Origin of the sequence: Mesorhizobium sp. ES1-4, from assembly GCF_020164745.1 — a bacterium.
Taxonomy (GTDB): Bacteria; Pseudomonadota; Alphaproteobacteria; order Rhizobiales; family Rhizobiaceae; genus Mesorhizobium.
Map to the genome: position 1 here is coordinate 393,333 of NZ_JAIUGV010000001.1, position 228,558 is coordinate 621,890.

218 protein-coding genes, 3 tRNA genes, 1 pseudogene and 1 riboswitch (2 of these 223 running past the window's edge) are annotated in these 228,558 nt (G+C 62.7%); of the genes and pseudogenes, 89 read left to right on the forward strand and 133 right to left on the reverse strand.

The window, feature by feature from the left end; genetic code table 11:
- A protein-coding gene (locus LB556_RS02040) for an SPOR domain-containing protein (RefSeq protein ID WP_224562641.1) crosses the window boundary here: on the forward strand, nt 1-1,289 show its 3' portion. The gene continues 136 nt to the left of window position 1, outside the view; the window shows 1,289 of its 1,425 coding nt (coding positions 137-1,425); its start codon lies off the left edge, out of view; it ends in the stop codon at nt 1,287-1,289.
- Between the two features lie 46 nt (nt 1,290-1,335).
- On the opposite strand, the gene LB556_RS02045 is transcribed toward LB556_RS02040, so the two are convergent.
- The 9 genes from LB556_RS02045 to LB556_RS02085 form a co-directional block, all read right to left on the reverse strand.
- Nucleotides 1,336-2,037 (reverse strand): DnaJ domain-containing protein, encoded by a 702-nt coding sequence (locus LB556_RS02045; protein WP_224562656.1) that lies wholly within the window; start codon nt 2,035-2,037, stop codon nt 1,336-1,338.
- A 240-nt stretch (nt 2,038-2,277) separates the two neighbouring features.
- Nucleotides 2,278-2,715, reverse strand: coding sequence for a DUF1489 family protein (locus LB556_RS02050; RefSeq protein ID WP_224562658.1), 438 nt, complete (start codon nt 2,713-2,715; stop codon nt 2,278-2,280).
- Between the two features lie 73 nt (nt 2,716-2,788).
- On the reverse strand, nt 2,789-4,192 hold the full coding sequence (locus LB556_RS02055) for an L-serine ammonia-lyase (RefSeq protein ID WP_224562660.1): 1,404 nt from the start codon (nt 4,190-4,192) through the stop codon (nt 2,789-2,791).
- 221 nt (nt 4,193-4,413) lie between these two features.
- Entirely contained in the window at nt 4,414-5,235 is an 822-nt protein-coding gene (locus LB556_RS02060; protein ID WP_224562662.1) for a YdcF family protein, read from the reverse strand.
- Nucleotides 5,236-5,345: 110 nt separating this feature from the next.
- Nucleotides 5,346-6,911, reverse strand: a complete 1,566-nt coding sequence (locus tag LB556_RS02065; RefSeq protein ID WP_224562665.1) for an amidase — start codon at nt 6,909-6,911, stop codon at nt 5,346-5,348.
- Nucleotides 6,911-7,366 (reverse strand): GNAT family N-acetyltransferase, encoded by a 456-nt coding sequence (locus LB556_RS02070; protein ID WP_224562668.1) that lies wholly within the window; start codon nt 7,364-7,366, stop codon nt 6,911-6,913. The genes LB556_RS02065 and LB556_RS02070 overlap by 1 nt, the downstream gene beginning before the upstream one ends.
- Before the next feature lie 7 nt (nt 7,367-7,373).
- Nucleotides 7,374-7,661, reverse strand: coding sequence for an Asp-tRNA(Asn)/Glu-tRNA(Gln) amidotransferase subunit GatC (gene gatC, locus LB556_RS02075; RefSeq protein ID WP_224562671.1), 288 nt, complete (start codon nt 7,659-7,661; stop codon nt 7,374-7,376).
- 74 nt (nt 7,662-7,735) lie between these two features.
- On the reverse strand, nt 7,736-8,593 hold the full coding sequence (locus LB556_RS02080) for a radical SAM protein (protein ID WP_224562674.1): 858 nt from the start codon (nt 8,591-8,593) through the stop codon (nt 7,736-7,738).
- Nucleotides 8,594-8,741: 148 nt separating this feature from the next.
- A complete protein-coding gene (locus LB556_RS02085) occupies nt 8,742-9,449 on the reverse strand; it encodes a metal-dependent hydrolase (protein ID WP_224562687.1) in 708 nt (235 codons plus the stop codon).
- Nucleotides 9,450-9,574: 125 nt separating this feature from the next.
- Here LB556_RS02085 and ruvX point away from each other — a divergent pair, with 125 nt between their 5' ends.
- A complete protein-coding gene (gene ruvX, locus LB556_RS02090) occupies nt 9,575-10,081 on the forward strand; it encodes a Holliday junction resolvase RuvX (protein ID WP_224562699.1) in 507 nt (168 codons plus the stop codon).
- On the opposite strand, the gene LB556_RS02095 is transcribed toward ruvX, so the two are convergent.
- The 3 genes from LB556_RS02095 to LB556_RS02105 all read right to left on the reverse strand — a co-directional run bounded on the left by LB556_RS02095 (nt 9,999) and on the right by LB556_RS02105 (nt 12,654).
- The gene (locus LB556_RS02095) at nt 9,999-10,340 is read right to left on the reverse strand and encodes a DUF6105 family protein (protein ID WP_224562702.1); all 342 of its coding nucleotides are present in this window, start codon (nt 10,338-10,340) and stop codon (nt 9,999-10,001) included. The genes ruvX and LB556_RS02095 overlap by 83 nt on opposite strands.
- Nucleotides 10,340-10,888, reverse strand: a complete 549-nt coding sequence (locus tag LB556_RS02100; protein WP_224562705.1) for a hypothetical protein — start codon at nt 10,886-10,888, stop codon at nt 10,340-10,342. The genes LB556_RS02095 and LB556_RS02100 overlap by 1 nt, the downstream gene beginning before the upstream one ends.
- Nucleotides 10,889-11,025: 137 nt before the next feature.
- Entirely contained in the window at nt 11,026-12,654 is a 1,629-nt protein-coding gene (locus tag LB556_RS02105) for a DNA alkylation response protein (RefSeq protein WP_224562707.1), read from the reverse strand.
- Between the two features lie 183 nt (nt 12,655-12,837).
- On the opposite strand from LB556_RS02105, the gene LB556_RS02110 reads away from it, so the two are divergent.
- From LB556_RS02110 to dprA, 4 genes are read left to right on the forward strand one after another with little or no spacing between them, the layout of a single operon-like run.
- On the forward strand, nt 12,838-13,818 hold the full coding sequence (locus LB556_RS02110; RefSeq protein WP_224562709.1) for an aspartate carbamoyltransferase catalytic subunit: 981 nt from the start codon (nt 12,838-12,840) through the stop codon (nt 13,816-13,818).
- Nucleotides 13,815-15,101, forward strand: coding sequence for a dihydroorotase (locus tag LB556_RS02115; RefSeq protein WP_224562711.1), 1,287 nt, complete (start codon nt 13,815-13,817; stop codon nt 15,099-15,101). Before LB556_RS02110 ends, LB556_RS02115 begins: the two co-directional genes overlap by 4 nt.
- Nucleotides 15,102-15,155: 54 nt before the next feature.
- Nucleotides 15,156-15,743, forward strand: a complete 588-nt coding sequence (gene plsY, locus LB556_RS02120) for a glycerol-3-phosphate 1-O-acyltransferase PlsY (protein ID WP_224562713.1) — start codon at nt 15,156-15,158, stop codon at nt 15,741-15,743.
- Nucleotides 15,740-16,873 carry a DNA-processing protein DprA gene (gene dprA / locus LB556_RS02125; RefSeq protein ID WP_224562724.1) on the forward strand — a complete coding sequence of 378 codons (1,134 nt, stop codon included), beginning with the start codon at nt 15,740-15,742 and terminating at the stop codon, nt 16,871-16,873. The genes plsY and dprA overlap by 4 nt, the downstream gene beginning before the upstream one ends.
- Before the next feature lie 6 nt (nt 16,874-16,879).
- Here the strand turns inward: dprA and LB556_RS02130 are convergent, their stop codons facing one another.
- The 5 genes from LB556_RS02130 to LB556_RS02150 all read right to left on the reverse strand — a co-directional run bounded on the left by LB556_RS02130 (nt 16,880) and on the right by LB556_RS02150 (nt 23,085).
- Entirely contained in the window at nt 16,880-17,092 is a 213-nt protein-coding gene (locus LB556_RS02130; RefSeq protein WP_224562727.1) for a hypothetical protein, read from the reverse strand.
- 16 nt (nt 17,093-17,108) lie between these two features.
- Nucleotides 17,109-17,888: a trehalose-phosphatase gene (otsB, locus tag LB556_RS02135; RefSeq protein WP_224562756.1), complete on the reverse strand. Its 780-nt coding sequence runs from the start codon at nt 17,886-17,888 to the stop codon at nt 17,109-17,111.
- Complete coding sequence (locus LB556_RS02140; RefSeq protein WP_224562759.1) at nt 17,888-19,708, reverse strand: trehalose-6-phosphate synthase; 1,821 nt, start codon at nt 19,706-19,708, stop codon at nt 17,888-17,890. Before LB556_RS02140 ends, otsB begins: the two co-directional genes overlap by 1 nt.
- Nucleotides 19,709-19,813: 105 nt before the next feature.
- On the reverse strand, nt 19,814-21,985 hold the full coding sequence (locus tag LB556_RS02145) for an amylo-alpha-1,6-glucosidase (RefSeq protein ID WP_224562763.1): 2,172 nt from the start codon (nt 21,983-21,985) through the stop codon (nt 19,814-19,816).
- A 38-nt stretch (nt 21,986-22,023) separates the two neighbouring features.
- On the reverse strand, nt 22,024-23,085 hold the full coding sequence (locus LB556_RS02150; protein WP_224562777.1) for a glycosyltransferase family 4 protein: 1,062 nt from the start codon (nt 23,083-23,085) through the stop codon (nt 22,024-22,026).
- 172 nt (nt 23,086-23,257) lie between these two features.
- Between LB556_RS02150 and LB556_RS02155 the strand changes: the two genes are divergently transcribed.
- Nucleotides 23,258-23,737 (forward strand): hypothetical protein, encoded by a 480-nt coding sequence (locus LB556_RS02155; RefSeq protein WP_224562780.1) that lies wholly within the window; start codon nt 23,258-23,260, stop codon nt 23,735-23,737.
- Between the two features lie 65 nt (nt 23,738-23,802).
- Here LB556_RS02155 and LB556_RS02160 read toward each other — a convergent pair.
- Nucleotides 23,803-23,878, reverse strand: a tRNA-Lys gene (locus LB556_RS02160).
- Nucleotides 23,879-24,176: 298 nt separating this feature from the next.
- Here LB556_RS02160 and LB556_RS02165 point away from each other — a divergent pair.
- Complete coding sequence (locus LB556_RS02165) at nt 24,177-24,659, forward strand: BA14K family protein (protein ID WP_224562783.1); 483 nt, start codon at nt 24,177-24,179, stop codon at nt 24,657-24,659.
- Nucleotides 24,660-24,714: 55 nt separating this feature from the next.
- Here LB556_RS02165 and glpK read toward each other — a convergent pair whose 3' ends face one another.
- The 15 genes from glpK to LB556_RS02240 all read right to left on the reverse strand — a co-directional run bounded on the left by glpK (nt 24,715) and on the right by LB556_RS02240 (nt 40,876).
- Entirely contained in the window at nt 24,715-26,205 is a 1,491-nt protein-coding gene (gene glpK / locus LB556_RS02170; protein WP_224562797.1) for a glycerol kinase GlpK, read from the reverse strand.
- 92 nt (nt 26,206-26,297) lie between these two features.
- Complete coding sequence (locus LB556_RS02175) at nt 26,298-28,022, reverse strand: ABC transporter substrate-binding protein (protein WP_224562800.1); 1,725 nt, start codon at nt 28,020-28,022, stop codon at nt 26,298-26,300.
- 85 nt (nt 28,023-28,107) lie between these two features.
- Nucleotides 28,108-28,395: a DUF2160 domain-containing protein gene (locus LB556_RS02180; protein WP_224562803.1), complete on the reverse strand. Its 288-nt coding sequence runs from the start codon at nt 28,393-28,395 to the stop codon at nt 28,108-28,110.
- Between the two features lies 1 nt (nt 28,396).
- Nucleotides 28,397-29,317, reverse strand: a complete 921-nt coding sequence (locus tag LB556_RS02185; RefSeq protein ID WP_224562806.1) for a carbohydrate ABC transporter permease — start codon at nt 29,315-29,317, stop codon at nt 28,397-28,399.
- Nucleotide 29,318: 1 nt separating this feature from the next.
- Nucleotides 29,319-30,185, reverse strand: a complete 867-nt coding sequence (locus LB556_RS02190) for a carbohydrate ABC transporter permease (RefSeq protein WP_224562809.1) — start codon at nt 30,183-30,185, stop codon at nt 29,319-29,321.
- A gap of 1 nt (nt 30,186) precedes the next feature.
- On the reverse strand, nt 30,187-31,254 hold the full coding sequence (locus tag LB556_RS02195) for an ABC transporter ATP-binding protein (protein WP_224562812.1): 1,068 nt from the start codon (nt 31,252-31,254) through the stop codon (nt 30,187-30,189).
- Nucleotides 31,255-31,263: 9 nt separating this feature from the next.
- Nucleotides 31,264-32,343 carry an ABC transporter ATP-binding protein gene (locus LB556_RS02200; RefSeq protein ID WP_224562815.1) on the reverse strand — a complete coding sequence of 360 codons (1,080 nt, stop codon included), beginning with the start codon at nt 32,341-32,343 and terminating at the stop codon, nt 31,264-31,266.
- Nucleotides 32,344-32,385: 42 nt separating this feature from the next.
- Nucleotides 32,386-33,912, reverse strand: coding sequence for a glycerol-3-phosphate dehydrogenase (glpD, locus tag LB556_RS02205; protein ID WP_224562818.1), 1,527 nt, complete (start codon nt 33,910-33,912; stop codon nt 32,386-32,388).
- 126 nt (nt 33,913-34,038) lie between these two features.
- Nucleotides 34,039-34,806 (reverse strand): DeoR/GlpR family DNA-binding transcription regulator, encoded by a 768-nt coding sequence (locus LB556_RS02210; RefSeq protein ID WP_224562821.1) that lies wholly within the window; start codon nt 34,804-34,806, stop codon nt 34,039-34,041.
- A 119-nt stretch (nt 34,807-34,925) separates the two neighbouring features.
- Nucleotides 34,926-36,338, reverse strand: coding sequence for a pyridoxal phosphate-dependent decarboxylase family protein (locus LB556_RS02215; protein ID WP_224562824.1), 1,413 nt, complete (start codon nt 36,336-36,338; stop codon nt 34,926-34,928).
- A gap of 114 nt (nt 36,339-36,452) precedes the next feature.
- Nucleotides 36,453-37,184, reverse strand: coding sequence for a peptidase (locus LB556_RS02220; protein ID WP_224562827.1), 732 nt, complete (start codon nt 37,182-37,184; stop codon nt 36,453-36,455).
- A gap of 29 nt (nt 37,185-37,213) precedes the next feature.
- Entirely contained in the window at nt 37,214-38,008 is a 795-nt protein-coding gene (locus tag LB556_RS02225; protein WP_224562830.1) for a transglutaminase domain-containing protein, read from the reverse strand.
- 85 nt (nt 38,009-38,093) lie between these two features.
- Nucleotides 38,094-39,035: an alpha-E domain-containing protein gene (locus LB556_RS02230; RefSeq protein ID WP_224563847.1), complete on the reverse strand. Its 942-nt coding sequence runs from the start codon at nt 39,033-39,035 to the stop codon at nt 38,094-38,096.
- A gap of 21 nt (nt 39,036-39,056) precedes the next feature.
- Nucleotides 39,057-40,469, reverse strand: a complete 1,413-nt coding sequence (locus LB556_RS02235; protein ID WP_224562833.1) for a circularly permuted type 2 ATP-grasp protein — start codon at nt 40,467-40,469, stop codon at nt 39,057-39,059.
- Nucleotides 40,470-40,639: 170 nt separating this feature from the next.
- Nucleotides 40,640-40,876: an Lrp/AsnC family transcriptional regulator gene (locus tag LB556_RS02240; RefSeq protein WP_010909609.1), complete on the reverse strand. Its 237-nt coding sequence runs from the start codon at nt 40,874-40,876 to the stop codon at nt 40,640-40,642.
- 317 nt (nt 40,877-41,193) lie between these two features.
- On the opposite strand from LB556_RS02240, the gene LB556_RS02245 reads away from it, so the two are divergent.
- Nucleotides 41,194-41,574, forward strand: a complete 381-nt coding sequence (locus LB556_RS02245) for a DUF4864 domain-containing protein (protein WP_224562836.1) — start codon at nt 41,194-41,196, stop codon at nt 41,572-41,574.
- A 21-nt stretch (nt 41,575-41,595) separates the two neighbouring features.
- Here LB556_RS02245 and LB556_RS02250 read toward each other — a convergent pair whose 3' ends face one another.
- From LB556_RS02250 to coaD, 7 genes are all read right to left on the reverse strand, one after another.
- A complete protein-coding gene (locus tag LB556_RS02250; protein ID WP_224562840.1) occupies nt 41,596-42,966 on the reverse strand; it encodes a hypothetical protein in 1,371 nt (456 codons plus the stop codon).
- 184 nt (nt 42,967-43,150) lie between these two features.
- Nucleotides 43,151-44,281, reverse strand: a complete 1,131-nt coding sequence (tgt, locus tag LB556_RS02255) for a tRNA guanosine(34) transglycosylase Tgt (RefSeq protein WP_224562843.1) — start codon at nt 44,279-44,281, stop codon at nt 43,151-43,153.
- Complete coding sequence (gene queA, locus LB556_RS02260) at nt 44,274-45,419, reverse strand: tRNA preQ1(34) S-adenosylmethionine ribosyltransferase-isomerase QueA (protein ID WP_224562845.1); 1,146 nt, start codon at nt 45,417-45,419, stop codon at nt 44,274-44,276. Before queA ends, tgt begins: the two co-directional genes overlap by 8 nt.
- Nucleotides 45,419-45,868, reverse strand: a complete 450-nt coding sequence (locus LB556_RS02265; protein ID WP_224562847.1) for a DMT family transporter — start codon at nt 45,866-45,868, stop codon at nt 45,419-45,421. The genes queA and LB556_RS02265 overlap by 1 nt, the downstream gene beginning before the upstream one ends.
- A gap of 12 nt (nt 45,869-45,880) precedes the next feature.
- Nucleotides 45,881-46,393, reverse strand: a complete 513-nt coding sequence (locus tag LB556_RS02270; protein WP_015317720.1) for a peptidylprolyl isomerase — start codon at nt 46,391-46,393, stop codon at nt 45,881-45,883.
- A 27-nt stretch (nt 46,394-46,420) separates the two neighbouring features.
- A complete protein-coding gene (locus LB556_RS02275) occupies nt 46,421-47,008 on the reverse strand; it encodes a peptidylprolyl isomerase (RefSeq protein WP_224562849.1) in 588 nt (195 codons plus the stop codon).
- Nucleotides 47,009-47,025: 17 nt separating this feature from the next.
- The gene (coaD, locus tag LB556_RS02280) at nt 47,026-47,526 is read right to left on the reverse strand and encodes a pantetheine-phosphate adenylyltransferase (protein WP_224562852.1); all 501 of its coding nucleotides are present in this window, start codon (nt 47,524-47,526) and stop codon (nt 47,026-47,028) included.
- 194 nt (nt 47,527-47,720) lie between these two features.
- Between coaD and LB556_RS02285 the strand changes: the two genes are divergently transcribed.
- Nucleotides 47,721-47,873 carry a hypothetical protein gene (locus LB556_RS02285; protein WP_224562855.1) on the forward strand — a complete coding sequence of 51 codons (153 nt, stop codon included), beginning with the start codon at nt 47,721-47,723 and terminating at the stop codon, nt 47,871-47,873.
- A 59-nt stretch (nt 47,874-47,932) separates the two neighbouring features.
- On the opposite strand, the gene gyrA is transcribed toward LB556_RS02285, so the two are convergent.
- Complete coding sequence (gene gyrA, locus LB556_RS02290; RefSeq protein WP_224562857.1) at nt 47,933-50,731, reverse strand: DNA gyrase subunit A; 2,799 nt, start codon at nt 50,729-50,731, stop codon at nt 47,933-47,935.
- A 212-nt stretch (nt 50,732-50,943) separates the two neighbouring features.
- Between gyrA and LB556_RS02295 the strand changes: the two genes are divergently transcribed.
- Both LB556_RS02295 and LB556_RS02300 read left to right on the forward strand, forming a co-directional pair.
- The gene (locus LB556_RS02295; protein ID WP_224563850.1) at nt 50,944-52,638 is read left to right on the forward strand and encodes a SulP family inorganic anion transporter; all 1,695 of its coding nucleotides are present in this window, start codon (nt 50,944-50,946) and stop codon (nt 52,636-52,638) included.
- Nucleotides 52,635-53,255, forward strand: coding sequence for a ParB-like protein (locus LB556_RS02300; protein ID WP_224562859.1), 621 nt, complete (start codon nt 52,635-52,637; stop codon nt 53,253-53,255). The genes LB556_RS02295 and LB556_RS02300 overlap by 4 nt, the downstream gene beginning before the upstream one ends.
- A 24-nt stretch (nt 53,256-53,279) precedes the next feature.
- Here the strand turns inward: LB556_RS02300 and LB556_RS02305 are convergent, their stop codons facing one another.
- A complete protein-coding gene (locus LB556_RS02305; RefSeq protein ID WP_224562861.1) occupies nt 53,280-54,110 on the reverse strand; it encodes a helix-turn-helix transcriptional regulator in 831 nt (276 codons plus the stop codon).
- An 86-nt stretch (nt 54,111-54,196) separates the two neighbouring features.
- On the opposite strand from LB556_RS02305, the gene LB556_RS02310 reads away from it, so the two are divergent.
- From LB556_RS02310 to LB556_RS02320, 3 genes are all read left to right on the forward strand, one after another.
- Nucleotides 54,197-54,730, forward strand: coding sequence for a hypothetical protein (locus tag LB556_RS02310; protein WP_224562864.1), 534 nt, complete (start codon nt 54,197-54,199; stop codon nt 54,728-54,730).
- A 32-nt stretch (nt 54,731-54,762) separates the two neighbouring features.
- Complete coding sequence (locus tag LB556_RS02315; protein WP_224562869.1) at nt 54,763-55,140, forward strand: VOC family protein; 378 nt, start codon at nt 54,763-54,765, stop codon at nt 55,138-55,140.
- A gap of 120 nt (nt 55,141-55,260) precedes the next feature.
- Entirely contained in the window at nt 55,261-55,890 is a 630-nt protein-coding gene (locus LB556_RS02320; RefSeq protein ID WP_224562872.1) for a MarC family protein, read from the forward strand.
- 16 nt (nt 55,891-55,906) lie between these two features.
- Here the strand turns inward: LB556_RS02320 and LB556_RS02325 are convergent, their stop codons facing one another.
- Nucleotides 55,907-56,332, reverse strand: coding sequence for an OsmC family protein (locus LB556_RS02325; protein ID WP_224562875.1), 426 nt, complete (start codon nt 56,330-56,332; stop codon nt 55,907-55,909).
- Nucleotides 56,333-56,454: 122 nt separating this feature from the next.
- On the reverse strand, nt 56,455-56,979 hold the full coding sequence (locus LB556_RS02330; RefSeq protein WP_023773877.1) for a single-stranded DNA-binding protein: 525 nt from the start codon (nt 56,977-56,979) through the stop codon (nt 56,455-56,457).
- Nucleotides 56,980-57,207: 228 nt separating this feature from the next.
- On the opposite strand from LB556_RS02330, the gene LB556_RS02335 reads away from it, so the two are divergent.
- From LB556_RS02335 to LB556_RS02375, 9 genes are all read left to right on the forward strand, one after another.
- Nucleotides 57,208-57,522 (forward strand): ArsR/SmtB family transcription factor, encoded by a 315-nt coding sequence (locus tag LB556_RS02335; protein WP_224562888.1) that lies wholly within the window; start codon nt 57,208-57,210, stop codon nt 57,520-57,522.
- Nucleotides 57,519-57,998: an SRPBCC family protein gene (locus tag LB556_RS02340; RefSeq protein WP_224562890.1), complete on the forward strand. Its 480-nt coding sequence runs from the start codon at nt 57,519-57,521 to the stop codon at nt 57,996-57,998. Before LB556_RS02335 ends, LB556_RS02340 begins: the two co-directional genes overlap by 4 nt.
- A gap of 23 nt (nt 57,999-58,021) precedes the next feature.
- Nucleotides 58,022-58,627: an ATP-dependent Clp protease proteolytic subunit gene (locus LB556_RS02345; RefSeq protein WP_224562892.1), complete on the forward strand. Its 606-nt coding sequence runs from the start codon at nt 58,022-58,024 to the stop codon at nt 58,625-58,627.
- Nucleotides 58,628-58,715: 88 nt separating this feature from the next.
- Complete coding sequence (locus LB556_RS02350) at nt 58,716-59,015, forward strand: hypothetical protein (RefSeq protein WP_224562895.1); 300 nt, start codon at nt 58,716-58,718, stop codon at nt 59,013-59,015.
- A 703-nt stretch (nt 59,016-59,718) separates the two neighbouring features.
- On the forward strand, nt 59,719-62,640 hold the full coding sequence (gene uvrA, locus LB556_RS02355; protein ID WP_224562901.1) for an excinuclease ABC subunit UvrA: 2,922 nt from the start codon (nt 59,719-59,721) through the stop codon (nt 62,638-62,640).
- Nucleotides 62,640-63,050, forward strand: a complete 411-nt coding sequence (locus LB556_RS02360) for a DUF302 domain-containing protein (RefSeq protein ID WP_224562904.1) — start codon at nt 62,640-62,642, stop codon at nt 63,048-63,050. The genes uvrA and LB556_RS02360 overlap by 1 nt, the downstream gene beginning before the upstream one ends.
- Nucleotides 63,047-63,511 (forward strand): GNAT family N-acetyltransferase, encoded by a 465-nt coding sequence (locus tag LB556_RS02365; protein WP_224562907.1) that lies wholly within the window; start codon nt 63,047-63,049, stop codon nt 63,509-63,511. The genes LB556_RS02360 and LB556_RS02365 overlap by 4 nt, the downstream gene beginning before the upstream one ends.
- Before the next feature lie 28 nt (nt 63,512-63,539).
- Entirely contained in the window at nt 63,540-64,346 is an 807-nt protein-coding gene (locus LB556_RS02370) for a DUF72 domain-containing protein (RefSeq protein ID WP_224562910.1), read from the forward strand.
- A gap of 182 nt (nt 64,347-64,528) precedes the next feature.
- Nucleotides 64,529-65,677 (forward strand): GGDEF domain-containing protein, encoded by a 1,149-nt coding sequence (locus LB556_RS02375; protein ID WP_224562913.1) that lies wholly within the window; start codon nt 64,529-64,531, stop codon nt 65,675-65,677.
- A 21-nt stretch (nt 65,678-65,698) separates the two neighbouring features.
- Here LB556_RS02375 and LB556_RS02380 read toward each other — a convergent pair whose 3' ends face one another.
- The 6 genes from LB556_RS02380 to urtA form a co-directional block, all read right to left on the reverse strand.
- A complete protein-coding gene (locus LB556_RS02380; protein WP_081293955.1) occupies nt 65,699-65,875 on the reverse strand; it encodes a hypothetical protein in 177 nt (58 codons plus the stop codon).
- Between the two features lie 264 nt (nt 65,876-66,139).
- A complete protein-coding gene (gene urtE, locus LB556_RS02385; protein ID WP_224562915.1) occupies nt 66,140-66,835 on the reverse strand; it encodes an urea ABC transporter ATP-binding subunit UrtE in 696 nt (231 codons plus the stop codon).
- A gap of 69 nt (nt 66,836-66,904) precedes the next feature.
- Nucleotides 66,905-67,651, reverse strand: coding sequence for an urea ABC transporter ATP-binding protein UrtD (gene urtD, locus LB556_RS02390; protein WP_224562917.1), 747 nt, complete (start codon nt 67,649-67,651; stop codon nt 66,905-66,907).
- Nucleotides 67,652-67,657: 6 nt separating this feature from the next.
- Nucleotides 67,658-68,893, reverse strand: a complete 1,236-nt coding sequence (urtC, locus tag LB556_RS02395) for an urea ABC transporter permease subunit UrtC (RefSeq protein WP_224562919.1) — start codon at nt 68,891-68,893, stop codon at nt 67,658-67,660.
- Entirely contained in the window at nt 68,890-70,503 is a 1,614-nt protein-coding gene (urtB, locus tag LB556_RS02400) for an urea ABC transporter permease subunit UrtB (RefSeq protein WP_224562921.1), read from the reverse strand. The genes urtC and urtB overlap by 4 nt, the downstream gene beginning before the upstream one ends.
- 108 nt (nt 70,504-70,611) lie before the next feature.
- Nucleotides 70,612-71,892, reverse strand: a complete 1,281-nt coding sequence (urtA, locus tag LB556_RS02405) for an urea ABC transporter substrate-binding protein (RefSeq protein WP_224563853.1) — start codon at nt 71,890-71,892, stop codon at nt 70,612-70,614.
- A 344-nt stretch (nt 71,893-72,236) separates the two neighbouring features.
- Between urtA and LB556_RS02410 the strand changes: the two genes are divergently transcribed.
- Complete coding sequence (locus LB556_RS02410; protein WP_224562923.1) at nt 72,237-72,644, forward strand: hypothetical protein; 408 nt, start codon at nt 72,237-72,239, stop codon at nt 72,642-72,644.
- A gap of 52 nt (nt 72,645-72,696) precedes the next feature.
- Here LB556_RS02410 and LB556_RS02415 read toward each other — a convergent pair whose 3' ends face one another.
- The gene (locus LB556_RS02415) at nt 72,697-72,918 is read right to left on the reverse strand and encodes a hypothetical protein (RefSeq protein WP_224563895.1); all 222 of its coding nucleotides are present in this window, start codon (nt 72,916-72,918) and stop codon (nt 72,697-72,699) included.
- Here LB556_RS02415 and LB556_RS02420 point away from each other — a divergent pair.
- A complete protein-coding gene (locus LB556_RS02420) occupies nt 72,832-73,173 on the forward strand; it encodes a DUF839 domain-containing protein (RefSeq protein ID WP_263485075.1) in 342 nt (113 codons plus the stop codon). The genes LB556_RS02415 and LB556_RS02420 overlap by 87 nt on opposite strands.
- On the opposite strand, the gene LB556_RS02425 is transcribed toward LB556_RS02420, so the two are convergent.
- From LB556_RS02425 to LB556_RS02435, 3 genes are all read right to left on the reverse strand, one after another.
- Entirely contained in the window at nt 73,103-74,674 is a 1,572-nt protein-coding gene (locus LB556_RS02425) for a GMC family oxidoreductase (protein ID WP_224562925.1), read from the reverse strand. The two genes, LB556_RS02420 and LB556_RS02425, sit on opposite strands and share 71 nt — an antisense overlap.
- A gap of 46 nt (nt 74,675-74,720) precedes the next feature.
- Complete coding sequence (locus LB556_RS02430; RefSeq protein WP_224562927.1) at nt 74,721-75,251, reverse strand: gluconate 2-dehydrogenase subunit 3 family protein; 531 nt, start codon at nt 75,249-75,251, stop codon at nt 74,721-74,723.
- A 69-nt stretch (nt 75,252-75,320) separates the two neighbouring features.
- Nucleotides 75,321-75,716, reverse strand: a complete 396-nt coding sequence (locus LB556_RS02435; RefSeq protein ID WP_224563859.1) for a VOC family protein — start codon at nt 75,714-75,716, stop codon at nt 75,321-75,323.
- Between the two features lie 229 nt (nt 75,717-75,945).
- On the opposite strand from LB556_RS02435, the gene LB556_RS02440 reads away from it, so the two are divergent.
- The gene (locus tag LB556_RS02440) at nt 75,946-76,245 is read left to right on the forward strand and encodes a ribbon-helix-helix domain-containing protein (protein WP_224562929.1); all 300 of its coding nucleotides are present in this window, start codon (nt 75,946-75,948) and stop codon (nt 76,243-76,245) included.
- Nucleotides 76,246-76,458: 213 nt separating this feature from the next.
- On the opposite strand, the gene cckA is transcribed toward LB556_RS02440, so the two are convergent.
- Nucleotides 76,459-79,035, reverse strand: coding sequence for a cell cycle histidine kinase CckA (cckA, locus tag LB556_RS02450; RefSeq protein WP_224562932.1), 2,577 nt, complete (start codon nt 79,033-79,035; stop codon nt 76,459-76,461).
- Between the two features lie 322 nt (nt 79,036-79,357).
- Between cckA and LB556_RS02455 the strand changes: the two genes are divergently transcribed.
- The gene (locus tag LB556_RS02455; RefSeq protein WP_224562935.1) at nt 79,358-80,110 is read left to right on the forward strand and encodes a flagellar biosynthetic protein FliO; all 753 of its coding nucleotides are present in this window, start codon (nt 79,358-79,360) and stop codon (nt 80,108-80,110) included.
- Between the two features lie 137 nt (nt 80,111-80,247).
- Here LB556_RS02455 and dksA read toward each other — a convergent pair whose 3' ends face one another.
- A complete protein-coding gene (gene dksA, locus LB556_RS02460; RefSeq protein WP_006202025.1) occupies nt 80,248-80,664 on the reverse strand; it encodes an RNA polymerase-binding protein DksA in 417 nt (138 codons plus the stop codon).
- A gap of 272 nt (nt 80,665-80,936) precedes the next feature.
- Between dksA and LB556_RS02465 the strand changes: the two genes are divergently transcribed.
- The 6 genes from LB556_RS02465 to LB556_RS02490 all read left to right on the forward strand — a co-directional run bounded on the left by LB556_RS02465 (nt 80,937) and on the right by LB556_RS02490 (nt 87,426).
- Nucleotides 80,937-81,440: a SixA phosphatase family protein gene (locus LB556_RS02465; RefSeq protein ID WP_224562938.1), complete on the forward strand. Its 504-nt coding sequence runs from the start codon at nt 80,937-80,939 to the stop codon at nt 81,438-81,440.
- A gap of 76 nt (nt 81,441-81,516) precedes the next feature.
- Complete coding sequence (locus tag LB556_RS02470; protein ID WP_224562941.1) at nt 81,517-82,995, forward strand: YcjX family protein; 1,479 nt, start codon at nt 81,517-81,519, stop codon at nt 82,993-82,995.
- A complete protein-coding gene (locus LB556_RS02475) occupies nt 82,992-84,077 on the forward strand; it encodes a YcjF family protein (RefSeq protein ID WP_224562943.1) in 1,086 nt (361 codons plus the stop codon). Before LB556_RS02470 ends, LB556_RS02475 begins: the two co-directional genes overlap by 4 nt.
- 123 nt (nt 84,078-84,200) lie before the next feature.
- Nucleotides 84,201-84,752: a hypothetical protein gene (locus LB556_RS02480; protein ID WP_224562946.1), complete on the forward strand. Its 552-nt coding sequence runs from the start codon at nt 84,201-84,203 to the stop codon at nt 84,750-84,752.
- A 276-nt stretch (nt 84,753-85,028) separates the two neighbouring features.
- Nucleotides 85,029-86,864: a monovalent cation:proton antiporter-2 (CPA2) family protein gene (locus LB556_RS02485; protein WP_224562949.1), complete on the forward strand. Its 1,836-nt coding sequence runs from the start codon at nt 85,029-85,031 to the stop codon at nt 86,862-86,864.
- Nucleotides 86,865-86,880: 16 nt separating this feature from the next.
- On the forward strand, nt 86,881-87,426 hold the full coding sequence (locus tag LB556_RS02490) for a DUF924 family protein (RefSeq protein ID WP_224562952.1): 546 nt from the start codon (nt 86,881-86,883) through the stop codon (nt 87,424-87,426).
- An 11-nt stretch (nt 87,427-87,437) separates the two neighbouring features.
- On the opposite strand, the gene folK is transcribed toward LB556_RS02490, so the two are convergent.
- The 3 genes from folK to folP form a co-directional block, all read right to left on the reverse strand.
- Nucleotides 87,438-87,950: a 2-amino-4-hydroxy-6-hydroxymethyldihydropteridine diphosphokinase gene (folK, locus tag LB556_RS02495; protein ID WP_224562955.1), complete on the reverse strand. Its 513-nt coding sequence runs from the start codon at nt 87,948-87,950 to the stop codon at nt 87,438-87,440.
- Entirely contained in the window at nt 87,934-88,293 is a 360-nt protein-coding gene (folB, locus tag LB556_RS02500) for a dihydroneopterin aldolase (protein WP_224562958.1), read from the reverse strand. The genes folK and folB overlap by 17 nt, the downstream gene beginning before the upstream one ends.
- Before the next feature lie 121 nt (nt 88,294-88,414).
- Entirely contained in the window at nt 88,415-89,260 is an 846-nt protein-coding gene (folP, locus tag LB556_RS02505; RefSeq protein WP_224562972.1) for a dihydropteroate synthase, read from the reverse strand.
- Nucleotides 89,261-89,376: 116 nt separating this feature from the next.
- Between folP and LB556_RS02510 the strand changes: the two genes are divergently transcribed.
- Entirely contained in the window at nt 89,377-89,994 is a 618-nt protein-coding gene (locus LB556_RS02510; protein WP_224562987.1) for a DUF922 domain-containing Zn-dependent protease, read from the forward strand.
- 228 nt (nt 89,995-90,222) lie between these two features.
- Nucleotides 90,223-91,704, forward strand: coding sequence for an MDR family MFS transporter (locus tag LB556_RS02515; protein ID WP_224562991.1), 1,482 nt, complete (start codon nt 90,223-90,225; stop codon nt 91,702-91,704).
- 100 nt (nt 91,705-91,804) lie between these two features.
- On the opposite strand, the gene LB556_RS02520 is transcribed toward LB556_RS02515, so the two are convergent.
- The 3 genes from LB556_RS02520 to LB556_RS02530 form a co-directional block, all read right to left on the reverse strand.
- The gene (locus LB556_RS02520; protein ID WP_224562994.1) at nt 91,805-92,836 is read right to left on the reverse strand and encodes an NAD(P)/FAD-dependent oxidoreductase; all 1,032 of its coding nucleotides are present in this window, start codon (nt 92,834-92,836) and stop codon (nt 91,805-91,807) included.
- A gap of 82 nt (nt 92,837-92,918) precedes the next feature.
- Nucleotides 92,919-93,239, reverse strand: a complete 321-nt coding sequence (locus LB556_RS02525; RefSeq protein WP_224562998.1) for a 2Fe-2S iron-sulfur cluster-binding protein — start codon at nt 93,237-93,239, stop codon at nt 92,919-92,921.
- 142 nt (nt 93,240-93,381) lie between these two features.
- Nucleotides 93,382-93,750, reverse strand: coding sequence for an Hpt domain-containing protein (locus LB556_RS02530; protein ID WP_224563000.1), 369 nt, complete (start codon nt 93,748-93,750; stop codon nt 93,382-93,384).
- A 273-nt stretch (nt 93,751-94,023) separates the two neighbouring features.
- Between LB556_RS02530 and LB556_RS02535 the strand changes: the two genes are divergently transcribed.
- A complete protein-coding gene (locus LB556_RS02535) occupies nt 94,024-100,398 on the forward strand; it encodes a kinesin (RefSeq protein ID WP_224563005.1) in 6,375 nt (2,124 codons plus the stop codon).
- A gap of 97 nt (nt 100,399-100,495) precedes the next feature.
- Nucleotides 100,496-100,664, forward strand: a pseudogene (locus LB556_RS02540) (exonuclease); the annotation flags it as partial.
- A 36-nt stretch (nt 100,665-100,700) separates the two neighbouring features.
- On the opposite strand, the gene LB556_RS02545 reads toward LB556_RS02540, so the two are convergent.
- From LB556_RS02545 to LB556_RS02560, 4 genes are read right to left on the reverse strand one after another with little or no spacing between them, the layout of a single operon-like run.
- A complete protein-coding gene (locus tag LB556_RS02545; RefSeq protein ID WP_224563008.1) occupies nt 100,701-101,351 on the reverse strand; it encodes an ABC-type transport auxiliary lipoprotein family protein in 651 nt (216 codons plus the stop codon).
- A gap of 37 nt (nt 101,352-101,388) precedes the next feature.
- On the reverse strand, nt 101,389-102,762 hold the full coding sequence (locus LB556_RS02550; protein ID WP_224563011.1) for an MCE family protein: 1,374 nt from the start codon (nt 102,760-102,762) through the stop codon (nt 101,389-101,391).
- Between the two features lie 14 nt (nt 102,763-102,776).
- A complete protein-coding gene (locus tag LB556_RS02555) occupies nt 102,777-103,586 on the reverse strand; it encodes an ABC transporter ATP-binding protein (protein ID WP_224563014.1) in 810 nt (269 codons plus the stop codon).
- A 4-nt stretch (nt 103,587-103,590) separates the two neighbouring features.
- On the reverse strand, nt 103,591-104,778 hold the full coding sequence (locus LB556_RS02560) for an ABC transporter permease (protein ID WP_224563017.1): 1,188 nt from the start codon (nt 104,776-104,778) through the stop codon (nt 103,591-103,593).
- A gap of 79 nt (nt 104,779-104,857) precedes the next feature.
- On the opposite strand from LB556_RS02560, the gene dgcA reads away from it, so the two are divergent.
- Entirely contained in the window at nt 104,858-105,841 is a 984-nt protein-coding gene (gene dgcA, locus LB556_RS02565; protein ID WP_224563031.1) for an N-acetyl-D-Glu racemase DgcA, read from the forward strand.
- Here dgcA and LB556_RS02570 read toward each other — a convergent pair.
- Together LB556_RS02570 and LB556_RS02575 are read right to left on the reverse strand one after the other, a co-directional pair.
- The gene (locus tag LB556_RS02570) at nt 105,812-107,026 is read right to left on the reverse strand and encodes an MFS transporter (protein ID WP_224563033.1); all 1,215 of its coding nucleotides are present in this window, start codon (nt 107,024-107,026) and stop codon (nt 105,812-105,814) included. The two genes, dgcA and LB556_RS02570, sit on opposite strands and share 30 nt — an antisense overlap.
- A 130-nt stretch (nt 107,027-107,156) precedes the next feature.
- The gene (locus LB556_RS02575) at nt 107,157-107,972 is read right to left on the reverse strand and encodes a UDP-2,3-diacylglucosamine diphosphatase (protein WP_224563036.1); all 816 of its coding nucleotides are present in this window, start codon (nt 107,970-107,972) and stop codon (nt 107,157-107,159) included.
- A gap of 119 nt (nt 107,973-108,091) precedes the next feature.
- Between LB556_RS02575 and LB556_RS02580 the strand changes: the two genes are divergently transcribed.
- From LB556_RS02580 to LB556_RS02595, 4 genes are all read left to right on the forward strand, one after another.
- A complete protein-coding gene (locus LB556_RS02580; RefSeq protein WP_224563039.1) occupies nt 108,092-108,871 on the forward strand; it encodes an SDR family oxidoreductase in 780 nt (259 codons plus the stop codon).
- A gap of 177 nt (nt 108,872-109,048) precedes the next feature.
- A complete protein-coding gene (locus LB556_RS02585; protein WP_224563041.1) occupies nt 109,049-111,373 on the forward strand; it encodes an NADP-dependent malic enzyme in 2,325 nt (774 codons plus the stop codon).
- A 181-nt stretch (nt 111,374-111,554) separates the two neighbouring features.
- A complete protein-coding gene (locus LB556_RS02590; protein ID WP_224563057.1) occupies nt 111,555-112,232 on the forward strand; it encodes an outer membrane protein in 678 nt (225 codons plus the stop codon).
- A 144-nt stretch (nt 112,233-112,376) separates the two neighbouring features.
- The gene (locus LB556_RS02595) at nt 112,377-113,585 is read left to right on the forward strand and encodes a DUF2865 domain-containing protein (protein WP_224563059.1); all 1,209 of its coding nucleotides are present in this window, start codon (nt 112,377-112,379) and stop codon (nt 113,583-113,585) included.
- Here the strand turns inward: LB556_RS02595 and gltX are convergent.
- The 6 genes from gltX to LB556_RS02625 all read right to left on the reverse strand — a co-directional run bounded on the left by gltX (nt 113,503) and on the right by LB556_RS02625 (nt 121,520).
- Nucleotides 113,503-114,876 carry a glutamate--tRNA ligase gene (gene gltX, locus LB556_RS02600; protein ID WP_224563061.1) on the reverse strand — a complete coding sequence of 458 codons (1,374 nt, stop codon included), beginning with the start codon at nt 114,874-114,876 and terminating at the stop codon, nt 113,503-113,505. The two genes, LB556_RS02595 and gltX, sit on opposite strands and share 83 nt — an antisense overlap.
- Nucleotides 114,877-115,032: 156 nt before the next feature.
- Nucleotides 115,033-116,214: a hypothetical protein gene (locus LB556_RS02605; RefSeq protein WP_224563063.1), complete on the reverse strand. Its 1,182-nt coding sequence runs from the start codon at nt 116,212-116,214 to the stop codon at nt 115,033-115,035.
- 214 nt (nt 116,215-116,428) lie between these two features.
- A complete protein-coding gene (locus tag LB556_RS02610; protein ID WP_224563066.1) occupies nt 116,429-118,234 on the reverse strand; it encodes an ABC transporter ATP-binding protein in 1,806 nt (601 codons plus the stop codon).
- Nucleotides 118,235-118,606: 372 nt separating this feature from the next.
- Nucleotides 118,607-119,020, reverse strand: a complete 414-nt coding sequence (locus LB556_RS02615) for a GNAT family N-acetyltransferase (RefSeq protein WP_224563069.1) — start codon at nt 119,018-119,020, stop codon at nt 118,607-118,609.
- Nucleotides 119,021-119,062: 42 nt separating this feature from the next.
- Entirely contained in the window at nt 119,063-120,739 is a 1,677-nt protein-coding gene (locus LB556_RS02620) for an NAD+ synthase (RefSeq protein WP_224563072.1), read from the reverse strand.
- 64 nt (nt 120,740-120,803) lie between these two features.
- Entirely contained in the window at nt 120,804-121,520 is a 717-nt protein-coding gene (locus tag LB556_RS02625) for a DNA-3-methyladenine glycosylase I (RefSeq protein WP_224563075.1), read from the reverse strand.
- A gap of 88 nt (nt 121,521-121,608) precedes the next feature.
- Between LB556_RS02625 and LB556_RS02630 the strand changes: the two genes are divergently transcribed.
- Nucleotides 121,609-122,169 (forward strand): DUF1003 domain-containing protein, encoded by a 561-nt coding sequence (locus LB556_RS02630; protein WP_224563077.1) that lies wholly within the window; start codon nt 121,609-121,611, stop codon nt 122,167-122,169.
- On the forward strand, nt 122,166-122,753 hold the full coding sequence (locus LB556_RS02635) for a DedA family protein (RefSeq protein ID WP_224563080.1): 588 nt from the start codon (nt 122,166-122,168) through the stop codon (nt 122,751-122,753). Before LB556_RS02630 ends, LB556_RS02635 begins: the two co-directional genes overlap by 4 nt.
- Nucleotides 122,754-122,798: 45 nt before the next feature.
- On the opposite strand, the gene LB556_RS02640 is transcribed toward LB556_RS02635, so the two are convergent.
- The 3 genes from LB556_RS02640 to LB556_RS02650 all read right to left on the reverse strand — a co-directional run bounded on the left by LB556_RS02640 (nt 122,799) and on the right by LB556_RS02650 (nt 124,287).
- Nucleotides 122,799-123,386 (reverse strand): hemerythrin domain-containing protein, encoded by a 588-nt coding sequence (locus tag LB556_RS02640; RefSeq protein ID WP_224563104.1) that lies wholly within the window; start codon nt 123,384-123,386, stop codon nt 122,799-122,801.
- Between the two features lie 40 nt (nt 123,387-123,426).
- Nucleotides 123,427-123,786 carry a diacylglycerol kinase gene (locus LB556_RS02645; RefSeq protein ID WP_224563106.1) on the reverse strand — a complete coding sequence of 120 codons (360 nt, stop codon included), beginning with the start codon at nt 123,784-123,786 and terminating at the stop codon, nt 123,427-123,429.
- A gap of 78 nt (nt 123,787-123,864) precedes the next feature.
- Complete coding sequence (locus tag LB556_RS02650; RefSeq protein ID WP_224563108.1) at nt 123,865-124,287, reverse strand: GFA family protein; 423 nt, start codon at nt 124,285-124,287, stop codon at nt 123,865-123,867.
- 381 nt (nt 124,288-124,668) lie between these two features.
- On the opposite strand from LB556_RS02650, the gene LB556_RS02655 reads away from it, so the two are divergent.
- Complete coding sequence (locus tag LB556_RS02655) at nt 124,669-125,739, forward strand: GGDEF domain-containing protein (RefSeq protein ID WP_224563119.1); 1,071 nt, start codon at nt 124,669-124,671, stop codon at nt 125,737-125,739.
- Nucleotides 125,740-125,846: 107 nt separating this feature from the next.
- Here the strand turns inward: LB556_RS02655 and LB556_RS02660 are convergent, their stop codons facing one another.
- The 5 genes from LB556_RS02660 to LB556_RS02680 form a co-directional block, all read right to left on the reverse strand.
- A complete protein-coding gene (locus LB556_RS02660; protein WP_224563862.1) occupies nt 125,847-127,220 on the reverse strand; it encodes a class II 3-deoxy-7-phosphoheptulonate synthase in 1,374 nt (457 codons plus the stop codon).
- A 192-nt stretch (nt 127,221-127,412) separates the two neighbouring features.
- On the reverse strand, nt 127,413-127,790 hold the full coding sequence (locus LB556_RS02665; protein WP_224563121.1) for a DUF3995 domain-containing protein: 378 nt from the start codon (nt 127,788-127,790) through the stop codon (nt 127,413-127,415).
- A complete protein-coding gene (locus tag LB556_RS02670; protein WP_224563123.1) occupies nt 127,787-128,125 on the reverse strand; it encodes an Mpo1-like protein in 339 nt (112 codons plus the stop codon). The genes LB556_RS02665 and LB556_RS02670 overlap by 4 nt, the downstream gene beginning before the upstream one ends.
- Before the next feature lie 184 nt (nt 128,126-128,309).
- Nucleotides 128,310-131,807 (reverse strand): transcription-repair coupling factor, encoded by a 3,498-nt coding sequence (gene mfd / locus LB556_RS02675; RefSeq protein WP_224563124.1) that lies wholly within the window; start codon nt 131,805-131,807, stop codon nt 128,310-128,312.
- Between the two features lie 70 nt (nt 131,808-131,877).
- Nucleotides 131,878-132,165, reverse strand: a complete 288-nt coding sequence (locus tag LB556_RS02680) for a succinate dehydrogenase assembly factor 2 (RefSeq protein WP_224563126.1) — start codon at nt 132,163-132,165, stop codon at nt 131,878-131,880.
- A 92-nt stretch (nt 132,166-132,257) separates the two neighbouring features.
- Here LB556_RS02680 and recG point away from each other — a divergent pair, with 92 nt between their 5' ends.
- A complete protein-coding gene (recG, locus tag LB556_RS02685) occupies nt 132,258-134,366 on the forward strand; it encodes an ATP-dependent DNA helicase RecG (RefSeq protein WP_224563129.1) in 2,109 nt (702 codons plus the stop codon).
- Here recG and LB556_RS02690 read toward each other — a convergent pair.
- The 4 genes from LB556_RS02690 to glmU form a co-directional block, all read right to left on the reverse strand.
- Entirely contained in the window at nt 134,318-135,070 is a 753-nt protein-coding gene (locus tag LB556_RS02690; RefSeq protein WP_224563131.1) for a DUF502 domain-containing protein, read from the reverse strand. The two genes, recG and LB556_RS02690, sit on opposite strands and share 49 nt — an antisense overlap.
- 80 nt (nt 135,071-135,150) lie before the next feature.
- Nucleotides 135,151-135,450, reverse strand: a complete 300-nt coding sequence (locus LB556_RS02695; protein ID WP_224563133.1) for a HigA family addiction module antitoxin — start codon at nt 135,448-135,450, stop codon at nt 135,151-135,153.
- 232 nt (nt 135,451-135,682) lie between these two features.
- Nucleotides 135,683-137,506 carry a glutamine--fructose-6-phosphate transaminase (isomerizing) gene (glmS, locus tag LB556_RS02705; protein WP_224563135.1) on the reverse strand — a complete coding sequence of 608 codons (1,824 nt, stop codon included), beginning with the start codon at nt 137,504-137,506 and terminating at the stop codon, nt 135,683-135,685.
- A gap of 162 nt (nt 137,507-137,668) precedes the next feature.
- Nucleotides 137,669-139,039: a bifunctional UDP-N-acetylglucosamine diphosphorylase/glucosamine-1-phosphate N-acetyltransferase GlmU gene (gene glmU, locus LB556_RS02710; protein ID WP_224563138.1), complete on the reverse strand. Its 1,371-nt coding sequence runs from the start codon at nt 139,037-139,039 to the stop codon at nt 137,669-137,671.
- A 113-nt stretch (nt 139,040-139,152) separates the two neighbouring features.
- Between glmU and LB556_RS02715 the strand changes: the two genes are divergently transcribed.
- Nucleotides 139,153-139,452, forward strand: coding sequence for a hypothetical protein (locus tag LB556_RS02715; RefSeq protein ID WP_224563140.1), 300 nt, complete (start codon nt 139,153-139,155; stop codon nt 139,450-139,452).
- A 35-nt stretch (nt 139,453-139,487) separates the two neighbouring features.
- Here LB556_RS02715 and LB556_RS02720 read toward each other — a convergent pair whose 3' ends face one another.
- Complete coding sequence (locus LB556_RS02720) at nt 139,488-140,234, reverse strand: cytochrome c biogenesis CcdA family protein (protein ID WP_224563142.1); 747 nt, start codon at nt 140,232-140,234, stop codon at nt 139,488-139,490.
- A 282-nt stretch (nt 140,235-140,516) separates the two neighbouring features.
- Between LB556_RS02720 and LB556_RS02725 the strand changes: the two genes are divergently transcribed.
- The 9 genes from LB556_RS02725 to rpmG all read left to right on the forward strand — a co-directional run bounded on the left by LB556_RS02725 (nt 140,517) and on the right by rpmG (nt 149,977).
- Nucleotides 140,517-140,894: a hypothetical protein gene (locus LB556_RS02725; protein ID WP_224563144.1), complete on the forward strand. Its 378-nt coding sequence runs from the start codon at nt 140,517-140,519 to the stop codon at nt 140,892-140,894.
- 339 nt (nt 140,895-141,233) lie between these two features.
- Nucleotides 141,234-143,855: a type I DNA topoisomerase gene (gene topA / locus LB556_RS02730; protein WP_224563147.1), complete on the forward strand. Its 2,622-nt coding sequence runs from the start codon at nt 141,234-141,236 to the stop codon at nt 143,853-143,855.
- Between the two features lie 6 nt (nt 143,856-143,861).
- Nucleotides 143,862-146,168, forward strand: a complete 2,307-nt coding sequence (rnr, locus tag LB556_RS02735) for a ribonuclease R (protein WP_224563150.1) — start codon at nt 143,862-143,864, stop codon at nt 146,166-146,168.
- The gene (locus LB556_RS02740; protein ID WP_224563865.1) at nt 146,168-146,602 is read left to right on the forward strand and encodes a DUF983 domain-containing protein; all 435 of its coding nucleotides are present in this window, start codon (nt 146,168-146,170) and stop codon (nt 146,600-146,602) included. Before rnr ends, LB556_RS02740 begins: the two co-directional genes overlap by 1 nt.
- Nucleotides 146,603-146,637: 35 nt before the next feature.
- Nucleotides 146,638-147,072, forward strand: coding sequence for an SMI1/KNR4 family protein (locus tag LB556_RS02745; protein ID WP_224563153.1), 435 nt, complete (start codon nt 146,638-146,640; stop codon nt 147,070-147,072).
- A gap of 72 nt (nt 147,073-147,144) precedes the next feature.
- Nucleotides 147,145-147,885, forward strand: coding sequence for an NUDIX hydrolase (locus tag LB556_RS02750; RefSeq protein ID WP_224563156.1), 741 nt, complete (start codon nt 147,145-147,147; stop codon nt 147,883-147,885).
- Between the two features lie 20 nt (nt 147,886-147,905).
- Nucleotides 147,906-149,084, forward strand: coding sequence for an MFS transporter (locus tag LB556_RS02755; protein WP_224563168.1), 1,179 nt, complete (start codon nt 147,906-147,908; stop codon nt 149,082-149,084).
- A 112-nt stretch (nt 149,085-149,196) separates the two neighbouring features.
- On the forward strand, nt 149,197-149,655 hold the full coding sequence (locus LB556_RS02760; RefSeq protein ID WP_224563171.1) for a hypothetical protein: 459 nt from the start codon (nt 149,197-149,199) through the stop codon (nt 149,653-149,655).
- Between the two features lie 154 nt (nt 149,656-149,809).
- Complete coding sequence (gene rpmG / locus LB556_RS02765) at nt 149,810-149,977, forward strand: 50S ribosomal protein L33 (RefSeq protein WP_006201775.1); 168 nt, start codon at nt 149,810-149,812, stop codon at nt 149,975-149,977.
- A gap of 84 nt (nt 149,978-150,061) precedes the next feature.
- Here the strand turns inward: rpmG and LB556_RS02770 are convergent, their stop codons facing one another.
- The 8 genes from LB556_RS02770 to LB556_RS02805 all read right to left on the reverse strand — a co-directional run bounded on the left by LB556_RS02770 (nt 150,062) and on the right by LB556_RS02805 (nt 158,563).
- Complete coding sequence (locus LB556_RS02770) at nt 150,062-151,129, reverse strand: ABC transporter ATP-binding protein (RefSeq protein ID WP_224563172.1); 1,068 nt, start codon at nt 151,127-151,129, stop codon at nt 150,062-150,064.
- 4 nt (nt 151,130-151,133) lie between these two features.
- Nucleotides 151,134-151,982 (reverse strand): carbohydrate ABC transporter permease, encoded by an 849-nt coding sequence (locus tag LB556_RS02775; RefSeq protein WP_224563182.1) that lies wholly within the window; start codon nt 151,980-151,982, stop codon nt 151,134-151,136.
- Entirely contained in the window at nt 151,982-152,905 is a 924-nt protein-coding gene (locus LB556_RS02780; protein WP_224563184.1) for a carbohydrate ABC transporter permease, read from the reverse strand. The genes LB556_RS02775 and LB556_RS02780 overlap by 1 nt, the downstream gene beginning before the upstream one ends.
- A gap of 180 nt (nt 152,906-153,085) precedes the next feature.
- Nucleotides 153,086-154,363: an ABC transporter substrate-binding protein gene (locus tag LB556_RS02785; protein WP_224563185.1), complete on the reverse strand. Its 1,278-nt coding sequence runs from the start codon at nt 154,361-154,363 to the stop codon at nt 153,086-153,088.
- Between the two features lie 29 nt (nt 154,364-154,392).
- Nucleotides 154,393-155,580 carry a PLP-dependent transferase gene (locus tag LB556_RS02790; RefSeq protein WP_224563188.1) on the reverse strand — a complete coding sequence of 396 codons (1,188 nt, stop codon included), beginning with the start codon at nt 155,578-155,580 and terminating at the stop codon, nt 154,393-154,395.
- Nucleotides 155,577-156,311 carry a FadR/GntR family transcriptional regulator gene (locus tag LB556_RS02795; RefSeq protein ID WP_224563191.1) on the reverse strand — a complete coding sequence of 245 codons (735 nt, stop codon included), beginning with the start codon at nt 156,309-156,311 and terminating at the stop codon, nt 155,577-155,579. The genes LB556_RS02790 and LB556_RS02795 overlap by 4 nt, the downstream gene beginning before the upstream one ends.
- A 470-nt stretch (nt 156,312-156,781) precedes the next feature.
- Nucleotides 156,782-158,155 (reverse strand): PleD family two-component system response regulator, encoded by a 1,374-nt coding sequence (locus tag LB556_RS02800; RefSeq protein ID WP_224563194.1) that lies wholly within the window; start codon nt 158,153-158,155, stop codon nt 156,782-156,784.
- Between the two features lie 36 nt (nt 158,156-158,191).
- On the reverse strand, nt 158,192-158,563 hold the full coding sequence (locus LB556_RS02805; protein ID WP_006334976.1) for a response regulator: 372 nt from the start codon (nt 158,561-158,563) through the stop codon (nt 158,192-158,194).
- Nucleotides 158,564-158,808: 245 nt separating this feature from the next.
- On the opposite strand from LB556_RS02805, the gene LB556_RS02810 reads away from it, so the two are divergent.
- Together LB556_RS02810 and LB556_RS02815 are read left to right on the forward strand one after the other, a co-directional pair.
- Complete coding sequence (locus LB556_RS02810; protein WP_224563197.1) at nt 158,809-159,108, forward strand: DUF3572 domain-containing protein; 300 nt, start codon at nt 158,809-158,811, stop codon at nt 159,106-159,108.
- Complete coding sequence (locus LB556_RS02815) at nt 159,105-159,767, forward strand: DUF2608 domain-containing protein (RefSeq protein ID WP_224563200.1); 663 nt, start codon at nt 159,105-159,107, stop codon at nt 159,765-159,767. The genes LB556_RS02810 and LB556_RS02815 overlap by 4 nt, the downstream gene beginning before the upstream one ends.
- 60 nt (nt 159,768-159,827) lie before the next feature.
- On the opposite strand, the gene LB556_RS02820 is transcribed toward LB556_RS02815, so the two are convergent.
- From LB556_RS02820 to LB556_RS02830, 3 genes are all read right to left on the reverse strand, one after another.
- The gene (locus tag LB556_RS02820; protein ID WP_224563203.1) at nt 159,828-161,396 is read right to left on the reverse strand and encodes a hypothetical protein; all 1,569 of its coding nucleotides are present in this window, start codon (nt 161,394-161,396) and stop codon (nt 159,828-159,830) included.
- Between the two features lie 164 nt (nt 161,397-161,560).
- On the reverse strand, nt 161,561-163,033 hold the full coding sequence (locus LB556_RS02825) for a hypothetical protein (protein WP_224563205.1): 1,473 nt from the start codon (nt 163,031-163,033) through the stop codon (nt 161,561-161,563).
- A gap of 80 nt (nt 163,034-163,113) precedes the next feature.
- Nucleotides 163,114-163,689 (reverse strand): GNAT family N-acetyltransferase, encoded by a 576-nt coding sequence (locus tag LB556_RS02830; protein WP_224563207.1) that lies wholly within the window; start codon nt 163,687-163,689, stop codon nt 163,114-163,116.
- Between the two features lie 65 nt (nt 163,690-163,754).
- On the opposite strand from LB556_RS02830, the gene LB556_RS02835 reads away from it, so the two are divergent.
- Nucleotides 163,755-165,083, forward strand: coding sequence for a DNA polymerase IV (locus tag LB556_RS02835; RefSeq protein ID WP_224563209.1), 1,329 nt, complete (start codon nt 163,755-163,757; stop codon nt 165,081-165,083).
- A gap of 20 nt (nt 165,084-165,103) precedes the next feature.
- On the opposite strand, the gene LB556_RS02840 is transcribed toward LB556_RS02835, so the two are convergent.
- A complete protein-coding gene (locus tag LB556_RS02840) occupies nt 165,104-165,610 on the reverse strand; it encodes a hypothetical protein (protein WP_224563212.1) in 507 nt (168 codons plus the stop codon).
- Between the two features lie 184 nt (nt 165,611-165,794).
- On the opposite strand from LB556_RS02840, the gene LB556_RS02845 reads away from it, so the two are divergent.
- Nucleotides 165,795-166,676, forward strand: a complete 882-nt coding sequence (locus LB556_RS02845) for a DMT family transporter (RefSeq protein WP_224563214.1) — start codon at nt 165,795-165,797, stop codon at nt 166,674-166,676.
- A gap of 153 nt (nt 166,677-166,829) precedes the next feature.
- Here LB556_RS02845 and dnaE read toward each other — a convergent pair whose 3' ends face one another.
- Together dnaE and LB556_RS02855 are read right to left on the reverse strand one after the other, a co-directional pair.
- Nucleotides 166,830-170,357 carry a DNA polymerase III subunit alpha gene (gene dnaE / locus LB556_RS02850; protein WP_224563217.1) on the reverse strand — a complete coding sequence of 1,176 codons (3,528 nt, stop codon included), beginning with the start codon at nt 170,355-170,357 and terminating at the stop codon, nt 166,830-166,832.
- A gap of 107 nt (nt 170,358-170,464) precedes the next feature.
- Entirely contained in the window at nt 170,465-172,477 is a 2,013-nt protein-coding gene (locus tag LB556_RS02855) for an acetyl/propionyl/methylcrotonyl-CoA carboxylase subunit alpha (RefSeq protein ID WP_224563220.1), read from the reverse strand.
- A 241-nt stretch (nt 172,478-172,718) separates the two neighbouring features.
- On the opposite strand from LB556_RS02855, the gene LB556_RS02860 reads away from it, so the two are divergent.
- The 8 genes from LB556_RS02860 to LB556_RS02895 all read left to right on the forward strand — a co-directional run bounded on the left by LB556_RS02860 (nt 172,719) and on the right by LB556_RS02895 (nt 178,300).
- A complete protein-coding gene (locus LB556_RS02860) occupies nt 172,719-173,846 on the forward strand; it encodes an S-(hydroxymethyl)glutathione dehydrogenase/class III alcohol dehydrogenase (RefSeq protein WP_224563223.1) in 1,128 nt (375 codons plus the stop codon).
- A 65-nt stretch (nt 173,847-173,911) separates the two neighbouring features.
- Entirely contained in the window at nt 173,912-174,481 is a 570-nt protein-coding gene (gene gfa / locus LB556_RS02865) for an S-(hydroxymethyl)glutathione synthase (protein ID WP_224563238.1), read from the forward strand.
- A 58-nt stretch (nt 174,482-174,539) separates the two neighbouring features.
- Entirely contained in the window at nt 174,540-174,812 is a 273-nt protein-coding gene (locus LB556_RS02870) for a hypothetical protein (protein WP_224563242.1), read from the forward strand.
- The gene (locus tag LB556_RS02875) at nt 174,809-175,279 is read left to right on the forward strand and encodes a YaiI/YqxD family protein (RefSeq protein ID WP_224563245.1); all 471 of its coding nucleotides are present in this window, start codon (nt 174,809-174,811) and stop codon (nt 175,277-175,279) included. The genes LB556_RS02870 and LB556_RS02875 overlap by 4 nt, the downstream gene beginning before the upstream one ends.
- Before the next feature lie 131 nt (nt 175,280-175,410).
- Nucleotides 175,411-176,091: a DUF1345 domain-containing protein gene (locus LB556_RS02880; protein ID WP_224563247.1), complete on the forward strand. Its 681-nt coding sequence runs from the start codon at nt 175,411-175,413 to the stop codon at nt 176,089-176,091.
- A 97-nt stretch (nt 176,092-176,188) separates the two neighbouring features.
- Nucleotides 176,189-177,070 carry a cytochrome b/b6 domain-containing protein gene (locus LB556_RS02885; protein WP_224563249.1) on the forward strand — a complete coding sequence of 294 codons (882 nt, stop codon included), beginning with the start codon at nt 176,189-176,191 and terminating at the stop codon, nt 177,068-177,070.
- Between the two features lies 1 nt (nt 177,071).
- On the forward strand, nt 177,072-177,863 hold the full coding sequence (locus tag LB556_RS02890; protein ID WP_224563251.1) for a molybdopterin-binding protein: 792 nt from the start codon (nt 177,072-177,074) through the stop codon (nt 177,861-177,863).
- A 38-nt stretch (nt 177,864-177,901) separates the two neighbouring features.
- On the forward strand, nt 177,902-178,300 hold the full coding sequence (locus LB556_RS02895; RefSeq protein ID WP_224563253.1) for a GNAT family N-acetyltransferase: 399 nt from the start codon (nt 177,902-177,904) through the stop codon (nt 178,298-178,300).
- On the opposite strand, the gene LB556_RS02900 is transcribed toward LB556_RS02895, so the two are convergent.
- A complete protein-coding gene (locus LB556_RS02900; protein ID WP_224563256.1) occupies nt 178,297-179,298 on the reverse strand; it encodes a hypothetical protein in 1,002 nt (333 codons plus the stop codon). The genes LB556_RS02895 and LB556_RS02900 overlap by 4 nt on opposite strands.
- A gap of 172 nt (nt 179,299-179,470) precedes the next feature.
- Nucleotides 179,471-179,557, forward strand: a riboswitch (glycine riboswitch).
- A gap of 149 nt (nt 179,558-179,706) precedes the next feature.
- Between LB556_RS02900 and gcvT the strand changes: the two genes are divergently transcribed.
- Genes gcvT through gcvP form a run of 3 tightly spaced genes read left to right on the forward strand, consistent with a single transcriptional unit; the run spans nt 179,707 to nt 184,010 of the window.
- A complete protein-coding gene (gcvT, locus tag LB556_RS02905) occupies nt 179,707-180,807 on the forward strand; it encodes a glycine cleavage system aminomethyltransferase GcvT (protein WP_224563262.1) in 1,101 nt (366 codons plus the stop codon).
- Nucleotides 180,808-180,812: 5 nt separating this feature from the next.
- A complete protein-coding gene (gcvH, locus tag LB556_RS02910) occupies nt 180,813-181,181 on the forward strand; it encodes a glycine cleavage system protein GcvH (RefSeq protein WP_115139583.1) in 369 nt (122 codons plus the stop codon).
- An 18-nt stretch (nt 181,182-181,199) separates the two neighbouring features.
- On the forward strand, nt 181,200-184,010 hold the full coding sequence (gene gcvP / locus LB556_RS02915) for an aminomethyl-transferring glycine dehydrogenase (protein ID WP_224563265.1): 2,811 nt from the start codon (nt 181,200-181,202) through the stop codon (nt 184,008-184,010).
- A gap of 128 nt (nt 184,011-184,138) precedes the next feature.
- Here gcvP and LB556_RS02920 read toward each other — a convergent pair whose 3' ends face one another.
- From LB556_RS02920 to cpaB, 9 genes are all read right to left on the reverse strand, one after another.
- On the reverse strand, nt 184,139-184,612 hold the full coding sequence (locus tag LB556_RS02920; protein WP_224563267.1) for a hypothetical protein: 474 nt from the start codon (nt 184,610-184,612) through the stop codon (nt 184,139-184,141).
- A 152-nt stretch (nt 184,613-184,764) separates the two neighbouring features.
- A complete protein-coding gene (locus tag LB556_RS02925) occupies nt 184,765-185,613 on the reverse strand; it encodes a hypothetical protein (RefSeq protein ID WP_224563269.1) in 849 nt (282 codons plus the stop codon).
- 114 nt (nt 185,614-185,727) lie between these two features.
- Nucleotides 185,728-186,699: a type II secretion system F family protein gene (locus LB556_RS02930; RefSeq protein ID WP_224563271.1), complete on the reverse strand. Its 972-nt coding sequence runs from the start codon at nt 186,697-186,699 to the stop codon at nt 185,728-185,730.
- 1 nt (nt 186,700) lies between these two features.
- Nucleotides 186,701-187,666 carry a type II secretion system F family protein gene (locus tag LB556_RS02935; RefSeq protein WP_224563273.1) on the reverse strand — a complete coding sequence of 322 codons (966 nt, stop codon included), beginning with the start codon at nt 187,664-187,666 and terminating at the stop codon, nt 186,701-186,703.
- Nucleotides 187,667-187,671: 5 nt separating this feature from the next.
- Nucleotides 187,672-189,093 (reverse strand): CpaF family protein, encoded by a 1,422-nt coding sequence (locus LB556_RS02940; protein WP_224563284.1) that lies wholly within the window; start codon nt 189,091-189,093, stop codon nt 187,672-187,674.
- Nucleotides 189,090-190,298, reverse strand: coding sequence for a CpaE family protein (locus tag LB556_RS02945; protein ID WP_224563287.1), 1,209 nt, complete (start codon nt 190,296-190,298; stop codon nt 189,090-189,092). Before LB556_RS02945 ends, LB556_RS02940 begins: the two co-directional genes overlap by 4 nt.
- A gap of 33 nt (nt 190,299-190,331) precedes the next feature.
- Complete coding sequence (locus tag LB556_RS02950) at nt 190,332-190,601, reverse strand: hypothetical protein (protein WP_224563290.1); 270 nt, start codon at nt 190,599-190,601, stop codon at nt 190,332-190,334.
- 4 nt (nt 190,602-190,605) lie between these two features.
- Nucleotides 190,606-192,048: a type II and III secretion system protein family protein gene (locus tag LB556_RS02955; protein ID WP_224563293.1), complete on the reverse strand. Its 1,443-nt coding sequence runs from the start codon at nt 192,046-192,048 to the stop codon at nt 190,606-190,608.
- Between the two features lie 30 nt (nt 192,049-192,078).
- The gene (cpaB, locus tag LB556_RS02960) at nt 192,079-193,005 is read right to left on the reverse strand and encodes a Flp pilus assembly protein CpaB (protein WP_318011255.1); all 927 of its coding nucleotides are present in this window, start codon (nt 193,003-193,005) and stop codon (nt 192,079-192,081) included.
- A 238-nt stretch (nt 193,006-193,243) separates the two neighbouring features.
- Here cpaB and parE point away from each other — a divergent pair, with 238 nt between their 5' ends.
- Nucleotides 193,244-195,301: a DNA topoisomerase IV subunit B gene (gene parE / locus LB556_RS02965; RefSeq protein WP_224563296.1), complete on the forward strand. Its 2,058-nt coding sequence runs from the start codon at nt 193,244-193,246 to the stop codon at nt 195,299-195,301.
- A gap of 44 nt (nt 195,302-195,345) precedes the next feature.
- Nucleotides 195,346-197,409 carry an FUSC family protein gene (locus LB556_RS02970; RefSeq protein ID WP_224563299.1) on the forward strand — a complete coding sequence of 688 codons (2,064 nt, stop codon included), beginning with the start codon at nt 195,346-195,348 and terminating at the stop codon, nt 197,407-197,409.
- A gap of 94 nt (nt 197,410-197,503) precedes the next feature.
- Here the strand turns inward: LB556_RS02970 and LB556_RS02975 are convergent, their stop codons facing one another.
- Nucleotides 197,504-198,625, reverse strand: a complete 1,122-nt coding sequence (locus LB556_RS02975; protein ID WP_224563301.1) for a DUF2336 domain-containing protein — start codon at nt 198,623-198,625, stop codon at nt 197,504-197,506.
- Between the two features lie 154 nt (nt 198,626-198,779).
- Between LB556_RS02975 and LB556_RS02980 the strand changes: the two genes are divergently transcribed.
- Both LB556_RS02980 and LB556_RS02985 read left to right on the forward strand, forming a co-directional pair.
- Nucleotides 198,780-199,232, forward strand: coding sequence for a MaoC family dehydratase (locus tag LB556_RS02980; protein WP_224563312.1), 453 nt, complete (start codon nt 198,780-198,782; stop codon nt 199,230-199,232).
- Entirely contained in the window at nt 199,232-200,113 is an 882-nt protein-coding gene (locus LB556_RS02985; protein ID WP_224563315.1) for an HpcH/HpaI aldolase/citrate lyase family protein, read from the forward strand. The genes LB556_RS02980 and LB556_RS02985 overlap by 1 nt, the downstream gene beginning before the upstream one ends.
- Nucleotides 200,114-200,116: 3 nt before the next feature.
- Here the strand turns inward: LB556_RS02985 and LB556_RS02990 are convergent, their stop codons facing one another.
- Together LB556_RS02990 and LB556_RS02995 are read right to left on the reverse strand one after the other, a co-directional pair.
- Nucleotides 200,117-200,725 carry a flavin reductase family protein gene (locus LB556_RS02990; protein ID WP_224563317.1) on the reverse strand — a complete coding sequence of 203 codons (609 nt, stop codon included), beginning with the start codon at nt 200,723-200,725 and terminating at the stop codon, nt 200,117-200,119.
- A complete protein-coding gene (locus LB556_RS02995) occupies nt 200,726-201,310 on the reverse strand; it encodes a nitroreductase (RefSeq protein WP_224563319.1) in 585 nt (194 codons plus the stop codon).
- Nucleotides 201,311-201,464: 154 nt separating this feature from the next.
- On the opposite strand from LB556_RS02995, the gene LB556_RS03000 reads away from it, so the two are divergent.
- Complete coding sequence (locus LB556_RS03000; protein ID WP_224563321.1) at nt 201,465-202,427, forward strand: hypothetical protein; 963 nt, start codon at nt 201,465-201,467, stop codon at nt 202,425-202,427.
- A 99-nt stretch (nt 202,428-202,526) separates the two neighbouring features.
- Here the strand turns inward: LB556_RS03000 and LB556_RS03005 are convergent, their stop codons facing one another.
- The 5 genes from LB556_RS03005 to LB556_RS03025 all read right to left on the reverse strand — a co-directional run bounded on the left by LB556_RS03005 (nt 202,527) and on the right by LB556_RS03025 (nt 207,237).
- A complete protein-coding gene (locus LB556_RS03005) occupies nt 202,527-203,465 on the reverse strand; it encodes a lysophospholipid acyltransferase family protein (RefSeq protein WP_224563336.1) in 939 nt (312 codons plus the stop codon).
- 82 nt (nt 203,466-203,547) lie between these two features.
- On the reverse strand, nt 203,548-205,524 hold the full coding sequence (thrS, locus tag LB556_RS03010) for a threonine--tRNA ligase (protein ID WP_224563339.1): 1,977 nt from the start codon (nt 205,522-205,524) through the stop codon (nt 203,548-203,550).
- A 143-nt stretch (nt 205,525-205,667) separates the two neighbouring features.
- The gene (gene blaOXA / locus LB556_RS03015) at nt 205,668-206,486 is read right to left on the reverse strand and encodes a class D beta-lactamase (RefSeq protein WP_224563342.1); all 819 of its coding nucleotides are present in this window, start codon (nt 206,484-206,486) and stop codon (nt 205,668-205,670) included.
- A 147-nt stretch (nt 206,487-206,633) separates the two neighbouring features.
- Nucleotides 206,634-207,014, reverse strand: coding sequence for a membrane protein insertion efficiency factor YidD (gene yidD, locus LB556_RS03020; protein ID WP_263485057.1), 381 nt, complete (start codon nt 207,012-207,014; stop codon nt 206,634-206,636).
- Between the two features lie 64 nt (nt 207,015-207,078).
- Entirely contained in the window at nt 207,079-207,237 is a 159-nt protein-coding gene (locus LB556_RS03025; protein WP_224563345.1) for a hypothetical protein, read from the reverse strand.
- A 92-nt stretch (nt 207,238-207,329) separates the two neighbouring features.
- Here LB556_RS03025 and LB556_RS03030 point away from each other — a divergent pair, with 92 nt between their 5' ends.
- Nucleotides 207,330-208,247, forward strand: coding sequence for a LysR substrate-binding domain-containing protein (locus tag LB556_RS03030; protein WP_224563348.1), 918 nt, complete (start codon nt 207,330-207,332; stop codon nt 208,245-208,247).
- Nucleotides 208,248-208,269: 22 nt separating this feature from the next.
- Here the strand turns inward: LB556_RS03030 and LB556_RS03035 are convergent, their stop codons facing one another.
- Together LB556_RS03035 and LB556_RS03040 are read right to left on the reverse strand one after the other, a co-directional pair.
- Nucleotides 208,270-208,746, reverse strand: coding sequence for a cell envelope integrity protein TolA (locus tag LB556_RS03035; RefSeq protein WP_224563351.1), 477 nt, complete (start codon nt 208,744-208,746; stop codon nt 208,270-208,272).
- A gap of 14 nt (nt 208,747-208,760) precedes the next feature.
- Nucleotides 208,761-209,207 carry an iron-sulfur cluster assembly scaffold protein gene (locus LB556_RS03040; protein ID WP_224563354.1) on the reverse strand — a complete coding sequence of 149 codons (447 nt, stop codon included), beginning with the start codon at nt 209,205-209,207 and terminating at the stop codon, nt 208,761-208,763.
- Between the two features lie 238 nt (nt 209,208-209,445).
- Here LB556_RS03040 and folE point away from each other — a divergent pair, with 238 nt between their 5' ends.
- The 3 genes from folE (at nt 209,446) to LB556_RS03055 (ending at nt 211,641) form a co-directional block, all read left to right on the forward strand.
- Nucleotides 209,446-210,081, forward strand: coding sequence for a GTP cyclohydrolase I FolE (gene folE, locus LB556_RS03045; RefSeq protein ID WP_109671533.1), 636 nt, complete (start codon nt 209,446-209,448; stop codon nt 210,079-210,081).
- Nucleotides 210,082-210,123: 42 nt separating this feature from the next.
- Nucleotides 210,124-210,585, forward strand: coding sequence for a phosphoribosyl-AMP cyclohydrolase (gene hisI, locus LB556_RS03050; RefSeq protein ID WP_224563357.1), 462 nt, complete (start codon nt 210,124-210,126; stop codon nt 210,583-210,585).
- Nucleotides 210,586-210,669: 84 nt separating this feature from the next.
- Nucleotides 210,670-211,641 (forward strand): patatin family protein, encoded by a 972-nt coding sequence (locus LB556_RS03055; RefSeq protein ID WP_224563875.1) that lies wholly within the window; start codon nt 210,670-210,672, stop codon nt 211,639-211,641.
- A 95-nt stretch (nt 211,642-211,736) separates the two neighbouring features.
- Here the strand turns inward: LB556_RS03055 and recJ are convergent, their stop codons facing one another.
- The 7 genes from recJ to LB556_RS03090 form a co-directional block, all read right to left on the reverse strand.
- Nucleotides 211,737-213,518 (reverse strand): single-stranded-DNA-specific exonuclease RecJ, encoded by a 1,782-nt coding sequence (gene recJ / locus LB556_RS03060; protein ID WP_224563361.1) that lies wholly within the window; start codon nt 213,516-213,518, stop codon nt 211,737-211,739.
- Between the two features lie 310 nt (nt 213,519-213,828).
- Complete coding sequence (gene glpX / locus LB556_RS03065; protein ID WP_224563364.1) at nt 213,829-214,812, reverse strand: class II fructose-bisphosphatase; 984 nt, start codon at nt 214,810-214,812, stop codon at nt 213,829-213,831.
- A gap of 201 nt (nt 214,813-215,013) precedes the next feature.
- The gene (locus tag LB556_RS03070; protein ID WP_081295122.1) at nt 215,014-215,181 is read right to left on the reverse strand and encodes a Thivi_2564 family membrane protein; all 168 of its coding nucleotides are present in this window, start codon (nt 215,179-215,181) and stop codon (nt 215,014-215,016) included.
- Nucleotides 215,182-215,250: 69 nt separating this feature from the next.
- On the reverse strand, nt 215,251-215,607 hold the full coding sequence (locus tag LB556_RS03075) for a hypothetical protein (RefSeq protein WP_224563367.1): 357 nt from the start codon (nt 215,605-215,607) through the stop codon (nt 215,251-215,253).
- A 106-nt stretch (nt 215,608-215,713) separates the two neighbouring features.
- The gene (locus LB556_RS03080; RefSeq protein ID WP_224563371.1) at nt 215,714-217,027 is read right to left on the reverse strand and encodes a homoserine dehydrogenase; all 1,314 of its coding nucleotides are present in this window, start codon (nt 217,025-217,027) and stop codon (nt 215,714-215,716) included.
- A gap of 36 nt (nt 217,028-217,063) precedes the next feature.
- Complete coding sequence (locus tag LB556_RS03085) at nt 217,064-218,281, reverse strand: LL-diaminopimelate aminotransferase (protein ID WP_224563373.1); 1,218 nt, start codon at nt 218,279-218,281, stop codon at nt 217,064-217,066.
- Between the two features lie 44 nt (nt 218,282-218,325).
- On the reverse strand, nt 218,326-218,718 hold the full coding sequence (locus LB556_RS03090; RefSeq protein WP_224563376.1) for a hypothetical protein: 393 nt from the start codon (nt 218,716-218,718) through the stop codon (nt 218,326-218,328).
- Nucleotides 218,719-218,816: 98 nt separating this feature from the next.
- Here LB556_RS03090 and phaC point away from each other — a divergent pair, with 98 nt between their 5' ends.
- From phaC to LB556_RS03105, 3 genes are all read left to right on the forward strand, one after another.
- Nucleotides 218,817-220,652, forward strand: coding sequence for a class I poly(R)-hydroxyalkanoic acid synthase (phaC, locus tag LB556_RS03095; RefSeq protein WP_224563379.1), 1,836 nt, complete (start codon nt 218,817-218,819; stop codon nt 220,650-220,652).
- Nucleotides 220,653-220,978: 326 nt separating this feature from the next.
- The gene (locus LB556_RS03100; RefSeq protein ID WP_224563382.1) at nt 220,979-222,118 is read left to right on the forward strand and encodes a YcbK family protein; all 1,140 of its coding nucleotides are present in this window, start codon (nt 220,979-220,981) and stop codon (nt 222,116-222,118) included.
- 236 nt (nt 222,119-222,354) lie between these two features.
- Nucleotides 222,355-222,429, forward strand: a tRNA-Glu gene (locus LB556_RS03105).
- A gap of 247 nt (nt 222,430-222,676) precedes the next feature.
- On the opposite strand, the gene LB556_RS03110 is transcribed toward LB556_RS03105, so the two are convergent.
- The 3 genes from LB556_RS03110 to LB556_RS03120 form a co-directional block, all read right to left on the reverse strand.
- A tRNA-Cys gene (locus tag LB556_RS03110) sits at nt 222,677-222,752 on the reverse strand.
- 203 nt (nt 222,753-222,955) lie between these two features.
- Nucleotides 222,956-223,270 (reverse strand): DUF6074 family protein, encoded by a 315-nt coding sequence (locus LB556_RS03115; RefSeq protein WP_224563385.1) that lies wholly within the window; start codon nt 223,268-223,270, stop codon nt 222,956-222,958.
- A 117-nt stretch (nt 223,271-223,387) separates the two neighbouring features.
- Nucleotides 223,388-223,684, reverse strand: a complete 297-nt coding sequence (locus LB556_RS03120) for a DUF982 domain-containing protein (RefSeq protein WP_224563387.1) — start codon at nt 223,682-223,684, stop codon at nt 223,388-223,390.
- A gap of 347 nt (nt 223,685-224,031) precedes the next feature.
- Between LB556_RS03120 and map the strand changes: the two genes are divergently transcribed.
- Nucleotides 224,032-224,859, forward strand: a complete 828-nt coding sequence (map, locus tag LB556_RS03125; protein ID WP_224563878.1) for a type I methionyl aminopeptidase — start codon at nt 224,032-224,034, stop codon at nt 224,857-224,859.
- Nucleotides 224,860-224,916: 57 nt separating this feature from the next.
- Here map and LB556_RS03130 read toward each other — a convergent pair whose 3' ends face one another.
- On the reverse strand, nt 224,917-225,300 hold the full coding sequence (locus tag LB556_RS03130) for a hypothetical protein (protein WP_224563390.1): 384 nt from the start codon (nt 225,298-225,300) through the stop codon (nt 224,917-224,919).
- Between LB556_RS03130 and LB556_RS03135 the strand changes: the two genes are divergently transcribed.
- From LB556_RS03135 to LB556_RS03150, 4 genes are all read left to right on the forward strand, one after another.
- Nucleotides 225,287-225,535: a hypothetical protein gene (locus LB556_RS03135; RefSeq protein WP_224563393.1), complete on the forward strand. Its 249-nt coding sequence runs from the start codon at nt 225,287-225,289 to the stop codon at nt 225,533-225,535. The genes LB556_RS03130 and LB556_RS03135 overlap by 14 nt on opposite strands.
- Before the next feature lie 119 nt (nt 225,536-225,654).
- A complete protein-coding gene (locus tag LB556_RS03140; RefSeq protein ID WP_224563396.1) occupies nt 225,655-226,314 on the forward strand; it encodes a RadC family protein in 660 nt (219 codons plus the stop codon).
- Nucleotides 226,315-226,468: 154 nt separating this feature from the next.
- The gene (locus LB556_RS03145; protein WP_224563399.1) at nt 226,469-227,710 is read left to right on the forward strand and encodes a tyrosine-type recombinase/integrase; all 1,242 of its coding nucleotides are present in this window, start codon (nt 226,469-226,471) and stop codon (nt 227,708-227,710) included.
- 125 nt (nt 227,711-227,835) lie between these two features.
- Complete coding sequence (locus LB556_RS03150; RefSeq protein ID WP_224563402.1) at nt 227,836-228,354, forward strand: hypothetical protein; 519 nt, start codon at nt 227,836-227,838, stop codon at nt 228,352-228,354.
- Between the two features lie 30 nt (nt 228,355-228,384).
- On the opposite strand, the gene LB556_RS03155 is transcribed toward LB556_RS03150, so the two are convergent.
- A protein-coding gene (locus tag LB556_RS03155) for a competence protein CoiA (protein ID WP_224563405.1) crosses the window boundary here: on the reverse strand, nt 228,385-228,558 show its 3' portion. It continues 531 nt past the right edge of the window; only the last 174 of its 705 coding nucleotides appear in the window; its start codon lies off the right edge, out of view — the gene reads right to left on this strand; its stop codon occupies nt 228,385-228,387.

The following is a 228,558-nucleotide window of genomic DNA, read 5'->3' on the forward strand; positions in this document are numbered from 1 at the left end:
TCGACGCCAAGACCGGCAAGGTGCTCTACTCGGCGAACGCGGACGGTCGGCGCTATCCTGCCTCTCTGACCAAGATGATGACCCTCTATCTGACCTTCGAAGCGATGGCGAAGGGCAAGATCAGCAAAGACTCGCCGGTCGTGTTTTCGGCCCATGCGTCCGCCGAGGCGCCGACCAAGCTCGGCGTAAAGCCAGGCGAATCGATCACGGTCGAGACCGCGATCCTGTCGATAGTCACCAAGTCGGCCAACGACTCGGCGACCGCGATCGGCGAAATGCTCGGCGGCAACGAAACCAACTTCGCCCGCATGATGACGGCCAAGGCGCGGCAGCTCGGCATGAACGGGACAGTCTTCCGCAACGCCAACGGCCTGCCCGACCCGGGGCAGTTCACCACCGCGCGCGACATGGCCACGCTCGGCATCGCGCTGCGCGAACATTTTCCCCAGTACTATGGCTATTTCGCGCAGCGATCCTTTCTCTACGGTCGCCAGCGCATCAATGGCCACAACCGTCTGCTCGGACGCATCAAGGGCGTCGACGGTATCAAGACCGGCTATACCCGCGCCTCCGGTTTCAACCTCGTCTCGTCGGTGGCCGACGGCAACCGCCGCCTTGTCGCCGTCGTCATGGGCGGCACGTCGGGCGGCAGCCGCGACAACCAGATGGCAGCCCTGATCAACACCTATTTGCCGAGGGCCTCGACCCGCGGTGGCGGCGACCTGATCGCCAAGGCGGACAGCAATCCCGTCAGCGCACTGGCGAAGGTTCTCCTGCCCAAGCATGACGCGCCGATCCCGGACGAAAAGCCGGTGGCCGTGGCGGAAGCCGATACGGCTGTCGCCGATGACGCGACCGTTGCCCAGGGCGACAGCGAGGACGAGGATACCGCCGAGGCAGAGGCACCCAAGCTGGTTGTCCCGGCAAAGAAGGTTAAGACGGTCATCGTCTCCACCCCCAAGGTCGACACCGCTCAGGTGGTGGCCGCCTATGCCGAGCCTGCCCCGGCCACCATCGATCCGGTCAGCACCGCGTCGGTTCCGTCAGGCTGGGCCGTCCAGGTTGCCTCCTCGCCCAAACAGTCCGACGCCCAGGCTTTCCTCGACAAGACCACCAAGCAGGCGCCCAAGGTGCTGGCCGACGCTTCCGCCTTCACCGTCGCTTACGACAACGATGGCGTCACCTACTACCGCGCCCGTTTCGGCGGCTTTGGGTCGAAGGACGCAGCCTGGAATGCCTGCACCGCTTTGAAGAAGAAGAAAATCGAGTGCTACGCCGTCCAGCAATAGGACGGCGTGGAACATATCTCCCGGAAAAATACTGCGTCGAAGGAGACTAGTTGTGATTGGAGAGCAAGACGTCCTTGGCTTCGTTAATCCGCGCCGCCAGGAAAGACGTGCCGCCGACATCGGGGTGCAGGCGCTGCATCAGGCGGCGGTGCGCCTTGCGGACATCCGCCGCGGCGGCCCCCGCTTCAAGACCAAGGACCTTGTAGGCCTCCTCCTTAGTCATGGCGCCCGGACCTGGCGCAACACCCAGCCCTTCGCCACCGTCCGTCTCAGCGTGTTTGCGCCAGACGGGAAATCTGCCGTCAAGATACGTCTCTAGCAGTTGCCGGCTCTCCGGGTCGCCGGAGAGCTCGCGATAGAGATGCTGCAATTCCGCAAGGGTCATCGAGCCAAGCATCTTGCCATCGTGGCGGCCGGCCAGGACCAGCCCTTCAAGGCCTCCCGTATCGTGATCGAGTTCCATCTCGAGTGCTGCTGTCCGCACGGTTGAGCGTTTCCCAGCAGCCGGCCTTGCACTTGGCCGGCCCGTATGTGTGGCGCCGTACCAGGCAATTGCCACGAACAGGATGACGCCGCCGATGCCTTGACGCCCGACCAGGAGCACGGCACCGCCGACCAGCGCCAGCAGGATCGGCCCCCATTTTCTCATCCCGCCTGCGAGTTGCGCCGGATCCGCGCGGAGAAAGGCCGTAGCTACCCCCAGGAGCACCAGCAACAACGCGACCACAACGACAATTGCGCCTAACATTTCCCATCGCCCCGCAGGCATCCTGTCCGCCTGGACAGCCGAGTGATGTCCTTCAACACTTTTTCTGCGCCAGAATCATGGCCTTCACCCGACACCGCGGCCTGTGTCTACCTCGCCAGTCCTTCATCGCGCATGGGTTTCAAGATGTGGCGTTGTCGCGTCGCTTGCAAGTCCAGCGCGACGCTAGATTGGGGGCCAGAAGAAGCCCGCGCGGCAACGGGCGACCCTTCCGCTCAATGTCTAGAGCAAGCCGAGGTCGGCCAGTTCGCGCCTGAGTTTCGGCGGCATCTCCACCAATCCCGCCTTACCCCTGCCGAGATCGGGCGGGGCGTCCGCGGGCTTGAGATAACGCCAGCCCTGGAAGGCGCGGCGCGGCTGCCAGTCGGTACGCACCACCTCGGGATCGAGCATCAAGTGGCAACGGCCGATGCCATCGTCATCGGTGAACGGCCGGATTTCCGTGATCAACTGGCGACATTGCACGCTTCCCTTGATGACCCAATAGAGCGAGCCGCCATCGGTGACCTCGTCGCCGCGTGTCGGCATCATGCGGGTGGTGTGCCAATGTTCGGCTGGTTCGCCGGCACGGCGACGCTCGTCAAGGCGGAAGGCGATCCACTCTTCCAGATCCTCGACACTGTCGCAGCCGACGCAAAGCTTTAGGAGATTGAGAGCCATGCGCTAAGGTTTAGTCCGGAGCGCGGAGGCGTCAACGGCCTGACGGACTTCTCCACAGCGCCCGACGTCCCGTTCAACACTCCACGACATTGACCGCCAGCCCACCAAGGCTGGTTTCCTTGTACTTCTCGTTCATGTCGAGGCCGGTCTGGCGCATGGTCTCGATCGCGGCATCGAGCGGCACGAAATGCACGCCGTCGCCCTTGATGGCCAGTGACGCGGCCGTCACCGCCTTGACGGCACCCAGCGCGTTGCGCTCGATGCACGGCACCTGCACCAGCCCGCCGACTGGGTCGCAAGTCATGCCGAGATGATGTTCGAGCGCGATTTCCGCCGCATTCTCGACCTGTTCCGGCGTGCCGCCCATGACGGCGCACAGGCCGGCGGCCGCCATGGCCGAGGCTGAGCCCACCTCGCCCTGGCAGCCGACCTCGGCGCCGGAGATGGACGCATTGGACTTGATGATGCCGCCGACCGCCGCTGCCGTCAGCAGGAAGTCGCGGATGCTGGGTTGGTCCGCCTCGGGATGGAAATGCAGCCAGTAGCGCAGCACCGCCGGCAGCGTGCCGGCCGCGCCGTTGGTCGGCGCGGTGACGACGCGCCCGCCGGCCGCATTCTCCTCGTTGACGGCCATCGCATAGATCGACAGCCAATCATTGGCGAGCAGCGGGTTTGGCCGGTTCTGCTGCCATTGCTCCTGCAATTTGTCATGGAGCTGTCTGGCGCGCCGCCGCACCTTCAGCCCGCCCGGCATGATGCCGTCCTGCGAAAGGCCGCGATCGATGCAGCCCTTCATGGCGCCCCAGATGGCGTCCAGACCGGTGTCGAGCTCCTCGCGCGACATCTGCGTTTCCTCGTTGGTGCGCTTCATGTCGGCGATGGAAAGGCCGCTCTTGGCCGCCATCTTCAGCATCTCGGCCGCGTTCCTGAAGGGATACGGCACCTTCTTGCCTTCGGTCGTGACCGAGCCCTTGGCCTTCATCCGCTGCAGCTCTTCTTCCGAAACCACGAAGCCGCCGCCGATCGAATAGTAGATGCGTTTGAGCAGCAACCGGCCGCCGGCATCGTAGGCATAAAACGCCATGCCGTTGGCGTGACCGGTGAGCGGTGTCTTGCGGTCGAGTACCAGATCGGTGGCTGGGTCGAAATGATACGAGGGGTGACCGGGCGGTGAAATCAGCTTGTCGGCGCTGATGCGGCTGACAATTTCGTCGGCCTGATCGGGGTCGACCGTTTGCGGCGTCTGGCCGGCAAGGCCGAGAACGACGGCACGGTCGCTGCCATGGCCGATGCCGGTATAGGCGAGCGAACCATGCAGGCTGGCGCCGATGCGGTCGACCTTGGCGCCGGCGGGACGCGGCCAGTCGTCGCCGGCGACCTCGTCGAGGAAGCGGCGCGCAGCGGTCATCGGCCCCATCGTGTGCGAGCTGGAGGGGCCGATGCCGATCTTGAACAGGTCGAAAACCGAAAGGAACACGCTGTCTCCTGGGTCACGTCGAGGACTACATATAGGAATTCCCGCGATGTTTCCGCTCTTTTGACAATCGCGGCGCAGCACCTGCCGACCTTGTTTGCTCCGGCAGCGACATTGATTGCCGGGTCATCGGTGCACGACTATCCTGTCTGGACGCGGAACGTGGTTTCCGGCCGCCGAGAACGCCTTTGGGTCACCAGGACCGACGTGGTTGTCGAAGCCTATCAAAGGGAAGCTGCCGAACCCTCGCCGCTGCCCGGCGCCGGAAACGGCCGATCGATGCGCCCTGAAAGCCAATAGGCGAAAAGCCCGATCCACTCGCGAACCGCAATCGTGGTTGCCTGCAGCGAGTCGGACGGGTTGTCTTGGAACAGTCCGATCCCCTCCTTGCCCGAAGTGCGATAGTCGACTGGCCACGGAACGGTTGGAAAACCGGCCTTGTCGAACAGCGCCTTGGCGCGCGGCATATGAAAGGCTGATGTTACCAGCAGCCACGTCTCGCCCGGTTTGGGTTTGACCAGTTCGCGGCTGAAGACGGCGTTTTCGTAAGTGTTACGGGACTTGTCTTCGAGAATCAGCCGATCGGCCGCGACACCGAGCGCCTCGAGCAAACGCGGGGCGGTGTCGGCATCACCCTCGCCCTCGAACAACAGTGAGCCGTTTCCACCGGAGACGACCACTTTTGCCTGCGGAAAGCGCCTGGCGAGGATTGCGGTCTCGACCATGCGATCGCCGCCGCTGTTCAATTCATAGCCGCCACGCGCGAGGTTGATGGCGCCCTCGAAGCCGCCGCCGAGCACGACGATGCCGTCCACCTTCTGTGGCAGCGGCGGTTTTGGAAAGCGCTCTTCCAGCGGATTGAGCATCACGGCGCCGAGCGACGTCCAGGCCGACAGCGCAAGGACCAAGAACGCCAGCACACTGCCGGTGACAGCAAGTCGCCGCCGGCCGATCATCGCCGCGATCAGTCCCGCCAAAAGCAGGAAGATCGTCAAGTTGAGCGGCTGGATGAAGAACCAGAATATCTTGGAAAAGTAATAGAACATCGCTCAACCCCTACAGCGCCTAGGATGCTGTAATGCCTTGGTCCTGCGCATGATCCTCTCCGAAAATCGATCGCGATTTTTCGGCGTCATGCATCAGGCGAGCGATACCCTTACCACCACTTTTCCGGCTGGAATGTGCCGGCCGCCTGCTCGATGACGGCGGCGGTCTGGAACAATGTTTCTTCCTCGAACGGCCTGCCGATCAGTTGAAGGCCGAGTGGCAATCCCTTGGGGTCGAGGCCCGCAGGCACGGCGATGCCGGGCAGGCCGGCCATGTTCACGGTGACTGTGAAAATGTCGTTTAGGTACATCTTGACCGGATCGGCGGCCATGTCCTCGTCGGCGATACCGAAGGCGGCGGATGGCGTAGCCGGTGTCAGGATGACATCGACGCCGGCGGCGAAGACGTTCTCGAAGTCGCGCTTGATCAGATTGCGCACCTTCTGTGCTTGCAGATAGTAGGCGTCATAATAGCCGGCGGACAGCACATAGGTGCCGATCATGATGCGGCGCTTGACCTCGCGGCCGAAGCCGGCGTCGCGGGTCTTCTCATACATCTCGACGATGTCCTTGCCCGGCATGCGCAAGCCGTAGCGGACGCCGTCATAGCGGGCGAGGTTGGACGAGGCCTCTGCGGGCGCGACGATGTAGTAGGCCGGCAGCGCGTATTTGGTATGCGGCAGGGAAATGTCCACGATCTGGGCGCCGGCATCCCTGAGCCAGGCAATTCCCTTCTGCCACAGCGCCTCGATCTCTTCGGGCATGCCGTCGACGCGGTATTCCTTGGGAATGCCGACCTTCATGCCTTTGATCGGCTTGCCGATCGCAGCTTCGTAGTCCGGCACCGGGCGGTCGACGGACGTGGTGTCCTTCGGATCGACGGAGGCCATGGATTTCAGAAGAATAGCGGCGTCCCGCACGTCGCGGGCGATCGGGCCGGCCTGGTCGAGCGACGAGGCGAAGGCGACGATTCCCCAGCGCGAGCAGCGGCCATACGTCGGCTTGATGCCGACCGTACCGGTGAAGGCGGCCGGCTGGCGGATCGAGCCGCCGGTGTCGGTGGCGGTTGCACCGGCACACAGGAAGGCCGACACGGCGGTCGCCGAACCGCCGGAAGAGCCTCCCGGCACAAGGTGGGCATTGTCCAGGCTGCGCTGGGTTTTCGTGCCGCCGGCCGACACGAAACCGCCATCACCCTGATGTGTCGTCGGCATCACCACCGTATCGACGCGCGAGCGCCGCCACGGATTGATGACCGGGCCATAGTAGGAGGTCTCGTTGGACGACCCCATGGCGAATTCATCCATGTTGAGCTTGCCCAGCATGACCGCGCCGTCGGCCCACAAATTGGATGTGACGGTCGATTCATAGCGCGGCTTGAAGCCGTCGAGCACGTGGCTGCAGGCCTGGGTGTGGACGCCTTCGGTACCGAACAGGTCCTTGATCCCGAGCGGAATGCCTTCCAGAGCACCGCCCTCGCCCTTGAGCAGCCTTGCGTCGGAGGTCTTGGCCATGTCACGCGCCTTGTCGCCGGTCACCGCGACATAGGCATTGAGCGCCGGATTGGCGCGATCGATCGCCAGGAGATAGGCTTCGGTGATCTCGGTCGCGGTGATTTCCTTGGCGCGCAGCTTGGCGCGGGCCTGCGAAATCGTCAGTCGGGTCAGGTCGCTCATCAAAGGCTCTTTTCGTAAAATACCGACCACTCGGAATCGGGATAGTCCAGTACCGGACCGCAGCGCGAGAACCCGGCACGTTCGTAGACGGTCCAGGCGGCGGGATGGCGATCGCCGGTCTCCAGCACCAGCCGCTTCAGCCCTTCATCGCGCGCCAGCGCCTCGACCCGCTCGACGATCCCGGCGCCAATCTTGCGGCCCCGGTGCGATGGCCTGATAAACATGCGCTTGACCTCGCCGATGGCGTCGCCATGCCGCTTCAGGACGCCACAGCCAATGGCGATACCTTGGTCGCGAGCGATGAAAACCGTCGTGTCCTCGCCGGCCATCTGCTCGACCGTCAGATGATAGCAGTGCTCCGGCGGCGTCAATTCGAGCAAGGTTTCGTTGAGTTCGATGACCAGGCCGCGAACGTCGTCCTGCAGCGGCGTCTCGATGGCGATCTCTATTGCCATCGGCGCCTTACTCCACGACCTTCGGCACGAGGAAGAAATTCTCGTCGGTCGCCGGTGCGTTGGCGACGATGTCAGCCGCCTTGTTGCCGTCGGTGACGACATCGCCGCGCTTCTTCATTTGCATCGGCGTCACCGAGGTCATCGGTTCGACTCCGGAAACATCGACCTCGTTCAGCTGCTCGACGAAGCCGAGTATGGCGTTCAGTTCGCCGGTCATGCGCTCGGCATCTTCCTCGCTCACCGCGATGCGGGCGAGATGTGCGACGCGCTTCACTGTCTTGACGTCAACGGACATGTATTTGCCTCGGGGAAAACCAGTTCGGGCTATAGCGGCGCGGCGCGCGGCGCGCAACATGCATCGTGCGAAGCCTAGGCCGGCGTGCCGACGCGGTCCCCGGGACGGCGCAAGGGATTTGGCAATTCAAAAAAATGCTGCTTTGCCGGGCACATGGCGCAGGCATCCTCCTCCTCCAACGCGGCGAACGCCAGCAGTTCGGCATCGGAGCAACCCTGCTCAAGCGGCCGGTAGGCGAGATAGGGATCCCATTTCTCGGACAGCCGGTATTTCGCCTTCTGCATCGGCAGATAGGCCAGCGGCGCGCATTTCGAGATCTGTCCGTCATGCAGTTGCTTGCAATGGCGAGCCGGGCAGATTTCCCAACTGGCGCGAGGGGCGCCGTCCTCGAAAGGCACCATGGCATTGCCGAATCCTTCGTACCGCCGGGTCCAGATCTTGTCTGACGGACGGACCTCGACAAGCAGCTTGTGGTCTCGCCGCCATGCCTCCAGCAGATCGAAAACCGGCTTCAGCCGCTCCCGGTATTCCTCGGAATCATGATGCACCGAGACGATCAGTCGCGCGTCGGGATCGGCGGCAAGGACAGCCGGCAGTGTCGGATGGCGATGCAGAAAGAAGCCGTTGGTGACGATCTCCAGGCTGGCGCGCGGCCAGTGACGCCGCACAATCCCGACAAAGCCAGGCAGTTGCGGGTGAATGCTGGGTTCGCCTCCCAGCAGCACGAACCGCTTGACCGACACGCGCTGGCTCCACAGCCCCATCCAGCCGTCCGCCTCCTTGAGCGAAACTATGCCGGCATGGCCATGGTTGGAGTAATGCGAACAGCTTTCGCACGACAGATTGCAGCCATGCGCGACATGCAGTTCCAGCCGCTGGAACACCGGCCGCTCAGCGCGAAAAAACGATCTGACACGGCCCAGCATCGTCATGGCAGGGCAATGCCCTCGCACAGACAGCAGCTGCCGCCGTTGCCGCCTTCGACGAAACCACCGGCGGCGAGCGCGGGCGACACCGCGACAACCATCGATATGCAAAGAGATCGCCCCAAGGCCATGGATTTGTTCCGCTTTGGTCGTTCTAGATGGTAATCGTCTCCCCAATTTTCGGCAATGCGAGCTTCACCCCGGATCCTTCCAGGCCGGCTTCGAACTTCTCAGCCGTCGGATCGATCATAGGGAACGTGCCGAAATGGCAAGGGACAACCGTGTCGAATTTGAAGAAGCGGCGGCAGGCTAGCGCTGCCACCGCGCCGCCCATGGTGAAGCGATCGCCGATCGGAACGATGCCGATCTTCGGCTCGTGCAACTCGTTGACCAGCGCCATGTCGGAAAAGATGTCGGTATCCCCCATGTGATAGAGCGTCCTGTCTTCTGGAAAATGCAGAACCAGCCCACCGGGATTGCCGAGATAGACGTTCTTGCCGCCGTCCTCACCAAAGGATGAGGAGTGCAGCGCCTGGACGAAGGTGGTGGTGAAACCGCCACAATCGACCGTGCCGCCGATGTTGCCGGGATTGATCTTCTTGTCGCTGACGCCCTTGCCGACCAGGTACATGCAGATCTCGAAATTGGCGATCAGTTGCGCGCCGCTCTTGCCAAGCACTTCCACGGCCCCGCTGATGTGGTCGCTATGTCCGTGCGTCAAAAGAACGTGCGTGATTCCTTCGGCCGGCCCTTCCCAACCGCCCGTCCACGACGGGTTGCCGATCAGATAAGGGTCGATCAGGATTTTCGCGGCACCGGTTTCGATGCGGAAGGCCGAGTGGCCGTACCAGGTCAGTTTCATGAATGCATTTCCTCGATTTTTGCCGAGCCAAAGGATAGAACGCCGATAGCCCCGAGATCAAAGGGTATAGTGCCCGCCGCGCGTCGGGAAAGACGCAGGCCGCCGAAAAAGACGAGGGAAAACCGTTGGCTGTCATCACGATTGAGCAATTGCCGGCACGGCTCGTCGACGGCAGGACCCTGGCGGGGCTCGATCTCGGCGACAAGACGATCGGCGTCGCGGTTTCCGACCGGGGTTTTTCTTTCGCTCACCCCCGCCCGGTCATCCTCAGAAAGAAATTCTCGCTCGATGCCGCCGCGCTTTTGGCGTTGCTGGAGAAGGAGAATGTCGGTGCGGTGGCGATCGGACTGCCGATCAACATGGACGGGTCGGAAGGCCCACGCGCACAGAAATCGCGCGCCTTCGTGCGCAACATGGCGCAACTGAGCGACCTTCCCTTCGTGTTCTGGGATGAGCGGCTGTCGACGGTCGCGGCCGAACGGACGCTGATCGAAATGGACTTCTCGCGCGCCAAACGCGCCGGCAAGATCGATTCGGCGGCAGCCGCCTTTATTCTGCAGGGAGTTTTGGACCGGCTCCAGTCGCTCGATGCAGCCGATCGAACCGAACCGGACCCGTCCAGCGCCGCCTGACCCAGCCCAAAATCTCGCGACGCCTGCGAAACACCCATATCGCGACGAGCAGCAAGCCATCGAACACGCAAGCTTTTGCCACCATGCCGGGGATAATTGCCGGATCGATGCCGAGCAGCTGGCCATAGAGCTGGAACACGAAATCGTGCAACTGCCGGGTGAGCATCACATAGCCGAAGTTCATGTCGTTGAGCGACAGGTAGAACCAGCCCCAGAACAGCGCCATCGGGGCCGCCCACAATGCGAAGATGTAGCGCATCAGCGACCTCCCTCGCGGTTGGGCCCGGCGCGGCCCGATATCAGGGAGAGCAGTGAATTATGCGCCGCGGCCTTCGCCATGCTGTGCGCCCTGACGTGGAAATCGTCTTCGTCCAACGCGGCAACCGAACGCCTTTCAGCGAGCATCGCCACATAGGAGGCCAGAAGTGCGGCCAATTGCACGGCCACCACCATGAACAGGCCATTGATGCCCTGGGCCGCGCCGCCGATCAGCATCACCGACATCACGCCGGAGGCGGAAATAAAGGCGATGCGAACGACGCTGTCCGCGCCCGGGCTGGACGCATCGTTGATCAGCGTATCGACAAAGGCCCAGAAGAACAGCACCGCCACGACCAGAAATGCGGTCGCCAGCGGAGCGACCACGACGATGTCCTCCAGATTGATCAAGCGGGCGCTCTCGACTGTCACGCCGAGTATGCCAAGAACCGCCGCCACACCTCGATTTCCATCGATACAGATCAGCGCGAGCAGAGCGAAAACGATCGCCCAGTGCGCGCACAGAAATGAGGTCAATACGTGTCGCATCGTGATTCCTGCCTCGACAGGAATGACAGTGGGCTTTGCCGTTGGCCGCCGCAATGGAAACCATTTGTTAAGGTTAACGGCGACGGCGGGTCATCGAGGATTCCAACAACGCCCTCGGGCGATGAATGGCACCGCCGTCAATTCACCGGCGGATAGAGCGTATCGATGATCATGCGTGCATCGTGACGCGAATCGAGCATACCGTAGGTGTTGCGCCATTGGCCCGCGAGCCGCGTCTCGACGAAAGCATCGGCGATCCGCCCCGCCCCCAGCCGACGCAACTCGGCCGCCGCCGCCGACAGCGCAAGCTGTTCCGTCAACAGCCGGGCCGACCCCTCGTCGGTGGAAGCAACCTGCATGGCGGCCGTCAGAACACCGATCGTGCCACGTCCACCGGTGCCGAGGTCGCGGTCGATGCCGCCCAGCACTTCTTCGAAAAGGCCCGGCGCGCGGCCGAGCACGCGCAGCACGTCGAGCGCCATGACGTTGCCCGACCCTTCCCATATCGCATTGACAGGCGCTTCGCGGTAATAGCGGGCAAGCGGAGCTTCCTCCACGTAACCATTGCCGCCAAGGCATTCCATCGCCTCGTAAAGCAGCGGTGGCGCGATCTTGCAGACCCAGTATTTGACGACTGGCGTCATGGCGCGGGCGAACGCCGCCTCGCCGCGATCGCTCGCCGCCTCGTCGAAGGAACGCGCCAGCCGGAACGACAATGCGGTCGCCGCGGCAACATCGAGCGCCATGTCGGCCAGCACGCGTTGCATCAGCGGCTGCTCGATCAGGTTGGTCCCGAACACCTGTCGGTGGCGGGCATGGTGGATAGCTTCGGCCAGCCCCGCCCGCATGATCGCCGAAGACGCCACCGCGCAGTCGAGCCGGGTCAGCGTAACCATGTCCATGATCGTCTTGACGCCGGCGCCGGGCTCGCCGACCATCTCGCCGATGGCGTTGACGAACTCAACCTCGGAAGATGCGTTGGAGCGGTTGCCGAGCTTGTCCTTCAGCCGCTGGAAGCGAAAGCCATTGCCCGACCCGTCGCCGAGCACGCGCGGCACCAGGAAGCAGGACAGTCCCTCCGGCGCCTGCGCCAGCACCAGGAAGGCATCCGACATCGGCGCCGACATGAACCATTTGTGTCCCGACAGGCGGTAGAAACCGCTTCCGACGCGTTCGGCCCTGGTCACGTTGGCACGCACATCCGTGCCGCCCTGTTTCTCGGTCATGCCCATGCCAAGCGTCAGCCCGGTCTTCTCGACCGGTGGCTTCTGGCTCTGGTCGTATTTGCGCGTCGTCACGCGCGGCGCCCATTCGCGAAACAGTTTCGGACTGGCCATCAGCGCCGCCAGCGAGGCGCTGGTCATGGTGATGGGGCAAAGGTGTCCTGTCTCGAGCTCGGCGGTCAGGTAGAAGCGTGCGGCCCGAACCTGGTGGCGGCGGCCGATCTCGGCGTCGCCATTTTCCCAGACCGAGGAGTGCAGGCCGTTGGCCACCGAACGGCGCATCAAGGCGTGGTAGGCAGGATGGAACTCGACCAGGTCGATGCGCCGTCCCTGGCGATCGTGCGTCCTGAGTTTCGGCGTCTCGACATTGGCCAGGCGCGCCAGTTCCTGCGCTTCTTGCGTGAGCACGAAGCGGCCAAGCCCGTCGAGATCCTTGCGCACCGGATCCGAAAAGCGCTCGGCAAGCTGGATCAGCAACGGATCGCCTCGCCAGGCGTTGCCGCCCGTCAGCGGCGGCGGCTGGTTCGTTACGTCGTCGGTCACGCCCAATCCTTCTAGCCAGGCCTTCCAGAAAGACCCTATCGTCGGAAAGCCTCGAATCCGAGGCCATCGGCTAGATATAGCCAAGCGTTGCCGCGCGCGCGACGAAAATACCGGGGAGAACGGCGTCAATCCAAAGCGGGTGCTTGCGGGCGCGAAATCCGCACCCTATAGCAGCCCCTTGAGATGACCGACGCTTCGTCCCTGCCACTCTATCCTCACCGCCATCTTCTGGGCATCAGCGATCTTTCGCCCGCCGACATCGAGCTGTTGCTCGACAGGGCGGATCGTGCGGTCGCGATATCGAGGCAGTCCGAGAAAAAGACCTCGACGCTGCGCGGCCGCACCCAGATCAACCTCTTCTACGAAGCCTCGACCCGCACGCAGGCCTCCTTCGAACTGGCCGGAAAGCGGCTCGGCGCCGATGTCATGAACATGTCGGTTGCAAGCTCTTCGGTGAAGAAGGGCGAAACGCTTATCGACACCGCGATGACACTGAACGCCATGCGGCCCGATATATTGATCATCCGCCATCAGTCGGCGGGGGCGGCTGCCCTTCTGGCGCAGAAGGTCGGCTGCGCGGTGGTCAATGCCGGCGACGGCGCGCATGAACACCCGACACAAGCGCTGCTTGACGCGCTCACCATCCGCCGCGCCAAGGGTCCGCTGTCGAAGCTGATCGTGGCGATCTGCGGCGACATCCTGCATTCGCGCGTGGCCCGCTCCAACATCATGCTACTCAACGCACTCGGCGCACAGGTAAGGGTGGTGGCGCCCTCGACGCTGCTGCCCTCGGGCATCGACAGGATGGGCGTGATCGTTTGCCGCTCGATGGCCGAGGGCCTCAGGGACGCCGACGTCGTCATGATGCTGCGCCTGCAACGCGAGCGGATGGAAGGCGCCTTCGTGCCTTCGGTGCGCGAATATTTCCGCTATTTCGGCCTTGATGCCGAGAAGCTCAAGGCGGCCAAGGACGACGCGCTGGTCATGCATCCCGGTCCGATGAACCGCGGTGTCGAGATCGCCTCCGAAATCGCCGACGGCCCGCAAAGCGTCATCCAGGAGCAGGTGGAAATGGGTGTCGCCGTGCGGATGGCGGTGATGGAAGCGCTGCTCGATCCCCGTCGTAATCAAGAGGGCCGTAATCAAGAGGGCCGCGACGCATGAGCATCACGGTCTTTGAACGCGCCCGCATCGTCGACCCTTCGCGCGGCGTCGACGAAGTCGGTTCCGTCATCGTCGATGGCAAGAAGATCATTGCCGCGGGCAAGGCAGCGCTGAACCAGGGCGTTCCCCACGGCGGGACGGCAATCGACTGCGCCGGCAAGGCGATCCTACCAGGTTTGATCGATGGCCGCGTCTTCATCGGCGAGCCGGGCGGCGAGCATCGCGAAACCATCGCTTCGGCGAGCGTCGCCGCGGCGGCCGGCGGGGTGACGTCGATCGTCATGATGCCCGACACCGACCCGGTGATCGACAATGTCGCGCTGGTCGAATTCGTGCTGCGCACCGCCAGGGATACGGCCGTCGTCAACATCTTTCCGGCCGCTGCCATCACCAAGGGCCTCCACGGGCGCGAGATGACGGAGTTCGGCCTGCTGCGCGAGGCGGGCGCGGTCGCATTCACCGATGGCCGGCACACCATATCGAGCGCGCTGGTGATGCGCCGCGCGCTGACCTACGCGCGCGATTTCGGCGCTACCATCGTGCATGAAACGCAGGATGCCGACCTTGGGTCGTCGGGCGTCATGAATGAAGGCCTGTACGCCAGTTGGCTCGGCCTCTCCGGCATCCCGCGTGAAGCCGAATCCATCCCGCTCGAGCGCGACCTCGCGCTGGTGCGGTTGACGCGCGGTTCGTACCATGCCGCGAAGATATCGACGGCAATGGCGGCAAGCGCCCTGGCGCGGGCGAAGGCTGACGGCGCGGCGGTGACATCAGGTGTGTCGATCCACAATCTGTCGCTCAATGAAAACGACGTCGGCGAGTACCGCACCTTCTTCCGCCTGACGCCGCCGCTGCGCGCCGAGGAAGACCGGCTGGCCATGATCGAGGCGGTCAGGGACGGAACGGTCGACATCATCGTCTCCTCGCATGATCCGCAGGATGTCGACACAAAACGCCTGCCCTTCGCCGACGCTGCGGCCGGCGCCATCGGCCTCGAAACACTGCTAGGCGCGGCATTGCGGCTCTACCACAATGGCGATGTGCCGTTGCTCAGGCTGATCGAAACCTTGTCCACCGCGCCGGCGAAGCTGTTTGGGTTGCCCGGCGGCACGCTGAAGCCTGGCGCGGCCGCCGATCTCACTGTTGTCGACCTCGATGAACCGTGGATCGTCAGTGAAAGCGGCATCCGCTCGCGCTCGAAAAACACCTGCTTCGAGGGCGCACGGTTGCAAGGCAAGGTCTTGCAAACGCTGGTGGCGGGCCGCACAGTATTTTCCGCCTGAGCTGGCGGCAGCCGTGCGGCATCGGGTGGGGCCGGAGAAAATGCGGGGGAAACAATGAGTTATGGCCTGATCCTGGCGTTGGTGTTTGGCTATCTGCTGGGCTCAATTCCGTTTGGCCTGCTGCTCACTCGCGCGGCCGGCCTCGGTGACGTGCGCAAGATCGGCTCCGGCAACATCGGCGCCACCAATGTGCTGCGCACCGGCAACAAGGGGCTTGCCGCCGCGACCTTGCTGCTCGATGCACTGAAAGGCACGGCCGCCGTGCTCATAGCAGGCCATTTCGCGCCTGAAACGGCGGTCTGGGCTGGCCTTGGCGCCTTTCTAGGCCACCTGTTTCCGGCATGGTTGGGGTTTAAAGGGGGCAAGGGCGTCGCGACCTATCTCGGTGTGCTGGTCGGTATTGCCTGGCAGGTGGCGCTGATCTTCGCCGTCGTCTGGCTGGTGATGGCTTTTCTGTTTCGCTTCTCCTCGCTGGCAGCGCTTGCGGCCGCCGTCGCCGTCCCGATCGCCCTGTATTTCATGAGCACACCGCGCATCGCAGAGCTGTTCGTGGTGATGAGCATCATCGTTTTCATCAAGCATAGGGCCAATATTTCGCGCCTGCTTGCCGGCACCGAAGGCAGGATCGGAGCCAAGGGGTGAGCGAACCGGCCGCCGGGCCGCGTCTCACAGATCGCCAGCGGCTGAGCTGGCTGCGGCTGATCCGCACCCAGAATGTCGGCCCGGCCTCCTTTCGCGACCTGATCAACCGCTTCGGTTCGGCCGAGGTCGCGTTGGAAATGCTGCCGGAACTGATGATTTCCGGCGGCGCCAACCGGATCGTGCGCATCCCGTCCGTTGCCGAAGCCGAGGCCGAGATGGAGGCCGCGCGGCGGATCGGAGCACGTTTTGTCGGGATCGGTGAGGCAGACTATCCGCCGCTGCTGCGCAGCATGGACAATCCGCCGCCGCTGCTGGCGGTCAGGGGTAGTGCCGCGGTGTTCCGGTTGCCGGGGGTCGCCATCGTCGGCGCCCGCAACGCATCGCTCGCCGGCATCAAGATGGCGCGAATGCTGGCAGCCGATCTCGGAAGAGACGGCTACGGCATCATCTCGGGCCTGGCGCGCGGCATCGACACGGCCGCGCATCAGGGCAGTCTCTCGACCGGTACCGCCGGTGTTCTTGCCGGAGGCCTCGATCTGCCCTACCCGCCCGAAAACGCGGGCCTGTGCGATGAAATCGCCGAACGTGGCGCCATCATCTCCGAGATGCCGTTCGGCTGGCAGCCGCGTGCACAGGATTTTCCGCGCCGCAACCGCCTTGTCGCCGGTGCTGCCCTCGGACTGGTGGTGGTCGAGGCAGCCCAGCGTTCCGGCTCACTGATCAGCGCCAGGCTTGCCGGCGAGATGGGCCGGCTGGTCTTCGCAGTACCTGGCTCGCCGCTCGATCCGCGCGCGGCCGGTACCAACGGCCTGCTCAAGGATGGCGCCATGCTGGTCACCGAAGCTTCGGACATTTCCAGGGCGATCCTTCCGCTGACCGGCATGCGAGCGCCTGAGGTGCCGCCATTTGAAGACCCGCCTGACTTTTCAGCCACGCCACCACCGGGCGAAAGCGACCGCGCCAGGGTGATCGAGGCACTGGGACCGACACCGGTGCCGGTCGACGAGATCATCCGCCACACCGGCCTGCACCCGGCCCAGGTCTTTATGGTGCTGCTGGAGCTCGACCTCGCCGGCCGCCTCGAGCGCCACGCTGGCGGCAATGTTTCGCTGGTTTTCGGGGGAGCCTGACCGCTCTCAGTGGCGGCTGGTCTTTTTATCCCCGGCCTCGGCATAATCCCGTGTGTTAGCGCCAAAGAGATCCTTTTGGACAATCTGGCGCCAGACCTCGTCCGCGTCCCGCGGGAGCGACAGGTCGAAACTCGACGCGCTCTCCTGCGCACTCGGGAGCGATCGCCGACGTAGCCAGGCGGGCATGAACTCCGCGACAAGGCTGATGAATTGGGTCATCGCCGCCTCCTCCCTTTCATGGATGGACCAGACCGGATCCATCCACATTGGCCTGGCTCGCAGCACCCAGCCAGGCCAAAGCCTCGCCCACGCCGGAAAGCGCATGGCGCGCCGCCGTCGGCCCGCGCGGTTTGATGCGGATCGAAACGCCATCCATCTCGTTGATGACGTCGAAACCGTTTTCGTCCGAAGTATCGTCTCCGAGGAAGACCGGCCTGCGGCCAGCAAAAGCCCGCTGCTCCATGAAACGACGTATGGCTGCTCCCTTCGCTGCCTCCAGCGGCATCAATTCAACCCCGGCATTGCCTGCCAGCACCCTATATCCCTCGGGCAACCTGCCCAGCGCCTGTTCGACCAGTTGCGTCGCGCGCTGCAACAATTGCGGTGCCGCGCGGGTGTGGATTGCCAGGATCGGGCCCTTGCGCTCGATATAGACCTCCGCGCTGTCCAGCTCGGCTTCGATTTCCTTGGCAAGCGCCGCAATGTCGGCCGGCTCTCCCGCCGCCTCGACCGGACCATCACGCGTGAGCCTGTGCTCAAGGCCGTAAAGCCCGGCAGCGCGCAATTTCAAGGGCTGGAAGAGATGGTCGACCGCGGCGATCGACCGTCCCGTAATGAAGGCCAAAGCTCCATCCAGTTGCAATTCGAGCCCCGCCAACAGCGTCCGCAACTCATCGCTGACCACCACGGAATCCGGGTGCGCGGCATGTTCGAGAAGCGTGCCGTCGATATCCAGGAACAAGGCCCACGCATCGCGCGGCACCTTGGGCTCGGACGAGTTTGACAATGTCAACATCACAGCGCTGCCACACGCTTGCGGTCCAGCAACGATATCACGTTGCCAGGAGAACCGGGGCCAGGAGTACCGGGGCCAGGAGTATCGGGGCCGGAAGAACCGGGAGCCGCGTTGACGGCCCGATCGACCGCATCGCGTTTGCGCAGACGCGCCGCATCGAACAGCATGCTCCCCGCCCATCGATAGACATTGTTTTCGCGCACGACCTCACGCATGCGTTTCATGCGCTGACGTTGCTCTTCCGGTGACATGGTCAAGGCCTGCAGCAGGGCGTCGCCCATCATCGCCTCGTCATAGGGATTGACGATCAGCGCCTCCAGCAACTCCTTCGACGCGCCGGCGAACATGCTGAGCAGCAGCACGCCCTGTTCATCCTCGCGCGCCGCCACAAACTCCTTTGCGACCAGGTTCATGCCGTCGTGGAGGCTGGTGACCATGCAGACGTCGGCCGCCCGGTAAATCTCGTAGACCTGTGCCTGCGAGTGATGTTCGGTCACCAGCACCACGGGTGTATAGCCTTCCCGACCATGACGCAGGTTGATATCCTCAGCCTGGCGCAGACATTCCTCGTACAAATTCTGGTAGGCGGGCAAGGTGCCGCGGCTGGGCGCGGCGATCTGCAGGAACGCCACCTTGCCGATCCATTCCGGATGCTGTGTCAGCAGCACATCGAGCGCGTTGAGGCGATCGAGAATGCCCTTGGTATAATCGAGCCGCTCGACGCCCACGCACAGCCTCACATCTTCGGCCAGGCCGAATTTCTCACGAATGAGCCGGCGACATTCCGACACGGCAGGCAGCTTGCTCAAATGCGGCGGTTCCCATTCGATTGAAATTGGGTAGGCGTGAACAAGGCTGATCTGGCCGCCATAGGAGATGGCGGAATCCTCGCGCTCGATCCTGCTTTCCAGGAAACGGTCGACGCTATCGATGAAGTTGTTGCAATGGAATTGGGTGTGAAAGCCGACGATCGAACTGCCAAGCAATCCTTCGAGAATCCTCTCACGCCATGGGCAGATGCTGAACACTTCGGAATTCGGCCACGGAATGTGCCAGAAGGTGATGATGATCGCTTCCGGCAGACGCTCGCGGATCATCCGCGGCAACAGCGCGAAATGATAGTCCTGGACCAGCACGATGGGCCGTTCGTTGCGGGCCTCCGCGACGACGGTGTCCGCGAATTTGCGGTTGACAGCCTCGTAAGCCTCCCAGTCGGAAGCGCGGAATATCGGCCGTGTGAAGGCTATGTGGCAAAGCGGCCAGAGCCCTTCATTGGCAAAGCCGAGGTAATAGCCCTGCTGTTCTTCCTCGCTCAGCCAGACGCGGCGCAATGTGTAGGAAGGATTTTCAGGCGGCACCTCGACGCGGTCATTTTCGTCGACGACAAGCGCATCGGCCGAACCGCCGCCATAGGCGATCCATGTGCCCGCGCAGGCGCGCGTGATCGGCTCAAGCGCGGAGACCAGCCCGCTGGCGGGCACGACCAGTTGGATATCGCCGCCCTTGCGGTTGTGGATATAGGGTTCGCGATTTGAAACCACGATCACCTGCGCATCCGGGAGTTCCTTCGCCAAAATGTGACGCAAGATTTCCGGTGACCATTGGACGAGCGCGGCGGTCGCGGATTGCCCGTTCTTTTCGAACTCCCGCAACGGACTGCGAACGGGTTCTGGGTCGGCACTGGCGAGCTTCGCGTTTCTCGCCCTGCGGGCCCGCAACGCCATCACCGCTAGCGCGATGCATGAAATACCGACAGTTGCGAGAATGAAAAGCCATAGCGCGGCCGAAGGGACCACCAGATACGAACTGTTGTCGGGCATTTCGAATTGACTACCTTTCAATGGGACGCGGCAAATCCACCGACAGGAACTCCGGCATCCATGGCCTGATGGCCCAACGTTCCGCGCACATGATGGTTCCGATTATCAACTTCTGACCACCAGAGGCACGAGCCCCTCATGCGCATCCGCGAGGAACGCTCCGACGCGATCTCCCACGCGTTGAAACGTCAGATCCACCGCCACATCTCCTACCGAGAGATGACGAACGACGAGGTTGTCGATACCGATCGGCAAGCGCGGCTGGGTCACGTGAATTTCGTTCGTCCGACCGTCGATCTGAAGGCCGAGGCAGGCCTGCATGAGCATGAAGGCGGAGCCCGCGGACCAGGCCTGCGGCAGGCAAGCCACCGGATAGGCAATCGGCGCTTCGCCGGCCGCGCGCGTGAACCCGCAGAACAGTTCGGGCAGCCGCATGTTGAAATGAACCGCGGATTCGAAGGTCCCGCTCATCAACCGCACCACGCTGTCGCGAATGCCGTAGCGCGCCAGCCCGGCTGCGCAGATGGCGGTGTCGTGCGGCCAGATGGACCCGTTATGATACGACATCGGATTGAAGAAGATCGCGTCGTCCGCCAGGGTTCTCAGGCCCCATCCTGAATGAAACGAGGCCGACAGCAACTGGTCGGCGACGATGCGTGCGCGATCCGGATTGGGAAGGCCGACATACAGCAGGTGACCGGCATTGGACGTACGCACCTTGCAGGGCTGGCCATCGCCATCGATCGCCAGTGCATAGTAGCCAAGGTCCTCGACCCAGAAACGGCGTTCGACGTGTTGGCGAATGGCATCGGCGCGCACTTCCCAATTTTCCGCCCGCTCCTCTTCGCCGCGCAGGCGTGCAAGCTTTGCCAGTCCCTGGAAGGCTGCAAAGACGTAACCCTGTACCTCGACCAGCGCGATCGGTCCTTTCGGAATGCGGCCATCGGCATGGAACACGGAATCGAAACTGTCCTTCCATCCTTGGTTGGCTAGGCCGGATTCCGCGGCACGCTGGTAGGTAAGGAAGCCTGTCGAACGGCTCGCCGCCTCGATCCACTCGGCGGCGGCGCACAGCGATGGCCACAGGCTATCGATGAAAGCCGTATCTCCCGTGCGGTCCGCATACGCGCAGGCGAGATGGATGTAGAGTGGCGTCGTGTCGACACCGCCATAATAGCGGCCGAACGGCAACTCGCTCAGCGCCGCCATCTCGCCCTTGCGGGTCTCGTGCATGATCTTGCCGGGTTCGGAATCGCTGAAGGGTGAGGTTTCGGTTGCCTGGTGTTGGGCGAGAAACGCAAGAACACCACGCGCCAGGCCGGGATTGAGCCAAAGCATCTGCAGGGCCGAGATCACGCCGTCCCGTCCGAAGGCGGTGGAGAACCACGGGATGCCGGCATAAGGGTAAGGCCCGGTCGCCAGTTCCGTCGTTAGCAACGCCACATCGGCGCGGGCCCGTTCCATCCAATCGTTGAAAACGCGGCCCGAACTGTGCAGCGTCGCCCCATGCCGGCGCTTGGCGCGCATGCCAAAACGGGCGCGGGCGGCGGCCGCGCGAAACCGTCCGCTTTCGGGCCGGTCTGACCTCTCGCCACCCCCCACTTCGACATAAAGCGTCTGGCTGCTGCGCTTGGTGATCGCGATGAAGAAATCCGCCCGCTCGGAAGTCAATTGATCGGGCGTCTGCGAAAATGATATCGCCGATGTCCGCACCACCCTGTCCAGGCCTTCGTAGCGGAGCACGACCGAACTCTGGTCGATCTCGGCCGTGTGCGCGGTGCCGCGCTTGGAACGGGTCGAACCCCGGACTTCGAACATGTCGCGAAAATCGACGCCAAAGCGTAGCGACACCAGGACAGTCGAATGCTCCCGGCTGTAGTTGGAGAGCGTGATGCGTTCATATAGCCTTTCCTCCCACAGAAGCCTGACGCGCTCGATATGGATCGCGCCCTGCGGAATCTGGCGGCCCGCGGCGGTCTCGATCGGCAGATTGGTCAGGTTGCTGGTGAACAGGACGTTGTCCTGGCTGAGCGATGCGCCAAGCAACGACAGCGACCGCCCGCCAACGGTCAGGCGGAATTCGGAGAGCACGCGCGTGTCGTCGCGGAAGAAGCCGTCGCCAGCGCCGCGTATGTCGCCATAGGCATCGGCGACGGCGAAGCAATCGCCATGCTTGAGGGCGTAAAGCCGATGCGGCTCCCTCGGCGCGGTTTCGTCCAGGGAAGCCAGCGCTATGGCCGGATCGAGCTTGCGCTCGTCGAGTTGGGTGGTAGTCAAGAAGCTTGTCCCGTGCTGATTTCTGGACGGGTGAAGGTTTACGAGGCTCTGCTCTGCTCGAGGCCGTGGCTCAGCCGCGAGTAAGCCGCGACGTAGTCCCTGGCCATTCTGTCAGCCGAAAACCGCGTTTCGAAGACCGTTCGTATTCGCCGCCTGTCGAGTTGCAGGAGAGCCGGCATCGAGGCGACGGCATCTTCGATGGTTTCGACGATAAAGCCGGTGGCCCCGTGATCGATGATCTCGGGCATGGCGCCGCAACTCCAGGCCATGACCGGGGTTCCGCAGGCCATCGCCTCGATCACCGCAAGCCCGAAGGGTTCGGGCCAATCGATGGGAAACAGCAAAGCGGCCGCATTGCCCAGAAACCTGCTCTTCTGATCCTCGCCGATCTCGCCGACATACTCGACGCGGTCGCCATCGATCATGGGCTGCACGACTTCCTCGAAATAGGCGCGGTCGTCATTGCCGACCTTGGCGGCGAGCTTGAGTTTCAGGCCGCTGCGGCGGGCAATCTCGATCGCCCGGTCCGGCCGCTTGTCACGCGACATCCTGCCGAGAAAGGCAAGATAGGTACCGTCCGACCCTGCCTCGAAATCGGGTTCATAAAGGTCAAGCGGCAGCCCATGATGGATTGTCGCTAGCCAATTCGCGGATGCGAACCGTGCCTGCTGGCTGCGGGATATGGAAATCATGGGGAACCGCGGAAACCGGCCATAGGCTTGCGCGAGGTCGGCGTAGTCCAGCCTGCCATGCGGGGTCGTCACCGTGCGTTGCGGCATATCGCGGAAAAACGGGAAATGCAGGAAATGGCTGAGATGGAAATGAACCACGTCAAAGTCGTCGGCCCGCTTCCTCACTTCGTCGAGCATCGACAGATGCGCCGCGATCTCGGACTTCAGCGGACGGGGATCGAGGCGAAGCGCCCTTTCCCGGCATGGAACCAGTTTGGCGGACGTCTTCGTATCGCCGCTGGCGAACAATGTCACGTCGTGGCCGAGGTCCACGAGAGCTTCGGTAATGTATGAGATTATGCGCTCGGTACCCCCGTAGAGTCTTGGCGGCACCGATTCGTAAAGTGGTGCGACATGGGCAATCTTCATGTCCCGGCGTCCCTCAATGAGCAGGTCATGGAAGCAAAATGCATCAGGGCCGGGATCGTTCCTGAATCATTGAAGATGCGTCGAATGATCGTTCCCTGTTTGATTCGACCAGCCGCCCTATCTCCTGTTGATGCGGCCGACCTTGCACTTACGGCGGCCGAAGGAGACCCAGATGCAGGAACCCAGGGATATCGCAGCCCGGCGTCTGAGCATGATCATTGAACAATATGTCGAGGCCAGAAAACGGCGCTTTGGCTTTGTGTCGACAGACCAGGCTGCACGAGTGATCCGCAGAACCCTGAAACCCGATTCCTCGGAGCCGGTACTTTCCGATCACGACCTTGACGACATGGTCGCCGCCCTCGCCGTGAAGAACGGCCTGGCCGTCATCTTCGACCGTGGCGTGCGGGCGGACGGCACCGAGGCCGACCTGAACAGAAAGGAACCGACCATGCGAGCACCAACGGAGACCCCGGATGTTGCCGGCGCGGTGGATGCCATCCTGGGCGGTCACACCACCCAGCTTTCGATGAGCGCGGTGATCTCGCTGCTGCGCGAACGGACCGGCACCAAGCGATCCGATGCGGATCTGGAAGGGCTGATTGCCAAGAAAGCCGCCGTTTTGGGCGTGCATTTGTCGCAGGGCGTCTGAGCGTTCGCTGCGCCGGGAAGATCAAAGCGCTGGCACGGGATTCACGCTGGCATGTGATTTGACGATGGTGAGCGCGTCGGGGTTCGAACCCGAGACCTACTGATTAAAAGTCAGTTGCTCTACCGGCTGAGCTACGCGCTCCCGCGGGCTCGAAAAGGCCGCCCTCGAAATTGCGCGGAACATAGGGAGAGTGCCGCGACCGGTCAACCCGGAAAAGAGCGTCCCAAGTCAGGCGTTTTGAGCACGCCCGCCATGGCTGACCGGCCGCTTTTAGGGGCCCCGCACCTCCGGGCCGCCGGGAGCGCTTCTTGATGCGACGCCGGCACATCCGAGAAATATTACGAATCAGTAACTTGGCGACCGACAAGGAACCATCGCCTGGATCGCTCGTTACCCCGCCACAAGGGACATCAATCACCCCTTTTCGAAGGAGAACACCATGAACAGGATCGTAACGGGCATGCTGGCGACCACGCTATCGCTCTCGTTTGCCGCGGCGGCCGCCGTGCCGGCTAGCGCGGCCCAGATATTCGTGCCGCAGGCGTCGACGCCTTCGTCAGACATCGTGAACGTCGCAGAGTCTCGCTATCCGCTGTGGCGCCATGGCAATCGTCATGTCAATCGCGGTGGCAACCCTATTTTCGCGCAACAATACGATGGCGGCAGCTACTGGAACGGTCATCGCGGTTATCGTGAATATCACCGCGGCTACCGCCGTCACGGCGACTACTGGTTCCCGCTGGCTGCCTTCGCGACCGGCGCACTGATCACCGGCGCGATCGTCAATAGCGAGAACAACCGTGTCTACGAAGGCAACGCGCATGTTCAGTGGTGCTACGACCACTACAGGAGCTATCGGGCCTCGGACAACACATTCCAGCCCTATAATGGCCCGCGTCAGGAGTGCCGTTCGCCATACTAAGGTACCAGTCGCCTGAAGTCTGAGCGGGAGGCCCGCGTTACGGCGCGGGCCTTTCTCATGCGCTCAAGGTTCTGCGCACGGCATCGCGCCAGCCTGCCAGCCTGGCGGATCGCGTCGAATTCTCCATATTCGGCTCGAACCGCCGCTCAAGTGCCCAGCTTTTCGCGAACTCTCCCATCTTGGGCCACACGCCCGCCTTCGAACCGGCGAGCCAGGCAGCGCCCAGCGCGGTCGTCTCCAGGATCGTCGGACGATCGACCGGCGCGTCGAGTATGTCGGCCAGGCGCTGCATGGTCCAGTCCGACGCCACCATGCCGCCATCGACCCTGAGCACCGTCTTTGCCTTGGTGCCCTTCCAATCCTTGTGCATGGCGTCGAGCAGGTCGCGGGTCTGGTAGGCGACCGATTCCAAAGCGGCGCGGGCGAACTCCGCCGGGCCGGAATTGCGGGTCAGGCCGAAAATCGCGCCCCTAGCCTCCGCATCCCAGTGCGGCGCGCCCAAGCCGACAAATGCCGGCACCAGATAGACGTTCTGCGTCGGATCGGCCTCGGCAGCCAGCTTGCCGCTCTGCTCGGCTTTGCCGATCACCTTGATGCCGTCCCGCAGCCATTGCACCGCGGCACCCGCAATAAAAATCGAGCCTTCCAGCGCATAGGTGGTCTTGCCGTTCAAGCGATAGGCGATGGTGGTCAACAGCCGATTCCTGGAGCGCACCAGATCGCCGCCGGTGTTGAGCAGCGCGAAGCAGCCGGTTCCATAGGTGGACTTCATCATACCCGGCTCGAAACAGGCCTGGCCGATGGTCGCGGCATGCTGGTCGCCGGCAACGCCGAGGATTCTAATCTCGGCCCCAAACAGGTTTTTCTCTGTGATTCCATAGTGATCGGCGCAATCCTTGACCTCCGGCAGCATCGCTACGGGAATGCGCAAGATGGAAAGCAGTTCGTCATCCCAGGCATTCTTCTCGATGTTGTAGACCAGCGTGCGCGAGGCGTTGGTGGCGTCGGTAGCGTGCACCTTGCCGCCGGTCAGACGCCAGATCAGAAAACTGTCGATGGTGCCCGCCAGCAATTCGCCCTTCTCGGCGCGCTTCCTGGCGCCTTTTACCTTGTCCAGCATCCAGGCGATCTTGGTGCCGGAGAAATAGGGATCGAGCAGAAGGCCTGTTTTCTTGGTGAATGTCTTCTCCAGCCCCTGCTTCCTGAGTTTCTTGCAAAGCGGCGCGGTGCGCCTGTCCTGCCAGACGATGGCATTGTGGATCGGCTTGCCCGTCGCCTTGTCCCAGATGACGATGGTCTCGCGCTGGTTGGTGATGCCGATCGCCGCCACGTCGGAAGCCTCGCGGCCAGCTTTCTTCAGGGCCGCCTTCGCTGTCGCCACGACGCTGGCCCAGATCTCCTCGGGATCGTGTTCGACCCAGCCGGAGGCTGGATAGTGCTGGGTGAATTCCTTCTGTCCGCTGCCGGCGACCTTCATCTCGCCGTTGAACAGTATGGTCCTGGTCGAAGTCGTTCCCTGGTCGATGGCCAGGATAAAGCCGGTCATTCCCAAATCCTCCGTCTTTCATGCAACAGGGGAGACGGCAAGATGCCGCCTCCCCCGATCCATGCGATGCGGGCGCGCGCGCCAGCACCAGATTACTTCTGCCAGCTCTTCACCAGTTCGTCGTAATTGATGGTGATCGGCTTTTCCTTCTCGTTGTCGAGCTTCAACTGCGGCGCGAGGTTGCCTTTCTTGACCGCATCGGCGTTCCAGTAGGCAAGGTCATGCTCTTCGGCCATCTTCGGACCGATATCGCCCTGGACGCCCGATTTCTCGATACGCTCCAGAACCTTCTCCTGATCGGCGCATAGGCCATTCATGGCCTCCTGCGGCGACTTGGCGCCCGACGAGGCGTCACCGATGTTCTGCCACCAGAGCTGTGCCAGCTTCGGATAATCGGGAACGTTGGTACCGGTCGGCGTCCACTGCACGCGCGCCGGCGAACGGTAGAACTCGATCAGGCCGCCAAGCTTGGGCGCGCGTTCGGTGAAGCTCTTGTCGTGGATCGTGGAGTCGCGGATGAAGGTCAGGCCGACATGGCTCTTCTTCACATCCACGGTCTTGGAGATCACGAACTGCGCGTAGAGCCAGGCGGCCTTGGCGCGGTCGGTCGGCGTCGACTTCATCAGCGTCCACGAGCCGACGTCCTGGTAGCCCAGCTTCATGCCGTCCTTCCAGTAGGAGCCGTGCGGCGACGGCGCCATGCGCCACTTCGGCGTGCCGTCGTCGTTCATGACAGGCAGGCCTGGCTTGACCATGTCGGCGGTGAAGGCGGTATACCAGAAGATCTGCTGCGCCACATTGCCTTGCGACGGAACCGGGCCTGATTCAGAGAAGGTCATGCCTTGCGCTTCCGGCGGCGCATAGGCCTTCAACCAGTCGAGGTATTTCTGGATCGCATAGACCGACGCCGGGCCGTTGGTATCGCCGCCGCGCGCCACGCATGAGCCCACCGGACGAGAGTTCTCGTCCACCTTGATGCCCCATTCGTCAACCGGCAGGCCGTTCGGCAGGCCCTTGTCGCCATTGCCGGCCATCGAGAGCCAGGCGTCCGTAAACCGCCAGCCAAGCGACGGGTCCTTCTTGCCGTAGTCCATGTGGCCATAGACCTTCTTGCCGCCGACGTCGCGGCCGGTGAAGAATTCGGCGATGTCCTCGTAAGCCGACCAGTTGACGGGCACGCCGAGGTCGTAGCCGTATTTCGCCTTGAAGTCGGCCTTGTTCTTCTCGTCGTTGAACCAGTCGTAACGAAACCAGTAGAGGTTTGCGAACTGCTGGTCGGGAAGCTGATAGAGCTTCTTGTCCGGCGCCGTGGTGAACTTGGTGCCGATGAAGTCGTCGACATCGAGCATCGGATCGGTGACGTCCTTGCCCTCGCCCGCCATCCAGTCGGTCAGGTTTCGCACCTGCTGGTAGCGCCAGTGGGTACCGATCAGGTCCGAATCGTTGACCCAGCCATCATAGATGTTCTGGCCGGTCTGCATCTGGGTCTGGATCTTCTCGACGACGTCGCCTTCCTGGATGACGTCGTGCGTGACCTTGATCCCGGTGATTGCGGTGAAGGCAGGCGCCAGCACCTGCGATTCATACTGGTGCGTGGTCAAGGTTTCCGAGACGACCTTGATGTCCATGCCGGCAAACGGTTTGGCCGCATCGATGAACCACTGCATTTCCTTTTCCTGGTCGGCGCGCGAAAGCGTCGACAGATCGCCTATCTCCTTGTCGAGAAAGGCCTTTGCTTCATCCATTCCGGCATAGGCATTGCCGACGCCGAGCAACAGGACAAGGGCAGTCGTTGACGTTAGAAATTGCCGTCGCATTGTGTCTCCTCCGAGTTTTTTAAAAAGGTTTCAAGTGCGATCTGGAGCGTCCGCCGACACGCGGCCGCTCCATCAGTATCCCCCTCTATACGTAGCGGAACACGCCAACGGCGTAGACCACGGAGAGAGCGAGAGCCCACCACAGGCTGGGCCCAACCAGACCCAGCCAAGCGAGATGGATGAAGGCGCTGCCAAGCAGCGAAACGAAGAGACGGTCGCCGCGCGTCGTCTCGAAGCGCAGCACGCCGATACGCGGATTGCCGCCGGGCGAGGCGTATTCCCAGACACCCATGCCAACCAGAAGCAGCGCGATGACGGTGAAGAACGCAGCCGTCGGCCAGGTCCACGCCATCCAGGAAAAATCGAGGTTCATGTCACACCCTCCCCAGCGCGAAGCCCTTGGCGATATAGTTTCGCACGAACCAGATCACGAGCGCGCCGGGGATCAGCGTCAAAACACCCGCCGCGGCCAGCAGCCCCCAGTCCATGCCCGAGGCCGAGACCGTGCGTGTCATGGTCGCGGCGATCGGCTTGGCGTCGGTCGTGGTCAGCGTGCGGGCGATCAGCAGCTCGACCCACGAAAACATGAAGCAGAAGAAGCAGGCGACGCCGATACCGCTGGCGATCAGAGGCATGAAGATCTTGATGAAGAACCGCGGGAACGAATAGCCATCGATATAGGCTGTTTCGTCGATCTCCTTCGGCACGCCCGACATGAAGCCTTCCAGGATCCACACCGCCAGCGGCACGTTGAACAGACAGTGTGCAAGCGCCACCGCTATATGCGTATCGATGAGGCCGAAGGCCGAATAGAGCTGGAAGAACGGCAGCGCGAACACGGCCGGCGGCGCCATACGGTTGGTCAGCAGCCAGAAGAAGAGATGCTTGTCGCCGAGGAAACGATAGCGCGAGAAAGCGTAAGCCGCCGGCAGAGCCACCGACACCGAGATCACCATGTTCATGACGACATAGGTGATCGAGTTGATGTAGCCGGAATACCAGGCCTTCTGCGTGAAGATGGTCACGTAGTTGGCAATCGTCGGTGCGTGCGGATAAAGCGTCAGCGAGTTGACGATCTCGGCATTGGTCTTGAAGCTCATATTGATGAGCCAGTAGATCGGCAGCAGGAGAACGATGATGTAGAGCGTTGGCACGATCCACCACCAGCGCGATTCCTCGCCGCGCCGGCGCATCCGCCTGTCGAGTTCGCTCTGCGACAGCGAACTAGCGAGCCCTTCGGCGGCGGCGGTCCCGTTCATTGCATTGCGTTCGGTGCGTTCGTTGGCGCCAGCCATGTCAGCGCTCCGCGTCGTAGTTGGTCATCACGGTGTAGAACACCCACGACAACAACAGGATGATGAGGAAGTAGACCAGCGACATGGCCGCCGCCGGGCCAAGGTCGAATTGGCCCAGCGCCGTCTTGACGAGGTCGATCGACAGGAATGTCGTCGAATTGCCCGGACCGCCGCCGGTGACGACGAAGGGTTCTGTGTAGATCATGAAGCTGTCCATGAAGCGCAGCAGCACGGCGATCAAAAGCACGCGCTGCATCTTCGGCAACTGGATGAAACGAAAGACTGCCCAGCGCGACGCACCGTCGATCTTGGCCGCCTGGTAGAAAGCGTCGGGAATCGAGACCAGGCCGGCATAGCAGAGCAGAACGACAAGGCTGGTCCAATGCCAGACATCCATGATGACGATCGTCACCCAGGCATCGAACGGATCCTGCACGTAGTTGTAGTCGATGCCGATCGCGTTGAGGTAGTAGCCCATCAGACCGATGTCGCTGCGTCCAAACACCTGCCAGATGGTGCCGACGACGTTCCACGGTATCAGCAGCGGCAGCGACATCAGCACCAGGCAGACCGGAACGCCCCAGCCCTTTTTCGGCATGTTGAGCGCGATGAAGATGCCGAGCGGCACCTCGATCGCCAGGATGATGAAGGAAAAGAGCAGGTTGCGAACCATCGCTTCCCAGAAGCGGCTGGATGAAAGCAGTTCCTCGAACCACTCTGTCCCTGCCCAGAAGAAGACGTTGTTGCCGAACGTGTCCTGCACCGAATAATTGACGACGGTCATCAGCGGGATGACGGCGGTAAACGCCACCAGCACCAGCACTGGCAGCACCAGGAACCAGGCCTTGTTGTTCCAGGTCTTGTCCATTCTATGCCCCCATCTCGACACGCCAGGAATCGGCATAGATATTGATGCCGGCCGGGTCGAACCGCACTTTCGGTTCGGCTGGAACGGTCTCGTCCTCGCCGATCACGGCCGCGATCTCGCGGCCCTCCAGCTTGGCGCGCACCACCTTGTGGCGGCCGACATCCTCGACCTTGGTGATTGAAACGGCCATTCCATCGCGGCCGAGCCGTACATATTCCGGACGGATGCCAAGCTCGACGGCCCCGATGCCGGCCTTCGGTACGCCCGGCAGTTCGATCCGCTGCGAGCCGAGCGTCGCGGTCCTGCCTTCGATTGCCACCGGCACGACATTCATGCCTGGCGAGCCGATGAAATAGCCGACGAAGGTGTGACGCGGCCGCTCGAACAGTTCCGCCGGCGTGCCGATCTGGACGATGCCGCCGTCATACATGACCACGACCTGGTCGGCGAAGGTCAGCGCTTCGGTCTGGTCATGCGTAACATAGACCATCGTGTAGCCGAAGCGACGGTGAAGCTGCTTCAATTGCGAGCGCAGCACCCATTTCATGTGCGGGTCGATGACGGTCAGCGGCTCATCGAACAGGATGGCGTTGACGTCGGAGCGCACCAGGCCACGGCCAAGCGAGATCTTCTGCTTTTGGTCGGCTGTCAGCCCCCTCGCCTTCTTCTTCGCCCAGGAGGCGAGATCGATCATTTCCAGCGTCTCGCGCACCCTGCGGTCGACATCGGCTTCCGGCACGCCGCGGTTGCGCAGTGGGAAGGCCAGATTGTCGTAGACGGTCATGGTGTCGTAGATGACCGGGAACTGGAACACCTGCGCGATGTTGCGCTCCTGCGTCGACAGGTTGGTCACGTCCTTGCCGTTGAACAGCAACTGGCCGTGCGAGGGATGAAGCAGGCCAGAGATGATGTTGAGCAGCGTGGTCTTGCCGCAGCCGGACGGCCCGAGCAGCGCATAGGCGCCGCCATCCTCGAAGGCGTGGTGCACTTCGCGCAGCGCGAAATCGTCGTCTTTCTGCGGGTGCGGCAGGTAGGAATGCCTGACATGGTTGACGTCGATGCGTGCCATATCGCCCCCCTAGGCCGCCAGCTTCGGTGCGGTCACGGCCCGGCCGTGCTCGTCGAAGACCATGATGTGACGCGGGTCGATGAACACCTCGACAACCGCGTCTGTCTCGAAATCCCTGATGCCGTGGGTCAGCATCACCCAGCGCGCGTCGGCAAAATCGAGATGGATGAAGCTCTCGGACCCGGTGATTTCGGTGATGGTGACCTTTGCCCGCACCGGCACCGCGGAGGCATTGGGGCGGTCAAGCGAAAGATGGTGCGGCTGAAAGCCGATCGTATAGTTCGTATCGGCGATGCCGGCGAGTTCAGCGGGCACCGGCAGCTTGACGCCGCCCTCGAGCAGAAAATCCTTACCCTTCTTGGCCAGCACGATGGTGTTGAGCGGCGGATCGGCGAAGGTCCTGGCCGTCACCAAGTCGACCGGTTTGCGGAATACGTCGATGGTCGGCCCGAACTGGGTGATGCGGCCCTGTGACAGCGTGGCCGTGTTGCCGCCCAGCAGCAGCGCCTCATGCGGCTCGGTGGTGGCATAGACGAAGATGGTGCCGGCGGCGGCGAAGATCCTTGGCAGTTCGGCTCGCAATTCCTCGCGCAGCTTGTAGTCGAGATTGGCAAGCGGCTCGTCGAGCAGCACCAGGCTGGCATTCTTGACGATGGCACGCGCCAGCGCCGTACGCTGCTGCTGGCCGCCCGACAGGCTGAGCGGCGTGCGCTCGAGATAGGGCGTCAGCTTGAGGAGAGCCGCCGCTTCGCGCACCTGGCTGTCGATCTTGCCCTGCTCGACGCCGGCCACCCTGAGCGGCGAGGCGATGTTCTCATACACGGTCATCGCCGGATAGTTGATGAACTGCTGGTAGACCATGGCGATCTTGCGCTTCTGCACCGGCGTGCCGGTGACATTCTGGCCGTCGAACCAGACCGTGCCGGAAGTCGGCACATCGAGGCCGGCCATCAGCCGCATCAGGCTGGTCTTACCGGAAAGCGTTGGCCCGAGCAAAACGTTGAGCGATCCGTGCTGAAGCGTCAGCGACACGTCGCGGATGTGCTCGACCGCACCGACCGTCTTGGTGACGTTCCTCAGTTCCAGCATGACGCCTCCTCCCAGGCTTTCCGCATCAGCTCAAAACCCTCTTCATTCGGCGGCCGCGACATGCCGCCGGCTTATGCCGCGCATGAATTCATCGAGTGCAGCGACCTGCTCGCGGCCAAGATGCAGGCCGCGCTTGGTCCGCCGCCACAGCACATCGTCCGCCGTAACGGCCCATTCGTTTTCAACGAGATAGCGTATCTCGGCCTCGTAAAGGTCACCACCGAAGTTGCGGCCGAGTTCGGCATTCGACTTGGCGAGGCCGAGCAAAACCGGAGCGCGCGTTCCGTAAAGCCTGGTCAGTCGGCGGGCGAGGCGCGCATCGAGGAACGGATAGGCCGCCTTCAGCTTCGTCACCTGCGCATCGAAACCGGTGGCCGGGAAATCGCCGCCCGGCAGCGGTGCGGCGGCCGTCCACGGCTTGCCGCGCTTGCCGAGAAAGCCCTCGATCTTCTCCAGCATCGATTCCGACAGCCGGCGATAGGTCGTGATCTTGCCGCCAAAGGCATTGATGATCGGCGCGGCCCCCTCGCCACCATCGGCTTTCAGCACATAGTCGCGCGTCGCTTCCTGCGCCTTGGAGGCGCCGTCATCATAGAGCGGACGCACGGCCGAATAGGTCCAGACGATGTCCGGGCGCTTGACGGGAACCGCGAAATACTCGCTGGCCGCGGCACAGAGATAGTCGATCTCCGCCTCGCTGATCCTCACATCATGTGGATCGCCGGGATAATCCTGGTCGGTGGTGCCGATCAGCGTGAACTCGTCCTCGTAGGGAATGGCGAAGATGATGCGGCCATCCCTGTTCTGGAAGAAATAGGCGCGCGGGTCGTCGAACTTCCTCGCGACGACGATGTGGCTGCCCTGCACCAGACGAACGTTGTGCACGTCATTGAGGCCGACAACCCCGGACAGCACGTGGTCGACCCAAGGACCCGCCGCATTGACCAGCAACCGTGCCTTGATCTCTTCCGTCTCGCCGGTTTGCAGGTCCTCGATCTTGATGGTCCAGATGCCGCCCTCGCGGCGCGCACCAACCACTTTCGTGCGAGTCCGGATCGTCGCGCCCCGGTCAGCCGCGTCACGTGCATTCAGCGCCACCAGCCGCGCGTCGTTGACCCAGCCATCCGAATACTCGAAGGCCTTTTTGAATAACGGCTTCAAAGGCTTGCCCGCCGGGTCGCGCGTCATGTCGAGCGTCCTGGTCGCCGGCAGCAATTTGCGCCCGCCAATATGGTCGTAAAGGAACAGGCCGAGCCGGATTAGCCAGGCAGGCCGCAGGCCCTTGGCATAGGGCAGCACGAAGCGCATCGGCCAGATGATGTGCGGCGCGTTCCGCCACAGGACCTCGCGCTCCATGAGCGCCTCGCGCACCAGGCGGAATTCGTAGAATTCTAGGTAGCGCAGCCCGCCATGGATCAGCTTGGTCGAGCCCGACGACGTCCCGCTGGCGAGATCGTTCATCTCGGCGAGAAAGACCGAAAAGCCGCGCCCAACGGCATCGCGGGCAATGCCGCAGCCATTGATGCCGCCACCTATGACGAAGATGTCCCGGACTGAAGATGTGTCCACCTAATTCCTCCACGATTTCGCATTGCACCATTTTTGGCCTTTTGCGAAACCGTAGCGGGATTATTTCGAACTCATAACGAATGTCAAACGAATTATCACGAGCCCGTGAGAAGGCCGTGAAATGCCTCAGCCAAGCGACGTCTCGATCAGCTGAACCTCGGCCTCCTGGCAGATCTTGCGCACCGATGCGATATCGCATCGATCGGTGATGAAAGTGTTCACCTGCGACAGGTGGCCGATGCGCACGGGCGCCGTACGCTCGAATTTGGTCCGGTCGGATACCAGGATGACGTGCCTTGCGTTGGCGATGATCGCTTGCGCTACCTTCACCTCGCGAAAATCGAAGTCGAGCAAGGCGCCATCGTGATCGATGGCCGACGCACCGATGACAGCATAGTCGACCTTGAACTGCTTGATGAAATCAACCGCCGCCTCGCCGACGACGCCGCCGTCGGAACCACGCACCACGCCGCCCGCAATCACCACCTCGATCGACGGATAGATGCGCATCCTGTTGGCGACATTGATGTTATTGGTGATGACCATCAGGCCGTTGTGACCGAGCAGCGCCTTGCTGACCGCCTCCGTCGTGGTGCCGATGTTGATGAACAGCGAGGCGTTGTCGGGGATCAGTCGGGCCGCCGCGCGGCCGATCGCTTCCTTCTCGTCCGCCGCGATCTTGCGCCTCGCCTCATACTCCATGTTCTCGATGCCGGACGGGAACAGAGCGCCGCCATGGATGCGCGAAAGCAGCCGCTGGTCGCACAAATCGTTGAGGTCCTTGCGTATGGTCTGCGGCGTCACATTGAAATGCGTGGCCAGATCATCGACCAGGACGCGGCCATGGTCCTTGGCCATCTGGATGATCTCGGCATGGCGCGGCGACAGATACATCAAGCGAGCTCCCGTTTTCGTTTTTCTTGCTTATAATCGAAAACGAAACTGATGAAAAGGTGCAAGCCGGCTAACGAAAATCCCGTAATGAAACTCGGCGCGACCTTGATCCAGCCTTTTCAGGCCGTGGCACGCGCAATTTCGGCAATGGTCGCGAAAGCTTGGTCGACGTCCTCTGCCGTCGTATCGAACTGGCCGACCTGGAAGCGGATCGCCACCCTCCCATCGACTTTCGTTTGCGTCAGATAGATGCGGCCATCGTCGTTGATAGCATTGACCAGCCGCAGATTGTGGTCGTCGGCATCGGCGCCCGGGGGCGTCCTGTGGCGGAACGAAAACAGCGACAGCATCGGCTCGCTGACGATCTCGAAATCCGACTCGCTTTCCAGACGCGCGGCAAGGCCTTCGCTCCAGGCGACATGGTTGCGGATCATGGTTCTCAGGCTTTCCAGTCCATGGGCGCGCAGCAGAAACCACAGCTTCAGCGCCCGGAAGCGCCGGCCGAGCGGCACCGACCATTCCGAGTAGTTGATAATGCCGTCATGGCCGTGCGTCTTGAGATAGTCGGGCTTGATGGCCAGTGTCCTGACATGGCTCGATGGATCGCGCAGGAACTGGATCGAACAGTCGAACTGCGCGCCCAGCCACTTATGCGGATTGAAGACGATCGAGTCCGCGCCTTCGACGCCGGACCAGAAATGCCGGTATTCCGGGCAGATCATCGCCGACCCGGCCCAGGCGGCATCGACATGCAGGTAGAGCCCGTGCCGTCTGGCAATCTCCGCAACCGCTGCGATATCGTCGGTGCCACCCGTGCTCGTTCCGCCGACACAGGCGACGATACCAGCCGGCAGCATGCCGGCTTGTCTATCGGCGGCGATTGCTTCCTCGAGAGCCACTGTGTCCATCGCGCGAAAACGGCCGGCGGTCGGAATGCGCACGAGATTTTCCTCGCCGATGCCTGACACCCAGATCGCCCGGTCGATCGAAGTGTGGACCTGGTCGGAAGAATAGACGCGCAACCGCCCCTGCCCGGCCAGGCCCTTTTTGTTGCCTTGCCAGTCGAGTGCCCGCTCGCGCATGGTCAGCACGGCGTTGAGTGTCGCCGACGAGGCCGAATCCTGGATGACGCCGGAGAACCCCTCCGGCAGGCCGAGCGCCTGGCGCATCCAGTCGACGGTCCGCGTTTCAAGCTCGGTCGCCGCCGGCGACGTCTGCCAAAGCATGCATTGCGCGGCCATCGTCGACACCAGGTATTCAGCCATCACCGAGACCGGCGCCGCGTTGGCCGGGAAATAGGCGAAGAAGCGCGGGTGCTGCCAATGTGTCATTCCCGGCACGATCTTGGCTTCGAAATCGGCGAAAATCCTGTCCATCGGTTCCGCGTCTTCGGGCGGCGATGCCTCTATATTCCGGAAGATGTCGCCCGGCTCGACCCGCGGCCGCACCGGACGCTCGCGCAGATTGTCGCGATAGTCGGCGCCCCAGTCGGCGGCGCGGTGCGACCATTGCCGGAAATCATCATTGTTCATTTTGTCCTCCCGACATGATCCTTCGCTGACAGTGGTTGCAGCCGGCGGTTCAGACCAGATTTTAAATAGCGCGTGAAATATTTGCGACCGCCGTCGAGCGACGAGATACGAGAACTAGCCAGGAAAATCCGGCAGGCTGGCAAACGCCGTCTTCAGCGCATTCGACCATCCATCGGAGATCGTGCGGTAATATTGGTCGTCCTGGCCGATCCGCTTTTTCAGGCCGACCTGAAAGGCGTCCTGTTCCAAGAAAAGCAGGTCGAGCGGCAAGCCGACCGACAGGTTCGACTTCAGCGTCGAATCGAACGACACCAGAAGGAGTTTCACGGTCTCGGCGAGGCTCATCGTCTTTTCGTAGGCGCGGATGATGATCGGCTTGCCGTATTTTGTCTCGCCGATCTGGAAGAACGGCGTGTCGTCGGTCGATTCGATGAAATTGCCTTCGGGATAGATCATGAACAGGCGCGGCGGGCTGCCCTTGATCTGCCCACCGAGGATGAAGGAGGCGTTGAAATAGGAATCGGCTTTTTCCCCGGCGGGCGACGCTTGCGCGATCACCTCTTTCACCGTGTCCCCGACCAGCCGTACCGTCTGGTACATGGATGGCGTTTCCAGCAGCTTCTCGTGGCGGTCGGTCACCGCCTTGATGCGCTCGTCGAGCAGGCTGACCACGGCCTGCGTCGTTGCCAGATTGCCGGCCGACATCAAGACGATGACGCGCTCGCCCGGCTGTTCCCAGACATGCATCTTCTTGAAGGTCGAGATCGAATCCATGCCGGCATTGGTGCGCGTGTCCGACATGAACACGAGCCCTCGATCGATCTTGAGGCCGACGCAATAGGTCATGGAATCTCTTCGGCAGCAATCCTGGGGGATTACTGCTCTACCGTAACGGTGACCGCAAGCAGTTCTTCCGCCTGTCCCAGCCGAATTCCCGATACCGGCGAAGCGTCACGGTAGTCGCGGCCGGTGGCCACCTTCACATAGCGTTCATCGGGAGAAATACCGTTGGCGGGATCGAAGGCGACCCAACCGAGGCCAGTGACATGAGCCTCGGCCCATGCGTGGCTTGCCGCCTGCTCCACCGCCGCATCCATCATCAGATAGCCGCTGACATAGCGGGCCGGAAACCCCATGGCGCGCGCGGCGGCGGCGAAGATGTGGCTATGATCCTGGCAAACCCCGGTTTTCAGTGCCAAGGCTTCCTCGGCCGATGTCGTCGCGCTGGTGGCACCGGGCGTGTAAGCAACGCGTTCGCCGATAGCGGCCATCAGCCGGTGCAGCCTTTCAAGGTCGCTGCCCTTGCCGACCGCCTCGGTAAGATCATGAATGCCGGCGCCCGTGGTGGTCAAAGCGGTTTCCTGCGCGAACAACCAGAGCGGAGCGAAGCCCTGGTGCGGCCCGCAAACGCCGGACGTATCGCGCGTCACCACCTCGCCCAACGCCTCGACTGTGATGAAGTCATGGTCCCCCTCGACGCTCAACAGCCTGTTATCGTTGCCGTAGTGGTCGGTAAATCGCACTTCCTCGCGCGCACCCTCGACCTTCAGCATCCAAGACAGCACGGTCTGCGTCGGCCCGCTCATGGGAAGCAGCCGCAGCCTCTGGAGCAGATACTGCACCGGTGCATCGTAGCGGTATTCGGTCCGGTGAGTGATTTTCAGCCGCATGGGCACTTTCCGTTCGCGTGCATGATCTGGTCCGAAGGCCGGTATCCACTTTTCGCTGACGCGGTCCTTCGGTCCGGGATCATGCTCAATAAAACCTGTAGTCTTGCGCGATCTCGTCGCCAAGCCTGGTGTTGTCGCGAATGAATCCGGCCAGGAACTCATGCAGGCCGGTGTCGAATATATCCTTGATCGACCCTGCCCTGAGCATCGCCTGCGTTCTTTCCGCCGTTGCGTGACACGCATGGCGCTCGCCATAGTCGTCGGAGAGAAACTTCAGGTGCTCAGCCAGGAAGCGATAGCAGAACGTCAGCGACCGCGGCATGCGCACGTTCAGGATCAGGTAGTCCGCGATATTGGTCGGCTTGTAGTCGGCGTCATAGACCCAGCGGTAGGAGCGATGCGCCGACACCGAGCGCAGGATCGATTCCCACTGATAATTGTCGAGCGTCGAGCCGACCCAGGAAATCGACGGCAGCAGCACGTAGTATTTCACGTCGAGGATGCGCGCGGTGTTGTCGGCGCGCTCGACATAGGTGCCGAGTTGCGAGAAATCGAAGATCTCGTTGCGCAGCATGGTGCCGTAGAACGAACCGCGGATCAGTGCCGTCTCGCGCTTGATCGCGTCGAGCACGTTGGGCAGGTCGCGCTCGTCGATCGGCCTCGCCAGCATCCGCTTCAGCGACATCCAGGCTTCGTTGATGCTTTCCCAGGTCTCGCGCGTCAGCGCGGTGCGCACCATGCGCGCATTGTTGCGGGCAGTCTCGATCGAAGACATCGTGCTCGACGGGTTCGAGGTGTCGCGCAAAAGGAAATCGGAGACGTTGGCCGCCGTATAGTCCGGGTATTTCTGCTTGAATGTGACGTCGGAGCCGGCGCTGAGCAACACCGAATTCCATTCCTCCGACGCGCTCTGAGTGCGGGTCAGCGCCATGCGCAGACCGGCATCGACTAGCCGCGCCATGTTTTCGGCCCGCTCGATATAGCGGTTCATCCAATAAAGTCCGTTCGCGGTACGGCCTAAAAGCATCAAAAACCTTTCAGGTGAAACTTAATCATCCAGCACCCAGGTGTCTTTTGTCCCGCCGCCTTGCGAGGAATTCACGACCAGTGAGCCTTCCTTGAGCGCGACGCGCGTGAGACCACCTGGGACGATCTGGATTCGATCGGAAACCAGCACATAAGGCCGCAAATCGACATGGCGCGGCGCCAGGCCCTTTTCGGTCAGGATCGGACAGGTCGAGAGCGCCAGCGTCGGCTGGGCAATATAATTCGAAGGCTTCGCCGACAGTTTTTTGGCAAAATCCTCGCACTCCTGCTTGGTCGCCGCCGGTCCGACCAGCATGCCGTAGCCACCTGAGCCATGCACCTCCTTGATCACCAGCTCGTGGATGTGCTCGAGCACATATTTCAGGCTGTCCGGCTCCGAACAGCGCCAGGTCGGGATATTGCCGAGGATCGCCTTGCGGCCAGTGTAGAATTCGACGATCTCGGGCATGTAGGAATAGATCGCCTTGTCGTCGGCAATGCCGGTTCCCGGCGCATTGGCGATGGTGATGTTGCCGGCGCGGTAGACATCCATGATGCCGGGTATGCCAAGGGCTGAATCAGGCCTGAAGGTCAGCGGGTCCAGGAAAGAATCATCCACGCGCCGGTAGAGGACGTCGATCTGCTTGTAGCCTTCGGTCGTGCGCATCGCGACATGGCCATCGACAACACGCAGATCCTGCCCCTCCACAAGCTGCACACCCATCTGGTCGGCAAGGAAGGCGTGTTCGAAATAGGCGGAATTGAAACTGCCCGGCGTCAGCACCGCGATGGTCGGCGCGCCCTTGGTCCCTTGCGGCCGCACTGCGGCCAGCGACTGGCGCAGCAGCTGCGGGTAGTTCTCCACCGGCCGCACCTTGATCTTCTGGAACAGTTCCGGAAACAGCTGCATCATCGTTTCGCGGTTCTCCAGCATGTAGGAGACGCCGGACGGTGTGCGTGCATTGTCTTCCAGCACGTAGAACTCGTCCTCGCTGATGCGAACGATATCGACACCGATGATGTGGGTGTAGACGCCGGCCGGTGGCCGCACGCCGATCATTTCCGGCAGGAAAGCTTCATTTTTGGCGATGAGGTCCCTTGGGACGCGGCCGGCGCGAAGGATTTCCTGGCGATGGTAGATGTCGTCGAGGAAGGCGTTGAGCGCCTGCACGCGCTGCTCGATGCCTTGCGTAAGGCGTCGCCACTCATTGCCTGAAATGATGCGGGGAACGATATCGAACGGGATCAACCGTTCGGAGGCTTCCTGTTCGCCGTAAACGGCGAAAGTGATGCCGGTCTTGCGGAAGACGCGTTCGGCGTCCTGCATTTTTTCGGTAAGCCTGGCTGGATCCTGTTCCTTCAGCCAGCGATCGTAAGCCGAATAGGGTCTTCTAAGTCCGGAGACCTCCGGAAGCATTTCATCGAACGCTGCCAATCGCATACTCCCCCTGTGACGCCATTTCACTGGCGTCTCAGGAGAAAATCAAGCGCAATCGGTGATTTGGGAGATCCGGACGATCAGTATGTTGCGGCTGCCTAAAATTGAGGCACCTGGAATATGGGGTGACCAGGCTTTGCCTCGTGCCGGGGCAATGCCTCGCGCCGCTAGAAGGCGCGGAAGGTGACGACGGTAAACGTGTCCTTGATGCCCGGAAGAATCTGCACCTTCTCGTTGACGAAATGGCCGACGTCTTCCTCATCGTCGACATAGAATTTGGCGAGCAGATCGTAATTGCCGGCGGTGGAGTAGATTTCCGACGCGATCTCGGCGTCGGCAAGCGCGCTGGCAACCTCGTAGGATTTGCCCAGCTCGCATTTGATCTGCACGAAAAACGCCTTCATGGCTTCGTCTCGCTAAACTTCCAGTCCAAGCGGCCCTTCTGGCAGACTGGCGGCAGCCTTTCAAGCACTGGAATGCGCACTTAGCCGGCGCGGGCCCCGGCAACGGCCTCGCGCAGCTACGATGAAGGCCCACCTTAAAAGGAAGCTCAAGCATATGGAATCCGCCACGGCGAGACCAATATTGGCCGTCACTGAAACCGTGGAGCCCCCTCACGCGTATGTTAGGATGTCTCCTGAAAACTTGTCTGGAGACATCTTTAGAGGGAGGTGGAGACAGCCATGCGCCGTGGTTTTTCGCATTCGCGTTCGTTTCGCTCATGCTGGCTTCCTCGGCGTTTGCCGGCGATGCCGAGATCAACGCCGGCCAGGCCGTCATCGACGGTCAATTGAAGGCCCTCATCGCCAATGACGGCGCCAAGGCCTACAGCTTCGCCGCCCCGAACGTTAAGCAGATATTCCCGACCGTCGACGCCTTCATGAACATGGTGACCAACGGCTACCCGCCGGTGCGCAAGCCACAGTCCTACTCCTTCGGCAAGGTCGAGGTGACCGGCCCGGGTTCGATCGTCCAGCAAGTGCTGATCGTCGGCCCCGACGGCAAGAACTACGAGGCGGTCTACACGCTACAGCAACAACCCGACGGCACCTTCCAGATCACCGGCTGCAGCCTGCGCGCGTCGAATTCGCTGACCACCTGAACCACCCCCAGCTGGCTCAGCTCAATCCTGGCGCTTATAGAGCGTCCAGCCCTGGCCCGACAGCCCCCAACTCGTCGAGGCGTCAACACGATCATAGGCCAACATGCAGTCGGACGTGGCGGCGACATGCTCCGGCTGCCGGTCTGTGGCGCCCTCGAGGATCAGCCAGGACGGACGCTCGTCACATATTTTGTCGGCCGCGACGAGCGATGGCTGGCGTCCCATGCGTTTGGCAAAATAGTTGACAATCACAGCGATCCGAAAGTCTTGATTGCTGGCGTAGCCCGTTGCGCCACCGCGCGTCATCTCTTCAACGAAGACGGCATAGGATCCGCGTCCCTTTTCGTAGAATGGCAACAGAAACGTCGTCGTGCCGGCAAGAATTGCCACGAGCCCTCCCATGGCGACAAGCCGATATACGCCAGCCGCGGCTACCCCGAGTGCGAGCAACTCGCCCGCGCAAAGCAACAGCAATGTTGCGCTGACCAGAAAGTAGCGCGCGAAATGGAGGTTCGGCAGTTGTGTTATCGCCATGAGAATAGGCAGTCCGATAATCCCGAAGGCATAGAGACTGGCCCGCCGATCGCGCCGAATACCGGCGAACACACAGACAAGGCCGCAGGCCAAGGCGATACAGGCTAGGTCGCCGACCCAGGACGGCAGGCCAAACAGATAGCGGATCATTCCGCCGTACCCTTGGGCGAAGGCCTGAAGCGAGAACGGCGAAACGCCACCGACCTTGAAGCCAAACATCTGGCTGCCGATCATTACGCAGGCGGCGAGCGGCAACAGGGCCAGGAAGGCTGGCTTGAAAATCTGCCCTAGTCCGACATTGACGCGACCGATGCTGGCGGTGCGCCGCCAGATGAGCCAGGCGCTCCAGGCCACCAGAACCACCACCGTTTCTATCATCGTGAGGTGGGACAAGAAACCGAGAAGGATGATACCCGCAAACGCTATGTCTGAACGGCCTGTGTCGAAGCGGCGCTCCAGGAAGACGACGGAGAGGAGCGTGAACAACACCAGCCCCGAATAGCCTCTCGCCTCGGAGCCGTAATGGACCATCGGATAGCTCACCGCAAACAGCAGGCTTGTAATCACACCAGCCCATCGTCCGCGCGCAGCCACGGCTGCGGCAATGATTGTGCAGACGCCCAACGCAATCGACAGGCCGCGCTGAATCAGAGGCGAGGCGTAAGGACCGATCAGATACAGGTAGATCGAATTGAGGAAATGATTGTTGTCGTGGTTTACGTGCCAGAATATCTGGTCGATTGAGGTAAGCGGCTCTAGTAGCGAGAAGCTCCAGATCTCGTCTAGCCAGAGATCGCCGCGCGCACCCAGCAATCGTAAAACGAGGCCGATTGCGGCGATCGCGGCAATCGACAGCAAACCGAAACTCCAATGCTTGAGCACCGCCAAACACGGCGGATTAGCATAATTATTAGTTACAGCTAATTTAGAATTGTTGACAGATGCATTTGCTATTGTGAACAGTTTCTCGCCCCAAGCATGAATACAGCTCGGAACAATTACTCTCGGTTCTGTTTAGAAAGAGTGTCCTGGCGCCCACAATTCAAAGTACGGGCAGGTCACCTTTGGCCCAACCCTCGGATATTTCGCCCGCGCGCGGTTCGAAGGCACCGACTGCGATCGCGGCCCGGATGTCCTGCATCAGATTCTGATAGTAGGAAAGATTGTTCCAGGTCAGCAGCATCGCCCCGAGCGCCTCCTGCGAGCGCACCAGATGGTGCAGATAGGCGCGCGAATAGTCGCGCGCCGCCGGGCAATCGCTCTCTTCGTCAAGGGGGCGCGGATCGTCGGCGTGGCGGGCGTTGCGCAGGTTGACCTTGCCGCGCCTTGTATAGGCAAGGCCGTGCCGGCCGGCTCGGGTCGGCATCACGCAGTCGAACATGTCGATGCCACGCGCCACCGATTTCAGGATATCGTCCGGCGTGCCGACGCCCATCAGATAGCGCGGCTTGCCGTCAGGCAGTTCCGGGCACGTGATGTCGAGCATGTCCAGCATCACCGCTTGCGGCTCGCCGACGGCCAGCCCGCCGACCGCATAGCCTTTCAGGTTCATCGCGCTCAGCGCCTGCGCCGAGCGCACCCTGAGCGCGGCATTGTCGCCACCCTGCACGATGCCGAACATCGCCTTGCCCGGTTGGTCGCCGAATGCCGTCTTGCAGCGCTCCGCCCAGCGCAGTGACAGCTCCATCGCGCGCTCGATCTCTTTGAACTCGGCGGGCAGAGCCGTACACTCATCGAGCTGCATCTGGATATCGGAATCGAGCAGTCCCTGGATCTCGATCGAGCGCTCCGGCGACATCTCGTAGGCCGCGCCGTCGATATGGGAGCGGAACGTGACGCCTTTCTCGGTCAGCTTCCTCAGCTTCGACAGCGACATCACCTGGAATCCGCCGCTGTCGGTCAGGATCGGGTGCGGCCAGCGGGCGAATTCGTGCAGACCGCCGAGCCGCGCCACGCGCTCGGCTCCGGGGCGAAGCATCAGGTGATATGTGTTGCCCAGGATGATGTCTGCGCCGACACCGCGCACCTGGTCCATATACATCGCTTTGACCGTGCCGCCGGTGCCGACCGGCATGAAGGCCGGCGTGCGGATTTCGCCGCGCGGCATCTCGATCAGGCCGCGCCGCGCCTTGCCATCGGTCGCCAGCACCTTGAAGGTGAACGTCTCAGCCATTGAATTCCTTGTCGTGAGCTGGCGCCTCGGATCCTATCCGTCCAGCATGCGGAGACCCATCGCTCATCTCCGCTCGATAAAGCAGGCTTGCGTCGCCATAGGAATAGAACCTGTAACGGTTCGCGATGGCATGCGCGTAGGCGGCACGCATCGTGTCGAGGCCGCTGAAGGCTGAAACCAGCATGAACAGTGTCGAGCGCGGCAGATGGAAATTGGTCATCAGCATGTCGGCGGTGCGAAAGCGGTAACCGGGCGTGATGAAGATGTCGGTCGGTCCGGACCATGGCGCCAGCGTGCCGTCTGCACGCGCCGCGCTCTCCAGCAGGCGCAGCGAGGTCGTACCGACGGCAATGATGCGCCCGCCCCTCGCCTTCGCTGCATTCAACGCGTCGGCGGTCGCAGCGCCGACCGAGCCGATCTCGGCATGCATCTTGTGGTCGGAGGTGTCTTCGGCCTTGACCGGCAGAAATGTGCCGGCACCGACATGCAAGGTGACGAAGCGGCGTTCGATGCCCTTGGCGTCGAGCCTGGCAAACAGCTCCGGCGTGAAATGCAGGCCAGCGGTGGGCGCGGCAACGGCACCCTCTTCCCGGGCATAGATGGTCTGGTAATCGGCGCGGTCGCGCTCGTCATCGTCACGCTTCGAAGCAATGTAGGGCGGCAGCGGAATGTGGCCGACCGCGTGCAGCGCCTCGTCGAGGAACGCCCCTGACAGGTCGAAGCCGAGCAGCGCTTCACCGCCCTCGCCCTTTTCGACCACGGTGGCGTCGAGTTGGCCAAGGAAACAGGAATTGCCGTCATGGCCGAAATGGATGCGATCGCCGGTGGCAACACGCTTGCCCGGCCGCATGAAGGCCAGCCAGCGGTCCGGAGCCATGCGCATGTGCAGCGTGGCCTCGACCTGCGCGGTCGCTTCGCCGCGCTGTCTGATGCCTTTCAGCTGCGCTGGAATGACCTTGGTGTCGTTGAAGACCAGCACGTCGCCGGCTCGGAGCAGGGAAGGCAGGTCGCCAACCGTCCGGTCCTCCAGCCCCTCGCCCGGCTTGACCACCAGCATTTTGGCGGCGTCGCGCGGCTCTGCCGGGCGAAGCGCGATACGCTCCTCCGGCAGATCGAAGTCGAAGAGGTCGACGCGCATCAGTAGAGCCGGACGAGCAGCGCTCCGGCCAACAGAAGCACCGCACCGGCGATGCGGCCGAGCGAGATTTCACGCACCGCGACACCAAGGAAGCCGACGCGGTCGATGAGCATGCCGGCGAGCAACTGACCGGCCACCAGGAACGCCATGAGGGCGGCGGCACCAATGCGCGGCGTCAGGATGGTGGAGAGCGTCACATAGAAGCCGCCGAGCATGCCGCCAGCGACGAACAACCATGGCGCCGGTGCCTTCCAGTCCAGTGAAATGCCTTGCAGCTTCACCACCGCGACCGAGATGATGCCGAGCACGACCGCGCCCGACAGGAATGAAAACGCGGCCGCCGCCACCGGGAGACCCAGGCCGCGCGCAAGCTGCGAGTTGATCGGCGCCTGAATGGCAATGAAGGCGCCGGACAGGATGCCGAGAAGCGACCAGATGACGCCCATCATTGTCGGTTCGCCTTACTTGACGTCAGCCGCGACCTTCAGCGACACGATCTTGTCAGGATCCTGCACCGGTTCGCCGCGCTTGATCTTGTCGACATTGTCCATGCCTTCGATGACCTGGCCCCAGACCGTGTACTGGCGGTTGAGGAACGCAGCGTCGTCGAAGCAGATGAAGAACTGCGAGTTGGCCGAGTTCGGGTTCTGCGAACGGGCCATCGAGCAGGTGCCGCGGCCGTGGTTCGCGTTGGAAAATTCAGCCTTCAGATCAGGCTTTTCCGAGCCGCCCATGCCGGCGCGGGACGGCGCGAACGAGGGCTTGCTCGAATTGCCGAACTTGACGTCGCCGGTCTGCGCCATGAAGCCTTCGATGACGCGATGGAAGACCACGCCGTCATAGGCGCCTTCGCGGGCCAACTCCTTGATGCGGGCGACGTGGCCGGGCGCCAAATCGGGAAACAGTTCGATGACGACCTTGCCCTTGGTCGTTTCCATGATGAGCGCGTTCTCGCGATCCTTGATCTCAGCCATGTCAGATATCCTTTCGAGAAAATGAGACTATTTGTCAGCGGCGATGCGCACTTTGATCATGCGGTCGGGATCGGTGACGGTACCGTTGTCCGCCTCATCGCCCTTCTTGATCTTGTCCACCAGGTCCATGCCGCTGACGACATTGCCCACGATGGTGTACTGGCCATCGAGCGGCGGTGCCGGTGCGAACATGATGAAGAACTGCGAATTGGCGGAGTTCGGATCCTGCGAGCGGGCCATGCCGACCACGCCACGCTTGTAGTGCTCCGTCTGCGAGAATTCGGCCGGCAGGTCGGGCAGGTCCGAACCGCCGGTGCCGACGGCCTGGGCATTGAAGCCCTTCTTCATATTGCCGAACTTCACGTCGCCGGTTTGCGCCATGAAGCCGTCGATGACGCGGTGGAACGCGACATTGTCGTAGGCATGATCACGCACCAGTTTCTTAATCTGCGCGACATGCTTGGGCGCCAGGTCGGGGCGCAGCGCGATGGTGACGTCGCCGTCCTTCAGCGTAATGATCATGGTGTTTTCCGGATCGGCGGCATAGGCCGAAACCGATGCGGTCAAGAGACCGGCGAGCACAACAAATAATGAGGCGAGCCTTTTGAGCTGCATGAGGATTTTCTCCGAGCTTATTTCGCGAATTTTGCGGTGAGCGCACCGGCCACGGCCGCCGGCACGAAGGGGCGGATGTCGCCGCCCATCGAGGCTATCTGGCGCACAAGTGTGGCGGTAATGGTGCGCACCGACGGGCTGGCGGGCAGGAAAACCGTCTGCAACTCCGGCGCCATGGTTTCGTTCATGCCGGCCATCTGCATTTCGTAGTCGAGGTCGGTGCCGTCGCGCAAACCGCGGATCATGATCGAGGCGCCTTCTTTTCTCGCGGCATCAATCACCAGCCCATCGAAAGCCACGACCTTGATACGGCTGCCATCACGGCCGAATTCGGCTTGCGTGGCGGCTTCAATAAGCTGCACCCGCTCCTCGAAGGAGAACAGCGGCTTTTTGCCCGGATGGATGCCGATCGCCGCATAGACGATATCGGCAACCGCCAGCGACGCCTTCAGCACATCGAGATGGCCGTTGGTCAGCGGGTCGAAGGAGCCGGCATAAAGGGCGATGCGTTCGGTCATGCGGGAGCTTCTAGCGAGCCTCTCTCACAAAGGCAAATCCGATTGGCAGGCGGCCCATGAACCTTTTCGGGCGCATGAACGACAGATGAATACGCCGATCACGAAGCCTTCACGCAGCGTTCACTAGGTTGAGCCCTTCATAAGATGAAACCAAAGTCCCATATATCCGTTGTAAGGCGCAGGAGAACACGCACATGCTGATCTACATGCTCGCCACCGCAATGACCGTCGCCATGCTGATCGCCACAGTATTCGGGCTGCATCAGGAGGCACAGCGCATCCGCGTCAAGGCAACCACCAAGCGCTTGGGAGGCTTCGGCCCGCGCAAGCCGTATCGTCACTACTGACCAGTTTAGACCGCGCCGGCCACTGGGCCGGCGTTGCTGTATCGAATCTGTTCCAGGGACTATTCGGCGCTACCCGGCCCGTCAGTCGAATCGGGCTCCGCGCCACCATCGACGGCCTCGGCCACTTCCTCGTCCGATTGCGGCTCGGAAATCCGCTCGACCGAGACCACCTTTTCACCTTCAGCCGTGTTGAAGATGGTCACGCCCTTGGTGGCGCGGCTGGCGAAACGGATACCGTTGACGGGAACTCGAATGACGGTGCCGCCGTCCGACACCAGCATGATCTGGTCGTCATTGCCGACCGGGAAGGTTGCCACCAGACGGCCGATTTCGGCCACCTTGGACACGTCCGTGGCACGGATGCCCTTGCCGCCACGTCCGGTCAGACGGAAGTCATAGGACGAAGAGCGCTTGCCGTAGCCATACTCGGTGACCGTCAGCACGTATTGTTCGTGCGCCTTGAGGAACTCGTAGCGTTCGTCGGAAAGCTCCGTCTCCTCGTCGACCTCTTCGTTGGTCAGCGCGATCTCTTCTTCCTCACCTGCCGCAATGCCGACGGCAAGCCGCCGTTCGCCCGCCGCCCGCTTGAGATAGGCGGCCCGTTCGGCCGGCGGCGCATCGACATGCTCGATAATCGACATGGAGATGATGCGGTCGGTATCAGCCATGGTGATACCGCGCACGCCGACAGAGTTGCGGCTCTGGAAGACGCGCACGTCGCCGACCGAGAAGCGGATGCACTGGCCGGAGCTGGCGGTCAGCAGCACGTCGTCATTGTCGGTGCAGGTCTCGACACCGAGGATCTCGTCGCCCTCCTCCTCCAGCTTCATGGCGATCTTGCCATTGCGGTTGACCTGGACGAAGTCCGAAAGCTTGTTGCGGCGCACGGTGCCGCGCGTGGTGGCGAACATCACGTCGAGTTCGCCCCAGCTCATCTCGTCCTCCGGCAGCGGCATGATCGTGGTGATGCGCTCGCCCTGCTCCAGCGGCAGCATGTTGATCAGCGCCTTGCCGCGTGACTGCGGATTGCCGATCGGCAGCCGCCAGACCTTTTCCTTGTAGACGATGCCGCGCGAGGAGAAGAACAGCACCGGCGTGTGCGTGTTGGCGACGAACAGCCGGGTGACGAAATCCTCCTCCTTGGTTGACATGCCGGAGCGGCCCTTGCCGCCGCGGCGCTGCGCCCGGTAGAGCGAAAGCGGCACGCGCTTGATGTAGCCGGAATGGCTCACCGTCACGACCATGTCCTCGCGCTGGATCAGGTCCTCGTCTTCCATGTCCGCGCCGCCATCGGTGAGCTCGGTGCGGCGTGGCGTGCCGAATTCGTCGCGCACGGCGGCAAGCTCGTCCTTGACGATCTGCTGGATACGCGCGCGCGACGACAGGATGTCGAGGTAGTCTTTGATCTCGTCGCCGATCGTGTTCAATTCATCGGCGATTTCGTCGCGGCCGAGCGCGGTCAGGCGCTGCAGGCGCAGTTCGAGGATGGCGCGCGCCTGTTCCTCGGACAGATTGTAGGTGCCGTCATCGTTGATGCGGTGGCGCGGATCGTCGATCAGAAGGATCAGCGATTCGACGTCGCCGGAAGGCCAGCGCCGCTCCATCAACTGCTCGCGCGCCGTCTGCGGATCCGGCGCGGTGCGGATAAGCTTGATGACCTCGTCGATATTGGCGACGGCGATGGCCAGACCGACCAGCACATGGGCGCGGTCACGCGCCTTGCGGAGCAGGAACTTTGTCCGCCGGCTGATCACCTCCTCGCGGAAGGTCACGAACGCCTTCAGCATGTCGGTCAGGTTCAGCAGTTCCGGTTTGCCGCCGTTCAGAGCCACCATATTGGCGCCGAAAGAGGTTTGCAGCGGCGTGAAACGGTAGAGCTGGTTGAGGACGACGTCGGCGACGGCGTCACGCTTCAGCTCGACGACGACCCGGTAGCCCTGGCGGTCGCTTTCATCGCGGATGTCGGAAATGCCCTCGATGCGCTTGTCGCGCACCAGCTCGGCCATCTTCTCGATCATCGAAGCCTTGTTCACCTGATAGGGAACCTCGGTGATGATGATCGATTCGCGGTCGTTGCCGCGCTGTTCGATATTGACCTTGCCGCGCATGACGATCGAGCCGCGCCCGGTCGAATAGGCGCTGTAGATGCCGGAGCGGCCAAGCACGATGCCGCCGGTCGGGAAATCCGGCCCCGGAATGATCTCCATCAGGGCCGGCAGGTCGATCGCCGGATTGTCAATGATCGCGATGGCGCCGTTGCAGACTTCACCGAGATTGTGCGGCGGTATGTTGGTCGCCATGCCGACGGCGATGCCGCCCGAGCCGTTGACCAGAAGATTGGGGAAACGCGCCGGCAATACCTTCGGCTCGCTGCCGGAAGCATCGTACGTATCCTGGAAGTCGACGGTTTCCTTGTCGATATCCTCCAGCAATTCATGCGCGACCTTGGTCAGGCGCGACTCGGTATAGCGCATCGCCGCCGGCGGATCGCCATCGATGGAACCGAAATTGCCTTGCCCATCGATCAGCGGTACACGCAGCGACCAGTCCTGCGCCATGCGCACCAGGGCGTCATAGATCGAGGCATCGCCATGCGGATGGTATTTACCCATCACGTCGGCGACCGGACGCGCCGACTTCACATATTTGCGGTTCCAGTGGTAGCCGCTCTCATGGGCGGCAAAGAGAATGCGGCGATGCACCGGCTTCAGGCCATCGCGCACGTCGGGCAACGCACGGCTGACGATCACGCTCATGGCGTAATCGAGATAAGAACGCTGCATCTCCTCGATGATGGATATCGGCTCGATGCCGGTGGGGCCGCCGTCGGGTCCGCGCGGTGTCTTCTGGTCGGTCAAATCGGATCACAATCTAAACAGGAATCACTCGCTGCTTATATAGGAAGCCCGGCCGAAACTCCAATGTCCGCGGTACTTTTCCAGTGTCAATTTTAGTGGTAATTTCAAAAGGATACCACTGATTGCGACGATATGGCCACAGCGCTTTCGCCGCCAGCAAGGCAAAAGCCGGCGATGGACCGTTTTTTCCCCAGACGAAAGCCGCGAGCGCGATGAACTGGAACTCATGGCTGCCCTTGCAGGCGCTGCGCGGTTGGACGCCACGGGATCTCAATGGCGACCTGATCGCGGGTGTAACACTGGCCGCGATCGCCATTCCCGAGCAGATGGCAACAGCCAGGCTCGGCGGCTTTGCTCCGGAGATCGGATTCTTCGCCTTTGTCGCCGGTTCGGTGGCGTTTGCCCTGTTCGGCGCCAATCGCCACCTTTCGGCCGGCGCGGATTCGACCATCACGCCTTTGTTTGCGGGCAGCCTGGCGCTGCTCGCCACCGCTGGATCGCCGCATTATCTGGCGCTGGCAGCCACACTGGCGTTGTTGGTCGGGCTGATCGTGATGCTGAGCGGTATCTTTCGCCTTGGCTGGATCGCCGACCTGCTCTCGGTGCCGGTCACGACGGGCTTTCTGGCCGGCATCGCCGTTCATATCATCGTGTCGCAATTGCCCGGACTGCTCGGCCTGCCAACGGAAAGCGGCGAAACCGTGCGGCGCATCGGCGAGATCGCCGGCAGCCTCCATCTCACCAATCCCTGGAGCCTGACGCTCGGCCTTGGTGTCTTCGCAATCGTGTTCTTTTCCGAGCGTATCAGCGCCCGTATCCCCGGCGCGCTGATCGGCATGGTGCTTGCCACCATCGCGGTCGCCGTCTTCGGCCTCAAGGATCGTGGCGTCGAGGTGCTTGGCGCCTTGCCGAATGGCCTGCCCCAGGCAGGGTCGCCGCTGGCCGGTCTCGACGACCTGCGGGCGCTTTTTCCGCTGGCATTGCTGATCGCCATCGTCGTCATGGTGCAGACGGCCGCCACCTCCCGCTCCTTCGCCTCAAAGGGCGACGCGCCCGACGTCAATCGCGACTTCGTCGGTGTCGGCGCCGGCAGCATCGCGTCCAGTCTCTTCGGCGCCTTCGCCGTCAACGCCAGCCCGCCGCGCACGGCGATCGTCTCCCAATCGGGCGGCCGTTCCCAACTCTCGAGCCTCATTGCCGCGGCGATCGTTCTGGCCCTCGGCGCTTTTGGCGGCGGTCTGCTCGCCGATGTTCCGCAGGCTGCCCTTGCCGGGGTTCTGATGTTCGTCGCCCAGCACATTCTGCGCTGGAAGGTGTTCGCCAGCGTCTACCGGGAGGCGCCGGTCGAATTCGTATTGATCCTGATCACCATGGCGGCCATCGTCGTGCTTCCCATTGAAACCGGCGTCGCGATCGGCATCGGCTTGTCGCTTTTGCATGGAATATGGAGCGCGACCCGGACGCTGCCGATCGAACTGAAACAAGTGCCTGGAACCTCCGTCTGGTGGCCGCCGGGCAAGCGGAGCGGTGGCGAACAACTCCCCGGCGTGCTGGTCCTGGCATTCCAGGCGCCCCTATCCTTCGTCAATGCCGACCGTTTCAAACGCGGTTTTTGTGATCTGGTCGACGCCGGCGGGGGCGATGTGAAACTCGTGGTGCTGGAGGCCAGTAACATTGCCGAGATCGACTACACAGCCGCCCAGGCGTTGATCGAAACCATCATCCATTGCCGCAATGCGGGCGCAATATTCGCCATTGCTCGGATGGAATCGGTACGTGCCCAGGCAGCCCTGGCGCGGTTCGGCATCATCGATCTCGTTGGCCCGCAGCGGATCTTTCACAGTGTCGATACCGCCATCAGGGCTCTGCATTCCGGCGCACTGAAAAACCAGGAGAGTGCGACATGATCGTCCTGAGAGAGCCGCTGGTGACCCCGGTCCCGGTCAAGGAACTGCGGCCAACGCAGATTACCGTCGGGATGCGCGAAGTGAACCTCAAACGCCAGTTGATCCGCTCGCAGAGCGCCGCGACGACGGGTGCCTTTCTGGGCAAGCACATGATCCCGGTCGTGTTGGGGCCAAAAAAGCGCAACTACGTCACCGATCACCATCATCTCGCCCGCGCCCTGGTCGAGGAAGGTATCGAGGATGTTCTTGTGACGGTGATCAGCGATCTTTCGGCGCTGGACAAGGACGCCTTCCTTTTCATGCTCGACAACCGCGGCTGGATGCACCCATTCGATGAAAACGGCCGGCGCCGCGACTACGCCGCCCTGCCCAAGACCATCGGCGAGCTGGTCGACGACCCTTACCGGAGCATGGCGGGCGAACTGCGCCGGCTTGGCGGCTACGCCAAGGACACCACCCCGTTCAGCGAATTCCTGTGGGCGGATTTCCTGCGCCGGCGCGTCGACAGGGGCGCGGTGACGAAAAATTTCGACAAGGCGATGAAAGACGCGCTTGTGCTGGCCAAGGGCAAGGATGCGGATTATCTGCCCGGCTGGTGCGGGCCGACCATGGATTGATGCCGCGGGTGCCGACGCACCTTTTCAGCCGCGGCCCGTGCGCTTGGCGCGATACCGGCCCGGAGTCTCGCCCATGACCCGCCGAAACCGGCGGTTGAAGGTCGACAGGTCGTTGAAGCCGGCTTCGAAGGCAATTGCCGAGATGGCATCGTTCGACGTGCGCAATCGCACCGCCGCGCGATGCAAACGGGTCCTGAGCAGGTACTGATAGGGCGTCATGCCGGCGACCTGCCGGAAGGTGCGCAGGAAATGATAGGGACTGGTCGCGGTCTCGTCCGCCAACGCCGGCAGCGAGATCGGCCCGTCGGCACCCAGTTCGATCCGCCGGACCGAATCGGCGATCCTTTTCTGATCGCGACCGGTTGGCTCCCGCCCGGCAGGCGTGGCGCCGGAGATCGTGGCCACGGCGGCACCCGCGATGCGTAGGGCGAGTTCCTCGAAGGCGTCCGTGTCGGCCATGTCGCGCGCGGCTTCCGCCTCGGCCAGCAGCGGTGCCAGGGCCGGTAACGGCGGCAGGCGTGGCGCCGCGAAGGTAAGCGTCCTGGCGCCAGGTACGTCGGCCACGATCCGGTCCATATAGGCCTGCCCGAAATGGAAGGAGGGGCAACGGTCGCCGCTGCCGTGCTCGTGCCCGCATTCGTAGCACGTGCCGGAATTGCCGAGCAGGAGGCTGCCTGGCGCGAGCATTGCCGTGCCTTGCCGCGCGCGGTAGCGGAAGGTGCCGCTGGTGACCGCCGCGACGCAAAAATCCCGATGCGCTTCCTCGAACGGCCGGTCGCCGGCGCTGGCGGTGCAGACAACGTCCGCGACGTGCCAGCCAGGTCCGGATGCAAGTGTATTCGCGGTCGCCGTCATGGCCGAAATATAGCAATTTTTCCCAAGCCCAGAACCCCGTCAGCGCCTATTCCTCGCGGTCTCCTGACAAGAAGAGATCCGCAGCCATGTTCGACAACTCCTCATTCGCCGAAGCCTTGCACAGCGCCGGACCGATCGATGGGCTCGCCGAAAAACTGAACCTTTACGGCCGCTTCGTCGGCGCATGGACCTTTGACGCCGCGCGCCATCTCGAAGATGGCACGGTGCTGACCGGCCGGGGCGAAGTGCATTTCGGTTGGGCCCTGGAAGGCCGCGCCATCCAGGATGTCTGGATCCTGCCCGCGCGTGACGCCGGGCCCTCGCCATCGCTCGGCAAATGGACCTTCTACGGCACGACGCTGCGGGTCTATGACCCCGGCGTGGATGCCTGGCATATCTTCTGGGGCGATCCGCGCAACCAGTATTTCAGCCGCCAGCTTGGCCGCGCCGAGGGCGATACGATCGTGCAGGTCGGCGCCGATGGCACTGGCGCCTCCGTGCGCTGGAGCTTTTCGCGCATCACCGAAAACTCCTTCCGATGGCTCGGCGAGCGCTCGCACGACGGTGCGGACTGGCACCTCGAAGTCGAGTTCCTGGCGTGCCGCCAATCTGCAAGATAACCCTCCAAAACATTGTAACAATGGAGAAAACCATGTTCGATCATATCTCGATCGGCGTTCGCGACGCCGCCGCCTCCAAGCGTTTCTACGATGCCGCCCTGATGCCGCTTGGCTTCACCTGCCTAAGCCAGTCGCCGGGTTCGCTCGGCTATGGCGCCGAAGGTGTCGCGCTTTGGGTGAACGAGGCGGCACGGCCGGTGGAAGCGGACGAAAGATCCGGCCTGCATTTCTGCTTCGCGGCGCCGACGCGCGGAAGCGTCGATGCCTTTCATGCCGGAGCGTTGCGCGAAGGCGGCAGCGACAATGGTGCGCCCGGCCCGCGCGCCGACTACGGCGAGAACTATTACGCGGCTTTCGTCGTCGACCCGGACGGCTATCGCCTCGAGGCCTATTGCGGCGCTGCCGGCTAACACTGCCGAGCGCTGTAGTTTCGCAGTCCTGACTGTTCCCACCGACCGGGCTTTGTTCTACCAATATCGAAGTGCGGGCGATATCGGAGTGCGGGCTCGGCCCGGCGGGAGGGGTCAGCGATGCCGAGTTTCGACAGCCTGTTCAATGCCTTCGTCACCATTCTCGTGACCATCGATCCGCCCGGCCTGGCGCCTCTGTTCCTGGCCGTGACACGCGGCATGAACCGCGAGGAACGCCAGCAGGTTTCCGTGCGCGCCTCGGTCATCGGCTTCCTGGTGATGGCGCTGTTTGCTGTCGCCGGCGCCTCGATCCTGTCGGTGTTCGGCATCACCCTGCCCGCCTTCCGCGTCGCCGGCGGGTTCTTGCTGTTCTTCATCGCCTTCGAAATGGTGTTCGAGCGCCGGCAGGACCGCAAGGAGAAGATCGGCGACGTCGCCATCACCAAGGATATGATCCACAACATCGCCGCCTTCCCCCTGGCGATCCCGCTGATTGCCGGCCCCGGCGCCATTTCAGCGACGGTGCTGCTCTCCGGCTCGTTTCAGGGTTTTGCGGCGCAGGCGGCCCTGGTCGGCATCATTTTTGTCTGCCTCGTCATCACTTATCTGGTGTTCGTGCTGTCGGAGCGCATCGACCGCATTCTCGGCCAGACCGGCCGCTCGATCCTGACCCGCCTGCTGGGTGTCATCCTGGCGGCGCTGGCCGTGCAGTTCGTGGCGGATGGCATCAAGGCGCTGATGGCTGGTTGAGCGGTATCCCTCAGCCTTACTTCGGCGTCGTATCGACGACCTCGAAATCATGCGTAAGTGTGGCCGTCTTGGCCATCATGGCGGAAGCCGAGCAGTATTTGTCGATCGACAGATCGATCGCGCGCTTGACCTTGTCGCGCGACAGTGCACGGCCCTTGACGATGAAATGCATGTGGATACGGGTGAACACCTTCGGGTCGGTCTCGGCCCTGTCGGCGTCGAGTTCGACCACGCAATCCTCGACCGCCTCGCGACCCTTTTCGAGGATATGGACGACATCGTAGGCCGAGCAGCCGCCGGTGCCGATCAACACCAGCTCCATCGGGCTCGGTCCCGGCGTCCTGCCTTCCGGGCTGGACGCCGTGCCCAGCACGATCTTGTGGTCGCTGCCGGATTCGCCGACGAAGGTGCGCTCCTCCACCCATTTTATCCGTGCCTTCATCGCCCTGTCCTTTCACTTCTTTGATCGAGCCCGCGTCGGCTCAAACCAACAATGCAAAACCCCGAAAGTCCATGCAGGACCTCCGGGGTACACCAAGCACAAGCATTCGCCGTTTGGCACGATCAGAACGGGATTTCGTCGTCCAGTTCGCGCGACGAACCGCCGCCACCGCCGCCCCTGGGAGCATTGCCGCCACCGCGGTTGAAGCCTTCGTTCGGGCTCGACTGGCCAAAATCGGAACCGCGGCTGCTGCCGCCACCGCTGTAGCCGCCGACCTGACCGCCCTCGCCCTGGCCGCGCGCGTCGAGCATCTGCAATTCGCCACGGAATTTCTGCAGCACGACTTCGGTCGTGTATTTGTCGGCGCCCGTCTGGTCCTGCCATTTGCGGGTCTGCAACTGGCCCTCGACATAAACCTTCATGCCCTTCTTCAGATATTGCTCGGCCACCTTGGCGATGCCTTCATTGAAGATGACGACGTTATGCCACTCGGTCTTTTCCTTGCGCTCGCCGGAATTCTTGTCGCGCCAGCTTTCCGAAGTGGCGATGCGGATGTTGACGACCGGCTCGCCCGAGTTCAGGCGGCGGATTTCAGGGTCCGCGCCGAGATTGCCGACCAGAATGACCTTGTTGACGCTACCCGCCATGATATTTCTCCGCGCTCATACGAAACAAATTTTTGTCGCAGCACCTTACAGGCTACGGACGTCAGCCGCCTGCCAAGGCTGGCTTTTCCCACAAGGTTTTTGTTCCCTTTTCGTTCCTATATGCACTGCCGCTGATTGTCAAGGAATGGCAGCAATGCCTGAACGCTGCATATATGGGTCTCAAAACAGCGCTTGCCAAACCGATAAGTATCGACTTATGCTTTTGCCATGATCGAAGCAGAGATTTTCCGCGCCCTGGCCGACCCGACGCGCCGCGCCGTCTTCGAGCGCCTCGCCACAAGTGAGATGAGCGTTTCGGAACTGCGCAGCGGCCTGACGGTGTCGCAGCCGGCCGTGTCGCAGCATCTGGGGGTGCTGCGCGGCGCCGGCTTGGTGGTCGAGCGCCGGGCTGGACGCAACGCTTATTATCGCGCCGATCCGCAGGGGCTTGCCCCGCTGCTCTCCTGGATTGAACGCTATCGGACGTTCTGGCCGGAACGCATTGAAAAGCTGAAGGCCGTTTTGAAGGACATGGATCAATGAAGAATGGATCAATGAAGAACCAAAGCGAAGTCGCCCCGGATGCGCTCGAATTCGAATACGACCTTGCCGAACCGCCGGAGAAGGTGTGGCGGGCGTTGACCGTGCCGGAATTGCTCGCCGCCTGGATGATGCCGAATGACATCAAGCCGCGGGCCGGCAGCCGCTTTGCCTTCGCCGGGCCCGACGCGGCGATCGAATGCGAGATCCTCGACGCCGAGCCCGGGCGCCTGCTGCGCTATTCTTGGCGGGAGCAGCCGAGGGACGCCGCGCGGCGGGATCCACTGGACAGCACCGTCACCTTCACACTCGCCCGCACCCTATCCGGCGGCACGCATCTGCGCGTCGTCCATGACGGCTTTGCCCGCAAGGCGATGCCAGCGGTAGCCATGGCGGGCGGCGGCTGCCGGCTTTCGCTGCGCGGAGCCGGAAAGCCTATCGCCGCCAACGCACCACGTCTTCTGCTGCGCGCGGCCTGAACACGGAAAATCGGAGAAGAAAAATGAGTGGTGTTGCCGGTCTTGTGCCGATGGTGATCGAGCAATCGAGCCGCGGCGAACGCGCCTTCGACATTTTTTCGCGGCTGCTGCGCGAGCGCATCGTCTTCATCAACGGCGAGATCAACGACGACGTCTCGGCGCTGGTCTGCGCACAGCTTCTGTCGCTGGAGTCGGACAATCCAGAAAAAGAGATCTCGCTCTACATCAACTCGCCCGGCGGCATGGTGACCAGCGGCTTCGCCATCTACGACACGATGCAATACATCAGTTGCCCGGTATTGACCGTGTGCATGGGCTTTGCCGCATCGATGGGATCCTTCCTGCTGATGGCAGGCACGGCCGGGCGCCGGATCGCGCTGCCGAACGCGACCATCCTACTGCATCAGCCGCTGGGCGGCTTCCAAGGCCAGGCTTCCGACATCCAGCGGCATGCCGAGCGCATCGGCCAGACCAAGCGCCATATGACCGAACTCTATGCCCAGCATTGTGGCCGCAGCTATGAAGAGGTCGAACGCACGCTCGACCGCGACCATTTCATGACCGCCCGCGAGGCCCAGGCATGGGGCATTGTCGACCATGTTTTCGACACCCGCAAAAAGGCGGCGTAGGACCAGAACAAAGTCAAATCCTGCTGGGTATCGAAGATTTGACGATACCGGTCTGGCTCCGGTAGCGGCAGGCCTCTATAACAGAGGGATGACCGATACTCGTCGATCCGAAACGTCGCACCGTGTCACTGCCGCCGTGGCGCTCATAATCGCCGGCCTTGTGTCCGGCCCGGCGCTTGCCGACGACGCCTCAGCGTCGCCGCCAAAAAGCGCCCTGCCCGGCGTAACCGGCGACTATCGCATCGCCAAGCCGGCCCCGGTGCCCGAACCCGACGACGCGTTCCCCAGCAGCGGCAACGGGCAGTTCAAGATCGGCGATACGGATGTCAGGATTTCCGGCAGCATCACCGTCGATGTTGGGGCCGGCGGGATCAAGCCGCCCAGATAGGCAGAGATGGCGAGCCTGCCAACTCGAGCCGTCCGCCCAAAAGAACAGCCCCGCCGTGCCTTGGGCAAACGGACGGGGCTTTTCTGGATCTCAAATCCATTTTTTGTCGGGAGAGTACTGCCGACGTTGGATTTCGGATGCTTCGCGGCATTCAGCCGACGATCCGACTAACAGTCTCTGATTTTAGGGGATACGGCAGGTCACGGTTTGTCGGGCGGCGCAAACGCCTGCCTCTGGCACTTATGCCTGCCGCGGCTTCAATGACAACTGAAGCCCTGGGGGACTGTCCGGTGGCGTCATGCTCCGCTCCTTTTGTCCGTTGCGACATTGTCGTGGCGAAGCGCAAATCGCAAATGCCTGCGGCGTCTCGCAGGCCGCCTTGGGGCGGCGAGGCCATCGAAAGACAGCCGGCTTCGCTGACTTCTGGAGACTGCCCCCCTGCGCCGGCCACGTCAACCATCAATAGCCGGTTACGGAAAAATGTGATCACCAAGAGGTTACGTTCAGGTCAGTTTCTGCACAGCTTTGTCAGGAGCGTGTTCGGCCTTTGTTCTTTCCGCTTGCCCCTTCGCGCGAAAGACGGTTAAACGACTCTGTCGAGAGTTGTGGCGTGTCTCGACGTGGCGGCAAAAAGACCTACATAGGGGATGGCTGGGAAAACCCGCCAATCCCATGAATTCCAGATCCGAGGCGGCGACCGGCCATGGCCGACCATAAATTCCTTTCCGTTCGCGGGGCGCGCGAACACAATCTGAAGAACGTCGATCTCGACCTGCCGCGTGACAGCCTGATCGTCATGACCGGACTGTCGGGCTCCGGCAAATCGTCGCTCGCCTTCGACACCATCTATGCCGAAGGGCAACGCCGCTATGTCGAGAGCCTCTCGGCCTATGCACGGCAATTCCTTGAAATGATGCAGAAGCCCGACGTCGACCAGATCGACGGCCTGTCGCCGGCCATCTCCATCGAGCAGAAGACCACATCGAAGAACCCGCGTTCGACGGTCGGCACCGTCACCGAGATCTACGACTACATGCGGCTTCTGTTCGCCCGTGTCGGCGTGCCCTATTCTCCGGCCACCGGCCTGCCGATCGAGAGCCAGACGGTCAGCCAGATGGTCGACAGGGTCCTGGCGGTCGAGGAAGGCACACGCCTGTTCCTGCTGGCGCCCATCGTGCGCGGCCGCAAGGGCGAGTACCGCAAGGAACTGCTGGAGTTGCAGAAGAAAGGGTTCCAGCGCGTCAAGGTCGACGGCGTCTTCCATGAAATCGCCGATGTGCCGGCGCTGGACAAGAAATACAAGCATGACATCGACGTCGTCGTCGACCGCATCGTCGTGCGCGGCGATCTTGCCACGCGTCTCGCCGACTCCATCGAGACGGCGCTGAAGCTGGCCGAGGGGCTGGCGGTGGCCGAATTCGCCGACAGGCCGCTCGATGCCAGCCAGACCGGCGAGGATTCGGTCAACAAGTCGAAGAACGAGACGCATGAGCGCATCCTGTTCTCGGAAAAGTTCGCTTGCCCGGTCTCCGGCTTCACCATTCCCGAAATCGAGCCCAGGCTGTTTTCGTTCAACAACCCGTTCGGAGCCTGTCCGACCTGCGACGGTCTCGGCAGCCAGCGCGCCATCGACCCCAACCTCGTGGTGCCGGACGAGAACGTGTCGCTGCGCGACGGCGCCGTCAGCCCGTGGGCAAAGTCGACCTCGCCCTATTATTCGCAGACGCTCGAGGCGTTGGGCAAGGCCTACAACTTCAAGCTGGGCGACAAGTTCAAGGACCTTTCCGCGCAGGCCCAGGAAGCGATCCTGCGCGGCACCGGCGAGCGCGAAATCACCTTCCAGTATGATGACGGGCTGCGCTCCTACAAGACGACCAAGACCTTTGAAGGCGTGATCCCCAATCTCGAGCGGCGCTGGAAGGAGACAGAATCCGCATGGATGCGCGAGGAGATCGAGCGCTTCATGTCGGCGACGCCCTGCCCGGCCTGCAAGGGCTACCGTCTGAAGCCGGAAGCGCTGGCGGTGAAGATCGCCGGCAAGCATATTGGCGAGGTGACGGAACAGTCGATCCGCAACGCCGACAAATGGTTCACCGACCTGCCGGCGCAGCTCAACGACAAGCAGAACGAGATCGCTGTGCGGGTGCTCAAGGAAATCCGCGAGCGCCTCCGCTTCCTCAACGATGTCGGGCTCGATTATCTGACCCTGTCGCGCAATTCCGGCACGCTGTCGGGCGGGGAAAGCCAGCGCATCCGGCTGGCATCGCAGATCGGCTCCGGCCTCACCGGCGTGCTCTACGTGCTGGACGAGCCCTCGATCGGCCTGCATCAGCGCGACAACACCCGGTTGCTCGACACGCTCAAGCACCTGCGCGACATCGGCAACACGGTGATCGTCGTCGAGCATGACGAGGATGCCATATTGCATGCCGACTATGTCGTGGACATGGGTCCGGCCGCCGGCATCCATGGCGGCGAGATCATCGCCCAGGGCACGCCGCAGCAGGTGATGGCCAACCCCAATTCGATCACCGGCAAATATCTGTCGGGCGCGCTTGAGGTGGCAACGCCGGCCATTCGCCGCGAAGCCAAGAAGAACCGGCGGCTGAAGGTCGTCGGCGCGCGCGGCAACAATCTGAAGAACGTCACCGCCGAAATCCCGCTTGGCACCTTCACCGCGGTCACCGGCGTGTCGGGCGGCGGCAAGTCGACCTTCCTGATCGAGACGCTGTTCAAGGCGGCGTCGCGCCGCATCATGGGCTCGCGCGAGCATCCGGCCGAGCATGACCGCATCGAGGGGCTCGAATTCCTCGACAAGGTCATCGACATCGACCAGTCCCCCATCGGGCGGACCCCTCGTTCAAACCCGGCCACCTACACCGGCGCCTTCACGCCGATCCGCGACTGGTTTGCCGGCCTCCCCGAAGCGAAGGCGCGCGGCTACCAGCCAGGCCGCTTCTCCTTCAACGTCAAGGGCGGCCGCTGCGAGGCCTGCCAGGGCGACGGCGTCATCAAGATCGAGATGCACTTCTTGCCCGACGTCTATGTCACCTGCGACGTCTGCCACGGCAAGCGCTACAACAGGGAGACGCTCGACGTGCTGTTCAAGGGCAAGTCGATCGCCGACGTGCTCGACATGACCGTCGAGGAAGGCATCGATTTCTTCGCCGCCGTGCCTGGCGTGCGCGACAAGCTCGACACGCTGAAGCAGGTCGGCCTTGGCTACATCCATATCGGCCAGCAGGCGACGACCCTGTCGGGCGGCGAGGCACAGCGCATCAAGCTGGCCAAGGAACTGTCGCGCAAGGCAACCGGCAAGACGCTCTACATTCTCGACGAGCCGACCACCGGCTTGCACTTCCACGACGTCGCCAAATTGCTGGAAGTGCTGCACGAACTGGTCGACCAGGGCAACACGGTGGTCGTCATCGAGCACAATCTCGAGGTGATAAAAACCGCCGACTGGGTGCTCGATCTCGGCCCCGAAGGCGGTGACGGCGGCGGCGAACTGGTCGCCTCCGGCACGCCGGAAGCGATCGTGCGGGAGAAGCGCAGCTACACCGGCCAGTTCCTCAAGGAACTCTTGGAGCGGCGCCCCGGAGGCAAGCGCGAAGCGGCGGAGTGATGGCGACGAACGGCATCATTTCGCTTCGGAGCCGCTTCGGCGTGACCGAGACCATCGATCGGTTGGCCGAAACTGCCGCCCGTGCCGGACTGCGCGTCTTCGCGCGCATCGATCACGCGGCCGGCGCGCGCGATGTCGGCGCGTCGCTGCGGCCGACGGAACTGCTGATTTTCGGCAATCCGAGGGGCGGCACACCGCTGATGCAGGACCAGCAGCTTGCCGGCATCGACCTGCCGGTGAAGGCGCTGGCCTGGGAGGATGCGGAAGGCAAGGTGTGGCTGTCCTGCAATGACGCGCATTGGCTGGCTGAGCGCCATGGGCTCGGCGATGCCAGCCGCGATGCTGTCACCGCCATTGCCGCAGGCATGGAAAAGGTGATTGCGGCCGCTGCCGGGATGGACCGATCATGAGGCTTGCCCGCCCCGAAGATCTCGCCGCGATCGTCGCGCTGACGCAAGCGGCTTATGCTCCTTACGACGCCATACTCGACGCGCCGCCGATCCCGGTTACCGAGGACTACGCACCGCGTATCGCCCGGGGCGAGGTCTGGCTTCTGGAGAGTGGCGACAGCCTTGCCGGACTGATCACGCTGGAACGCCATCCCGACCACGCGATGATCTTCTCCGTCGCGGTCGCTCCCGCCTTCCAGGGCAAGGGATTTGGCATAGCACTGCTCGATCACGCGGATGAACAGGCGCGTCTGTGGGGTTTGGCGGAAGTGCGGCTCTACACCAACGCGAAGATGGAACGGAACATCGCGCTCTATACCGCCTGCGGCTACCGTGAAACCGGTCGCCGGCCCAATCCCTACCGGCCGGGATGGATACTGGTCGACATGGCCAAGCCGCTCGACAGGTCCACCACGGCCTGATCGCCATTAGAAATCTGGGAGGACGACAATGACCGCATCAGGAAAAATCCGCGCCGGCATGGGCGGCTGGACGTTCGAGCCCTGGGACACGTCCTTCTATCCCGAAAAACTGTCGAAGGCCAAGCAACTGCAATATGCCACCCGGCAAGTGCCGAGCATCGAGGTCAACGGCACCTATTATTCCAGCTTCAAGGAGCCGACTTTCGTCAAATGGGCCAACGAAGCGCCTGACGGTTTCGTCTATTCGCTGAAAGGCAACCGCTTCGTCACCAACCGGCGTGTCCTGGGCGAAGCCGGCGAATCGATGATGCGTTTCCTGGGGTCCGGCGTGGCCGCGCTCGGCGAAAAACTCGGACCGATCCTGTGGCAGTTCGCGCCGACCAAGAAGTTCGACCCGGACGATTTCGAAGCGTTCCTGAAACTGCTGCCGGAAAAGCAGGACGGCGTCGCGCTGCGCCACGCGCTTGAAGTGCGCAACGACAGTTTCATCGCGCCGGAATTCGCCGCGCTCGCGCGCAAATACAAGGCGGCGATCGTCTATGCCGACCATGCCAAATATCCTGACATCGCCGATGTCACCGGCGATTTCGTCTATGCACGGCTGCAGACCGGCAGTGACGACAATCCCGATTGCTACACGCCAAAGGGCCTCGATGAATGGGCCGCGCGCGCCAGGATTTGGGCGCGGGGCGAGCAGCCGGCCGATCTGCGGCGCGCCGACTCCGCCACCGATGCCCCGGTCCAGCCGCGCGACGTGTTCGTCTACTTCATCACCGAGGGCAAGGTGCGCGCGCCGTTCGGAGCGATGGCGCTGATGAAGCGCCTGGCCGGCTGAAAAAGCATCAGTCGGTTCCAGCTACACACTATAAGTGCGTCGCCTACGCGTTTTGCGCATAGAAGAGGGCTTATTCCTGGGCATCTTCGCCACGATCGTAACCTTATCGACACTTCCTTGTTGCATGAATGCGCCGATACCAAGCCGCAAAGCTGGAGTCGCCGCCGGCAGGGAAGAGGGGCATGTCGCTCGACTACACTTCACTTCTGCTGGCTGTCGGGTTCTCCGCCGCTTGCCTCAGCCTGACATTGTTCGGCATGTGGCTCACCGCCCGCTCGGAAAAATTCCTGCTGACATGGGCAGTCAGCCTGGTGTTCGTGGTCGGCGATATTTTCATCTATGACGCCTATATCGAGATGCCCGGCCGCCTGCTCGGCATCGCCACCTCAGCGTTCCTACTGATCGGCTTTTGGGCCATGTTGGGTGCCGCCTATCAGTTCCGAACCGGCGGCTCACCGCTGTCGCGGGCGCCGTGGGGTTGCGTTTGCTTGGTGATAGCGTTGCCTCCCATGGCTTTGGGCTATGATGGCCTCGGCTTCATATTCGAGAATATGTTCGCCGCCCTGCTCCTCTTCGCCACGGCGTTCGAATACTGGCGGGGCCGCGATGAGGCGCCCGCTCTGACGATCGGCATCACCGCGCTCTATTCAGCCACCGCCGCCTCCTTCGCGCTCTGCGCCATGGTGCTTGCCTGGGATGGAAAACTGATCCTGGGCCATGCGCCAAGCAACTGGGCCGAGGAACTCAGCCTCATCGTCGTTATCGCCAGCATGACGGGTATCGGCGCGCTCTCGCTTGCCCTCAACCAGGGCCGCCTGGCAAGACACCACCATCGCAACGCCCTGACGGATCCCTTGACCGGCCTGCTCAACCGGCGAGCTCTGTTCGACATGCACGGCGACGCCCCGGTCGGCGCCTTTACCGCGGTGGTCGTTTTCGACCTCGACAACTTCAAAGCCATCAACGACGAATTCGGCCACGCGGCGGGCGACGAGGTGCTGAAAGTGTTCGCCAGGGTGCTCGCCGGCAATCTTCGCCAGACCGACGTCGCCGCGCGCATGGGAGGCGAAGAATTCGTACTGGTGCTGAAGCGCACCCTGCCGGAAACGGTCGAGGAATCGGCGGAGCGCATCCGGACCGTATTCGCGACGCGGCTGATAGAAACCGAGACCGGCCCGCTGAGCTGCACGGTCAGTGCCGGTTTTGCCTTTGGCAGCAAGGAAGGGCTCAGCTTCGACAAGGTGCTCAGTGCCGCCGACAAGGCCCTCTACGACGCCAAGCGCGGAGGCCGCAACCGCGTCATCGCCTCCCCATTCCGACGCGCGGGCTGATCATGCGAGCAGAGCTCGCCCCTAGGCTGCCATGACGATCTCGTTAAAGGTATCGAGATCGACATAGAACACTTTGGTGATCTCCTCGATCAGATCGTCGTATTCGCAGCCTTGCGACCTCAAGATGTTGATGGCCGTAATGATATCGACGCGCTCGGTAAGCCGCCGCTTCTGGTGGTCCTCGACGTAACGTTCCATGGCCGTCCCTTAGCCTGTGTGCCCAAACGCGTTTGAACGACAATCAGATCGGGAAGCTAGGAAGCCTTGCTTGCGTGGAACTTGCAGAACCTTCGCCGCGCCTCGATCTGCGATAACCAGACTGATACGGAAGCGGCCGACTCACAAAGCCTGGAAAAGACTAGCATGGGACATTGCGTGTGCCACGGGCGCGGCCTGACCGCACGGAAGAAATATTGGACTTGCAAAGAATTTCGGATCTTCAGATGAAAGTCAGTACCGATTCTAGACCGTGAGGAATTTGCGGACATCGGCGCGGTCTAAATCTTCCGCCGGGCCGGTATGGACGATCTGGCCCCGGTCCATGATGTTGACCTCGTCGGCGAGTTCGCGGCAGAAGTCGAGATACTGTTCGACCAGCAGCACCGCGATACCGGTCCGGTCGCGCAGATAGCGGATGGCGCGGCCGATGTCCTTGATCACAGAGGGTTGGATGCCTTCGGTCGGCTCGTCGAGCACCAGGAGTTTCGGCCGCATCACCAGCGCCCTGCCGATGGCGAGTTGCTGTTGCTGGCCGCCGGAAAGATCGCCGCCACGGCGGCCGAGCATCTGCTTCAGCACCGGAAAAAGCTCGAAAACGTACGCCGGCACGTTGCGGTCGGCGCGCCTCAGGGGCGCGAAACCGGATTCGAGGTTTTCCCGCACGCTGAGCAGTGGAAAGATCTCCCTGCCCTGCGGCACGAATGCGATGCCCGACCGGGCGCGGTCATACGCCGCGCTCCGGTCGAGCGCCTTCCCCTCGAAGGCAACGCTTCCGCTCGTCAGCCGGTGGTGGCCGACGATCGATCTCATCAAACTGGTCTTGCCGACGCCATTACGGCCGAGCACGCAGGTGATCTGGCCCGCACCCGCCTTTAGCGACACGCCGCGCAACGCCTGGGCGGCGCCGTAGTGGAGCGTGGCTTTGGAAACTTCGAGCATGTCAGCGCTTTCTCCAGAATCGAAGAAGCGACGTGTCGAAGTGATGGAATTGCACGCGCCAGACCATGATCATCTCCCCAGATAGACCTCGACGACGCGCTCGTCGGCCGAAACGAAATCGAGCGTGCCTTCAGAGAGTACCGAGCCCTCATGCAAGCAGGTCACCTTGACGCCGAGTTCGCGCACGAAATGCATGTCGTGTTCGACGACGATGACAGAATGATCGCGGGCAATATCCCTGAGCAGACGCGCGGTCTCTTCGGTCTCGGCATCGGTCATGCCCGCGACCGGCTCATCGACCAGCAGCAGCTTCGGATCCTGCGCCAAGAGCATGCCGATCTCGAGCCACTGCTTCTGACCGTGGCTGAGATTGGCGGCGAGCTCATTGCGTTTGTCGCCCAGCCGGATGACACCAAGAATGTCATCGATCTGCCGCGCCTCGGCAACCGAGCGGCGATGAAACAGCGCCGGGAAGATCGAACGCGGTCCCTTCAGCGCCAGCATCAGGTTTTCCTCGATCGTGTGGCTCTCGAACACCGTCGGCTTCTGGAATTTGCGGCCGATGCCCATCATGGCGATCTCGGCTTCATCATGCCTGGTCAGATCCACCTGGCCGTCGAAGAACACTTCGCCCTCGTCGGGGCGGGTCTTGCCGGTGACGATGTCCATCATCGTCGTCTTGCCGGCACCGTTCGGGCCGATGACGGCGCGCATTTCGCCCTTGTCGAGCACCAGCGACAGATTGTTGATGGCGCGAAAGCCGTCGAAGGAGACCGAGACGCCGTCGAGATAAAGGATGGTGTTGGATTTGCTCATGGGCGCTTACTCCGCCGCCTGTGGTTCGGGGTCGGACCAGGACCATTCACCTGGATTTCTGGCCGGCGAGCGGGCGGGCTTCGAGGTCGCGGACGCGACTCCCGCCTCGGCGCCGGCTTCTTCAGCGAGGGAAGCCGCGCGCAGCGCCCTGGCGTTGCCGCGCCAGTTGTCCCACATGCCGACGATGCCCTTGGGCAGGAGCAAGGTGACGGCAACGAACAGGCCGCCCAGCGCGAACAGCCAGAATTCCGGCAGCACGCCCGTGAACCAGGATTTTCCGGCATTGACCAGCAACGCGCCAATGATGGGTCCGACAATGGTGCCGCGTCCGCCGACGGCGGCCCAGATCACCACTTCGATGGAGTTGGAGGGTTCGAACTCGCCGGGATTGATGATGCCCACCTGCGGCACGTAAAGCGCCCCGGCAATGCCTGCCATGACGGCCGAAACCGTGAAGGCGAACAGTTTCACATTTTCGGCCCGCCAGCCGAGGAAACGCGTGCGGCTCTCGGCGTCGCGCACGGCCATCAGCAGCTTGCCGTATTTGGAGCCGACAATCGCCCAGGTAACGAAGACGGCGAGGGCAAGCATTACCGCGCTGGCCGCGAACAGCGCCGAACGGGTCGCGTCGGCCTGCACGTTGAAGCCGAGAATATCCTTGAAATCGGTCAGGCCATTGTTGCCGCCGAAACCCATGTCGTTGCGGAAAAAGGCGAGCAGCAGCGCATAGGTCATCGCTTGGGTGATGATCGAGAGATAGACACCGGTGACGCGGCTGCGGAAGGCGAACCAGCCGAAGACGAAGGCGAGCAGGCCGGGCACCGCCAGCACCATGAGGCCCGCGAACCAGAAATGGTCGAAGCCGGTCCAGAACCAGGGCAATTCCTTGTAGTTCAGGAACACCATGAAATCGGGCAGGATCGGATTGCCGTAGACCCCGCGCGAACCGATCTGGCGCATAAGATACATGCCCATCGCATAGCCGCCGAGCGCGAAGAAGGCGCCGTGGCCGAGCGAGAGAATGCCGCAATAACCCCAGACGAGGTCGAGCGAGAGCGCCAGCAGCGCATAGCAGAGATATTTGCCGGTCAGCGCCACGATGTAGGCCGGAATGTAGAAGGCGCTCGATGGCGATACCGCCAGGTTGAGCAGCGGCACGATGATGGCGGCCGCCAGCAGGGCGAAAATGGTGATGGCGATGCGACGGTCGGCACCGGCGGAGAAGAAGCGCCCCGAGATCATGCTTCCACCGCCCTGCCCTTGAGCGCGAACAGGCCGCGCGGGCGCTTCTGGATGAAAAGGATGATCAGCACCAGCACGACGATCTTGCCGAGCACGGCGCCGGCGTAGGGCTCGAGGACCTTGTTGACGATGCCGAGCGAAAAGGCGCCGACCAGCGTGCCCCAGAGATTGCCGACGCCGCCGAAGACGACGACCATGAAACTGTCGATAATGTAGCCGCGGCCGAGATTGGGCGAGACGTTGTCGATCTGGCTGAGCGCGACACCGGCAATGCCGGCAATTCCGGATCCCAGCGCGAAGGTCAGCGCGTCGACCCACGGCGTCCTGATGCCCATCGAGGCGGCCATACGCCGGTTGGCGGTGACGGCGCGCATCTGAAGCCCCCAAGGCGTGCGCTTCATCACGTAGAGCAACATGCCGAACACGGTGAGCGCGAACACCAGGATCCACAGACGGTTCCAGGTGATGGCCAGTTGTCCGACGTCGAAGGAGCCGGACATCCAGGATGGATTGCCGACCTCCTGGTTGGTCGGCCCGAAGATCGAGCGCACCGCCTGCTGCAGGATGAGCGAGACGCCCCAGGTCGCCAGCAGCGTCTCCAGCGGCCGGCCGTAGAGAAAGCGGATCACACCGCGCTCGATGACAAGGCCGACGAACGCCGCGACCAGGAAGGCAAGCGGCAGCGCCATCACCAGCGACCAGTCGAACAAAGCTGGAAAGGATGTGCGGATCACCTGCTGGACGACGAAGGTCGTGTAGGCGCCGAGCATCACCATCTCGCCATGCGCCATGTTGATGACGCCCATGACGCCGAAGGTGATGGCAAGCCCGATCGCGGCCAGCAGCAGCACCGAACCCAGCGAAATCCCGTACCAGATGTTCTGGCCGGCATCCCACAAGGCCAACGTCGAATCGATGCTGGCGATCGCTGCCGTCGCCGCATCCTTGACCGCGCCGGACGCACTGGCTTCGACCGAAGTAAGCAGAGAAACCGCGTCGCGATCGCCGCGTGCGCCGATCAATGCGACCGCGGCGAGTTTGTCGGCCTCCGGCCTATCGGAAACAAGCACCGAGGCCGCGCGAGCCTGTTCGAGCTGGGCCTTGACGCTGGCCACGGTCTCACTGGCGATTGCCGTTTCCAACGGCTCGATATTGGCTGCGTCGGGCGTCTTGAACATGGTATCGGCCGCGGCAATTCGCACCGTCGGGTCCTTGGCGCCAAGTGTCAGGGTACCCAGCGCATCGCGGATCACGCGGCGCAGCGTGTTGTTGACCTTTATCTTGGTAACGTCCTCCTTGGTCGCCTCGCCAGATGCTTCACCGCCCAGCGGATCGGAAAGCTGGACGCTGTCGCTGGCCTCTTTGCCGATGAACACCAGGGAATCGGCCTTGCGGATGTAGAGGTTGCCGTCAGCCAGAGCCGAAAGCGGGCGTTCTACGGCGGCGTCACCAGTGGCCGTCAATTCATGGACGACGGTTCCGATCTCCGAAAAGCCCTTGGCAGTGGCAAACTTGGCGATGATGGCGTGCAGATCGGATTCCGCGGCGCCCGATGACGACAGCGTCGCCAGCAGGAACAGCAGCATCAGGCCTGCGCGGATCAAGGTCATCGGTTTGGTTAACCCTTGCAAGGTTTGGAAATCGGCGTCCGGACGGTGGAGGAACCGTCCGGACGCACGCGGTCTTGGGCAGGGACCCGAAGGTCCGGCCCGGGAGGATCAGTTCGTCCCCTTGCCGCCGCACTTGCCCGTGGCAACGTTGAAGTTGCCGCAGGACAGAGGCTTGCGCCAATCGGAGATCAAATCCTTGGAGTCGGGCAGGTAGTCCGACCACTCGTCGCCCATCACCAGGCCGGGCGTACGCGACACCGTCTCGAACTGGCCGTCGGCCTGGATTTCGCCGATCAGCACTGGCTTGGTTATGTGATGGTTCGGCATCATCGTTGCATAGCCGCCGGTCAGGTTAGGCACCGAAACGCCGATCATGGCGTCGATGACCTTGTCCGGATCGGTGGTGCCGGCCTTCTCGACCGCCTTCACCCACATGTTGAAGCCGATGTAATGAGCTTCCATCGGGTCGTTGGTGGTGCGCTTGTCGTTCTTGATGAACTTGTGCCAGTCGGCGATGAACTTCTTGTTCTCGGGCGTATCGACGCTCTCGAAGTAGTTCCAGGCGGCGAGATGACCGACCAGGGGCGCGGTGTCGAGACCGGCAAGCTCCTCCTCGCCGACCGAGAAGGCCATGACCGGAATGTCCTCGGCCTTGATGCCTTGGTTGCCGAGTTCCTTGTAGAATGGCACGTTGGCATCGCCATTGACGGTCGAGACGACAGCCGTCTTTTTGCCGGCCGAGCCGAATTTCTTGATCGCCGAAACCTCGGTCTGCCAGTCGGCGAAGCCGAACGGCGTGTAGTTGACCATGATGTCCTCGGCAGCGACGCCCTTCGACTTCAGGTAGGCTTCGAGGATCTTGTTGGTGGTGCGCGGATAGACATAGTCGGTGCCTTCGAGCACCCAGCGCTTCACCGAACCGCCATCCTCGCTCATCAGATAGTCGACTGCCGGAATGGCTTGCTGGTTCGGCGCGGCACCCGTGTAGAAGACGTTGCGCTCGCTCTCCTCGCCCTCGTACTGGACTGGATAGAACAGGATGTTGTCGAGTTCCGAGAACACCGGCAGCACCGATTTGCGCGACACCGAGGTCCAGCAGCCGAACACCGCCGCGACCTTGTCCTTGGAGATCAGCTCGCGCGCCTTTTCGGCGAACAGCGGCCAGTTGGAAGCCGGGTCGACGACGACAGCTTCGAGTTTCTTGCCGAGCAGGCCGCCCTTGGCGTTCTGTTCGTCGATGAGCATCAGCATGGCGTCCTTCAGCGTCGTCTCCGAAATCGCCATGGTGCCCGACAGCGAATGGAGAATGCCGACCTTGATCGTGTCGTCCGCGGCCTTGGCCGGCGCGGACATCATCAGACCGGCGGCAACCACGCTCGCCGAGAACATTTTTGTTATTGTCGCGAAATTACCCCTCATACGAAGACTCCAAGCTGGTTGATTGCACCGCAACAGTGCCATGCAACCCCCATGCCAACCGCTGCGGCCCTGCCGGAATTTGGGGAATAGACAAACATTATCAGTTGGTTACTACATTAGATCGAAGCAAAACAAAGGGAACCGGTTAACAAATGGTTTGAGGGAATTTTACGCAGCGCACAAAGGCATTTGCCTAATTTTAGCTCAAAAAGACAAAGTGCCTAGATTTTGATCTAGGCACTCAGGCCGCAGATATCCGATGTTGCGGCACGGAATAAAAATGGGGCAAGCTCGCGTTTCAACCGAGCGACGTCATGGCATCCCTGATTTCCCGCAGCCTTATCGGCATAGTGCTTCTGGCGGCTGCAACCGGGGCGGCACGGGCCGGCTTCAGCGATGGCAAGATGCCTGATGGCACCTATCACTGCGAAGTCTATCTGCTCGGCATGTTCCTCAACCTTGGCGACATCACCATCAAGGGAAACGTCTATACGGGCCCTGTCACCTTCGGCACCGCTCAACAGGCTTATAATTATCAGATGGACGCAAACGGTGTGATCTCCTGGCTGGGCCCGCTGGGCGGTTACACCACCGGCGGCAACACGCTCTCGATGACCCAGGCGACGCTGGACGGCCAGAGCCCGCCCTCCTTCGACATTATCATGAAGCAGCCCGATGGCGCGTTCACCGCCTCGACCTGCACGAAGGGGGGCAATCAGTAGCTCTCCTGGCGTTGGCATCGCCTCGGTGCGGTCTCCACCTCTTCCGGCCTTTTCATGTCATCTCGATGTTGCCGAAGCTGGATAGGCAGCGGTGCGCCGTCACACCGCCGATGCGCTGGGTGCCACCCCAATGGGCCTGCCGGACGGCGTCTATGGCGTCGACAAGGAAGGTGCCGGTCTGCCGAAGCTGCTCTTCACTTGCCCGCATGGCGCGGAAGCGACCGGCCCCTGCTTCACGCCGGACGGCACGCCCCTCTTCCTTTCGGTACAGCATCCTCCGAGGATGCCGAAACGCTCGACAAGGCGCAGTCCCTCTGGCCCGACTTCAGGGATGGCCAACCGCCACGGCCGTCAGTTGTCGCCATCCGCCGCAAGGACGGCCAGCGGGTCGGGGCCTGAGGACGCGCAAAAAAAGCGCGGAACCGGGTCAGGTTCCGCGCCAGCAGGCAGTCGGGAGGTCAAATGGTCTTGGCCGACATCTGTGCGGCGACGTAGTCGGCCTGGCGGATCGCCAGCGACACGATGGTGAGCGTCGGGTTCTCGGCTGCACCCGTCGTGAACTGGCTCCCGTCCGACACGAACAGGTTCTTGATGTCGTGCGTCTGGCCGTGCTTGTTGACAACGCCGTCCTCCGCCTTCGCGCTCATCCGGTTGGTGCCCAGATTGTGGGTCGAGGGATAGGGCGGTGTCGGGAAGGTGCGCGTGGCGCCGACAGCATCGTAGAGCGCTGAGGCCTGCCTGTAGGCATGGTCACGCATCGCCGTATCGTTGGGATGGTCGTCGAAATGCACATCGGCGATCGGCATGCCGTGCTCGTCCTTCTCGTCGGCATGCAGCGTGATGCGGTTCTCTTCGCGCGGCATGTCCTCGCCGACGATCCACAGGCCGGCCATGTGGTCATAGTGGTCGAGCGCGGTGGTGAAGGAGCGCCCCCAACCACCGGGATTCAGGAAAGCCGCCATGAATGGCAGGCCAAGCGAGAGCGTCTCGAATTCGTAACCGCCGACGAAGCCACGCGATGGATCATGGCGCGCCTCGTCGCGGATGATGCCGGCCATGGTGGTGCCGCGATACATGTGCACCGGCTTGTCGAAGATGGCATAGACCGAGCCTGTCGTATGCCGCATGTAGTTCTTGCCCACGTGCCCCGACGAGTTTGCAAGCCCGTGCGGGAACTTGGCCGATTCGGAATTGAGCAGCAGGCGCGGGCTCTCGATCGAATTGCCGGCGACCGCTACGATCCGGGCTTTTTGCTCCCGCAGCTTGCCGTCCTTGTCCGCATAAACGACGCCGGTGACCTTTCCCGAGGCGTCATGATTGATCTTGATCACCATGGCGTTCGGCCGGACTTCGAGATGGCCGGTCGCCTCGCCCTTGGGGATTTCGGTATAGAGCGTCGACCATTTGGCTCCCCATTTGCAGCCCTGGAAGCAAAACCCGGTCTGCTGGCAGGAATTGCGGTCGTCGCGTTCGACCGAGTTGATCGCCATGTTGCCGGTATGGCATTCCTTGTAGCCAAGCTTGTCGGCGCCGGCCTTCAGCACCTTGAAGTTGTTGTTCCCCGGCAACCGCGGCCAATCATTGGTGCCGGTGACGCCCATCTTGGCTTCCGCCTTGGCGTAGTAGGGCTCCATTTCGGCGAGCGTCACCGGCCAATCCAGAAGATTGGCGCCTTCCAGCTTGCCGTAGGTCGACAGCGTCTTGAACTCATGCTCCTGGAAGCGCAGCGATGCGCCCGCCCAGTGCGTGGTCGAGCCGCCGACCGACTTGACGATCCAGGCCGGCAGGTTCGGAAAATCCTTGGCCACGCGCCAATCGCCGGATGTGGTACGCTTGTCCTTCCAGGCGAGCTGCGCGAACGAATCCCACTCGTCATTGACGAAGTCCTCATATTCGTGGCGTGCGCCGGCCTCGAGGATGACTACGTCGATGCCCTTCTGCGCCAGTTCGTTGCCGAGCGTGCCGCCGCCGGCGCCGGAGCCGATGATGACGACCACGCCGTCGTTTTTCAGATCAAATGCTGCTGCCATGGTTTCCTCCCATGAAATCAAATGAATGCGCTTGAGCGAAGTGGGGTCAGAGCCACTCGATGTCGCTGAAACCGCGCGCGATGTAGCCGCCCTTCGAGTAGGATTCGCCTTCGTAGCCGAAGATCGGCCAGACCTCTTTCTGATTGTAGAGGCTGACGACGAGGCCTCCGCGCACCGTCTGGAAGAAGGGCGAGCTCTCGATGTCCCGAAGCAGCGCCACACGCTGCTCTTCCCAGCCTAGCTGGCGGTAACCGCCGCTCCCGGCCTTCTTGTCGAGATCGGCGATGCCGTTTTCGATCAACTCCTTGTGAGCCGGATCCTTGCCGGCCATCTCGTCATGGCCCTTGACGGCAACGGCGTAATATTTGTCGGGAACCTGATCGTGCGGATAGATGTCGCGCGCCACCTGGATCAGTGTCGCCATCGTCTCGGGCTTCAGGGACGAGGTTTCCAGCCCCCAGGCATGTTGCGGACTGATGACGGCACTGCCGGAAATGACGAGCAGCGCGCCGACGCCGCCGCGTTTGAGAAGTTCGCGCCGTGAAAGCCCGGGCTTCCCCTCGTAGATCGTGACCATATATTCCTCCCTGCTTGCTGTTCGCACCCTTCGGGGTGCCGTTGCTGGCGCCGTGCGGCCGGCTGTACCCTATTGGAAGCGCCCCCCGCGCTGCAGGACCTCAATCTTGTAGCTGTCGGGGTCCTCGATGAAGAAAAATCGGGCGATCCGCGAACCGTCGCGGTTGAATTCGACGATCTTTTTCGGATTGAGGCCGAGTGCGCCCAGCCGATCGTGTTCGCCATCGAGGTCGGCGACCGAGACCGCGAGGTGACCATAGCCGTCGCCCAGCGCATAAGGCTCCGTACGCCCCTTGTTGACGGTCAACTCGACTTCGAAGGGCGCATCGGTATTGCTGAGGTAGATCAGCGTGAAGGTTTCGAAATCCAGCCGTTGGGCGACCTCTAGGCCGAATGCCTTCGTATAGAAATCGATGGACCGGGCTTCGTCGAGAACCCGGATCATGGTGTGGATTGCCTTCGCCAAATCAGACTCCGCAGCTTGGTGCTTTCCACGGTGATTATGCGCGCCGGCGAAGAAAGGTGGTGGCAGCCGACTACCACGCATGGGGTTGGAAAAACGGATATGTCCCATCCCAAGGACGAAAGTCTGATTGCTGTTGACGACCTTCCGGTCGATGATGGGACCGCAGGCAGTGTTCAAAGGCGCCGACCGCCCCGTCGGCGCCCAAGACCAACAAAAAAGGGAGGTAACGATGTGCAGAGTCTTTGCCGCACAGGATCCGGAAGGCTATCGCCAGATCAACCGGTCGATCCGTATTGACGGACATTCGACCAGCATCCAGCTCGAGGCGACGTTCTGGGCCTTGCTTGACGAAATCGCGGAAAGCCAGAACCTGACGACGCCGAAATTCATCTCAAAACTCTATGATGAAGCGATCGAGATCAACGGCGAGATCCCGAACTTCGCGTCGATGCTGCGCACCACCTGCGCACTCTATCTGCGCGGCCACCGGCCATCCATGGAGCAGATGCTGAAGCGCGAGGCCGCCTAGCCTGACGCAATCCGCGGACAAGCATGAAACGCTGTGAAATCCAGCAGATCATGCGCGGGGATCATGCGCATAGATCAGGAGCGACGCCGCGCCAAGCCCCGTCGCCTGGATCCTGACAGGCCTGCTTCGAAACGATCCCGGTAAAGCCAAGCGCACCGCGACGACGATTGGTGCAACGCGGCGCGTCCGGCGCCCGCGCCGCGCCTGAAACGTCTAGGATTCAAGCACATCCTTGACGATCGTGGCCAGTTGCTTGAGCGAGAACGGCTTTGGCAGGAAGCCGAAATGCGCCTCGGCCGGCAAGTTCCTGGCGAATGCGTCCTCGGCATACCCGGAGACGAAGACGAACTTGATGTCCGGTTGGCGCTTGCGCAATTCACCAAGCAGCGTCGGTCCGTCCATTTCCGGCATCACCACGTCGGACACGACGATATCGACCTTGCCGCCGAGCGCTTCGAACACTTCCAGCGCCTCGACGCCCGACGATGCCTCGTGAACGGTATAGCCGCGCGAGGTCAGCGCCCGCATGCCGCCCATGCGCACGGCGTCCTCGTCCTCGACCAGCAGCACCGTGGCCGACCCTGACAGATCTTTGGCATTGTCGGCCGGCTTGGCCGGCGCCGCGGCCGGCGCTTCGCCGGGTTCGGCTGCCTTTTTCGCTTCGGCGACGTGACGCGGCAGGAAGATGCGGAAGGTCGACCCCTTGCCCAGTTCGGAATCGCAGAAAATGAAGCCGCCGGTCTGCTTGATGATGCCGTAGACCATTGAAAGGCCAAGGCCCGTGCCCTTGCCGACCTCCTTGGTGGTAAAGAACGGCTCGAAAATCTTCTTCAGCACGTCGGGCGCGATGCCGCTGCCGCTATCCTCGACTTCGACCGCCACATAATCGGCCGCGGTAAGTTCGCGATAGGAGAAGGTTTTGCACTCCTCGGCAGTCACGTTGCGGGTGCGCACCGTGAGATCGCCGCCGGCCGGCATCGCGTCGCGCGCATTGACCGCCAGATTGACCACCACCTGCTCGAACTGGCCGATATCGACCTTGACCGGCCAGAGATCGCGGCCATGGTCAATCTTGAGCTTGATGTCGTTGCCGACCAGCCGTGCAAGCAGCATCCTGAGATCAGCGAGCACGTCGGTAAGGTTCAGCACTTCCGGCCGCAGCGTCTGCTTGCGCGAGAACGCCAGCAACTGCCGCACGAGCGAGGCAGCGCGATTGGCGTTCTGCTTGATGTTCATGATGTCGGGGAAGGACGGATCCGACGGCCGGTGATTGGTCAAAAGCAGGTCGGACGCCATTATGATGGCGGTCAGCACATTGTTGAAGTCGTGCGCGATGCCGCCAGCGAGCTGGCCGACGGCCTGCATCTTCTGGCTTTGCGCCATCTGCCCTTCGAGCGCTTTCTGCTCCGTCGTCTCGACGGCATAGACGATGGCCGATTCCTCGGCCCCCTCGCCACCAGTGCCGTCGGCGACGGCGTTGACGTAAAAACGGATATGCCGCTCTTCATTGCCGGGCAGCACGGTGTCGATCGGCTCGATGTCGGCCTGCCGCTGCCGGGCTTTTTCGAACGCGGCGGCAAAGGCAGGCCGGTCGCGGTCATGAATCACGGTGTCGAGCCGCACGCGGCGATCCACGGCGTCGCGGTCGACGACCGAGGAAAATAGCGACAGGAACGGTGCGTTGGTGCGCAGGATGCGCCCGCTGGCATCGACACCGGCGATCGCCATGGGTGTCGAATTGAAGAAGCGGGTGAAGCGCACTTCTGAAGCGCGCAGATCGGCCGAGGCGTCCTCGCCCTGCGTGCGGTTGAGCACGATGGTGCGGGTTGGCCCGCCGACGCCCTCACGGCTGGCCGAAACGCGATGCATGAAGCGCACTGGCAATGCCTCGCCGGTCATTGTCGTCAAGTCGAGATCGATGACCGCATTGCGCGTCGTGCCGGGGTCCGCCTTGACGGAGCGCACCAGCGCCATGCCGTCCCCGGCTACGATATCGGGCAAGGTGACGGCGCCGGGCGTGAAGCTGGCAAGATCGATGCCCAGCCATTCGGCGAGCGTGGCGTTGACGTAGGTGACGCGGCCGTCCTGGTCGGCCGAAAAGAAACCGGCCGGTGCGTGGTCCAGGTGATCGATGGCCTTCTGCAGATCGAGGAAGAACCGCTCCTGCTCGGCTCGCTCCTGCGAAATATCGGCAAGTTGCCAAGCCAGCATCGGCAGCCGCTGGCCTGGAACGCTGAACGTACGGGCGCGCGCCCGGTACCAGCGGGCGCCAGGTTCGGCGCCGGGCCGAATCGATTGCGCGAGCCGGAATTCGCCGTCGCCCGGCTGGCCGTCACGCAGCCCCGACGCCAGCCGGTAGATGGTCACCGAGGCTTCGGGGACATCCGAGAGCAAGCCTTCGACTGTCTTCAGGTCGGCGGCCGAGGAAGCTCCCGTCATATCGGCATAGGCCCGGTTGGCATAGACGACGCGGCCCTTGGTATCCGTGACCAGCAGGCCCTGCGACATCGAATCGACGAAAGCCTTGGACAGTTCGTCGCCCGTGGAACGCGGTGTGATCTGCACGAAGCCGATGGCGGTCGCGAACAGGAAGCCGACACCGATCATAGCCAGCACGCCAAGCATGCCGAGCAGGAAGGGATCGCCGAGGCGCTCGCGGAAAAGGCCGAAGACGATTGCCGCGCCCGTCAGAACGACGATGAAGACGATAAGCCGGGTGACCGCGCCCGGTCGTGTATTCTGGTCGACGATCGGTACCGGATAGAAATCGCCGCGCGCTTCCTTGGCCATATGTCCCCTGCTCGTGAAATCCGATGTTCCGACCCCTAATGCATATCGCCCAAAAGTGACTTCGATTTTGGGAAAACGACACGCATGAAAACAAGGACCTAAAGCGCTTCACGTGAATCCGTTTCAGCGCGACCGCGCTTTAGCCGGTTGAATCACATTCTCCCGGTCCGGAAAAGGCCCGGGCGGCAAATGTCAGATAAAAATGATGTCGGTCGGCCTTCGAGTGTTTCAAGCTGTTCACGATGCGTGAAAGGCAACTTGCGGTGGCCAGTCGCAACGGTCTAGTGTCGCGTCACTTTCCAAAACCGATCAGGGGAAACCAATGCAGTGGCTGGATAGCGTGGCGGGTCCCGGTTATGCGGCGGCACTCCTGTGGACCTTCGCGGCGCTGATCCTGCTGGTCATCGTGCTCATCATCGTCAGGCTCGTTCGCAACCTGACCTTCGGCACGTTTGTCGCCGGTGGCCGCAACCGCAAGACGCGGCTCGCCGTCATGGACGCTACCGCCGTCGACAGCCATCGCCGGCTGGTGCTGGTACGGCGCGACGACATCGAACATCTGCTCCTGATCGGCGGCCCGACCGATGTCGTTGTCGAACGCGACATCCGCCTTGCCGCGCCGCGCCGTCCGGCGTTGACCGGAGATGGCGGCCTGCAGCCTGTTCCGGCTGCCGCGGCCCCGGCCGCGAAGCCGCGGCCGCCTCAACCCGCTCCCGTGCCTCCCAGGCAAGCCCCCGCTCCCCATCCGGGGGCCGTCGCGGGGCCTGCCCGCCCGCGTCCGGCGGCACCACCACCGGCCCCGGCGCCCGCACCGAAACCAGCGGCGCAAGGCCATCAGTCGACAAATGTCACGCCACTGCCTGCCTATGGCTCCGCCAATGCCAACGTCGTCAAGAACACGCCACCGCCGCCGAGGCAGGACAGCATCGATGACACGCTGATGAAGGAACTCGAGGTTTCGCTAGACCAACCCCGCTCAGGCGGCCCGGCGGGGAAACCGGCATCCAAGGCGCCGCCGTCGCTCGACGATGAAATGACCAGGCTGTTGGGCGAACTCTCAAGCCAGAAGCGATAATTCGCACCCAGGCCGCCTGCCAGTGAGTTGAACTGGTTGACGTTCGAGCATGCCTGATCTGTTAAAGTGCGCCGCGGGCGTTGAACAAAAAATGGCCGGCGAACCGGCCATCTGGAAATCGATGCAGGGTCGATCTATCAGTCGTCGCGATAGACTTTTTCACGGCGCTCATGCCGCTCCTGCGCTTCGATCGACAAAGTGGCGATCGGGCGCGCGTCGAGCCGCTTCAACGCGATCGGCTCACCTGTCTCTTCGCAATAGCCGTAAGTGCCTTCATCGATGCGCTGCAGCGCCGAATCGATCTTCGAGATGAGTTTCCGCTGACGGTCGCGGGCCCTGAGCTCAATCGCGCGGTCGGTTTCCGAAGAGGCGCGATCGGCGAGGTCGGGATGGTTGGCGTTTTCCTGCTGCAGGATTTCGAGAGTTTCGCGCGCTTCGCGCAAGATGTCGTTTTTCCAGGTGACGAGCTTCAGGCGGAAGTAGGATTTCTGCCGTTCGTTCATGAACGGCTCGTCTTCGGAGGGTACGTAATCGGCGGTAACGATGTCGTTCATTCGACTCACCCAACTGCCCCAAATTTGGCGCCTATATATTCGTCGCCTGACGCCTGTACAAGCGCAATCAGCGGCCGTCTCACGCAAATGTTAAAGTGCATCCGCAGCCTTCTCCGGGGCGGGATAGATCTGTTTTGCTGGCGAAAGCAAGACGATCTTCGCCGATCGCCCGCAAGTAATTCGCCGCGCTGAAGAACGCGTACCATTGTGCGCGGAGCCTTTCTCGTGGCTAATCGCGGCGACTTCGGCTCTCGGGCATCATTGGAGGTTGGGTGAGCAGGCTCTATCTGTTGCGACACGCCAAGGCCGGCTGGGCCTTGCCGGGCATGCGCGATTTCGATCGTCCACTCGACGCATCCGGCCGCGCCGATGCCGAAAAGATGGGGGCCGCGATGCGGTCCCGCTCCTATGTGCCGGACCTGACGTTATGCTCCAACGCCAAGCGCGCCAGGGAAACGCTCGAGGGACTGGCCGGCCAGACCGACACAGGCAAGGTGCTGTTTTTCGACGCGCTCTACAGCGAAGACGCGGCCGGCTATCTCCGGCTCGTCCGGGACCATGGCGGACCCGGTTCATTGCTGGTCATAGGGCACAACCCGATGACGGAGGATCTCGCCATCGCGCTTTCGCGCGACGGTGGCGAGACGGAGCGGGCCGTGCTCAACCACGGCTTTCCGGCCTCGGGCCTTGCGGTCGTCCGTTTCCCCGGCGATCTGGCGAATGCGACCCAGGGAGCCGGCTATCTCGAAGCGTTCCTGACCCCAGCCGATCTCTGATGTCGATTTCCAGCGCCATTTCAAAGCCGGGTTCCAGCGCCTATATCGGGCGGACGCAAGTCCGAGAGATCATATTTTGGCATCATCGCTGACCACCTTCACCGACGAGGCAAGAATTGCCCTCGACACATTGTCGGGACGTGCCACCGGACTTTTTTCCCCATCGCTGCGTTTGGGTGTGACTGGGCTCTCCCGCGCCGGCAAGACCGTCTTCATTTCGGCCTTCGTCCACAATCTGATCCACGGCGGACGTCTGCCGCTGTTCGAGGCGCAGAAATCGGGGCGTATCGCCCGCGCCTTCCTCGAACAGCAGCCCGACGATGCCGTGCCGCGTTTTCAGTACGAGGACCACATCGCCGCCTTGGTCAACGATCGCGCCTGGCCGGACTCGACCCGCGCCATTTCGGAATTGCGGCTGACGATCGAATATGAATCGGCCTCCGGCTGGAGCCGCATGTTTTCGTCAGGCAAACTGTCGGTCGACATCGTTGACTACCCCGGCGAATGGCTGCTCGACCTGCCGCTGCTCGGCAAATCCTTCGCCGATTTCTCGCGTGAAGCCCTCGAAATGGCCGCACTGCCTGTGCGCGAGGACCTTTCGCGGGGCTGGCGCGCGATCTTGGCGGAAATCGACCCGAATGCCGTCGCCGACGAAATGACGGCACGCCGGCTGGCAGAAAGCTTCGCCGCCTATCTCAAGGCATGCAAGCTGGACGAGCGGGCGCTTTCGACCTTGCCACCCGGCCGTTTCCTGATGCCCGGCGATCTCGAAGGCTCGCCCGCGCTGACCTTCGCGCCGCTGGCCGGCCTCGGCGACAGCCGCGCGCGAAACGGTTCGTTGCACGCCATGATGGAACGGCGCTACGAGGCCTACAAGACACATGTGGTCAAACCGTTCTTCCGCGAGCATATCACGCGCCTGGACCGCCAGATCGTGCTCATCGACGCCATGCAGGCGCTGAACGCCGGCCCTGGTGCCATGGCCGACCTGGAGCGAGCCGTCACCGAGATCCTGAGCTGTTTCCGACCCGGCCGGGGCAACCTACTCTCCGACCTTTTCTCTCGGCGTATCGACCGCATCCTGGTTGCCGCAACCAAGGCCGATCATCTGCACCATGAAAGCCATGACCGGTTGCAGGCGATCGTGCGGCGCCTGGCCGACCGCGCGGTGGCGCGGGCGAATTTCACCGGCGCCGATGTCGACGTGGTGGCCATGGCGGCGGTACGCGCGACCCGCGAAGGCACCGTCAAGCAGGGCCGCGAAACATTGCCTGTTATCATCGGCACGCCGATCGCCGGCGAGAAGATCAATGGCGAAACATTCGACGGAAAGACGGAAACGGCTATATTTCCTGGTGATTTACCGCAAGATATTGATGCGGTGTTCGACCTTTCGGGGTCCGATCACAGGCAGGACTCCACAGACCCGGCAATCCGCTTCGTCCGGTTTCGTCCGCCGAAACTCGAACGCACGGCCGAAGGTATCACGCTGTCGCTGCCGCATATCAGGCTCGATCGTGCCTTGCAGTTCCTGATCGGAGACCATCTGGCATGACCGCGCCCCGCAAGCCGGCGGCTTTCCGCATCGAGCCGGAAGCCGCGCCGAAACAAGACGCGCCACAAGCACGCCAGGCCGAACCCTCGCGCAAGCCGCGCCCGATGAAGGCCGATGCGGCGTTGGTCATCCCTGCGGAGGTCGACGTCTTCGATGAACCGGACATTGTCGCCGCCGAGCCGCCGCCGTCGGTCGCTCCGAGACAACGTTCGATTCTCGGCAGCATCTTCTTCGGCGCCTTCGGGGTGCTGGTTTCGCTGGCTGTCGGCCTGTGGACGGATCAGCTCATACGCGATCTCTTTGCCCGCGCCGAATGGCTGGGCTGGCTGGCCGCCGGCATGGCGGCGATCGCGCTGCTGGCGCTTCTGGTAATCCTGGTTCGCGAATTCCTGGCGATCGCCCGCCTCGCCGAGGTCGAAAAACTGCAGAAGCGCGCGCTCGATGCCGTCGCGCGCGACGACCCGAAGGCGGCACGCGCGGTGGTCGATGAACTGTCGGCCTTCGTCGCGGCCAAACCCGAGACCGCGGCCGGCCGGCGCGCGCTGGCCGAATTACGCGGCGAGATCATCGACGGCGCCAATCTCGTACGCCTGGCGGAAGCGGAAATTCTCGGCCCCCTCGACGTCAGGGCCAAGGTGATGATTCTCGAAGCCGCCAAGCGCGTCTCGTTGGTGACCGCGGTGAGCCCGCGCGCGCTCGTCGACGTCGCCTATGTCGTCTTCGAGGCCGGACGCCTCATCCGCCGGCTGTCGGAACTCTATGGCGGACGGCCCGGGACGCTGGGTTTCTTCCGGCTGGCGCGCAGCGTGCTGGCGCATCTGGCGGTCACCGGCTCGATCGCCGTCGGCGACAGTTTCGTCCAGCAGATCGTCGGCCACGGCCTGGCGGCGCGTCTCTCGGCCAAGCTTGGCGAGGGCGTCGTCAACGGCATGATGACAGCGCGCATCGGCATCGCCGCGATGGAAACGGCACGTCCCCTGCCCTTCAGCGCGGCCAGGCGCCCGGGACTGGGCGATTTCCTCTCCGCATTGACATCGTTCGCGGCCAAGAAAGACGCCGAAACAGCCGGCTCCGGCAAATAGCGTCCTGCTCTACGGGACGGTGCCCGGATTGCGGTTTCGAAGGCTCTTGGTGACGAAGCATTAACCAATCTTCTTCATGGTCAAACCGGTCACAAACAGCCTCGTTGTTGCCGGGTGTCGTCGATGAAAAGCGTAATTCTGTCCAGCGTCCTGCCCCTGGCGGCGGCGATCACAGCGGTCGCCTCTATGGCATCCGGGGCCTCCGCCGGAGAGCCGGACAGGCAGTTTTTCCAGTCAGTTGAAGGCAAGTGGGTCGGCCCCGGCGAAATCGTCGCCGGCAAGTACAAGGGCACGAAATTCAACTGCAGCTTCACCGGCTCCACGCCCGACGGCAAGATGGGCATGACGCTCGACGGCGGTTGCCGGGTCGGCGTGTTCACCCAGCCGATGTCGGCCAAGATCGAGCGCAGGGGACGTGACTACAAGGGTTCCTTCATGGGGGGTTCGGCCGGTGCCGGCCTCGATATTATCGGCGGCAATGTCGTCGACGCCCGCAAGGTTGTCTTCACCATCAACCGCAACCAGCTCCGCGGCGTCATGCAGGCACGCATTCCCGACGACAATTCGATGACCGTGACGGTTGCCGTGCGCGTTCAGGACCAATTGGTGCCCGTGATCGGCATGAGCCTCAAGCGGGTCGACGCCGTCCAAGTCGGCTCCATCACGCCGAACTGAGCGCACCGCCGCCATTTCTCTACGCATTTCCGGCGGAAAACCGCTTTACGCCCACGATCGGAATTCGGACTGTTCGATCCTGGCCGAAGCCCCTATCCTTTGCGCCGGCGACCAGCCATGGCGCTTAGAGCATTTCAGCGTTTCATCGAAATGCTGAAATGCTTTAGCTCTTTGTTTGATGCAATTCCGGACGGAAGACCATTTCACGCTCGTCCTAGGATTGCGCTTGACCCCGACCGCACCCCGTTGCGGTCCCGAACGAACGGAATGACAGGCATGGCGGCAGAGGCATCGGGCAGCGATCTCGTTCAGGTGGTGGCATTGCTGGCGGCAGGCGTGGTGGCCGTCCCGATCTTCAAGCGCATGGGTCTCGGTTCGATTCTCGGTTACCTGGCCGCCGGCGTGGTGATCGGCCCGTTCGGCATCGGCGTCTTTTCGGAATCGGGAGCCATCCTGCATGTCGCCGAACTCGGCGTTGTCATGTTCCTGTTCATAATCGGCTTGGAAATGCAGCCGTCGCGGCTCTGGGGCCTGCGCCGCGAGATCTTCGGGCTTGGGGCGCTTCAAGTCGGGGTCTGCGCCGTGCTGCTGACCGGTGTCGGCATGGCCGGAGGGTTTCCGATCGCGCAGTCCTTCGTCGCCGGCGCCGGTTTCGTGCTGACCTCGACGGCCATCGTCATGCAGCTTCTGGAGGAGCGCGGCGAAATCGCCTTGCCCAAGGGCCAGCGCATCGTCTCCATCCTGCTGCTGGAGGATCTCGCCATCGTGCCGCTGCTCGCCCTGATCGCCTTCCTGGCGCCCGGCGGGGCCGATACCAGCCTGTCGGAGCGGTTGACCGAGGTCGGCATCGGCCTCGCCGCGATCGTCGGGCTGGTGGTCGCGGGACGATACCTGCTCAACCCCTTCTTCCGCATCCTCGCGGATGCCCGTGCACGCGAGGTAATGACGGCTGCGGCACTGCTGGTCGTGCTTGGGTCGGCGCTCGCCATGCAACTCAGCGGCCTGTCGATGGCGATGGGCGCGTTCCTGGCCGGCGTGCTGCTCTCGGAATCGACCTTCCGCCATCAACTCGAAGCCGACATCGAACCGTTCCGCGGCATCCTGCTCGGTCTGTTCTTCCTTGCGGTCGGCATGTCGCTCGATCTGCATGTGGTGGCGGCGAACTGGAAGCTGATCGCCATCTATGTAGTCGCCTACATGGCGATGAAGGCTTTCGGCATCTACGTCGTGGCCCGCGTCCTGAGATCAGGCCACCGCGAGGCGCTGGAACGCGCGGTCTTCATGGCGCAAGGCGGCGAATTCGCCTTCGTGCTTTATTCCGCGGCGGCCGCCGTCGGCATCATCGACGGCCAGGCGAACGCGACGCTGACGGCGATCATCATCATCTCCATGGTGCTGACGCCGTTGGCAATCATTGCCCTGCGCTATTTCACGCCGCGCGACGAGCAGTCGCTGGACGGCGTCGAAGTCGCCGACGGCCTGACGGGCAGCGTGCTGATCATCGGCTTCGGTCGCTTCGGCCAGATCGCCAGCCAACCCCTGCTCTTGCGCGGCATCGACGTCTCGATCATCGATAACGATGTCGAGATGATCCAGGCGGCCGCCGATTTCGGCTTCAAGGTCTATTATGGCGACGGCACGCGGCTGGACATCCTTCACGCGGCCGGGGCCGGCCGGGCGCGGGCCGTGCTCATCTGTGTCGACAAGCCCGACGCCGCCATCCGCATCGCCGAACTCGTCAAGGCGGAGTTTCCGTTGCTTACGGTGCTGGCACGCGCTTTCGACCGCGGCACGGCCTTGCAACTCATTCGCGCCGGCGTCGATTATCAGCTGCGCGAAACCTTCGAATCGGCACTCGTCTTTGGCGGCTCGACACTCGAGGCGCTGGGCGTCGATCCCGAAGACGTCGCCGAAACGATCGAGGACGTCAGGCGCCGCGACACCGCCCGCTTCGAGACCCAACTCGCCGAAGGCATCCGCTCTGGCCAGCGGTTCCTGAAAGGCAATATCGGCACGCCGATCCCGACCCCGCTCTCCACGCCCCGCCGTCCTGGCCAGGCGCTCAACGAGGAAACAGCCGGCGTCCTGCATAAGTCCGAAGCGACGGATTGAATAAGGAAATCAGGAAATGGAATTGGACAGCAGGGCCTTGTCGGTCACCAAATTCTGGCGCGACGCCGGCGAGGATGCATGGTTCGAGAAGAACGATGCATTCGATGCCGATTTCCGCGACCGCTTCCTCGACCTCCATTACGGCGCGGCGCGACGCGAATGCGACGACTGGTCAGGACATGCCGAAGGCTCGCTGGCGCTGATGATCCTGCTCGACCAGTTTCCGCGCAATTGCTTTCGCGGCACCGGCCACATGTTTGCGACCGACCCGCTGGCAAGGCACTTCGCGCTAAAGGCGATCGATGCGGGCCATGATGTGGCGTTGGAACCGGAGGTCCGCGTGTTCCTGTATCTGCCGTTCGAACATTCGGAAAATCCCGCCGACCAGGACCGTTCGGTTGAACTTCACACCGCCAGGGCCGAGTCCAACTTGAAGTACGCGCTGGAACATCGCGACATCATCCGGCGCTTCGGCCGCTTTCCGCACCGCAACAGGATGCTTGGCCGCGAGACGACGGCTGAGGAAAAAGCCTTCCTGGATGACGGTGGTTTCTCCGGCTAGTGCCGCCGGGTCTAGGCCCACCACCAGGCGCGGCCGGATGGCAGCCGCTCGATGCCAGCCGCGTCCACGGAGACCAGGCGATCGGCAACGCGTTTGCCGCCTACGCTAAGGTCCGGCGCGATCTCGGCCAGCGGCGCCAGGACGAAGGCGCGCTCCAGCATGCGCGGGTGCGGCACTTCCAGGCCCGTTTCATGGATGATGCGGTCGCCGAACACCAGGATGTCGATGTCGATCAGGCGCGGCCCCCATCTCTCCTCGCGCACGCGTTTGAGCTTTCGCTCGGCATCGAGACAGAGGTCGAGCAATGCCCGCGGCGACAGCCGCGTCGACAGTCCGGCGGCCGCGTTGAGGAAATCAGGCTGGTCGAGCTTGCCCCAGGGCGGCGTCCGGTAGAGCGAAGAAACGGCGGCCACGTCGGTATCGGGATCGGCATCGAGCAGGCGCAACGCCGCCCCCATCGATTTCGCCGGATCACCGAGATTGCCGCCGAGGCTGAGATAGACAGTGTTACTCGGGCCAGACAACGGTCACCTCGACGTAATCGAGCACGCCAGGCACCGGCGCGTTTGGCTTGCGAACGGTGACCTCGGCTTTGCGGATCTGGGGAAAGCGCCCGGTGAGAGCCTTTGCGACTTCCAGGGCCAAGGCTTCGATCAGGAAGCGCCTGTGTCCGGTGATGATTTGCTCGATGACCGTGAAGGCAACGCCGTAATTGACGGTCTCGCCGATGGCGTCATCGACGAGCGCGCGTCCGGGCTCGACGGTGAGCGAGGCATCGACATAGAACCGCTGACCCAGCGCTTCTTCCTCGTCCAGCACGCCGTGCCGGGCAAAGAAGGCGCAATTCTTCATGCGGATGACATACATGGCTCAGCGTTCCGATCCATTAGAGCAATTCCAGGGAAAGTGCGTAGCGGTTTTCTGTCCGGAATTACGTGAAAACAAAGAGTTAGAGCGGTTCAGCGATTCAATCAAACGCTGAACCGCTCTAGGGCGACGTGCGTTCCCGCGCCAGCATAGCATCCGCCACAGCCAGCGCGTCCACGTTGATTGCGACATCATGGACGCGAAACAGATGCGCGCCCTTGAGCCTGAGGATGACGCTGGTCGCCGCGGTCCCGGCAGCCCGGTCGGCGGCGTCACGGCCCGTGACGGTGCCGATGAAGCGTTTTCGCGACGTGCCGGCCATCAGCGGGAAGCCCAGCGCACCGAGTTCGGAAAACCGTGCCATCAGATCGAGGTTTTCCTCCGCCGTCTCCTTGGCGAAGCCAAAGCCGGGGTCGAGCACCATTTGGTCGTCGGCGACACCCTGCCCGCGCCCGATCGCCACCGATTTTCCCAGGAACGCCAACTGGTCGGCGATGACATCGGGCAGCTTGTCGCGGCCCCGGCCGGTATGCATGATGATGAGCCCGGCGCCGGTTTCGGCCGCCACCCGCGCAATGTCGGGCTCGCGCTGCAGACCCCAGACATCATTGACGATATGCGCGCCGGCCGCCACCGCGAGTCCTGCGGTCTCCGCACGATAGGTGTCGACCGAGATCAGCACGTCGCCGGCACGCGCCAGCGCCTCGATCACTGGCAGGATACGGACCTGCTCCTCGCTGGCCGAGATCGGGGCCGCGCCCGGCCGGGTCGATTCTCCGCCAACATCGATGATCGAGGCTCCTTCCCCGATCATGCGGCGCGCCTGGACCAGTGCGGTTGCGGGAGCATCGAACAGGCCGCCGTCGGAAAAGCTGTCGGGCGTGACGTTGAGGATGCCGACGACCACTGCCTTGCCGCCCAGCTCGATATGACGCCCATGCGCCATCTGCCACCGCGTCGCCGTCATTGTGCATCAACCATGGGCTCATCAACCAACGGGCATCAACGATGTATGATCCGCATCGGATCAGTTCCGTTGCGCCGGCAAAGGCCGTAAAGCAAGGTGACCGAAGAGGCAACACGATGAAACGATCCCTTCTCTGCGCACTGCTGCTTGCCGGCGCCACCGTTCCGGCGGACGCCGTCAATCTGGTTAAGACTTACAGCTATTTCGCCATCGGCGGCAGAACGCTCGAGGATATCGAGCAGCAACTCACAGAACATGGGCCGCTGGTAAAAACCACGGGGTCACGCCATCCTGGCGCCACCCAGATGGCCTTCACGACGCGCATCAGCTACGCCAGCCAGCCGGGTTCCTGCCGGATCGCCGACGCGGTCGTGACCGTGAAGGTCAATGTGATCCTTCCCCAGTGGCGCCGCCCGCGCAAAGCCGACGCCGACGTGCGGCTGTTCTGGGATACATTGTCCGCCGACATCAAGCGCCATGAAGACCGTCATGTCGAGATCGCCAAGAACCACGGCCGCGCACTGGAGGACGCCCTGAAGGCAAGCTATCCGCGGAAGGATTGCGATGCCGCGAAGGCCAAGGCCGCCGAGATCACGGCGGCTGAGCTTGCCAGGCACGATCAGGACCAGCTGCGGTTCGACCGCGTCGAGAGCGCCAATTTCGAAAGCCGCATCCTGCGGCTGATGCGCTATCGGATGGAGCGCATCGAGAGTGGCCGATTGCCGCCGCCCTGAATGTGCGCTCGCCGCCTCCGTTCGCCTGGATGCAAGCCAACCGGGCGGAAGCGTAGTGCCAGCTTCGAATTTTTTTCGAGCACCGGTCGAAATCGGCCTATAGGGAACGACATATCAAGGGTTGCCACGAGCAAGCCGGAAACACGAACATCACGACCGGTCGCGCCGCGGATGCACCGGACAGACCCGATAGTGATGCCGCAGCGCAACGCGCATGGACGAGAAATTATGGACCAGGCTGTCGACAAGCAGGACGTGATGGCAGCGAGCGCGCCGCTGACCGACAGCGAAAAGAACGTCATCATCGGCGGCGTCCTGCTGTCGATGCTGCTGGCGGCCCTCGACCAGACCATCGTCGCGCCGGCAATGCCAACCATCGGGCGCTCTCTCGGCAATGCCGAGTACCTGCCATGGGTCGTTACCGGTTATCTCTTGACCGCAACCGCCGTGGCACCGCTCTACGGCAAGATTTCGGACGTCTACGGGCGTCGGCCGACCGTCTATGCGGCAATCCTTATCTTTCTTGCCGGATCGCTGGTCAGTGCGCTGGCCCCGAACATGTTCGTCCTTATCCTGGGGCGCGCGATCCAGGGGGCTGGCGGCGGCGGCCTTTTCGCGCTGACGCAGACCGTGGTCGGAGACCTTGTCCCGCCGCGCGAGCGGGCGCGCTATGCGGCGTGGTTCTCCGGCACGTGGGCCGTCGCCAGCGTCGCCGGGCCACTGCTGGGCGGCACCTTCGCCGAACATCTTCACTGGTCCCTCATCTTCTGGATCAATATCCCGCTGGGCTTCGTTGCGATGGCGATCATCAACAAGCCGCTCAAGAAGCTGCCTGCCGCGGCCAAGAATCACAGCATCGATGGTCTTGGAGCATTGCTGCTCATCGTGGCCACGGCGCTGTTGCTGCTGGCGCTGAACTGGGGTGGCAGCGCCTACCCGTGGTTGTCGTCGGAAGTCATTGGCGTCCTGGCGTGCTCCGCGCTTTTCTGGGGCGCCTTTGCCCTGCGGCTGATGCGGGCGGCCGAACCGCTCATTTCGCTCGAGGTCCTGGGCAACCCGATCGTCCTGGCCGGCACTTTGTCGATGTTCCTGCTCCAGGCCTCCAGCGTCGGCCTTGCCGTCTATCTGCCCGTATATCTGCAATCGATACTTGGCCTGACGGCCAGCGAATCGGGCACTGCAATGCTTGGCCTACTGCTTGGAACCGTGGGCGGCGCCGCGTCCAGCGGCCGCCTAATACCGCGCTTCACCCACTACAAGCGCATCGCCATGATCGGCGTCGTTTTCGCTATCCTGTGCATGGGCCTGCTGGCCTTTGTCGCCGGCCAAGCATCGCTCCTCGTGGTCGAAGTCCTGACCATCTGTATCGGGCTGGGAACCGGGACGACATTTCCGGTAACCACCGTGTCCGTGCAGAACGCCGTCGATCGCATGCATCTTGGCGTGGCGACGGGGGTGCTTACCTTTCTGCGTTCGCTGGGCAGTGCATTGGGGGTCGCGATGCTCGGCGCCGTCGCTCTAGGCTTTGGATTGCCGCTGGCCGGTGAAGGCGTCCAGGTGGCTGGACGTGTCGTATCGGCCGAACCCTTCGTGATGATCTTTCTCGTCGCGGCCGGCACTCTGGTCCTGGGCCTCATCACGCTGACGCTGATGCCCGAGAAGGAACTTCGAGGCCACATCGACGATCCGGCGCCGATCCTGGCGGAGTAACTAGAGCAATTCCAGGAAAAGTGCGTAGCGGTTTTCCGTCCGGCATTGCGCAAGAACAAAGAATTAGAGGGCCAACGATTCTATCAAACGCCGAACCGCTCTAGCCGGAAACGCCGAGCTTCTTCTGCAGGCTGGTGGACGAAGTGGTATACTGGAACACAATGCGTTCGCCGGGGCTGATGACGCGCTTGGCGGCCTGTGCCATCAGCGCCACCTCGTGGAAACCCGACAGGATCAGCTTGAGCTTGCCCGGGTACCAGTTGATGTCGCCCACCGCGAAAATGCCGGGCACCGATGTCTGAAATTTCTCGGTATCGACCGGGATCAGGTTCTCATGGAGATTGAGCCCCCATTCGGCGATCGGGCCGAGCTTCATGGTCAGTCCGAAGAACGGCAGCATGCGGGTACAAGGCACCTCGATGTCGCCATCGGAGCCGCCCTTGATCGTGGCCGACGCCAGCTGGCCGTCGGCCCCGGTGAGCCCGGTCACCTGGCCGACCCTGAACTCCAGCTGCTTCATCTCCTGCATGGCGTACATCTTGTTGACGCTGTCGGGCGCCGCGCGAAACTCGGGCCGACGGTGAACGAGTGTCACGCTTCTCGCCACCGGCTGCAGGTTCAGCGTCCAGTCGAGGGCCGAATCGCCGCCGCCGACAATGACCAGGTCGTGGCCGCGAAAATCCTCCATCCGGCGAACCGAATAGAAGACGCTCGTACCTTCATAGGCTTCGATGCCGGGAATTGGCGGTCGCTTCGGCTGGAATGAGCCGCCGCCGGCGGCGATCACCACCACCTTGGCCTCGAACACCTCGTTCTCGTCCGTTGTCACGCGAAAGCCGCCGTTGTCCAGCTTTTCGAGACTGGAAACCATGCGGTTGTAGGTGAATTCGGGCTTGAACGGCGCAACCTGCTCAAGCAGCTTGTCGACGAGCCCTTGCGCCGAGATCGAAGGCCAGCCCGGAATGTCGTAGATCGGCTTTTCGGGATAGAGTTCCGCGCATTGGCCGCCGGGCTTGTCGAGAATGTCGATCAGGTGGCACTTCATGTCCAACAGGCCGAGCTCGAACACGGCGAACAGGCCGACCGGCCCTGCTCCGACAATGAGGACGTCTGTGCTGATGATGCCGGTCATGATGCGCCTCGCTGCGAAAGTCCAGGCGAGACTGCATGACCGTCGGCCCGCTGCCAAGCGTCAGCGGTAAAAATCGCCGATTTCAGCCCTGACGTTCGGGAACCCGCACGATCAGGCCGTCGAGCGCGTCGCGCACCTTGATCTGGCACGACAGGCGCGAGTTCGGCTGAACGTCATAGGCGAAGTCCAGCATGTCTTCTTCCATCGCCTCGGGCTCGCCGACCTCGGCCGTCCATGCCTCATCGACATAGACATGGCAGGTCGCGCAGGCGCAGGCGCCGCCGCACTCCGCCTCGATGCCCGGCACCGCGTTACCGATGGCATTTTCCATGACCGTCGAGCCGTTTTCGGCGTCCACGTCGAAATGTGTGCCGTCATGGGCGATGAAGGTCAGTTTGGTCATTTGTCACCTGAGGGAGTTTCACCGGCACGAAAGGGAGTTCGCCCGAGACGAAATCGAGTTTCGCCCGAGATAATCACTCCGGCAAACAAGTCAACTGCCGCGCGAAAGCGCCGCTCCGTGACGTTTTTGTCTCAAACCGTGATCAGCGATTGATGGCGGCGATGAAGTCGCGCACTTCGTCGATAAGCCTGCCGAGCCGATTGAGGATTTGGACGTCCTCCGGCCGGCGTTCGATCTCGGTGGCGCAATCGGCGATGGCGAAGGCGCCCACGCCGCGGGCCGAACCTTTCAGGCCATGAGCCAGCAAAAGTCGGTCCTTGATGTCGGCATCGACTATCTTGTCGCGCACCGAAACTGCCTGCTGTACAAACAGCGCCAGCACCTCTTGCTCGAGGGTGCGGTCGCCCATCGTTTGCCGGGCAAGGTGTGCCAAATCGACTGGCCGGGACTGCCTCGTTCCCGATACGTCGCCCCCGGGCATTGAGAAGGCAATGCCGCTTTCGCCACGCATGAACTCGAACTCCATTTTCTTCGGCCGCCTGAAAACTAGGCGGATCCGGTGGACAACGGGTTAATGAATGGCCGGGAAAAATGTTGCGAAAGCGGCGCCCAAATCACGCTTCCGTTAACCTTATATTTAAAGTTTTACGTATCCCGCGGAATGCATGTTTTCTTTACCCCCCTGTGTCATTACGATACGAGGGTCCATTTTCAGCCTCCTGCGCGGGGGTAAGACAACCAGAATTATAAGCCCCCGCGGCAGCTAGTACAGGGTAGCGAAGGCATGGCGAAGAAACCAACGACAACCAGAAATCTCGATAGCGACGTAGCCAGGGAACTCGAAAAAGCGCTCGATCTCGACCTGAGCGGCGATACCGACAGCGGCGACCTCGATATCGCGGCTTCGATGGAAGATCTGGAGGCGCAGATATCGCAGGCCGCCGATGAGCTGGCGCGCGAGGGACGCTATCCGCAGCCGGCAGCGCCTGTCGTCAATAAGGCTCAGACCGACGGGGCCAAACCGGCCGAACTTCGCCCGGTGGAGACACGCAATAGTGGCCAGCCCGCAGGCTTCGCGCCAGCCAACGATGATCGCCAGAAGGACTACAAGACCCTCCTGCACGGCCTGAACAGGCGCGCCTCCAACACCATCTACTGGGTCATCGCCTTTGTCTCGCTCGCCTGGATCGCGGGCGCCGGCGGACTGGCCAACCTGCTTTTTGGACCGAGCATCTGGCGGATACGCACGCTGGACCAGTTCTTTGCTCGCCCCGAGCTGATCGGCCTCGCCGTGGCGGCAATCGTGCCCGTCATCCTGTTCTGGGCCTTCGCGGTGATGATTCGCCGCGCCCAGGATATGCGCATCGCCGCGCAATCGATGACGGAAGTGGCCTTCCGCCTGACCGAGCCGGAGAACATGGCTCAGGATCGCGTCATGATGATCGGCCAGGCCGTCCGTCGCGAGGTGGCTGCCATGGGCGAAGGCATCGAACGCACCCTTGCCCGTGCCGTGGAACTGGAAACGCTGGTCCACAGCGAGGTCAACCAGATCGAGCGCTCCTATTCGGAAAACGAAACCCGGATTCGGTCGCTGGTCGACGGGCTCGGCAGTGAACGCGAAGCGGTGGTCACCCATGCCGAACGCGTCCGCGCCTCGATCTCCGGCGCGCACGAGACGTTGCGCGATGAAATCGGAGCGGCAAGCGACATCATCCGCGATAGCATTCTCAATGCGTCGACCAAACTGTCGATGACGATCACCAATTCGGGCGACACGCTGATCGACCGCATCAACGAAAGCTCGATGTCGATCTTCGACTCGGTGGAAGGCCGGCTCGACAACATCACCGACCGGCTGTCGACCTCCGGCGAGGCTTTCGCCAGCCTGCTCGACACGCGCATTGCCAAGCTGACGGATACGACGGACGGCCTGACCCGGTCGTTGACCGACCTGCTCGACGATCGCACCACTGGCATGGTTTCGCTGCTCGGCGGCGCAGCGCGTACCCTCAACTCCGAGTTCGAAGCCAGCCTTGACGGCATCGAGCGCACGTTGGCCGAACGCGGCCAGGCGCTGATCAGCGAATTCCAGACCCGCGCCGAAGCGTTGGATACCGGCACGCAGAAGCTCAATGCCGCCCTCGAGGCCCGGGCCCGCCAGATCAACGAAACGCTGGTCGAGCGTGCGCGTGAAATCGCCCACACCTTCGCCGAGAGCAAGGACACGCTGTCGGCCATGATCGATCAGGGCAAGACCCAGATCGGTGCCGACATGGCCGACATCGTCACCTCGACGTCATCCATGCTCGAAGCGCGCGCCAGCGATTTCGCCGGCCGCATGGAGGCAGCCCGCCACGTCGTGTCGCGCTCCTTCGATGCCGACATCCAGCGGCTTGCCGACGCGCGCGTCGGTATCGAGGAAGCAGTCGAAAACCACAGCCGCAAGCTCTCCGAAAGCCGCGAGCGCATGGCCGCCGCCATGCAGGCGGACCTGGAGAAATTCGCCGAAAGCCGCGCCGGCATCGATGCCGCGGTGACCAACCAGGTGCAGAAGCTGGCCGAAGGCCGCGGCCTGATAGCGCGTGCGCTAGAAGAAGACCTGCGCAAGGTCAACGAATCGCGCGCTGCCATCGATGCGTCGCTCGGCAGTCACCTCGAACAGCTGGAAGAAGGCCGCAACCGGCTCTCCCTGGCTCTCAACGAGGACTCCGGAAAATTGGTGCAAGCCCGCACGATCATTGATGAAATGGTCGCTGGGCATGTCGGGAAACTGGCTGAGGGCCGTAATATTCTTTCGCGCGCTTTGGAAGCCGACCTCGGCAAGTTGTCCGACAGCCGCGCCGACATTGACGGCCTTGTCGCAGGTCAGGTCGAGAAAATCGCCGAGGGTCGCGCGGTGCTCGCCAAGGCGCTGGAAAACGACATTGCCAGTATCGAGGGCCTCATCGAGGCGCATTCGGCGAAACTGGCCGAAGACCGCACGCAACTTGGCCGTTCGCTCGAAAGCGACCTGTCGGGCATACGCGGCCTGATCGACAGCCATTCGGGGCGCCTGGCGGAAGACCGCGGCCTGCTGTCTCAGACGCTTGAGGCAGACCTCGCCAAGCTGGCCGAAAGCCGCTCCAGCATCGACGGGCTGGTGGCCGGCCAGGTCGAGAAGCTGGCCGAGGGCCGCGACATTCTCAAGCGCGCGCTGGAATCCGATCTCAACACGATCAAGAACGTCATATCGAGCCAATCGGAAAAGCTGGCCGAGGATCGCGGGCAGTTGTCACGCGTTCTGGAAGCCGACCTGCAGAATGTGAACAGCGTCATCGCCGACCACATGAACAGGCTGGTTGAGGATCGCTCGACCTTGTCCAAGGCGCTGGAGGACGATCTCGCCAAGCTGGCCGAAAGCCGCTCCAGCATCGACGGGCTGGTGGCCGGCCAGGTCGAGAAGCTGGCCGAAGGTCGCGACATCCTGCGCCGCGCATTGGAAGCCGACCTCAACGCGGTCAAGAACACCGTTGCCGATCAGTCCCAGAAACTGGTCGACGACCGCGCTCAGTTCGCCCGCGCGCTGGAGGCTGATCTCGAAACCGTCAACAGCCTTGTCAACAGCCACTCGGACCGTCTGGTCCATGAGCGGTCGACGCTGTCGAAGGCCCTTGAGGCCGACCTTGAGACTATCGGCAGCCACGTCAACAGCCACAGCGACCGGCTTGCCCAGGATCGTTCGACCTTGTCGAAAGCGCTTGAGGACGACCTCCTGGCCGTTAGCGGCCACGTCAGCAATCACGCGGAACGGCTTGTCGAGGAGCGTTCGACGTTGTCGAAAGCGCTTGAGGACGATCTTGCCAAGTTGGCCGAGAGCCGCTCCAGCATCGATGGTCTGGTCGCCGGCCAGGTCGAGAAGCTCGCCGAGGGCCGCGATGTTCTCAAGCGCGCGCTGGAAGCCGACCTTGCCAAACTGGCCGAAAGCCGCTCCAGCATCGACGGGCTGGTCGCCGGCCAGGTCGAGAAGCTGGCCGAGGGCCGCGACATTCTCAAGCGCGCTCTCGAAGCCGACCTGCAGAGGCTGACCGAAAGCCGCGGCGATATCGACGAGATCATCGCTGGACATGTCGGCAAGTTGTCCGAAGGCCGCAATATGCTCAGCCGCGCGCTGGAAGATGATCTCGGCAAGCTCACCGAGACGCGCAGGGAGGTCGATCGCTCGCTGTCCGGCCACATCGACCAGATTGCGTCCAGGAGCGCGGACATTTCCGCCGCGATCGCTGCAGATGTCGACAAGATCGAGCAGGCGTTCAGCCGCCAGACCGGCATCATCGAGGAACGCGCCGGCACCATGGAGCGCGCGCTCTCTACTGGCGTCGACAATGTTCGCAGCGTGCTCGAAAAGAGCGCGGTCTTTGTCGCCGGCGCATTGCGTGAAAAGGTCCTGGAAGTCACCAGCACGCTGCACGAGCAGGCGGGGGCGGCTTTCAGCGATGCCGATCGCAAGATCGCCGAGCGCGCCGAACAGACGTCCGCCGCCTTGCTGGCCCGGGCCGAAGACATTGCCCGCACCTTCGAGGAGGCCGACCGTCGCCTCCATGCCCGTGCGGAAGATACGTCGAACGCCTTGCTCGCCCGCGCCGACGACGCCTCGAACTCGCTGCTGGCCCGCGCCCATGAAACCGCCGATCAGCTCGCTGCCCGCGCTGGCGAGATCGCTGGCACCTTCGACATGGCCGACCAGAAGCTGGCCGCCCGCGCACAGGCAACCACCGACCAACTGGCCGCTCGGGCTCAGGATACAGCGGACCATCTGGCCGCCCGCGCAAGCGAAATCGCCGGCGCATTCGACGCGGCCGACCAGAAGCTGGTTGCCCGGGCCGTGGAAACGGCGCAGTCCCTGGCCGCCCGTGCCGGCGACATCCTGCGCAACTTCGAAAGCGCCGACCAGCGGCTCGGCATGCGCATAGGCGAATCCGCCGAGGCGCTCGCCGCCCGGGCGTCGGACCTTGGCCGCATCTTCGACGCCGCCGACCAGCATTTGGTCTCCCGCATCGCCGAAGGTTCGGACGCGCTGTCCAGCCGGGCATCCGAAATCGCCCGCATTTTCGACGACGCCGACCAGCGCCTGGTTTCCCGTATCGCCGACAGCACCTCGACGATCGGCGAGCATGCGCAGACGATCGTCGGCGCCTTCGCAAGCACCGAGCAGAGGGTCGCCGATCGTGCCCGCCAGACCGGCCAGGACCTGGCCGTGCATGCCCGCGAAATCGAGCAGGCGCTTGCCGGCGCCGACGAGCGTCTTGCATCGAGCGCGGCCGCCGCGGCCGCCCGTGTCGAGGAACAGATCGCCGGGGTCGAAAGCCGGCTCACCTACACCGCCGAGACGATGGGCCAGAGACTCAACGAACAGGTGTCGACCGCCGAGGCGCAACTCGTATCGCGCGCCAACGTGATCGCGGAGACCTTCACCGCCGTCGGCCAGCACATCGGCCAAAGCACCAACGACGCAGCCAAGACGATCGGCGCCAACACCCGCGAGCTCAACACCATGCTCGCGGCGCGGTCCGCCGAGATGTCGAAGATCCTCGACGAAACCGCGCGGCCTTTGGTTGAGCGCTTCGCCCAGGGCGGCTCCGAACTGCAAAGGAGCATGGAAGAGGTCACCGAACGCGCGACCGAGAAGCTGCGCAGCGAGAATGCAGCCTTGGTCAACGCGCTCGCCAGCCGCACCGCCGAAACCCTGTCGGCGGTCGAAGGCGCCCGTTCGTCGCTGTCCGACAGCGTCGCCGATCTCATCGGCCGGATGACCAAGTCCAGCTCGCAGCTCGGTCAGCTGATCGAGCAGGCCGCGGTCAACCTTGGCGAGGTCGACGACCGCCTGACCGGCAGCACGCAAAGCTTCGCGGCGACCACCGAAAAGGCGGCGCAGACTTTTGCCAGCTCGGCGCGTCTGGTCGATTCGAACACGACAAGGCTGACGGAACTGTCGTCGTCGACCCTGCGTGAAGTCGCCTCGATCGCCACCAAGTTCGACGAACACAGCCGCCTGCTGGCCAGCGCCTCGGACCTCCTGAGCTCGGCACAGAGCAACCTCGAACACACGCTGGAAAGACAGTCGTCGCTCGACGATCTCGCCGTTGGCCTGGTCAAGAAGTCGGAGGATCTCGAAAGGGTCATGCGTTCTTTCGAGAACCTCGTCGGCCAGACGCTGCAGAACGCCGAAGGCAAGACGCTGGAATCGGCCGACAAGATCCGCAACGCCATCACCGATGTCGTCGAGTCGGCGACCAAGCGCTTCGCCGATGCGACCGAGGAGATGCGGCGCACCGCGGGCTCGATCAAGAGTGAACTCGACCTCACCCGCGCCGAACTCAAGAAGGGCGTGATCGAAATGCCTGAGGAGGCCAAGGAATCGACCTCGGCCATCCGCCGCGCCGTTTCCGAGCAGATCAACGCCTTGAAGGAGCTTTCGGATATCGTTGCGAAGTCCGGTCGTGGCGGCGACTCTTCAGAGCCGCGCTCCCTGCGCCCCGCGCCGCAGGCACCGGCACGCGCCGCCGAGCCGCCCCGTCGCGCCCCGGCGCCGCAGGCGGATCCGCGGCTGCCACAGGCTCCACTGGGCGGCGCGGGACTGCGTGGCACGCTCGATCTGGAGCATCCGGCGGAGGCAGCACCGCGCCAGCGTGCCGCCGACGCCAATGCGCGCGCGCCGCAAGGCGGCTGGGTACGCGATCTGCTGACCGCCGCGTCGAGCGATGCCGACCTCAGGCCGGCAGCCCCCCCGACGCCGGCCGAAGCACCGCGCGCGGCGCCTGCCCAGCGTTCGCCGCTGCATGTCGTGGAATCGCTGAACTCGCTCTCCGTCGATATCGCGCGGGCCATCGACCACGATGCCTCGATCGAGCTGTGGAACCGCTACCGGCGCGGCGAGCGCGACGTGTTCACGCGCCGGCTCTACACGCTGAAGGGTCAGCAGACGTTCGACGAAATCCGCCGCAAATATCAAGGAGAGGCCGAATTCCGCGCCGCCGTCGACCGCTACTGTGACGATTTCGAGAAACTGCTCAAGGATGTCTCGCGCAATGACCGAGACAACATCATGGCACAAACCTATCTCACGTCCGACACCGGCAAGGTCTACACCATGCTGGCCCACGCCAGCGGTCGCCTGCATTAAGCGGCCGACGGGACAAACAGAAAGGCGGGAGACTTGCTTCCCGCCTTTTTTCTTGAGGTGCCGATGTCGCCACCCGGGAGGACGCACCCGGGCACGCATCGAAGACGCGGCAAGGATTTTGAGCAATAAGCTTGCCGGTTACTACAGTGCCGAACACCCGCCATTGCGGGGCCATGACGCGCTCGACGATGCTGTCCTTGACCTGGACGCTGCAGCACCTGATGAAGACTGGAAAGCTGCGGCCGGAGGTCTTCGACCGTCTGTAGCTTGAACGAGTTGGTGGAACCCTGTGCGCCTGGCGTTCAGATCACAGAATCAGTCCAGCGGACGATCTGACCGGCCGCATCGCCGAAGGCCCGGTCGAGCGCCCCGACATAGGCCGGGTTGCCGCTGCCTGAGACGGGTGCGGAAGCTGTGAAGCTCTTGGAAGCCTTCACTTCGCCGTTGCGGTCGTTGAGCAAGCGCACGAAAAGGTCGACCTCGGCATGTTCGCCGCCGTTGACGCGCACCTCGAAGGACCGGACCTCGACGATCACCTGATAATCGATCGCCAGGCCCTCGCCCGGCTTTCCGACGCCGGCAAAGCTGCCCGAGCGCTGAAACGTCTCGGCCAGCCGCGCCTGCACGATCAGCGGCAGGCGGTCGGCCCACTGTGCGCCCTTCAGATACTGGATCGAACGGTCGGAGGGCTTGATGACGATGTTCTGGCTGTCCAGCGCCTTCAGCGCCGAAGGCTGGGCGATCAGGATTTGCTTGCGGCTATGGCCATGCGCGTCGACCGATGGCGCCGACAGTTCGAACGTGTCGAGCGGTGCCGGCTTGCCGCCCAGCGCCGCGCAACCGGCAACCGCCAGGACAAGCAGCGCCGCAGCCGATTTCAACCCGCCCGTTCCAACCCCACTCAACGCCACGCGTGATCCCCGTTGTCCCCGGATCGCAAGATCAACCCGCATTCACGAACTATGTTCTTGCGGCGGGCCGGCGCCGAAGTCAACGCCGCGCCCTGCCGTCGAACTGCCGAACCTCGCCCTCGCCGCCCGAAAGGATACGTTGCGGATTGCGGCTGAGATCCGTCACCGCCTCCTCGATGCGATTGATCGAGCGGCGGCTGTCCTGCACCAGCGCCTCGACATTCTGCAACCCCTGACCGGAGAAGCGCGCCAGATTGTCGGTGATGACGCCAAGGCGGGCGTTCAGCGTGTCGGCGACCTGCTTGAAGGATTTCAGCGTATCCCTGGCGTCGGCCATCACGCCGTCGGCCTGGCCCGAGCCGAGCAACTTGTCGACCTTGGCGAGAATACCGTCGACCCGCACCGAGGCGTCGTTGAGCCGTTGCGCCAATTGCCTGGCGTCCTTGATTGTCTGGTCGATATCGTCGGACCGATTGGCGATCTTGCCGGTCACCTGCGCGATATCAGCCGCCGCCTTGTTGGCGCTGTCGCTGGCCTTCTGGATGTTGGCCAGCGCTTCGCGTACCTGCGCCGGGTCGATACCGTCGAGCACGCCGTTGACCTTGGTCAGCGTGCCTTGCGTCTGCTTGGCGAAGTCGTTGACCGATCCCACCGCCGTGTCGACGTTCTTGATCACGCCATCCAGTTGCTGCGAGGTTTCCTTGAGGTTCCCCGTGACCGTATCGACATTCGCAACGATGCTCTTGATCTTGTCCTTGTCGACGGCATTGAGAAGGCCTTCGGCTGCCTTCAATATGCCGTCGAGCTTGCCTGAAACGCCCTTCAGCTCGTCGGAAAGCGCGCTGACGGCGGACAGGAACTTGTCGATACCGTCGGAATTCCTGGCCAGTGCATCGGAAAACGTCTGCACATTCTGCACGGTCTGCGTCAGCGGCCCGCGGACATCCTTGGTGAAGCCTTCCAGCTCCGTCAGCACCTTGTCGGCGCGGGTGAAGATGTTCTGCGCCGTCTGCAGCAGATTGGTCACGGCCGAAGGATTGGCAACGATCTCGGCGACCTTGCCTTCCTTTTCGGCCTGGTCGAGCAGCTTCACTTCCTTGGGATCGGCGCCCTTGAGCTCGATATTGGCCTGCCCGGTGAGGCCGGCGAGGCCGATATCGGCCTGCGTCGACTTGGTGATCGGCGTCATCCGGTCGATCTCGGTGTCGGCAATGGCGACGGTCGGATTGTCGACGTCGATATAGACGCGCTTGACGTCGCCGACCTTGACGCCGTTGAACAGCACGAAGCTGCCGCGGCCAAGCCCTGAGGCCGAGCCCGGAATGCGCACCCGCAGCAGCGTCGTCTCGCCCCTGTCGCCGATCGCGGCCGTCCAATAGACGAAGCCGAAAGCCGCCAGGATCGCTACCAGCGTGAAAATGCCGACAATGACGTAGTTGGCTCTGGTTTCCATTGCTTCACTTATGGCTATGCACGTGCGGCAAGATCAAGTTGCCGGGCGCGTTTTCCGCGGAAATAGGACTTTACCCACGGCTCCTCGCTCTTCAGCATGTCGTCGATAGTGCCTTCGACCAGCACCTTTTTCTTGCCGAGCACCGCCACGTGGTCGCAGGCGGTAAACAGCGTGTCGAGGTCGTGGGTCACCATGTAGACGGTCAGGTCCATGGTGTCGCGCAGCTTGACGACGAGCTCGTCGAACTCGGCCGCGCTGATCGGATCGAGGCCCGACGTGGGCTCGTCGAGAAAGACGATATCCGGATCAAGCGCCAGCGCCCTGGCAAGCGCGGCCCGCTTGATCATGCCGCCGGAGAGCTCGGAGGGGAATTTCTGCGCCGCGTCAGGCGGTAGCCCGACCAGTTCGACCTTCAGCAGCGCCAGCTCATCCATCAGCTTCCTTGGCAAATCGAGATATTCGCGCATCGGCACCTGCACGTTCTCCATCACGGTCAGCGACGAAAACAGCGCACCATGCTGGAACAGCACGCCCAGGCGCATGTCGATGCGTAGCCGCTCCATATCGCTGGCCGTGTCGACGTCGACGCCGAACAGATTGATTGTCCCCGACTGCTTGGGCATCAGCCCGAGAATGGTGCGCAACAGCACGGACTTGCCGGCGCCCGAGGCGCCGACGAACCCCAGTATCTCGCCGCGTTTGATGTCGAGCGAGAGACTGTCGAGGATCAGCTTGTCCTCGATGGCAACGGTGACATCGCGCACCGAAAGCACGATTTCGCTCTCGTTAGGCACCTCATTCGTAAGTCCGTTGCCCTTTGCCATGTTGCTAGAACTGGATCGCTGCGTAGAACATGGCGAAAAGCCCATCGAGGATGATGACGATGAAGATCGACTTCACCACCGAGGCAGTCACATGCTGGCCGAGTGATTCGGCGCTGCCGCCGACCTTCATGCCCTCGACGGAGGCGATCGTGCCGATGATCATCGCCATGAACGGCGCCTTGATGAGTCCGGCAAAAATGGTGCTGAGATCGATGGCGACGCGCAGCCTGTCGAGGAAAGCAGCCGGCGGAATGTCGGAGTAAAGCCAGGCAGCGACAATGCCGCCGCCGAGTGCCGCGAAGTTGGCGATGATCGTCAGGCAAGGCAAGGCGATCACCAGCGCCACAAGGCGAGGAAAGACCAGGACGCCGATCGGATTGAGGCCGATGACCTTGAGCGCATCGACCTCTTCGCGCATCTTCATGGAGCCGATTTCGGCGGTGATCGCGCTGCCGGAGCGGCCGGCGATCATGATTGCCGTCATCAGCACGCCGAGTTCGCGCAGGATCAGCACGCCGACGAGGTCGACCACGAAGATGTCGGCCCCGAAATAGCTGAGCTGGTAGGCGCCCTGCTGGGCCACGATGGCGCCGACGATCGCCGACATCAGTACCACCACGGGGATAGCGCCGACGCCCATGCGATCGATCTGGTTGAAGATCGCAGCCGGGTTGACGGCATGGCCGCGGCCGAGCTTCATCTGCGCGCCACGGATGGTGGCGCCCAATATGTTCATCGAGGCGAGGAAATCGTCGCGCATCTCGTAGACGCGCCGGCCAACCGCCTCCAGGGCCCGAATGACGATGTTGGGTGGCCGCGCCGGCCGGGATTCGGGCTCGCGCCGGACGGCCTCGCTGACCGCTTCGAGCAGTATGGAAGCGACATCGCTTTGGCCCTGCAGCCTTACCTCGATGTTCTTCTTCTCGAAGACGCTGACCAGCCGGTCGATCAGCCAGGCACCGGCGGTATCGATCTTCTCGATTTTCGAAAGATCGAGCGCCAAAATCTTGAAACCGCTTCGCTTCTCGATTTTACGCATGTCGGCGTCTATCAGTGCCACGGTCCGGGTGGTCCAGACACCGGAGAACGCGCAGCCGAGGACGCCATCCTCCTCGCCAATGGCCACGCGCGGGTCGTGGTCAGCCCCCGATGCGGTCGTGCCGCTTGCGTCGCGTTTGCCGATGGTCAACATGGCGTCCTGTTTAGCCTGATGAGCCCGACCTTGTCGATTTGCCGACAACCCTTCTCGCATAGCCGGAGCAGAAAAAGATATGGCGCGTGTCATTTCGGTCGAGGCCGAGCGTTTTCCAATCGCCGGCACCTTCACCATTTCGCGCGGCTCCAAGACCGAGGCCGAGGTCATCACCTGCACCATCAGCCAAGGCGGTCATAGCGGGCGCGGCGAATGCGTTCCCTACAGGCGCTATGGCGAGACCCTGGACGGTGTCCGTGACGCGATCGAGGCGATGAGCGAACGGGTTGCCGGCGGGATGGACCGCACCACCCTGCTCGGCGCCATGCCTGCCGGGGCGGCGCGTAACGCCATAGACTGTGCCCTTTGGGACCTTGAAGCCAAGATCAGCGGCAACCCGGTGGCGAACGCGATCTGGCCAGCCCCGTTGCATCGGCTCGAAACCGCCTACACGCTGTCGCTCGGCGAACCCGAGGCGATGGCGGCCCAGGCCCGCGCCAACGCCGGCAGGCCGCTGCTCAAGGTCAAGATCGGTGGCGACAACGACATCGCCCGCATCCGGGCGGTCAGGCAGGCCGCGCCCGAGAGCCGGCTGATTCTCGATGCCAATGAAGGCTGGACCGACGACAACATCGTCGCAAATCTCGCTTTTGCCGCCGAGCAAGGCATCGCGCTGATCGAACAGCCGCTGCCGGCGGGCCGTGACGGCATTCTGCGCCACATCGGGCATCCCGTCCCGATCTGCGCCGACGAAAGCGTGCATGAGGCAACCAACCTGGAAGTGCTCATCGGGCTCTACGATGCCGTCAATATCAAGCTCGACAAGTCCGGCGGGCTGACGGCGGCGCTGATCTTGCGCGACCGCGCCCGTGAACTGGGTTTTGGCGTCATGGTCGGCTGCATGGTCGGCACGTCGCTGGCAATGGCGCCGGCGGTGCTGCTCGCGCAAGGAGCCGATTTCGTCGACCTTGATGGCCCGCTGCTGCTTGCCCGCGACCGCGTGCCGGGTCTCGTCTACCAGGGATCGCTCGTCTTACCCCCGGAAAGGGCGCTGTGGGGCTGAGCGCGCGGCAAGCCCGATCAGCACCAGGCCGATGATCGCGATCGGGATCATGGCCAGGAACCCGTCGGCGCCAAGACGGTCATAGAGCGGACCGGACGCAAGCGTGACGGCGGCCATGAAGAAGCCGTTGAAGAAATAGGCGATGCCCTGGGCGGCGCCGGTGCGCTCTTCGGGGACAGTTTCGGCGATCATCTTCTGCAGGCCGATCAGCACCATTGCGACAGACACCGCATGCAGCGACTGCACGGCGAAGAAGCCCCCAACGCCAAGGCCGAGCGGCCACACCAGCGGAAAGGCGATCCAACGCACGATCGAACCGATGCCGGCAATGAGCATGACCCGCACGACGGAGACGGAGGCGAACAGACGGTTGAAAAACACGAACATGCAGACCTCGGACACAACTCCCCATGCCCATAGCAGGCCGACGAGCGAATCGCTGATGCCGATCGATTTCCAATAGATCGAGACGAAGCCGTAGAGGAAGGCATGGCTGGCGGTGATGATGCCGACGCCAAGCGTGAAATAGAGGAAGTACGCATTGAACAGACCCGGCGCCGCGAGCTGGATTTCTGCCGCCGACAGCGGCGAGGCCTTGCGCGGCCGTCCCAGGCGCGGCGCAAGCAGCCCTGCGATGAGTGCCGCGCCAAGGGCAAGGAAAATGATCACCGGAACGGCCTGAGGACCAGTGGCCGCCAGGATGAAGCCGCCCGCGACATTGGCCAGGAGATAGCAGATCGACCCCCATTTGCGCATGCCCGCGTAATTGGACCCGAAGCGGCGCACGCCTGAAAGCGCCAGCGAATCGGCGATCGGCGATTGCGGCGTCCAGACTATGGTCAGCAGCAACGACACCGCCAGCACCGTCGTGTAGGTCGGCGTCAGGAAGTACCCCGCGGAGAGCAGCAGCGACACCGCGACGAGCACGACATAGACATCGGCGCGGTCCCTCGCCCGATCGGCGAGTGTCGTCAGCAGCGGCGTCGTCACCACGCGCAAAAACATCGGCGCCGCCAGGATGATGGCGATCTGCTCGGCGTGAAATCCCTTGGCCTGCAGCCAAAGCGGGAAATAGGGCAAATGGGTGCCAAGCGATATGAACAGCGTGCCGAAGATCAGGCTCATGCGCAGTTCAAAACGGCTCGGCTTCACAAGTTGTTCGGGCGAAAGCGGTGGCAGCGGCATGAATCGATCCAATGGCGCTGCGCTCAACGAGCGGCGAGCAGCGCAAATCGATCCTTAACATGAGGAAAAACCGGGCGAAACCGGCTGGACCATTCGATTGACAGCAGAAAGCGCAGGCCCGGTTTCCGCCTCAGGCGGCCTTCACCACCCTGTCCTCGATGAGCATCGGGATGAAGGGCTCGTCAGGCGCTTCAGGCAGCACATGCGCCCAGGTCAGGATCTCCATGCGACCATCGAAATGCTCCACCACGGCCGTGCAGCTCTCCACCCAGTCGCCGGTGTTGATATATTGCACGTCGCCATAGCTTTCGATGGCGGCATGGTGGATGTGCCCGCAGATGACGCCATCGACATGTGAGCGTCGCGCTTCCTCGCTAAGTACGGTCTGGAACGAGCCGATGAAGTTCACCGCCTTCTTGACCTTGACCTTGGCCCAGGACGAAAACGACCAGTAAGGCAGGCCGAGCAGTTGGCGCAGCCGCGTGATCACCCGGTTGACCTGCATGGCGGCGTCATAGGCATGGTCGCCGAGATAGGCGAGCCAACGCTGGTTGTGGACGACGGTGTCGAACTGATCGCCATGGATGACCAGCAGCCGCCGGCCATCGGCGGTTTCATGGATGGCGCGGTCGGCAACGACGATGCCGCCGAAATGCACGCCCTGGAACTGGCGGGCGAACTCGTCATGGTTGCCGGCTATATAGGTGATGGTGGCGCCCTTGCGCGCCTTGCGCAGCAGCTTCTGCACGACGTCATTGTGACTTTGCGGCCAGTGCCAGCTGCGCTTCAGGCGCCAGCCGTCGACGATATCGCCGACCAGATAGATGATGTCGGCATCGTGGTAGCGCAGGAAATCGATCAGGAAGTCGGCCTTCGCCGCCTTCGAGCCCAGATGGACATCGGAAATGAACATGCTGCGGAAAGTGCGGGGCTCTTGGCCTGACATCGCGGATTCACCCTTGCTTTCGAGCAGCCTATGACCCGATTCATGCAACAACCGTATGACGGTTGCGATTGGTCCAGCGCTGGGGCTAGCCTACCGGGCAAATCACAGGAGAAATCGTCATGGATCTCGGCATCAGGGGGAAGAAGGCAATCGTCTGCGCTTCGAGCAAGGGGCTTGGAAAAGGCTGCGCCATGGCGCTGGCCGAAGCCGGTTGCGATATCGTCGTCAACGGCCGGAACGCGGAGCTGGTCGCGAGAACCGCCGCGGAACTGCGCGAGCGCCATGGCGTGACGGTGACGGAAGTGGTCGGCGACGTATCCAAGCCGGAGGTGCAGAAGGCGCTGCTTGCCGCCTGCCCCGAACCCGACATCCTCGTCAACAACAATGGCGGCCCGCCGCTTCGCGATTTCCGCGAACTCGATCGCGCCAAGATCCTTGAGGGCGTCACCCAAAACATGGTGACGCCGATCGAACTGGTGCAGGCGGTCATCGACGGTATGGCAAAGCGCGGCTTCGGCCGTATCGTCAACATCACCTCGCTGTCGGTCTATGTTCCAATTCCAGGCCTTGACCTGTCATCGGGCGCGCGCGCCGGCCTGACGTCGTTCCTTGCCGGCGTGGCGCGCACGGTGATCGAGCGCAACGTAACCATCAACAGCCTGCTTCCGGGCAAGCTTGACACCGACCGGCTGCGCGGCCCGCACGAGGCCGGCACGCCAGAGGATCCTCAGGCGGCCGCGGCGCGCAAGGCCCGCATCAGCGCCGACGTGCCGGCCAAGCGGCTCGGCACGCCGGAGGAATTCGGCCAGGTCTGCGCCTTCCTGTGCTCTGTCCATGCCGGCTATCTGACCGGGCAGAACATACCGGTGGACGGAGGTCTCTACGTCAGCGCTTTTTGACCGGCGCGTCTGCGAATCGGCAGAACCTAGTTTCGCATGAAACGGCGGTAACCAGCTGACAAACATCGGGTTTCGGCGTACCGGCATTTAAAGCTGCCGGCGCGTCAATTAGCGTCGCGAAAAACCTCGGCCTCATGTTAAAAGGACTCCCGAAGCAGGTTTCGAGGGAGCGGCCGCATGGAAAGCGAGAACAAGAAAACGGCACGTTCGGACCTCGACGAAGCCGCCCTCTTCTTCCACAAACACCCGACGCCGGGAAAGCTCGAGATCCAGGCCACCAAGCCACTCGGCAACCAGCGCGACCTGGCGCTCGCCTATTCGCCCGGCGTCGCCGCCCCTTGTCTCGAAATCCGCGACAATCCGGCGACCGCCGCCGATTACACGGCGCGCGCCAATCTGGTCGGCGTCGTCTCCAACGGCTCGGCCGTACTCGGCCTCGGCAATATCGGCCCGTTGGCCTCGAAGCCGGTCATGGAAGGCAAGGCGGTCCTGTTCAAGAAGTTCGCCGGCATCGACGTCTTCGACATCGAGATCGACGCGCCGGAAATCGAGCGCATGGTCGAAACGATTGCCGCACTGGAACCGACTTTTGGTGGCATCAACCTCGAGGACATCAAGGCGCCGGAGTGTTTTGAAGTCGAAGAACGGCTCAAAGCTCGCATGAGCATACCCGTGTTCCATGACGACCAGCACGGCACTGCCATCATCGTCGCCGCCGCCGTGCTCAATGGGCTGGAATTCGCCGGCAAGACCATTTCGGACATCAAAGTCGTCACCTCCGGCGCCGGGGCCGCCGCCCTTGCCTGTCTCAATCTGCTCGTTTCGCTCGGCGTGCGCGTCGAGAACATCTGGGTCACCGACCGTTTCGGCGTCGCCTACAAGGGGCGTGTCGACGAGATGGACCGCTGGAAAGACCCATATGTAAAGGACACCGAGGCGCGCACGCTGGCCGACGTCATAGCCGGCGCCGACGTCTTTCTTGGCCTCTCGGCCGCCGGCGTGCTGAAGCCGGAGCTGCTTCAACACATGGCGCCCAAGCCGTTGATCCTGGCGCTGGCCAATCCCAATCCGGAGATCATGCCGGAAGTGGCGCGCGCGGCGCGTCCAGACGCCATGATCTGCACGGGCCGCTCCGATTTCCCCAATCAGGTCAACAACGTACTTTGCTTTCCCTACATCTTCAGGGGAGCCCTCGACTGCGGCGCCAGCGCCATCAACGAGGATATGAAGATGGCGGCGGTGCGGGCCATCGCCGCCCTTGCCCGCGAAGAACCTTCCGATGTCGCCGCGCGCGCCTATTCCGGCGAGACGCCGATCTTTGGCCCTGACTTCCTGATCCCCTCGCCCTTCGACCCCCGCCTCATCCTGCGCATCGCTCCGGCCGTCGCCAAGGCAGCATGCGACACCGACGTCGCCACGCGGCCGATCACCGACTTCGCCGCCTATGTCGACAAGCTCAACCGCTTCGTCTTCCGCTCCGGCCTGGTCATGAAGCCGGTGTTCTCCTCCGCCAAGGCTTCCAGTGCCAAACGGGTCATCTATGCCGATGGCGAGGACGAGCGTGTCCTGCGTGCCGCCCAGGTGGTGCTCGAGGAAGGCATCGCCGAGCCGATCCTGATCGGCCGCCCCCATGTCATCGAGGTCAGGCTGAAGCGCTACGGCCTGCGCATCAAGCCCGGTGTCGATTTCGGCCTGGTCAACCCGGAGGACGATCCGCGCTACCGCCACTATGTCGACCTCCTGATCGAACTCGCCGGCCGGCGCGGCGTGACGACGGAGGCCGCACGCACCATGGTGCGCACCGACAACACGGTGATCGCGGCGCTGGCGCTGAAGCGCGGCGATGCCGACGCCATGGTCTGTGGCCTCGAAGGCCGTTTCGAGCGGCATCTGCGCAACTTGACGCTTGTCATCGGGCCGCGCACCGGCATCAAGGACCGGGACCTGTCGACCCTTTCCATGCTGATCTCGCAGCGCGGCATCATCTTCCTCACCGACACTCATGTCTCCGTCGACCCGACGGCCGACGAAATCGCCGAGATGACCGTGCTGGCGGCCGAGGAAATCCAGCGCTTCGGCATCGAGCCAAAGGCGGCACTGCTTTCGCATTCCGATTTCGGCTCGCGCGATTCGCCGAGCGCGCTGAAGATGCGTCAGGCCGCTGCGATTCTGGCGCGCATCGCGCCGGAGCTGCAGTGCGATGGCGAAATGCATGCCGATTCCGCCTTGTCGGAGCATCTGCGCCAGCGCGTCTACCCACATTCGCGCCTGAAGGGCGAAGCCAATCTTCTGGTGTTCCCGAACCTCGATTCGGCCAACATCACGCTGACGGCGCTGCGGGCCATGATGGATGCCCTGCATGTCGGCCCCATCCTTCTTGGCACCGACAAGCCGGCGCACATATTGACACCCTCGGTGACCTCGCGCGGCGTCGTCAACATGACCGCGCTGGCGGTGGTCGAAGCCGCTCACAAGGCGCAGGCGATCGTCAATCTGGACTGAACCCTCTTCTGGAAACCCAATAGATCCAGCTGTGGGCGGCGAACCGCCGCGCGCGTGTACAGGATCGAGTGTTGCGAGCCAACAACTGTTAACCGCGAAATCCGGCATTGGCCGAATGCGGATTTCTCGAAACGGACCAGTTTGATATGGTCACCCCGTCTGGTTAGGCGGTGAGAATGTCATGAGAGCCCTGTTGCTCGCTTCGGCAATGCTGTCTGTGATTGGCGCAAAGGCGTTCGGCGCCGACGCCATCGGGTCGGCGCCGGCCGTTCATGACTGGTCCGGCGTCTATGTCGGCGGGCATCTCGGCTATGGCTTCGGCAGCACCGACGCGGCCTACAATCTGCCAAACACGCCAACGATCCGGGGCACGCAGGATTTTGACATCGACGGCTTTCTGGGCGGTGTCCAGATCGGCTACAACTACCAGGTCAACTCGGCGGTGCTGGGGATCGAGGCCGACATTTCGGGCGCCGATATCAAGGGGCATTCCGACGAGATCAATGTCGGTGGGGGCGATGTCTACGACACCAAGGTGGATTGGTTCGGGACGATCCGCGCCAGGGCGGGCTATGCGTTCGACAACACTCTTGTCTACGCGACCGGCGGCCTCGCTTTCGGAGGTGTCGAGAACCGGTATCTCGATGGGCCCGCCAACAGCTATTCCGAAAAGAGCACCAAGGTTGGCTGGACGATTGGCGCGGGGCTGGAGCAGGCAATCACCGATCATTGGTCGGCAAATGCCGAATATCGATATGTCGACCTGCGGGACCAGACGATCGATTACGGCCCCAACTCCAATACGACCTTCGACAACACGTTCAGCACGGTCAGGATCGGCATGAACTACAAGTTCTGACGGCTGACCTGGCCTGTTGCCGAGACTGGTGGGCACTATCGAATGGGCGCCGGTTTTCGGCCGGCAACGAGGCGACTTGCGAAATGGACGATTAACCGCGAACGGGTTAGCCTTGGCGACCACATGCAAGCGGGATCGAGATAGATGGCAAGCGGAGGTTTGAAGCAGGCGCATGCCGCCGTGCTGCTCGGCCTCCTGCTGTCCGGCGCGGCGGTCACCGAGCCGCAGGCCGCTTCAAGGGTCTGCCGTCAACTGGAGGCCGACCTCGCGGCGGCTTCGCGCGGCGGTGGCGGTGGTTCGGCACTGGTCGGGAAATACGACGCCGCGATCGAAAGGCAACGCGAACAGATCTCGAAAGCTCGCGGTCAGGCGAGCAGTGCCGGCTGCGGGTTCTCGCTGTTTTCGCGCAACATCAACCAGTGTGCCGGACTGAATGCCACCATCGCGCGCATGAACGCCAATCTGGATAGTCTGCAGGCCAAGCGTGCTCAACTCGCCGGCGGCGGCTCACGCCGCGACAGGGGCCGTATCCTGGCGGCGCTCGATGCCAATGACTGCCGGGACGATGCGGCGGCACCCCGCCGCGAGCCTTCGCGGGAGGCCAATCGTGAAGACGCCAATCGTGAGGGCGGGGGCAATGCCAACCTCTTCGACCAGCTTTTCGGCAGCGACAACCGGCGGATCGATACGCTGGACCAGCCTGACGATTCCGGCGAGGAACGCGATGTCTCCCGCCAAGCCGGCATTCCGGACTTTGCGGGCAGTGGCGGCGAATTCCACACCAGTTGCGTGCGCACTTGCGACGGCTATTTCTTCCCCATGTCGAACGCCGCCTCGGCCGGCGACTTCGAGCGTGACCAGAAGAATTGCGAATCGGCCTGCCCGGGCACCGAGATGCAGGTCTTCTATTCGCGCGGCATGGACGACGATTCGGCATCGATGACATCATCGGTCACCGGCAGGCCCTACGGCGAATTGCCGACCGCCTATCTCTACAAGCAGCCCAACATGTCGCTGCCACCCGCTTGCGGCTGCAATGCCGCGCAGAATTTTCAGATCATTGGCGGCAACCCGCCAAGCCAGCAACAATCAGAGCCCGCCCCGGATGCGGCGCCGGTTATTCCGGTGCCGGCCTCGAAGCCTGATCCGGGTGCCGACCCGGAAACCCTCGCCAATATGGAAGGCGGGCTCGACCGTGAAGCCATCAAGCGCCTCTCGGCCAAGCCGGTGACATCGCCCGTTTCGGCCGTGCCGCCGGAACAGCGCAAGGTCAGGGTCGTCGGGCCAACGTTCCTTCCCGACCCATCAGGGGCAATAGATCTGCAAGCTCCGGCCCCGAAGGCAGTCCAGTAAGGGCAAGCCTGAGCGGCATGAACAGCGCCTTGCCCTTGCGGCCCGTCGCTTCCCTGATCTTGCCGGTCCAATCCTTCCAGACCGTCCCGTTCCACGGCTCCTCAGGCAGGAGATCGAGTGCCTGATGGAGGAAATCGCGGTCGTCATCGGAAAATTCGGGCTTCTCCTGCGGCCCTTCGCGCAGGACTCGCCACCAGGCAGCCGCATCGGCAAGCCGGTCGAGATTGCCGCGCACCGCCAGCCAGAACGGTTCGGCGTGTTCGCCGGAAATACCCAGCACCATCAGCCGGTCCCGCGCCTCGTCGAACGGCATATGGTGCAGCAGCGCCCGGTTGAGCACGAACAGTTCGTCCGGATCGAACTTGGCCGCCGATTTCGAGGTCGCGGCCGGGTCGAAATGGCCGGCGAGTTCGGTCAGGTCATGCGCGGCCGCGACATTCTCCGATGTGCCGACCAGCACGGCCAGCGAAGCGACGGCCATCGGCTCGATGCCGTCTTCGCGCAAGCTCTCGATGGAAAGTGCGCCGGTGCGCTTCGACAGCCCCTCGCCCGAGACGGTGGTCAGCAGATTGTGGTGGCCGAAGACGGGCGGCTCGGCGCCCAGCGCCTTGAACAGGGCGATCTGCACGCCGGTATTCGTGACATGATCGTCGCCGCGAATGACATGGCTGACGTGCATCTCGATATCATCGACGACGGAGGGCAGCGTGTAGAGATAGGTGCCGTCCTCACGCACCAGCACCGGATCGGACAGCGAAGCCAGATCGACCGTCTCCTCGCCACGCACCAGATCGTTCCAATGGATCTCGGTACGCTCCGGCTGCAGCGGATCGCTGGAGAAATTGGGCAACAGGAAACGCCAGTGCGGCCTTCGCCCGTCGGCTTGATATTCGGCCACCTGCTCTGTCGTCAGCGCCAGTGCCTCGCGGCCATAGACCGGAGGCAGGCCCCGCGTGCGGCGCACCTTGCGCCTGAGGTCGAGTTCTTCCGGCGTTTCGTAGCAGGCGTAAAGGACACCCGCCGCTTTCAGCCGCTCGACCGCCGCGTCATAGATTTCGAAGCGCCGCGACTGATACTCGGTGGCATCCGGGAAAATGCCCAGCCAGTGCAGGTCGTAAAGGATGGCGTCGGCGAATTCCTGCTTCGAGCGGGCGATGTCGGTGTCGTCGAAGCGCTGGATGAAGCGGCCCTTGTTGTTGAGGGCAAACAACCAGTTGAACAGAGCGGTGCGCGCATTGCCGATATGGATGCGGCCGGTCGGTGACGGGGCGAAACGAACGGTAACTGTCATAAGCGGGGCGTACCGGATGCCTTTGTGATTGACAAGATGCGCCCCCGCACCGTGCCGCAGACATAGAACATGGCGGCTGGAATGAAAAGACCGGCAGGATGCGTCTCCGGCGGCGCATGGGCGACGGCCAGCCGACGAAGAAATTGTCGAAGGCGATCAGCGGCCGAAATCGTCGGAACTGAGACGAGTCCAGCGGTCGCCAATCAACCCGCCAATAGCGATGTCGCCCGAGCGGACCGCTTGCGTGACCTCGGCTATCCGCGAGCGGACCATCGTCCCCCCGGCGTAGCGGAAGAAGAGATTCCTATAGCCGAAGAGTTGAGGCATGAAGCTGCCCTGGGTCTGCCCGGTGATGCCCACGCAGCCCATATCCCGCGCGGCCGCGACAAGGCCTTCCAGCGTCGCGCCCCAGTGATGTCCGGAAGCCTGGATTTGCAACAGGATCGCCATGTCGCCTGCTTGACCGTAGAAGGCATAGCAACCGAGCATTTTGCCCGTCTCGTCGTAAGTCCCGCCGAAATGAAGTGGGCCGTCGGCTCGCTTCTCTGCCGCCAATGCGAGCAGCCGCTGCAACTCCCCATCCCGCCAACTCGGCCGAAGCGAGTAATCGGACAGGAGGGTCGGAAACCGCTCGGCAAATTGCGCGGCATCGATCGGCTCGGCATGGACCCGATGCGACGATGAAGGCTGCACGGGCGGTTCGAACCTTCGCTTCGCGAGAGCGTCGAATGCCCTGGCGCAGGGATCGAGTGCCAAGCGAGGCAGGCGAGGCCACTTGCGGTGCAGTGCCGCGGCGGCCATGGCGGCCGGCCGGAAGATATAGGTCCATCCCAGACAATGGACCGGCAGGAGCTGGTATTTCATCGGACGCGCGAAAGCCAGAGATACCCGGTTGGCCGAATCCGTCAGTTGCAGATCGAACCCGCCTTGATGCAAGGCACGCAGCAATTGCGGCCCCGCCGAGCCGTGATCGGCGCCAGGGTCGGCCATGAACGGACCGATGATCGCCGCTTTCAATGCCGCCCCGTTGAGCTCGTAGCGGGCTTTCAGGACGCCGAGGAACCCACCGAGGTCGCCTTGCGGGTTGATCTGGACAAGTGCGCTGCTCGCACCGGGCCGACCGGCGGGGTCAAGATAGATCTTTCTCATATACTCGGCCGTCTCCGCGATCGCGCGATCGAGGAGGTGACGGCGCCGCCGGCGAAACTTCGTCAGGAAGAGTGCGGCGACGCGTTCGAGATCTTCGGCGGCAAGCGGCCGAACCGAGCCGTGCCGGGATTCCAGCACCGATGGCGCAGCCACCTTTTTCACACCGGCAGGTTCGGAAACAAGATGCATCGTGAGACCGCTTAGGTTGTGCTGTTTAGCATACAACAACCAAAAGTAGGGACAACGAATCTCGGTCGGTAACGTAAACGGACGTCACAAACCCGGTTTCTGGAAGACTCACAGACGGATTTGCTCGGCCGGCATACGCCACGTGACAAGGACTTCGGCGTCACGCAGCGTGTTATGGAGATGGCCTCCAGCAAAAGCCGGAGGCCATCTCGGGTCAGCTCACGAGGCCCTTGGTCAGTTCCAGCGCCTGGCGTTCGAACAGGCGGCGGTAGATGCCGCCCTTCAGCCGGATCAGCTCGTCATGCGAGCCTTCCTCGACGATTTTGCCGCGATCGAACACCAGCAACCTGTCCAGCGCCCTCACCGTCGAAAGCCGGTGCGCGATAACCAGCGTCGTGCGTCCGACCATCAGCCGTTCCATCGCCTGCTGGATCAGCACCTCGGATTCCGAATCGAGGCTCGACGTCGCCTCGTCCAGGATCAGGATGCGCGCATCGGCCAGGAAAGCCCGGGCGATCGCGACGCGCTGGCGCTCGCCGCCCGATAGTTTCACGCCGCGCTCGCCGACCAGCGTACCGTAGCCCTTCGGCAGGTTGGCGATGAAATCGTGCGCGCTCGCCAGCCTCGCGGCGTGCTCTATCTCCTCCTGGCTGGCGCTTGGTCTGCTGTAGGCGATGTTTTCGGCCAGCGAACGATGGAACAGGATCGGCTCCTGCTGGACGATGGCGATCTGCCCGCGCAGCGACGCCTGCGCGACCTGCGAGATATCTTGTCCGTCGATCACGATCCTTCCCGCACTCACGTCATAGAGCCGCTGGATGAGCTTGACGAAGGTGGTCTTGCCCGAACCCGAGTGACCGACGAGCCCGACACGTTCACCCGGCGCGATATCGACCGAAAAGCCGCGGTAGAGCGGCGACCGGTGATTGCCGTAGTGGAAGGTGACGTTGTCGAAGGCGATGTGACCCTGCACGATGGCAATCGGTCCGGCGCCGGGCCGATCCTCGATGCCGAGCGGTTCGGACTGGAAATCGACCAGTTCCTCCATATCGTTGATCGAGCGCTGCAAATTGCGGATATGCGTGCCGATATCGCGCAAATAGCCTTGCAGCACGAAGAACGAGGTCAGCACGAAGGCGACATCGCCGGCACTCGCCTGCCCCCACGACCACAGCATCAGCGCCAGGCCGATCACGGCGGCCCGCATGACCAGCAACAGCGCCCCTTGCGTGGTGCCGTTGATGGTGCCGCGCACCCAGGTGCGCCGCGTGCGCGCGCGCCATTTGGCGACCACCCGGGCCAAGCGGCGCTCCTCGCGCTCCTCGGCGCCAAAGCCCTTGACCACCGCGTTGCAGCTGACCGCATCGGCGAGCGAGCCGCCAAGGCGCGTGTCCCAGGTGTTGGCAAGCCTTGCCGCCGGCGCGACGTAGCCGAGCGACAGCATCGCCGTCACCATGATGAACAGCACGGAGCCGGCTGCGACGACCGCGCCCATCAGCGGCCAGAACCAGCCGAGCAGCAGCGTCGAGCCGGCGAGCATGACCACCGACGGCAGCAACGCGATCAGGATGGTGTCGTTGAGCAGGTCGAGCGCCCACATGCCGCGTGTCACTTTTCGCACTGTTGAGCCGGCAAAGGAATTGGCATGCCAGTCGGTGGAAAAGCGTTGGACGCGATGGAAGGCGTCGGCCGCGATGTCGGCCATCATCTTCAGCGTGAGCTCGACAATCGCCATGAAGGCAAGGTTGCGCAGCACAACGCCGGTGAGCGCCAGCGCCATCAGGGTGAAGAATGCCGTTATCGCGGCATTCCAGGCAATCGCGTCCGCGCCGGCGCTGCTGGCGACGGCATCGACCAGCCGACCGGAATAGAGCGGCGTGAGCACGTCGGCCAGCGTCGACAGCAGGAAACCGCCCATGATCAGCGAAAGCCGCCAGGGCTGACGCCGCCAATGGGTTAGCGTGAAACCAAGCACGCTGCGAAAGGCGCTCGCGCGCAAATCAATCTTGAAACGAGCCATGATGTCATTCGGGCGCAAACGAGCCCGATCCCGGTAAAATCCAAATTGAAAAAAACCGCGCAAGGAGCCTATTTGGCCATGAATGCGGAGGTTCGGTTATGGTTGACCGCTCGCCCGAAGGCGGCGATCGGCAGCGGCAAATGCCCGTGCTGCGTCCGGTTCTGTTCCGAAGACAGTTCGGAACACCGGTGCAGACCTAGGCCTCGCGACCTCGCATAACGATGTCAAATCCTGGCATTCGGACCTCCCTAAAGGGAATCGCGGAGAAATCCTTATAGAGACGCCCCATCGCTTCGCCAAGACAGGCCGCCGTCGAAACGGCATCTGGTCCAAGCACTGAGACGAATTTGCAACAACGGCGCTCGTCGCCCGTCAGGGTTTCGGCTGGCGGTCAAGGCGCATGTATCGGCCATCGGTCGACGGCTTGAACCCCAACTTTTCGTAGACCCCGTGTGCGTCACTGGTCGACAGGCTCCAGTGCGAGACGGTGCTGAGTTCAGGATGGTCGATGAGCGCCCGCACCAGCCGCAAGCCGACGCCCTGCCCGCGATGTTCGGGCCAGATGATGATGTCGGCGAGATAGGCGAATACCGTGCGGTCGGTGATCGCCCTGCCGAAACCAACCTGTTTGCCGTCGATGTAAGCGGCGGCGCAGAACGAGTTGGCAAAGGCGCGGCGATGAAACTCGTCGCTGCGTCCAGCACCCCAGTAGCTCGCCATCAAAAGGTCGGAGGTTGCCCGGAAGTCGATACGCGAAAGGTCGAAGCTGATTTCACAATCGCGCATGGCCGAACCGCTTTCAACTGAGCTTGACAGCCGAAGAGGCTGCTATCCACGATCCCTGAAACGGTTGGTGATGGGATAGCGGCGGTCGCGGCCAAAATTCTTCCTGGTGATCTTTACACCCGGCGCCGCCTGCCGGCGCTTGTATTCGGCGATGTAGAGCAAGTGCTCGATGCGCGTCACCGTCGCCCGGTCATGACCGCGCGCGACGATGTCGTCGACGCCCATCTCGTTCTCGACCAGGCATTCGAGGATATCGTCCAGCACCGGATAGGGCGGCAGCGAATCCTGGTCGGTCTGGTTTTCGCGCAATTCCGCCGACGGCGCCTTGTCGATTATGTTCTTCGGGATCACCTCCCCCGAAGGCCCGAGCGCGCCCGGCGGCACATGGCTGTTGCGCCAGCGCGACAGTGCATAGACCTGCATCTTGTAAAGGTCCTTGATCGGATTGAAGCCGCCGTTCATGTCGCCATAGAGCGTGGCGTAGCCGACCGACATCTCGCTCTTGTTGCCCGTGGTGACGACCATCGAGCCGAACTTGTTGGAGATCGCCATCAGGATGGTGCCGCGCGCACGGCTCTGCAAATTCTCCTCGGTGATGCCTTCCTTGGTGCCTTCGAACAACTGCGTCAGCGCGTGCAAAAATCCTTCGACCGGCTCGAAGATCGGCACGATGTCGTAACGGCAGCCAAGCGCACGGGCGCAGTCCTCGGCATCCTTGAGGGAGTCCTTCGAGGTGTAGCGATAAGGCATCATGACGGCACGCAACCGTTCCTCGCCGAGCGCGTCGACCGCAAGGGCGGCACAGATCGCCGAATCGATGCCGCCGGACAGGCCGAGCACGACGTTCTTGAAGCCGTTCTTGTTGACGTAGTCGCGCAGGCCCAGCATGCAGGCGCGGTAGTCTGCCTCCTCCTTGTCCGGGATTTTCGACATCGGTCCTTCCGAACAGACCCAGCCGTTATCCCGCCGCTTCCAGGTGGTGACGTCGACCGCCTCCTCGAACTGGCTCATCTGGAAGGCGAGCGTCTTGTCGGCACCGATGGCGAAAGAGGCGCCGTCGAAAATCAGCTCGTCCTGGCCGCCGAGCTGGTTGGCGTAGATCATCGGCAATCCACTCTCGATGACTTGCTTGATGACGACCTGGTGGCGAACATCGATCTTGGCGCGGTAGTAGGGCGAGCCGTTCGGCACCAGCAGGATTTCCGCGCCGCTTTCGGCCAGCGTCTCGCAGACCCCGACGTCGCCCCAGATGTCCTCACAGATCGGAATTCCGATGCGCACGCCACGGAAGTTGACCGGCCCCTGGATCTCGGGCCCGGCCTGGAAGACGCGTTTCTCGTCGAACTCGCCGTAATTCGGCAGGTCGATCTTGTAGCGCTCGGCGATGATCTTGCCGCCATCGGCGAAGACGATGGAATTATGCGTGCCGCTCTTGCGCTTCAGTGGCGTGCCGATGACGACACCCGGACCGCCATCGGCGGTATCCTTGGCAAAATCCTCGGCCGCCCGCTCGCAAGCCTTCAGGAAGGCCGGCTTCAGCACCAGATCCTCCGGCGGATAACCGGCAAGGAAAAGCTCGGTGTAGAGCACGAGATCGGCCCCCTGGCGGGCAGCATCGGCCCTTGCCTCGCGCGCTTTGGCGAGGTTGCCTGCGACGTCACCTACGGTCGGGTTGAGCTGGGCAATGGCGATACGCAGTATGTCGAGCTTCTTGGTCATGCCTGCTGACTTAGCGCGGCAAAATCCGCCCCGCAATGGCGTTCATTTGGACCAATCGAGACCGTCAATCGCTGCCCATATAGTCGCGCAACGATTGCGCAGAGTGGTTTTCGCCGATCGACATCGCCAGGATTCGCGACAGGTGCCGGCGCGGCAAGCCTGTCTCATCGGCCCATCGGTTGATCTGGATCTGGATCTTGTCGAGATCCTTCTTCGACGTCGGATTTTCGGCGATGTCGAGGCCCGCGTCGCGAAGGGCTGCCGCCATGTCGGCCGAAATGATGAAAGCATCCCAACCCAGCCAGCGCAGGAAATACTGGCCGGTGTTGCCGCCGAGCCGGCTGCCATGCTTGCCCAGATAGGCCATCAACCCGACCTGGTCGCCGGCGGGCCATTCGGCGAGAAAATTGCCGAACCCGTCATGTTCCCTGGACACGCGTTCGACGAAAGCGGCGTTGTCGCGAACGGATTTGATCTTCTGCGGATTGCGTACGATGCGCTGGTCGGAAGCCAGATCATGCCAGAAATCGTCAGGCTGAAACAACAGCCGCTTGGGCTCGAAGCGCAGGAACGCCTCCTCGAATCCAGGCCATTTCTGCTCGATGACCCTCCAGACGAATCCGGCGGCGAAGACGCGCTCGGCCATCGTCGAGAGGATGCGGTCATCGGTGATGTCGGCCACCGCCGCATTGTCCGGTGTCGGCCCCAACAGGGAGGTCAGTTCCGCCTCACCGCCCTTGCGCTTTGCCGCGCGAGCGCGAATTTTCTTGAAATCGGCCATCGGTCCCCTCGGTTCGCCTCAATCTAGCACTTCCCGCCCCGGCCGGCAGCCTCTACCTCTAGCGCAGCGAAGTCCTTTGGAGACGGCCATGAACAAGACGATCGACGATCTGGCGAACCGCTGGCTGAAGCGAAAGCCGGATGGATTGAGCCAACTGGAAAGCCGGGTGCTGCAAAGCACTATCGAGCATACCACCATCACTCGGGACACCAACAAGGCAGTCGCTTTCCACCAGACCTTTGGCGACCGGCTTGCCGACACGATCGCCCGCATCGGTGGCTCCTGGTCCTTCATCCTGACCTTCATCGCTTTCCTGATCGTCTGGACATCAGGCAATGTCTGGCTGTTGTCGCGCGATGCATTCGACCCCTACCCGTTCATCTTCCTCAACCTCGTGCTGTCGATGGTCGCCGCCTTGCAGGCGCCGGTCATCATGATGGCGCAGAACCGCCAGACCGAGCGCGACCGCATCGATGCCGCCCACGACTACGAGGTCAACCTGAAGGCCGAGATCGAGATCATGGCGCTGCATGAAAAAATGGACGAACTGCGCCACGGCCAGATCATCGGCATGCGCGACGAGATCGTGCGGCTGGCGGAAATGGTCAGGCGGATCGATGAAAGACTGTCACCGCAGTCGGCGTCATGACCGAGGCGATCCACCATTTCATCGAACAGTACGGGTTGTTGGCGGTTTTTCTCGGTTGCGTGGCCGAAGGCGAAAGTGCCGCGATCTTGGGGGGATTCTTCGCCCACCAGCATGTTTTCGTGCTGTGGCATGCTTTCGTCGCGGCAGCGCTGGGCGCCTTCGCCGGCGACACCTTCTTCTTCATCCTGGGCAGGAGTTTCGCAGACAATCGCCATGTCGTCAGGCTGCGCCGGCGGCCCGGCTTCCGCCGCGCCTACCGCCTGCTCAACACCCATCCCAACATCTTCGTACTGTCGAACCGCTATATCTACGGCATGCGCCTGGTCGGCGGCATCGCGGCCGGCCTTTCAACCATCCCGGCGCCGCGCTTCGTCATCCTCAACGCCATCTCGTCGGTGATCTGGGCGGTTCTGTTCAGCACCCTTGGCTATTTCTTCGGACTGGGCGCCGAACAGCTCATCGGCAAGGCACTGGCACACCACGAGCGACTGTTCATCGGTCTGGCCATTGGTCTGGCCGTTGCCATCATTGCCTGGTTCATCGCCCGTCACATCGCCAAACGAGAGCGCGCCCGGGAAAGCTGAAATCTTCGCCTGCCAGAATTGCGGCGTGCTTTCAGACGACATGCGTCAGTCTATTTCGAGCGCCCGATCGCCGCGATCAAGAATGAGCGGGATGATCAGATCCTCCTCGTCGGCGAGATGACGGGTCAGCATGGCGATCAGCCTGCTGTTTTCGTCGGCATAGGCATCGGCGGCGAAGCGCTGCTTGTCCTCACTCTCCTGAAGTGTACGGATGAAGGCATTCGCTGCTTCCGCATTGCGCTCCAGCCCTTCGTGGATCGCGTGGTGATCGGCATCGAGAATGTCGAAGCCGCGTTTCAGGCGGGGCTCGGCCTTGGCGAAAACCGGGAAATATTGGTAGTCCTCGACATTGTGGTGACCATCGAGATTGCCGAGGAAATGGTTGAGGCGCGGCGTGAACCACCGCGCGAAATCGGGCGCTGTCAGCCTGCCTTCGCGATAGTCGCCAATACCGCCGCTCAGCATGCCGCCAAGTTCGCGGAACATGTCGTGCCGCTGCAGCCACATTTTGGCCACGCCGTGAATATTCGCGTGACCCTGCCAGATCTCGCGCGGATACTTTTCGGCCAGCCAGCGCAGGTCTTCCGGCAGGCCCGGGCGTTCGAGAAGCGAGGAATTCGTGGACCCTGTCATGACGGTCTCCGTTGGTGACTGTCATATAGGGATCAATGTCTCAGATCGGCACCCCTGTCATGCGCTCGATCAGAGCGATGCCCCACACGCCGCCGGCAATCACCACCGAAATCAGCACCGCCAGCGAGCCGCAATCCTTGGCGAGCTGGATTTCTATGTGGAATTCACGAGAAATCGCGTCGCACGCCGCCTCGATGCCGGTGTTCAGCACTTCGACCATGATCAAGAGGAGCACGGCGCCGATCAGCAGCGCGTAGCCGCGCCATGACATTGAGATGAACCAGCCGGCGGGCAATGCCAGCGCCAGCAGCATCAGTTCCTGCTGGAAGGCCTTCTCGCTGACCGCAAGCTTGCGAAATGCCCGCACCGAATTGATAAAAGCATCGATCAGCCGCTGCATGCCCAAATCCCTCTCCGAGTCACCGGCACGGGATAAAGCAATGGCCCGATCAAGGGAATAAGGCGTCCCGCGCAAAGTTCATTCGCCCGACGGCACCTTGATCGATGGCGTCGACTTTTCGAATTGCGGCAGCGCGTCGTCGACCGAATAGTAGTCGCCCTTGTCGCCGATGAAGATATGGCATTGACCCTGCAGGCTTGTCGGAGCGTCAAACGATCCCGCCAGGACCGAGACATAAGCGTCGTCACGCGGCTTCCAGAACAGCAGCGATCCGCATGTCTTGCAAAAACCACGTCTGGCGGAAGACGATGCCTCGTACCAGGTGATGCTTTCCGTGCCTTCGATCAAGATGTCGGCATCGGCAACATTGGTCGCGGCATAGAAATGCCCGCTTTGTTTCCTGCACTGCGAACAATGGCAGTAGACAACGCCGCGCAGCGCCCCATTTGTCCGGAAGCGGACAGCTCCGCACAGACATGATCCCTGGTGGTTGTCGCTCATTTCGACACTCCTCGAAGACGTCCTGCATCGTTGTCAGGATTCCAGCTTCGCGGCCGCTGCGCGCAAGCAAATACGACATCGATTGGCGTGACGAATTCGAAAAGTCGTTTCATTTTTGCAGCGGCACGCCGCGAGTTTCGATTCCAAGAGTTGTCGGGATGGCATACAAAAAACGCTTCTACAGCCGCAGGCAGAAAAATCTGTGGAAGCCGTGCGAATTAAGGAAACTTTAGCGCTGCCGCAACTATGATCTCCCGGCAAGAAGTGCGGTGGGGACGCGCGTCTTCACAAGGCTTTCTGGAGCATGGGTAACGCTCCCCAGGTCGGCGATCAATGGACCCGCGAATTCCGCGCCGGGATCCGAGGGGGAGTTAACCAGACATGCAGCCAGCAGCAGCCCCGACCGAACGAAGTACCGATATCGCAGCCACCGTTGTCGCGACAATGCGCCAGCTTGGGGTACTGGGCGTGCCACGCAACTACGAGATTTTCTATGAGGCCTTGAACGGCACCAACCGTGAACTCAGCCTCGCCGTCGTGTCGCTGAGCAATCGGCCTACGCAGGACGAGTTGGATCAGATCGGGCGCGCCTTTTTTGCCCACAACCATGGCCCGGGCATCGTCGAGCATGCCAGGGACGTCATCGCCCGAGAACTCGAAGAAGTCGCATCGCTCCTGCGCAGCGAGCGCAGCCACATCGAAAAATACGGCAGAATCCTCGATGAGACCTCGAGCGGCCTGAGCAACCGCAGCCTGCTCTCCCAGGATCTTCTGCAAAAGATCGCCAACGCAATGACGATCGCGACCAATTCGACCATCGATCACGGCCGGCAGATCGCCTCGACGCTCAGCGACAAGACGGCCGAGCTCGAAAGCGTCAAGTCCAAGCTCGAGGAATACAAGCGGCTGGCCGATACGGATCCATTGACCCAGATCTGGAACCGTCGTGCCTTCGACAAGGAAATCACCAGGATCTACAACAGCAACAAGGGTATCCTGTTCAACGCCCTGATCCTTGTCGACATCGATCGGTTCAAGGACATCAATGACCGCCACGGCCATCCCGTCGGCGACAAGATCATCCAGATCATCGCCGAGATTTTCCAGACCAGCATTCGCGGCGACATGTTCGTCGCCCGCACCGGCGGCGAGGAGTTCGCGCTGATCGTCGAGGGCGCCAGCGAGGACGCGACCTACCAGATCGCGGAACGCATTCGCGCCCTGATCGAGCAGACGCCGTTCACCAGCAGCCAGACCGGCATCAATTACGGCACCGTGACGGTATCGATGGGTATCTGCATGGCGTCCGAGGCGGACGGCCCCGAAGACCTCTACACCAAGGCGGATCGGGCGCTTTATCGCTCGAAGGTCAGCGGGCGCAATCGCGTTACCAGGCATTCGGCCATGGCCGGGCGCGCCGGCAAGAGCTGGCTGCTCTACAAGAAAGACTGAAGCCCTCGCTTTATAGGTTGCGCCGCCGAAGGCAAAACCCAAAAGCTGAAAATGGACAAGGCGCCGAGTCCGCGGGCGCCTTTCTCCACCAGTCCAATTGGCCGGGCTCAGCCGTTCGCGGCCTGCTTGTGCTGCACCGGATGGCTCTTCTTCAGCAGGTCCGAGACCAGGAAGGCCAGTTCGATCGCCTGGTCGGCATTGAGGCGCGGGTCGCAATGGGTGTGGTAGCGGTCCTGCAACTCCTCGGCCGTGATGGCGCGCGCGCCACCGGTGCATTCGGTGACGTTCTTGCCGGTCATCTCGACATGGATGCCGCCCGGATGGGTGCCTTCGGCGCGATGCACCTCGAAGAAAGTTTGCACCTCCTTCAGGATACGGTCGAAAGGCCGCGTCTTGTAACCGGCGGCCTCGATCGTGTTGCCGTGCATCGGGTCCGACGACCAGACCACGCTGCGGCCCTCCCTCTGCACCGCGCGCACCAGCTTCGGCAGATGGTCGGCAACCTTGTCGGAACCGAAACGTGCGATCAGCGTCAGCCGCCCCGGCTCGTTTTCGGGGTTCAGCAGGTCGATCAGCTCCAGCAAGCCGTCAGGCGTCAGCGACGGACCGCATTTCAGGCCGAGCGGGTTCTTGATGCCTCGGCAATATTCGACGTGCGCGTGGTCGGGTTGACGCGTGCGGTCGCCGATCCAGATCATGTGACCCGACGTCGCGTACCAGTCGCCCGAGGTTGAATCGACACGGGTCAGCGCTTCTTCGTAGCCGAGCAGCAGTGCTTCGTGGCTGGTGTAGAAGTCGGTTTCGCGCAGCGCGAAATTGGTCTCGGACGTGATGCCGACCGCGCGCATGAAGTCCATCGTTTCGGTGATGCGATTGGCCAGCGACTCGTATTTTTCACCCTGCGGGCTGTCGGACACGAAGCCGAGCATCCAGCGATGCACGTTCTCCAGGCTGGCATAGCCGCCCTGCGCGAAGGCACGCAGAAGGTTGAGCGTCGCCGCCGACTGGCGGTAGGCCATCTCCTGCCGGGCGGGATCGGGAATGCGCGATTTCGCGTCGAATTCGATGCCGTTGATGATGTCGCCGCGATAGCTCGGCAGCGTCACGCCGCCCTTGGTTTCGTTGTCGGACGAGCGCGGCTTGGCGAACTGGCCAGCGACGCGACCAACCTTCACCACCGGCTGCGCGCCGGCAAAAGTCAGTACGACCGACATCTGCAGGAAGACGCGGAAGAAGTCGCGGATGTTGTCGGCGCCATGTTCGGCGAAACTCTCGGCGCAATCGCCTCCCTGGAGCAGGAAGGCTTCGCCGGCGGCAACGGCCGCCAATTGCTTCTTCAGCTTGCGGGCCTCGCCGGCGAAAACCAGCGGTGGAAAGGTGGCGAGTTGGGCTTCCGTGGACTTCAGAGCGGCAAGGTCCGGATAGGCGGGAACCTGCTTGATCGGCTTTGCTCTCCAAGAATTCGGCGACCATTTCGTCATCGCTGCACCCAACGCTCTTTCCGGCGAGCACCCTCGCCCGCCATTTCCGCCCCTATATGGGTTGGCGGCTCCATACACGAAGCCGAATTCCTATTCTAGACCGGAATTTCGGTGCTGGCGAATGAGTCAGGCGGCTCACTCTGCCACCTGAGACAGGGCGAGATAGAAAAAACTCAGCCCCAGCAGCAAACATCACGGGCTGTAGAACCAGCTATCATAGCGGGCAAAACGTGTGGTCCTGACTCGCTTGAACAATCCGAAATACCGGGACCAACTGAACGCCCGCCCGGTGAAGACGGCGGCCCACAAGATGATGCCTGCCTTGAGCACCTGTTGCGACAGCGGCAAACGGACCATGCCGGCGAAGCCAAGAATCAGCAGAAGCACCAACGCCAGGATCAACCCAACCGCCATGGCGCCAAAGGCCGTTTCCTTGACAGCCGGAGTGCCGTCCTCACGTTGCGGGAGCGCGACGCCGGCGCCGATGCGGCCACCGAAACCCCAATAGATATGAAAGCCGGAACCAAGCAGCAGCAGCGCCGTGCAGAAGGCGATGACCGCTACCGTCATGCCTGTCGGGCGACGTCGTTCAGACGCTTGAGCTGGCGGCCAAGCCCACCCGTCGAGTCGAGCGCAAGCATGCGCAGCAGCGCGATGGCGCTCCACAAAGGCCGGTCCGCGAACGGCTTGTTGCTATTGTGCTCAAGCAAAGGATGGGTGAGCAGGGCAGCGAGATAAAACAACGGAATGATTACCAGAAAAGCCCACCAGACGACAAGAAAAGACGCAGCGACCCCGGCGATCGGCGCGAAAAACAGACCGATATAGTGGATAAACCGGGTCGAAGGTTTTGAATGGCCGGCAAGATAGCCAAGCCAGTATTCATCGAATGTCTGCGGGTTCATGGACTTCCCCGTTCAGCGATGAGTTGCAAGGCCATTTGACCCTTTGGACCCAATATTTCAATGGCTCCAATCGTCGCACATGCCGGGAGGGCGCCAATCCTTGCGCCCTCGGTTACTGTCCCGTTTAGACATGGTGCTGTTGGCCAGCGCCTTCCCTTCTCTGAAAGGGCTAACCGCTCTAAGTCTAAGCCGCTTTCTCCACCAGCCGCGCCAGTTGCGTCATCACCACCGCCGAGCCCGCCAGCCGCTTCTCTGGCGTCGGCCAGTCACGCGCGAAGACCACGCTGTGATCCGGCCTGATCTTGGCCAGTGAACCCTGCTCGCCGATGAACTTGACCAGCCCGACGGGGTTGGGGAATTCGCGCTTGCGGAAATGAAGGACGACGCCCTTCGGCCCGGCATCGAGCTTCTCGACATTGGCCTTGCGGCAGAGCGCCTTGATGAAGACGATCTTCAGGAGATGCTTCACCTCCTCCGGCAGCGGCCCGAAACGGTCGATCAGCTCGGCCCCGAAAGCGTCGATCTCCTCGGTGGTTTCGAGATCGCCGAGGCGGCGGTAAAGCGCCAGCCTGAGCTGCAGATCCGGCACATAGCCTTCCGGGATCATCACTGCCGTGCCGACGGCGATCTGCGGCGACCAGCCGCCGTCCTGGACCTCGCCGGAATCCTTCACCTCGGCCACCGCCTCCTCCAGCATCTGCTGGTAGAGCTCGAAGCCGACCTCCTTGATGTGGCCGGATTGCTCTTCACCCAGAAGATTGCCGGCGCCACGGATGTCAAGATCGTGGCTGGCGAGTTGGAAGCCGGCACCCAGCGTGTCCAGCGATTGCAGCACCTTCAGCCGACGCTCGGCCGTGTCAGTGAGCTTGCGATTGGCCGGCAGCGTGAACAGCGCATAGGCGCGCACCTTCGAGCGACCGACGCGGCCGCGCAACTGGTAGAGCTGCGACAGGCCGAACATGTCGGCGCGATGGATGATCAGCGTGTTGGCGGTCGGGATGTCGAGGCCCGATTCGACGATGGTGGTCGACAGAAGCACATCGTACTGGCCGTCGTAGAAGGCGTTCATGATGTCGTCGAGTTCGCCTGGCGGCATCTGGCCATGCGCCACGGCGATTTTCAGTTCAGGAACAGATTCCTTCAGGAAATCGTGGATCTCAGCGAGATCGCTGATGCGCGGCACCACGTAGAAGGAATGCCCGCCGCGATAGCGCTCCCGAAGCAGCGTTTCGCGGATGACCAGCGGATCGAAGGGCGAGATGAAGGTCCGCACCGCCATGCGGTCGACCGGCGGCGTGGCGATCAGCGACAGTTCGCGCACGCCGGTGAGGGCCAATTGGAGGGTACGCGGAATGGGTGTCGCCGACAGCGTCAGGACGTGGACGTCGGTCTTCAGGTCCTTGAGCCGCTCCTTGTGCTTGACGCCAAAATGCTGCTCCTCGTCGATGATCAGCAAGCCAAGGTTCTTGAACGATATCGAGGACCCAAGCAACGCATGGGTGCCGACCACGATATCGACCTGGCCCTCGGCCAAGGCCTTCTTCGTCTCGGCGAGTTCCTTGGCACCGACCAGCCGCGAGGCCTGGGCGACACGGATCGGCAGCCCCGAGAAACGCTGCGAGAATGTCTTGAAGTGCTGGCGCGACAACAGCGTCGTCGGCACCACCACCGCGACCTGAAACCCTTCCATCGCCGCGATGAAGGCGGCGCGCAGCGCCACTTCGGTCTTGCCAAAGCCGACGTCACCGCAGATCAGCCGGTCCATCGGCTTGCCGGCGCCAAGGTCGTCGCGCACCGAGTCGATCGCCGTCTGCTGGTCATCCGTCTCCTCGTAGGGGAAACGGGCGGCAAACTCGTCATAGAGGCCCTCGGCCGGCACCAGCGCCGGTGCGGCGCGCATCTGCCGCTCGGCGGCGATGCGGATCAACTGCCCGGCCATGTCGAGCAGGCGCCGCTTCAGCCTGGCCTTGCGCGACTGCCAGGCGCCGCCGCCAAGCTTGTCCAGCGTCGCCTCGGCTGTGTCGGAGCCGTAGCGCGACAGCAGTTCGATGTTTTCCACCGGCAGGAACAGCCGGTCGTCGCCGGCATAGTGGATTTCCAGGCAGTCATGCGGCGCGCCGACCGCTTCGATGGTGCGCAGGCCGATGAAGCGGCCAATGCCATGATCGGTATGGACGACAATGTCGCCGGCCGACAAGGCCGAGGCCTCGGCAATGAAATCGGAAGCGCGCTTCTTGCGCTTCGAGCGCCGGATCAGCCGGTCGCCCAGAATATCCTGCTCGGCGACAACAACCAGCTTTTCAGTCTCAAAGCCGGATTCCAGCGGCAAAACCGCCAAGGCCGCCTGCCCCGGCTCGAGCTGTTCCGCCTCCGCCAGCGTTTCGACCTGTTTGAGATTGCCGAGATGGTGCTCGGCCAGGATCTGGCCAAGCCGGTCGAGCGAGCCTTCGGTCCAACCGGCGATGACGACCCGGCGGCGCGCCGCACGCTCGTCGGCAATGTGCCGGACGACGACATCGAAGACATTGACGTTCGGATCGGCTCGCTCCTCCACGAAGCTGCGGCCATGGCGCGAGCCGGCGTGGAAGACTTTCTTACCGCCCAAATCGGGCGCATCGAACACGGTAAAGTCGATGTCCTCCCGCTGCCCGAGCGAAGCCTTGAGATTCTCCGGCGAGAGATAGAGCAGGTCCGGTGCAACTGGTTTGTAGGGTACCGCGTCCTTGAGCGCCCCGTCAGCCTGCTTTTTGCGCGCCTCGTAGTGGTCGAGGATCAGCGTATGGCGTTCGGCAAGCGCCTCATGCGCCAGATGGTCGAAAACCACGGGGGCGTCGGGCAGGTAGTCGAACACCGTCTCCAGCCGCTCGTAGAAGAACGGCAGCCAATGCTCCATGCCGGCGAAGCGCCGCCCCTCGCTGACCGCCGCGTACAGCCCGTCGTCGCGCGATGGCGCGCCGAAGGCTTCGATATAGGCGCGGCGGAAACGGCTGATGGTTTCGGGTGTCAGCGCCACCTCGCTCATCGCCTGCAGCGCCATCGACTTGCGCTGGCCGGTGGTACGCTGCGTGGCGGCGTCGAAGACGCGGATCGATTCCAGCGTGTCGCCGAAGAAATCAAGGCGCAGCGCCTCGGTCCAGCCGGGTGCGAAGAGGTCGAGAATGCCGCCGCGCACCGCGAATTCACCGATTCCGCGCACGGTCGGCACACGCTCGAATCCCGACGTCTCCAGCCGCGCGATCAGCGCATTCATGTCGATCTGGTTACCGGGCCTCGCATGGAAGGTTTGCGCCTCGACAAGCTCGGCGGGCGGGATGCGCTGCAGCAGCGCATTGGCGGTGGTCAGAATAACGGCACGGTGCGGTTTCTTCGCCAGTGCGATCATGGCGGTCAGCGCATCGAGACGCTTGGCGGCGGCATCGGAACCAGGCGACACGCGGTCGTATGGCAGACAGTCCCAGGCAGGCAGCTCCAGCACAGGCAGGCCGGGCGCGACGAAGGACAGCGCTTCGATGATGGAAGGCAGGCGCTGGCCGTCGCGGGCCACGAACAGCACCGGCTTGTCGGGTGCGATCTCGAGCGCCGTCTGCACCAGCGCGAAGGCTTCGTAGCCATCGGCGACACCGTCGACGATGAATTGGCCGGCGCGGCCCTTCGGCAAGCCAATGGTGGGAATGAGAGCCATCAAATCACGGTCTTGTTATCGCAATTCCGGACGGAAAACCGCTTCGCACTTTTCCTGGAATCGCTTTTGTTCAGAATGTCATGGTCCGGCGGGACGCCAGGATTTTTTGCAGGACGGCACAGTCGATCTCCGCCGGCACCGGGCGTTCGCCCGTGATCAGCGGCAGGAATTCCGTGTCGGCAATATCGAGGAGCCTGTCATATTGATCGATTTCCTCGGCGGTCAAGGTGCCGATCTCGGCATCGGCGAAAATGCCGAGGATGAGGTCCATCTCGCGCATGCCGCGATGCCAGGAGCGGAACAACAGCTTGCGGCGGTGAGGGTCCAGCCCCTCGCTTGATCGTTTCGTTCCGGTCATTGTGCCGCATCCTCGCTTCAAGCGGCGCATATAGCGTGGATAGTCGGCGGTGTCAGCCTTGCGCTGCGGCTGTCGCGACATAAGCTGACATCATGCGTCCTTCCATCCTCGATCCGCTGTTTGTCCCGATCACCTCGCTTGCCGGCGTCGGGCCAAAGGTCGGCGGGCTAATCGAGAAGGTCGTGGCGGCAGATCTCGGCGATCGCGCCGCGCGCGCCGGCGATCTCTTGTTCGTGCTGCCGCATACCGTCATCGACCGCCGCAACCGGCCTGGCATCGCCCTTGCCGCGGAAGGCGCCATCGTCACGCTGGACGTACGGATCGACCGCCACCAGCCGCCGCCGCGTGGCAACAGGTCGGTGCCGTACCGGGTCTACGCCCATGACGACACGGGTGAAATCGCACTGACTTTCTTCCACGCCCATGCCGCCTATCTCGAAAAGGCGATGCCAGCGGGCGAACATGTTATCGTTTCCGGCCGCATGGAATGGTTCAACGGCCGCCCGTCGATGGTCCATCCCGACCATATCGCACTGGCCAGCGACGCCGAGAACCTGCCGCTGGTCGAGCCCGTCTATCCGTTGACGGCAGGGCTGTCGGGCAAGGTTCTGCGCCGTGCGATCGGCCAGGCGCTCGGCCGCCTGCCGGAACTGCCGGAATGGCAGGATGGCGCCTTCATGCGCCGGCAGAGCTTTATGTCCTTCGGCGACGCGCTGACCCGCATCCACTATCCCGCGGACCCCATCGATGTCGCGGTCGAAGGACCTGCATGGCGCCGCCTCGCCTATGACGAATTGCTCGCCGGCCAGGTCTCGCTGGCCCTGGTGCGGGCAAAGGTACGACGCCTGTCAGGCCGCCCCTTGATCGGCGATGACCGCATCGTCGAGAAATTGCGTACAGCCCTTCCCTATTCGCTCACTCCCTCGCAGGAATTCGCGCTCGCCGAAATCAATGCGGATCTCGCTGACCCCGAGCGCATGCTGCGGCTGCTGCAGGGCGATGTCGGCTCGGGCAAGACGGTGGTGGCGCTGCTTGCCATGGCACGCGCCGTCGAGGCCGGCGGTCAGGCCGCGCTGATGGCTCCGACCGACATCCTGGCACGCCAGCATCTGGCGACGATCACCCCGCTTGCGGCCAAGGTCGGCTTGCGCGTCGCCATCCTGACCGGCCGTGAAAAGGGCCGCGAGCGAGCCGAAACGTTGGCTGGTCTTGCCAGCGGCGAGATCGACATCGTCGTCGGGACCCACGCACTGTTTCAGGAAACGGTCACCTTCCACGACCTCGTCTTCGCTGTGATCGACGAACAGCACCGCTTCGGCGTCCACCAGCGCCTTGCCATCACCGCGAAAGGCGACGCGCCCGACATGCTGGTGATGACCGCGACCCCCATCCCGCGCACGCTGGTGCTGACCGCCTTCGGCGACATGGATGTGTCGAAGCTGACGGAAAAGCCGGCTGGCCGCCAGCCGATCCGCACCGTCACGCTGCCGCTCGAACGGCTCGACGAACTGGTCGGCCGCATGCTCGATGCCGTTGCGGATGGCCAGAAGATCTACTGGATCTGCCCGCTGGTCGAGGAATCCGAAGAGATAAAACTGATGTCGGCCGAGGATCGTTTCGCCTCGCTGAAGCCGCTGTTCGACGATCGCATCGGCCTTGTCCATGGCCGCATGAAGGGTGCCGAGAAGGACGAGGCGATGCGCGCCTTCAAGCAAGGCGAGACGCGCATCCTGATCGCCACCACGGTGATCGAAGTCGGCGTCGACGTTCCCGACGCCACCATCATGGTCATCGAACATGCCGAGCGCTTCGGCCTCGCCCAGTTGCACCAGCTGCGCGGCCGGGTCGGGCGCGGCGACAAGCCATCGTCCTGCGTGCTGCTCTACAAGGACCCGCTTGGCGAAACCGCCAAACGCCGGCTGTCGGTGATGCGTGACACAGAGGACGGCTTCCTGATCGCCGAGGAGGACCTGAAATTGCGCGGCGAAGGCGAATTGCTCGGCACCCGCCAGTCCGGCACGCCGGGTTTCCAGGTGGCGCGCATCGAGGCGCATGCCGACCTTCTCGAAGCCGCCCGAGACGACGCCAGGCTCATCCTGTCGCGCGATCCGGAGCTGCAGTCCGACCGCGGCGAGGCCCTGCGCCTGCTGCTTTATTTGTTCGGGCGCGACGAGGCGGCGCGGCTTTTGCGCGCCGGGTGAGGTCCTAGCCGCGGGTTGGCCATGGTTCCGTTGATCGGCTCGCCATTCAACGTCACTATCTTGGTTTTCACTTCCGGCGCCACCAGCCCGGCCGACACGATCAGCTTGGCGCCGTCCTCGATCGTCATGTCGAGCAGCACGATGTCAGACTTCAGCACATACATCAGGAAACCGGTCGTCGGGTTCGGCGTGCAAGGCATGAACACCGCGATCAGCGGATCGCCTTCCTGATCGAGTTTCTGATTGATCTCGGTTTCCTTCTCGCTGGCGACAAACACCAGCGACCACACGCCCTTGCGTGGATATTCGACCAGCCCGACCTGACGGAACATGTCCCCTTTGTTCGACAGCACGGTCTCGAAAATCTGCTTCAGCGAGCCATAGATGCCGCGCACCAGCGGCATGCGGCCAAGCAGGCGCTCGCCGAAACCGACAATGGCGCGGCCGACAATGTTGGCAGCAAGGAAACCGATCAGCGTGATCAGGATCAGCGCGACGATCAGCCCGAATCCGGGAACCGGGAACGGCAGGTAGGTGTCGGGGCTGTAACGCGCCGGAATATAGGGTTTGACCCAGGAATCGACCCAGCCGATGAAGGACCAGGCGATATAGGCGGTGATCGCCAGCGGCGCGCAGACGATGAAGCCCGTGAGGAAATAGTTCCTCAGCCGGGTCATGCCGGAAGTCCTGGGAGCGTCTGACATGGTTCACCGGGGCGCGGGTTGCGGCTCGACACTAGTGAACCGGAAGACGCTTTGGAACTGCTAAGTTTTTAAAGGTCCTGCTATGCGGCTGCTTCCAGAGGCGCGATCTTCTCAAGTTCCGGCGCCAGCTTCTTCGCCTCGGTCTCAAGCTCGTAAGCCTGCTGAAAATTCATCCAGAATTCAGGCGTGGTGTTGAAAAACCTGGCGAGGCGAAGGGCCGTGTCGGGAGTCAAGCCGATTTCCTCTTTGGCAATGCGTTCAATACGGGTGCGCGGAAGATTGAGCTCTTTCGCCAGCGCGCCTGCACTCATGCCGAGCGGGACGAGATATTCTTCACGCAGGAATTCTCCAGGATGAACTGGACGTGCGAACTTGAGCATGGTTGAGGACTCCTCAAGGGTTCAGGGCAAGTGCCCGTTGAATATTGCCCAACGCGACTCCCTTTCAGGGCTTCCAGATGGTTGCCGGGCGGCGATCGAAGGTCATTCAGCTGGGCAGCATTGGCAATCGCGCGAAGACGACGTTCGCCACGACCAACCAAATCCGACGGAAAGCCTTTTGGCGCATCGATCGATACAAATTTGCCGAGGCAAAAATGGGGGTTGCCGATAGCTATTCCACCGTCACCGATTTCGCCAGATTGCGCGGCTGATCGACGTCGGTGCCCATGAACACGGCGGCGAAATAGGCGAGCATCTGGATCGGAAGCGCATAGATGATGGGCGAGATGATTTCCGGCACATCCGGGAGCACGATCGTCTCCATCGTCTTCACGCTCACCTGCGCCGCGCCCTTGGCGTCGGTGATCAGGATGATCTTGCCGCCGCGCGCCGCCACTTCCTGCATGTTGGACACGGTTTTCTCGAAGATGCGGTCATGCGGCGCAATCACGATCACCGGCATGTTCTCGTCGATCAGCGCTATCGGCCCGTGCTTCAGCTCGCCCGCCGCATAGCCCTCGGCATGGATGTAGGAAATCTCCTTGAGCTTCAGCGCCCCTTCCATCGCCAGCGGGAAATTGGTGTCGCGGCCGAGATAGAGCACATCCTTGTAGCGCGAGATCTCGCGCGCGATCCGCTCGATCTGCTCTTCGAGCTTCAGCACCTGGTTGGCGTAGCGCGGTGCCTCCGACAAAGCGCGTACCAGCGCCTTCTCCTCTTCGCTTGAGATCGTGCCGCGCGCGACGCCCGCGCGCACCGCGAGCGAAGCCAGCACCGAGAGCTGGCAAGTAAAAGCCTTGGTGGAAGCGACGCCGATCTCGGGGCCGGCAAGCGTCGGCAGCACGACGTCGGATTCGCGCGCCATGGTCGATTCCCGCACATTGACGACGGCGCCGATCTTCATGCCTGCCTTGCGGCAGTAGCGCAGCGAAGCCAGCGTATCGGCGGTCTCGCCCGACTGCGAGATGAAGAAGGCGGCATCGTTGGCCGACAGCGGCATCTCCCGGTAGCGGAACTCCGAGGCGACATCGATGTCGACCGGCAGCCGCGCATAGCGCTCGAACCAGTATTTGCCGATCAGGCCGGCGAGATAGGCAGTGCCGCAGGCGGAGATGGCCAGGCGGCCAATCTTGGCGAAGTCGAATGGCAGGTCGAGCGGCTTCGAGACGCCGGAGACGAAATCGACGTAGTGCGCCAGCGTATGCGAGATCACCTCGGGCTGCTCATGGATTTCCTTCTCCATGAAATGGCGGCGGTTGCCCTTGTCGACCATGAAGCTGGTCGACAGCGACTGCTGGCGCTTGCGGTCCACCTTTTTGCCGTCGATGTCGAAAATGGCGACGCTGTCACGGCGCACCACCGCCCAGTCGCCATCCTCGAGATAGGTGATCGAGTTGGTGAACGGAGCGAGCGCGATCGCATCCGAGCCCAGGAACATCTCGCCATCGCCATGGCCGACGGCCAGCGGCGGGCCGTTGCGCGCGCCGACAATCAGATCCTCGTCGTCCTTGAACATGATGGCCAGCGCAAAAGCGCCTTCCAGCCGCTTCAGCGCCTGATGCGCCGCCTCAACCGGCTTCAGCCCCTTGGCAAGCTCGCGCGCCACCAGATGTGCCACGACCTCGGTGTCGGTCTGCGACGAAAAGGAATAGCCGGCGCGCGTCAGCTCGTCGCGCAGTTCGGCGAAATTCTCGATGATGCCGTTGTGGACGATGGCGACGCCGTTCGAAAAGTGCGGGTGCGCATTGGTCTCGTTGGGCACGCCGTGCGTTGCCCAGCGCGTGTGGCCGATGCCGATCGTGCCGTCGAGCGGGTCATCCTTGAGCCGGCGTTCGAGGTTGACCAGCTTGCCCTCGGCGCGGCGGCGGCCGAGTTCGCCCTTTTCGACGGTGGCAACGCCCGCCGAGTCATAGCCGCGATATTCCAGCCGCTTCAACGCGTCGACGATGAGCGGCGCAACCTGCGAACGGCTGACAATTCCAACGATACCGCACATGCAGACAGTCCCCGATTGCCCGTGGAAAACCAGCGCTATTTAAGCGTGGCCGGCCTGCCGCGAAAGTCACATTGCATTTCGTCCGGTGTAACGGACGCTTGCGCACGCATGCACCATGACACACCGCTCTTGCAATCCGGTTACTGCGATCGTTCGGTTTTTTCAGCTCGGGTTTTGCTTCTTCTTCGCCGCCGCTGCCGACGCAAAGCGCTCCCGCAATTCCTTGCCCTTGCCGGGGATCGTCTTCTGGCGAGCCCGGCCGAAGGCCAGCGCGTCGTCGGGAACGCTTTCGGTGATGACGCTGCCCGAGGCTATATAGCCGCCATTGCCGATGGTGACCGGCGCCACCAGCGAGGAATTGGAGCCGATGAAGGCGCCTTCGCCGATATCGGTGAAGAATTTCGAATAGCCGTCGTAGTTACAGGTGATGGTGCCGGCACCGATATTGGCTCCGGCGCCGACGCGCGCGTCGCCAATATAGGTCAGGTGATTGACCTTGGCGCCTTCCTCGACCACGGCCTGCTTGACCTCGCAGAAATTGCCGACCTTGGCCTTGTTCCTGAGATCGGCGCCTGGCCGCAGCCGTGCGAACGGCCCGACATCGCAATTGGACGCAATGCTGGCGCCTTCGATGTGGCTGAAGGCGTGGATCTTGGCGCCGCCGGCAATTTTTACGCCCGGGCCGAACCAGACATTGGGTTCGACGATCGTGTCGGCGCCGATCTCGGTGTCGTGCGAGAAATAGACCGTCTCCGGCGCGATCAACGTCACGCCCGACAGCATGGCCTCCTGCCGCCGGCGCGTCTGCCAGATGCCTTCGGCCTGCGCCAGCTCGGCACGGTTGTTGATGCCGAGCGCATTCTCGAAACTGGCTTCGGTGGCGACCACATCGAGACCTTGCGCGCCCGCGATCTCGACGATGTCGGTGAGGTAATACTCACCCTTGGCGTTGGTGTTGCCGACCGCGTCGAGCAGTTTCAGCGCATGCTCACCGGCCACCGCCATCATGCCGGCATTGCAGAAGCCGATTTTCTTTTCCGCCTCGGAGCAATCCTTTTCCTCGCGGATGGCGATCAGCTTGCCGCCCTTTTCGACCAGCCTGCCATAGCCGTTTGGAACGGGAGGACGGAAGCCGATCACCACGACGGCCGCGCCTTCGGCAAGCTTAAGCCGCGCCAGCGTCAGCGCTTCCGCATCGATAAGCGGCGTGTCGCCGAACATGACCAGAATGTCGTCATAACCCCTTGCTATCGCTTCACGCGCGGCAAGAACGGCATGCGCCGTACCCAAGCGCTCCGCCTGCACGAATGTCTCTGCCTTCGGTGAGAATTTCGCCACCGCCTTGCGCATCTCTTCCGCGCCGTGGCCGATCACGATCGCCTCGCTGCTGGCGCCGGCAGCTTCGGCCGCCTTCACCACATGGGCCACCATCGGCAACCCGGCGATCTGGTGCAGCACCTTCGGCAACGCGCTCTTCATGCGCGTGCCTTCGCCGGCGGCGAGAATGACGGACAGGCAGGATCTCTGGCTCATGAAAGGACAACCATATGAAATGCGTCGGGAATCGAGGCAGGATAGCAGCGGTGCCATGCTGCACCAATGCGGTTAAATTCCGGTGAGATCGGCGGTCACGGCTGGAGCGAAGTGTGACGGTCGCATATCACTTCATCCAAAATAAATACTCTGTCGGTATTGCTGTTGGAAAATTTCATTTTTGCAAAAAAGTTCGCATGAGAACCTTATACAAAATCTTCAACGCTTTGGTTGTCTTCTTCATAGGGGCAAGCATTGGCAGTGTTGCAGGCATCGTTCTTATCATTATTCTAACAGTAGAATCAGACGTTTCGGGATTTCTAGAAAAGTCTTTTATTGTTGTCCCCATATGTGCCTTGATCGGCGGACTTGGGTCCCTGTTCGTATTCGGCCCTATGGGACAGCGGGAATGATATCGCAAACATCACTGGTAAGATCAAAATCAAGCCTACCCCAACCGCCCCAACACCGGAAAATTCTCCAGCAGCCAGTAGGACACCGTCTGCACGCCGCCGGTAAGGAAAAACACGCCGGCGACCACCAGCAGCGCGCCGATCGCCTTCTCGACGCGGCCGAGATGGACGCGGAATTTGCCGAGGAAGCGCATGAAGGCGCCGGAAAACAGCGCGGCGATCAGGAACGGTATGCCCAGCCCCAGCGAATAGGCGGCAAGCAGCAGCGCGCCTTCGCCCACCGTCTCGCGGCCGCCGGCCAGCGTCAGGATCGGCCCGAGCACCGGGCCGATGCACGGCGTCCAGCCGAAGGCGAAGGCCAGGCCCATCACATAGGCGGCGACGGCGCTGGCCGGTTTGCCCTGCGACTGGAAGCGCGCCTCGCGTGACAACAGCGGGATGCGCAGGATGCCGAGAAAATTCAGGCCCATCAGGATGATCAGCACGCCGGCGCCCATGGCCAATGGTTCCTGCCAGACGCGCAGCAGCCGGCCGATGGTCGAAGCGCCCGCGCCCAGCGTGACGAATACGGTAGAGAAGCCGAGCACGAAGGCGATCGAGGAATAAAGCAGCGCGCCGCGCGCGCCTTCCCTTGCCGTCACGCCGGCATTGCCGCGGAAATCGTCGACCGAGACGCCGGCCATGTAGCAGAGATAGGGCGGCACCAGCGGCAGCACGCATGGCGACAGGAACGAGATGGCCCCCGCCCCGACCGCGCTGACATAACCGATGTCCAATGCCATTCCAAAGCTCCGACTGTTCTGGCGACGGTATAGCGACGCACCGCCCTGTGCGCCAATCACCAATGTGTGGCAACCGGTCGCTGTTTGGGCAATCGCACCGCCCCGAATTCCACTGCGCACCAAGCCAAGTACGATCGAACCGGAGGAATTGTTACTGGCAACCGCGTCCGACAGCCATCGATGACGGCAAGCCTTCTCGGGAAGAAAGCACCCGTGCGCGGCGTTGACACAACGAGGCCGCGATTTCCCGCGGGTCTCAAGATATCAGCCAGGGAGATTTTCATGAAAATGATAGCCACAGGGCTTGCCGCACTGCTGCTCAGCACCGCCGCATCCTTCGCTGCCGAGGCGTGGAAGGAAGGCGAGGTCGGCGGTACCAAGATCTATACCGACGCCATGGGCATGACGCTCTACACCTATGACAAGGATGAGAAGGGCAAGAGCAATTGCTACGACAAATGCGCGGCCAACTGGCCGCCGCTCAAAGCCGAGGCCGGTGCCAAGGCGGAAGGCGAATGGAGCGTTGTCGACCGCACCGACGGCACCAAGATGTGGGCCTATGACGGCAAGCCGGTCTACACCTTCATCAAGGACAAGAAGGCTGGCGACATGAACGGTGACGGCGTCGCTGGCGTCTGGCACGTCGTCAAGGCCAACTAAGCCCGCCCTGCTCTTCGCCTGCCTGCGGGCAAGCTGGTCGCCGCGTTCCTTCATGCAGCCGGCGGCCAGCATCGATCAGCGGCATTGCCCGGCGCGGTCTACGACTCGCCCGGAGTTTGAAGCGGTCGCTTCCGCCGACTCCCGGCCGCCCTCGCCCTTGACCGGAATTCCGTGATTTCTCCATACACTCTAAGAGTGTATCGCTGGCGGCACCCTTGCAATTTGGCCACGTCCCCTTGACCGGATGCAAAAGCGCGGCCATGTGAGCGACAACCAGAAACGAGATTTCGTCGCGCGCAGCGGAATTCTTCTGCCGCATCACAGCTGATATGAGACCTCATGGACGTCGTCGTCGTCGAATCGCCGGCCAAGGCAAAGACAATCAACAAATATCTGGGCAGGAACTACAAGGTTCTGGCCTCGTTCGGCCATGTCAGGGATCTGCCGGCCAAGGACGGCTCGGTGCGCCCGGATGAAGATTTTGCCATGTCCTGGGCCGTCGATACCGCCTCGGGCAAGCGGCTCGCCGATATCGCCAAGGCGGTCAAGGATGCCGACGGCCTGATCCTCGCCACCGACCCGGATCGCGAAGGTGAAGCTATCTCCTGGCACGTGCTGGAGGTGCTGAAGCAGAAACGCGCGCTGAAGGATAAGCCGGTCAGCCGCGTGGTCTTCAACGCCATCACCAAGTCGTCGGTGCTCGAAGCCATGGCCAATCCGCGCCAGATCGACGCGCCGTTGGTCGATGCCTATCTCGCGCGCCGGGCGCTTGACTATCTCGTCGGCTTCACCCTGTCGCCGGTGCTTTGGCGCAAATTGCCCGGCGCCCGGTCGGCTGGCCGCGTCCAGTCGGTTGCGCTGCGCCTGGTCTGCGACCGCGAATCCGAAATCGAACGCTTCATCCGCGAGGAATACTGGCAGATCGCCGCCATCCTCGGCACGCCGCGCAATGAGACTTTCGAAGCCCGCCTGACCGCCTTCGAGCGCAAGAAGCTGCAAAAGCTCGACATTTCCAACAAGGCGCAGGCCGACGATATCAAGGCGATGCTCGAGGGTGCTGCCTTCAAGGCGCTGTCGGTCGAAGCCAAGCCGACCAAGCGCAACCCCGGTCCGCCCTTTACCACCTCGACGCTGCAGCAGGCCGCTTCATCGGGCCTTGGCTTCTCGGCCACCCGCACCATGCAGGTGGCGCAGCGGCTCTATGAGGGCATGGACATTGGCGGCGAGACCGCTGGTCTCATAACCTATATGCGAACCGACGGCGTCCAGATGGCGCCCGAGGCGATCGACGCCGCCCGCGACGCCATCGCCAAGGAGTTCGGCCCCAGATACCTGCCGGAAAAGCCGCGCCAATACACCGCCAAGGCCAAGAACGCCCAGGAAGCGCATGAAGCGATCCGTCCGACGGATTTCATGCGCACCCCGGCATCGGTCCGGCAATATCTCGATGCCGACCAGGCGCGGCTCTATGAGCTGATCTGGAAGCGTGCCATCGCCAGCCAGATGCAGCCGGCCGAGATCGAGCGCACCACTGTCGAGATCGAAGCGCTCAACGGCGCCCGCACGGCAGAGCTTCGCGCCGTCGGCTCGGTCGTCCGTTTCGACGGGTTCATTGCCGCCTACACCGACCAGAAGGACGACGACGCCGAGGACGAGGAAAATCGCCGTCTGCCGGAAATCCGTGCCGGCGAGCAGCTTGACCGCCGCGCAATCAATGCGACCCAGCACACCACCGAGCCGCCACCACGCTACTCCGAGGCGTCGCTGATCAAGAAGCTGGAAGAACTCGGCATCGGCCGCCCCTCGACCTATACGGCGATCCTGAAGACGCTCGAGGACCGCGACTATGTCACGATCGACAAGCGCCGGCTGGTGCCGCAGGCCAAGGGCCGCCTGCTCTCGGCCTTCCTCGAAAGCTTCTTCGAGCGCTATGTCGAGTACGATTTCACCGCCTCGCTGGAGGAAAAGCTCGACGAGATCTCCGACGGCAAGCTCGCCTGGAAGGACGTGCTGCGTGATTTCTGGAAGGATTTTTCCGGCGCCGTCGCCGACATCAAGGAATTGCGTGTCACCGATGTGCTCGATGCGCTGAACGAGGAACTGGCGCCGCTGGTTTTCCCCGCCCGCGAGGACGGCTCCAATCCCCGCATCTGCCCGAAATGCGGCACCGGCAATCTGTCGCTGAAGCTCGGCAAGTTCGGCGCCTTCGTCGGCTGCTCGAACTATCCCGAATGCTCCTTCACCCGCCAGCTCGGCGACGCCGCCAACCCCAATGGCGAGAATGGCGGTGGCGAGGACGGCACCAGAGTGCTCGGCAAGGATCCCTACACCGCCGAGGAAATCACGCTGCGTTCGGGCCGCTTCGGCCCCTACATACAGCGCGGCGACGGCAAGGAGGCCAAGCGATCGAGCCTGCCCAAGGGCTGGACGCCTGAATCCATCGATCACGAGAAGGCGCTGGCGTTGCTGGGGCTGCCGCGCGACGTGGGCAAACATCCCGAAAGCGGCAAGATGATTTCGGCGGGGCTCGGCCGCTACGGCCCGTTCGTGCTGCACGATGGCACCTACGCCAATCTCGACAGCATCGAGGACGTGTTCTCGATCGGCCTCAACCGGGCCGTCAGTGTGATCGCCGAGAAGCAGTCCAAGGGCAAGGGCGGCCGCAACGGCGGCACGCCGGCGGCGCTGAAGGAGCTCGGCGACCATCCGGGTGGCGGCGGCAAGATCGTCGTGCGCGACGGCAAATACGGACCTTACGTCAATTTCGGCAAGGTCAACGCCACGCTGCCCAAGGGCAAGGATCCGCAATCGGTGACGATCGAGGATGCGCTGGCGCTGATTGCCGAGAAGGAAGCCAAGGGCGGCGGCGGCAAGAAGCCGTTCCGCAAGGCCGCAGCGGCCAAGGCGCCGGCAGCCAAGAAAACGGCGGCAAAAAAACCGGCCGCGAAGAAAAAAGGATAGGACGGCGTGGCGCGCAGGATCACCGGACGAAGCCACGGCGATCCGCGCACCGCCGACACCAGGGCCAAGGTCAAGGACGACTACCGGCCCTCGCGTGACGAAATCCTGCGCTACATCGCCGAAAACCCCGACCGTGCCGGAAAACGCGACATCGCAAAGGCGTTCGCGCTGCGCGGCGACGACCGCATCTGGCTGAAGGATCTCCTGCGCGACCTGCAGGACGAAGGCGTTCTGACCAAGGAACGCAAGCGGCTGGCCCGCGTCGGCGCCCTGCCCCAGGTCGCCGTGCTCGACATCTTTGGCCGCGACGGCGACGGCATCTTGCTGGCGCATCCGGCCGAGGCCGTCGGCCCGGGCGAGCCTCCGGTGGTTTCGATCCGCGTTTCGCGCGGGGGCAACGGACCGGCGCCGGGCATTGGCGACCGCGTGCTGGCCAAGACCTTCCCGACCGACGATCCGCCAGGGCCTGCCTATACCGGCCGGGTGATGAAGATCTTCGAAAAGCGCACGGACGCCGTCCTCGGCGTCTTTCGCGTGCTTCGGGACGGCAGCTTCCGCATCGAGCCGGTGGAACGCCGTCAGCCGGAATTGATCGTCGACAAGGAATTCCAGAACGGCGCCAAGAACGGCGATCTTGTCGAGGTCGAGCCCGCGCGCGCCTCGCGCTACGGGCTGCCGCGCGCCAAGGTGCTCAACGTGCTGGGTTCGCTGACCAGCGAAAAGGCGGTCTCGATGATCGCCATCCACGCGCACGACATTCCGCACATCTTCCCAGCCGACGTCATCGCCGAATCCGAAGCCGTCAAGCCGGCGACGCTTGACCATCGCGAGGACTGGCGCGACCTGCCGCTGGTCACCATCGATCCGGCGGACGCCAAGGACCACGACGACGCCGTCTTCGCCACGCCTGACCTCGACGCCAGGAATCCCGGCGGCGTCATCGCCACGGTGGCCATCGCCGATGTCGCCGCCTACGTCCGCTATGGCACCGCCCTTGACCGCGAGGCCCTGAAGCGCGGCAATTCGGTCTATTTCCCGGACCGCGTCGTGCCGATGCTGCCCGAGCGCATCTCCAACGATCTCTGCTCGCTGCGCGAGGGCCAGGATCGCCCGGCGCTGGCGGTGCGCATGACCTTCTCCGCCGATGGCCACAAGATCAGGCATTCTTTCCACCGCGTGATGATGAAATCGGTGGCCAAGCTCGCCTACAGCCAGGCCCAGGCAGCGATCGACGGCGTGCCGGACGACAAGACCGGCCCGATCCTCGATACCGTGCTGAGGCCGCTGTGGGACGCCTATTCGATCCTCAAGCGCGGCCGCGACAATCGCCAGCCGCTCGAGCTCGACCTGCCGGAGCGCAAGATCCTGCTCAAACCGGACGGCACGGTCGACCGCGTCATCGTGCCGGAGCGGCTCGACGCCCATAAGCTGATCGAAGAATTCATGATCCAGGCCAATGTCGCGGCCGCCGAGGCGCTTGAGGGCAAGAAACAGGCGCTGGTCTACCGCATTCACGACGCGCCCTCGCTGGCCAAACAGGAATCGCTGCGGGAATTCCTGCAGACGCTTAGCCTGTCCTTGGCGCGCGGTGCGCAGATGCGCCCCAGCCAGTTCAACGGCATTCTGGAGCGGGTACGCGGCGCCGACAACGAGGCGTTGGTCAACGAAGTGGTGCTGCGCTCACAGAGCCAGGCTGAATATTCACCCAAGAACATCGGCCATTTCGGTCTTAACCTCAGGCGCTACGCGCACTTCACCTCGCCGATCCGCAGATATGCCGACCTGATCGTGCATCGCGGGCTTATCGCCGCGCTCGGCCTCGGGCCGGGAGGGCTGACACAGGACGAGGAGGCCCGCCTCGAAGACGTTGCGGTGCTGATCTCAGGCACGGAACGGCGCGCAATGGCCGCCGAGCGCGACACGGTGGATCGTCTGATCTCCGCCTACCTCGCCGAGCGCATCGACGACCGCTTCGACGCCCGTATCTCCGGCGTCACAAAATCAGGACTTTTTGTCCAATTGCCGCAGTATGGCGCTGATGGTTTCATCCCCGTGTCAACTCTGGGCGGCGATTACTATATATACGACGAAACGGCCCGCTCCCTGTTCGGAGAGCGCTCGGGCAAAGGTTATCAGCTCGCGGACCGCGTGGAGGTCCGGCTCGTCGAGGTGGCGCCAATGGCCGGCGCGATGCGCTTCGAGATGTTGACCGACCCAAAGCCCCTGCCAGGCTCCAGCAGGTCGTTTCACAAGGCTAAAGGCCGCGCCCGTGCGTCGCAATCGCGACCGGGGTCGCGCGGCAGGAGACGATGATGGAACAACAGATTTTTGGCGGCGAACATCAATCGGGTCGGATTGCGCGCCCACTGTGGACGGCGATGAAGCGCGGCCTGCTGGGCCGCTGCCCGAATTGCGGCGAGGGCAAGCTCTTCCGCGGCTTCACCAAGACCGTCGAGACCTGCAGCGTCTGCGGTGAGGAGATCCACCACCATCGCGCCGACGACCTGCCGGCCTATCTGGTCATCGTCATCGTCGGCCACATCGTTCTCGGCGCCTTCATGGGCGTGGAAGCGACATCGACGCTCTCCACCTGGCAGCACATCGCGATCTGGGTGCCCTTGACCATCCTTTTGTCGGTTGCGTTGCTGCAGCCTGTCAAAGGCGCCGTCATCGGATTGCAATGGGCGTTCTATATGCACGGATTTGGTGGCGAAAAGGATGTGGTCGAGCCGCATCCGGGGACCTGACGCGCCGGCACCTGAGGCAGACAGAACGCACGCTTATGGAATTTCTCAATCCGGACCAGCTGCTCACGGATGCCATGATCGATCAATGCGAGGAGGCTTGCCGGCTGGTGTTTCCGGCCCCGGTTCGCGAGTTCTACCTGAAGGCCAATGGCGGCGAGCCGGAATTCTACGTTTTCCAGAATGATGAGCTCGACACGGCGGTTTCCGAGTTCCTGCCCCTTGTTTCGCGATCGCGCGGAACAGCGGTTCAGAGTTATCGGCGATTGGTGACTGAAAAAGCTCTGGTTCCAGTCAATCTCTTTCCCTTTGCCGTCGATGGCGGAGGCGACTATTTCTTCGTGGATACGAGCACCGCGGAGGGTGCGGTCTATTTTTATCGAAGTGATACCGTTCGTGATGAGAAGCTTGTTCCTCTTAATTTGAACTTCGCCGCATTTTGGGCGACTCCTATCGCCGAACGACCCAGCTGAGCCAGAGCTGGCGCAACATCCCGATCATCAAGGCCACTTTCGCATGAAGGAAGTTTCCGCTAGGTCCAGCGCATGGAAGCAATGACCAAGGCGGACGTCGACAAGCTCGACAAGGGACTTGCCGCACATAGCGGTCGGCCCTTGCGCCCGCGCGATGCAGCGACCCTGATCCTGCTCGACCGCAAGGGCGATGAGGTTCTTGTGCTGATGGGCCGCCGCCACGCCGGCCACGCCTTCATGCCAGGCAAGTTCGTGTTTCCCGGCGGCCGCACCGATCCCGCCGACAGCCGCATCCCCGTAGCCGCCCCGCTGCATCGCGAGGAAGAGGCAAGGCTGGCCAGTGGTCCCGGCCGCGTGAGCGTCGTACGCGCCCGAGCCATCGCTTTGTCGGCAATCCGTGAAACCTACGAGGAAGCCGGTCTGCTGATCGGCCGCAATGGCCCGTTCGCGACCGCCAGGCGGGACTGGCAAGGGTTTGTCGAACACGGCGTGGCGCCCTCGCTGGAGGTACTGCGCTTCGTGGCGCGCGCCATCACCCCGCCCAATAGGGTGCGTCGCTTCGACACCCGCTTCTTCAGCGCCTGGCGCGACGACGTCGCCGTGGAATTGCCCGACGGTGGCCCGACAAACGAGTTGGAGGAACTCGTCTGGCTGCCCCTCGCCGACGCCCGCAAAGCCGACATTCCCGACATCACCCGCATGATCCTGGAAGAACTGGAAAAGCGGCTCGTCCATGACCCATTGCTGCGTCCAGGTGGCGCCGTACCTTTCTTCCGGCTTGTCCGTAACCGCTTCGTCCGCGAAGTCCTTTAGAACACAGAGCATTCATATCCATGACGGTCGATACCCAACCACAGGGCGACGAACGCGTACACTGGCTGCCGATGGTGGCGGCGATCTCGTCGATCAGCGTCGTCGGCATCGCCATTGGCCTCGGTATGCCGCTGCTCAGCGTCATCCTGGAGACACGCGGCCATTCGGCCTCCATGATCGGCCTCAACACGGCCGTCGCCGGCTTGGCCTCGATCGCCGGGGCGCCGCTGGCCACGCCGCTCGCCATGCGCTTCGGCGTCGCCTGGACCATGATCGCCATGATCGCCACCGGCGCGTTGGCCTTCGTCGGTTTCCATTTCGCGCCTGACTTCTGGATGTGGTTCCCGCTGCGCGTCGTGCTGCACATCGCGCTGACCGTGCTGTTCATCCTGTCCGAATTCTGGATCAGCACGTCGGCGCCGCCGCACCGGCGCGGCCTTGTGCTCGGCATCTACGCAACCGTCCTGTCGCTCGGCTTTGCCGCTGGGCCGTGGCTGTTCGCCCATCTTGGCAGTTCCGGCTTCAGGCCGTTCGGCGTCATCATCGCCCTGGTGACCCTGGCCGCCGTACCGGTGCTGGCCGCGCGCAACGAAAGCCCCGCCATCGTGGCTGACAGCGAAACCAGCCACTTCCTGCGCTACATCTGGCTGGTGCCAACCGCGACGTTCGCCGTGCTGGTGTTCGGCGCGGTCGAGACCGGCGGCTTCGCGCTGTTTCCCGTCTATGGCAGCCGCATCGGTTACTCCGAGGCCGATGCGGCGCTGCTGCTGACCATGATCGGCCTCGGCAATGTGCTGTTGCAGATCCCGATCGGCATGATCAGCGACCGCGTTTCGGATCGGCGCTATCTGCTGCTCGCCTGCGCCATGGTCGGTCTCGCCGGCACGATATTCATGCCTTTCTTTGCCGTGAACTGGCACTTGATGGCCGCCTTGCTTTTCGTCTGGGGCGGCGTCGTCGCGGCCATGTACACGATCGGCCTTGCCCATCTCGGTTCGCAACTCTCCGGCCACGAACTGGCGTCGGCCAATGCCGCCTTCGTGCTGTGCTACGGCGTCGGCATGGTGCTTGGTCCGCAGGCGATCGGCATCGGCATGGACAGTTTCGGGCCTTCCGGCTTCGGCTGGTCGCTCGGCGTGTTCTTCGCAGCCTACATCGCACTGGTCTGCTTCCGGCTTGTCCGCAAGATCCTCCTGTAGAGCCCGACCAGTCGTTCATCGGCGCTGTGCGGCGGCAGGCTGCTGACAGAACCGTGTCAGCAGCAACCGGTTAAAAGGGTGTCCTAAAACACCTTGAACCGAGGACACCCCGATGATCGACAGCGGCTTTGAAACCACTTCGCTGCGAATGACGCTCCTGCTGCTCGTCAGCTTCCAGGCTCCGGCCGCCGATGTCGACCGGATCATGGACGCTGTTGTGGCGATCGCGCCGCTTGCCATGGGCAGGTATGACCGCAATGCGTACCAGTCGGCGCACGGCATCGAGCGCTACAGGCCGCTTGAAGGGGCCGCTGCCGGCGCCGAAACCGAATTGCGCCGCCGCCCGGGCACGGTCGAGGTCTCATTCGAATTGCCCGACGACCAGGCGCTGGCTGCCCGCGTCGTCGAGGCGATTTTCCAGGCGCATTCCTATCAGGAGCCGGTGATCCGGATACAGCCGATCCTTGCCAGTCGCTCCAAGGGTCTGGACGACCGCGCCAATCCGAATCGCTGGTGGAATACGGCCGGTGACTGGAAGAAGGTCGCGGCACCCGAGACGGAAACCGTCTGATTTATGCATACCGGGCAGTTTGCTCGGGTCACAGCGGGACCGCCGGGCTTGACTTTCCAGGCACGTTCTTTATGTGTCGCGCCAAGTTTCCCGCGTCCGGGTGTTTTCCCCGTGCTCCAGCGGCCAAAACTCCACGAACAAACGGACTGATACCATGGCCAAAGCCGCAAACATCAAGATCAAGCTTCTGTCGACCGCCGACACCGGTTTCTTCTACGTCACCAGCAAGAACAGCCGTACCAAGACCGACAAGCTGTCGTTCCGCAAGTACGACCCGGTCGCCAAGAAGCACGTCGAATTCAAGGAAACCAAGATCAAGTAATCTGGGTTTTACCTTTGAAATGCAAAACGCCGCCCATCGGGCGGCGTTTTTGTTTGCAAGGCAAAGGCTACAGGCTGAGCTGCCTCAACCGATTCGATCACCGCTTTTCGCATCGAAAAGATGCAGCGACGCGGGATCGGCTGCCAGACGCACAACGTCGCCGGGCTTCACGCCGGCGCGTCCCATGGCAAAGACGCAAAGCTGTTGGCCGGCCAGCTTGACGTAGAACTGCGTCGAAAGGCCGAGCGGCTCCACCACCCCCACCTCGCCTTGCAAGGTGCCGTCGTCCGCGAGCCTGACATGCTCGGGTCGCAGGCCGACCGTGATGGCATCACCGTCCTTCAGCGGCAGACCATCCGACAGTCGCAGCTTCTGGCCGTCGGACAGAACAGCGTCCGCCTTGCCGCCCTTCTCCACCGTCGCCGGCAGGAAATTCATGCCGGGCGAGCCGATAAAGCCGGCGACGAACATGTTGGCCGGCCGGTCATAGAGATCGAGTGGCGCGCCGACCTGCTGGATCAGCCCGTCATGCATGACGACGATGCGGTCGGCCATCGTCATCGCCTCGATCTGGTCGTGGGTGACGTACACAGAAGTGGTCTTCAACTGCTGGTGCAGCGCCTTGATCTCGGCGCGCATATGGACGCGCAGCTTGGCGTCGAGGTTCGACAGCGGCTCGTCGAACAGGAAGACCTTGGGATCGCGCACGATGGCGCGGCCCATGGCGACGCGCTGGCGCTGACCGCCGGACAGCTGCCTGGGCAGGCGTTGCAGGAAACTGTCCAGGCCCAGCCGCTTGGCGGCGCCGTCGACGCGCGCATCGATCGCCGGCTTCTCGGCCTTCTTCAGCATCAGGCTGAAGCCCATGTTCTTCGACACATCCATGTGCGGATAAAGCGCATAGGACTGGAACACCATGGCGATGTCGCGGTCCTTTGGCGCCACGTCGTTGACCAACCGCTCGCCGATACGGATCTCGCCGCCCGAGGCTTCCTCGAGCCCGGCGATCATGCGCAAAAGCGTGGACTTGCCGCAACCGGACGGTCCGACCAGGACGACGAACTCGCCATCGGCGATCTCGAGGTCGACCGCGTGCAGGACGCGCACGGCGCCATAATCCTTACGGACTTTTTCGAGCGTAACAGAAGCCATCGATCTATCCTTTGACGGCGCCGGCGGTCAGACCGGTGACGAGATAGCGTTGCAGGAAGGCGAAGAAGATGCAGACCGGGATCAGCGCCAGGATCGACGCCGCCATCATCTGCCCCCAGTCGACGGCGAACTTGCCAATAAACGTAAGCAGGCCGACGGCGAAGGTTTTCTGGTCGTCGCTGGAAATCAGCATCAGCGCGAACAGAAGCTCGCTCCACGCGGCGGTGAAGACGAAGCCCAGCGTCGCGCCCATGCCGGGCAGTGTCAGCGGCACGATCACGCGGCGCATGGCTTGAGCCCGCGTGCAGCCGTCGATCATCGCCGCCTCTTCCAGATCCTTCGGGATGCCGTCGAAGAAGGACTGCATCAGGAAGGTGGCAAACGCGGTGTTGAAGGCGGTGTAGATGATGATCAGCCCGGTCAGGCTGTTGATCAGGCCGATCTGGCCCATCACGCGGTAGATTGGCGGAATGACCATCACCAGCGGAAAGGTCTGGGTCAGCAGCAACAAGAGAGCCAATGCCGCCTTGCCGCGAAAGGTGAAACGCGACAAGGCGTAGCCGGCGAGCGTGGCTATGACCGTCACCAATGCCGCCGTCGACACCGAGACGATGACGCTGTTGAGGAAATAGCGTGGAAAATCGGTGGCCTCGAGCACCGTGACGAAATTCTGCAACGTCATGTGCGACGGCCAGAAGGTAATGCCTTCGGAATAGAGCAGCCGCTCGGGCGTGACCGAGATCTTCAACGTCCAGTAGATCGGGAACAAGGCGAAGACCACATACACCGCGATCGCGGCGTAAAGGCCGATACCACCGAAGAAACGCTGTGAGGCTGAGCGTCCCGCGATCATCAGACGTGCCTCACGAGCGAGCGGCGGATGGCGATCAGCACGATCGCATAGGCGATGAGCAGGACGAGCAGCAGCACGGCCACAGCCGAGGCATAGCCCTTGTCCAGCGACTTGAACGCGCTGACATAGATGTAGACCGGCACCGTGTTGGTCGAGCCGGCCGGTCCGCCCTCGGTCATCACGAAGATCAGGTCGGCGAAAGTGGCGATCCAGATCGTGCGCAGCATCACCGTGATGGCGATGGTCGGCGCCAGGAACGGCAGCGTCACCTTGGTGAAGCGCTGCCATGGCGAAGCACCGTCGATGGCCGCCGCCTCATGCAGTTCCGAGGGAATCGACTTCAGCGCCGCCAGCAGCGTGATGGCAAAGAACGGAATGCCGAACCAGACATTGGCGATAATCGGCCCCCACATCGCGGTGGCAGGGTCGGACAGCACGTTGGTCGGCTCGGCCTTCAGCCCCAATGCAAACAGCCAGTGCGGCAACGGACCGACGATCGGGTTGAACAGCCAGGCCCAGGTCAGCCCCGACAGGAAGGACGGCACCGCCCAGGGCAGGAAGACCAGCGCCTGCACCGCCTTGCGGCCCCAGAACGGCTTGTCGAGCAGCAGCGCCAGGCCCAGGCCGAGGAAGAACTGGAAGAACAGGCTGGCGACCGTCCACCACAGCGTGTTGACCAGGGCCTGGCCCAGCACCTGATCCGACAGCATCGCCTGATACTGCCCAAGCCCGACATATTCCGACTTGAAGGCGGAGAATTTGCGAAAGGAATAGCTGATGCCTATCGCCAGCGGCACGAGCAGCACCACGACCAGCAGGATGATCGCCGGGCTGAGATAGAGCCAGGGCTCGATGGTCGCGTAGGAGAGCCGCTTCTTTCGCGGCCGCCCTGCGGATCGAATTTCGGATACGGCGTAAGTCATTGGCGCTCGCAGTGGAAGATTGGTGCCGACATGACAACAGCTTCCTTCTTCCCATTCACGGGGAGAAGATGCCGGCAGGCAGATGAGGGGCTGCGCGAACTTACGAGAGAATGGCGCCGCCCCTCATCCGTCACGTGGTGACACCTTCTCCCCTTGAAACGGGGAGAAGGAAGAAGGGCGTCACTTCTTGTTCTTAGCCATCCAATCCTGCTGTTCCTTGGTCAGGAACGCTGCCCATTGGTCGGCGACTTCCTTGGCCGTCTTCTGGCCAAGCAAGACTTCCTGGAAGTTCTTGATCGCCACCTGGTCGACGAAATTACCGAGGTTCTCCAGATGCGTCGGCGGCGTCACCATTTCGTATTTGGAGCTGTCGCTGAGCTCGGTGAACCAGCCCTTGAACTGCTCTGTCTTGAAATGCGCGTCCTGGTCGGCACCCTTGTGGATCGGGATGACACCGACTTCCTTCGCCCATTCGAGATTGTCCTTCGGCGACAGAAGGGTCGACATCAGCTTCCAGGCGTCGTCCTTGTGCTGCGAATTGGCGAACATCGCCCAGCCGGCATAGCCCAGTGTCGGATAGGATTTGCCGCTCGGACCGACCGGCATCGGCGCCACGGCGAAGTCGTCGGCGCTCATCTTGTCGGCAATGCCGAGCAGCGCGTCCGGATCCTGGTTGAGCATGGCGCAAGTGCCGGAATAGAAGCCGGTGACAGTCTCGTTGAAGCCCCAGCTCACGGCATCCTTCGGCGCCAGGCCGTCCTTGTACATGTCGGCCAGCATCTGCAGGCCCTTGACCGAGCCTTCCTCGTTGATGGTCGAGGTGCCGTCCTCGTTGAAATAGCCACCCTTGCCGGCCGCAATGTTCATGAACATGTGCATGCCGTTGAAGGCGCCGGGTCCGCCACGCAGGCAGTAGCCGTATTTTCCGGGAATGGCCGAGATCTTCTTGGAATCGGCAACGAAATCATCAAGTGTCGCCGGCGGGCCGTCGAGGCCGGCTTCCTTGAACAGCTTCTTGTTCCAGAACAGCGCGTTCACATAATAGCCGTAAGGGATCATGAACTGGGTGTTGTTGACCGTCGAGCCGAACTGCTTGGCGCGGTCGCCGAGCGTCTTGGCGTCGTCCCACTTGGCCATATAGGGGCCGAGATCCTCGAGCTGGGCATTGTTGGCATAGAGGCCCATCCAGCGTTCCGGCATCTCGACCACATCCGGGGTATCGCCGGCTTGCACCATGGTCAGGAACTTTTCGAACGCTTGCCCCCAAGGCAGCGAGATCAGCTCGACCTTGATGCCGGGATTGGCAGCCTCGAATTCGGCGATCTGCTTCTTCAGGAACTCGGTGCGCGGCGGGCTGGTGATCACCTCGACCATTTTCAGGGTCGAATCGGCCAGCGCGCTTCCGGCGGAAATCGTCAGCCCCGCAACGGTGGCAAGCATGACGGTCAGTTTCTTCATGTTCAAGACTCCCATTTTGAACCCGCTTGTTATTTTCTGGCTTTTTCGAAGGCCTGGGCGACATCCGCCCAGAGATCCTCGACACTTTCCAATCCGACATTGAAGCGGATGGTTCGGGGGCTGACGCCGAAGCGCGCCATCGAATTCAGTCCTGGCGTCTGCTCCAGCGACGCCTTGGCCGGCACGACCAGGCTCTCATGCCCGCCCCAGCTGACGCCGATGCGGAAATATTTGAGCGCATCGACGAAGACGGGAACTTCGATGTCCTCCGTCACCTCGAACGAGAACAACCCGCCATAGCCGGCAAGCGTCGCCTTGCCCGGATGGTTCGAATAGGCGGGATGGTTGACGCGCTCGACATTGCCATGCGCCTTCAGCCGCTCGGCGATGGTGAGCCCGCTCTTCATGTGGTGCGGCAAACGCAACGGCAGCGTGCGCAGCCCGCGCAGCAACAGCCAGGCCTCGAATGGCGATAGCTTTCCACCGAGATAGGAATAAGTCTGCTCGTTGATGTGTTTGATATGCACGGCAGAGCCTGCCACCACGCCGGCGACCGTGTCGCTGTGGCCGCCGAGGTATTTCGAGGCCGAGTGCAGCACCAAATCGACGCCGTGCGTGATCGGCTTCTGGAACACCGGCGTCGCCCAGGAATTGTCGATGGTGGTGATGATGCCCTGTTCCCTGGCCAGCCGCGTCAGGTGCGGCAGGTCCTGGAGTTCGAACATCATCGAGGTCGGGCTCTCCAGATAAAGCAGCTTGGCCCCTGGAAGCGCCGCCGCGACCGCGTCCGGGTCGGAACCGTCGACATAGTCGACCTTGATGTTGAGCCGCGGCAGCAGGCGCTCGAACAGACGGTACGCGTCGCCGTAGCAGTTGCGCACCGCGACGATGCGCTCGCCCGCCCCGACGAAGGCAAGCACCGTGGCGCTGATCGCCGCCATGCCGCTGGAGAAGCCGCGCGCGGCTTCGGCGCCTTCGAGTGCCGCGACGCGCGCCTCGAACTCCATCACCGTCGGATTGTCGCCACGTGAATAGATCGGCTGCTTTCGTTTGCCGGCAAAGGTATCGGCCATTTCCGCATAGTTGGCGAAGGTGAACAGCGAGGTCTGGTAGATCGGCGGTACGACAGCGCCGCCGGGGAACGGTTCGTCATGGGCCAAAAGCGTCGCCGCCTCGGCGAGATAATCTTGATCAAAGCCGATTGGGTGCTCGTTCATCTCAGGTCCGAAAGTTTGAGTTTGGCCGCACCGCGCTTCAGGTCGTCCTCGACGGTGGCGATGAGCTTCAGCGCCTCGGCGCGCGCGCCTCGCGGATCGCGTGCGGCGATGCATTCGTAGATGGTGCGGTGATAGGGAAAGCTGGCATGGCCGAAATCGCGCACGCCGAGCGGATGCTCCCAGAAGCGGTGGAACAGTTCGTGCATGGCGGCGATGATTTGCTCGAACAGCGGATTGCCGGAGACCCGGTAGATCGCCTGGTGGAATTCCCAGTCCTCTTCCGACGACATGCCGTCAAGGGTGCGAAACGCCTGTTCCATGATGTCGAGCTTGCGTTCGATCTCGGCAATGTCGGCCGGGCTTGCGCGTTCGGCGCAGAGCGCCGCGGCTTCCGCTTCCAGCGCGCGGCGGATTTCCAGCGTCTGCATGAGGCTGGTGAAGTCGTTGCCGCCCGCCAGCGTCAGCGGCAGATGCAGCATGTCGGGTGAGACGGCCGCCTTGAGATAGGTGCCGCTGCCTTGCCGGCGTTCGACCAGACCAAGCCCCTCCCACCGCGTCAGTGCTTCGCGCACGGTGTTGCGGCTGACCTTCAGCCGATCGGAAAGGATGCGCTCGGTTGGCAGTTTCTGCCCCGGCTCCAGCGCTTCCTGCATGACAAACCTCACCAACGCCTTCAGCACGGCGTCGTCGCGCGCCGTCGTGTGAATGGGTGGCAGGCTGTTCTGGTCCACAAATCCTCCGAGTGGTCCAATGGTCCAACCAATTTCTGCACAGATGGAAGTTCCTGTCAATCCGCCGTCAGGAGACGCCGCCAGATGCGACTGAAGCCCTCAAATCCAGGAGAGCGTCCTTCGGATTCTGCCGCGCATGGAAAAGCCCCGGTACTACGGGGCTGGATGCGGAATCTGATGTCCTGGGCAAAGGGGGCCGGTCGGCGTTTGGCAGCGGTACGAGGAGGCCACTATGTGCCAGCGCCGGCCGGCCGACCCCACGGACCCAGGAGATGCGGCGGACCTGAGCATCATGGGGTATTTCTAGGGATCGAGCCGGCTGTCTACCCTCGTGCCGGCTTCGTCTTGGCCTGCACATTTGCGCAAGAGCTTATGAAAATCAACAGTTTCTTAACCAAGGCTCGCGAATCGCTTGGATTAAGGTAAATGGGTAACCCTATTGGGTTGACCGGATAATCAGGCTCGGGCCGTCAGGCCGCCTTGGCGACGACGCGGTTGCGGCCGCCGCTTTTGGCTTCGTAAAGCGCGAGATCGGCGCGCTTCATCAGGGCCGCCGCCGTATCCAGGCCCTTCAGCACCGATGACACGCCTACGCTGACCGTGACCTCGATGGTCTTACCGTCGGCGCCGATGGCGAATGGCATCTGGGCGATTTCGGCGCGGATGCGTTCGGCCACCTTCTCGGCCACGGCGCCGTCGGTGTCCGGCATCACCACCACGAACTCCTCGCCGCCGAACCGGCAGGCAAGGTCGATACCCCTGACGTTCTTGCGCAGCCGCCGCGCGAATTCGCGCAGCACCTCGTCACCGCCATCATGGCCGTGCGTATCGTTGATTGACTTGAAGCGGTCGAGGTCGGTGATCATCACCGACAGCGGCCGGCGCCGTGCCACCGCGCGATCGAACAGCGTCTGCAGATGGCTGTCGAGATAGCGGCGGTTGTGCAGCCCCGTCAGGCCGTCGGTCACAGCCATTTCGATGGTCTGGGTGACGCTGGCCCGCAATTGGTCGTTGTAGCGCTTGCGGCGCACCTGGGTGCGCAGCCGCGCCGTCAGTTCCTGCTGGTCGATCGGCCGCATCAGATAGTCGTTGATGCCGAGTTCGAGCCCGCGGATGATGCGCTCGTCCTCGCCCTCCTCCGCCAGCAGGATGATCGGCACGAAACGGGTGCGGTCGAGCGAGCGCAGTTGCGAGCAGAGCCGGAGCGGATCGAAATCGGCGAAGGCCGTCGAGATGATCACGCATTCATAGGGCGTTTCGGCGGCCTGGAAGAAGCCGGCATGTGGATCGCCTGTGACATCGAGATCGGCACGGTCGCGCAGCATCTTCTGGATGCGCTCGACCGACGATGTGCGCTCGTCGATCAGGAGTACTTTCGGCGTCGTATCCTCGGACGCGAAATTTCGGCTCAAAAGTTCTTCGATGCCGATATTGCGCGTGGTCGAGGCGCGCAGCCGAAGCTCGTCGGTCAGCGACTTCAGGCGAACAAGGCTCTTGACGCGCGTCATCAGTTGCAGGTCGTTGACCGGCTTGGTCAGGAAATCGTCGGCGCCGGCCTCGAGCCCGCGCACGCGGTCGGAGACCTGGTCGAGCGCTGTGATCATCACCACTGGAATGTGCGACGTCGCCGGATCGCTCTTCAGCCGCCGGCAAACCTCGAACCCGTCCATCTCGGGCATCATTACGTCGAGCAGCACGACATCGACCTTGCCGTTCTCGCAGGTCTCGATCGCATCGGCCCCGTTGTTGGCGGTCAGCACCTCGAAATATTCGGCCAGCAGCCGGACTTCCAGCAGCCTCACATTGGCAGGGATGTCGTCGACGACGAGGATCCGCGCGGTCATTTCACAAGGCTCCGGCTCGGCAGGAAGGGCACGTCATCAGGCATCGCCCAGATAGGATTTGATGGTTTCGATAAAGCGCGGCACCGAGATCGGCTTCGAAATATAAGCCTCGCAACCGCCTTGGCGGATGCGCTCCTCGTCGCCTTTCATCGCGAAAGCAGTCACGGCTATGACCGGGATAACGTGCAAATCGTCGTCCTCCTTCAGCCATTTGGTCACTTCCAGACCCGACACTTCGGGCAACTGGATGTCCATGAGAATGAGGTCCGGCCGGTGCTGGCGCGCTAGGTCAAGCGCCTCCAGACCGTTGCGGGTGCGCACCGTTTCGTACCCGCTTGCTTCGATGAGGTCCCGAAAGAGCTTCATATTGAGCTCGTTGTCCTCGACGATCATGACCTTCTTAGGCATCGACATCCCGTCCCAACCGTCCTCCGCCCGGAGGTGGCCGTCATGCGTTCTTTCCTGAACGCACCAAACCCTGCTTCACTATACGGCGATATGATTGACGAAACGGAAACCCGCGGCCTGCAAAGCAACGCGAATCCGCCTCGCCTCCCGCGCGTCCAAAGGGCGCGCCACGCTCCTAATGGCTTGCCGCAAGCAACTCTTGCCATTACTGCGGGAGAGACTCATTCCACACGACGAAGGTAGTGATGGCAAACGCAGCGTCAATGCGCGAAGAGGCGGAAACCATTGCCGTGAAGGCCTTGGGCTTCGTTGCCGCCGATCCGGAGCTTTTGCCGCGCTTTCTGGCGATCACGGGAATAGAGGCGCATTCGATCCGCCGCGCGGCCGTCGAGCCGGGTTTCCTGGCCGGCGTCCTGCAGTTCATTCTCGCCCACGAGCCGACTTTGATGCGCTTCGCCGAGGAAACCGGCACGCCACCGGCGGCTGTCGGCAAGGCGTTGCGCGCCTTGCCGCTTGGCGATGACAATCATGAGCGCTCCACATGAGCGATGATCCCGAAACCGCGCGCCAGATCGAGGAACTGGCGGCTGACGACCGGCCGCTGCTGGTGCTCGATGTCGACGACGTGGTGCTCGAATTCATCCGCCCGTTTCCGCATTTCCTCAAGGCGCGCGGCTACGGCCTGACACTGGCTTCCTTCCGGTTGACCGGCAACATTGCCGAAACGGCTAGCGGTCGCCTGATCGAGCAACCCGAAGTCACGGCACTCCTGGGCGACTTTTTCGACGCGCAAGCCGAGTGGCAGAGCATCACCGATGGAGCGGCGAAAGCCCTGACGGGGCTTGGAGACCGCGCGGAAATCATACTGCTGACGGCCATGCCGCACAGGCATCGCGCCGTTCGCCGCGCCCATCTCGATGCGCTGGGGCTGAGCTACCCGCTTCTGACCACCGAAATGGCCAAGGGTCCGGCGGTAGCCAGACTTCGCGGCAAGACTGGACGGCCCGTTGTCTTCGTCGACGATCAGCCGCACAATCTGGCGTCGGTGCGGGAATCGGTCGCCGACGCAAGTCTTTTCCACCTGATGGCCGACAATTCGCTGCGCGCATTCCTGCCTTCGGTCCAGAACGATGTCATCGTCGTCCAGGACTGGCATGAAGCCGCACCGAAAATCGCGGGCGCGCTTGGGGTCAAGGCACTTTGACGCAATTGCGACCGGAAAAACGCTTTATACCTTTGCTTGGATTGCTCGAGGGATCAACCCTCAGGGATTGAGCTTCGCCCCTGCCCCGCCGTTCGCGCTGCCGCCATTGTCGCTGCCGCCGTTGTCACCGCCGCTCTCATCGTTTGCGCCGTCACCGTCGTCGACGCTGTCATCCACCGCCGGATCGGCCGGCTTCAGCATGACACCGTTGACAGCGACCGAGCCGTCGGCCTTGGTGTTGATGATCCATTCCAACCTGCCATCCGGCAGCGTCTTGGCAAAACCCTTCGCCATGAGAGCGACAGGCACGTATTGCCCGATCTCCGGCTCTGCCTTCGCCGCGTCCTGCAGATGCGCCATGATCTTGTCGAAGCCGGCGACGCCGACGGTGAGACTTGCGTCGGGTTTCTGGCCGAAGCTTGTCATCTCGCCCTCAAGCGCGATCTCCATGTCCTTGTTCTTGATGGTGCTATGGCCGATGACGACCTTCGGCGTCTTGGCCAGGAAGTCGGCCTTGAGCTGATCGCCGAATTCGGCCGGCAGCGGCGGGTCCTTATTGAGATCAAAGGCTTCGATTGCTTTCTTCGCCATGCTGTCGAGGTCGATGTCGGCGCCGCCGAAATTCAGGTCGACATCGGTGGGCAGCAGGGCCACGCTCCAGCTTGGCAAAAGCTGCTGCGGCACCGTCAGCCCTGAAGCCTTGATGCCGTAGCTGATCTTGCCGTTCTGGGAGACGCCGTCGGTACCGAACGCGGCGCTGAGCTGGGTCGCCCCGAAAGTGCCGATCGGGCTGTCGACCGCGAAATCCTTGAAGCCGTATGTACCATCGATGCGCTGCCACACCGGGAGCGCGGCGAGCAGAAGCGACTTGAGTTGCGCCTGGTTTGCCTTCAGCGTCTTTTCGTCTTCATTGGCCACGGCAAAGGCCAGGAGATCGAGCAGCGGCTTGGTCTGCACGCCCTTGCCGCTGGCTTCCACCGACAATTCCGGCGACTTCACGGTAACCGGAAAATTCAGTCCGCTCTCGGGATCATTGAATTTTATCGCTTCGACGAAGCTCGAAATCTTTTGCGACGTCGTGAAATCGACGCCGCCATTGGCCGCCTTTGTCGCGGACAGGGTCGCGGTGCCCGCGCCGGCGCTCATATCGATCTGCTGCTTGGCGTCCTTCGATGCCATCGTCATGCTTGAGATCGAGCTCGCGCCGCTGGTGAATGCCGCCAGATTCGGGTCATAGACACCGGAAGCCTTGCCGTCCTTGATCGAAAATTGTGTGCTTTGCAGCCCCTCGGGCCCATTGAACTCGAAAGATGCGGTTTGCGAAAAATCCATCGAGACATCCCAGGATCCGTCACTGCGCGGCTTGACCAGCAGGGCGTAGGGCGCAAAGTCGAACTTCACCAGCTTCTGGTCGGGAAAGCTCTGAGCCAGCGCCTTGAAATCAAACGCTATCCTGTAGGCGTCCCCTTCGGCCGAAACCTTCAGGATGCCCTTGTCCAGGGCTTGTTTGCCGACATAGCGCGACAGGTCGTCGGACAACTGCTTTGCGCCCTGGCTGTCGACGGCCTGGCCGAAAGCGGGTGCACTGAGCAGAAGCGCGGTAAAGGCGATTGGCAACACACGGCTCACGGGAATTCTCCGCTCGGTCGAAGGCAAAATCGTTTCCTGTCTTTGGTAGGCAAATACGATCACGACTGCAAGACGATGACAATCAGGCCATCGGCTTCTGCACCGGCCGCATTTGGCGCGGCGGATGGTTCATCGACCAGCGGCACAATCTTGCCCGCTGAAGATCAAGGATTGAGCTTCGCCCCGCCCCCACCGCTATCGTCGACGGCCGGATCGGCTGGCTTCAGCATGGCGCCATTGACCGTCACGGAGCCGTCGGGCTTGGCATTGATGACCCACTCCATCCTGCCGTCCGGCAACGTCTTGGCAAATCCCTTGACGGCCAATGCGAAGGGAAAATATTGCGCCGCCACCGGTTCGGTTTTGGCCGCCGTCTGCAGCGCCGCAACGATCTTGTCGTAGCCCGCGACGTCGACGGTCAAGGTTGCATCTGGTTTATGGCCGGGGAAGGTCATCTCGCCCTCCATCGCGATCTCCGTACCGCCATTCTTTAAAACGCTGTGACCGACGATGAATTTGGGTGTGTTGGCCATGAAGCCGGCCTTGATCTGATCGCGGAACCCCGCGGGCAGCGGTGGGTTCTTGCCGAGATCGAATGCCTCGATCGTCTTTCTCGCCATGCTGTCGAGGTCAATATTGGACCCACCGAATCTCAGGTCGAACTCGGTTGGCAGCATTACGGCCATCCAGCCCGGCGTGACCTTGGGAAAGGTCAGGCCGGAGGCCTTGATTGTGTAGTCGACCTTACCGTTGCGAGAAACGCCATCAGCCCCGAACGTGGTGTCCAGTTGCGCCACGCCCCAATTGCCCGCGTATGTATCGAACGCGACATTTTTGAATGAATAGCTTCCGGCCATCCGATCCCACAGCGGCAGCGCCGCGAGCAGAAGCGCTTTCAGCTCTGCCTGGTCGGCCTTCAACTGGGTCTCATCTTCATGAGCCACGGCGAACGCCAACAAGTCCAGGAACGGCTTAGTCCGTATCGCTTGGGCGTTCAAATCCACAACGAGATCCGAGGCCTTGACCGCCCCAACAACCCGGCCGTCGATTTTCACGGTTTCGACGAAGTCGGCCATGGCCTGCGTCACCTTGAGGTCGACGCCTCCGTTCACCGATTTGCTGGCACCGAAATTGGAGGAGCTCGAGCCGACGCCGAGTTCCGTTACCTGCCTGGGCATGCGCGAGACCATCGTCATGCCTGCCATCGAGCTGCCGCCGCTGGTAAATGCCGCCAGTTCGGGATCATAGACGCCCGTGAACTTGCCGTCCTTGATGGCGATCAGCGCGCTTTTTTGACCGTCCGGATCATTTACCTGGATAGATCCGCTGGTCGAAAAATCCGAGGAGACGTCCCAGCCGCCGTCGCCGCGTGGTTTGACCAGCAGCGTGTAGGGCGGGAAATCGAACTTCGGCAGGTTCTGCTTCGGCAGGCCCGCTGCGATCGCCTTCAAATCCAAGGTAATCTTGTAGGCATCGCCTGCGGCTGAAATCTTCAAAATGCCTTCGTTGAGCACCTGCTTCCCGACATAGCGCGACAGCTCATCGGAAAGCTGCTTTGCGCCCCGATTGTCGACGGTCTGCCCCCAGGCAGGCGCAACCAGGGCAAAACCAAGAACAACTGGCAGAACACGCTTCAATTTAATCTTCCCCTTGTTTCCAACGACCAAATCGCTTTGCTGTAGAAAATACTATGTTGCAATTGCAAGTTGAAGTTCCGTTACAACACCAGCCGCATCAGCGGCCGGCCGGCCTTCCGCTCGACGAGCCTCTCGAAACCGGCCTTCTCGAAGACCCCAGATGAGCCGACAAACAGGCCGATCGAGCGCGAATCGCGGGACAGGTCGATCGGGCAGGCCTCGACAAGCCGTGCCCCGTTCCTCCGGGCGAAATCGATGCCGCCCTCGACCAGGCAGTGCGTGATGCCCCTGCCGCGCGCCTTGGCGCGGATGAAAAAGCAGGAGATCGCCCAGACAGCCGGATCGGAAGCGTCGGCGGGGTCGATCGGCGCCGAGCCCCTGCCCTTGTTGTTCCATTCGGGCACGTCGGCGCGTGGCCCGATCTGCATCCAGCCAACCGTCTTGCCATCCTCGAAAGCCAGCAGGCCGGGCGGCGGGCCGGCCTCGATGCGCGCCTTGATATGGTCCTTGTTGCGTTCACGGCTGCTCTCGCGCCTCGCTGCCGGCGCCAGTCGGAAATGCGTGCACCAGCAGCCGTAGCAGGCGCCTTGCTTGCCGAAAAGGTCCTCGAATTCAGGCCAGAGCTCTGGCGCCAACGGCACTATGGTCGTGCTCATGCGTTCTCCCCAGGCCAAGCTTGTCGCTGGCCCTGCACTGTCGTACCATTGCGTCTGTTCTCTTTATGTTCGCAGCGATGGCGGCTTCTGTCAACAATCCCGATCACGGTTTTTGTCGTGACTGCCTGATGTTTCAGCGCGGTGAAAAGCGCCGCTGCGAACGCTGCGGCAGTCCTCGCCTTGCCCGCCATCCCGAGCTTTACCGGCTGCACCTCGCCCATGTCGACTGCGACGCCTTCTACGCGGCGATCGAGAAGCGCGACAACCCGGCACTCAAGGACAAGCCGCTGATCATAGGCGGAGGCAAACGCGGGGTCGTCTCCACCGCATGCTACATCGCGCGCATCCAAGGCGTTCGTTCCGCGATGCCGATGTTCAAGGCGCTCGAAGCCTGTCCCGAGGCGGTCGTGATCCCGCCCAACATGGAAAAATACGTCGCCGTCGGCCGCGAGGTGCGGGCCATGATGCAGGCGCTGACGCCGCTGGTCGAGCCGCTTTCGATCGACGAGGCATTTCTCGATCTCGCCGGTACAGAGCGGCTGCACGGCCTGCCGCCGGCCGTGGTGCTGGCGCGCTTCGCGTTGGCCGTGGAGAAGGAGATCGGCATCACTGTCTCGGCCGGCCTGTCCTACTGCAAGTTCCTCGCCAAGATTGCGTCCGACTTCCGCAAACCGCGCGGCTTTTCCGTCATTGGCGAGGCCGAGGCGGTCGGCTTTCTGGCAACGCAGCCGGTGACCATGATCTGGGGCGTCGGCAAGGCGTTCAACGCCACGCTCGAACAGGATGGCATCCGCACGATCGGCCAGCTTCAAGAGATGGAGCGTGGCGACCTGATGCGCCGCTACGGCGTGATGGGCGAACGGCTCTACCGGCTTTCGCGCGGCGAGGATGTCCGCCGCGTCGACCCCGACCAGGACGCCAAGAGCGTATCGGCCGAAACCACTTTCGACACCGACATCGCCTCGCTGGACGAGCTTGTCTCGGTGCTGAGAGGCCTTTCGGAGAAGGTCTCGGCGCGGTTGAAGAAATCAGGCATTGCCGGGCGCACCGTGGTGCTGAAGCTGAAGACCCAGGATTTCAAGCTGCGCACGCGCAACCGCCAGCTCGGCGACCCGACCCGGCTCGCGGACCGCATCTTTTCGACCGGCGTGGAGCTTCTTCGCAAGGAGACTGACGGGACGAAATTTCGATTGCTGGGCATCGGTGTCAGCGATCTCTCCGACGACGACAAGGCCGATCCGCCCGATCTGGTCGATGTCCAGTCGCGCAAGCGCGCCATGGCCGAAGGCGCCGTCGATGCGTTGCGCGACAAGTTCGGCCGCAAGGCCGTGGAAACCGGCTATACCTTCGGCAGGGGTCGCGACGCCCATCCGCCGGAACCGCTCGAAGATTGAGGCCGGATACGGTGCACCCGTCAGGTGCGCTTTAGATCGATACGACTGGTCACCACGTTCTTGCCGGTTTTGGGATCGTGGTCGGTGACCGTCAACAGAATGCCGTCGGAGCCTTTTTTCTCCACGGTCAATTGCGAAACGCTGTTGCCGTTGACCGGCTTGGCCCAACGGATGGCGAGGTTGATCGCATTGCCGGAGCGGCTGCCGTTGAGCTGCGCCGGACCAGTGCGCGATCCAACATAGACGCCGCTATATCTGACGCCACTGGTTTTCAGATGGGCGCTGATGGCGCGGCTCATCAGGATAAGGCCGGTGCAGCTGCCGTCGAGCGACAGCGAGGATGATGTCGAGTCCGATTTGAACGTGCAGGAAACATTGACGGTCGGGGCCGCGCTTGTTACCTGGACAGCCCCCTTGCCGGCGAAATTCCCCCTGAAGGACTGGAGAAATTTGCTCTCGTCGGCATGTGCGGCATTGGCGGCAACCAACAGGCACCCGGCAAGCATAAACCGCGCTGGTGACATCATCGAAGCTCTCCTCGTCAGGCGTGGGCAACCAGTAAGGGTTGGGTGAGTACGACGTCTCAACGCCCCGTGCCCTGTCGAGTTCCGCCCGCCACGCCACGGTTTGCAGCGCCACCACCGCAACTGGCCCAGAAGAATGGGGCGGCTAGTGGTTGCGGCAAGAACCCCGGCTTGCGACATAGCGGATATGGCACCCACCCCTTCGATCCCCAAGGCCGCGTTCTGGATGGCGCTGTCGATCGCCTCGTTCCTGGCGATGTCTGTCGCCGGCCGCGCCACGACGGCCGAACTGAATGTCTTCCAGGTGCTGGAACTGCGCTCGGTGATCGGCTTCTTTATCCTTCTGCCGCTGGTGTTTGCGAGCGGCGGATTTGTTGCGATGCGCACGCAGCGCCCCCTCGCCCATATCGCCCGAAACGTTATCCATTACACCGGGCAGGCGGCATGGCTTTACGCATTGACCTTGATTCCGCTGGCCGTGCTGATCTCGATCGAATTCACCACGCCGATCTGGACGGCTATCCTGGCGGTGACTTTTCTTGGTGAAAGGCTGTCCCGGCCGAAGCTTGCCGCGATCGTGCTGGGCCTGATCGGCGTGGTGGTCATCGTTCGCCCCGGTGTGGGCTCGGTCGATCCTGGCCATCTCATCGTGCTCGGCGCCGCGGTCTGCTTCGGCGTCTCGGTGGTCATGGTCAAGTCGCTGACGCGGACGGACAGCGTCGTGCGCATCATCTTCTGGATGCTGATCGTCCAGTCTTTGGTCGGCCTCGTCCCAGCCCTTTATGAGTGGCGCAACCCGCCGCTGGAACTGTGGCCATGGATCGTGCTGATTGCCTTCACCGGCATGTCGTCGCATTTCTGCATGGCCCGCGCGCTCGGCTATGCCGACGCCACCGTCATTTCGCCGATGGATTTCCTGCGCGTGCCGTTGTCCGCGCTGATCGGCTGGTTGCTTTACAGCGAGCAGATCGACGCCTTCACCGCCGGCGGCGCGTTGCTCATCCTGATGGGCAACCTGCTCAACCTTCAACGCAAACCGGCAAGGCCGGCGGAAGTGGCCGCTTCGTAAACCGCCGCCGATCAGTCACCCTCGTTCGGCATGTTGAGAACGTGTCCGCAGGAGAGACCTCGCGGCGCCTTGCTGTCCGCCGCTTTCATCCGGATCGCGACAGCATGAGCGGCGGATGCTTTCGCTCGGATTGCCGGCGGGCAAGCGCGCGGATCACACCAGTTCCACTTCGACCACGCCCGGCACGGCGCGCATCGCCGAGGCGATCTGCGGCGAGACGCGATAGCCGCCCGGCAGGCCAATCTCGACCTCGCCCTGCGCCTCGTCCTTGATCACGATAATGCTCACCTGGCTTTCACCGCGCTGGGAGAGCTGGGATTGGATCATCGAGGCAGGCCCATCGCCCCTGACGAAAATGCGCAGGGCCTTCTGGATGCGGCTTGCTTCGTCCTCCAGCGATTGCACGGAGTTGATGCGAAGGTTGACGCCCTCGGGCCTGTCCTCCGCCGCGACAGTGATGACGACGGAGCGGCCGGCTTCGAGGAGATCGCGGTACTGGGCCAATCCTTCTGAAAACAAAACGGCCTCGTATTGGCCGGACGTGTCGGAAAAGGCCACCACCCCCATCTTGTTGCCGGTGCGCGTCTTACGCTCCTGCTTGCTGGTGACGGTGCCGGCAAGCCTGCCGGCGGAAGCGCCGCGCTTGACGGCGGCAGAGAACTCCGCCCAGTTCTGCACCCGCATCTTCTGCAGTGCCGCCTTGTACTCGTCGAGCGGATGCGCCGAAAGATAGAAGCCGACGACCTGGAATTCGCGGTGCAGCCGGTCGGCGGCGAGCCATGGATCGGTCGCCGGCAGGTTGAGCGCCTGCGACTGGGCGCCGAGCGAGGCGCCGAAGATATCGGCCTGGCCCGAAACGGCGTTCTGCTGCGCGAGCGACGCCAGTCCCATCATCCGCTCGACGCCAGCCATCATCTGGGCGCGATCGTGGCCGAAGCAGTCGAGCGCGCCGGCCATGATCAGGCTTTCGAAAACCCGCTTGCCGACGATCTTCGGGTCGACCCTTTCGCAGAAATCGGCCAGGCTCTGGAACGGCTTTTCGCCGCGGACGGCGACGATGTGCTCCACCGCGGCGTCGCCTACTCCCTTGAGGGCGGCCATCGAATAGTAGATTCGGTTCTCGCCGACCTCGAAGGGACGGAAGCTGGTCATCACCGACGGCGCCAGGACTTCGATGCCGAGGCGCAGCGCATCCTGGCGGAAGTCGGCGAGCTTGTCGGTGTTGCCCATGTCGAGTGTCATCGACGCCGCCAGGAACTCGACCGGATAATGCGCCTTGAGATAGGCCGTCTGATAGGAGACGACAGCGTAGGCGGCGGCGTGCGACTTGTTGAAACCATAGTCGGCGAACTTGGCCAGCAGGTCGAAAATGAAGTCGGCCTGCGGCTTTGAAACGCCGCGCTCGACGGCGCCGGAGACAAAACGTTCGCGCTGCTTGTCCATCTCGGCGCGGATCTTCTTGCCCATGGCGCGGCGCAGAAGGTCGGCTTCGCCGAGCGAATAACCCGACAGCTCCTGCGCGATCTGCATCACCTGTTCCTGGTAGACGATGACGCCTTGCGTCTCCTTCACCAGATGGTCGATCTTGGGATGGATCGAGGCCATCTCCTCTTCGCCGTGCTTTCTGGCGTTGTAGGTCGGGATGTTCTCCATCGGGCCTGGCCGGTAGAGAGCGACCAGAGCGATGATGTCCTCGATGCAGTCTGGCCGCATGCCGATCAGCGCCTTGCGCATGCCGGCACTTTCAACCTGGAACACGCCAACCACCTCGCCGCGCGAAAGCATGGCGTAGGTGTCGGGATCATCGAGCGGGATCGTCGCGAGATCGATGTCGATGCCTCTGCGACGGATCAGCTTGACCGCCGTCTCCAGCACCGTCAGCGTCTTCAGGCCGAGGAAGTCGAACTTCACCAGCCCAGCCTGCTCGACATACTTCATGTTGAACTGGGTGACGGGCATGTCCGAGCGCGGATCACGGTACATCGGCACCAGTTCCGACAAAGGCCGGTCGCCGATGACGATGCCGGCGGCGTGTGTCGAGGCGTGGCGGTAAAGGCCTTCCAGCTTCTGCGCCATGTCGAGCAGCGTCTGGACGATCGGTTCCTTCTCCGCCTCCTCGGCAAAGCGCGGCTCGTTGGCGATGGCATCGGCGAGCTTGACCGGATTGGCCGGGTTCTGCGGCACCATCTTGGACAGCTTGTCCACCTGGCCATAGGGCATCTGCAGGACGCGGCCGACATCGCGCAGCACGGCGCGCGCCTGCAGCGTGCCGAAAGTGATGATCTGGCCGACCTGGTCGCGACCGTATTTCTGCTGGACGTAGCGGATCACCTCCTCGCGCCGGTCTTGGCAGAAGTCGATGTCGAAGTCGGGCATCGACACGCGGTCAGGGTTGAGGAAGCGTTCGAACAGCAGCGAGAAGCGCAGCGGATCGATGTCGGTGATGGTGGTCGAATAGGCAACCAGCGAACCGGCGCCCGAACCACGCCCCGGCCCGACCGGAATGCCTTGCGCCTTGGCCCATTTGATGAAGTCGGCGACGATCAGGAAGTAGCCGGGGAACTTCATCTTCTCGATGATGCCGAGCTCGAATTCGAGCCGCTCACGATATTGCTCGACCGTGTAGCCCGGGGTCGGTCCGTGCAAGGCGAGCCGTGCGTCGAGCCCCTCGCGCGCCTGGCGGGCCAGTTCCTCGGCCTCGGCCTTTTCGGCCGCGTCCTTGTCGGCGTTGTCGCCGCCAGTGAAGCGCGGCAGGATCGGGCTGCGTGTTTTCGGATAGTAGGCACAGCGCAGGGCGATCTCGACCGTGTTGTCGATCGCTTCAGGCAGGTCGGCGAACAGCTTTGCCATGTCGGCCTGACTGCGCAGGAAATTGTCCGGCGACAGCCGGCGGCGGGTGTCGACGGCGACGACCGAACCCTCGGCGATGGCGATCAACGCATCATGCGCCTCGTACTCGTCGCGCGACGAGAAGAAGGCCTCGTTGGTGGCGACAAGCGGAAGTTCGTGACCATAGGCGAGATCGATCGAGGATTTCTCGATCATCCGATCATAACCCGACACCCGGTCCAACTCGACATAGAGACGGTCGCCGAACATCGCCTTTAGAGTGAGCAGGCGCGCCTCGGCCAGGTCGCGGCGATCTTCCTTCAAGGCCATGCCGATCGGGCCACGCGGCCCGCCACTGAGGCAAATCAGGCCATCGCATTGGTGGTCCATCATTTCGGTCGTCAGGTGCACCGCTTCACCAGGCGGTGTTTCGAGATAAACCCGGCTGACCAGCCGGACGAGATTGGAATAACCGGCTTCGGTGGCCGCGATCAGCACGACTGGCCGCATATCGGGCCCTTGCCGGCGGCGGTCGCGCTGGCCGTCGCTATTTTCGCCGGAGAAGGCAAGCGCGATCTGGCAGCCGATAATCGGCTGGATGCCGTCCTTCACCGCCTTCTGCGCGAACTCCAGCGCGCCGAACAGGTTGTTGGTGTCGGTGACGGCGATGGCTGGCGCTTCATCTTTCACGGCGTGGCCAACGATCTTGCCAAGTTGCAACGCGCCCTCGAGCAGCGAATAGGCCGAATGCACGCGAAGATGGACGAACGGCCGCGCCGCCACCTCCGGCCGCGCAGCCGCGATCGCGGCCTCGCGCTTCAGGGGATCGCGTGGAAGTCTTTCATCCGCCATGGTTTCTCGCGCCGCCTAGGGTCTTTGAGTCGATGGGAATGTATTGTCCGGAACCGGGCGATGCCAGTCCAGCACAAACGACTACTGATCACAGGCTTCCAGCACGCTCACGCAAACTCCATGATCACCGCGTCGACGGCTAGGCTGTCGCCCGGTTTGGCGTTGAGTTTCGCGACGACAAGATCGCGTTCGGCGCGCAGGACGTTTTCCATCTTCATCGCCTCGACCACGGCCAAGGTCTCACCGGCCTTGACCTCCTGGCCCTCTGCAACGGCGATCGACACGACAAGCCCGGGCATTGGACAAAGCAGCAGCTTCGATGTATCCGGCGCCACTTTCTCCGGCATCAGCCGTTCCAACTCGGCGGTGCGCGGCAGCATGGCGCGCGCGGTTACCGACATGCCTTTCCAGGCGACATGGAGGCCATTGGCGACAGGCCGGATCTGGGCGGCAACCCTGCGCTTGCCGACCGTGCCGCGCCAGATGAGGTCACCCGGCCGCCAGTCGGACGAAACGGTCAGCGCCTTGCCGCCGTCAACGGACAGGTCGATTTCCATCGGGATCGAAACCATGCCTTCAAGGATCGAAATCGGTAGGTAGTCGTCGCCGATCTTCACCACCCAATCGCGCTTGAGCGCTCCCGAATGCGGCGCCAGGCGCCCACCCAAACGGTCGAGCCGGTCGCGGCGCAACAATTCCACCGCTGTGGCGATCGCGGCCAGCACGGCCTTTTCCTCTGTGTCGGGAACGATGGGCGCAAAACCGTCGGGATATTCCTCGGCGATGAAGCCGGTCGATATCACCCCCTCCCGCCAGCGCGGATGCTGCATCAGAGCCGCCAGGAACGGAATGTTGTGCTCGATGCCGTCGACGACAAAACGGTCCAGCGCTTCCGACATGGCGTCGATCGCTTCGAGCCGCGTCGGCGCCCAGGTGCACAGCTTGGCGAGCATCGGGTCGTAGAACATCGAAATCTCTGAGCCCTCGGTGACGCCGGTGTCGTTGCGGACAATGATATCGCCGAATTGCCCTTCGTCCGGCGGCCGGTAGCGCGTCAGCCGACCGATCGACGGCAGGAAGTTGCGGTAGGGATCCTCGGCGTAGAGCCGGCTTTCCACGGCCCAGCCGTTCAGCTTGACGTCGCTTTGCTTCAAGGTCAGCTTTTCGCCGGCGGCGACGCGGATCATCTGCTCGACCAGGTCGATGCCGGTGACGAGCTCCGTCACCGGATGCTCGACCTGCAATCGTGTATTCATCTCAAGGAAATAGAAGTTTTTGTCCTTGTCGACGATGAATTCGACCGTGCCGGCGCTCTGGTAGTCGACAGCCCTGGCCAACGCCACTGACTGTTCTCCCATCGCCTTACGGGTCTTTGCATCGAGGAAGGGCGACGGCGCCTCCTCGGCAACCTTCTGGTTACGGCGCTGGATCGAGCATTCGCGTTCGCCGAGATAGAGTGCGTTGCCATGGGCGTCGGCCAGCACCTGAATCTCGATGTGGCGGGGGTCGACGACGAATTTCTCGATGAAGACGCGGTCGTCGCCGAACGAGCTTTTTGCCTCCGAGCGCGCCCGGTCAAACCCGTCGCGCACTTCCGACGGATTCCAGGCAATACGCATGCCCTTGCCGCCGCCGCCGGCCGAGGCCTTGATCATCACGGGATAGCCGATTTCGGCTGCAATCTTCTCCGCATGGTCGGCATTCTCGATCACGCCGAGCCAACCGGGAACCGTCGACACCTTGGCCGCGTTGGCGAATTTCTTCGATTCGATCTTGTCGCCCATCGCCTTGATCGCCTTGGGCTTCGGGCCGATGAAGACGATGCCTTCCGCTTCCAGCGCTTCGCAGAACGCGGCCCGCTCCGACAGGAAACCGTAGCCGGGATGCACGGCCTGTGCGCCCGTCTGCTTGCAGGCGGCGATGATCTTTTCAGGGACGAGGTAGCTCTGCGCGGCGGGCGACGGTCCGATATGCACCGCCTCGTCCGCCATTTCGACATGCACGGCGTCGCGATCGGCGTCGGAATAGACCGCGACCGTGGCAATGCCCATCTTGCGCGCCGTCCTGATGACACGGCAGGCGATCTCGCCACGGTTGGCGATCAGGATCTTGGTGAACATGCGGGCAGAATTCCCCTCCGGCAGACGGCTCAGTTCTATGGACTATGTCGCCATGTCTCAAGTACCAGCGTATACGACATGAAAGTCGCGCTCCCGACGCCGCATCGGTCCCTTGGGCCGGTTTGTCGAATGGTGTGCTATCTGCGTCAAGAAAGCCAAGATTTCGTCTCATCTGACGGTTGATGGGCAGCCCGAAACCTGAAAGCTTGGGCACAAAAATCGCCTCTGGAGGAATTGCCCGATGAAAACCCGCGCCGCTGTCGCTGTCGCCGCCGGAAAGCCGCTGGAGATCATGGAGGTCGACCTCGACGGTCCGCGCGATGGCGAGGTGCTGGTCGAGATCAAGGCGACCGGCATCTGCCATACCGACGAGTTCACACTGTCGGGCGCCGACCCCGAAGGCCTGTTTCCGGCCATTCTCGGCCATGAGGGCGCCGGCATCGTCGTCGATGTCGGCAAGGGCGTCACCTCGGTCAAGAAGGGCGACCATGTCATCCCGCTCTATACGCCGGAATGCCGTCAGTGCCCGTCGTGTTTGTCGAGGAAGACAAATCTTTGCACCGCCATCCGCGCCACCCAGGGGCAAGGATTGATGCCGGACGGCTCGTCGCGCTTCTCGATCGGCAAGGACAAGATCTTCCACTACATGGGTTGCTCGACCTTCTCCAACTTCACGGTGCTGCCGGAGATCGCGGTGGCCAAGGTCAATCCCGACGCTCCCTTCGACAAGATCTGCTACATCGGCTGCGGCGTCACCACCGGCATTGGTGCCGTCATCAACACCGCCAAGGTCGAGATCGGCGCCACCGCGGTGGTGTTCGGACTGGGCGGCATCGGCCTCAATGTCATCCAGGGCCTGAAGCTTGCCGGTGCCGACATGATCATCGGCGTCGATCTGAACAACGACAAGAAGGAATGGGGCGAGCGCTTCGGCATGACGCATTTCGTCAATCCGAAGGAGATCGAGGGCGACATCGTCCCCCACCTCGTCAACATGACCAAGCGCGGCGCCGACCAGATCGGCGGTGCCGACTACACATTCGACTGCACCGGCAACACCAAGGTGATGCGCCAGGCCCTGGAAGCCTCGCATCGCGGCTGGGGCAAATCCGTGGTCATCGGCGTCGCCGGCGCTGGTCAGGAGATTTCGACCAGGCCGTTCCAGCTGGTCACCGGCCGCAGTTGGATGGGCACCGCCTTCGGCGGCGCACGCGGCCGCACCGACGTGCCGAAGATCGTCGACTGGTACATGGACGGCAAGATCCAGATCGACCCTATGATCACCCACACGCTGAAGCTCGAGGACATCAACAAAGGATTCGACCTCATGCATGAGGGCAAGTCGATCCGGAGTGTCGTGGTTTACTGAAGACAGCCACAAGCCGCCAGCCAACCGGCCAGCGACCCCTGTGGTGAAACATGGGAGGAGAGAAAATGGCCGAGAAACTGCATCCGAAAATCGACAATGGGCTGCCCAGGGAAAGCGCCAGCTTTGCCGGCGGCACGCTGGTCTGCGCCTGCACCAGCAAGCCGGTGAAGGTGAACGTCAAGGGCCAGATTGCCCACAACCACGCCTGCGGCTGCACCAAATGCTGGAAGCCTGAAGGCGCGGTGTTCTCGGTGGTGGCGGTTGCCGGCACTGGCGACGTCACCGTCACCGAGAACGGCGACAAGCTAAGGGTGGTCGACCCCTCGGCACTGATCCAGCGCCACGCCTGCACCGGCTGCGGCGTCCACATGCACGGACCGGTCGAGCGCGACCATCCGTTCAAGGGCCTGTCTTTCATCCACCCCGAGCGCTTCGAGGAAGACGGCTGGTCGCCTCCAGGCTTCACCGCCTTCGTCTCCTCGATCATCGAATCCGGTGTCGACCCGAGCCGCATGGACGGCATTCGCGGCCAGCTGAAGTCGATCGGGCTCGAACCCTATGATTGCCTCAATCCTGGCCTGATGGATTACATCGCCACCTGGACGGCAAAGAGGTCCGGCGCCTTGCCGGCCTGAACGGCTGCGGGCCGGTCCCTGTGGCCCGGCCCGCTCAGCTGCGCGAGAGGCGCAATCGATGGTTACGATCCGAGTCAAATTTCGCGATTGGCAAGCATCAGGCATCCACCGTATCCACAATTTTGGTGAGGACCTCTGGCGAAGGTTTCGTGATAACAAACATATCGTCATCGATCTCGGAGAAATCGACAGATCTGTTGATGAGATCACGTTCAGCGCCCAAGGCCGTCACGTGAGAAGAGCGGTGAAGGACGCCGAGATAGTTATGCGTAAACATATGGTCGACAAAGAAGCCGAGATCATTGTCGAGGCCGGCACTAGGCAAGCATGAGTGAACCACCCGCCATCTACGTCGATGCCGATGCCTGTCCGGTCAAGGCCGAGGTGGAAAAGGTCGCCGAGCGCCATGGGGTCGTCGTCACCTACGTCTCGAATGGCGGCTTGCGGCCGTCGCGCGACCCGATGATCCGCAACGTCGTGGTCTCCAAAGGCGCCGACGCTGCCGACGACTGGATCGTCGAGAACGCCAGGTCCAACGATATCGTGGTGACAGCGGACATTCCGCTTGCCGCCCGCACGGTGGCGCTCGGCGCCCATGTGCTTGGGCCCACCGGGCGGCCCTTCACGCCCGAAACGATCGGCATGGCGGTGGCCATGCGCGACCTCAAACAGCACCTGCGCGAAACCGGCGAAAGCAAGGGCTACAATGCCAGCTTCGCGCCGCAGGATCGCTCGCGTTTCCTCGGCGAACTCGACCGTATCTTGCGGCGTGCGCTGAAATCCGCCACACCGGGCTAAAAGCAATTTCAGAAAAACTGCGTAGCGGATTTCCGTCGGGAATTGCGTCAAAACAAGAATTAGCGGTTCGCCGTTTCCGTGTAACGGTGAACTGTTCTAGAAGCAGAGCGCCATTCAAGGTGGAGACCGCCATGGCCGCCGAAAAGCCTCCAATCAAGAAGCCGGTGCAGCGGCACATGCTGTTTGTGCTGTCGGCGTGCATCGGTGTCTTTGCGCTCCTCGTGGCGTTGCTCCTTCATGCCCCGCTTGCCTATTCGATCGGCGCCAACGCTTTCTTTGCCGCCTACGTCATACTGGTCGTCGCTCAGATGCCCAAGTTCACCGGCACGTATCTCAGCAAGAATGCGCGCGCCACCGATCAGCCGGTCCTGGTCATCTTCGCGGTGACACTCGTCGTCGTCGGCTTTGCCGTTGTCTCCCTGTTCCTGTTGATCAATCAGAAGGACAAAGGCCATCCCGTCGAACTCGGCTTCGCCCTGCTGTCGATTCCGCTCGGCTGGTTCACCATCCATGCCATGGCGGCGCTCCACTATGCTCATGTCTACTGGATGGACGGCGACGCCGTCGACGCCCAGACCAAGAAGAAAATCCCGGTCGGCGGCCTGCTGTTCCCGGGCGACAAGCGCCCCGAAGGCTGGGATTTCCTCTATTTCTCGACCGTCATCGGCATGACGGCGCAGACCGCCGACACCAACATCTCGACGACGCATATGCGTCGTGTCGTGCTCGTCCACTCGATCCTGTCGTTCTTCTTCAACACCGTCATCGTCGCAGCCGCCGTCAACCTCGCCGTCAGCCTGGGCGGCCCGTAATAAATCCGTGATCGGATGAAACATCGGTTTGGATCTCGACGTATCAAGAGGACAATGACCGCGTAGGACAAGCCGCAAGGCCGGGAGACCAGACAAGATGGAATCGGTTGCCAGAAGCCAATCCGAAATTGGACCGGGTGTCCCCGTTTCAAACGACAAGACACTGATCTACCGGCAGTCGCGCTGGACACGGCTGACGCACTGGCTCTGGGCCATCTCGTTGTTTTTCATGCTGTTGTCCGGCTTGCAGATTTTCAATGCCCGGCCGCAGCTCTACATCGGCAAGCAATCCGGCTTCGGCTATGACAACACCATTTTCGAAATCGGCGCCGAAAACACCAATGCCGGCCCGCGCGGCTACACCGAAATCTTCGGCCACCGCTTCGACACGACGGGCGTTCTCGGCTGGTCGGGTCCGGCTGGTAACGAGACGGCGCGCGGTTTCCCGTCCTGGGTGACCATCCCCTCCTATTATGATCTCGGCACCGCCCGCGTGATTCATTTCTTTTTCGCCTGGATCCTGACCACGACCTTGATCGTCTGGCTGGTCGCCGGCCTGATCAATGGCCACATCCGCCGTGATCTGGCGCCGCGCCTGGATGACCTCAAGCGCTTGCCGCAGGACATTGCCAACCACGCCAGGCTCAGATTCCACCACACACGCGAATACAACACGTTGCAGAAAATGGCTTATGGCGGCGTGCTGTTCGTGCTCTTGCCGCTGATGATCATCACCGGCCTCGCAATGTCGCCCAGCATGGATTCTGTGCTGCCTTTCCTCAACGATCTGCTCGGTGGCCGGCAGACGGCGCGCACCATCCATTTCACTGTCATGGTTTTGCTGGTGGCCTTCTTCGTCATCCATATCCTGATGATCCTTGCCGCCGGCCCGATCAACGAACTGCGCTCGATCATCACCGGCTGGTACCGCACCGATCCTCCCGCGCATGACGCCAAAACGCCCGAGAGGAGTGCCTGACATGGCGAAATTTGAGATCAGCCGGCGAAAATTCCTGACCGCCGCCAGCCTCGGCGCATCCGGCATCATGCTGTCCGGCTGCGACGCCTTCGACAGCCAGCTCAGCATCGGCAGCGGTCTGCGCAGTTTCCTCGAAAACGCCAATGGCCTGACGCACAGGGCACAACGGTTGCTCGGCGGCGGCAATTCGCTGGCGCAGGAATTCACCGAGGCTGATATCCGTCAGCCAATGCGGCCGAACGGCGTGACCGCACCGGATGACGACACATACAAGGCCCTGCTCGCCAACAACTTCGCCGATTGGCGCCTGGAGGTGTCGGGTCTCGTCGAAAAGCCGCTGTCGCTTACCCGCGAGCAACTGATGAACATGCCGAGCCGCACCCAGATCACCCGGCACGACTGCGTCGAAGGCTGGAGCTGCATCGCCAAATGGACAGGCACGCCGCTGTCGCTGCTGCTCGACCAGGCGGTGGTCAAGCCGCAGGCGCGCTATGTCATGTTCCACTGCCTCGACACGATCGACCACGGCCTTTCGGGCGACATCAAATACTACGGCACCATCGACCTGATCGATGCCCGCCACCCCCAGACCATCCTCGCCTACGGCCTCAACGGCAAACCGCTGCCGGTCGAGCACGGCGCGCCGCTGCGTGTCCGCGTCGAGCGCCAGCTCGGCTACAAGATGCCGAAATATCTCTACAAGATCGAACTGGTCGACGGCTTCGCCAATGTCGGCGGCGGCCGGGGCGGCTATTGGGAGGACAATGGCTACGACTGGTATGGCGGCATTTGAGGACCGCCGGCATAAAGGCAGAGCATAGTTTGTCGGGCATGGAGTTGAGTTCGCTCGAAGAGCGTCTCCATCGCGACAACCGGCGTGCAGCGGACCGCGATGACGACCGGAGGCTTGCCTTTGTCATTCGTGACGACACAGGACACGCGATCGGAGTTGCTGCCGGCTATTCATGGGCGGGCACGTCCGAGCTCACATTGATGTGGATTGACGAGGCTCACCGAGGCCGCGGCTACGCAAGGCAATTGCTCGATGCGTTTATCGCCGAGGCCACCGATCGCGGCGTCAAGAATATCTGGGTCTCCAGCCACGACTTCCAGGCACCGGGCCTGTATGAAAAGGCCGGCTTCCAGCGCATGGCCGAACTGTCAGGATGGCCCGAAGGCCATTCCAATATCATCCTTTGTAAAACGGTAGCGACGGCCGGCGCGGCTTAGGCAACCTTGTCGAGCAGCGGCTTGAGCGCCGGATGGATTTCGGGCGAGGCATGCTTGATCAGGGTCAGCAGCGCACGCTCGTTCTCGTATAGAGGCCGGTTCACGCCGATATGTGCGATCAGCCATTTGGCTTCGCCGGCATCGATCGTCTCGGCGCGACGAACCAGCGCCTCGGCCGCCCTGTTCTTTGCTTCCCATTCGGTCTCGATGTCGTCAGGCGAACGATAAGCCTCGACGAGGCCGGCAAGACCGCCGGAAACCATGCGGCTGAAAAAACCGCCGATCTCCGGACCCGCGTGATCGAGAAAGGTTTCCTGGCGCAACGCCACCTCGCGGGTGGGTGCCTCGTAGCCGGCCGAGCACATGACGAAGTTCGCGATCGCCTTGACGAACAGGTCGTTCCAGGCCGGATCGTTGTCGGCCTGGGCTGTCCGCTCGTTGATCCTGAACAACACCTCGGCCTCGGCACGAGTGATGGCGATATTGCCGTCGCCGCCATGGGCATGGAGGATACGGCGCAGAAGCTCGACTTCCGCCCTGGCGATCAGTCCAGGCACCAGCGCACCGCCCAGCATAAGCGGTCCCTTGCCGTCGACGACCGCGTGGGCGACTTGCTCCAGCGCGTAGGCACAAAGCCGACTCGGCGAGGATTTCGCCTCTTCCAGCACATGGACCAGCAATTCGAGTTCGGTTCGGCTGTCGACCATGCCGTCGCGGGAAATCGTGCGGACCAGCCAGTCGGCATTTTCCTGCGAAATGTAGCCTTCCGGTCTTTCCTGATGGACGATGTAGTCGGTGACAGCCTCGACGAAGAACGGTGCCCATTCCGCACATTTGTCGCGCGCCGTCTGGTCGAGCGCGAACAAGGCCTCGGCTTCACCCCGGGTCACCACGCCGTCGGCGAACACGTCGCGGCGCAGCATCACCACATCCTCCGAAGCAATGCGGTTCTTCGAAGTCAGCCCCGCTACCGGAGCGCTCATGATCAACTCGCCCATTTGTCGTCCCCGTTCGCCCAGCGCGTCACATCGGCCTGCTATATCAGGAGTGTCTTGAAAAACCGGCAAATGGCGTGGTTAGCGAAGACTTGTCGGAACAGTGTCGCAGGGAGGTGACAAGGTGTCGCCAACGGGCTATGGATTGCGCGTCGAGGGCTCAGGCTTTGAGTCCTACCTGTTTGCGGGAGAGAGCAGCGAGAGCTGCCGCCGAAGGGGAAATCGCCCGAAATCTCTCAGGCAAAAGAACCGTGGACGGGAAAGACACTCTGGAAAGTCGGGGCTTGCCCCCGCGCCGAAGGTGTAAGCGCCGCTGACAGAGTTCCGGCTGCGCGAGTCTCTCAGGCTTCAGACAGAGGGGCACGGACTGGTCGCCATTCGCGGCCGATTGCGTGCGACTCTGGAGACGACATGACGGGCGACGACGATAAACACCTTCCCCTCGAAGATATCCACCGAGCCGCCGGTGCGCGCTTCGGCGCCTTTGCCGGCTGGTCGATGCCGCTGACCTATCCGGCCGGCGTCATGAAGGAGCATCTCCACACCCGCGAAGGTGCGGGTCTCTTCGACATCTCGCATATGAAATTGTTCGAGGTCAGTGGGCCGGAAGCGGTTGCGCTGTTGAACCGCGCTTGCCCGCTTGACGCCGGCGCGCTCGAAATCTCGCAATCCAAACTGACCTTCTTCCTCGGTGAAAAAGGCGGCATTCTCGACGACCTGATCGTGACAAGGCTCGGCGATACAAGGTTCATGGTGGTTGCCAATGCCGGCAATGCCGTCGCCGACGAAAAGCATTTGCGCGGCTTGGCAACCGGCTTCGACGCCAAAGTCGAGCCTCTCGACCGCGTCTTCCTGGCCATCCAGGGCCCGGAAGCCTGGGCGGCGCTCTCGCGTGCCGGCATCGAGACCGGCTCCCTGCTGTTCATGCACGGGGTCGAGCCGCGAAAAGACTGGTTCATGAGCCGGTCGGGCTATACCGGTGAGGACGGTTTCGAGATCGGCCTGCCGGAGGCCGATGCGCGAGACCTCGTCGCGAAGCTGCTGGAAGACGAGCGCGTACTCTGGATCGGCCTTGCAGCGCGCGACAGCCTGCGGCTGGAAGCCGGCCTCTGCCTGCACGGCCAGGACATCACGCCGGAGACGGACCCGGCCGCGGCTGCGCTGATGTGGGCAATTCCGAAGGAAATCCGTGCCTCCGGCACTTTCATCGGCGCCGACGCCTTGCGCGCCGCCGTGGAGCGGGGCCCGGCGCGAAAGCGGGTCGGGCTGAAACCGGAGGGGCGCCAACCGGTGCGCGCCGGGGCTGCCCTGTTCGACGCCGACGGCAAACCCGCCGGCCATGTCACCTCGGGCGGCTTTGGCCCCTCGGCCGGCCATCCGGTCGCCATGGGCTATGTCTCCACCTCGCTGGCAAAGCCCGGAACGCGGGTTTTCGCCGACGTGCGCGGCACGAAGATCCCAGTCGAAATCAGTTCCCTGCCCTTCACCCCTCATCGCTACCGCAAAGGATGAATTCCATGGCAACAACCTATTTCACATCAGACCACGAATGGCTGCGCGTTGAAGGCGGCATAGCCACGGTCGGCATCACCGACTACGCGCAGGAACAGCTCGGCGACCTCGTCTTCGTGGAACTGCCGGAAACGGGAAAGAAGCTGGCCAAGGGCGACACCGCCGTCGTGGTCGAATCCGTCAAGGCTGCCTCGGACGTTTACGCGCCGGTCGATGGCGAGATCACCGAGGCCAATGGCACTCTTTCATCCGACCCCTCACTGGTCAACTCGGCGGCGACCGGCGCCGGTTGGTTGTGGAAGATGAAGCTTGCCGACGAAAGCCAACTCGCCGGCCTCATGGATGAGGCCGCCTACAAAGCCCATATCGCCTGACATCAGGAATTAATTGTCATGACCGCTGCACCCTACCCCTTCTCGGCCCGACACATCGGACCCGGCCTTGCCGACGTCAGGGCCATGCTCGCCGTCATCGGTGTCCCCTCGGTCGAGACGCTGATCAGTCAGGCGGTGCCGAGATCGATCCGTCTCGACCAGCCGCTGGTGCTGCCTGCCCCGGCCAGCGAAGCCGAAGCGCTCGCTGAATTGTCGACGACCATGGCAAGGAATACGGTGCTGAAGAGCTTCATCGGCGCCGGCTATCACGGCGTCCACGTGCCGCCGGTCATCCAGCGCAATCTGTTCGAGAATCCGGCCTGGTATACGGCCTATACGCCGTATCAGGCTGAGATCAGCCAGGGCCGGCTCGAAATGCTGTTCAACTTCCAGACGCTGGTCACGGAACTGACCGGCCTGCCGGTGGCATCGGCTTCACTGCTGGACGAGGCGACAGCGGTCGCGGAAGCGGTCGGCATTGCGCTGCGCCATCATCGCGACAAGCGCACCAAGGTCGCGCTCGCCGGCACACCACACCCACAGACGCTGGATGTGGTGCGTACCCGCGCCGAGCCGCTCGGCATCGAGATCGACGGCGAGACGATCGACGACAACACCGCCGCCCTGCTCGTCTCCTGGCCGGACACTTTTGGCGTCTATGGCGACCACAAGGCAGCGATTGAAAAAGCGCGCGCCACCGGCGCCCTTGTGGTCTTCATCGCCGACCCGCTCGGGCTCACGCTGACCGACGCGCCGGCGAAACTCGGCGCCGACATTGCGGTCGGCCCGATGCAGCGCTTCGGCGTGCCGATGGGCTTCGGTGGCCCGCACGCCGCCTATTGCGCCGTCTCCGAGAAGCTGACGCGACTGATGCCCGGCCGCCTGGTCGGCCAGTCGACCGACAGCAAGGGCCGCCCGGGCTACCGCCTTGCCTTGCAGACGCGCGAGCAGCATATCCGCCGCGACAAGGCCACGTCCAACATCTGCACCGCGCAGGCGCTGCTTGCCAACATGGCCACCGCCTACGCCATCTGGCATGGTCCGGCCGGCCTGCAGGCGATCGCCGGCCGTGTCCATGCGCTGGCCAACCGCTTGGCAGGCGGCCTTGAGAAGGCGGGGCTATCGGTGCTTGGCTCCAGCCGTTTCGACACTGTGACGGTCGAGGCCAAGGGCAAGGCCACCCAGATCGCGGCCGCGGCCGAAAAGACCGGCCGGCTGCTGCGTGTGCTCGATGCCGACCACGTCGGTGTCAGTTTCGACGAGACGTCGACCGATGCCGATCTTGAAGCGGTCGCGGCCCTGTTTGGCGCCGAGGCTGCCTCTTCCGCCGACGTCACGGTGCCCGGCAAGCCGCGCGGCAAGGAATTTTTGACCCAGCCGGTCTTCCACGAGAACAAGTCGGAAACCGAGATGATGCGCTTCCTGCGCCGGCTGGCCGACAAGGACCTGGCGCTCGACCGCGCCATGATCCCGCTGGGCTCCTGCAGCATGAAGCTGAATGCCGCCGCCGAGATGATGCCGGTGAGTTGGCCCAGCATCGCCAATTTGCACCCCTTCGCGCCCGCCGCGCATTCGGCCGGTTACCGAGCCATGATCGGCGAACTGGAAGGCTGGCTGTCGGAAATCACCGGCTTCGACGCCGTGACCTTGCAGCCCAATGCCGGCAGCCAGGGCGAATACGCCGGGCTGCTGGCCATCCGCGCCTATCACCGCTCGCGTGGCGAGGGCCATCGCACCGTCTGCCTGATCCCGTCTTCCGCGCACGGCACCAATCCGGCGAGTGCCGCGATGGCCGGCATGAGTGTCGTCGTCGTGCGCTGCCTGGAGGACGGCAACATCGACATGGACGATATGCGCGCCAAGGCAAACGAGCATTCCAGAAATCTCGCGGCGCTGATGTTCACCTATCCATCCACGCACGGCGTCTACGAGGAAGGCGCGCGCCACCTCTGCGCGCTTATCCATGAGCATGGCGGCCAGGTCTATTTCGACGGCGCCAATCTCAACGCCCTGGTCGGCCTCGCCCGCCCCGGCGACATCGGCGCCGACGTCTGCCACATGAACCTGCACAAGACCTTTTGTATCCCGCATGGCGGCGGCGGCCCGGGCGTCGGCCCGATCGGCGTCAGGGCGCATCTGAAACCCTATCTGCCCGGCCATGTCAGCGAAGGCTCGGCGCATGCCGTGGCCGCCGCCCCCTTCGGCAGCGCTTCCATCCTGCCGATCACCTGGATGTACATCCGCATGATGGGCGCCTCCGGCCTCAAGCAGGCGACCGAGACGGCGATCGTTTCCGCCAATTACGTGGCGACACGGCTCGCGCCGCACTTCCCGCTGCTTTACAAGGGCAGGAGCGATCGCGTCGCCCATGAGTGCATCCTCGATACCCGCGTGCTCAAGGAGAGCGCCGGCATCAGTGTCGAGGACGTAGCCAAGCGCCTGATCGACTATGGTTTCCACGCGCCGACCATGTCTTTCCCGGTTGCCGGCACGCTGATGGTGGAGCCGACCGAGTCCGAGCCCAAGGGTGAGTTGGACCGCTTCTGCGAGGCCATGATCGCCATCGCTGGCGAAGCGGCGAAAGTGGCCACGGGCGAATGGCCCTTGGCCGACAATCCGCTGGTCAACGCACCGCACACGTCAGCCGAGGTGCTGGCCGGTCAATGGACCCATCCTTACTCGCGCCTGGAGGCGGCCTGTCCCGCCGGCGACGCCGAGATGGCGGCAAAGTATTGGCCGCCCGTGTCGCGCATCGACAATGTCGCCGGCGACCGCAATCTGGTCTGCTCGTGCCCGCCGCTGTCTGACTATCTGGGTGCGGCCGAATAGTCAGGCCGAACGCAAGGCCGGCTGGACCGGGCCATGGTGATACTGAGACAGATGCCCGACAGCGCGGCTGCGAGCGATGCCACCTGTCCCGAAACCGTACCCTTGGCCGGTGCGAGGATCAAACGGCATCAGCCCTTGTTCAGCAACGCAAGATTGGCGTCGACCACGGTGGGATCGGCCATGCCGGCCTTCGCTTCCAGCAGCAGCGCCCGGGCCTTCTTCTTGTTGCCGCGCAAAAGTTGCGAATAGCCCATATTGTTGACGATCCGCGGCTTGCGGCCGGCGACTTTCAGAAGCTGACCATAGGCGCGGTCTGCGAAGTCGAAGCGGCCGAGTTCGTCATAGGAAGCGGCAAGCCCCATCCAGGCTTCCGCATCGTCGCCCTTCAGTTCGACGGCCTTGCGGAAATGCTGTTCGGCGAGGCCATAGTTGGCATCGCGAAACTGTGCCTTGCCTTGCGCTAGATCGGACGTGCCGAGATCCTTGGCAATCGGCTGGATCGCGGTGGTCTTGGTCGTGTCGACGTTGGTGTTCGTCGTGCACCCGGTGATCATCAGGACGGAGGCCATCGTGGCCACTGCCGCAAATTTTATATGACGCATGCCCTGCCCCGTCGCCCGATTTGTCGGGTCGTTCTCTGGGAAAGACGCTACAGCACAGCGATTAAGCTTCGGTGCCGAAATGCAGCTAACTTGTAGTTTCCAGAATACTGGCCATTAACCAAGCGGCGCAACGCCTCGATACCGGCCGATCCTTAGGGCTCCAGGGCCTTGAGCTTGCCTGGAACCGGATAGCGGCTGCCGTCATAACGCAGCCGGTAGGTTCGGATCACAGGCTTGCCCGGGTGAGACCGGCACTCGCCATTCTTGCCGGGAGACGGCTTGTCGATATCCGTCCGCTCAGCCGCGATGATGTCGTGATGGCCGCGATGGATCGCCGGGCTCATCTTCAGGCTGACCTGACTGGAATGAAAGAATCCCGCGCAATTGCTATCGCCTTCGCCACCATTGCCGGCAACCACAAGGCCATCGAGTACCAGGCGCAGCGCAGCGCCGGCGACGGTGTAGAGCCGCAGGTCGGTTTCGCTGAAGGGATTTGGCTGCGAATGATTTGCCATCTCGATACGCAGGCCAAAGGCGGTGACGCCGGGCGCCAGCCCATAGCGGCCGGTATCGAGTTCGATCTTGCGGATGGCGACGGCATCATCGGTCACCAGCCCGGGCTGGAGCAAACGTTGCCGCACTTGTTGGCTGTTCCTGTCGACGACCAGAAGCTCGATATCGCCGACATGCCCGTCGTCGCTGGATCGGGCGCTGTCGGTGAGCGGCACCGCGACCAACAGCAGATCGTCATGGGCGGGCCAGATCTTGCAGACCAGGCGGAATGGCGAATCGCTGTCACGAGGCGCCAGGGCGATGCTGGTATGGGGATCGAGCGTGAACGAGGCACCATCGGCGCTCTTTAGAGCCTTCGGATAGGCCTGTTGCACCAAGGCGGCAGCATCGCCGCAATCGCTGGTCGCGGCCTGGGCCGGCGACAAGCTCGCCGCCGCGAGGCCCAGCAAAAGAGCTGGCAACAGCATTCGCATGGACTTCTCGCTCATTTGCGGACGTTGCAGTCCGGATATGCGACTGTCGTACGCGATTACTTTCCTGCATCGCATCGACGATTTTTACGCGGTGAGGACGATCATATGCGTCCTGTACCCCAGATCAGCCTAATGACCCGTCATTTTGACGATGATCGGAATGACCGCGATCATCAGCACCACCGGCAGGATGCAGACCACGACCGGCACGGACATCTTTGCCGGCAAGGCATGAGCCTTCTCTTCGGCCAGCGACATGCGCTTGTGGCGCATTTCATCGGAGAACACCCTGAGCGCGCCCGACAGGCTGGTGCCGAGTTCCTTCGACTGCTGCAGGAGCGTGGCGAATGAGCGTACCTCGTCCAGGCTGAGGCGATCGGCGAGCGCCTTCAGCGCGTCGTCTAGGCTGCGCCCCGCCCGAAGCTCCAGCGACACGAGCTGCAAATTCTGACTGAGCGCCGGGTAGGTCTTGGCGAGTTCTTTCGAGACGCGCTCGACACCCGCTTCCATGCTCATGCCGGCATCCGAACAGACGATCATCAGGTCCATGAAGTCGGGGAAGCCGTTGCGGTATTCGCGCATCTTTTCGCGCACCTTCTGGGTCAGCACCAGGCCCGGCAGGAAATAGCCGGCAGCGCCGGACAGGATGATGAAGGTCCACCGGCTGGCCATGGTCGCGTCGGGGCTGGCCATCCACCGGTTGAGCACGAAGACGGCAAACGCCGTGCCGATCATCGCCGAGAACCGGATGAGGAAGAACATGCCGACGGCGCGCGGCTCCATGTAACCAGCCTGGATGAGCTTCAAACGCAGGCGGGCGACATTTTCCGGATCGCTCTTGGCATAGAATTCCTGCGCCCTCTTCACCGCTTTCTCGCGCACGACGCCGCTATTCTTCTTCTGCTTCTGCGCCGGTTCGGGCCTGGCGGCGGCCACCGGACCATGGTCGACCTTCAGCCGGCGCTTGACCTCGTTGCGGTCGCCCTTCGCCGCCACCATCGGCCAGGCGACCGCGGCGGCCCCCACGGCCAGCAGGAGCACGGCCACCGGCATCAGCGAGGTCGGCGCGAGGGAGGCGAGGAATTCGATGAAGCTTTGCATGTCAGAACTTGAAGTTCGACATTTTGAACATGATCAGGTTGCCCAGCATCAGCCAGGTAACCGAGCCGCCGATCATGTACCATGTCTTTGGCACACCCCAGACATCGCTGTAGTATCCCGGCATCATGGCCATGATGGCAGTGAACAGCAGCGCCGGCACGGCCGTCAAAATATAGGCCGACAGGCGGCCTTCCGTCGAAATGGCACGCACCTTGCGGCGCAGCTTGCCGCGTTCGCGGATCGTCGTCGACAACCCATCGAGGATTTCGCGCAGATTGCCGCCCGAACTGGTCTGGATGGAGACCGCCGTGACGAACAGCGGCAGATCCTCGTGGCCGACCCGGTCGAAAAGCGAATTCAGTGCCGAGACCAGGTCGGAACCATAGGTGACTTCGTCGGCAATGACGCCGAATTCCGTGCCGATCGGATCGGGCATCTCGCGCGACACCATGGCAATGGCCACCGGCACCGGATGACCGGCCTTCAGGCCTCGCGTGATCAGCTCCAGCGCCTCCGGCAGCTGCATGCCGAAACGCTTCAGGCGGCGCTTGCGCATGAAACGCATCGCCATGACCGGCAGCAACGGCACCAGCACGACGAGCAGGATGAGCCCCATCAGCAGCGGCAGCCCGTACCAGATGGCCACCAGGGCAACGGCCATCGCAACACCGCAGGTGATCATCAGGAATTTCGGGAGCGGCATGACCATGCCCGACTGCGTGCGCAAGGCACGGAACCGGTCGGGCGAGAACAGCGACGTTCCCGCGTCGAGACCGCGCTCCTTGCGCAGTTGGATCAGCACCTGTTCCTGGCTGATCTTGTTTTCCTGAAGTTTCATGCGCCGGTTGATGGCGGTGCGCTTGTCGCTGCGGCCGGCATAGAGCAGGTAGGCCGCCTCGGCGACCATGATGCCGGTCAGTGCGGCCCCCGCATAGACGACATAGATCGCGCTGAATCCGTCGAACACCCCGCCTACTCCTGCGGCCGGCCGGGTTCGAAATAGCGCCCCGGAAAGTCGATGCCCATGGCGCGCAGATCCTCGAGGAAGCGCGGCCGAATGCCGGTTGCCTCGAAATAGCCGAGGATGCTGCCGTCGGCCTCCATGCCGGTGCGCACGAAACGGAAGATTTCCTGCATCTGGATGACATCGCCTTCCATGCCGGTCACCTCGGCGACGCTCGTCACCTTGCGCTTGCCGTCGGAAAGCCGGGTCAATTGCACGATGATATCGATGGCACTGGCGATCTGGCTGCGGATCGACTGCACCGTCATCGGCATGCCGGTCATGCCCAGCATCTGCTCGAGGCGTGAAATGGCATCGCGCGGCGTATTGGCATGGATGGTCGCCATCGACCCCTCATGGCCGGTATTCATGGCCTGCAGCATGTCGAACGCCTCCTCGCCGCGGCATTCGCCGAGGATGACGCGGTCGGGACGCATGCGCAGCGCGTTCTTGACCAGGTCGCGCTGTTTGAGCTCGCCATGGCCTTCGATGTTGGCGGGGCGCGTCTCCATGCGCGCGACATGCGGCTGCTGCAATTGAAGCTCGGCCGCGTCCTCGATGGTGATCAGCCGCTCGTCTTCGGGAATGAAGGCCGACAGCGCGTTGAGCATCGTTGTCTTGCCGGTGCCGGTGCCGCCCGAAATGATCGTCGTCTTGCGGGCATGGACCGCCGCCGCCAGCACTTCGGCCATGTTCTGGGTGATGGCGCCGAACTCGACCAGCCTGTGCAGGCCAAGCTTGTTCTTGGAGAATTTGCGGATCGACACCAGCGGACCGTCGACGGCCACTGGGCGAATGGCTGCGTTGAAGCGCGAGCCGTCCAGCATGCGGGCGTCGACCATCGGCTGTGATTCATCGACACGGCGGCCAACCGCGGCCACTATCTTGTTGACGATTCTAAGCAGATGCGCCTCGTCCTTGAACGGAACATGGACCTGCTGCAGCTTGCCCTTCTTTTCGACGAAGCAGTTCTGGTGGCCGTTGATCAGGATGTCGTTGATGTCAGGATCCTTGAGCAGCGGCTCGAGCGGGCCGAGGCCGACCATCTCGTCGACGATATCGTCGACCAGCGCGTCGAGTTCGGCGGTGTTGATCGCCATCCGCTCCTGGCGGGTCTTCTCCGAGACGAAATCATGCACCTGCCGGCGCATCTCGTCCTTGGGCAAGCGCTCCAGCGCGACGAGGTTGATTTCCTCGAGCAGCATCCGGTGGATGCGCACGCGGGCATCGAGCACCTTGTTGGCGTTCTTTGCCGGTGCGGCGTCCGGTTTCGCCGGCAAGGCCTTTCGGCTGGTCGGGATGACGACGGCATGATGCGCGACCGGCGTTGATTCCGCCGGGCGCTGCGGACGCGCGTCGCGGTTCTGCAGGGTTGAGAAACGGCTGGTCATCCTGCCTTCCTCTTCAAGAGGCCTCTGCCGAGGCCGAACAACGATTTCGACTTGCTCGCGGTCGCCACGGCCTCTTCCGGAAGGATGATCTTCTTCAGGTCGTTGACGACATTGGCGTTGGCGTCGATCTCATGCAACGGCACGCCGCGATCGACCGCCTCGCGCACCAGCCGGTAGTTGTTGGCGATGCCGCCGACAAAATGCTCGCCAAGGATTTCCTGGACGTCCGCCTGCTTGATGCCGTTGTCGAACATTTTCTGCTCGAAACGGTTGACGATCACGTTCGGCTTCACTTCCTTGCCAGCGGTCTCGTAGACGGCTTGGATCAGACGCTGGGTATGGCGCAGGCACGGTACCGTCATTTCGGCAACGATGTAGAGCTTGTTGGAGCCGAGCAGCACCGTTTCCGTCCATGGAAACCAGGTGCGCGGCATGTCGATGACGACATTGTCGAAATAGGCCGAAACGAGGTCCAGCATTCGCACCACGACATCGGTCTTGAACGAACGCATTTCGGCCGGATGGGTTGGTGCCGCCAGCACGCAAAGTCCGCTGGCGTGCTTGGACAGCATCACGTCGAGAAGTTGCCGGTCGAGGCGCTCGGGCTGGTTCTCGATTTCGGTGATGTCGAAACGCGGCTCCAGATCGAGATATTCGGCGCAGGCGCCTTGCTGGAAATTGAGGTCGACCACGCAGGTCGAGGCGCCGCGCGTCACCGAATGGTGCAGCTGGAACGCGGTCTGCAGCGCCAGCGTCGTGGTGCCGACCCCGCCGGCGGCGGGCATAAAGGTATAGATCTGCGACTCGGTGTTTTCCTCGCGCCCGGGCCCCTGCAACGCTCGCACGACGGACCGCACGAGGTCGGCGGTGCTGATCGGCTTGACCAGGAAGTCAGCGACCTTGAGCTGCACCAGGATGCGCACGGCGGCGGCATTGAACTCCTGGGTGACGACGACCACCGGTGCCTTGCCCTCCAGCCGGCGCATGACGCGCTGCAGCGATTCGATTTCTTCCAGTTTCGCCGCATCCATATCGACGATGACGACGCCGAATTCGGCCTCCTGGACCTCGCCGCGCAGCTCCGTGACGTTCTTCTCCACCGTCAAGAGCTGGATGATCTCGGAGGCGGCAAAGGCCGTCTTCGTGTCCTGCGCGAAGGTCCGGTCTGTCGATACGAGCAGGATCTTCTTGGTGCTGTTTGCCATTCTCGCCGCCTGTGAAATCGATCGCCGTCTGGATCAGTTGTCGGTGGTCGTTTGCGCCGCCTTGGCACTTGCCGCCTGGTCGGGCGTGATGGGTCCGCCGCCGCCACGCTTGGCGGGCACGAGAAGCCTCGTGTTCTGGACGCCGTACTTCCAAGGGTCGACCATCTGCATGACGGTGTTGGCGGCCTGCGCCTCACCGGCGGCTGTCGACACGCCTTCGCTGCGCACATAGTCGTCGCTGGTGCAGCCGCTCGCCAAACCGGCCAGAAGCAGGGCGATGCTCGAATTCAGGACCAGACGCATGGCTTCAGTCCTTCGGCAGGTCGAGGAAATGGCCGACTTTGGTGACGGAAGCGCCGCGCGTGGCGCTGCCGTCAGCCAGTGCCAGCGCACGGTTGGTGTCCGACGACTTCACCTCCTCGGTATTGTTGAGGAAATAGTCGACATTGCTGGCGGGCTGCGTGCCATCGGTCGGCTCAGCCATTTTCTTCGACGGATCGACCGGCTTGACCAGATAGGGCGTGACGATGATGACCAGGTCGGTCTCGCGCCGCTGGTATGACTTCGACGAGAACAGCGCTCCAAGCACCGGCATCTTGCCAAGGCCAGGAATGCGTGACGTGGTGATGTCGTTCTGGGACTGCAAAAGACCGGCGATCATGAAGCTCTGGCCGTTCTTCAGGTCGACCGAGGTCCTGGCACGGCGCACGATGAAGCCGGGCACCGAAATGCTGCCGATATTGTAGGAGGCCGACGCATCGATCGAGGAGACTTCCGGCGCGATGTCGAGGCTGACCAGCCCGTCCTTTAGCACGGTCGGCTTGAAGTCCAGGCTGACGCCGTATTTCTTGTAACTGACGGAGATCTTGCCATTGTCTTCGGACACCGGGATCGGGAACTCGCCACCGGCGAGAAAGCTGGCCGTTTCGCCGGAACGGGCGATCAGGTTCGGTTCGGCCAGCCTTCGGGCAAGGCCGCGCTCCTCCAGCGCCTTGATCGCGATGTCGATCGAGACGCCATTGGACAGCAGCCGGCCAATGATCTCGCCGGTCCCCGCCGCCGGCACCGAGCCCGGATCGAGAGAGACATCGCGACCGCCGAAGCCGTAGGCGAAATTGGCGCTGTATTTCGCGCCCAGGTCCTGCCCGGCCTGGCGGTTGATCTCGACGAAACGGACATTGAGCTGCACCTGCTGCGACGAGGAGATATTGACCGAATTGATCACCTCCTCATTGCCGGAGAAGCGGGTGGCGATCTTGTTTGCCTTTTCGGCGGCGACCGCGTCATCCGCCTCGCCCGACAGCACGACGCGGCCATTGGCGGAGCCGACCTTGATCTTGGCGTCCGGCACGCTGGCACGGATGGTGCTCGCCAACTGGTCGGTGTCGAGCGTCACTTCGATATCGACGGTGCCGACAAGCCGCTTTTTCTCGTCGAACAGCGCAATGCCGGTGGTGCCGAGATTGTTGCCCAGCACATAGAAGGACTTGTCGGTCAGCGGGTTCACGTTGGCGATCTCCGGATCGCCGATGACGATCTGGTAGAAGGCAGCGCTCGTTATGATCGTCTTGGGCTTGCCCTTGGCGACCTTGATCGACGCATTCTTGGTTGACGAGACATAGACGATATCGTTGTCCGCCTTGGCCGCGCCGGCGAAGGCGAGCATGCCGCTCGCGGCGAGTGACACCGCCAGCGCCAGGGCGCGCACGAAACGCAACCGATCCGTTATTCGATATTGGGTCTGCATCATGATCCCGTCCCGTCCGGTCCCCACCGGTCTTTAATTCTGGTCCCGCGTCGGGACCTTGTATTCCTCGGCCTGCGTGCCGCGCGTCACGATGACCGTTTTGAATTTCGGCTTCTCCGGTTCCCTGGCGACGGCATCGAACAAGGAGCCGGCCGTGGCCTGGGCCTTGGAAGCCACGGATCCGCCAAACGAAGAGATGGTAGTGACGCCATTCTTGCCGTCGCCGCCTTCGCTGGCCGAGCGCAGCGACAGCGACAATGTCCCGACGGTGCGGGCAAGCGCCACTTTCTGCGCGCCGTCGCTCGTCACCTCGATGGTCACGGAATTAGCCACCTGCGGCGTCGTCTGGCGCTCGTCGGCGCCTTGCCCGACGCTGAGCACCTTGGCGTCGGCTACGACGATCTCCGAAGTGATGGTCGAACCGGCCGCGCCTTGGGCGTTCTTGGCGACTTCCTGGATTGCGCCTGCATCGCGGGTTAGCACGACATCGACCCGGTCGCCCGGCGTGACGAAGCCACCGACGCCGGCGATCTCGTCGGTGCGAATGGTGACCGCCCGCATTCCGGGCGTCAGCATGTTGGACAGCGTCGCGCGGCCATTCGGTCCCGACAGCTTGGTGAGCAGCACCGGCTCGTTGATCTCGATCGGCGACAGCACGACCCGGCTGCCTTCGCCGAGCAATCCATCGATGGTGGCAAAGGCCCCGTGCGGAAGGGAATCCTGCGGCCACGGGATTTCGCTGAGCTTGGCGCGATCGAGTTCCATGCCGTAACGCAACGGCGCGTTCGCCACCACGATCGTCTTGAATTCGATCCTGGGCGCGGCCGGAGCTGCGATCGAGGCCGTTTTCTCCTGGGCATCGGCCCTGGCCTGGCTCTTCACCCAGAAATCCGCGGCAAAGATCGAGATCGCGCCGAAAACGGCGGCGATGCCGATCATCGTTATGGCCTTACCCCTCACACCGAAACCCCTGACGCCCGTCGTTTTTTGTTATGTTGGGCTCACGCTAGTCCGCATTGGTAAAGAATCGGGAATCTTGTGCGGTGGTATTCGACCTATTTCCACCCGCTTGGTTATCGAATGGTTTTAGGGTAAGAGGGGTTTAAATCCCCGAACGTAACAGGAACCTCCGTCGCTTGGCGCCGTAAAGCGTGGCAGTATCGACGGGTGATTCGCAGCACCGGACCCTATGGCTGGCATGGACGACAACAACGATCTCTTCGGCAATCTGGAGAAACAGCCGCAACCGGTTCGCACGCCGGCGCGCCCGGCGGATCCATTGGTGCAAGCGGCGGCCAGGCGCCCGGCCGCAACCAAGGACGGCAGCGAGGGTTACAGCGCCGCCGACATCGAGGTGCTCGAAGGCCTGGAGCCGGTGCGCCGCCGGCCGGGCATGTACATTGGCGGCACCGACGACAAGGCGATGCACCACCTGTTTGCCGAGGTCATCGACAATTCGATGGACGAAGCGGTTGCCGGCCACGCCACCTTCATCGATGTCGAGCTTTCGGCCGACGGCTATCTCACCGTCACCGACAATGGCCGCGGCATCCCGGTCGATCCGCATCCGAAATTCAAGAAGCCGGCGCTCGAAGTGATCATGACGACGCTGCATTCGGGCGGCAAGTTCGACAGCAAGGTCTATGAAACGTCCGGCGGCCTGCATGGCGTCGGCGTTTCCGTCGTCAACGCGCTGTCGGACCATCTCGAGGTCGAGGTCGCACGCGGCCGTCAGCTCTACCGCCAGCGCTTTTCGCGCGGCATTCCGGTGAGCGGCCTGGAGCATCTCGGTGAAGTGCACAACCGCCGCGGCACCAGGATCCGTTTCCATCCCGACGAGCAGATCTTCGGCAAGGGCGCGGCGTTCGAACCGGCACGGCTCTACCGCATGACGCGTTCGAAAGCCTATTTGTTCGGCGGCGTCGAGATCCGCTGGACCTGCGATCCCTCGTTGATCAAGGAAAAGGATCAGACGCCGGCCAAGGCGGAATTCCATTTCCCCGGCGGTCTGAAGGATTATCTGAAAGCATCGCTGGGCGACGAGTTCCAAGTGACGCGGGAAATCTTCGCCGGCAAGAGCGACAGGCAAGGCGGCCATGGCTCGCTCGAATGGGCGGTGACCTGGTTCGGTGGCGACGGCTTCATCAATTCTTATTGCAACACCATCCCGACCGGCGAAGGCGGCACCCACGAAGCAGGCTTCCGCAACGTGCTGACGCGCGGTCTGCGCGCCTATGCCGACCTCGTCGGCAACAAACGCGCGTCGATCGTCACTTCGGAAGACGTCATGATCTCGGCCGCCGGCATGCTGTCGGTGTTCATCCGCGAGCCGGAATTCGTCGGCCAGACCAAGGACAGGCTGGCGACGATCGAAGCGATACGCATCGTCGAGACCGCGATCCGCGACCCGTTCGACCATTGGCTGGCCGACAATCCGCAGGAAGCCTCCAAGCTGCTCGACTGGGTGATCGCGCGCGCCGATGAGCGGGTGCGCCGCCGCCAGGAAAAAGAGGTCTCGCGTAAGAGCGCCGTGCGCAAGCTGCGCTTGCCGGGCAAGCTCGCCGACTGCACGCAGAACGCGGCGGCAGGTGCCGAACTCTTCATCGTCGAAGGCGATTCCGCCGGCGGCTCGGCCAAGCAGGCACGCAACCGTGCCAGCCAGGCCGTCCTGCCGCTGCGCGGAAAAATCCTCAACGTCGCCAGCGCCGGCAACGACAAGCTGGCCGCCAACCAGCAGATATCGGACCTGATCCAGGCGCTTGGCTGCGGCACGCGGTCGAAGTACCGCGACGAGGATCTGCGCTACGACCGCGTCATCATCATGACCGACGCCGACGTCGACGGCGCCCACATCGCCTCGCTGCTTATTACCTTTTTCTACCAGGAGATGCCGGCGCTGGTACGCGGCGGTCATCTCTATTTGGCGGTGCCGCCGCTCTACTCGATCAGGCAAGGCGGCAAGGTCGCCTATGCCCGCGACGACGCGCACAAGGACGAACTTCTGCGCACCGAATTCACCGGGCGCGGCAAGGTCGAGCTCGGCCGCTTCAAGGGCCTGGGCGAAATGATGGCCTCGCAGCTCAAGGAGACCACCATGGACCCGAGGAAGCGCACGCTGCTGCGGGTCGATGTGATCGACGCCGAGGCAGCGACCAAGGATGCGGTCGACGCGCTGATGGGCACCAAGCCCGAGGCCCGCTTCCGCTTCATCCAGGAACGCGCCGAATTCGCCGAGACGGAAGTGCTGGATATCTAGCCGCTGGGGCGTTTAGCTTGCGTTCCTGACATGGAGACCAGCATGTGACCTGGGCGCGGCTTAAAACCTATTTCGAGACGGGCCTGGCTGGGCTGACGCAACCGACGCGCTCGGACTGGATTTTTGCCCTGCGCACCGTTTCGGCCGGCATGATCGCGCTTCTCGTCGCCTATGCGCTGGAGCTCGACCATCCGCAATGGGCGATGATGACGGTGTTCATCGTCGCTCAGCCGGTTGCCGGCATGGTGCTGGCGAAAGGCTTCTACCGGCTGCTCGGCACCCTTGCCGGGGGTGTCGCGGCAGTCGGCATCACAACGGCGTTCGGCGCCGGCCCCTGGATTCTGGTGACGGCGCTTGCCGTCTGGATTGGCATTTGCACCTTCGTCTCGTCGCTGTTGCGCAATCCCGAGGCCTATGGCGCTGCACTTGCCGGCTACACAGCCATGATCATTGGCCTGCCCGCCTTCGGACAAACCCACCTGGTCGTTGACCTCGCTGTCGCGCGCTGTGCCGAGATCGCACTCGGCATCGTCTGCGCCGGCCTCACCAGCCGGCTGATCCTGCCAAAACTGGCCAGCGACGCCATCATTTCGCGGCTGAAGCGCTGCATTCTCGACCTCGCCACCTATGCCAGCGGTGCGTTCTCCGGCGGCGACCGGGCAACGCTGATCGGCTTGCACCGGAAGCTTGTCGCCGACACCCAGACACTTGGCGAGATGCGCGCCTACGCCAGGCTCGAAGCGCCGAGCTTCGCGCCGCGCGCGCATCCGGTGCGGCGTACCATCGGACAGCTGCTCTCGGCCCTTTCGGCGGCGCGCGCGCTCCATTCGCATAGTGCTCCGAAAAACGCGGCCCTCATCCCGGTACGCTCGGAACTGCAGGCCCTCGTCAGCGAACTGTCAGCCAAGCCGGGAGCGCTGGACGATACCAAGCCCTGGCTGGCGCGACTCGACGCGATCACGGCCAAGGCCCGGCAAATGCCCGATGCCTCGACCGACCAGGGTGAGGACAGGGTCGGCACCATCACCCGCCTCACCATAGCCGCCGATTTCGCCGAGGCGCTGAAACAAGTACTGCGTGGCCTCGACGCCTTGCGGGCGCCGGTTACCCGCCGTCCAGGTCCCGGCAGCCGGCAGCCGGCCCTGGTGGTACATCGCGACTATCCCGGTGCCGCGCGCAACGCCATCCGCGCGGCCGTTGCCACGCTGCTGGTCGCGGCTTTCTGGCTGACCACGAAATGGTCGGAGGCGGCCGGCACCGTCATCCTCGTTGCCGTCGTGTCGAGCCTGTTTGCCGCTCGCCCCAACCCAGTGCAGGTATCATGGGGTTTCTTCCAGGGGACGCTGCTCGCTTTGCCCTTCGCCTTTCTCGTCGGTCAGGTCGCGCTTCCCGCTTTGCCAGGCTTTGGCTGGTTCATGCTGTTCGTCGTGCCCATCATGGTGCCGGCGGCGCTCGCCATGGCCAATCCGCGCTATGTCGGCGTGGCGACGGCCTTCGCCATCAATTTCCTGGCCTTCCTCAACCCGCATCAGGCAATGACCTACGCTCCCGGCCCCTTCTTCGCCGGCTCGGCATCGATCCTGGTCGGCATCCTGCTGGCGATCGGTGTCTTCATCGTCGTGTTGCCGGCTGATCCAAGGCTCGCGGCCGACCGCATCGTGCGCGCCATGCGCGAGGATCTGGCGCGGCTTTGCCTGCATGAGCGCGTGCCGAGGCGTTCGGCCTTCGAGAGCCTCGCTTATGACCGGGTCAATCAACTGATGCCGCTGGTGCAGAATTCCGGCAGGAAGGGCGAGGCGGTGCTGGGCGGCGGCGTCGCCTCCGTCACGGTCGGCCTGGAGATCCTGCGGCTGCGCAGTGCCAGCCAGAACCATGCCATCCCATCGGAAACGACGCTTTCAATCGCCAACTTCCTGACGGGATTGGCGCGCGAACTGCTTTTCCGCGCCCCTGGCGATCCGCGAACAGCGACCGTCGCCGTCGCCCGGCAGTATGCGGCAGGCATCGCCCAACGAAACGCCACCGGCGACATGCTTCAGATCGCGGCGTCCTTGCGCATCATCGCCGCGGCGATGGAGGATTTCCCGGATTTCTTCGCGAAAACTTAGCGCGCGTCGCCCGAAAGGTGACCTCGATTTTGGGAAAATGACATGCATCAAAGCATGGACCTGAATCCCGTCGCTTAACTTCGATTCGACGGCTTCAGGCAGCGGCGATCGCCAGCGCATGGCCGCGTGCGTTCTCGCGCAGGGCGTCAAGATGGATCGACTTGACCAGGGCGGCGAGATCGCCTTCGGCAGCTTGCCCACCCAATTCCTTGAGCATCAGCCAGCTGACTTCCTGAACGCCGGCGACGCGCTTGCCATTGGCGACCTCGCGCCAGATCTTCAGGGCGCGCAGGATGACCGCATGTGTGGCGGCAGCCAGGCCGCCACTGCGAAACAGTGCCTGCAAGGCCACATCGTGCCCGCCGGCCAGCAGCGCCCTCACCCGAGGCTCGGATTGCTGGCTGAGCGCGACCAGCGCCGAGCCGAAAAAATCGACCTTGCCGTGCGCGATGGTGCGGATCAGGAAGCTCGCGGTCAGATCGCCGCGCAGCCTGAGATGCTCGATCAGCGCCGCGTGCTCTTCCTGGCGCGTGCCTTCGATCAGCGTCACCGAGGCCTTTACGCAGGCGTCCCGCATGACGCGGTCGGCACGCGCAGCCCCCATCAACGCCATGACCAGCGGCGATGTCTTCAATGTCTCGCCGAGCTTGATGAGCAGCATATGCCGGCAGTCGGCAGGCAGCCTGACATCCGAGATCATCGCCTCGCGCACCAGGGGCAGATGCCCATGCCGTTCCGCCATACGGCGGAAGCTGAGGGAAGCAATGTTGGCGCCGGTGTTGGCCAAAAGCACGGCACAAGCCTCCGCGTCGCCGACCTCGGCGATGGCCGCCGCCAGCGCCATCGAGACGATCGGCCGGTCGGCGATCAGCTTCTGCGTTGCCTTCTGGCTCGCCGCCACGCGGTTGATCAGATCGGCATCGGTGAGCAGCGGCGAGCGCGCCAACACGACGCCGGCGACTTCCGGCTGGTCGGCGGCAAGCACGCTGATGATCTGCAGCGGCGCGTGGTGGCTCATCGAGAGCGCCTCCGCCATCGCCAGCCGCACTTTCGACGAGGCATCGTCAAGCAGCAGCGTCAGCGCCGCTTCGGCTGCGCAGCGGTCCTCGAACGGCAATTCGGAATTCACATAGGCCCGGGCCAGCGCATTGGCCGCAGCGGCGCGCTCCGACACTCTGGCCGTGTAGATCCATTTCAGGAAATGCGAAACAACCATGCCGTCTGCTTACGCCCCTTGCCGGAAGGTTTTCCGAGCCCCGCTGACGACGGTAGGCAGAAATGGTTTACGAACAGTTCACCATGTTCATTAACTCGCTTGCGAGCGCCGGATGCAGCGCCTATCAACCGTCAGGCAGGGCAGGAGACGGAAAATGGCTGGGCTATATCTCGAGGAGTTTGTCGCCGGCCATGTCTTCCAGCACACGCTGCGCAAGACCGTCACCGAAAGCGACAATATGCTGTTCTCGGTGATGACACTGAACCCGCAGCCGCTGCATATCGACTTTGATTTCGCCGCCAAGAGCGAATGGGGCAAGCCGCTGGTCAACTCGCTGTTCACGCTCGGCCTGATGATCGGCATTTCGGTCAACGACATCACGGTCGGCACCACGGCCGCCAATCTCGGCATGAAGGAAACCGTGTTCCCGCATCCGGTCTTCCATGGCGACACCATCCGCGTCGAGACGACGGTCGTCTCGGTACGCGAGTCCAAATCGAAGCCCGATCGCGGCATCGTCGAGTTCGAGCACCGCGCCTACAACCAGCATGGTGATCTGGTCGCCAGATGCACCAGGCAAGCGATGATGATGAAGAAGGCGGCCTGATGCGCTCGCTGCTGTTTGTCCCCGGCGATTCCGAGCGCAAGCTGGAAAAGGGATTTGGCGCCGGCGCCGACGTGATCATCGTCGATCTCGAGGACTCCGTGGCGCCGGGGAACAAGGCAACGGCGCGAGAGGTCGCGGCGCGCTTCATCGTCGAACGGAAGGGGCAAACCAGCTCGGCGGTCTATGTCAGGGTCAACGACCTCTCGACCGGGCTGACGGACGATGATCTTGCCAAGCTCATTCCGGCAAGGCCGGACGGCATCATGCTGCCAAAATCGAACAGCGGCCAGGATGTACAGCAGCTCGCGGCCAAGCTCAGGGTCCGGGAAGCCGAGAGCGGGCTGCCGGACGGTTCGGTAAAGATCCTGCCGATCATCACCGAAACTCCGGCCGGCGTGCTGGCGGCGGCGACCTACGCCGGGACAAGCGCTCGGTTAGCCGGCCTGACCTGGGGCGCGGAAGACCTGTCGGCGGCGGTCGGCGCGCGCGCGGCCCGCGACGAGCACGGCCGCTACACCGACCTTTTCCGTCACGCCCGCCTGACGACCATCCTCGCGGCCGGGGCCGCGGAGGTCGCCGCGATCGATACCGTGTTTCCGCATTATCGCGACATGGCGGCCTTCGCGGCGGAATGCGCCGAGGCGGAGCGCGACGGCTTCACCGGCAAAATGGCGATCCACCCTGATCAGGTGCCCGTCATCAACTTAGCCTTCACGCCCTCGGCCGAGGCGGTGAGACAGTCGGCGGCCATCGTCGCGGCGTTCGAGGCAGAAGGAAATCCCGGCGTCGTCGGCATCGGCGGCAAGATGTACGACCGCCCGCATCTGCGGCTGGCGGAACGCCTTCTGGCGCGAGCGAAGGCCGCCGGTATATCCGTCTGACAGCTACTTTTTTTCCCAGCGCGGCCGGCGCATCGAAAAGACCTCGTCGACGCTGGCATAGTCCATGTAGCCGAGACGAGCGACATTGCCGGCCTTGGTGATGTCGAACAGGCCGTCTTTCAGGAAAGCATCGTCGATGTGCACCCCGATCACCTCGCCGGCGACGACGAAAGCGCCCGCCGGCGATCCGTCCAGCGCCTTTGGGCGAAACACTTCCGTCACCCGGCATTCGAGCGCCGCGGGTGCCGCCGCCACGCGCGGCGGCCTGACGAGACGCGACGGCGCCATGGCGAGATCTGCATAGACGAACTCGTTGACGCCGCGCGGCGCGTCGACGGACGTGTAATTCATCTTCTCCGCAAGCTCGCGGCTGACCAGATTGGCGACGAACTCGCCGGTTTCCTGGGCAAACGAAGCGCTGTCCTTCTCACCCTCGGAGGAAAACCAGACGATGAAAGGCCGGGTCGAAACGGCGTTGAAGAAGGAGTATGGCGCGAGATTGATCTCGCCGGCCTTGTTCAGCGTCGATATCCAGCCGATCGGGCGCGGCGCCACGATCGCCTTCGAAGGATCGTGGGGCAGCCCGTGCCCCTTGGACGGCTCGTAGAACATTCAGCCCGCCCAAGGCCCGGCGTAATCGGCATAGAGCTTGGCCGGATCGGGCCGTGGCCGCTCCGGCGCCGGACCGGCATAGGACCCTATATGGACAAAACCGACGACGCGCTCCTGCGGCGCCAGCCCGAGAATCGCCCTGCCCTCCGGCACGTCGGAATACCAGTTGCTGATCATGTTGGTGCCATAGCCCAGCGCATTGGCCGCGATCATCAGGTTCATCGCCGCCATGCCGCCGGACAGGAACATCTCCCATTGCGGGATTTTTGGGTTCTCCCTGGCAATCGACACGACACCGATCACCAGCGGTGCGCGCGAAAACCGCGCCAGTTCCTGGTTGCGGCGGCCTTCCGGCAATGGCCCCTCACGCAGTTCGGCCAGGGCCGCCAGCTTTTTGCCGATCTCGATGCGGGCTTCGCCGCGATAGAGGATGAAGCGCCAGGGTTCGAGCCGGCCATGGTCGGGCACGCGCGTGGCGGCGGCAATCATCGTGGCGATATCGGCGTCGCTGGGCGCCGGTTCCTTGAGATCGGGAATCGGCGCTGAATTTCGGGTCAGCAGGAAGTCGATGATCGGCGACGCCATGGGCGCAAGTCTCCTGGACACTCTGTTTTGAGCTGAAAGCGCACCATCGGGATTCGGGCGGCTCGGGCAAAGGCGCCTTAGCGCCGGGGTGAAGAGTCACGGATCGGACTCTTAAGCCTTGAAATTGCCACCGCCATGGGCTTCAACGCAAGGCATGTTTGAGGGGCGACTGCGTCTTTTCCTGGTCCGGCTCTGTGCCGCGCTGTTCCTGCTGCCGGTCTCGATGGCTGTTGCACAGGAAAAGGACGACGTCGGCGACCTGAAACTTCCCGGAATTTCGAGCTATGCGACGCCGAAGAACGAGACGTCGCTGGCGCTTGGCGGCGGTGGCGCCATCACCCTGTCGGCCCAATTGACCAACAAAGGCACCGACATCACCCGCGGCCTCGTCTGGCGTGTCTTCAAGCCTGAAGCCGTCAACGGCAAATTGCCGATGGTCGCCTCCGCGCATGGCGGCAGCGCCGTCTTCCAACTCGAGCCCGGCAGCTATCTGGTCCACGCCTCCTACGGCCGTGCCGGCGCCACCAAGCGCATCACCGTCGGCAAGGACGCCAAGCGCGAAAGCCTGGTGCTCGACGCCGGCGGCCTGAAGCTCGACGCGGTTCTTTCCGGCGGCGTGCGCATTCCGCCGAAGAAACTGCGCTTCTCGATCTATGAGGGCACCGCCGAGGCCAATGGCGACCGCGCGCTGATCATTCCCGATGTCGAACCCAACAGCGTCGTGCGGCTCAATGCCGGCATCTACCACGTCGTCTCGACCTATGGCGCGGTCAACGCCGTCATCCGATCCGACATCCGCGTCGAGGCCGGCAAGCTGACCGAGGCCACCGTCGAGCATCACGCCGCCGAAATCACGATGAAGCTTGTGCGCGAGGCGGGCGGCGAGGCGATCGCCGACACCTCATGGTCGCTGCTTAATGAATCAGGCGATCCGATCAAGGAGACCGTCGGTGCCTTTGCCTCGATGGTGCTTGCCGAAGGCGACTACACCATCATCGCCAAGAATCGCGACCGCATCTACCAGAAGGATTTCACGGTCGTTGGCGGGCAGAACCAGGAGATCGAGGTCCTCGCCACCGAAGCGGCGGCCATGGATCCGGAAGAAGGCGCCGATTAGCCTTTATAGCAATTCCAAAGTGCGTGCGGTTTTCCGTCCGGAATTGCGTGAAAACAAAGAGTTAGAGTGGTTCAACAATTCTACAGATACTGAACCGCTCTAAGCGGCGAGCTTGGTTCGGGCCGGCAGGAAAGGAATGCGCCGGCGCGGCAGATCTGGCGCGAGGTCGAACACGCCGCGATAAAGCCGATCGAGCAACGCCTTGCGGTCGCGCAACGGCTCCAGTTCGCTCCAGCTCAGTACATTGCCGACGCGCACCTCGATCGCCTTGCCGGACAACCGGGCGAATTCACGGATGAGCAGCGAGGTGCGCAAGGTCAGCGAGGCCTTGCCGACGAATTTGGCCACACGCCCGTCGCGCTCGGCCATGTTCATCGGGCCACTGACCAGATGGAAAAGCCTGCCGTTCTGGCCGGAGAAATGCATGGGAATGACCGATGCCTTGGCTTCCTGGACAAGACGAGCCGGAAACATCTTCCATGGCAGATCGCGCGCGCGGCCGAAACCCTTTGGCGCGGTGGCGACGCCGCCGGCCGGAAACACCACGATGGTGACGCCTTCCTTCAGCAGCCGCACCGCTTCATGGCGCACCGCCATGTTGTTCTTCACCGCGTCCTTGGTCTCGGAAAAGTCGATTGGCAGCGAATAAGGCTCCATCTCGCGAATCCTGAGCAGATCCTTATGGATCATCACGCGGAAAGGTCGCCCGAGTTGCTCTGCCAGCGACAGTACGGCAATGCCATCGCCAATGCCGAAGGGATGGTTGGCGATGATCACCAGCGGCGTGTCGGGCAGTTGCGCGGGTGGCCATTGGTCGGGGGTTCGCACGCCAACATCGATGAGGTCCAGCATGCGGCTGAAAACACGCTCACCGGTCGGCACAACCTGATGGCGCCAGAATTCATAGAGCGCCGCGAACCGGTCGCGGCCCGAAAGGCCTTCCACCGAATGAATAAACCAGCGCGCCAGAGCCGGCTGATGCGGATTGGCATAGGAAAGCTCGGGAAATGGTCGTTCGCGCAATTTCAGCTTGAGCATGAGGGCTCGTACAACGTTGCCGTGACAGAGATGTGAAAATGGCGGTGGATCGCTCTACCGCCATTCGATCGAACACTCCGGGTCAAGCAGCGCGCTTGCGTCGGCGATCAGGCGTGATCGCTTCTTCGGTCAGCCGTTCGATGGCTTCGGCAAGGCCGAGCGATTCCTGGTCGCGCGAGCCGAGCCGGCGGATGTTGACCGTCTGCTCCTCTGCCTCGCGCTTGCCGCAGACGAGGATGACCGGCACCTTCGCCAGCGAGTGTTCGCGGACCTTGTAGTTGATCTTCTCGTTGCGCAGGTCGGCTTCCGCCAACAGCCCGGCGGCTTTCAGCTTCGCCACGACCTCGTTCGCGTAGCCGTCGGCGTCGGAAGTGATCGTCGCCACCACCACCTGCAGCGGCGCGAACCATAGCGGGAAATGGCCGGAATAGTTCTCGATCAGGATGCCGAGGAAACGCTCCATCGAACCGCAGATGGCGCGGTGCACCATGACAGGCTGCTTTTTCTCCGAATCGGAGCCGATGTAGAAGGCGCCAAAACGTTCCGGCAGGTTAAAATCGACCTGCGTCGTGCCGCACTGCCATTCGCGGCCGATCGCATCCTTCAGCACATACTCGAACTTCGGCCCGTAGAAGGCGCCCTCGCCCGGATTGATCGACGTCTTGATGCGGTTGCCGGACCTTGTCCTGATCGTCTCCAGCACGCTGCCCATGATCGCCTCGGCATGATCCCATGCCTCATCGGTGCCGACGCGTTTTTCCGGCCGCGTCGACAGCTTCACGCTGATTTCGTCGAAACCGAAATCGGCATAGGTCGACAGGATCAGGTCGTTGATGCGCAGGCACTCGGAAGCCAGCTGTTCCTCGGTGCAGAAGATATGTGCATCGTCCTGTGTAAAGCCGCGCACGCGCATCAGCCCGTGCAGCGCTCCCGACGGCTCGTAGCGATGCACATTGCCGAATTCCGCGAGCTTCACGGGCAGATCACGATAGGATTTCAGCCCATGCTTGAAAATCTGCACGTGGCCCGGGCAGTTCATCGGCTTCAGGGCAAAGACGCGGTCATCGTCGGTTTCATCGCCGGCGACCGTCACCTTGAACATGGCGTCGCGGTACCAGCCCCAGTGGCCCGACGTCTCCCACAGGCTCTTGTCGAGCACCTGCGGGGCATTGACTTCCTGATAGCCCTGCTCGTCGAGGCGACGGCGCATGTAGTTGACCAGGTTCTGGAACATCTTCCAGCCCTTGGCGTGCCAGAAGACGACGCCCGGGCCCTCTTCCTGAAAATGGAACAGGTCCATTTCGCGGCCAAGCTTGCGGTGGTCGCGCTTCTCGGCCTCCTCCAGCATCGTCTGGTAGGCCTCGAGTTGCGCCTGGTCGGCCCAGGCGGTGCCATAGATGCGCGTCAGCATCGGATTGTTCGAGTCGCCGCGCCAATAGGCGCCGGCCACCTTCATCAGCTTGAAGGCGTTGCCGATCTGGCCGGTCGAAGCCATGTGCGGGCCACGGCAAAGGTCGAACCAGTCGCCTTGCGCATAGATCTTGAGATCCTGGTCCTCAGGAATGGCGTCGATCAGTTCGAGCTTGTAGCGCTCGCCCTTGTCGGCGAAGACCTTCTTTGCCTTGTCGCGCGACCAGACTTCCTTGGTGAACGGCTTGTTGCGCGCGATGATCTCGCGCATTTTCTTCTCGATCACCGGGAAATCGTCCGGGGTGAACGGCTCGTTGCGGGCAAAGTCGTAATAGAATCCGTTCTCGATCACCGGCCCGATGGTCACCTGTGTTCCCGGCCACAATTCCTGCACGGCTTCCGCCAGCACGTGCGCGGTGTCATGGCGGATGAGTTCCAGCGCGCGCGGGTCTTCGCGGGTGATGATCTCGACCTTGCCGGATTTGCCAAGGGGATCACTGAGGTCGCGCACGGTGCCGTCGATGGCATAGGCCACGGCCTTCTTGGCCAGCGATTTCGAGATCGACTCGGCCAAGCCCGCACCGGTCATCGCTGCGTCGTAATCGCGCACGGAGCCATCTGGAAATGTCAGGGAAACGGAATTCAGCATTTGTATCTCCTATCCAGTCCCGCAAACGAGCGCGGGTGGTAAAATGCACGTCGGCGGTTCGGGAACTGCGACCTGCCAGGGTGCCGGAGGCGTCCGGCGGCGGCAGTCTTTTATGAGCAGATGCCGCCGCCGTAAAGCCCGGCTCACTTAATCAGATGCGGCAGGTCCTTCAGGAACGCGGCCCGTGTCGCCAAGCCCTTCGGCATGTCGGTCCGCTTCGTATCGACGGCGAGCCGCGCGAACACGATCTGACGGCCGTCTTTTCGCGCCCAGCCGACAAACCAGCCGAGCGAGCGCTTGTCCTTGCCGCCCACGCCGAGCCTCGTGCTGCCGGTCTTGCCCTGAACGGCCCAGTCGCCGGCCTTGAAAGCCGGTATGATGGCCCGTGTCATTTCGTGCGCCTTGGCCGAAACCGGCATCGTGCCGGCGAGCAGTCGCCGCAGGAAGGCAACCTGTTCGACCGGTGTGATCTTGAGGGAGGAGTTGACCCAGGAGCGGGTGAGCCCATCATCCTTGCCGCGATTGCCTGAAACGTCGGAGTTGCCATAGTCGAACTTCGATACGTAGCCGGCAAATTTCTCGGCTCCGAGCCTGCGGGTGATCTCGCGTGAGAACCAGATGACGGAATCACGTTCCCAGATCGTCGGATCGACGGTTTTCTGGTCGCGCTTCACCGCGTTGAACTCGCGCTTGTAGTCCCATGCCGGGGTATGTTCATCGGTGAGGATGCCTGCGTCATAGCCGATCAGCGACAGCGGCACCTTGAACGTCGAGGCCGGGCTGAAGCGCTGGTCGCAGATACCGTCCTGGTAAAGCGTCTTGCCGCTCGCCGCATCGGCGATCAGCGTGCATCGCACATCCTCGAGCGGCGCGGACTGCGCACGCATCGGAAACCCCAGCAGCCAGGCGAGCAGGAACAGGATACCGGCCATGATAAAGGGAAGACGATCGACATTGCGCATTTTCTGCTCGCTCCAGAAGGGGGTTCGCGAGCGGCTTAGCGAAGTCTCTTGTCTCGATTTTGTCTCAAATGCGCAGTTGTCGTGCAGGCTTGCGTTAACCCTACCGGATCGTAAACCGGCGCGGCCGGCGCGGCTTGACCTGCGCCCTCATTCCGGCGCTTCGCCGCGCCTGCGGCCGATGCGCCAGTACCGCCATGGCATGAACCACACGCAGGCGGGCGCCAGCACCTCCGGCACGAGGTCGACGCCATGCGTACCGAATGGACCGCAGCGCAGCACGCGGAACAACCCCATCCAGCCACCCGCCCACAGGCCATGGCGGGCAATCGCCTCATGCGCGTATTCCGAACAGGTCGGCAGATGCCGGCAGGAATTGCCGACAAAACCGGACAGCGTCAGTTGGTAGAAGCGAACGAGGGAAGTACCCAGGATACGGCCAGGCGTCTTGCGCCACGGGCCGGGCCAGTTGCGGCCGCGCCGTGGTGCTCCGGCGGTATGCGCATGCCCGTGCTGGTCGCCCACTGCCATCTCCACATTTCCAAGGTGATAGATGTGAGCTTCCACCGAAGAACGCAATCCCGCTCGCCCTGCCTCACGGGCGGCAACGGCGAAATGGCCGCCGGTCGGCTGGAGGTGCCCACCGGTCGGGATGATGCCGCTCTTCGTGGCGCCTTGCATCGCGTCTTTGGTCACGCCATTGAAACGTCGCGATCCGCATCACATCGCCGAAGATGTCCAGGAACTGGATCATGGCCGTATCTCCTTTGACGGGATTAGACCGCTGCTGGCCTTCGCCTTCAAACGAGTATAATTTCCGCTTCGGATAATCCTGGGTTATGCGAAATGAAGCGTGGACGCCTGCCCCTGACGGCATTGAGGAGTTTCGAGGCGGCGGGCCGGCACTTGAGCTTCAGCAAGGCCGCCGAGGAGCTCTTCGTCTCGCAGGCAGCGATCAGCCGGCAGATCCGCGAACTCGAAACTTTCCTGCGCCAACCGCTTTTCGAACGGCACCATCGCCGCGTCGAACTGACGGATGCCGGCCGCCGGCTGCTCGCTCAACTGGTCAGGAGTTTCGATGCAATCGACCGCTTGCTCGGTGATCTGGCCGCCACCCCGGCCCAGTCCGTAGTTCGCGTCAGCGTCGAACCCTCGCTTGCAGCGGTGTGGCTGGTGCCGAGGCTCAACCGGTTCCGGCAGTTACGGCCCGACATCGACGTCTCTCTCGAAGTCGACCCAAGGCTGGTCGAGTTCCGCGGTGATCAGCCCGAACTTGCCTTGCGTTTCAGTTCGAGCGCGACGTCATGGCCCCGCAGCGAGGCCGAGCGGCTCGCCTCGACAGTCGACTCGCCGGTTCTGTCGCCGGCGCTGCTTTCATCGGGTCCAGCCCTCGACAAGCCGGCCGACCTTGCCCGCTTCACGCTTTTGCACGAGGAAAACCGCCAGGGTTGGGCGCGCTGGTTCGAGGCGGCGGGCGTGCCTGCCGATGCCGTGCCCGCGCGCGGGCCGATGCTTGCGGACGCTTCGCTCTCGAAGCAAGCCGCGCTGCTTGGGCACGGCGTGGCGCTGGGCGATCTCCTGCAGATTGGCGAAGAGTTGGCAACGGGGACACTCGTCAAACCATTCGACATCGACGTCGCGTCAGGCGCCTATTGGCTGGTGGCCAGGAGTTTGCACGATCTCCCGGAACCGGCCGCGGCCTTCGCCGATTGGCTCAGAAGCGAATTTGCCGACAGCAGGCGGGCGCTGGAAGCTCCGGCCTGAGCCGCAGCCCGGCAGGATCCGGTTATTCTGCCTTCTCATATTTCCCGAGAAGCCTGTCGAGGTCGTTGATGTCCACGGGCGGATGTCCCGCCGCCGGATCTTCCGCAGGGCTGAATGTGACGATGATGTCGCGCCACAAATCATAGTGAGCGACGTGCGACGCCAGCCCGGGAAACGGCGCACAGCGGGTGATTGCCCGAACGGCGGCTTCGGCAACCTGATCTCGTGGCGGCGCCAAGGGGCCGACGATTTTTGGCGGGCCGGCGAGCGATCCGTCCTCGTTTAGGGTGATCTGAACGCGTATAACGCTTGTGGTATTCGCAGGCATGTTCCAACAGGGTTGGACGGCCTTCATGAGATAGTCGCCGATATTGCGCTGGACCGCTGGTTCCGCCCCGCTTGAGCCACCGCCCGACACAAGTAAAGCGGCGAGAGTGCCGGCGAACACGAGGCGCGACCGACCGGCCATCTCCTTGCGAGACCCGCCAACCGTCGTCATGTCAAAGCCCACCCTCAGGCTGCTTCTTCGGCGCGTTTCTTCTCGATCTGGCCGATGGCGTCGACCACGGCGTCGAAGGTCAGCATGGTGGACGCGTGGCGCGCCTTGTAGTCGCGCACCGGCTCCAGATAGCGGAAGTCGGCGAAGCGGCCTTCCGGCGGCGCGCCGTTCTCCTTCAGCATCTTCAGCATGGTCTCGCGCACCGCACGTAATTCCTCGGCATTGGCGCCGACGACATGTTGCGCCATGATCGACGACGATGCCTGGCCGAGCGCGCAGGCCTTCACGTCATGGGCAAAGTCGGTGACCACGCCATCCTCCATCTTGAGGTCGACGGTCACGGTCGAGCCACACAGCTTGGAATGCGCCTTCGCGGTGGCATCGGGATGATCGAGCCGGCCGATGCGGGCGATATTTCCGGCGAAACCGAGAATTTTCGCATTGTAGACGTCGTTGATCATTATTTTCCAATCCGTCGCCGCCAAGCGAACAGCGATTGCCGTTGTTGCGTCTTTCATTCGCTCGGCATGACCATATATAATGCTGGCAGTCCGGTATCGACAAGGCGGCGTGCGCCGCTGTCCTTGCCGGGAAGTTCACGCCGCTTACGGGGCTGGAAACGGGGCGAGTTTCCGACACCGAAGGTCGTGGTCCGTTCAACTCGTTCCTCCTCTGAGAGGGACTACGGGAGACGCCTTTATGGATGCCGTCATCAAGAAGCTCATGCCCCAGTCCGCCTATATGGAAAAGCCGGTCACCGATCGTCCGAGCGAAGCGGAAGTCGAGGCCGCCGTGCGCACATTGCTGCGCTGGACCGGCGACAACCCGGATCGCGAAGGTTTGATCGATACCCCCAAGCGCGTGGCCAAGGCCTACCGCGAAATGTTCGGCGGCTACGACATGTGCCCGGCGGAAGAACTAGGCCGTACCTTCGAGGAGGTCGCCGGCTATGACGACCTGGTCATAGTCAAGGACATCACGTTCCACTCGCATTGCGAGCACCACATGGTACCGATCATCGGCAAGGCGCATGTCGGCTATCTGCCCGACGGCAAGGTCGTCGGCCTGTCGAAGATCGCGCGCGTCGTCGACATCTTCGCCCATCGCCTGCAGACGCAGGAAGCCCTGACCGCGCAGATTGCCGGCGTCATTCAGGACGTGCTCAACCCGCGCGGCGTCGCCGTCATGATCGAGGCCGAGCACATGTGCATGGCCATGCGCGGCATCCGCAAGCAGGGTTCAACGACACTGACCTCCACTTTCACCGGCGTCTTCAAGGATACGCCCGAAGAGCAGGTTCGTTTTGTCACCATGGTGCGCGGCGGCGGGGTGTAAGCCCCTTGCCGGCGTCACGGTCAACAGGAAAATAGACCGGCAATGTCGGCACTGGAATTTCCGAAAGCTCCATCAGACAAGAAGGCCCTGGAAGAGGGCGCGGTGTTCTCGCCGCGCTTCGATGCCAATGGCCTTGTCACCGTCGTCGTCACCGATGCCGCCGACGGCATTCTGCTGATGGTCGCGCATATGAACGCGCAGGCGCTGGCGCTGACCCTGGAGACAGGCATCGCCCACTACTGGTCGCGCTCGCGCAACGCGCTCTGGAAGAAAGGCGAAACCTCGGGCAATCTCCAGCATGTCGTCGAGATGCTCACGGATTGTGACCAGGACGCCATATGGTTGCGCGTCAAAGTTTTGGGTCATGACGCAACCTGTCACACTGGCCGACGTTCCTGCTTTTATCGGATGGTGGGGCTGACCGGCGGCAAGGCGACGCTTGCCGACGACGGCAGCAAGCCGCTATTCGACGCGGAAAACACGTATCGAAAGCCACCAGCTTGAACCTTCTGCCTCGCACCGGCCACTCAGATTCATCATTTCGATACGGCACGTCCGTATACTAACCTCGGGACAAGGGAGATCATGATGCTCGAATGGGCGTCATTGCGTAACAGACCAGATGTCAGGGAGGCCAACGGCCTATCCTCGGCCGGCGGCGCATCCGAAACGAAATCTCCCACGAAAACAGGCATTTCGCTCGCGCTCGGCGGCGGTTGCGCCAGAGGTTGGGCCCATATCGGTGTGCTGCGCGCGCTCGATGAAGCCGGCATCGAAGTCTCCATGATCGCCGGCACCTCGATCGGTGCGCTGGTAGGCGGCTGTTATCTCGCCGGCAAACTGGACGAGTTGGAAGCGTTCGCCCGCAGCCTGACCAAGCGGCGCATCTTCGGCCTGCTCGATCTGAACCTGCGCGGCAGTGGTCTCTTCGGCGGCATGAAACTGGATGCGCGCTTGCGTGAGCATGTGGCGGGCGTCCGTTTCGAGGACCTGCCTAAACCATTCGTCTGCGTCGCATCGGAGATCCGTACCGGCCATGAGATCTGGCTGTCGAGCGGCTCGCTGATCACGGCCATGCGCGCGTCCTACGCGCTGCCTGGCGTGTTCGAGCCGGTCAATTGCAACGGCCGGGTGCTGGTCGACGGAGCGCTGGTCAATCCGGTGCCCGTATCGGTCTGCCGTGCCTACGAGCAGCCGCTCGTCGTGGCGGTCAACCTCCACTACGACCTGTTCGGCCGTGCCGCGGTGATCAAACACAGCGCCGGCGAGCTGGTTATCGAAAAGGATGCGCCAAGGCCCGGTCAGGCCGACGCCCATCACCAATCGCACCAGACGCGCCTCGGCATCACCGGCGTCATGGTGGAAGCCTTCAACATCATCCAGGACCGCATCTCGCGCGCCAGGCTTGCCGGCGATCCGCCCGACATGTCGCTGCAGCCCAAGCTCAGCCATATCGGCCTCACCGAATTCCACCGGGCCGACGAGGCCATCCAGCTCGGCTACCAGGCAACGATGGCGCAGATCGGCGAACTGACCCGACTGCAGACGGTTCTCGCCTAGATCATCTCACCAGGTTCCAGTCACTTCGCTTGGCGCAAGGCGTGACGCTGCTGCGTTATGCGCCGGCCGGATGAATTGCCCGGCTGCTGGCGCGGCTACGCCCGCGCGGCGTCGATGATGCGAAACTGCGCCGTGCGGCTGCCGTTCCAGTAATTGCCCGACAGCGATCCGGCGACATGCACCGTCTTGCCACGGTTCTTGAACAAGAATTCGCCAAGCACGGTGTCGACGGCGCGGAAGGCGATCGCCTGGATGCGGCCGCCGCTCTCCGACTGCAAGCCGGCGCGAATATGGTTGGTGCCGACTGGCATGACATCGACCAACCGATGGCGCGGCAGCACGAAAACCGGCGCGACATGCCCGGCGCCGAAAGGCCCAGCCTTCTCCAGCGCGTCGAGCAGGCCGAGCGTCGCGCCTTCGGCGGCAAGCGCGCCGTCGATCGCCAGGCTTTCCTCATCCTGCAACCGGAAAACGTCGGCGGCCGCCCGCTCCTCGAAGAAAGCCCTGAGCTCGCCCAGCCTTGCGCGCTCGACGGTGATCCCGGCGGCCATGCCATGGCCGCCGCCCTTGAGGATGAGTCCGGCATTGGCGGCTTCGCGCACCAGCCGGCCAAGATCGAAACCCGACACCGAACGGCCCGAGCCAGTGCCGGTGCCGTTGGCGTTGAAGGCGATGGCAAAAGCCGGCCGTCGTGCGTGATCCTTCAGCCGCGAAGCCAGCAGGCCGACGATACCGGGGTGCCAGCTGTTGCTGGCGGTGACGACGATCGCCGGGCCGCTGCCGCCGGCGAGCTCGGCATCGGCCTCGGCGCGGGCTGCGGCGAGCATCTCCTGCTCCATGAGCTGTCGCTCCTGGTTCAGCCGGTCGAGCGTCTCGGCGATGGTCCGCGCCTCGACCGGATCGTCCGTTGCCAGCAGCCGGCTGCCGAGCGCCGCATCGCCGATGCGCCCGCCCGCGTTGATGCGCGGGCCGATCAGATAAGCGAGATGGAAGGGGCTGATCGGCTCGCCAATGCGTGACACCCGCGCAAGGGCGGCCATCCCCTCGTTCTTCTGCTGGCGCGCCACTTGCAGGCCCTTGACGACGAACGCGCGATTGACGCCGGTGAGCGGCACCACGTCGCAGACGGTGGCAAGCGCCACGAGATCGAGCAATGAGAGCAGATCCGGCGGCGTGGCGTCGGTCATCGCGCGCAGCACCTTCGCGGTTTGCACCAGAGCGAGAAAGACCACGCCGGCGGCACAGAGATGGCCTTGTCCGGAAAGGTCGTCGTCGCGGTTTGGATTGACCACGGCATGCGCCGCCGGCAGCGCGCCACCAACCTGGTGGTGGTCCAGTACCACCACATCGGCGCCCGCCTCCTTGGCGGCGTCGATGGAGGCGGCGCTGTTGGTGCCGCAATCGACAGTGACGATCAGCGTCGCGCCGCGCGAGACCAGTTCGCGCATGGCATCGGGATTGGGACCGTAGCCCTCGAAAATACGATCCGGGATATAGATTTCCGACGGCACCGAGAAATGCGTGAGAAACCGCTTCAGCAAAGCCGACGAGGCGGCGCCATCGACATCGTAATCGCCGAAGATCGCTATTTTCTCCCGGGCCACGACGGCGGAGGCGATGCGGATCGCGGCCTTGTCCATGTCGGTCAGCGAGGCCGGATTCGGCAACAGGTCGCGGATCGTCGGGTCGAGAAACCGCTCGGTCTCATCGGCGGCAACGCCGCGTCCGGCAAGGACGCGCGCGACAATGTCGGGCACACCATGGCCTTGCGCAATGGCAAGCGCGACCATGTCCTGCCGTTCGGTCAGCCGGTGCTCCCAGGAGAGACCGATGGCCGACTGCCTGACATCGAGGAAGAGGCGCCTTTCGCCCGTCATGCGCTTTGCCAACTCATGGTTGGCAGGATAATGCATGTCGCCCAAAAAAATGTGCGATGGTTTTGGGATAACGACATGCTCAAGCGACACCCAAAGCGCCAAAGGCGGGCAAAGCCAAGCGCTTCACGAAGCTGCGCGTCGCGGGAGACTTCAAAGAACCACGCTTTCCGCCTTTCAGCCGTGCACCCAAACCAACCGCTTGCCGCTCCTAAAAATCAGGAAGGCGTGCCGGTCGAGCGTTCCCATCGGTAAGCCCGCCGCCGGAGGCAGGCAGATGGCTAACAACTGCGACCAAGCTTCGCAAGCAGGTCTAGAACTTATCCAGATCCTGGTGTCGCGCTTTGATCTCCCGCACCGTACGCGATGAGGAACGCAACACGATCGTGTGCGTGGTTATGTAGGTACGGCCGAACTTGACGCCGGCCAGCATGTTACCGTCGGTCACGCCGGTGGCCGCGAACAGCACGTCGCCGCGTGCCATGTCCTCGGCCCGATAAACCCGCTTCGGATCGGCAATCCCCATCTTTGCCGCACGAGCGATCTTCTCCGGCGTATCGAGGATCAGCCGGCCCTGCATCTGGCCGCCGGTGCAGCGCAAAGCGGCCGCGGCAAGAACGCCTTCCGGCGCGCCTCCGGTGCCGAGATAGATATCGATGCCGGTTTCTTCCGGGTCGGTGGTGTGGATGACGCCTGCGACATCGCCGTCGCCGATCAACCGGATCGCGGCTCCCGTGGCGCGCACGGCATCGATCAGCTTGGCGTGACGGGGCCGGTCGAGGATGCAGGTGGTGATGTCCGACACCGCGACACCCTTGGCCTTCGCAAGGCTGGCGATGTTGTCGGCCGGCGAGGCATCGATGTCGATGACGCCTGCGGCAAAACCCGGACCGACCGCGATCTTGTCCATGTATACGTCGGGAGCGAACAACAGGCTGCCCTTCTCGGCGATTGCGATCACGGCGAGCGCGTTCGGCAGGTTCTTGGCGCAGATCGTCGTGCCTTCGAGCGGATCGAGCGCGATATCGACCGCCGGGCCTTTGCCTGTACCCACCTCCTCGCCGATATAGAGCATCGGCGCCTCATCGCGCTCGCCCTCGCCGATCACCACCGTGCCCTCGATGGCGAGGCGGTTGAGTTCCTGGCGCATGGCGTCGACGGCGACCTGGTCGGCTGCCTTCTCGTCGCCGCGGCCACGCAGCCTGGCGGCCGCAACCGCGGCCCGTTCGGTGACGCGCACCAGTTCCATGGTGAGTATCCGGTCAAGGCCGGCAACGATGTTCTGGGCCACATTCATTTCGGCAAATCCTCGTTTGATGCCGCCTCCCGCCGGAGGCGCGCCTGTTTTGTCAAACGAGCATGACAACGGCAAGACCTGCTGCAGGCTTAATCGAAACGATAGCAATATCAATCGATTGAACCGCACTCTTGAAACAAGGCCGGCCCGGTTCCAGGCGAACCGGGCCGGCATGAAACAGGAAATCGACGTCTTCGTGCCCTAGAAAACCGCGAGATACTTGAGCAGCGAAATGATGCCGATGATGATGACGATGATCTGCACGATCTGTCTCATCCTGGCGTCGAGCGGCAGTCGCTGCACCAGATAGAGAACGAGAATAATGACGAGAAATGTAATCAGAATACCGATCAACACGGACGAAGCCATGGTGCCCTCCTCAAAATGATTTCCTGAAACGCAAAACGAGCCGGCAAAGCCGGCTCAATGCCGGCGCAATCAATACCAGCGGCGCGACGTGTCGTTCATCGACTGGCCGACGGCAATCCCGGCCAGAAAGCCGAGCAGGCCGATCACGCCGATGACGGCGGTCGTCGTGCCCGGATTTTCTCGCGCGACGTCCGAAACCGCCTGGGCCTGACTGCGCAACTGCTGCGCTGTCCGCGAGGCACGGGAAGCGGCTGTGTCGTAGAAGTCCGATGCCTGTTCGCTGGCATCATCGAGCATTTCCGCGCTGCGCGCCGAAATGCTCTTGTTGATCTTGGTGATCTCCTTGCGCAGGTCGGCGATCTGCTTTTCCAGTGTCTTCTGGATGTCGCCGATGTCAGGGCTGTCGGATTTGTTGGTATCGGCCATGAAGCGGCTCCCTTGGTTGCTGACCAAAAGAACGGCGCCGGCGCCAATTCGTTCCGGGCGGTGGCGTGATGTCTTCGCCGCTCGGCCCAAGCAAAGCGCCTGCCTGCTACCCTGCCCGCTCGATGCGGATGACTTGCGGCTTGTCGGTCAGATGGCCGTCCTTGGTGATGCCATCGACTGCCTTGCGCACGGCGGCCTCGGTGGTCTCGTGGGTGACGAGGATCACCGTCTTCTGCGCCGCCGCCTCGCCGCTGACCGCATGCTGGACGATCGACTCCAGCGAAATGTCGTTATCCGCCATGCGTTTGGCGATCGCCGCGAACACGCCGATGCGGTCATGCACGGTCAGCCGGATGAAGTAGCCGCCGGCGTGGCTGCGCATCTGCGCCTTCTTGTAGGGCTTCAACTCCTTCGCCGGCCGGCCGAACACAGGCCCATGCTGGAAGCCGGGCCGGCTCTTGGCGATGTCGGCGATGTCGCCGATGACGGCCGAGGCGGTGGCGTTGCCGCCGGCACCGGGGCCGGAGAGCAGCAATTCGCCCAAGATATCGGTCTCGATCGCCACCGCATTGGTGACTCCATGGACCTGGGCGATGACGGAAGCCGTCGGCACCATGGTCGGATGCACGCGCTGCTCGATACCGCTCTCCGTGCGCTGGGCGACGCCGAGCAGCTTGATCCGGTAGCCGAGATCGCCAGCCGCGCGGATGTCGGCCTGGGTGATGTTGGAAATGCCTTCCATGTAGATGTCGTTCGCCGCGATCCTGGTGCCGAAAGCAAGGCTGGTCAGTATCGACAACTTGTGCGCGGTGTCGTGGCCCTCGATGTCGAAGGTCGGATCGGCTTCGGCATAGCCCAGCCGCTGTGCGTCCTTCAGCACGACGTCGAAGGAGACACCCTCGGCCTCCATGCGGGTCAGGATATAGTTGCAGGTGCCGTTGAGAATCCCGAACACACGGTTGACCGAATTGCCGGCCATCGCCTCCCGCATCGTCTTGATGACCGGGATGCCGCCAGCGACTGCGGCCTCGTAGTTGAGCAGCACGCCCTTCTTCTCGGCGATCTCGGCCAGCGCCACGCCATGCTTGGCCAGCAGCGCCTTGTTGGCGGTAACGACATGACGGCCGGCTTCAAGCGCCGCCTTCACTGACAAGCGCGCCGGCCCTTCGTCGCCGCCAATGAGTTCGACGAAAACGTCGATTTCGGCGGTCTGCGCCATTTTCACCGGATCGTCGAACCAGTTGGCGGCGCCAAGATCAACGCCACGATCACGTTTCCGGTCGCGGGCCGAAACCGCCGAGACGACAATGTCGCGCCCGCATTGGCGGGTCAGTTCCGCCGCCTTGTCGCGCAACACGCGCGCCACCGAAGCACCGACCGTGCCAAGTCCGGCAATTCCAACACGCAGTGCTCCAGCCATGGAAGCGACGCCCCTCAAATCAGATCGAAGTTGTATTTACCGGTGGGCGGAAAGCGGCACCACATTGTTGGGCTGCTTGGCGCTGGTCGACAGGAAGCGCTTGATGTTGCGCGCCGCCTGGCGAATCCGGTGCTCGTTCTCGACCAGCGCCACGCGCACGAAATCGTCGCCGTGCTCACCAAAGCCGACACCGGGCGCCACCGCCACATCGGCATGCTCGATGAGCAGCTTGGAGAATTCGAGCGAGCCGAGATGGCGGAACGGCTCCGGGATCGGCGCCCAGGCGAACATCGAGGCCGCCGGTGCCGGAATGGTCCATCCGGCGCGGCCGAACGCATCGACCATGACGTCGCGGCGCTTGTGATAGATATCGCGCACCTCCGCAATGTCGGCGCCGTCGCCATTGAGCGCGTGAGCCGCCGCCACCTGGATCGGGGTGAAGGCGCCGTAATCGAGATAAGATTTGACCCGGGTCAGCGCCGAGATCAGCCGCTCATTGCCGACCGCGAAGCCCATGCGCCAGCCCGGCATGGAAAAGGTCTTCGACATCGAGGTGAACTCGACGCAGACGTCGACGGCGCCCGGCACCTGCAGCACCGAAGGCGGCGGGTTGCCGTCGAAGTAGATTTCCGAATAGGCAAGGTCGGACAGGATGATGATGTCGTTCTTCTTGGCGAAGGCCACCACATCCTTGTAGAAATCGAGGGAGGCGACCAGAGCCGTCGGGTTCGACGGGTAGTTGAGGATCAGCGCCAGCGGCTTCGGGATCGAATGGCGGACACCGCGCTCGAGCGCGGGAATGAAGCCGTCATCGGGCTCGACCTGCAGCGAGCGGATCACGCCGCCCGACATGATGAAGCCAAAGGCATGGATCGGATAGGTCGGATTGGGGCAAAGGATGACATCGCCGGGCGCGGTAATCGCCTGCGCCATGTTGGCGAAGCCTTCCTTCGAGCCAAGCGTGGCCACCACCTGGGTGTCGGGGTTGAGCTTAACGCCGAAGCGGCGGGCATAGTAGTTGGCCTGGGCGCGGCGCAGGCCGGGAATGCCGCGCGACGAGGAATAGCGGTGCGTACGGGGATCGCGCACGACCTCACACAATTTGTCGACGATGGCCTTGGGCGTCGGCAGGTCCGGATTGCCCATGCCGAGGTCGACGATGTCTGCGCCGCGCGAACGGGCGCTGGCCTTGAGCCGGTTGACCTGCTCGAACACGTAAGGCGGAAGCCGGCGGACCTTGTGAAATTCTTCCATGGCAGTTCCAGACAGCAAAGGGAGCTTGGGCGCGCGCTATATACTCATTTGCAGGTAGGGTCGAGGGCGGGGTCGCATTTGCCTTCGATCTGTTTCAGCGTCTGCGGACCATGTTTCTTGGCCAGATCGGTCAGCGCCGCCTGATTGGTGACGGCAGCGCCGCCGCGCTTGGCACCTTGCCCGTTCTCGTCGGCCTTCAGTTGCGCGAGCTTGGCGTTCTTCTCGGCTTCGGTGAATTGTTTCGCCGCCACTTGCGGCGGGATGTTGAGGTTCGGAAAGGTGCCCGTGTCCTTCGGACCCGCATCGGTGGCCATCGGCACAGGGCCGCCGGTATTCGTGCTCGAGCATCCGGCAACGCCAAGGAGCATGATGGCCGCGCCGATGCGGCAAAAGTGGCCGGCACCGAAAAAAACAGTCTCGCCAAACTTAATCGTCATATTGTTTCCTTGGCAGCCGGGGTAGAGCGAGATTGGACCCTGTCGGACGTCCCATGTTAATATGTCAACAAAACGCTTCCGGAGGAACCCCGCGAACCATGTCCAAAACACCCGATTCGGGCAAAGCGGAAGATGGCGGACCTTCGACGGTCGAGCAATATCTGGTGAAAGACCCGGAACGCTTCGCGCTGAACATGGCGCGGATGATCGAGCAGGCCGGCAAGGCGGCGTCCGCCTGGGCCGAACCGCGCGAAAAGGGTGAGGTGCGCGACCACGTCGCCGAGCCGGTCGTCGACATGGTCAAGACCTTCTCCAAGCTCAGCGAATACTGGCTAGCCGATCCGCAACGCGCGCTGGAAGCGCAGACGCGGCTGTTCGCCGGCTACATGACGGTCTGGGGGAACGCCATCCAGCGCGTCAACCCGGACGCCGAGGGTCTCGAAGATGCCGTCAAGCCGGAGCCCGGCGACAAGCGCTTCCAGGATCCGGAATGGGGCCGCAACGCCTTCTTCGATTTCCTGAAGCAAGCCTATCTCGTCACCTCGCACTGGGCCTCCGAACTGGTCGAGCACGCCGACGGCCTGGACGAGCACACCCGCCAGAAGGCCAGCTTCTACGTCAAGCAGGTATCCAACGCGATCTCGCCGTCCAATTTCATCTTGACCAATCCCGAACTGTTTCGCGAAACCGTTGCCTCCAACGGCGAAAACCTGGTGCGGGGCATGAAGATGCTGGCCGAGGACATCGCCGCCGGCAAGGGCGACCTGAAATTGCGCCAGGCCGACTATTCGCCCTTCGAGATCGGCAGAAACATCGCCACCACCCCCGGAAAAGTGGTCGGTCGCAGCGATATCGCTGAAATCATCCAGTATGATCCGGCGACCGAGACGGTGCTGAAGCGCCCGCTGTTGATCTGCCCGCCATGGATCAACAAGTTCTACATCCTCGACCTTAACCCGCAGAAATCCTTCATCCGCTGGGCGATCGAGCAAGGCCACACCGTTTTCGTCATCTCTTGGGTCAATCCGGACGAACGCCACGGTGCCAAGAATTGGGAGGCCTACATCAGGGAAGGCCTGCAATACGGCCTCGATACGATCGAAAAAGCGACCGGCGAACGTGACGTCAACGCCATAGGTTACTGCGTCGGCGGCACGCTGCTGGCAGCGGCGCTGGCGCTGATGACCAGGGAAGGCGACGACCGCATCAAGTCGGCAACCTTTTTCACCACGCAGGTCGACTTCACCTATGCCGGCGATTTGAAAGTGTTCGTCGACGAAGAACAGGTCGAGGCGGTGGAAGAGTCCATGAACGAAAAGGGCTATCTCGACGGCACCAAGATGGCGACCGCCTTCAACATGCTGCGCTCCGGCGACCTGATCTGGCCCTACGTCGTCAACAACTACATGCGCGGCAAGGCGCCCCTGCCCTTCGACCTGCTCTACTGGAACGCCGATTCGACCCGCATGGCGGCGGCCAACCATTCCTTCTACCTGCGCAATTGCTATCTTGAGAACAACCTATCGCGCGGCACGATGGAACTGGCGGGCCACACGGTCTCCCTCGGCGATGTCACCATTCCGATCTACAATCTCGCCTCCAGGGAAGATCACATCGCGCCGGCTCTGTCCGTCTTCCTCGGCTCGAAATATTTTGGCGGCCCGGTCGACTATGTGATGGCGGGGTCGGGCCATATCGCGGGTGTCGTCAATCCGCCCGCATCCCACAAATATCAGTATTGGACCGGCGGCCCGCCGAAAGGCGACTTCGACAAGTGGATAGAAACGGCCACGGCTCATCCCGGGTCCTGGTGGCCGCACTGGCAAAGCTGGATAGAGGCCAAGGACAACACCCGCGCACCTGCCCGTAAACCCGGCAAGCATATGAAAACCTTGGGCGATGCCCCCGGCACCTATGTCAAGGTGCGTGTGTAACGGACTGTAATGTCTGGTGAGTTGACGCCCCCCTAAAAGCGGGCGAAATGGTGTCGTCAAGCATCAAGCAGCCGCAATTCGACAGTCGCAGCAAAAATACTTTCAGGCTTGCTGATTTGACACAGGTCTCGTTTCCGGATCGGAGACAAAGGTCGCCCTGGCGCGGACATACCAGTCAGCGCCACGGATACTCGGACCGGACATCGAGGGGGAATTTTAGTTTGAAATCAGCAGGATGGAGCCTCGCAAAGGGAGAACGCCGCGCCATTGTGGCAGCGCTCTGCTCCATGCTTCTGGCCTCCTGCACATCGGCTGGCGACCCGACAATGTCGGTTGGAATGCCCGCCTATAACGCTTCCGCATCGGATATCCACGCCGCCTCCACGGGCGGTCCGCTCGCCGCCGATTCGTCGTCGCAGGTGGCGACAGAGCAGACGACCGTGATGAGCGAAAGCGATACGGCGCTCCCCGAGACAGTCGCCTACGTGCCGATCGCCAAGCCCCAGGCCGCCTTCCCGCTTACCGTGCCGTCCGACGCGGAAACGATCGCGGGACAGACGCCGCAGTCCTTGCAGCAACCGGTCCAGACGGCGCAGCAGACCGACGCGGTCGCCCAGAAGATCGCTGCCGCCGATGCCGCCGCGACGGCGCCGAAGCCAGCGGCGGCGCCAGTGATGAACAATCCGGTCTATGTGACCGCCGGCGAAATGCCGCAAGCAGAGACGCCGAAGAAGAAAGGCTTCCTGGCTTCGATGTTTGGCGCCACCCCCGCGTCGGCAACACCCGCTCCGCTGGTCAACACAAGATCGGTCGAACAGCCGGCCGCGCAGCCCAAGCCCGCCCCCGCGGCGGCAAAGCCGATCATCACTTTGGCTTCGGCTGATTCCACGCAGAAGCCACTGCAACTGGCTTCGCTCGGCGGCGACAATGCCGGGCACATCACCGGCAGCGACGCCTTACCCGGTGTGCGTCAGACGGCCCTGTTCGAGATCAAGCGCAAATCCGGCCTCGACGATGAAAGCGACGTCGACCTCAACGAGGACGGAGGCTCGGGCGGCAGCTATCAGGTTGCGTCGGCCGCCGGCATGGCGCGCCTGGCGCCTAACGGTCTCTTGAAGCAGAATGAGAGCGTGGACGTCGCCTGCCTGAAACCGTCGCTGGTGCGCGTGCTGAAGACCATCGAGGGCCACTACGGCCGCAAGATGGTCGTCACTTCGGGCTATCGCGACCCGGCTCGCAACCGCCGCGCCAACGGCGCCAAGAATTCGCTGCACATGTATTGCGCCGCCGCCGACATCCAGGTGCCCGGTGTCTCCAAATGGGAGCTGGCGAACTACATCAGGACAATGCCCGGCCGCGGCGGCGTCGGCACCTATTGCCACACCGAATCGGTTCACGTCGACGTCGGCCCCGAGCGCGACTGGAACTGGCGCTGCCGCCGGCGCAGTGGCGGTAGCGACGACTAACAGCGATAGACGGGCCGGAGCCTGTCGGCAGGCTGGTGTCTCCCATTTGAGCATTCCAGAGCGAAGCTCCTAGCGGCGCCCTGACGAGGCGGAAACGATAGCGTTGCCGCCAGTCGCCAGACCCTGCCGACCCTCGCGACATCGCCGACTTGGCACGCCGGAAAAAAGTTGTCCAAGGCTGCACCTAACGGGTTGCCGGTTGCGCGCAACGTCAGTATAAGCCGCTTCGTCTGAGCGCGCCCATCGTCTAGCGGTTAGGACACCGCCCTTTCACGGCGGTAACAGGGGTTCGATTCCCCTTGGGCGTACCAGATATTTCAAGCACTTGGCCAGATTGGCGGTTGGCTGTCCAATTTCCAGCCATCGTTTCCCGTCGCGCCGCATCGATCCTCCCCGATCGATTCGGCTATAATCCGGGAAGCAAGTGAAGAACACTGGCCGCAGGTCCCTGCACGCCTACATCGGAATACCTGCAAGAAGTCGCCGTGCACGTCGGAAACAACCGGGAACGGAGTTCACTCCCGCCGGTGATCCACCGGTCCATCTGCTTCGGAATTTTGGAGGCCTCGCCTCGGAATCGAACCGAGGCTTCCGAGATTTGCAGTCTCTAGCGTAGCCGCTCCGCCACGAGGCCATGGATGTTTTGGTAACGGGCAGAAGTTTAAAGATTCTTGATGTCTTGGGTAAAATTTCGGCAACCCCTCAGTGAGGAAAAGAGCGCGTCGTGGGCTGCCACAGCGCCGCCGATCACGAAGGAATAGCCGGTCCCATGACCACGCCTGCAGCGACTGTTGCGCTCCGAGCCAAGTGGCGCGAATCTGTAGGGCGATATCTGCTTCAGGCGGAAAGAACTGGAGCCGGCTCGATAACCGACCCTGCCAGCAATTCTCTTTGCACGGCCAGGAAGAACCTGCGCACTTCGTCAGTGGCTGCTTTCCTGTCCCTGCCCGTCCCGACTACGAGATCGAGCAACTCCGCCGCTTTTGCCTTCCAGAAGGAGGTGGCGGTCTCGCCATGCAGATTGCCGAGCTTGGCGGCAACTTCCCTGACCAAGAACAGCTGACGATCGATCGGGAACGAACGGACTTTTTCTGCGGACATCTTCCGAACCATGAAACTGACGCAACGAATCAACCATTGCCGAACAAGCAATGGCTAACCTCGAAGGTGGAAACGGAAGCTTAACGTCGCCGGTCGACGAGATCGCGGCACGTGACTTGTCATACGCGCTCGGAGCCGAGCTTGTTCACCCGGACTGCGAAGCAGCCCTCAGGCCTGCAGTGCTCTCGCCTCGCCGCCGCGCTTGCGTGGCGCCATCATGTCGCGGGCCATCAGTCCGGTGACGCGGCAGAACGCCATGAACGCCCGGCAGGCGTCTTCGGTCTTGACCACATCCACCGTGGCGCCGAAACAGGCATTGAAGGCTTTCTGATACACTGGTCCCTGCCGGCGCGCCGGCCAACCCTGCAGAAAATCGAGCGCCTGCTCGACGCTGTAGATTTCCTCGACGGGCAAGCCGGGACCTGGTGCGATGCGCACCGGCACTTCGAATTGCAATCTGTCCATCCGACGTCTCCCGAACCGGCATCGCCCATGCAACGCCGCTCGTCCCAGAAAGTTGCTCGTTATGCCCCGAGAATGTGTCGCGACTGCGGAAGCGGACGTTCTGCCTCAGTCAACGGCCACTTGGTGCGAAGACCAGCGGACGTCCGTCAGTCCGTCCAACGCACGACGGCCATAAAGGAAAGCAGCGCCATGCAAAACCTGGAAAAGGATTGCCTCGGCAAGCCAATATCCGGGCGACGGGGCCGCATCGGGCAGTTCTTCCTTGAACCTTTCGCCCTCAAGTGCCAAATCTGGTGGAATCTTCGCGCGAGCACTCCTGCGGCGCGGCCACCTTCTATACGGACAACATGGTCACCTATCTCGACGCCGCCACGGCACCGCTCAGAAACACCGGCCAGATCCGCCTCTATGGCGAGGAAGGCTTTGCCGGCATGCGCAAGGCATGCGACCTCACCGCGCGCTGCCTTGATGAGCTGGTGCCGATGGTCAGCCCCGGAGTCACCACCGATGCGATCGACCGTTTCGTCTTCGAGTTCGGCATGGATCACGGCGCATTGCCGGCCACGCTCAACTATCGCGGGTACACGAAATCGTCCTGCACCTCAATCAACCATGTCGTCTGTCACGGCATTCCCGATAACAAGCCGCTGAAGGATGGCGATATCGTCAACATCGACGTGACCTACATCCTCGACGGCTGGCACGGCGATTCCTCGCGCATGTATCCGGTTGGGACAATCAAGCGGGCGGCCGAACGCCTGCTCGAGGTCACCCACGAATGCCTGATGCGCGGCATAGCCGCGGTCAGGCCGGGCGCGCGCACGGGCGCCATCGGCGCCGCCATCCAGACTTACGCCGAAGCCGAGCGCTGTTCGGTGGTGCGCGATTTCTGCGGCCACGGCGTCGGGCAGCTCTTCCACGACGCGCCCAACATCCTGCACTACGGCAACGCCAATGAAGGCGTGGAGATGCGCCCCGGCATGATCTTCACAATCGAGCCGATGATCAATCTCGGCCGGCCGCACGTGAAAGTCCTGTCGGATGGCTGGACGGCAGTGACCCGCGACCGCTCGCTGTCGGCGCAATACGAGCACACGATCGGCGTGACCGACGCGGGCTGCGAGATTTTCACGCTGTCGCCTAAAAAGCTCGACCGGCCCGGCTTGACGGCTTAGCCGAACGCGGCGAGGTCTTGGCGTTCTATTGCCTTGGTTTGCTTAGGGGATAGTGGCCTATTTCCAGTGTTTGCGTGGCCGCCAGGCTTCGTCCTCGTCCTGGTCCCGGAACCAGCGCAGTATTTCCCGGCAACTGCGCGGACGGCCATCGCTGACCCTGCCATCGGTGCAGGGGTCGTAGCGCTCGCGCGGGTAATAGTCGTGCCGTTTCCGGTAACGCTCCCTGCGATCCAGCATGCGCAGGATCTCCCGGCAGTCATGCGGCTTACCGTCGCTGTAACGACCGTCCGTGCAGGGATCATCATATTGGATGAAATGAATCGAGCGGTTCTGATCATGGCGGCCACCGGCGGATACGGCATCGATCGCCGGGGCAGCCATTGCGGGACTGAAGCTCAGAAGCAACTCGGCGGACAGCAGGATACGAATGAGCATCGGCACCTTGGTTCTCTCCGAATGTGGTGTCATCAACGACGACATCGAGAGCTTGCGGCACTCCTATTGCCGCAACATTGCGTGGAAGGAGGCCGCACATTCCTTGCCGCCGACTGGACTTCAGCCGCTTGACGGTTATTGGTTGATCGACAGCGTTGAAAAGGCCTCGACACCCCTGCCAGCCATAGTAGAGCCGGATGATTTCAGGTCGAGTCGACCTAAAATCCGAATTCGTCTCTAAATCAAGGAGATAGAGCATGATGTCGTCCGAAAACCGTTTCACACTTTTCGGCATCATGCTCTAGTATTTCGCCGGGATCAGCTATCATTGCTCAGCTGCGGGCAGGATATGGGCGGCACATGGCGACACAAGGCGACGACGACGAGCGGAGTTTCTTCTCCGAAATGCCGGTGCGGCCACCGGCGCGAGGCAAGGCGACAGTCGATGAAAAGCCGCACTATCTCGGACATCGTGATCGTCTGCGCGAGCGCTTTGCCTCGGCCGGACCGGATGCCTTGCCCGACTATGAGCTGCTGGAGCTCCTGCTCTTTCGTCTGATCCCGCGCGCCGATACCAAGCCGGTCGCCAAGGCGCTGCTCGCCCGCTTCGGCACTTTGGCCGAAGTGCTCGGCGCGCCCGTCGGCCTGTTGCAGGAGGTCAAGGGCATCGGCCCGGCCGTGGCGCTCGAGCTGAAGGTCGTCGCGGCGACCGCCCAGCGCATGGCGCGCGGCGAGATCCATGGCCGCGAAGTCCTGGCCTCGTGGCAGCAGCTTCTCGACTATTGTCGCTCGGCGATGGCGTTCGAGGCGCGCGAGCAGTTCCGCATCCTGTTCCTGGACAAGAAGAACGCGCTGATCGCAGACGAGGTGCAGCAGACCGGCACGGTCGACCACACGCCCGTCTACCCCAGGGAAGTGGTCAAGCGCGCGCTGGAACTGTCGGCCACCGCGATCATCCTGGTGCACAACCACCCCACTACCCCTTTTTCAGTCACACTGGATCACGCTCAAGCACACTGAAACACTAGCAAAATCGCGAATTTTTCGCATTGCGTAGTGGGGGCGGTTTTGGCAAATTGGGGGCTGTAAAAGGGGTAGAAAACGGCCTTCCGCTCCCAGCTAGCGATCCCTGCTTCTCCTCGACCGATCCCAGTTCCGGAAAGGAGGAAACGCTATGCCAGCCCTAACCGACACCGCGATCCGACATGCACTGAAGCGCGTCGAGGTCAGCCGCAAACAAGAGAACCTCGCCGATGGCGAAGGACGCGGCACCGGCCGTCTCGTCCTCGTTCTCAAGCCGATGCCGAAGCGAGTCACCGCCGACTGGATGGCGCAGCAATGGCGCGAAGGCAAACGCACCAAGAAGAAGATCGGCGCCTATCCCTCGATGTCGCTCGCGCAGGCCCGCGAGATCTACAAGCGCGACTTTGCCGACGTCATCCAGAAGGGCCGAAGCATCAAGATAGCCACCGATACCCGCCCAGGCACGGTCGCCGATTTGTTCGAGGGTTATGTCGCCTCGCTCATGGAAGCCGGTAAGCCGTCCTGGAAGGAAACTGAAAAGGGCCTCAACAAGATCGCAGACACGCTCGGGCGCAACCGACTCGCCCGCGAGATCGAGTCCGAGGAAATCATCGAGCTGATCCGCCCGATCTATGAGCGCGGCGCCAAGTCGATGGCCGACCATGTGCGCTCTTACCTTCATGCTGCCTTTAGCTGGGGCATGAAGTCCGACAACGATTATCGGCAGCAATCCTCTCGCCGCTTCCGTCTCCCCTTCAATCCCGCGACAGGCATCCCGACCGAACCCAAGGTCAAGGGCACTCGCTGGCTCGACGAAGACGAGTTCGTGCAGCTCTATCGCTGGTTGGAATACCCCGACACGCCGGTCCATCCCTCCTATCCACGCGCCGTGCAACTCATCATGCTGACCGGCCAGCGCGTCGAGGAGCTTGCCCGGCTCCATGTCGATCAATGGGACGCCAAGGAGCGGATCATCGACTGGTCCAAGACAAAGAACGACCAGCCCCACGCCGTGCCAGTGCCCTTGCTTGCTGCCGAACTGATCGAGTCGATCAAGCCGAATAAATACGGCTGGTTCTTCCCATCGGCTAAAGACCCGAAGAAGCCCGTCAGCCACGGCACTCTATATAGCTTCGTCTGGCGACAGCGGGACCGCGGCGTAATCCCATATGCCACGAACCGCGATCTCCGTCGGACCTTCAAAACGCTCGCCGGCAAGGCAGGTGTATCGAAGGAAATTCGCGATCGCCTTCAGAACCACGCGCTGCAGGACGTCAGCTCCAAGCACTACGACCGCTGGCACTACATGGTCGAAAAGCGCGCCGGTATGGCGAAATGGGACAAATTCGTCCGCGCCATGCTTGCCAAGAAGCGCTTAAAGGCAGCCGCATGAGTTGCCCTCCTTGCAAGCCCTCGTCCCGCCGAGCCAAAGCTACCAACCCGGCCATCAGGATCGACGCGCAGAGCTATTCCGCCTTCGTCAGCGACCCGCTTGCCCAATAAGATTGGATCGGACGCATGGCCTTCAAACCCGTCGAAAGCATTCTGCAACCTGACCCGCGCTTCACCGATCTTTGCATCGTTGAGAACGGTGTGGCCCGCCGAATGACGCTCGCGGACCACCATGGGGCGCTGGCAAACGTCAGCCTCACGGGCGCCGCGCCGGCAGACGTGGCGGCTGCTTTCGATCGCGCCCGAAACACGATCATCTACGCCTTCTTCAGCTACGATCTCTTCGTGGTCGGTGAGATACAGACGTTCGGCGCGTTCGAGCTGGCACTGAAACATCGCCTAAACGGGCACGGAGGGGCCGCTAGCGGCACGCTGCGCAATCTCGTCGACAGGGCGAGGAAAGCTGGTGTCCTTCCGGCGCTCGTGCCCGGTCCCACGGCGATCTCAGACCCTATCGAAGCCCTGATCGCTCTACGAAATGGATTGTCCCACGGCACGTCCGACATCCACTCGCCTGGAATGGCGCTCGATGTCGTAGCTGCCTGCGCCTCGTGGATCGATCACATATTTCCTGCGCAGCCCTGACCGACACGCCACGCCCGCCGCCATTCGGCACTATGTCGATCGAATGTCCTCGCCTCGAACAGCGCGCACAAACTCATCGGGAGTGAGCGCGCAGAGGGCAAACTCGCCGCGCTGCAAGGGGCCTCCGAGGCGAGAGGCCGCGCCGGGGCTGGCGAGGTAGAAGATGTACGGACCCGCATTGAAGAAGACGTGGGCAGCGGCGCG

Coding starts and splice junctions, on each gene's coding strand:
- LB556_RS02045 (WP_224562656.1), bottom strand. CDS start 2,037: ATGTTAGGCGCAATTGTCGTTGTGGTCGCGTTGTTGCTGGTGCTCCTG.
- LB556_RS02050 (WP_224562658.1), bottom strand. CDS start 2,715: ATGGCTCTCAATCTCCTAAAGCTTTGCGTCGGCTGCGACAGTGTCGAG.
- LB556_RS02060 (WP_224562662.1), bottom strand. CDS start 5,235: ATGTTCTATTACTTTTCCAAGATATTCTGGTTCTTCATCCAGCCGCTC.
- LB556_RS02065 (WP_224562665.1), bottom strand. CDS start 6,911: ATGAGCGACCTGACCCGACTGACGATTTCGCAGGCCCGCGCCAAGCTG.
- LB556_RS02070 (WP_224562668.1), bottom strand. CDS start 7,366: ATGGCAATAGAGATCGCCATCGAGACGCCGCTGCAGGACGACGTTCGC.
- gatC (WP_224562671.1), bottom strand. CDS start 7,661: ATGTCCGTTGACGTCAAGACAGTGAAGCGCGTCGCACATCTCGCCCGC.
- LB556_RS02080 (WP_224562674.1), bottom strand. CDS start 8,593: ATGACGATGCTGGGCCGTGTCAGATCGTTTTTTCGCGCTGAGCGGCCG.
- LB556_RS02085 (WP_224562687.1), bottom strand. CDS start 9,449: ATGAAACTGACCTGGTACGGCCACTCGGCCTTCCGCATCGAAACCGGT.
- LB556_RS02095 (WP_224562702.1), bottom strand. CDS start 10,340: ATGCGCTACATCTTCGCATTGTGGGCGGCCCCGATGGCGCTGTTCTGG.
- LB556_RS02100 (WP_224562705.1), bottom strand. CDS start 10,888: ATGCGACACGTATTGACCTCATTTCTGTGCGCGCACTGGGCGATCGTT.
- LB556_RS02110 (WP_224562709.1), top strand. CDS start 12,838: ATGACCGACGCTTCGTCCCTGCCACTCTATCCTCACCGCCATCTTCTG.
- LB556_RS02115 (WP_224562711.1), top strand. CDS start 13,815: ATGAGCATCACGGTCTTTGAACGCGCCCGCATCGTCGACCCTTCGCGC.
- plsY (WP_224562713.1), top strand. CDS start 15,156: ATGAGTTATGGCCTGATCCTGGCGTTGGTGTTTGGCTATCTGCTGGGC.
- LB556_RS02130 (WP_224562727.1), bottom strand. CDS start 17,092: ATGACCCAATTCATCAGCCTTGTCGCGGAGTTCATGCCCGCCTGGCTA.
- otsB (WP_224562756.1), bottom strand. CDS start 17,888: ATGTTGACATTGTCAAACTCGTCCGAGCCCAAGGTGCCGCGCGATGCG.
- LB556_RS02140 (WP_224562759.1), bottom strand. CDS start 19,708: ATGCCCGACAACAGTTCGTATCTGGTGGTCCCTTCGGCCGCGCTATGG.
- LB556_RS02150 (WP_224562777.1), bottom strand. CDS start 23,085: ATGAAGATTGCCCATGTCGCACCACTTTACGAATCGGTGCCGCCAAGA.
- LB556_RS02155 (WP_224562780.1), top strand. CDS start 23,258: ATGCAGGAACCCAGGGATATCGCAGCCCGGCGTCTGAGCATGATCATT.
- LB556_RS02165 (WP_224562783.1), top strand. CDS start 24,177: ATGAACAGGATCGTAACGGGCATGCTGGCGACCACGCTATCGCTCTCG.
- glpK (WP_224562797.1), bottom strand. CDS start 26,205: ATGACCGGCTTTATCCTGGCCATCGACCAGGGAACGACTTCGACCAGG.
- LB556_RS02175 (WP_224562800.1), bottom strand. CDS start 28,022: ATGCGACGGCAATTTCTAACGTCAACGACTGCCCTTGTCCTGTTGCTC.
- LB556_RS02180 (WP_224562803.1), bottom strand. CDS start 28,395: ATGAACCTCGATTTTTCCTGGATGGCGTGGACCTGGCCGACGGCTGCG.
- LB556_RS02185 (WP_224562806.1), bottom strand. CDS start 29,317: ATGGCTGGCGCCAACGAACGCACCGAACGCAATGCAATGAACGGGACC.
- LB556_RS02190 (WP_224562809.1), bottom strand. CDS start 30,185: ATGGACAAGACCTGGAACAACAAGGCCTGGTTCCTGGTGCTGCCAGTG.
- LB556_RS02195 (WP_224562812.1), bottom strand. CDS start 31,254: ATGGCACGCATCGACGTCAACCATGTCAGGCATTCCTACCTGCCGCAC.
- LB556_RS02200 (WP_224562815.1), bottom strand. CDS start 32,343: ATGCTGGAACTGAGGAACGTCACCAAGACGGTCGGTGCGGTCGAGCAC.
- LB556_RS02210 (WP_224562821.1), bottom strand. CDS start 34,806: ATGTATCTGTCGCCGCGCCATGCCGAGATCATCCAGATGGCCAAGGAC.
- LB556_RS02215 (WP_224562824.1), bottom strand. CDS start 36,338: ATGAACAATGATGATTTCCGGCAATGGTCGCACCGCGCCGCCGACTGG.
- LB556_RS02220 (WP_224562827.1), bottom strand. CDS start 37,184: ATGACCTATTGCGTCGGCCTCAAGATCGATCGAGGGCTCGTGTTCATG.
- LB556_RS02225 (WP_224562830.1), bottom strand. CDS start 38,008: ATGCGGCTGAAAATCACTCACCGGACCGAATACCGCTACGATGCACCG.
- LB556_RS02230 (WP_224563847.1), bottom strand. CDS start 39,035: ATGCTTTTAGGCCGTACCGCGAACGGACTTTATTGGATGAACCGCTAT.
- LB556_RS02240 (WP_010909609.1), bottom strand. CDS start 40,876: ATGAAGGCGTTTTTCGTGCAGATCAAATGCGAGCTGGGCAAATCCTAC.
- LB556_RS02245 (WP_224562836.1), top strand. CDS start 41,194: ATGCTGGCTTCCTCGGCGTTTGCCGGCGATGCCGAGATCAACGCCGGC.
- tgt (WP_224562843.1), bottom strand. CDS start 44,281: ATGGCTGAGACGTTCACCTTCAAGGTGCTGGCGACCGATGGCAAGGCG.
- queA (WP_224562845.1), bottom strand. CDS start 45,419: ATGCGCGTCGACCTCTTCGACTTCGATCTGCCGGAGGAGCGTATCGCG.
- LB556_RS02265 (WP_224562847.1), bottom strand. CDS start 45,868: ATGATGGGCGTCATCTGGTCGCTTCTCGGCATCCTGTCCGGCGCCTTC.
- LB556_RS02270 (WP_015317720.1), bottom strand. CDS start 46,393: ATGGCTGAGATCAAGGATCGCGAGAACGCGCTCATCATGGAAACGACC.
- LB556_RS02275 (WP_224562849.1), bottom strand. CDS start 47,008: ATGCAGCTCAAAAGGCTCGCCTCATTATTTGTTGTGCTCGCCGGTCTC.
- coaD (WP_224562852.1), bottom strand. CDS start 47,526: ATGACCGAACGCATCGCCCTTTATGCCGGCTCCTTCGACCCGCTGACC.
- LB556_RS02285 (WP_224562855.1), top strand. CDS start 47,721: ATGCTGATCTACATGCTCGCCACCGCAATGACCGTCGCCATGCTGATC.
- LB556_RS02295 (WP_224563850.1), top strand. CDS start 50,944: ATGAACTGGAACTCATGGCTGCCCTTGCAGGCGCTGCGCGGTTGGACG.
- LB556_RS02300 (WP_224562859.1), top strand. CDS start 52,635: ATGATCGTCCTGAGAGAGCCGCTGGTGACCCCGGTCCCGGTCAAGGAA.
- LB556_RS02305 (WP_224562861.1), bottom strand. CDS start 54,110: ATGACGGCGACCGCGAATACACTTGCATCCGGACCTGGCTGGCACGTC.
- LB556_RS02310 (WP_224562864.1), top strand. CDS start 54,197: ATGTTCGACAACTCCTCATTCGCCGAAGCCTTGCACAGCGCCGGACCG.
- LB556_RS02315 (WP_224562869.1), top strand. CDS start 54,763: ATGTTCGATCATATCTCGATCGGCGTTCGCGACGCCGCCGCCTCCAAG.
- LB556_RS02320 (WP_224562872.1), top strand. CDS start 55,261: ATGCCGAGTTTCGACAGCCTGTTCAATGCCTTCGTCACCATTCTCGTG.
- LB556_RS02325 (WP_224562875.1), bottom strand. CDS start 56,332: ATGAAGGCACGGATAAAATGGGTGGAGGAGCGCACCTTCGTCGGCGAA.
- LB556_RS02330 (WP_023773877.1), bottom strand. CDS start 56,979: ATGGCGGGTAGCGTCAACAAGGTCATTCTGGTCGGCAATCTCGGCGCG.
- LB556_RS02335 (WP_224562888.1), top strand. CDS start 57,208: ATGATCGAAGCAGAGATTTTCCGCGCCCTGGCCGACCCGACGCGCCGC.
- LB556_RS02340 (WP_224562890.1), top strand. CDS start 57,519: ATGAAGAATGGATCAATGAAGAACCAAAGCGAAGTCGCCCCGGATGCG.
- LB556_RS02345 (WP_224562892.1), top strand. CDS start 58,022: ATGAGTGGTGTTGCCGGTCTTGTGCCGATGGTGATCGAGCAATCGAGC.
- LB556_RS02350 (WP_224562895.1), top strand. CDS start 58,716: ATGACCGATACTCGTCGATCCGAAACGTCGCACCGTGTCACTGCCGCC.
- uvrA (WP_224562901.1), top strand. CDS start 59,719: ATGGCCGACCATAAATTCCTTTCCGTTCGCGGGGCGCGCGAACACAAT.
- LB556_RS02360 (WP_224562904.1), top strand. CDS start 62,640: ATGGCGACGAACGGCATCATTTCGCTTCGGAGCCGCTTCGGCGTGACC.
- LB556_RS02365 (WP_224562907.1), top strand. CDS start 63,047: ATGAGGCTTGCCCGCCCCGAAGATCTCGCCGCGATCGTCGCGCTGACG.
- LB556_RS02370 (WP_224562910.1), top strand. CDS start 63,540: ATGACCGCATCAGGAAAAATCCGCGCCGGCATGGGCGGCTGGACGTTC.
- LB556_RS02375 (WP_224562913.1), top strand. CDS start 64,529: ATGTCGCTCGACTACACTTCACTTCTGCTGGCTGTCGGGTTCTCCGCC.
- LB556_RS02380 (WP_081293955.1), bottom strand. CDS start 65,875: ATGGAACGTTACGTCGAGGACCACCAGAAGCGGCGGCTTACCGAGCGC.
- urtE (WP_224562915.1), bottom strand. CDS start 66,835: ATGCTCGAAGTTTCCAAAGCCACGCTCCACTACGGCGCCGCCCAGGCG.
- urtD (WP_224562917.1), bottom strand. CDS start 67,651: ATGAGCAAATCCAACACCATCCTTTATCTCGACGGCGTCTCGGTCTCC.
- urtC (WP_224562919.1), bottom strand. CDS start 68,893: ATGATCTCGGGGCGCTTCTTCTCCGCCGGTGCCGACCGTCGCATCGCC.
- urtB (WP_224562921.1), bottom strand. CDS start 70,503: ATGACCTTGATCCGCGCAGGCCTGATGCTGCTGTTCCTGCTGGCGACG.
- urtA (WP_224563853.1), bottom strand. CDS start 71,892: ATGTTCTCGGCGAGCGTGGTTGCCGCCGGTCTGATGATGTCCGCGCCG.
- LB556_RS02410 (WP_224562923.1), top strand. CDS start 72,237: ATGGCATCCCTGATTTCCCGCAGCCTTATCGGCATAGTGCTTCTGGCG.
- LB556_RS02415 (WP_224563895.1), bottom strand. CDS start 72,918: ATGCTGTACCGAAAGGAAGAGGGGCGTGCCGTCCGGCGTGAAGCAGGG.
- LB556_RS02425 (WP_224562925.1), bottom strand. CDS start 74,674: ATGGCAGCAGCATTTGATCTGAAAAACGACGGCGTGGTCGTCATCATC.
- LB556_RS02430 (WP_224562927.1), bottom strand. CDS start 75,251: ATGGTCACGATCTACGAGGGGAAGCCCGGGCTTTCACGGCGCGAACTT.
- LB556_RS02440 (WP_224562929.1), top strand. CDS start 75,946: ATGTGCAGAGTCTTTGCCGCACAGGATCCGGAAGGCTATCGCCAGATC.
- cckA (WP_224562932.1), bottom strand. CDS start 79,035: ATGGCCAAGGAAGCGCGCGGCGATTTCTATCCGGTACCGATCGTCGAC.
- LB556_RS02455 (WP_224562935.1), top strand. CDS start 79,358: ATGCAGTGGCTGGATAGCGTGGCGGGTCCCGGTTATGCGGCGGCACTC.
- dksA (WP_006202025.1), bottom strand. CDS start 80,664: ATGAACGACATCGTTACCGCCGATTACGTACCCTCCGAAGACGAGCCG.
- LB556_RS02475 (WP_224562943.1), top strand. CDS start 82,992: ATGACCGCGCCCCGCAAGCCGGCGGCTTTCCGCATCGAGCCGGAAGCC.
- LB556_RS02480 (WP_224562946.1), top strand. CDS start 84,201: ATGAAAAGCGTAATTCTGTCCAGCGTCCTGCCCCTGGCGGCGGCGATC.
- LB556_RS02485 (WP_224562949.1), top strand. CDS start 85,029: ATGGCGGCAGAGGCATCGGGCAGCGATCTCGTTCAGGTGGTGGCATTG.
- LB556_RS02490 (WP_224562952.1), top strand. CDS start 86,881: ATGGAATTGGACAGCAGGGCCTTGTCGGTCACCAAATTCTGGCGCGAC.
- folB (WP_224562958.1), bottom strand. CDS start 88,293: ATGTATGTCATCCGCATGAAGAATTGCGCCTTCTTTGCCCGGCACGGC.
- folP (WP_224562972.1), bottom strand. CDS start 89,260: ATGACGGCGACGCGGTGGCAGATGGCGCATGGGCGTCATATCGAGCTG.
- LB556_RS02510 (WP_224562987.1), top strand. CDS start 89,377: ATGAAACGATCCCTTCTCTGCGCACTGCTGCTTGCCGGCGCCACCGTT.
- LB556_RS02515 (WP_224562991.1), top strand. CDS start 90,223: ATGGACCAGGCTGTCGACAAGCAGGACGTGATGGCAGCGAGCGCGCCG.
- LB556_RS02520 (WP_224562994.1), bottom strand. CDS start 92,836: ATGACCGGCATCATCAGCACAGACGTCCTCATTGTCGGAGCAGGGCCG.
- LB556_RS02525 (WP_224562998.1), bottom strand. CDS start 93,239: ATGACCAAACTGACCTTCATCGCCCATGACGGCACACATTTCGACGTG.
- LB556_RS02530 (WP_224563000.1), bottom strand. CDS start 93,750: ATGCGTGGCGAAAGCGGCATTGCCTTCTCAATGCCCGGGGGCGACGTA.
- LB556_RS02535 (WP_224563005.1), top strand. CDS start 94,024: ATGGCGAAGAAACCAACGACAACCAGAAATCTCGATAGCGACGTAGCC.
- LB556_RS02545 (WP_224563008.1), bottom strand. CDS start 101,351: ATGCGGGTTGATCTTGCGATCCGGGGACAACGGGGATCACGCGTGGCG.
- LB556_RS02550 (WP_224563011.1), bottom strand. CDS start 102,762: ATGGAAACCAGAGCCAACTACGTCATTGTCGGCATTTTCACGCTGGTA.
- LB556_RS02555 (WP_224563014.1), bottom strand. CDS start 103,586: ATGGCAAAGGGCAACGGACTTACGAATGAGGTGCCTAACGAGAGCGAA.
- LB556_RS02560 (WP_224563017.1), bottom strand. CDS start 104,778: ATGTTGACCATCGGCAAACGCGACGCAAGCGGCACGACCGCATCGGGG.
- dgcA (WP_224563031.1), top strand. CDS start 104,858: ATGGCGCGTGTCATTTCGGTCGAGGCCGAGCGTTTTCCAATCGCCGGC.
- LB556_RS02570 (WP_224563033.1), bottom strand. CDS start 107,026: ATGCCGCTGCCACCGCTTTCGCCCGAACAACTTGTGAAGCCGAGCCGT.
- LB556_RS02575 (WP_224563036.1), bottom strand. CDS start 107,972: ATGTCAGGCCAAGAGCCCCGCACTTTCCGCAGCATGTTCATTTCCGAT.
- LB556_RS02580 (WP_224563039.1), top strand. CDS start 108,092: ATGGATCTCGGCATCAGGGGGAAGAAGGCAATCGTCTGCGCTTCGAGC.
- LB556_RS02585 (WP_224563041.1), top strand. CDS start 109,049: ATGGAAAGCGAGAACAAGAAAACGGCACGTTCGGACCTCGACGAAGCC.
- LB556_RS02590 (WP_224563057.1), top strand. CDS start 111,555: ATGAGAGCCCTGTTGCTCGCTTCGGCAATGCTGTCTGTGATTGGCGCA.
- LB556_RS02595 (WP_224563059.1), top strand. CDS start 112,377: ATGGCAAGCGGAGGTTTGAAGCAGGCGCATGCCGCCGTGCTGCTCGGC.
- gltX (WP_224563061.1), bottom strand. CDS start 114,876: ATGACAGTTACCGTTCGTTTCGCCCCGTCACCGACCGGCCGCATCCAT.
- LB556_RS02605 (WP_224563063.1), bottom strand. CDS start 116,214: ATGCATCTTGTTTCCGAACCTGCCGGTGTGAAAAAGGTGGCTGCGCCA.
- LB556_RS02610 (WP_224563066.1), bottom strand. CDS start 118,234: ATGGCTCGTTTCAAGATTGATTTGCGCGCGAGCGCCTTTCGCAGCGTG.
- LB556_RS02615 (WP_224563069.1), bottom strand. CDS start 119,020: ATGCGCGATTGTGAAATCAGCTTCGACCTTTCGCGTATCGACTTCCGG.
- LB556_RS02620 (WP_224563072.1), bottom strand. CDS start 120,739: ATGACCAAGAAGCTCGACATACTGCGTATCGCCATTGCCCAGCTCAAC.
- LB556_RS02625 (WP_224563075.1), bottom strand. CDS start 121,520: ATGGCCGATTTCAAGAAAATTCGCGCTCGCGCGGCAAAGCGCAAGGGC.
- LB556_RS02630 (WP_224563077.1), top strand. CDS start 121,609: ATGAACAAGACGATCGACGATCTGGCGAACCGCTGGCTGAAGCGAAAG.
- LB556_RS02635 (WP_224563080.1), top strand. CDS start 122,166: ATGACCGAGGCGATCCACCATTTCATCGAACAGTACGGGTTGTTGGCG.
- LB556_RS02640 (WP_224563104.1), bottom strand. CDS start 123,386: ATGACAGGGTCCACGAATTCCTCGCTTCTCGAACGCCCGGGCCTGCCG.
- LB556_RS02645 (WP_224563106.1), bottom strand. CDS start 123,786: ATGCAGCGGCTGATCGATGCTTTTATCAATTCGGTGCGGGCATTTCGC.
- LB556_RS02650 (WP_224563108.1), bottom strand. CDS start 124,287: ATGAGCGACAACCACCAGGGATCATGTCTGTGCGGAGCTGTCCGCTTC.
- LB556_RS02655 (WP_224563119.1), top strand. CDS start 124,669: ATGCAGCCAGCAGCAGCCCCGACCGAACGAAGTACCGATATCGCAGCC.
- LB556_RS02660 (WP_224563862.1), bottom strand. CDS start 127,220: ATGACGAAATGGTCGCCGAATTCTTGGAGAGCAAAGCCGATCAAGCAG.
- LB556_RS02665 (WP_224563121.1), bottom strand. CDS start 127,790: ATGACGGTAGCGGTCATCGCCTTCTGCACGGCGCTGCTGCTGCTTGGT.
- LB556_RS02670 (WP_224563123.1), bottom strand. CDS start 128,125: ATGAACCCGCAGACATTCGATGAATACTGGCTTGGCTATCTTGCCGGC.
- mfd (WP_224563124.1), bottom strand. CDS start 131,807: ATGGCTCTCATTCCCACCATTGGCTTGCCGAAGGGCCGCGCCGGCCAA.
- LB556_RS02680 (WP_224563126.1), bottom strand. CDS start 132,165: ATGACCGGAACGAAACGATCAAGCGAGGGGCTGGACCCTCACCGCCGC.
- recG (WP_224563129.1), top strand. CDS start 132,258: ATGCGTCCTTCCATCCTCGATCCGCTGTTTGTCCCGATCACCTCGCTT.
- LB556_RS02690 (WP_224563131.1), bottom strand. CDS start 135,070: ATGTCAGACGCTCCCAGGACTTCCGGCATGACCCGGCTGAGGAACTAT.
- LB556_RS02695 (WP_224563133.1), bottom strand. CDS start 135,450: ATGCTCAAGTTCGCACGTCCAGTTCATCCTGGAGAATTCCTGCGTGAA.
- glmS (WP_224563135.1), bottom strand. CDS start 137,506: ATGTGCGGTATCGTTGGAATTGTCAGCCGTTCGCAGGTTGCGCCGCTC.
- glmU (WP_224563138.1), bottom strand. CDS start 139,039: ATGAGCCAGAGATCCTGCCTGTCCGTCATTCTCGCCGCCGGCGAAGGC.
- LB556_RS02720 (WP_224563142.1), bottom strand. CDS start 140,234: ATGGCATTGGACATCGGTTATGTCAGCGCGGTCGGGGCGGGGGCCATC.
- LB556_RS02725 (WP_224563144.1), top strand. CDS start 140,517: ATGAAAATGATAGCCACAGGGCTTGCCGCACTGCTGCTCAGCACCGCC.
- topA (WP_224563147.1), top strand. CDS start 141,234: ATGGACGTCGTCGTCGTCGAATCGCCGGCCAAGGCAAAGACAATCAAC.
- LB556_RS02740 (WP_224563865.1), top strand. CDS start 146,168: ATGGAACAACAGATTTTTGGCGGCGAACATCAATCGGGTCGGATTGCG.
- LB556_RS02745 (WP_224563153.1), top strand. CDS start 146,638: ATGGAATTTCTCAATCCGGACCAGCTGCTCACGGATGCCATGATCGAT.
- LB556_RS02750 (WP_224563156.1), top strand. CDS start 147,145: ATGGAAGCAATGACCAAGGCGGACGTCGACAAGCTCGACAAGGGACTT.
- LB556_RS02755 (WP_224563168.1), top strand. CDS start 147,906: ATGACGGTCGATACCCAACCACAGGGCGACGAACGCGTACACTGGCTG.
- LB556_RS02760 (WP_224563171.1), top strand. CDS start 149,197: ATGATCGACAGCGGCTTTGAAACCACTTCGCTGCGAATGACGCTCCTG.
- rpmG (WP_006201775.1), top strand. CDS start 149,810: ATGGCCAAAGCCGCAAACATCAAGATCAAGCTTCTGTCGACCGCCGAC.
- LB556_RS02770 (WP_224563172.1), bottom strand. CDS start 151,129: ATGGCTTCTGTTACGCTCGAAAAAGTCCGTAAGGATTATGGCGCCGTG.
- LB556_RS02775 (WP_224563182.1), bottom strand. CDS start 151,982: ATGATCGCGGGACGCTCAGCCTCACAGCGTTTCTTCGGTGGTATCGGC.
- LB556_RS02780 (WP_224563184.1), bottom strand. CDS start 152,905: ATGACTTACGCCGTATCCGAAATTCGATCCGCAGGGCGGCCGCGAAAG.
- LB556_RS02785 (WP_224563185.1), bottom strand. CDS start 154,363: ATGAAGAAACTGACCGTCATGCTTGCCACCGTTGCGGGGCTGACGATT.
- LB556_RS02790 (WP_224563188.1), bottom strand. CDS start 155,580: ATGAACGAGCACCCAATCGGCTTTGATCAAGATTATCTCGCCGAGGCG.
- LB556_RS02800 (WP_224563194.1), bottom strand. CDS start 158,155: ATGACCGCGCGGATCCTCGTCGTCGACGACATCCCTGCCAATGTGAGG.
- LB556_RS02805 (WP_006334976.1), bottom strand. CDS start 158,563: ATGCCTAAGAAGGTCATGATCGTCGAGGACAACGAGCTCAATATGAAG.
- LB556_RS02810 (WP_224563197.1), top strand. CDS start 158,809: ATGGCAAACGCAGCGTCAATGCGCGAAGAGGCGGAAACCATTGCCGTG.
- LB556_RS02815 (WP_224563200.1), top strand. CDS start 159,105: ATGAGCGATGATCCCGAAACCGCGCGCCAGATCGAGGAACTGGCGGCT.
- LB556_RS02830 (WP_224563207.1), bottom strand. CDS start 163,689: ATGAGCACGACCATAGTGCCGTTGGCGCCAGAGCTCTGGCCTGAATTC.
- LB556_RS02835 (WP_224563209.1), top strand. CDS start 163,755: ATGTTCGCAGCGATGGCGGCTTCTGTCAACAATCCCGATCACGGTTTT.
- LB556_RS02840 (WP_224563212.1), bottom strand. CDS start 165,610: ATGATGTCACCAGCGCGGTTTATGCTTGCCGGGTGCCTGTTGGTTGCC.
- LB556_RS02845 (WP_224563214.1), top strand. CDS start 165,795: ATGGCACCCACCCCTTCGATCCCCAAGGCCGCGTTCTGGATGGCGCTG.
- dnaE (WP_224563217.1), bottom strand. CDS start 170,357: ATGGCGGATGAAAGACTTCCACGCGATCCCCTGAAGCGCGAGGCCGCG.
- LB556_RS02855 (WP_224563220.1), bottom strand. CDS start 172,477: ATGTTCACCAAGATCCTGATCGCCAACCGTGGCGAGATCGCCTGCCGT.
- LB556_RS02860 (WP_224563223.1), top strand. CDS start 172,719: ATGAAAACCCGCGCCGCTGTCGCTGTCGCCGCCGGAAAGCCGCTGGAG.
- gfa (WP_224563238.1), top strand. CDS start 173,912: ATGGCCGAGAAACTGCATCCGAAAATCGACAATGGGCTGCCCAGGGAA.
- LB556_RS02870 (WP_224563242.1), top strand. CDS start 174,540: ATGGTTACGATCCGAGTCAAATTTCGCGATTGGCAAGCATCAGGCATC.
- LB556_RS02875 (WP_224563245.1), top strand. CDS start 174,809: ATGAGTGAACCACCCGCCATCTACGTCGATGCCGATGCCTGTCCGGTC.
- LB556_RS02880 (WP_224563247.1), top strand. CDS start 175,411: ATGGCCGCCGAAAAGCCTCCAATCAAGAAGCCGGTGCAGCGGCACATG.
- LB556_RS02885 (WP_224563249.1), top strand. CDS start 176,189: ATGGAATCGGTTGCCAGAAGCCAATCCGAAATTGGACCGGGTGTCCCC.
- LB556_RS02890 (WP_224563251.1), top strand. CDS start 177,072: ATGGCGAAATTTGAGATCAGCCGGCGAAAATTCCTGACCGCCGCCAGC.
- LB556_RS02895 (WP_224563253.1), top strand. CDS start 177,902: ATGGAGTTGAGTTCGCTCGAAGAGCGTCTCCATCGCGACAACCGGCGT.
- LB556_RS02900 (WP_224563256.1), bottom strand. CDS start 179,298: ATGGGCGAGTTGATCATGAGCGCTCCGGTAGCGGGGCTGACTTCGAAG.
- gcvT (WP_224563262.1), top strand. CDS start 179,707: ATGACGGGCGACGACGATAAACACCTTCCCCTCGAAGATATCCACCGA.
- gcvH (WP_115139583.1), top strand. CDS start 180,813: ATGGCAACAACCTATTTCACATCAGACCACGAATGGCTGCGCGTTGAA.
- gcvP (WP_224563265.1), top strand. CDS start 181,200: ATGACCGCTGCACCCTACCCCTTCTCGGCCCGACACATCGGACCCGGC.
- LB556_RS02920 (WP_224563267.1), bottom strand. CDS start 184,612: ATGCGTCATATAAAATTTGCGGCAGTGGCCACGATGGCCTCCGTCCTG.
- LB556_RS02925 (WP_224563269.1), bottom strand. CDS start 185,613: ATGAGCGAGAAGTCCATGCGAATGCTGTTGCCAGCTCTTTTGCTGGGC.
- LB556_RS02930 (WP_224563271.1), bottom strand. CDS start 186,699: ATGCAAAGCTTCATCGAATTCCTCGCCTCCCTCGCGCCGACCTCGCTG.
- LB556_RS02940 (WP_224563284.1), bottom strand. CDS start 189,093: ATGACCAGCCGTTTCTCAACCCTGCAGAACCGCGACGCGCGTCCGCAG.
- LB556_RS02945 (WP_224563287.1), bottom strand. CDS start 190,298: ATGGCAAACAGCACCAAGAAGATCCTGCTCGTATCGACAGACCGGACC.
- LB556_RS02950 (WP_224563290.1), bottom strand. CDS start 190,601: ATGCGTCTGGTCCTGAATTCGAGCATCGCCCTGCTTCTGGCCGGTTTG.
- LB556_RS02955 (WP_224563293.1), bottom strand. CDS start 192,048: ATGATGCAGACCCAATATCGAATAACGGATCGGTTGCGTTTCGTGCGC.
- parE (WP_224563296.1), top strand. CDS start 193,244: ATGGACGACAACAACGATCTCTTCGGCAATCTGGAGAAACAGCCGCAA.
- LB556_RS02975 (WP_224563301.1), bottom strand. CDS start 198,625: ATGGTTGTTTCGCATTTCCTGAAATGGATCTACACGGCCAGAGTGTCG.
- LB556_RS02980 (WP_224563312.1), top strand. CDS start 198,780: ATGGCTGGGCTATATCTCGAGGAGTTTGTCGCCGGCCATGTCTTCCAG.
- LB556_RS02985 (WP_224563315.1), top strand. CDS start 199,232: ATGCGCTCGCTGCTGTTTGTCCCCGGCGATTCCGAGCGCAAGCTGGAA.
- LB556_RS02990 (WP_224563317.1), bottom strand. CDS start 200,725: ATGTTCTACGAGCCGTCCAAGGGGCACGGGCTGCCCCACGATCCTTCG.
- LB556_RS02995 (WP_224563319.1), bottom strand. CDS start 201,310: ATGGCGTCGCCGATCATCGACTTCCTGCTGACCCGAAATTCAGCGCCG.
- LB556_RS03000 (WP_224563321.1), top strand. CDS start 201,465: ATGTTTGAGGGGCGACTGCGTCTTTTCCTGGTCCGGCTCTGTGCCGCG.
- LB556_RS03005 (WP_224563336.1), bottom strand. CDS start 203,465: ATGCTCAAGCTGAAATTGCGCGAACGACCATTTCCCGAGCTTTCCTAT.
- thrS (WP_224563339.1), bottom strand. CDS start 205,524: ATGCTGAATTCCGTTTCCCTGACATTTCCAGATGGCTCCGTGCGCGAT.
- blaOXA (WP_224563342.1), bottom strand. CDS start 206,486: ATGCGCAATGTCGATCGTCTTCCCTTTATCATGGCCGGTATCCTGTTC.
- yidD (WP_263485057.1), bottom strand. CDS start 207,014: ATGGCAGTGGGCGACCAGCACGGGCATGCGCATACCGCCGGAGCACCA.
- LB556_RS03025 (WP_224563345.1), bottom strand. CDS start 207,237: ATGATCCAGTTCCTGGACATCTTCGGCGATGTGATGCGGATCGCGACG.
- LB556_RS03030 (WP_224563348.1), top strand. CDS start 207,330: ATGAAGCGTGGACGCCTGCCCCTGACGGCATTGAGGAGTTTCGAGGCG.
- LB556_RS03035 (WP_224563351.1), bottom strand. CDS start 208,746: ATGACGACGGTTGGCGGGTCTCGCAAGGAGATGGCCGGTCGGTCGCGC.
- LB556_RS03040 (WP_224563354.1), bottom strand. CDS start 209,207: ATGATCAACGACGTCTACAATGCGAAAATTCTCGGTTTCGCCGGAAAT.
- folE (WP_109671533.1), top strand. CDS start 209,446: ATGGATGCCGTCATCAAGAAGCTCATGCCCCAGTCCGCCTATATGGAA.
- hisI (WP_224563357.1), top strand. CDS start 210,124: ATGTCGGCACTGGAATTTCCGAAAGCTCCATCAGACAAGAAGGCCCTG.
- LB556_RS03055 (WP_224563875.1), top strand. CDS start 210,670: ATGCTCGAATGGGCGTCATTGCGTAACAGACCAGATGTCAGGGAGGCC.
- recJ (WP_224563361.1), bottom strand. CDS start 213,518: ATGACGGGCGAAAGGCGCCTCTTCCTCGATGTCAGGCAGTCGGCCATC.
- glpX (WP_224563364.1), bottom strand. CDS start 214,812: ATGAATGTGGCCCAGAACATCGTTGCCGGCCTTGACCGGATACTCACC.
- LB556_RS03070 (WP_081295122.1), bottom strand. CDS start 215,181: ATGGCTTCGTCCGTGTTGATCGGTATTCTGATTACATTTCTCGTCATT.
- LB556_RS03075 (WP_224563367.1), bottom strand. CDS start 215,607: ATGGCCGATACCAACAAATCCGACAGCCCTGACATCGGCGACATCCAG.
- LB556_RS03080 (WP_224563371.1), bottom strand. CDS start 217,027: ATGGCTGGAGCACTGCGTGTTGGAATTGCCGGACTTGGCACGGTCGGT.
- LB556_RS03085 (WP_224563373.1), bottom strand. CDS start 218,281: ATGGAAGAATTTCACAAGGTCCGCCGGCTTCCGCCTTACGTGTTCGAG.
- LB556_RS03090 (WP_224563376.1), bottom strand. CDS start 218,718: ATGACGATTAAGTTTGGCGAGACTGTTTTTTTCGGTGCCGGCCACTTT.
- phaC (WP_224563379.1), top strand. CDS start 218,817: ATGTCCAAAACACCCGATTCGGGCAAAGCGGAAGATGGCGGACCTTCG.
- LB556_RS03100 (WP_224563382.1), top strand. CDS start 220,979: ATGTCGGTTGGAATGCCCGCCTATAACGCTTCCGCATCGGATATCCAC.
- LB556_RS03120 (WP_224563387.1), bottom strand. CDS start 223,684: ATGGACAGATTGCAATTCGAAGTGCCGGTGCGCATCGCACCAGGTCCC.
- map (WP_224563878.1), top strand. CDS start 224,032: ATGGTCACCTATCTCGACGCCGCCACGGCACCGCTCAGAAACACCGGC.
- LB556_RS03135 (WP_224563393.1), top strand. CDS start 225,287: ATGAGCATCGGCACCTTGGTTCTCTCCGAATGTGGTGTCATCAACGAC.
- LB556_RS03140 (WP_224563396.1), top strand. CDS start 225,655: ATGGCGACACAAGGCGACGACGACGAGCGGAGTTTCTTCTCCGAAATG.
- LB556_RS03145 (WP_224563399.1), top strand. CDS start 226,469: ATGCCAGCCCTAACCGACACCGCGATCCGACATGCACTGAAGCGCGTC.
- LB556_RS03150 (WP_224563402.1), top strand. CDS start 227,836: ATGGCCTTCAAACCCGTCGAAAGCATTCTGCAACCTGACCCGCGCTTC.